This is a genomic window from Rhodospirillaceae bacterium, from assembly GCA_040219235.1.
GTDB lineage: Bacteria > Pseudomonadota > Alphaproteobacteria > Rhodospirillales > Rhodospirillaceae > WLXB01.
In genome coordinates, this window is sequence record JAVJSV010000012.1 from 1 (window position 1) to 230,686 (window position 230,686).

Annotated in this window: 218 protein-coding genes and 2 tRNA genes (1 of these 220 cut by a window edge); 118 read left to right on the forward strand and 102 right to left on the reverse strand. The window is 51.9% G+C overall.

Annotated features, from left to right (window positions below):
* Both RIC29_10220 and RIC29_10225 read left to right on the forward strand, forming a co-directional pair.
* Positions 1-1,864, forward strand: a 1,864-nt coding sequence (locus RIC29_10220; protein MEQ8735287.1) for a mitofilin family membrane protein, incomplete at its 5' end; no start/stop codon positions are given.
* A gap of 3 nt (positions 1,865-1,867) precedes the next feature.
* On the forward strand, positions 1,868-3,118 hold the full coding sequence (locus RIC29_10225; GenBank protein ID MEQ8735288.1) for a heme biosynthesis HemY N-terminal domain-containing protein: 1,251 nt from the start codon (positions 1,868-1,870) through the stop codon (positions 3,116-3,118).
* 8 nt (positions 3,119-3,126) lie between these two features.
* Here RIC29_10225 and ddpX read toward each other — a convergent pair whose 3' ends face one another.
* Positions 3,127-3,687, reverse strand: a complete 561-nt coding sequence (gene ddpX, locus RIC29_10230; GenBank protein ID MEQ8735289.1) for a D-alanyl-D-alanine dipeptidase — start codon at positions 3,685-3,687, stop codon at positions 3,127-3,129.
* A gap of 77 nt (positions 3,688-3,764) precedes the next feature.
* On the opposite strand from ddpX, the gene tsaB reads away from it, so the two are divergent.
* The 24 genes from tsaB (at position 3,765) to RIC29_10350 (ending at position 28,001) form a co-directional block, all read left to right on the forward strand.
* Positions 3,765-4,427, forward strand: coding sequence for a tRNA (adenosine(37)-N6)-threonylcarbamoyltransferase complex dimerization subunit type 1 TsaB (tsaB, locus tag RIC29_10235; protein ID MEQ8735290.1), 663 nt, complete (start codon positions 3,765-3,767; stop codon positions 4,425-4,427).
* Positions 4,428-4,458: 31 nt separating this feature from the next.
* Entirely contained in the window at positions 4,459-4,911 is a 453-nt protein-coding gene (rimI, locus tag RIC29_10240; GenBank protein MEQ8735291.1) for a ribosomal protein S18-alanine N-acetyltransferase, read from the forward strand.
* A gap of 179 nt (positions 4,912-5,090) precedes the next feature.
* On the forward strand, positions 5,091-5,522 hold the full coding sequence (locus tag RIC29_10245; GenBank protein ID MEQ8735292.1) for a MucR family transcriptional regulator: 432 nt from the start codon (positions 5,091-5,093) through the stop codon (positions 5,520-5,522).
* 150 nt (positions 5,523-5,672) lie between these two features.
* Positions 5,673-6,104, forward strand: coding sequence for a Fur family transcriptional regulator (locus tag RIC29_10250; GenBank protein MEQ8735293.1), 432 nt, complete (start codon positions 5,673-5,675; stop codon positions 6,102-6,104).
* 147 nt (positions 6,105-6,251) lie between these two features.
* Complete coding sequence (locus tag RIC29_10255) at positions 6,252-7,064, forward strand: GNAT family N-acyltransferase (GenBank protein ID MEQ8735294.1); 813 nt, start codon at positions 6,252-6,254, stop codon at positions 7,062-7,064.
* Entirely contained in the window at positions 7,061-7,876 is an 816-nt protein-coding gene (locus tag RIC29_10260; GenBank protein MEQ8735295.1) for a lysophospholipid acyltransferase family protein, read from the forward strand. Before RIC29_10255 ends, RIC29_10260 begins: the two co-directional genes overlap by 4 nt.
* Positions 7,877-7,928: 52 nt before the next feature.
* Positions 7,929-9,350: a tRNA (N6-isopentenyl adenosine(37)-C2)-methylthiotransferase MiaB gene (gene miaB / locus RIC29_10265; protein MEQ8735296.1), complete on the forward strand. Its 1,422-nt coding sequence runs from the start codon at positions 7,929-7,931 to the stop codon at positions 9,348-9,350.
* A 17-nt stretch (positions 9,351-9,367) separates the two neighbouring features.
* The gene (locus tag RIC29_10270; GenBank protein MEQ8735297.1) at positions 9,368-10,372 is read left to right on the forward strand and encodes a PhoH family protein; all 1,005 of its coding nucleotides are present in this window, start codon (positions 9,368-9,370) and stop codon (positions 10,370-10,372) included.
* Positions 10,369-10,905: an rRNA maturation RNase YbeY gene (ybeY, locus tag RIC29_10275; protein ID MEQ8735298.1), complete on the forward strand. Its 537-nt coding sequence runs from the start codon at positions 10,369-10,371 to the stop codon at positions 10,903-10,905. The genes RIC29_10270 and ybeY overlap by 4 nt, the downstream gene beginning before the upstream one ends.
* Entirely contained in the window at positions 10,898-11,800 is a 903-nt protein-coding gene (locus RIC29_10280) for a hemolysin family protein (GenBank protein MEQ8735299.1), read from the forward strand. Before ybeY ends, RIC29_10280 begins: the two co-directional genes overlap by 8 nt.
* 6 nt (positions 11,801-11,806) lie before the next feature.
* Complete coding sequence (gene lnt, locus RIC29_10285; protein MEQ8735300.1) at positions 11,807-13,411, forward strand: apolipoprotein N-acyltransferase; 1,605 nt, start codon at positions 11,807-11,809, stop codon at positions 13,409-13,411.
* A 243-nt stretch (positions 13,412-13,654) separates the two neighbouring features.
* Complete coding sequence (locus tag RIC29_10290; protein ID MEQ8735301.1) at positions 13,655-14,089, forward strand: helix-turn-helix transcriptional regulator; 435 nt, start codon at positions 13,655-13,657, stop codon at positions 14,087-14,089.
* A gap of 188 nt (positions 14,090-14,277) precedes the next feature.
* Positions 14,278-15,450, forward strand: coding sequence for a methionine adenosyltransferase (metK, locus tag RIC29_10295; GenBank protein MEQ8735302.1), 1,173 nt, complete (start codon positions 14,278-14,280; stop codon positions 15,448-15,450).
* The gene (gene trmB, locus RIC29_10300) at positions 15,380-16,156 is read left to right on the forward strand and encodes a tRNA (guanosine(46)-N7)-methyltransferase TrmB (GenBank protein ID MEQ8735303.1); all 777 of its coding nucleotides are present in this window, start codon (positions 15,380-15,382) and stop codon (positions 16,154-16,156) included. Before metK ends, trmB begins: the two co-directional genes overlap by 71 nt.
* A 150-nt stretch (positions 16,157-16,306) precedes the next feature.
* A complete protein-coding gene (gene rimP / locus RIC29_10305; protein ID MEQ8735304.1) occupies positions 16,307-16,798 on the forward strand; it encodes a ribosome maturation factor RimP in 492 nt (163 codons plus the stop codon).
* Positions 16,799-16,829: 31 nt separating this feature from the next.
* Complete coding sequence (gene nusA, locus RIC29_10310; GenBank protein ID MEQ8735305.1) at positions 16,830-18,410, forward strand: transcription termination factor NusA; 1,581 nt, start codon at positions 16,830-16,832, stop codon at positions 18,408-18,410.
* Between the two features lie 2 nt (positions 18,411-18,412).
* Positions 18,413-19,081, forward strand: a complete 669-nt coding sequence (locus tag RIC29_10315; GenBank protein MEQ8735306.1) for an RNA-binding protein — start codon at positions 18,413-18,415, stop codon at positions 19,079-19,081.
* Positions 19,082-19,144: 63 nt separating this feature from the next.
* Positions 19,145-21,661, forward strand: coding sequence for a translation initiation factor IF-2 (infB, locus tag RIC29_10320; protein MEQ8735307.1), 2,517 nt, complete (start codon positions 19,145-19,147; stop codon positions 21,659-21,661).
* 39 nt (positions 21,662-21,700) lie between these two features.
* A complete protein-coding gene (gene rbfA, locus RIC29_10325; protein ID MEQ8735308.1) occupies positions 21,701-22,150 on the forward strand; it encodes a 30S ribosome-binding factor RbfA in 450 nt (149 codons plus the stop codon).
* On the forward strand, positions 22,140-23,069 hold the full coding sequence (gene truB / locus RIC29_10330) for a tRNA pseudouridine(55) synthase TruB (protein ID MEQ8735309.1): 930 nt from the start codon (positions 22,140-22,142) through the stop codon (positions 23,067-23,069). The genes rbfA and truB overlap by 11 nt, the downstream gene beginning before the upstream one ends.
* Before the next feature lie 20 nt (positions 23,070-23,089).
* Positions 23,090-23,359 carry a 30S ribosomal protein S15 gene (gene rpsO / locus RIC29_10335; GenBank protein ID MEQ8735310.1) on the forward strand — a complete coding sequence of 90 codons (270 nt, stop codon included), beginning with the start codon at positions 23,090-23,092 and terminating at the stop codon, positions 23,357-23,359.
* Positions 23,360-23,593: 234 nt separating this feature from the next.
* Positions 23,594-25,738 carry a polyribonucleotide nucleotidyltransferase gene (gene pnp, locus RIC29_10340; protein ID MEQ8735311.1) on the forward strand — a complete coding sequence of 715 codons (2,145 nt, stop codon included), beginning with the start codon at positions 23,594-23,596 and terminating at the stop codon, positions 25,736-25,738.
* A 35-nt stretch (positions 25,739-25,773) separates the two neighbouring features.
* Entirely contained in the window at positions 25,774-26,523 is a 750-nt protein-coding gene (locus tag RIC29_10345) for a glycerophosphodiester phosphodiesterase family protein (protein ID MEQ8735312.1), read from the forward strand.
* An 80-nt stretch (positions 26,524-26,603) separates the two neighbouring features.
* Positions 26,604-28,001 carry a nitronate monooxygenase gene (locus RIC29_10350; GenBank protein MEQ8735313.1) on the forward strand — a complete coding sequence of 466 codons (1,398 nt, stop codon included), beginning with the start codon at positions 26,604-26,606 and terminating at the stop codon, positions 27,999-28,001.
* 15 nt (positions 28,002-28,016) lie between these two features.
* Here RIC29_10350 and RIC29_10355 read toward each other — a convergent pair whose 3' ends face one another.
* The gene (locus RIC29_10355; protein ID MEQ8735314.1) at positions 28,017-28,610 is read right to left on the reverse strand and encodes a GNAT family protein; all 594 of its coding nucleotides are present in this window, start codon (positions 28,608-28,610) and stop codon (positions 28,017-28,019) included.
* A gap of 72 nt (positions 28,611-28,682) precedes the next feature.
* Entirely contained in the window at positions 28,683-29,225 is a 543-nt protein-coding gene (locus RIC29_10360) for an aspartate 1-decarboxylase (protein ID MEQ8735315.1), read from the reverse strand.
* Positions 29,226-29,459: 234 nt separating this feature from the next.
* Between RIC29_10360 and RIC29_10365 the strand changes: the two genes are divergently transcribed.
* Positions 29,460-29,933, forward strand: coding sequence for an MmcB family DNA repair protein (locus RIC29_10365; protein ID MEQ8735316.1), 474 nt, complete (start codon positions 29,460-29,462; stop codon positions 29,931-29,933).
* Between the two features lie 14 nt (positions 29,934-29,947).
* Here the strand turns inward: RIC29_10365 and RIC29_10370 are convergent, their stop codons facing one another.
* From RIC29_10370 to RIC29_10380, 3 genes are read right to left on the reverse strand one after another with little or no spacing between them, the layout of a single operon-like run.
* Positions 29,948-30,334, reverse strand: coding sequence for an I78 family peptidase inhibitor (locus RIC29_10370; protein MEQ8735317.1), 387 nt, complete (start codon positions 30,332-30,334; stop codon positions 29,948-29,950).
* Between the two features lie 2 nt (positions 30,335-30,336).
* Positions 30,337-31,806, reverse strand: coding sequence for a D-glycero-beta-D-manno-heptose-7-phosphate kinase (gene rfaE1, locus RIC29_10375; protein ID MEQ8735318.1), 1,470 nt, complete (start codon positions 31,804-31,806; stop codon positions 30,337-30,339).
* A gap of 14 nt (positions 31,807-31,820) precedes the next feature.
* Positions 31,821-32,759 carry an SDR family oxidoreductase gene (locus RIC29_10380; protein MEQ8735319.1) on the reverse strand — a complete coding sequence of 313 codons (939 nt, stop codon included), beginning with the start codon at positions 32,757-32,759 and terminating at the stop codon, positions 31,821-31,823.
* A gap of 228 nt (positions 32,760-32,987) precedes the next feature.
* On the opposite strand from RIC29_10380, the gene RIC29_10385 reads away from it, so the two are divergent.
* The 4 genes from RIC29_10385 to RIC29_10400 all read left to right on the forward strand — a co-directional run bounded on the left by RIC29_10385 (position 32,988) and on the right by RIC29_10400 (position 36,641).
* Entirely contained in the window at positions 32,988-34,199 is a 1,212-nt protein-coding gene (locus RIC29_10385) for a hypothetical protein (protein MEQ8735320.1), read from the forward strand.
* Positions 34,200-34,207: 8 nt separating this feature from the next.
* Entirely contained in the window at positions 34,208-35,470 is a 1,263-nt protein-coding gene (locus RIC29_10390) for a hypothetical protein (protein ID MEQ8735321.1), read from the forward strand.
* Between the two features lie 257 nt (positions 35,471-35,727).
* Positions 35,728-36,447, forward strand: a complete 720-nt coding sequence (locus RIC29_10395; GenBank protein ID MEQ8735322.1) for a lipid-binding SYLF domain-containing protein — start codon at positions 35,728-35,730, stop codon at positions 36,445-36,447.
* A complete protein-coding gene (locus tag RIC29_10400; protein MEQ8735323.1) occupies positions 36,444-36,641 on the forward strand; it encodes a hypothetical protein in 198 nt (65 codons plus the stop codon). The genes RIC29_10395 and RIC29_10400 overlap by 4 nt, the downstream gene beginning before the upstream one ends.
* Before the next feature lie 232 nt (positions 36,642-36,873).
* On the opposite strand, the gene RIC29_10405 is transcribed toward RIC29_10400, so the two are convergent.
* Positions 36,874-38,268, reverse strand: coding sequence for a penicillin-binding protein activator (locus RIC29_10405; protein ID MEQ8735324.1), 1,395 nt, complete (start codon positions 38,266-38,268; stop codon positions 36,874-36,876).
* Between the two features lie 155 nt (positions 38,269-38,423).
* On the opposite strand from RIC29_10405, the gene rsmI reads away from it, so the two are divergent.
* The 5 genes from rsmI to RIC29_10430 all read left to right on the forward strand — a co-directional run bounded on the left by rsmI (position 38,424) and on the right by RIC29_10430 (position 42,522).
* A complete protein-coding gene (rsmI, locus tag RIC29_10410; protein ID MEQ8735325.1) occupies positions 38,424-39,251 on the forward strand; it encodes a 16S rRNA (cytidine(1402)-2'-O)-methyltransferase in 828 nt (275 codons plus the stop codon).
* A 14-nt stretch (positions 39,252-39,265) separates the two neighbouring features.
* Complete coding sequence (locus RIC29_10415; GenBank protein MEQ8735326.1) at positions 39,266-39,649, forward strand: YraN family protein; 384 nt, start codon at positions 39,266-39,268, stop codon at positions 39,647-39,649.
* A 112-nt stretch (positions 39,650-39,761) separates the two neighbouring features.
* Positions 39,762-40,628, forward strand: a complete 867-nt coding sequence (locus RIC29_10420) for a transglutaminase-like domain-containing protein (protein MEQ8735327.1) — start codon at positions 39,762-39,764, stop codon at positions 40,626-40,628.
* A gap of 45 nt (positions 40,629-40,673) precedes the next feature.
* Positions 40,674-41,612 (forward strand): glutathione synthase, encoded by a 939-nt coding sequence (gene gshB, locus RIC29_10425; protein MEQ8735328.1) that lies wholly within the window; start codon positions 40,674-40,676, stop codon positions 41,610-41,612.
* A gap of 73 nt (positions 41,613-41,685) precedes the next feature.
* Complete coding sequence (locus RIC29_10430) at positions 41,686-42,522, forward strand: mechanosensitive ion channel (protein MEQ8735329.1); 837 nt, start codon at positions 41,686-41,688, stop codon at positions 42,520-42,522.
* Between the two features lie 9 nt (positions 42,523-42,531).
* On the opposite strand, the gene RIC29_10435 is transcribed toward RIC29_10430, so the two are convergent.
* Both RIC29_10435 and RIC29_10440 read right to left on the reverse strand, forming a co-directional pair.
* Complete coding sequence (locus RIC29_10435) at positions 42,532-43,473, reverse strand: alpha-E domain-containing protein (GenBank protein MEQ8735330.1); 942 nt, start codon at positions 43,471-43,473, stop codon at positions 42,532-42,534.
* A complete protein-coding gene (locus RIC29_10440; protein ID MEQ8735331.1) occupies positions 43,470-44,756 on the reverse strand; it encodes a circularly permuted type 2 ATP-grasp protein in 1,287 nt (428 codons plus the stop codon). Before RIC29_10440 ends, RIC29_10435 begins: the two co-directional genes overlap by 4 nt.
* A gap of 326 nt (positions 44,757-45,082) precedes the next feature.
* Between RIC29_10440 and RIC29_10445 the strand changes: the two genes are divergently transcribed.
* On the forward strand, positions 45,083-46,603 hold the full coding sequence (locus RIC29_10445; GenBank protein ID MEQ8735332.1) for a YifB family Mg chelatase-like AAA ATPase: 1,521 nt from the start codon (positions 45,083-45,085) through the stop codon (positions 46,601-46,603).
* Positions 46,604-46,655: 52 nt separating this feature from the next.
* Here RIC29_10445 and RIC29_10450 read toward each other — a convergent pair whose 3' ends face one another.
* Together RIC29_10450 and RIC29_10455 are read right to left on the reverse strand one after the other, a co-directional pair.
* Positions 46,656-47,825, reverse strand: coding sequence for an FAD-dependent monooxygenase (locus RIC29_10450; protein MEQ8735333.1), 1,170 nt, complete (start codon positions 47,823-47,825; stop codon positions 46,656-46,658).
* 152 nt (positions 47,826-47,977) lie between these two features.
* Positions 47,978-50,827, reverse strand: a complete 2,850-nt coding sequence (locus RIC29_10455; GenBank protein ID MEQ8735334.1) for an AMP-binding protein — start codon at positions 50,825-50,827, stop codon at positions 47,978-47,980.
* A gap of 57 nt (positions 50,828-50,884) precedes the next feature.
* On the opposite strand from RIC29_10455, the gene RIC29_10460 reads away from it, so the two are divergent.
* Entirely contained in the window at positions 50,885-51,580 is a 696-nt protein-coding gene (locus RIC29_10460; protein MEQ8735335.1) for a hypothetical protein, read from the forward strand.
* 10 nt (positions 51,581-51,590) lie between these two features.
* On the opposite strand, the gene RIC29_10465 is transcribed toward RIC29_10460, so the two are convergent.
* From RIC29_10465 to hisB, 6 genes are all read right to left on the reverse strand, one after another.
* The gene (locus RIC29_10465) at positions 51,591-51,947 is read right to left on the reverse strand and encodes a histidine triad nucleotide-binding protein (GenBank protein MEQ8735336.1); all 357 of its coding nucleotides are present in this window, start codon (positions 51,945-51,947) and stop codon (positions 51,591-51,593) included.
* Positions 51,948-51,975: 28 nt separating this feature from the next.
* The gene (hisE, locus tag RIC29_10470; protein ID MEQ8735337.1) at positions 51,976-52,320 is read right to left on the reverse strand and encodes a phosphoribosyl-ATP diphosphatase; all 345 of its coding nucleotides are present in this window, start codon (positions 52,318-52,320) and stop codon (positions 51,976-51,978) included.
* Positions 52,317-53,102 (reverse strand): imidazole glycerol phosphate synthase subunit HisF, encoded by a 786-nt coding sequence (gene hisF / locus RIC29_10475; GenBank protein MEQ8735338.1) that lies wholly within the window; start codon positions 53,100-53,102, stop codon positions 52,317-52,319. The genes hisE and hisF overlap by 4 nt, the downstream gene beginning before the upstream one ends.
* A 10-nt stretch (positions 53,103-53,112) precedes the next feature.
* On the reverse strand, positions 53,113-53,853 hold the full coding sequence (hisA, locus tag RIC29_10480) for a 1-(5-phosphoribosyl)-5-[(5-phosphoribosylamino)methylideneamino]imidazole-4-carboxamide isomerase (protein MEQ8735339.1): 741 nt from the start codon (positions 53,851-53,853) through the stop codon (positions 53,113-53,115).
* Between the two features lie 2 nt (positions 53,854-53,855).
* A complete protein-coding gene (hisH, locus tag RIC29_10485; GenBank protein ID MEQ8735340.1) occupies positions 53,856-54,515 on the reverse strand; it encodes an imidazole glycerol phosphate synthase subunit HisH in 660 nt (219 codons plus the stop codon).
* 65 nt (positions 54,516-54,580) lie between these two features.
* Positions 54,581-55,168: an imidazoleglycerol-phosphate dehydratase HisB gene (gene hisB, locus RIC29_10490; protein ID MEQ8735341.1), complete on the reverse strand. Its 588-nt coding sequence runs from the start codon at positions 55,166-55,168 to the stop codon at positions 54,581-54,583.
* 346 nt (positions 55,169-55,514) lie between these two features.
* Here hisB and RIC29_10495 point away from each other — a divergent pair, with 346 nt between their 5' ends.
* Positions 55,515-55,892, forward strand: a complete 378-nt coding sequence (locus RIC29_10495; GenBank protein ID MEQ8735342.1) for a helix-turn-helix domain-containing protein — start codon at positions 55,515-55,517, stop codon at positions 55,890-55,892.
* Positions 55,893-55,979: 87 nt separating this feature from the next.
* Here RIC29_10495 and RIC29_10500 read toward each other — a convergent pair whose 3' ends face one another.
* A complete protein-coding gene (locus RIC29_10500) occupies positions 55,980-56,672 on the reverse strand; it encodes a response regulator transcription factor (GenBank protein MEQ8735343.1) in 693 nt (230 codons plus the stop codon).
* A gap of 198 nt (positions 56,673-56,870) precedes the next feature.
* On the opposite strand from RIC29_10500, the gene ribA reads away from it, so the two are divergent.
* From ribA to RIC29_10515, 3 genes are all read left to right on the forward strand, one after another.
* The gene (gene ribA, locus RIC29_10505) at positions 56,871-58,004 is read left to right on the forward strand and encodes a GTP cyclohydrolase II RibA (protein ID MEQ8735344.1); all 1,134 of its coding nucleotides are present in this window, start codon (positions 56,871-56,873) and stop codon (positions 58,002-58,004) included.
* A 154-nt stretch (positions 58,005-58,158) separates the two neighbouring features.
* On the forward strand, positions 58,159-59,139 hold the full coding sequence (locus RIC29_10510) for a hypothetical protein (protein MEQ8735345.1): 981 nt from the start codon (positions 58,159-58,161) through the stop codon (positions 59,137-59,139).
* Positions 59,140-59,153: 14 nt separating this feature from the next.
* Positions 59,154-59,681: a L,D-transpeptidase family protein gene (locus tag RIC29_10515; GenBank protein MEQ8735346.1), complete on the forward strand. Its 528-nt coding sequence runs from the start codon at positions 59,154-59,156 to the stop codon at positions 59,679-59,681.
* Here the strand turns inward: RIC29_10515 and RIC29_10520 are convergent.
* Positions 59,678-60,370 (reverse strand): YggS family pyridoxal phosphate-dependent enzyme, encoded by a 693-nt coding sequence (locus tag RIC29_10520; protein MEQ8735347.1) that lies wholly within the window; start codon positions 60,368-60,370, stop codon positions 59,678-59,680. The two genes, RIC29_10515 and RIC29_10520, sit on opposite strands and share 4 nt — an antisense overlap.
* A gap of 309 nt (positions 60,371-60,679) precedes the next feature.
* Here RIC29_10520 and RIC29_10525 point away from each other — a divergent pair, with 309 nt between their 5' ends.
* Complete coding sequence (locus RIC29_10525) at positions 60,680-60,889, forward strand: hypothetical protein (protein MEQ8735348.1); 210 nt, start codon at positions 60,680-60,682, stop codon at positions 60,887-60,889.
* A 121-nt stretch (positions 60,890-61,010) separates the two neighbouring features.
* Here RIC29_10525 and RIC29_10530 read toward each other — a convergent pair whose 3' ends face one another.
* From RIC29_10530 to RIC29_10555, 6 genes are all read right to left on the reverse strand, one after another.
* A complete protein-coding gene (locus RIC29_10530) occupies positions 61,011-61,751 on the reverse strand; it encodes a hypothetical protein (protein MEQ8735349.1) in 741 nt (246 codons plus the stop codon).
* A 317-nt stretch (positions 61,752-62,068) separates the two neighbouring features.
* Positions 62,069-63,118, reverse strand: a complete 1,050-nt coding sequence (locus tag RIC29_10535) for a succinylglutamate desuccinylase/aspartoacylase family protein (protein MEQ8735350.1) — start codon at positions 63,116-63,118, stop codon at positions 62,069-62,071.
* Positions 63,119-63,132: 14 nt separating this feature from the next.
* Positions 63,133-64,038 (reverse strand): 30S ribosomal protein S6--L-glutamate ligase, encoded by a 906-nt coding sequence (gene rimK / locus RIC29_10540; GenBank protein ID MEQ8735351.1) that lies wholly within the window; start codon positions 64,036-64,038, stop codon positions 63,133-63,135.
* 62 nt (positions 64,039-64,100) lie between these two features.
* Positions 64,101-64,580, reverse strand: coding sequence for a RimK/LysX family protein (locus RIC29_10545; GenBank protein ID MEQ8735352.1), 480 nt, complete (start codon positions 64,578-64,580; stop codon positions 64,101-64,103).
* Positions 64,581-64,596: 16 nt separating this feature from the next.
* Positions 64,597-65,100, reverse strand: coding sequence for a VOC family protein (locus tag RIC29_10550; GenBank protein ID MEQ8735353.1), 504 nt, complete (start codon positions 65,098-65,100; stop codon positions 64,597-64,599).
* Between the two features lie 62 nt (positions 65,101-65,162).
* Complete coding sequence (locus RIC29_10555) at positions 65,163-66,761, reverse strand: tannase/feruloyl esterase family alpha/beta hydrolase (GenBank protein ID MEQ8735354.1); 1,599 nt, start codon at positions 66,759-66,761, stop codon at positions 65,163-65,165.
* Positions 66,762-66,947: 186 nt separating this feature from the next.
* Here RIC29_10555 and RIC29_10560 point away from each other — a divergent pair, with 186 nt between their 5' ends.
* The gene (locus tag RIC29_10560; GenBank protein ID MEQ8735355.1) at positions 66,948-68,075 is read left to right on the forward strand and encodes an aromatic ring-hydroxylating dioxygenase subunit alpha; all 1,128 of its coding nucleotides are present in this window, start codon (positions 66,948-66,950) and stop codon (positions 68,073-68,075) included.
* A gap of 32 nt (positions 68,076-68,107) precedes the next feature.
* Here RIC29_10560 and holA read toward each other — a convergent pair whose 3' ends face one another.
* Positions 68,108-69,142, reverse strand: a complete 1,035-nt coding sequence (gene holA, locus RIC29_10565) for a DNA polymerase III subunit delta (GenBank protein ID MEQ8735356.1) — start codon at positions 69,140-69,142, stop codon at positions 68,108-68,110.
* Positions 69,143-69,174: 32 nt separating this feature from the next.
* Positions 69,175-69,663 carry an LPS assembly lipoprotein LptE gene (gene lptE / locus RIC29_10570; protein ID MEQ8735357.1) on the reverse strand — a complete coding sequence of 163 codons (489 nt, stop codon included), beginning with the start codon at positions 69,661-69,663 and terminating at the stop codon, positions 69,175-69,177.
* 116 nt (positions 69,664-69,779) lie between these two features.
* Between lptE and RIC29_10575 the strand changes: the two genes are divergently transcribed.
* Positions 69,780-70,829, forward strand: coding sequence for a VOC family protein (locus RIC29_10575; protein ID MEQ8735358.1), 1,050 nt, complete (start codon positions 69,780-69,782; stop codon positions 70,827-70,829).
* A gap of 40 nt (positions 70,830-70,869) precedes the next feature.
* On the opposite strand, the gene RIC29_10580 is transcribed toward RIC29_10575, so the two are convergent.
* Genes RIC29_10580 through RIC29_10590 form a run of 3 tightly spaced genes read right to left on the reverse strand, consistent with a single transcriptional unit; the run spans position 70,870 to position 75,017 of the window.
* Positions 70,870-71,799, reverse strand: coding sequence for a TylF/MycF/NovP-related O-methyltransferase (locus RIC29_10580; protein MEQ8735359.1), 930 nt, complete (start codon positions 71,797-71,799; stop codon positions 70,870-70,872).
* Positions 71,800-71,831: 32 nt separating this feature from the next.
* Positions 71,832-74,429, reverse strand: coding sequence for a leucine--tRNA ligase (gene leuS / locus RIC29_10585; protein MEQ8735360.1), 2,598 nt, complete (start codon positions 74,427-74,429; stop codon positions 71,832-71,834).
* Positions 74,430-74,480: 51 nt separating this feature from the next.
* The gene (locus RIC29_10590) at positions 74,481-75,017 is read right to left on the reverse strand and encodes a DUF3576 domain-containing protein (GenBank protein MEQ8735361.1); all 537 of its coding nucleotides are present in this window, start codon (positions 75,015-75,017) and stop codon (positions 74,481-74,483) included.
* Between the two features lie 382 nt (positions 75,018-75,399).
* Here RIC29_10590 and RIC29_10595 point away from each other — a divergent pair, with 382 nt between their 5' ends.
* The 5 genes from RIC29_10595 to RIC29_10615 all read left to right on the forward strand — a co-directional run bounded on the left by RIC29_10595 (position 75,400) and on the right by RIC29_10615 (position 80,855).
* Positions 75,400-76,722 carry a porin gene (locus RIC29_10595; GenBank protein MEQ8735362.1) on the forward strand — a complete coding sequence of 441 codons (1,323 nt, stop codon included), beginning with the start codon at positions 75,400-75,402 and terminating at the stop codon, positions 76,720-76,722.
* Between the two features lie 156 nt (positions 76,723-76,878).
* Positions 76,879-77,922 (forward strand): porin, encoded by a 1,044-nt coding sequence (locus RIC29_10600; GenBank protein ID MEQ8735363.1) that lies wholly within the window; start codon positions 76,879-76,881, stop codon positions 77,920-77,922.
* Between the two features lie 27 nt (positions 77,923-77,949).
* Positions 77,950-79,491 (forward strand): AMP-binding protein, encoded by a 1,542-nt coding sequence (locus RIC29_10605; protein MEQ8735364.1) that lies wholly within the window; start codon positions 77,950-77,952, stop codon positions 79,489-79,491.
* Complete coding sequence (locus RIC29_10610; protein ID MEQ8735365.1) at positions 79,481-80,452, forward strand: nitronate monooxygenase; 972 nt, start codon at positions 79,481-79,483, stop codon at positions 80,450-80,452. Before RIC29_10605 ends, RIC29_10610 begins: the two co-directional genes overlap by 11 nt.
* Before the next feature lie 13 nt (positions 80,453-80,465).
* Positions 80,466-80,855 (forward strand): PaaI family thioesterase, encoded by a 390-nt coding sequence (locus tag RIC29_10615; protein ID MEQ8735366.1) that lies wholly within the window; start codon positions 80,466-80,468, stop codon positions 80,853-80,855.
* 40 nt (positions 80,856-80,895) lie between these two features.
* Here the strand turns inward: RIC29_10615 and RIC29_10620 are convergent, their stop codons facing one another.
* The 14 genes from RIC29_10620 to RIC29_10685 all read right to left on the reverse strand — a co-directional run bounded on the left by RIC29_10620 (position 80,896) and on the right by RIC29_10685 (position 96,094).
* A complete protein-coding gene (locus RIC29_10620; GenBank protein ID MEQ8735367.1) occupies positions 80,896-81,105 on the reverse strand; it encodes a cation transporter in 210 nt (69 codons plus the stop codon).
* 44 nt (positions 81,106-81,149) lie between these two features.
* On the reverse strand, positions 81,150-83,411 hold the full coding sequence (locus tag RIC29_10625; protein ID MEQ8735368.1) for a heavy metal translocating P-type ATPase: 2,262 nt from the start codon (positions 83,409-83,411) through the stop codon (positions 81,150-81,152).
* A gap of 44 nt (positions 83,412-83,455) precedes the next feature.
* Positions 83,456-84,037, reverse strand: coding sequence for a hypothetical protein (locus tag RIC29_10630; GenBank protein ID MEQ8735369.1), 582 nt, complete (start codon positions 84,035-84,037; stop codon positions 83,456-83,458).
* Between the two features lie 5 nt (positions 84,038-84,042).
* Entirely contained in the window at positions 84,043-84,255 is a 213-nt protein-coding gene (locus RIC29_10635) for a hypothetical protein (GenBank protein MEQ8735370.1), read from the reverse strand.
* 391 nt (positions 84,256-84,646) lie between these two features.
* The gene (locus RIC29_10640) at positions 84,647-86,968 is read right to left on the reverse strand and encodes a TonB-dependent receptor (GenBank protein ID MEQ8735371.1); all 2,322 of its coding nucleotides are present in this window, start codon (positions 86,966-86,968) and stop codon (positions 84,647-84,649) included.
* Positions 86,969-87,138: 170 nt separating this feature from the next.
* Complete coding sequence (locus RIC29_10645) at positions 87,139-87,714, reverse strand: histidine phosphatase family protein (GenBank protein MEQ8735372.1); 576 nt, start codon at positions 87,712-87,714, stop codon at positions 87,139-87,141.
* Positions 87,715-87,779: 65 nt separating this feature from the next.
* Positions 87,780-88,928 carry a ParB/RepB/Spo0J family partition protein gene (locus RIC29_10650; GenBank protein ID MEQ8735373.1) on the reverse strand — a complete coding sequence of 383 codons (1,149 nt, stop codon included), beginning with the start codon at positions 88,926-88,928 and terminating at the stop codon, positions 87,780-87,782.
* Positions 88,925-89,782 (reverse strand): ParA family protein, encoded by an 858-nt coding sequence (locus RIC29_10655; GenBank protein ID MEQ8735374.1) that lies wholly within the window; start codon positions 89,780-89,782, stop codon positions 88,925-88,927. The genes RIC29_10650 and RIC29_10655 overlap by 4 nt, the downstream gene beginning before the upstream one ends.
* Positions 89,736-90,395, reverse strand: a complete 660-nt coding sequence (rsmG, locus tag RIC29_10660) for a 16S rRNA (guanine(527)-N(7))-methyltransferase RsmG (GenBank protein ID MEQ8735375.1) — start codon at positions 90,393-90,395, stop codon at positions 89,736-89,738. Before rsmG ends, RIC29_10655 begins: the two co-directional genes overlap by 47 nt.
* 24 nt (positions 90,396-90,419) lie before the next feature.
* Positions 90,420-91,064 carry a LysE family translocator gene (locus RIC29_10665; GenBank protein MEQ8735376.1) on the reverse strand — a complete coding sequence of 215 codons (645 nt, stop codon included), beginning with the start codon at positions 91,062-91,064 and terminating at the stop codon, positions 90,420-90,422.
* Positions 91,065-91,119: 55 nt separating this feature from the next.
* Positions 91,120-93,033, reverse strand: coding sequence for a tRNA uridine-5-carboxymethylaminomethyl(34) synthesis enzyme MnmG (gene mnmG / locus RIC29_10670; GenBank protein MEQ8735377.1), 1,914 nt, complete (start codon positions 93,031-93,033; stop codon positions 91,120-91,122).
* A gap of 42 nt (positions 93,034-93,075) precedes the next feature.
* Positions 93,076-94,305: an MFS transporter gene (locus RIC29_10675; GenBank protein ID MEQ8735378.1), complete on the reverse strand. Its 1,230-nt coding sequence runs from the start codon at positions 94,303-94,305 to the stop codon at positions 93,076-93,078.
* A gap of 160 nt (positions 94,306-94,465) precedes the next feature.
* Entirely contained in the window at positions 94,466-95,809 is a 1,344-nt protein-coding gene (mnmE, locus tag RIC29_10680; GenBank protein MEQ8735379.1) for a tRNA uridine-5-carboxymethylaminomethyl(34) synthesis GTPase MnmE, read from the reverse strand.
* A gap of 21 nt (positions 95,810-95,830) precedes the next feature.
* Positions 95,831-96,094 carry a DUF6489 family protein gene (locus RIC29_10685; GenBank protein ID MEQ8735380.1) on the reverse strand — a complete coding sequence of 88 codons (264 nt, stop codon included), beginning with the start codon at positions 96,092-96,094 and terminating at the stop codon, positions 95,831-95,833.
* Positions 96,095-96,225: 131 nt separating this feature from the next.
* Between RIC29_10685 and RIC29_10690 the strand changes: the two genes are divergently transcribed.
* The 3 genes from RIC29_10690 to RIC29_10700 are packed head-to-tail and all read left to right on the forward strand — an operon-like array spanning position 96,226 to position 99,771.
* Positions 96,226-98,283, forward strand: a complete 2,058-nt coding sequence (locus RIC29_10690; protein MEQ8735381.1) for a thioredoxin domain-containing protein — start codon at positions 96,226-96,228, stop codon at positions 98,281-98,283.
* A gap of 11 nt (positions 98,284-98,294) precedes the next feature.
* Positions 98,295-98,741: a methylated-DNA--[protein]-cysteine S-methyltransferase gene (locus RIC29_10695; protein ID MEQ8735382.1), complete on the forward strand. Its 447-nt coding sequence runs from the start codon at positions 98,295-98,297 to the stop codon at positions 98,739-98,741.
* Between the two features lie 52 nt (positions 98,742-98,793).
* Complete coding sequence (locus tag RIC29_10700; GenBank protein MEQ8735383.1) at positions 98,794-99,771, forward strand: quinone oxidoreductase; 978 nt, start codon at positions 98,794-98,796, stop codon at positions 99,769-99,771.
* Between the two features lie 39 nt (positions 99,772-99,810).
* On the opposite strand, the gene RIC29_10705 is transcribed toward RIC29_10700, so the two are convergent.
* Complete coding sequence (locus tag RIC29_10705; GenBank protein MEQ8735384.1) at positions 99,811-100,083, reverse strand: hypothetical protein; 273 nt, start codon at positions 100,081-100,083, stop codon at positions 99,811-99,813.
* A 112-nt stretch (positions 100,084-100,195) separates the two neighbouring features.
* Positions 100,196-101,452 (reverse strand): transcription termination factor Rho, encoded by a 1,257-nt coding sequence (gene rho, locus RIC29_10710; protein ID MEQ8735385.1) that lies wholly within the window; start codon positions 101,450-101,452, stop codon positions 100,196-100,198.
* A gap of 621 nt (positions 101,453-102,073) precedes the next feature.
* Here rho and RIC29_10715 point away from each other — a divergent pair.
* From RIC29_10715 to dnaQ, 5 genes are read left to right on the forward strand one after another with little or no spacing between them, the layout of a single operon-like run.
* Positions 102,074-102,895 carry a pyruvate, water dikinase regulatory protein gene (locus tag RIC29_10715; protein ID MEQ8735386.1) on the forward strand — a complete coding sequence of 274 codons (822 nt, stop codon included), beginning with the start codon at positions 102,074-102,076 and terminating at the stop codon, positions 102,893-102,895.
* A complete protein-coding gene (locus tag RIC29_10720; GenBank protein MEQ8735387.1) occupies positions 102,892-103,512 on the forward strand; it encodes a Maf family protein in 621 nt (206 codons plus the stop codon). The genes RIC29_10715 and RIC29_10720 overlap by 4 nt, the downstream gene beginning before the upstream one ends.
* Positions 103,509-104,348 carry a shikimate dehydrogenase gene (locus RIC29_10725; protein ID MEQ8735388.1) on the forward strand — a complete coding sequence of 280 codons (840 nt, stop codon included), beginning with the start codon at positions 103,509-103,511 and terminating at the stop codon, positions 104,346-104,348. The genes RIC29_10720 and RIC29_10725 overlap by 4 nt, the downstream gene beginning before the upstream one ends.
* Before the next feature lie 19 nt (positions 104,349-104,367).
* Positions 104,368-105,027: a dephospho-CoA kinase gene (coaE, locus tag RIC29_10730; protein MEQ8735389.1), complete on the forward strand. Its 660-nt coding sequence runs from the start codon at positions 104,368-104,370 to the stop codon at positions 105,025-105,027.
* A 3-nt stretch (positions 105,028-105,030) separates the two neighbouring features.
* Complete coding sequence (gene dnaQ / locus RIC29_10735; GenBank protein ID MEQ8735390.1) at positions 105,031-105,723, forward strand: DNA polymerase III subunit epsilon; 693 nt, start codon at positions 105,031-105,033, stop codon at positions 105,721-105,723.
* On the opposite strand, the gene secB is transcribed toward dnaQ, so the two are convergent.
* Together secB and RIC29_10745 are read right to left on the reverse strand one after the other, a co-directional pair.
* Entirely contained in the window at positions 105,720-106,265 is a 546-nt protein-coding gene (gene secB, locus RIC29_10740) for a protein-export chaperone SecB (GenBank protein MEQ8735391.1), read from the reverse strand. The two genes, dnaQ and secB, sit on opposite strands and share 4 nt — an antisense overlap.
* A 136-nt stretch (positions 106,266-106,401) precedes the next feature.
* Positions 106,402-106,896, reverse strand: coding sequence for an FxsA family protein (locus RIC29_10745; protein ID MEQ8735392.1), 495 nt, complete (start codon positions 106,894-106,896; stop codon positions 106,402-106,404).
* Positions 106,897-107,061: 165 nt separating this feature from the next.
* Here RIC29_10745 and RIC29_10750 point away from each other — a divergent pair, with 165 nt between their 5' ends.
* The 7 genes from RIC29_10750 (at position 107,062) to RIC29_10780 (ending at position 113,111) form a co-directional block, all read left to right on the forward strand.
* On the forward strand, positions 107,062-107,730 hold the full coding sequence (locus tag RIC29_10750; GenBank protein MEQ8735393.1) for a Tim44/TimA family putative adaptor protein: 669 nt from the start codon (positions 107,062-107,064) through the stop codon (positions 107,728-107,730).
* 12 nt (positions 107,731-107,742) lie between these two features.
* The gene (locus RIC29_10755) at positions 107,743-109,035 is read left to right on the forward strand and encodes an MltA domain-containing protein (protein MEQ8735394.1); all 1,293 of its coding nucleotides are present in this window, start codon (positions 107,743-107,745) and stop codon (positions 109,033-109,035) included.
* Between the two features lie 71 nt (positions 109,036-109,106).
* Complete coding sequence (locus tag RIC29_10760) at positions 109,107-109,649, forward strand: hypothetical protein (GenBank protein MEQ8735395.1); 543 nt, start codon at positions 109,107-109,109, stop codon at positions 109,647-109,649.
* Between the two features lie 110 nt (positions 109,650-109,759).
* Positions 109,760-110,338 carry a Smr/MutS family protein gene (locus RIC29_10765; GenBank protein MEQ8735396.1) on the forward strand — a complete coding sequence of 193 codons (579 nt, stop codon included), beginning with the start codon at positions 109,760-109,762 and terminating at the stop codon, positions 110,336-110,338.
* Positions 110,335-110,700 (forward strand): helix-turn-helix domain-containing protein, encoded by a 366-nt coding sequence (locus tag RIC29_10770; protein ID MEQ8735397.1) that lies wholly within the window; start codon positions 110,335-110,337, stop codon positions 110,698-110,700. Before RIC29_10765 ends, RIC29_10770 begins: the two co-directional genes overlap by 4 nt.
* Before the next feature lie 242 nt (positions 110,701-110,942).
* A complete protein-coding gene (locus RIC29_10775; GenBank protein ID MEQ8735398.1) occupies positions 110,943-111,242 on the forward strand; it encodes a FeoA family protein in 300 nt (99 codons plus the stop codon).
* A 3-nt stretch (positions 111,243-111,245) separates the two neighbouring features.
* Complete coding sequence (locus RIC29_10780) at positions 111,246-113,111, forward strand: ferrous iron transporter B (GenBank protein ID MEQ8735399.1); 1,866 nt, start codon at positions 111,246-111,248, stop codon at positions 113,109-113,111.
* A 48-nt stretch (positions 113,112-113,159) separates the two neighbouring features.
* Here the strand turns inward: RIC29_10780 and hslU are convergent, their stop codons facing one another.
* The 6 genes from hslU to RIC29_10810 form a co-directional block, all read right to left on the reverse strand.
* Positions 113,160-114,470, reverse strand: a complete 1,311-nt coding sequence (hslU, locus tag RIC29_10785) for an ATP-dependent protease ATPase subunit HslU (protein MEQ8735400.1) — start codon at positions 114,468-114,470, stop codon at positions 113,160-113,162.
* A gap of 6 nt (positions 114,471-114,476) precedes the next feature.
* Positions 114,477-115,022: an ATP-dependent protease subunit HslV gene (gene hslV, locus RIC29_10790; protein ID MEQ8735401.1), complete on the reverse strand. Its 546-nt coding sequence runs from the start codon at positions 115,020-115,022 to the stop codon at positions 114,477-114,479.
* A 118-nt stretch (positions 115,023-115,140) separates the two neighbouring features.
* The gene (locus tag RIC29_10795) at positions 115,141-115,977 is read right to left on the reverse strand and encodes an exodeoxyribonuclease III (protein MEQ8735402.1); all 837 of its coding nucleotides are present in this window, start codon (positions 115,975-115,977) and stop codon (positions 115,141-115,143) included.
* A gap of 425 nt (positions 115,978-116,402) precedes the next feature.
* Complete coding sequence (locus RIC29_10800; GenBank protein MEQ8735403.1) at positions 116,403-117,026, reverse strand: outer membrane lipoprotein carrier protein LolA; 624 nt, start codon at positions 117,024-117,026, stop codon at positions 116,403-116,405.
* 106 nt (positions 117,027-117,132) lie between these two features.
* Positions 117,133-119,589 (reverse strand): DNA translocase FtsK 4TM domain-containing protein, encoded by a 2,457-nt coding sequence (locus RIC29_10805; protein MEQ8735404.1) that lies wholly within the window; start codon positions 119,587-119,589, stop codon positions 117,133-117,135.
* A gap of 5 nt (positions 119,590-119,594) precedes the next feature.
* A complete protein-coding gene (locus tag RIC29_10810) occupies positions 119,595-120,797 on the reverse strand; it encodes an aminotransferase class I/II-fold pyridoxal phosphate-dependent enzyme (GenBank protein ID MEQ8735405.1) in 1,203 nt (400 codons plus the stop codon).
* A 376-nt stretch (positions 120,798-121,173) separates the two neighbouring features.
* Between RIC29_10810 and RIC29_10815 the strand changes: the two genes are divergently transcribed.
* From RIC29_10815 to RIC29_10825, 3 genes are all read left to right on the forward strand, one after another.
* On the forward strand, positions 121,174-121,821 hold the full coding sequence (locus RIC29_10815; GenBank protein ID MEQ8735406.1) for an SDR family oxidoreductase: 648 nt from the start codon (positions 121,174-121,176) through the stop codon (positions 121,819-121,821).
* A gap of 123 nt (positions 121,822-121,944) precedes the next feature.
* A complete protein-coding gene (locus RIC29_10820; GenBank protein ID MEQ8735407.1) occupies positions 121,945-122,313 on the forward strand; it encodes a hypothetical protein in 369 nt (122 codons plus the stop codon).
* A 42-nt stretch (positions 122,314-122,355) separates the two neighbouring features.
* Positions 122,356-123,504 carry a class I SAM-dependent methyltransferase gene (locus RIC29_10825; protein MEQ8735408.1) on the forward strand — a complete coding sequence of 383 codons (1,149 nt, stop codon included), beginning with the start codon at positions 122,356-122,358 and terminating at the stop codon, positions 123,502-123,504.
* Between the two features lie 75 nt (positions 123,505-123,579).
* Here the strand turns inward: RIC29_10825 and RIC29_10830 are convergent, their stop codons facing one another.
* The 3 genes from RIC29_10830 to RIC29_10840 are packed head-to-tail and all read right to left on the reverse strand — an operon-like array spanning position 123,580 to position 128,227.
* On the reverse strand, positions 123,580-125,007 hold the full coding sequence (locus RIC29_10830; GenBank protein ID MEQ8735409.1) for an MFS transporter: 1,428 nt from the start codon (positions 125,005-125,007) through the stop codon (positions 123,580-123,582).
* A 47-nt stretch (positions 125,008-125,054) separates the two neighbouring features.
* On the reverse strand, positions 125,055-126,308 hold the full coding sequence (locus RIC29_10835; protein MEQ8735410.1) for a cytochrome P450: 1,254 nt from the start codon (positions 126,306-126,308) through the stop codon (positions 125,055-125,057).
* A gap of 8 nt (positions 126,309-126,316) precedes the next feature.
* Positions 126,317-128,227 carry a nitrilase-related carbon-nitrogen hydrolase gene (locus RIC29_10840; protein ID MEQ8735411.1) on the reverse strand — a complete coding sequence of 637 codons (1,911 nt, stop codon included), beginning with the start codon at positions 128,225-128,227 and terminating at the stop codon, positions 126,317-126,319.
* A 123-nt stretch (positions 128,228-128,350) separates the two neighbouring features.
* Here RIC29_10840 and RIC29_10845 point away from each other — a divergent pair, with 123 nt between their 5' ends.
* Positions 128,351-129,112 (forward strand): helix-turn-helix domain-containing protein, encoded by a 762-nt coding sequence (locus RIC29_10845; protein MEQ8735412.1) that lies wholly within the window; start codon positions 128,351-128,353, stop codon positions 129,110-129,112.
* Here the strand turns inward: RIC29_10845 and RIC29_10850 are convergent.
* Genes RIC29_10850 through rph form a run of 4 tightly spaced genes read right to left on the reverse strand, consistent with a single transcriptional unit; the run spans position 129,109 to position 132,584 of the window.
* Entirely contained in the window at positions 129,109-130,029 is a 921-nt protein-coding gene (locus RIC29_10850; protein MEQ8735413.1) for an NAD(P)H-binding protein, read from the reverse strand. The two genes, RIC29_10845 and RIC29_10850, sit on opposite strands and share 4 nt — an antisense overlap.
* Before the next feature lie 18 nt (positions 130,030-130,047).
* The gene (hemW, locus tag RIC29_10855) at positions 130,048-131,229 is read right to left on the reverse strand and encodes a radical SAM family heme chaperone HemW (GenBank protein MEQ8735414.1); all 1,182 of its coding nucleotides are present in this window, start codon (positions 131,227-131,229) and stop codon (positions 130,048-130,050) included.
* A 7-nt stretch (positions 131,230-131,236) separates the two neighbouring features.
* Complete coding sequence (gene rdgB, locus RIC29_10860) at positions 131,237-131,836, reverse strand: RdgB/HAM1 family non-canonical purine NTP pyrophosphatase (protein MEQ8735415.1); 600 nt, start codon at positions 131,834-131,836, stop codon at positions 131,237-131,239.
* 16 nt (positions 131,837-131,852) lie between these two features.
* Positions 131,853-132,584 (reverse strand): ribonuclease PH, encoded by a 732-nt coding sequence (gene rph, locus RIC29_10865; protein MEQ8735416.1) that lies wholly within the window; start codon positions 132,582-132,584, stop codon positions 131,853-131,855.
* Positions 132,585-133,140: 556 nt separating this feature from the next.
* On the opposite strand from rph, the gene hrcA reads away from it, so the two are divergent.
* The 8 genes from hrcA to RIC29_10905 all read left to right on the forward strand — a co-directional run bounded on the left by hrcA (position 133,141) and on the right by RIC29_10905 (position 139,981).
* On the forward strand, positions 133,141-134,226 hold the full coding sequence (gene hrcA, locus RIC29_10870) for a heat-inducible transcriptional repressor HrcA (protein ID MEQ8735417.1): 1,086 nt from the start codon (positions 133,141-133,143) through the stop codon (positions 134,224-134,226).
* A 26-nt stretch (positions 134,227-134,252) separates the two neighbouring features.
* Positions 134,253-134,972 (forward strand): nucleotide exchange factor GrpE, encoded by a 720-nt coding sequence (locus tag RIC29_10875; GenBank protein MEQ8735418.1) that lies wholly within the window; start codon positions 134,253-134,255, stop codon positions 134,970-134,972.
* Positions 134,973-135,110: 138 nt separating this feature from the next.
* Complete coding sequence (locus RIC29_10880) at positions 135,111-136,367, forward strand: sorbosone dehydrogenase (GenBank protein ID MEQ8735419.1); 1,257 nt, start codon at positions 135,111-135,113, stop codon at positions 136,365-136,367.
* A complete protein-coding gene (locus RIC29_10885; protein MEQ8735420.1) occupies positions 136,357-137,601 on the forward strand; it encodes a PQQ-dependent sugar dehydrogenase in 1,245 nt (414 codons plus the stop codon). Before RIC29_10880 ends, RIC29_10885 begins: the two co-directional genes overlap by 11 nt.
* Positions 137,598-138,065: an ASCH domain-containing protein gene (locus tag RIC29_10890; GenBank protein MEQ8735421.1), complete on the forward strand. Its 468-nt coding sequence runs from the start codon at positions 137,598-137,600 to the stop codon at positions 138,063-138,065. Before RIC29_10885 ends, RIC29_10890 begins: the two co-directional genes overlap by 4 nt.
* A 4-nt stretch (positions 138,066-138,069) precedes the next feature.
* Positions 138,070-138,933, forward strand: a complete 864-nt coding sequence (locus RIC29_10895) for a GNAT family N-acetyltransferase (protein MEQ8735422.1) — start codon at positions 138,070-138,072, stop codon at positions 138,931-138,933.
* A 26-nt stretch (positions 138,934-138,959) separates the two neighbouring features.
* Positions 138,960-139,466, forward strand: a complete 507-nt coding sequence (locus RIC29_10900) for an ASCH domain-containing protein (GenBank protein MEQ8735423.1) — start codon at positions 138,960-138,962, stop codon at positions 139,464-139,466.
* 2 nt (positions 139,467-139,468) lie between these two features.
* A complete protein-coding gene (locus RIC29_10905) occupies positions 139,469-139,981 on the forward strand; it encodes an ASCH domain-containing protein (protein ID MEQ8735424.1) in 513 nt (170 codons plus the stop codon).
* Here the strand turns inward: RIC29_10905 and RIC29_10910 are convergent.
* From RIC29_10910 to RIC29_10920, 3 genes are read right to left on the reverse strand one after another with little or no spacing between them, the layout of a single operon-like run.
* The gene (locus RIC29_10910) at positions 139,978-140,373 is read right to left on the reverse strand and encodes a RidA family protein (protein MEQ8735425.1); all 396 of its coding nucleotides are present in this window, start codon (positions 140,371-140,373) and stop codon (positions 139,978-139,980) included. The genes RIC29_10905 and RIC29_10910 overlap by 4 nt on opposite strands.
* A gap of 23 nt (positions 140,374-140,396) precedes the next feature.
* Positions 140,397-141,032: an alpha-ketoglutarate-dependent dioxygenase AlkB gene (locus RIC29_10915; protein MEQ8735426.1), complete on the reverse strand. Its 636-nt coding sequence runs from the start codon at positions 141,030-141,032 to the stop codon at positions 140,397-140,399.
* Positions 141,033-141,060: 28 nt separating this feature from the next.
* Positions 141,061-141,900 (reverse strand): class I SAM-dependent methyltransferase, encoded by an 840-nt coding sequence (locus RIC29_10920; protein MEQ8735427.1) that lies wholly within the window; start codon positions 141,898-141,900, stop codon positions 141,061-141,063.
* A gap of 211 nt (positions 141,901-142,111) precedes the next feature.
* Here RIC29_10920 and dnaK point away from each other — a divergent pair, with 211 nt between their 5' ends.
* Positions 142,112-144,052 (forward strand): molecular chaperone DnaK, encoded by a 1,941-nt coding sequence (gene dnaK, locus RIC29_10925; GenBank protein ID MEQ8735428.1) that lies wholly within the window; start codon positions 142,112-142,114, stop codon positions 144,050-144,052.
* Between the two features lie 121 nt (positions 144,053-144,173).
* Positions 144,174-145,319: a molecular chaperone DnaJ gene (gene dnaJ / locus RIC29_10930; GenBank protein MEQ8735429.1), complete on the forward strand. Its 1,146-nt coding sequence runs from the start codon at positions 144,174-144,176 to the stop codon at positions 145,317-145,319.
* Between the two features lie 5 nt (positions 145,320-145,324).
* On the opposite strand, the gene RIC29_10935 is transcribed toward dnaJ, so the two are convergent.
* Positions 145,325-145,963 (reverse strand): 2OG-Fe(II) oxygenase, encoded by a 639-nt coding sequence (locus RIC29_10935; GenBank protein MEQ8735430.1) that lies wholly within the window; start codon positions 145,961-145,963, stop codon positions 145,325-145,327.
* Between the two features lie 70 nt (positions 145,964-146,033).
* Here RIC29_10935 and RIC29_10940 point away from each other — a divergent pair, with 70 nt between their 5' ends.
* Entirely contained in the window at positions 146,034-147,653 is a 1,620-nt protein-coding gene (locus RIC29_10940) for a hypothetical protein (GenBank protein ID MEQ8735431.1), read from the forward strand.
* A 138-nt stretch (positions 147,654-147,791) separates the two neighbouring features.
* Complete coding sequence (locus tag RIC29_10945; GenBank protein MEQ8735432.1) at positions 147,792-148,364, forward strand: FkbM family methyltransferase; 573 nt, start codon at positions 147,792-147,794, stop codon at positions 148,362-148,364.
* A 3-nt stretch (positions 148,365-148,367) separates the two neighbouring features.
* Here RIC29_10945 and RIC29_10950 read toward each other — a convergent pair whose 3' ends face one another.
* Positions 148,368-149,045: a methyltransferase domain-containing protein gene (locus RIC29_10950; protein ID MEQ8735433.1), complete on the reverse strand. Its 678-nt coding sequence runs from the start codon at positions 149,043-149,045 to the stop codon at positions 148,368-148,370.
* 146 nt (positions 149,046-149,191) lie between these two features.
* Between RIC29_10950 and dapB the strand changes: the two genes are divergently transcribed.
* Both dapB and nth read left to right on the forward strand, forming a co-directional pair.
* A complete protein-coding gene (dapB, locus tag RIC29_10955; GenBank protein ID MEQ8735434.1) occupies positions 149,192-149,995 on the forward strand; it encodes a 4-hydroxy-tetrahydrodipicolinate reductase in 804 nt (267 codons plus the stop codon).
* 9 nt (positions 149,996-150,004) lie between these two features.
* The gene (gene nth, locus RIC29_10960; GenBank protein MEQ8735435.1) at positions 150,005-150,688 is read left to right on the forward strand and encodes an endonuclease III; all 684 of its coding nucleotides are present in this window, start codon (positions 150,005-150,007) and stop codon (positions 150,686-150,688) included.
* A 21-nt stretch (positions 150,689-150,709) separates the two neighbouring features.
* Here nth and RIC29_10965 read toward each other — a convergent pair whose 3' ends face one another.
* Together RIC29_10965 and RIC29_10970 are read right to left on the reverse strand one after the other, a co-directional pair.
* Positions 150,710-151,375 (reverse strand): polymer-forming cytoskeletal protein, encoded by a 666-nt coding sequence (locus RIC29_10965; GenBank protein ID MEQ8735436.1) that lies wholly within the window; start codon positions 151,373-151,375, stop codon positions 150,710-150,712.
* Between the two features lie 81 nt (positions 151,376-151,456).
* Positions 151,457-152,116, reverse strand: coding sequence for an EI24 domain-containing protein (locus RIC29_10970; protein MEQ8735437.1), 660 nt, complete (start codon positions 152,114-152,116; stop codon positions 151,457-151,459).
* A 98-nt stretch (positions 152,117-152,214) separates the two neighbouring features.
* On the opposite strand from RIC29_10970, the gene RIC29_10975 reads away from it, so the two are divergent.
* The 3 genes from RIC29_10975 to RIC29_10985 are packed head-to-tail and all read left to right on the forward strand — an operon-like array spanning position 152,215 to position 156,402.
* Positions 152,215-153,207 carry an adenosine kinase gene (locus tag RIC29_10975; protein MEQ8735438.1) on the forward strand — a complete coding sequence of 331 codons (993 nt, stop codon included), beginning with the start codon at positions 152,215-152,217 and terminating at the stop codon, positions 153,205-153,207.
* A 42-nt stretch (positions 153,208-153,249) separates the two neighbouring features.
* The gene (gene typA / locus RIC29_10980) at positions 153,250-155,073 is read left to right on the forward strand and encodes a translational GTPase TypA (GenBank protein MEQ8735439.1); all 1,824 of its coding nucleotides are present in this window, start codon (positions 153,250-153,252) and stop codon (positions 155,071-155,073) included.
* A 9-nt stretch (positions 155,074-155,082) separates the two neighbouring features.
* Positions 155,083-156,402 (forward strand): AmpG family muropeptide MFS transporter, encoded by a 1,320-nt coding sequence (locus RIC29_10985; GenBank protein MEQ8735440.1) that lies wholly within the window; start codon positions 155,083-155,085, stop codon positions 156,400-156,402.
* A gap of 4 nt (positions 156,403-156,406) precedes the next feature.
* On the opposite strand, the gene RIC29_10990 is transcribed toward RIC29_10985, so the two are convergent.
* Both RIC29_10990 and RIC29_10995 read right to left on the reverse strand, forming a co-directional pair.
* On the reverse strand, positions 156,407-157,843 hold the full coding sequence (locus tag RIC29_10990; protein ID MEQ8735441.1) for an ATP-binding protein: 1,437 nt from the start codon (positions 157,841-157,843) through the stop codon (positions 156,407-156,409).
* Positions 157,840-160,125 carry an NADP-dependent malic enzyme gene (locus RIC29_10995; protein MEQ8735442.1) on the reverse strand — a complete coding sequence of 762 codons (2,286 nt, stop codon included), beginning with the start codon at positions 160,123-160,125 and terminating at the stop codon, positions 157,840-157,842. The genes RIC29_10990 and RIC29_10995 overlap by 4 nt, the downstream gene beginning before the upstream one ends.
* 239 nt (positions 160,126-160,364) lie before the next feature.
* On the opposite strand from RIC29_10995, the gene mutS reads away from it, so the two are divergent.
* The 5 genes from mutS (at position 160,365) to trpS (ending at position 169,130) form a co-directional block, all read left to right on the forward strand.
* Positions 160,365-163,058 (forward strand): DNA mismatch repair protein MutS, encoded by a 2,694-nt coding sequence (gene mutS / locus RIC29_11000; GenBank protein MEQ8735443.1) that lies wholly within the window; start codon positions 160,365-160,367, stop codon positions 163,056-163,058.
* Positions 163,059-163,124: 66 nt separating this feature from the next.
* The gene (locus tag RIC29_11005; protein ID MEQ8735444.1) at positions 163,125-163,511 is read left to right on the forward strand and encodes a hypothetical protein; all 387 of its coding nucleotides are present in this window, start codon (positions 163,125-163,127) and stop codon (positions 163,509-163,511) included.
* 36 nt (positions 163,512-163,547) lie between these two features.
* Complete coding sequence (locus RIC29_11010; GenBank protein MEQ8735445.1) at positions 163,548-166,334, forward strand: [protein-PII] uridylyltransferase; 2,787 nt, start codon at positions 163,548-163,550, stop codon at positions 166,332-166,334.
* 79 nt (positions 166,335-166,413) lie between these two features.
* Positions 166,414-168,030 carry a murein biosynthesis integral membrane protein MurJ gene (gene murJ / locus RIC29_11015; GenBank protein MEQ8735446.1) on the forward strand — a complete coding sequence of 539 codons (1,617 nt, stop codon included), beginning with the start codon at positions 166,414-166,416 and terminating at the stop codon, positions 168,028-168,030.
* 86 nt (positions 168,031-168,116) lie between these two features.
* A complete protein-coding gene (trpS, locus tag RIC29_11020) occupies positions 168,117-169,130 on the forward strand; it encodes a tryptophan--tRNA ligase (GenBank protein MEQ8735447.1) in 1,014 nt (337 codons plus the stop codon).
* Positions 169,131-169,154: 24 nt separating this feature from the next.
* Here trpS and RIC29_11025 read toward each other — a convergent pair whose 3' ends face one another.
* Positions 169,155-169,748: a malonic semialdehyde reductase gene (locus RIC29_11025; protein MEQ8735448.1), complete on the reverse strand. Its 594-nt coding sequence runs from the start codon at positions 169,746-169,748 to the stop codon at positions 169,155-169,157.
* Positions 169,749-169,958: 210 nt separating this feature from the next.
* Between RIC29_11025 and RIC29_11030 the strand changes: the two genes are divergently transcribed.
* Positions 169,959-170,927, forward strand: a complete 969-nt coding sequence (locus RIC29_11030) for a polysaccharide deacetylase family protein (GenBank protein MEQ8735449.1) — start codon at positions 169,959-169,961, stop codon at positions 170,925-170,927.
* A 42-nt stretch (positions 170,928-170,969) separates the two neighbouring features.
* Here the strand turns inward: RIC29_11030 and RIC29_11035 are convergent, their stop codons facing one another.
* From RIC29_11035 to gmd, 7 genes are all read right to left on the reverse strand, one after another.
* The gene (locus RIC29_11035; protein MEQ8735450.1) at positions 170,970-171,953 is read right to left on the reverse strand and encodes a glucosaminidase domain-containing protein; all 984 of its coding nucleotides are present in this window, start codon (positions 171,951-171,953) and stop codon (positions 170,970-170,972) included.
* Positions 171,954-172,033: 80 nt separating this feature from the next.
* Positions 172,034-172,600: a NifU family protein gene (locus RIC29_11040; protein ID MEQ8735451.1), complete on the reverse strand. Its 567-nt coding sequence runs from the start codon at positions 172,598-172,600 to the stop codon at positions 172,034-172,036.
* A 104-nt stretch (positions 172,601-172,704) separates the two neighbouring features.
* Entirely contained in the window at positions 172,705-173,214 is a 510-nt protein-coding gene (locus RIC29_11045) for a universal stress protein (protein MEQ8735452.1), read from the reverse strand.
* Between the two features lie 7 nt (positions 173,215-173,221).
* A complete protein-coding gene (locus tag RIC29_11050; protein MEQ8735453.1) occupies positions 173,222-174,007 on the reverse strand; it encodes a TIGR02186 family protein in 786 nt (261 codons plus the stop codon).
* Positions 174,004-174,936, reverse strand: coding sequence for a sulfite exporter TauE/SafE family protein (locus RIC29_11055; GenBank protein ID MEQ8735454.1), 933 nt, complete (start codon positions 174,934-174,936; stop codon positions 174,004-174,006). Before RIC29_11055 ends, RIC29_11050 begins: the two co-directional genes overlap by 4 nt.
* A 132-nt stretch (positions 174,937-175,068) precedes the next feature.
* Positions 175,069-176,034 carry a GDP-L-fucose synthase gene (locus RIC29_11060; protein ID MEQ8735455.1) on the reverse strand — a complete coding sequence of 322 codons (966 nt, stop codon included), beginning with the start codon at positions 176,032-176,034 and terminating at the stop codon, positions 175,069-175,071.
* An 8-nt stretch (positions 176,035-176,042) separates the two neighbouring features.
* The gene (gene gmd / locus RIC29_11065) at positions 176,043-177,110 is read right to left on the reverse strand and encodes a GDP-mannose 4,6-dehydratase (protein ID MEQ8735456.1); all 1,068 of its coding nucleotides are present in this window, start codon (positions 177,108-177,110) and stop codon (positions 176,043-176,045) included.
* A gap of 196 nt (positions 177,111-177,306) precedes the next feature.
* On the opposite strand from gmd, the gene RIC29_11070 reads away from it, so the two are divergent.
* The 3 genes from RIC29_11070 (at position 177,307) to purH (ending at position 181,695) form a co-directional block, all read left to right on the forward strand.
* A complete protein-coding gene (locus RIC29_11070) occupies positions 177,307-177,978 on the forward strand; it encodes an acetyltransferase (protein ID MEQ8735457.1) in 672 nt (223 codons plus the stop codon).
* A gap of 91 nt (positions 177,979-178,069) precedes the next feature.
* Positions 178,070-180,016 (forward strand): nucleoside-diphosphate sugar epimerase/dehydratase, encoded by a 1,947-nt coding sequence (locus RIC29_11075; GenBank protein MEQ8735458.1) that lies wholly within the window; start codon positions 178,070-178,072, stop codon positions 180,014-180,016.
* 101 nt (positions 180,017-180,117) lie between these two features.
* The gene (gene purH / locus RIC29_11080) at positions 180,118-181,695 is read left to right on the forward strand and encodes a bifunctional phosphoribosylaminoimidazolecarboxamide formyltransferase/IMP cyclohydrolase (protein ID MEQ8735459.1); all 1,578 of its coding nucleotides are present in this window, start codon (positions 180,118-180,120) and stop codon (positions 181,693-181,695) included.
* Between the two features lie 11 nt (positions 181,696-181,706).
* On the opposite strand, the gene RIC29_11085 is transcribed toward purH, so the two are convergent.
* From RIC29_11085 to RIC29_11095, 3 genes are read right to left on the reverse strand one after another with little or no spacing between them, the layout of a single operon-like run.
* A complete protein-coding gene (locus RIC29_11085) occupies positions 181,707-182,993 on the reverse strand; it encodes an MFS transporter (GenBank protein ID MEQ8735460.1) in 1,287 nt (428 codons plus the stop codon).
* A complete protein-coding gene (locus RIC29_11090; protein MEQ8735461.1) occupies positions 182,990-183,913 on the reverse strand; it encodes a Gfo/Idh/MocA family oxidoreductase in 924 nt (307 codons plus the stop codon). The genes RIC29_11085 and RIC29_11090 overlap by 4 nt, the downstream gene beginning before the upstream one ends.
* Before the next feature lie 13 nt (positions 183,914-183,926).
* Positions 183,927-185,066: a DegT/DnrJ/EryC1/StrS aminotransferase family protein gene (locus RIC29_11095; GenBank protein ID MEQ8735462.1), complete on the reverse strand. Its 1,140-nt coding sequence runs from the start codon at positions 185,064-185,066 to the stop codon at positions 183,927-183,929.
* A 210-nt stretch (positions 185,067-185,276) separates the two neighbouring features.
* On the opposite strand from RIC29_11095, the gene RIC29_11100 reads away from it, so the two are divergent.
* Positions 185,277-187,058 (forward strand): ABC transporter transmembrane domain-containing protein, encoded by a 1,782-nt coding sequence (locus tag RIC29_11100; GenBank protein MEQ8735463.1) that lies wholly within the window; start codon positions 185,277-185,279, stop codon positions 187,056-187,058.
* Here the strand turns inward: RIC29_11100 and RIC29_11105 are convergent.
* Positions 187,055-189,190: a tetratricopeptide repeat protein gene (locus tag RIC29_11105; GenBank protein MEQ8735464.1), complete on the reverse strand. Its 2,136-nt coding sequence runs from the start codon at positions 189,188-189,190 to the stop codon at positions 187,055-187,057. The two genes, RIC29_11100 and RIC29_11105, sit on opposite strands and share 4 nt — an antisense overlap.
* A gap of 84 nt (positions 189,191-189,274) precedes the next feature.
* On the opposite strand from RIC29_11105, the gene RIC29_11110 reads away from it, so the two are divergent.
* Positions 189,275-191,347, forward strand: a complete 2,073-nt coding sequence (locus RIC29_11110) for a tetratricopeptide repeat protein (protein ID MEQ8735465.1) — start codon at positions 189,275-189,277, stop codon at positions 191,345-191,347.
* 30 nt (positions 191,348-191,377) lie between these two features.
* Here the strand turns inward: RIC29_11110 and RIC29_11115 are convergent, their stop codons facing one another.
* The gene (locus RIC29_11115; GenBank protein MEQ8735466.1) at positions 191,378-196,315 is read right to left on the reverse strand and encodes an NAD-glutamate dehydrogenase; all 4,938 of its coding nucleotides are present in this window, start codon (positions 196,313-196,315) and stop codon (positions 191,378-191,380) included.
* Positions 196,316-196,516: 201 nt separating this feature from the next.
* Between RIC29_11115 and RIC29_11120 the strand changes: the two genes are divergently transcribed.
* Together RIC29_11120 and RIC29_11125 are read left to right on the forward strand one after the other, a co-directional pair.
* Positions 196,517-197,287, forward strand: a complete 771-nt coding sequence (locus RIC29_11120) for an FkbM family methyltransferase (GenBank protein MEQ8735467.1) — start codon at positions 196,517-196,519, stop codon at positions 197,285-197,287.
* A complete protein-coding gene (locus tag RIC29_11125; GenBank protein ID MEQ8735468.1) occupies positions 197,262-197,990 on the forward strand; it encodes a 2OG-Fe(II) oxygenase in 729 nt (242 codons plus the stop codon). The genes RIC29_11120 and RIC29_11125 overlap by 26 nt, the downstream gene beginning before the upstream one ends.
* 125 nt (positions 197,991-198,115) lie before the next feature.
* Here RIC29_11125 and RIC29_11130 read toward each other — a convergent pair whose 3' ends face one another.
* Positions 198,116-198,499, reverse strand: coding sequence for a c-type cytochrome (locus tag RIC29_11130; GenBank protein MEQ8735469.1), 384 nt, complete (start codon positions 198,497-198,499; stop codon positions 198,116-198,118).
* A 382-nt stretch (positions 198,500-198,881) separates the two neighbouring features.
* Between RIC29_11130 and RIC29_11135 the strand changes: the two genes are divergently transcribed.
* Positions 198,882-199,169 carry an encapsulin-associated ferritin-like protein gene (locus RIC29_11135; protein MEQ8735470.1) on the forward strand — a complete coding sequence of 96 codons (288 nt, stop codon included), beginning with the start codon at positions 198,882-198,884 and terminating at the stop codon, positions 199,167-199,169.
* A gap of 182 nt (positions 199,170-199,351) precedes the next feature.
* On the opposite strand, the gene RIC29_11140 is transcribed toward RIC29_11135, so the two are convergent.
* Positions 199,352-199,426 (reverse strand) — tRNA-Gly (locus RIC29_11140).
* Positions 199,427-199,645: 219 nt separating this feature from the next.
* Here RIC29_11140 and trxA point away from each other — a divergent pair.
* The 4 genes from trxA to RIC29_11160 are packed head-to-tail and all read left to right on the forward strand — an operon-like array spanning position 199,646 to position 201,970.
* Complete coding sequence (gene trxA, locus RIC29_11145; protein ID MEQ8735471.1) at positions 199,646-200,581, forward strand: thioredoxin; 936 nt, start codon at positions 199,646-199,648, stop codon at positions 200,579-200,581.
* A gap of 9 nt (positions 200,582-200,590) precedes the next feature.
* Entirely contained in the window at positions 200,591-201,337 is a 747-nt protein-coding gene (locus tag RIC29_11150) for an LON peptidase substrate-binding domain-containing protein (protein MEQ8735472.1), read from the forward strand.
* Positions 201,338-201,364: 27 nt separating this feature from the next.
* Positions 201,365-201,550 (forward strand): Trm112 family protein, encoded by a 186-nt coding sequence (locus tag RIC29_11155; protein ID MEQ8735473.1) that lies wholly within the window; start codon positions 201,365-201,367, stop codon positions 201,548-201,550.
* A 48-nt stretch (positions 201,551-201,598) separates the two neighbouring features.
* Positions 201,599-201,970 carry a DUF971 domain-containing protein gene (locus tag RIC29_11160; protein MEQ8735474.1) on the forward strand — a complete coding sequence of 124 codons (372 nt, stop codon included), beginning with the start codon at positions 201,599-201,601 and terminating at the stop codon, positions 201,968-201,970.
* Between the two features lie 24 nt (positions 201,971-201,994).
* Here the strand turns inward: RIC29_11160 and RIC29_11165 are convergent, their stop codons facing one another.
* Entirely contained in the window at positions 201,995-203,236 is a 1,242-nt protein-coding gene (locus RIC29_11165; GenBank protein ID MEQ8735475.1) for a UbiH/UbiF/VisC/COQ6 family ubiquinone biosynthesis hydroxylase, read from the reverse strand.
* 114 nt (positions 203,237-203,350) lie between these two features.
* Here RIC29_11165 and RIC29_11170 point away from each other — a divergent pair, with 114 nt between their 5' ends.
* Entirely contained in the window at positions 203,351-204,316 is a 966-nt protein-coding gene (locus tag RIC29_11170) for a sulfotransferase domain-containing protein (GenBank protein MEQ8735476.1), read from the forward strand.
* Positions 204,317-204,499: 183 nt separating this feature from the next.
* A tRNA-Thr gene (locus RIC29_11175) sits at positions 204,500-204,574 on the forward strand.
* Between the two features lie 26 nt (positions 204,575-204,600).
* Here the strand turns inward: RIC29_11175 and RIC29_11180 are convergent.
* Entirely contained in the window at positions 204,601-204,750 is a 150-nt protein-coding gene (locus RIC29_11180) for a hypothetical protein (GenBank protein ID MEQ8735477.1), read from the reverse strand.
* Between the two features lie 150 nt (positions 204,751-204,900).
* On the opposite strand from RIC29_11180, the gene RIC29_11185 reads away from it, so the two are divergent.
* Positions 204,901-205,254: a hypothetical protein gene (locus RIC29_11185; GenBank protein MEQ8735478.1), complete on the forward strand. Its 354-nt coding sequence runs from the start codon at positions 204,901-204,903 to the stop codon at positions 205,252-205,254.
* Positions 205,255-205,307: 53 nt separating this feature from the next.
* Here RIC29_11185 and RIC29_11190 read toward each other — a convergent pair whose 3' ends face one another.
* From RIC29_11190 to RIC29_11210, 5 genes are all read right to left on the reverse strand, one after another.
* On the reverse strand, positions 205,308-206,855 hold the full coding sequence (locus RIC29_11190; protein MEQ8735479.1) for an ABC transporter substrate-binding protein: 1,548 nt from the start codon (positions 206,853-206,855) through the stop codon (positions 205,308-205,310).
* The gene (locus RIC29_11195; protein MEQ8735480.1) at positions 206,852-207,646 is read right to left on the reverse strand and encodes an IclR family transcriptional regulator C-terminal domain-containing protein; all 795 of its coding nucleotides are present in this window, start codon (positions 207,644-207,646) and stop codon (positions 206,852-206,854) included. Before RIC29_11195 ends, RIC29_11190 begins: the two co-directional genes overlap by 4 nt.
* Before the next feature lie 244 nt (positions 207,647-207,890).
* Complete coding sequence (locus RIC29_11200; GenBank protein ID MEQ8735481.1) at positions 207,891-208,634, reverse strand: Bax inhibitor-1/YccA family protein; 744 nt, start codon at positions 208,632-208,634, stop codon at positions 207,891-207,893.
* Positions 208,635-208,821: 187 nt separating this feature from the next.
* Complete coding sequence (locus RIC29_11205; GenBank protein ID MEQ8735482.1) at positions 208,822-211,377, reverse strand: FtsX-like permease family protein; 2,556 nt, start codon at positions 211,375-211,377, stop codon at positions 208,822-208,824.
* A 7-nt stretch (positions 211,378-211,384) separates the two neighbouring features.
* Positions 211,385-212,116: an ABC transporter ATP-binding protein gene (locus RIC29_11210; GenBank protein ID MEQ8735483.1), complete on the reverse strand. Its 732-nt coding sequence runs from the start codon at positions 212,114-212,116 to the stop codon at positions 211,385-211,387.
* On the opposite strand from RIC29_11210, the gene RIC29_11215 reads away from it, so the two are divergent.
* The 4 genes from RIC29_11215 (at position 212,115) to RIC29_11230 (ending at position 215,989) form a co-directional block, all read left to right on the forward strand.
* Entirely contained in the window at positions 212,115-212,891 is a 777-nt protein-coding gene (locus RIC29_11215) for an arylesterase (GenBank protein ID MEQ8735484.1), read from the forward strand. The genes RIC29_11210 and RIC29_11215 overlap by 2 nt on opposite strands.
* Positions 212,888-214,021, forward strand: coding sequence for an FIST C-terminal domain-containing protein (locus RIC29_11220; GenBank protein MEQ8735485.1), 1,134 nt, complete (start codon positions 212,888-212,890; stop codon positions 214,019-214,021). The genes RIC29_11215 and RIC29_11220 overlap by 4 nt, the downstream gene beginning before the upstream one ends.
* A gap of 75 nt (positions 214,022-214,096) precedes the next feature.
* The gene (thpR, locus tag RIC29_11225) at positions 214,097-214,654 is read left to right on the forward strand and encodes an RNA 2',3'-cyclic phosphodiesterase (protein MEQ8735486.1); all 558 of its coding nucleotides are present in this window, start codon (positions 214,097-214,099) and stop codon (positions 214,652-214,654) included.
* 252 nt (positions 214,655-214,906) lie between these two features.
* Positions 214,907-215,989, forward strand: a complete 1,083-nt coding sequence (locus tag RIC29_11230) for a CbiX/SirB N-terminal domain-containing protein (GenBank protein MEQ8735487.1) — start codon at positions 214,907-214,909, stop codon at positions 215,987-215,989.
* Positions 215,990-216,140: 151 nt separating this feature from the next.
* Here RIC29_11230 and RIC29_11235 read toward each other — a convergent pair whose 3' ends face one another.
* Together RIC29_11235 and RIC29_11240 are read right to left on the reverse strand one after the other, a co-directional pair.
* On the reverse strand, positions 216,141-217,001 hold the full coding sequence (locus RIC29_11235) for a fructosamine kinase family protein (GenBank protein ID MEQ8735488.1): 861 nt from the start codon (positions 216,999-217,001) through the stop codon (positions 216,141-216,143).
* Positions 217,002-217,048: 47 nt separating this feature from the next.
* Entirely contained in the window at positions 217,049-217,525 is a 477-nt protein-coding gene (locus RIC29_11240) for a low molecular weight protein-tyrosine-phosphatase (protein ID MEQ8735489.1), read from the reverse strand.
* Positions 217,526-217,645: 120 nt separating this feature from the next.
* Here RIC29_11240 and RIC29_11245 point away from each other — a divergent pair, with 120 nt between their 5' ends.
* From RIC29_11245 to RIC29_11255, 3 genes are read left to right on the forward strand one after another with little or no spacing between them, the layout of a single operon-like run.
* Positions 217,646-218,380 carry an NAD-dependent deacylase gene (locus tag RIC29_11245; protein MEQ8735490.1) on the forward strand — a complete coding sequence of 245 codons (735 nt, stop codon included), beginning with the start codon at positions 217,646-217,648 and terminating at the stop codon, positions 218,378-218,380.
* An 11-nt stretch (positions 218,381-218,391) separates the two neighbouring features.
* On the forward strand, positions 218,392-218,976 hold the full coding sequence (locus RIC29_11250) for a uracil-DNA glycosylase family protein (protein MEQ8735491.1): 585 nt from the start codon (positions 218,392-218,394) through the stop codon (positions 218,974-218,976).
* A 21-nt stretch (positions 218,977-218,997) separates the two neighbouring features.
* Positions 218,998-219,354, forward strand: coding sequence for a 4a-hydroxytetrahydrobiopterin dehydratase (locus tag RIC29_11255; GenBank protein ID MEQ8735492.1), 357 nt, complete (start codon positions 218,998-219,000; stop codon positions 219,352-219,354).
* Between the two features lie 191 nt (positions 219,355-219,545).
* On the opposite strand, the gene RIC29_11260 is transcribed toward RIC29_11255, so the two are convergent.
* On the reverse strand, positions 219,546-220,481 hold the full coding sequence (locus RIC29_11260; protein MEQ8735493.1) for a DMT family transporter: 936 nt from the start codon (positions 220,479-220,481) through the stop codon (positions 219,546-219,548).
* A gap of 183 nt (positions 220,482-220,664) precedes the next feature.
* On the opposite strand from RIC29_11260, the gene RIC29_11265 reads away from it, so the two are divergent.
* The 3 genes from RIC29_11265 (at position 220,665) to RIC29_11275 (ending at position 223,887) form a co-directional block, all read left to right on the forward strand.
* Positions 220,665-222,641 (forward strand): acetoacetate--CoA ligase, encoded by a 1,977-nt coding sequence (locus RIC29_11265; protein MEQ8735494.1) that lies wholly within the window; start codon positions 220,665-220,667, stop codon positions 222,639-222,641.
* 14 nt (positions 222,642-222,655) lie between these two features.
* The gene (locus RIC29_11270; protein ID MEQ8735495.1) at positions 222,656-223,255 is read left to right on the forward strand and encodes an RNA methyltransferase; all 600 of its coding nucleotides are present in this window, start codon (positions 222,656-222,658) and stop codon (positions 223,253-223,255) included.
* 110 nt (positions 223,256-223,365) lie between these two features.
* A complete protein-coding gene (locus tag RIC29_11275) occupies positions 223,366-223,887 on the forward strand; it encodes an invasion associated locus B family protein (protein ID MEQ8735496.1) in 522 nt (173 codons plus the stop codon).
* Between the two features lie 32 nt (positions 223,888-223,919).
* On the opposite strand, the gene RIC29_11280 is transcribed toward RIC29_11275, so the two are convergent.
* Genes RIC29_11280 through RIC29_11290 form a run of 3 tightly spaced genes read right to left on the reverse strand, consistent with a single transcriptional unit; the run spans position 223,920 to position 227,123 of the window.
* Positions 223,920-224,720 (reverse strand): aminotransferase class IV, encoded by an 801-nt coding sequence (locus RIC29_11280; GenBank protein MEQ8735497.1) that lies wholly within the window; start codon positions 224,718-224,720, stop codon positions 223,920-223,922.
* Entirely contained in the window at positions 224,717-226,216 is a 1,500-nt protein-coding gene (pabB, locus tag RIC29_11285) for an aminodeoxychorismate synthase component I (protein MEQ8735498.1), read from the reverse strand. Before pabB ends, RIC29_11280 begins: the two co-directional genes overlap by 4 nt.
* Complete coding sequence (locus RIC29_11290) at positions 226,143-227,123, reverse strand: D-glycerate dehydrogenase (GenBank protein ID MEQ8735499.1); 981 nt, start codon at positions 227,121-227,123, stop codon at positions 226,143-226,145. The genes pabB and RIC29_11290 overlap by 74 nt, the downstream gene beginning before the upstream one ends.
* 108 nt (positions 227,124-227,231) lie before the next feature.
* Here RIC29_11290 and RIC29_11295 point away from each other — a divergent pair, with 108 nt between their 5' ends.
* On the forward strand, positions 227,232-227,780 hold the full coding sequence (locus tag RIC29_11295; GenBank protein MEQ8735500.1) for an SH3 domain-containing protein: 549 nt from the start codon (positions 227,232-227,234) through the stop codon (positions 227,778-227,780).
* A 38-nt stretch (positions 227,781-227,818) separates the two neighbouring features.
* Here RIC29_11295 and RIC29_11300 read toward each other — a convergent pair whose 3' ends face one another.
* From RIC29_11300 to RIC29_11315, 4 genes are all read right to left on the reverse strand, one after another.
* A complete protein-coding gene (locus RIC29_11300; protein ID MEQ8735501.1) occupies positions 227,819-228,445 on the reverse strand; it encodes a DUF3501 family protein in 627 nt (208 codons plus the stop codon).
* A gap of 49 nt (positions 228,446-228,494) precedes the next feature.
* Entirely contained in the window at positions 228,495-229,847 is a 1,353-nt protein-coding gene (locus tag RIC29_11305) for a heterodisulfide reductase-related iron-sulfur binding cluster (GenBank protein ID MEQ8735502.1), read from the reverse strand.
* An 86-nt stretch (positions 229,848-229,933) separates the two neighbouring features.
* On the reverse strand, positions 229,934-230,356 hold the full coding sequence (locus RIC29_11310) for a rubrerythrin family protein (protein ID MEQ8735503.1): 423 nt from the start codon (positions 230,354-230,356) through the stop codon (positions 229,934-229,936).
* Positions 230,357-230,521: 165 nt separating this feature from the next.
* A protein-coding gene (locus tag RIC29_11315) for a Fur family transcriptional regulator (GenBank protein ID MEQ8735504.1) crosses the window boundary here: on the reverse strand, positions 230,522-230,686 show its final stretch. The gene runs 267 nt beyond the window's last position; only the last 165 of its 432 coding nucleotides appear in the window; the start codon falls outside the window, past its right edge; its stop codon occupies positions 230,522-230,524.

A 230,686-nucleotide genomic window follows, 5' to 3' on the forward strand; every position in this document is an offset into this window, starting at 1 on the left:
GCCGGAACCTGAGCCGGAACCTGAGCCGGAACCTGAGCCGGAACCTGAGCCGGAACCTGAGCCGGAACCTGAGCCGGAACCTGAGCCGGAACCTGAGCCGGAACCTGAGCCGGAACCTGAGCCGGAACCTGAGCCGCTAACAACGGCTGACTCAGCCCCTGAACCAGTGCAAGAGCTATTACAACACCAGGACCCGAAACTTGAGCCCGAGGATAATAAGCCGTCTGATAAAGCAGCAGAACTCGAACATGTCTCTGACTCCAAACATGAGTTAGAAACACTTTCGGAACCAGACACAAATACCCTGGCACAGATCAAAAACCCGGCTACCATCAGCAGCGATAAAAAGGAGCCATCTGATTCCATGGCCCAAGCAAAAGACGAGACCAAAATTTCCGCACAAGAAACGGAGCGAAACGTGCAAGATCAACCCGCACAAGATGCACCGCAACAAGACCGAGCAAAGCTAGACCCCCTTAAGACGGGCAGAACAGCACAGTTGATGGCGGAAGATGCAGCAGACCTGCGGTCTCAAACCAGTCGCACGCAGAGTCAGCGAAAACCGAAAAAGAGCGCTGATGCCGATGTGGACCCGATACCTGACGCGCCCATTCCATCAACGACCGAGCGGGGGACCGAGCGGGGGACCGAGCGGGGGCCAACACCACCAAAGCAAATAGCGAAGCCGTCCAACAGCTTTGGCCGTTTTATCACGATCGTCATAGTGCTCATTGTTGTGATTGCCGGGTTATTTGGCACCATGCCCTGGTGGTACGGTCGCATGCCAATGCTGGTGCAAGGGTGGGTTCCCGAACAGCTACGGCCACCAAGCAGTCAAGTCTCAGCTTCGGTGACACAAGATATCATGGCGCTGCAACAGCGATTGGCGACGACAGAAACAGAGATCGCCGCACTGCGAAGAACGGTTCAATCCACCCCGACGACTGTGCCGCTAGACACCACTGCAACAGATTCGATTATAGCCGACCTGCAACAACGCCTCAGGAACATTGAGACGCGAGCTAACGTCAGGCCGACAGAAGCAGTCGGCGCAAACATCTCCGCCGAGTCTGTAACGGCATTGAGCAGCGCGGTTGCCAATCAAGCCCAGCAACTGGCGACAGTTACGGCCAGAATTGCAACTGTGGAAGCAGCCTTAGGAAATGCGACCGCGCTGGAAAACGTGTCAACACGCGTGGCAAGGCTGGAAGATCGCAGTGCTGATGCAGCGACGGTGCTAACTTTGGCCGCCAGAATCACACAGGTTGAAGCGGCGGCCAGCACCTTGGTCAATGAGCAATCCAGCGCGATTGGTCTCTTGCTTTCTGTGTCGCAATTGCAGGACGCCGTTTCTAACGGTCGCCCCTACGGATTAGAACTGGAAACCGTCAACGCCTTTGCAGCCAAAACCGAGCGGGTTGCGTTTGAAACGGCAGCGCTCAGCCAGCATCAGCAAAGCGGGGTTGCAACGCGGGCAGAAATAAAAGACCGCTTTGAGCGCATTGCACCAGCAGTTGTGCGCGCAGACCTGCTGCCCACAAACTCAGCCTCTTGGATTCAACGCGCGTTGGACCAAGTCTTGTCGTTGGTCAACGTCCGACGGCTGGAAGATGATGGAAGCGCGACCGTTGGTGCCGTTATAAACCGCATTCAAAGCGCGTTGGACGATGGAAATCTCTTAGCCGCAGTCGCGACAGCGGAGGAATTAAGCGGCCTATCGAGCGATACGCTGGCCCCATGGCTAAGGGATGCGCAAGCCCTGGTCGCCGCTGAGACGGCCCTTAATGACCTGACCACCAAAGCGATCGCGCACATGAATTCGGGACGAGACATTGCGACCCCCCGTGCGCAGACGGAAAACTAGACGATGGTAAAAGTTATCCTCTACGTCTTTGGACTCACCATTGCCGTCGCGATTGCTGTCTGGCTTGCAAACCAGCCAGGCAACGTCACATTGGACTGGTTGGGATGGCGTATTAACACCTCGGTTGCCGTTCTGTTTGTGATGATTATTGCTCTACTGATTATTGGGGCCTTTCTCATTCGCGCATGGAGTGTTTTAGTAGGCGCGGGAAGAGCATTCAAAGACTCGCGCAAAGATAAACGCCTCAACCGTGGTCTTGCGGCTTTAGCCGCAGGGTTTGCAGCGGTCAGAGGAGAGGATAAAGCCAGCGCCCAAAAAGCTGCTCGAGACGCTTCGGCGGCTTTAGGAGAACATCAAGCTGTGCGTCTTCTCGAAGAGCAAACAGCCTTGATGATCGGTGACTCCAATCGAGCCTCGTCGGAGGCGCGGGAATTATTGACCGACCCCATCACTGAACTTGCTGCGTTACGTGATCTTACAGAGACGGCAAAAGCTTCAGGGGATTTTGAGGGCGCTCTAAGCCAAGCACAGCGGGCTTTAAGCCGAAAAAACCCGCCGCGCTGGGCCGTTAAATCCGTGCTTGATCTTCAAATTGCGCTGGCGCGCTGGCAAGAAGCCGCGGCAACTGCAGAACGCAAAGACCTAGATAGCGTCTTCTCTATCGCAGATGTACCGCGTCTTAAGGCCGCCATTTACACCCACGCTTCTGCTGCGGCGCTTGCCAACCAAGACTTTAACTTGGCGATTAAGTTGGCGCGTCAGGCCCTGACCGCAGATGCTATCCATTCGCCCGCCGCTACCGTCCTTGCGCGCGCTCTGAATGCGACTGGCAAAGGTAAAAAAGCTGCGGCAGAACTCGAAAAGTCTTGGGCGCTTAGCCCACACCCTTCAATGCTTGCGGCATACATAGAATTAGCCCCCGGAGAATCGGCCCTGGCGCGGGCCAGCCGCGTTGAAGCTCTGGTTTCAGGCAACGCAGAGCACCCTGAAAGCCGTCTGGCTAAGGCTGAAAGCTCATTTAAGGCAGAGCTTTGGGGCCAGGCGCGCAGTCGACTTGAGCCGCTTTTAGATCAAACAACGTCTGCGCCTTATCGGTCACGTGCTGCAGCCCTCATGGCTCAGGTTGAGCTCGGCGAAAACGGTGACACAAAGGCCGCTACAAAATATTTGGTCTTAGCGCTTGAATCAAAACCCGGAAAAAACGACGTACAACCACCGGCCAGCGCAGCAGACCTTTTGTCGCCATCTTATTAACCAGGCTCTTAGCCTCTAGACATCATCGAGCGGGGCAACACGCTATCACTCAGAACGGGGTAGCGGCCACGCGGGCTAAACAATTGATAGTGCCACCACTCATTTCGAAAAAAGTCCCATCCTGCTGCTGTCATAAGGCCCAGCAGAACCGCACGGTTGCGTTGGGCTGTGACTGAAATATTCAAGCTGCCGTGATGTGACTTAAGCGTGAAGTCATCAAAAGGTGTGCCCATATCCAACTCCGTGCCGTTCTGGTCAACAAGCGTCAGATCTATGGCCGCGCCCATGGAGTGCGGTGACCCACGACGAGGGTCTGCTAAAAAATCTGGATCAGGCGTATGCTTCCATAAAAGCCACTGTGCTTCAGACGGGCGAAACGCATCGAATATTTTCAACCTCAGTCCAAGTGGCTTCGCCAAATCAATAGCGTTGGCCAAGAGTTCAGCCGCATCTGCGTGCAGATAGCAGCCCGCACGAGCATAGATTTCTCGGCCTGTGAAGTTTTTCGGCGTTGCGTAAGCGATATCAAGATCGACATCGAAGTGAGGGGGCGTGATTTCAACGAGCATGGGGCACTATTCTGTGGATTGGCGAATGGCACATATTACCCTATTTTCCCTCAACACATGACTTAGAGGAACGATCTATGCGGGTTTTAGCCTTTGATACGTCCATGTCAGCGTGTTCTGTTGCCGTCTGGCAAGACAACGAAGTGCTTTCAGAAACCACCAAGATGATGGTGCATGGGCAAGCTGAAGCGCTTCTGCCCGCGATTGAGCATGCCTTAAAGGTAAGCGCCATAACGTATGCCGACTTAGATCGGGTGGCCGTGACTATAGGTCCCGGTTCATTTACTGGCGTGCGGGTCGGTTTGGCGACCGCGCGCGGATTAGGGGCTGGCACAGGCATCCCTGTTATTGGCATCCGAACAACTGAGGTTATCGCAGCACAAGCCCGGCAAGGAACAAACAAAGCAATCGCTGTGGTGATTGATGCGCGGCGGGCAGAAGTTTACCTGCATTGTTTTCATAATAACGGCCAGCAAATTATGAGCCCGGCCTGCTTGCTCCCCGAAGATGCAGCGGCGCAGCTAGAGCGCGACAACTGGATGATCGCTGGTGACGCTGCAAAACTCGTTTCAAGCCACATGAAACAACATCACGACATCGCTGATGTAAAGAGTGTAAACGTTGTGACCCTGGCCGCCATGGCCGCAGATCGGGCAGCTCCAGAAGTCGGACCACGTCCAGTTTATATCCGACCACCAGACGCCGTTATACCTCGCAACGGCGGGCAACTCAGACCATGAGTAAGGCGGCCTTCCTGGCAAATGCCAGATTATGATCCCTCATTTAATCTCTATTGATTATAATCATGTTGAAGTGTTGGCCGCGCTTCACCACGACGCGTTTGACATGCCATGGCGAAAAGACTCTTTTGCCGATTTGTTGAAGCATCCTGGGACCTATGGGTGGATCGTCTGCGACAAAAACCCACTTGGGTTCATTCTCTGCCGCGGCGTTGCTGATGAATCTGAAATCCTCACCCTGGCCGTTGCAAAAACAAACCGGCACTTAGGCTTGGGCACATGCCTTCTGGCTGCGACGATAGACAGAGAACAGGCACAAGGATCGGCAGGTATGCATTTGGAAGTTGCTGCCGATAATACCGCCGCACGGGCACTCTACGAAAAAGCTGGGTTTCACATTTCAGGAAAACGCAAAGGGTATTACGCAAGAAACGGCGATGCAGTTGATGCTATTCTGATGTATAAATCATTTAATAGGGATTAGAAACTGACAACATTCAATAACTCAAGCCTTTATTGAAAAATGTTTTTTGATGTATGAAATCTAATATTTTTTATTTATTACAATAAAAGTAGAAAAATCACTTTTTTACTTATTGATCTATATATTTGGGACTTTTATACATCACTTTCTGAAAATCTATTGAAAGGCATAACCTCATAATGACAGCAACGCGCGCGTCAACAGATTCGGACGTTCTGGCTTGGACAAGTGAGATCGTAGCCGCTTACGTGGCCAATAACACCGTTGCACAAGATGACCTTGCAGGACTCATTAAGAACGTGCACGCAACTCTCGCAAGTATCGGCTCAAATATCGAAAACCCAGCCCTTCCAGAACCAGCTGTGAGTATAAAAAAGTCGATCACTCCAGATTACATCGTCTGCCTGGAAGATGGAAAAAAGCTCAAGATGCTCAAACGTCATCTCAATACAGCGTATGGAATGTCTCCTGAGGATTACCGGCAACGATGGGGGCTTGCGCCAGACTACCCAATGGTGGCCCCAAATTATGCTAAACATCGGTCATCATTGGCTAAGAAAATAGGTCTGGGCACGAATCCTGAGGCCAAAAAAGGAAAGGCTAGGAAATAACCTCGCAGAAAATCCGTAAATAACTGTCGAGCTTTTCTTTTCACCGAACAGCCTTGTGGTTAGACTGCACTTGGGCAACCGGTAAAGTAGCCTTGAAAGCGAATTGTCGATGCCTACTTACAAAGAGACCCTTAAACGCGCGCTCAAATTATGAACACTGAAACCTCAGCTATAGAACTTCGATGCGTCGAGCAGGGCATGAAAATGACCGAGCAGCGGCGTGTCATCGCGCGCATTTTATCCGCAGCCGACGACCATCCCGACGTTGAGGAGGTCCATCGCCGCTCCGCCGAAGAAGATTCAAGAATTAGCATTGCAACCGTCTATCGCACCATGCGCCTGTTTGAAGAAGCTGGCATAGTCGCCAGGCATGATTTTGGTGATGGGCGGGCGCGTTATGAAGAATCGCCATCCACTCATCATGATCACCTGATCGATATTAGATCAGGAGATGTCATTGAGTTTCGCAATGAAGAGATTGAGCGACTGCAAAAAGAAGTCGCTAAAAAGCATGGCTATAAATTGGTCAATCATCGCCTTGAACTTTATGCTGTGCCTGACGATACAACAGAAACGTCTTAGAGCTTACAAACTGGCTGACATCGAAAATGCCAGAGACACGAAACCGTCATATCTTCTGTCGAAAAACGTCACGCGACATAACTTAGTGTGTTCTGGTATATTACTTATTAGATAAGGTCTTCTTCATCCTGACCAGACGAGTACCAAATGGGCGTATTTAAGCCTGTCATCTCTGGAAACCAAATTATTCGATTGGCCGCGAGCCGTTCTGAAATCGAAGCCGCACAGCGTTTGCGATATCGCGTTTTCTATGAAGAAATGGGTGCCCACCCCATGCCAGAAATGGCAGCGCGTGGATCAGACTTCGATAGATTTGATGATGTATGCGACCACCTGATTGTTATTGATCGCAGCAATCCCCATGAGTCCAACGTCGTTGGTACATACCGGTTTATGCGACGGAGCCATGCAGATGCTGCAGGCGGATTTTATTCCGCCGATGAGTATGATTTATCTCCGCTGAGATCCAACGGTGGTGAAATTATGGAGTTGGGTCGCAGTTGCGTTGAGCCCTCATTTAGAACGCGGCACACCATGCAACTGCTTTGGCGCGGTATTGCCGAATATATTGTGACGCATGATATTGATCTGATGTTTGGTTGCGCGAGTTTTCCGGGGACAGATATATCAGCAATAGCGGAGCCCTTGTCTTATCTTTACCACAATCATCTTGCGCCTGATGACTTAAGGCCCAGAGCCGTTGAGAGACGCTATTGTTCTCTTAAGCAAACATCGGTTGATCTTATTGACCCTAAAAAAGCCCTTGCCCAGCTGCCGCCTTTGATAAAAGGCTATTTGCGTTTAGGGGCGTTTGTTGGTGATGGCGCAGTGATAGACCATCAATTCAACACGACAGATGTTTGCATCGTTGTGCAGACAGACCGGATCGCAGACAGATACGCGAACCACTACGCCCTCGACAGTCGCACCCAAGAGTCTGTGCTCAGGAAAGCTTCTTGACCGCTGCTGCGATTACGTTGCCAACCGCTGGGGGCGGAAAACTGCTCGCTATCTCAAGAATGATCGCTTTTGTACCTTGGACATTAGGAGCTCTGATCGCTCGCCTTATCGTCTGGCCCCTTGGCATACAAACCGCCCCACTGCGCGTCGCATACTATCGCGGATTGTGCAAAATTCTCGGAATTGAAGTTATTACCCACGGATTGCCACAAACCCAGCGGCCATTGCTGATCGCCAGCAATCACATCTCTTACCTCGATATCATCGCCTACGGTGCGGTCGCTGAACTAGAATTCGTTTCAAAAGCAGAAGTGGCACAGTGGCCTGTGATTGGCGGCTTGGCTAAATTGGCGGATACAGTGTTTATTGATCGGCGGCGGAGCAAGGCCCTTGCAGCGCGTCAAGACATGGCACACCGGCTAAAGGCAGATCGCATGTTATTGTTTTTTCCAGAGGCAACATCTGGTGACGGGAATAGGCCGCTGCCCTTTAAGAGCGCCTTATTTACCGTCGCTGACGCCATGAATGGCGAAAAAAAGGTTATGATTCAACCTTCTGCCATTGCCTACACACGCCTGAATGGCTTGCCAACAGGGGTCGGGTGGCGTTCGTTTTTCGCATGGTACGGCGACATGTCACTTTCCAGTCACGTTTGGCGCTTTTTGCAACTTGGCCGTACCACAATCGAGATCGCCTTTTTGCCCCCACTTTTAATGTCAGAAAATATGGATCGCAGGTCTATTGCCCAAACAACAGAATTGGCCGTTCGATCAGGTTTTGCACGGTTGGTGTCTGGACGGCCCCTTGCATAACAATAACTTCAGGCTTTGCCTTCCCAACGGCGAGGCGGTATAGAGCAGTTCTATGCCTGCTGACCAAACCCCCAACTTATCCGGCGCTCCGCTGCGACGCAAAAAGCTATTCATCAAGACTTATGGATGTCAGATGAATGTTTATGACTCTGCCCGTATGGTCGATGTGCTTGCACCACTCGGATACGAGCAAAGCGACACACCTGAAGGGGCAGATTTGGTTGTTCTCAACACCTGCCATATTCGAGAGAAAGCCGCTGAAAAGCTGTTTTCGGATTTAGGGCGCATAAGACCCTTTAAAACAGACCGGGAAGCTGGCAAAGACCCGATGTTGATCGCCGTTGCCGGATGCGTCGCACAAGCCGAAGGGAAGGCGCTGGTTAAACGTGCGCCTTATGTGGATATCGTTCTCGGGCCACAGACCACACATAGATTGCCAGAATTGATTGCCCGCGCTCATCGCAGCGCCGGGGCCGTGCTGGATACAGACTTCCCGGTGGATACCAAGTTTGACCATTTACCACCGCCACGCGCCGACGGACCTACAGCATTTTTATCGGTCCAAGAAGGCTGTGATAAATTCTGTACGTTCTGCGTTGTCCCGTACACCCGCGGTGCGGAATATTCACGTCCTGCAAATGCCGTGATGGAAGAGGCGCGTGGATTAGTCCGCGAGGGAGTTCGTGAAATCACCCTGCTGGGGCAGAACGTTAACGCTTATCATGGTGATATGGACAAAGGGACATGGTCACTGGCACGGCTGATTCGGGCTTTGGCAGAGATCGACGGCCTGGACCGGATTCGATATACGACATCTCATCCGCGCGATATGGATGATGATCTTATTGATGCACATGCAACGGTGCCTGCGCTTATGCCGTACCTTCATCTTCCTGTTCAGTCCGGGTCTAACAGCATTCTCAGCGCCATGAATCGTGGCCATACACGAGACGATTATTATCGTATTATTCAGCTCCTTCGCTCAGGACGGCCAGATCTTGCTTTGTCCTCTGATTTCATCGTTGGATTTCCTGGTGAGACTGATGCAGACTTCGCAGACACCATGACTTTGATCGAAGATATTCAATTCGCCCAGGCGTTTTCGTTTAAATACAGCAGCCGCCCTGGCACGCCGGCCGCCGAAAACGGAGATCAAGTGCCTGAAGACATAAAATCTGCGCGGCTTTCAGCCTTACAATCCTTAATTGCCCAGCAGCAAAAGACTTTTAACACAGCCTGTATTGGTCAAACACTACCCGTACTGCTAACCGGACCGGGTCGCCATGACGGTCAAATGATTGGCCGTAGCCCATACCTACAACCCATACATCTTGATGCCCCGGAAACATCTCAGGGTATGATCGTGATGGCAGAGATAGAAGCCTCAATTTCGAATAGTTTATCTGCGTCGATTGTTAAGTCCCCAACAGCGTTCTCATCTCAGTCTGAGACAACCAAGGTATCCGCGCATTGAAAGAGTCAAACGCAAGTGTGACATGTAAGTTCGACGACAATGGACTTATTCAACAACTGTACGGCCCGAACAATACATTCCTGGATCAAATAGAGAGTCGATTAGGCGTTACGCTTCACACCCGTGGCAATACGGTCACGATTGAAGGGCAAAGCAAAACCGCTGAAATGGCGCGCCAAGCCTTGGAAAGTCTGTACGGTCGACTTGAGGCGGGGCACGTTATTGACAAAGGAGACGTCGATGGTGCGGCACGTTTAGCAGAGGGGGGACAACCGTCTGCGGCAAACCAGGACGAATTGGCCATCCGCACCAGCAAACGACATGTGCGGCCTCGGTCATCAGGGCAAGCTGCCTTTTTTGACGCGCTACAAAAAAAAGAGATGGTCTTTGCCCTGGGTCCGGCGGGAACAGGAAAAACCTATATCGCCGTCGCCAAAGCCGTTGAAATGAAACTGGCCGGTCAAGTGGATAGAATCATCCTATCGCGACCAGCCGTAGAAGCCGGAGAAAGGCTCGGATTCCTTCCGGGCGACATGCGTGACAAAATTGATCCCTATCTGCGGCCCTTATACGACGCATTGTATGACATGATGCCAGGCGACTTGGTGGTAAAACTACTGGCATCCGGCGAGATTGAGGTTGCCCCTCTGGCTTTTATGCGGGGTCGAACATTATCAAACGCCTTCGTGATCTTAGATGAAGCGCAGAACACAACACCGGTTCAAATGAAAATGTTTTTGACCCGCATGGGGGAAAATTCACGCATCGTCGTGACCGGAGATGTAAGCCAGATCGACTTGCCGTTGGGCGTAAAGTCCGGACTAAAAGATTCTCTCGATATTCTTGAGGGTATTGATGAAATTGGCCGGGTAACCTTCTCTCACAAAGATGTTGTTCGACATGGCTTGGTGACCCGCATCGTCACCGCATATGACGCGCGTGACTCAAAGCTGAATGTTAAACCCCCAGAAAACGGCGGTGGAACATCTGTTGGAAACCGGGAGCGTAAATCGACGCCATGACAGCGGCAAGATTGCGAACTGTCGTGCGCATGGACACAGAACACTGGCGTTCTGGCATTCCCAAGGCCGAAATATTATGCCGTAAAGCGGCTCGCAGCGCCTGGTCTCGGGGACGCAAAGCCTTAGATCCCGGCCACATTCTGTTCAAACCTTTGACCAGTCCCGTTGAAGTCAGCATTCTGCTTAGCGATGACGATACGATTAAAGCGCTGAATAAAGAACATCTTGGCAAAGACAAACCAACCAACGTTTTGTCCTTTCCGGGCGACCTGGAAACCCCAGACCCTAGATCTGAAGTCCTCCTGGGAGATATTATTTTAGCTTGGCAAACCGTGTGCTCAGAGGCAAACAGAGACCACAAGAAAACAGACGCGCATATGATGCATTTGGTGATTCATGGCGTTCTTCATCTTTTGGGGTATGATCATGAGTGTGAGGATGACGCAACGATAATGGAACGTTTGGAAATAGAGTGCATGGCCCAGCTAGGCTTGCCTGATCCCTATACGACCAATAGCAAAAGCAATGACTGAGACAACACGATCAGAGATTGAGCGTAATGGCGACGATACACATACGCCATTTTTCCAACGGTTGCGCTCATGGCTGCCGCTAGGGACTTCAGATACGGGTTCGGTTAGAGACGTGATTGAGGAGCTGATCGAAGATCAGCCCGACACCGATGACGCCATTGACGAACACGAACGCGCCCTTCTCTCAAACGTCTTGAAGCAGCGCCACGCCACTGTAGAAAGAATCATGGTTCCACGGGCAGATATCGTCTCTGTGGAACTGGAAACACCTGTGGTTGATGTCGTCGCCCTGCTGGTTGAGCAGGGTCATTCGAGAGTCCCTGTTTACCGCGGATCATTGGATGAAGTAGTTGGTATGGTGCATATCAAAGACCTCGCCGGAGCGATTTTAGGAGAGAATTCCTCGGTTGAAGCGGCAGCGCACTTATCCAAGCCAATGCGGCGCGTTATTTTTGCAGCACCCAACGCCCGGGTGCTGGATTTGCTTTTAGAAATGCGCATGAAGCGCACCCATATGGCTATGGTGGTCGATGAATATGGTGGTATCGACGGGCTTGTTACAATTGAGGATTTGGTGGAGCAAATCGTCGGAGATATCGCTGATGAGCACGATGAGGATACAGATCTGGAATTGACAGATCGTGCCGACGGCACTGTGATCGCAGATGCACGTGTCACGTTGGCTGACTTTGTTGCGCGCTACGGGAATGTCTTCACCGACGAAGAAATGCATGAGTACGACACGCTAGGTGGACTTGTTTTTCGACTTGCTGGGCGTGTTCCCAGTCGGGGAGAGTTGGTCGCCCACGAAAATGGTGTTGAATTCGAAATAGCCGATGCTGACCCGCGTCGTATTCGCCGATTGAGGATACGCAACATCCCTTCCGTAGATTGAGTGAACGTGACTTTTTGGGCGGCGCCGCCTCTTCACCTGTTACAGACAGCCCACCCGGCGCTTAGAGCTGGGCTTGCGTGCGGCCTTGGAGCTCTTGCGACCTTAGCGATGCCGCCGTGGCATGTTTGGCCTGTGTTGTGGGTCTCACTTCCCCTGTTTCTTTTTTTAGTCCAAAGCGCCAAGACTTATCGTGGTGCCTTCCTCATCGGATGGGCGTTTGGGCTTGGCCATTTCACAACCGGCTTCGGATGGATTGGCAACGCCTTTTTTGTAGATGCAGAGACCTTTGCCGCGCTCGCCGTTCCCGCAATCGGAGCCCTTGCAGCGGGGTTTGCTCTGTACACAGGGATCGTCGCCCTCGTCACCAGAGTCGTGATTATTGGAACAACACAGACGAGTCGAGCATCAAGCCTTCTGCAAACAACATGTCGGCTGTGGGTTTTCGCAATCATCTGGACATTCATTGAATGGTGGCGTGGCTGGTTCCTAACCGGTTTTCCATGGAATCCAATTGGGAGCAGCTGGACGGACGTTTCAACTGTTCTTCAAAGCGTCAGCGTGATGGGTGTCTACGGGCTCTCTTTTGTGACAGTCCTGGCCGCTTCTGCCAGCCTGCTATCAGTACACAAAACGAGGCAAATGACGCGATTGCTCATCATCGCACTCTGCCATGCACCACTGATAGCCTCGGCAGTTTATGGTGCCGCCCGTCTTGACCAAACTAACGATACATCAGTCCCCGATGTCAGATTGAGATTGGTGCAACCCAATATCGCCCAAGCGGACAAGTGGCTTCCGGGTTTAAGAGAAAAACACCTATACGAACAAGTTCGGATGAGCACCGAAAATGCGGTCGGAATAACCCATGTTTTATGGGCCGAAACAGCCGTGCCGTTTCCTTTAAATCTTGCAGACAGCGCATTGCAAGTAACAGCCCAGGCAGCGCCACCCTCAGGTCTGGTTTTAACAGGGGCGCCGCGGATTGAAGGTCAGGGAACAACGCGCACAGCCTACAATAGTTTTTTTGCTGTTGAGCGCAGCGGTAAAATTGCTGCCGTTTACGACAAGTCTCACCTTGTACCATTTGGAGAGTACACGCCGCTTCAGAGCCTAATTCCTATTCCACAATTCACGGGGGGAATAGGATTCACTCCTGGCTTAGGTAAAGTGACCATAGCCTTGCCGGGATTGCCGGCATTTAGCCCTTTGATTTGTTACGAGATCGTGTTCCCTGGCGCCGTGACCAACCCAGAAAAGAGGCCAAAATGGCTCTTTAACCTGACCAACGATGCCTGGTTCGGTTCCTCAAGCGGACCTTATCAGCATATCGCAACCGCGCAGATGCGGGCTGTTGAAGAAGGTTTGCCGGTGGTGCGCGTTGCCAATACAGGGATCAGCGCTGTTATAGATGGATATGGTCGGATTCGCTCTAGCCTGCCTTTAGGGCAGAAGGGCGTGCTGGACAGTCCGCTACCAACAGATCTTGCGCCAACGCCATTTTCTCGGTTCGGGCACTATCCAACACTGATCATCATAATCCTGATTGGGTTCCTAGCCTTATTCATCTCTCGACATGATCTGCAAAAATACAAGGTTCATGTCGAACTCTAGACATTTCTGCGTGCCGGCACCCAAAAAGTTTTGAGTAAAAAGTAGTTTTCGTGCTATGCTTTTACAACGTTTAGTAGGTGATTTTAGACGTGTTGGCTGCAAAAGTGCTGAAAATGCTTAATTTTCGGCCTATTTTGGGCTTGAGCACTGGCAAACTTAGGGACTGAAACAAAGGACGTAATAATGGGTTTTGCAGAAAAACAAGATCTGGATGGACTTGGAGGCCGCTCATCGCGCGGTCGTATGCCCTCGGGAAAACCAAATCCTGTTGATGTTCACGTTGGCAGCCGCGTCCGCCTGAGACGAACATTGCTTGGTCTGAGCCAGGAGAAACTTGGAGAAGCGATTGGACTAACATTCCAGCAAGTCCAAAAGTATGAGCGTGGGGCCAATCGGGTCGGAGCCAGCCGGTTATGGGATTTAAGCCGTGTTCTAGACTGTCCTGTTTCTTATTTCTTTGAAGATATGGAAGACGACGTGCAGGCGGCAAGCCCACGCAATCTGACAGAGCGTACTGAAGAGCCTGAACAAAGAGACGCCGACCCCATGACCAAACGCGAAACCCTAGAGTTGGTGCGCGCCTATTACAAAATTACGGACCCACACGTGCGCCGCCGTATATATGAATTGGCCAAGTCATTGGCATCGGCCGAGGAGGCTTTTAACCTGGGCGACTAACAATAGTTCCGCCTGTCCAATTTTGCTAAAAGCCCTGTCACATCAGACAGGGCTTTTTTCATGTGCCCATCATATTTTCTAAAATGCGATAACAACGCAGCCACTTGCAAAACTTGAGGGGTTCCGGTACGTCCGGTCCACTTTTATCACGTCTTGAATTATCCAATTTTCGTTTAAGGAGCCTGTTTGTGTCTCTGTCTGAATATGTATTTACCAGCGAGTCCGTTTCCGAGGGCCATCCGGACAAAGTCAGTGATCGCGTTTCTGACGAAGTTGTTGATCTTTTTCTAGGCGCCGAACCCGAAGCCCGAGTTGCGGTGGAGACACTGTGCACGACCAACCTGATTGTTCTCGCTGGGGAGGTACGCGGCCCCGAGTCTGTTACCGCCGAAATGATGATTAACGCCGCGCGCGAGGCTGTAAAAGACATTGGCTACGAACAGGACGGCTTTCATTGGCAAGAGATGAAAGTGGAATGTCACGTTCACGCACAATCGGCCGACATTGCTGTGGGCGTGGACTCGGCTGGTAATAAGGATGAAGGCGCTGGAGACCAGGGCATTATGTTTGGCTTTGCGGTGACTGAAACGCCAGAACTCATGCCAGCGCCTATTCATTATTCGCATCAAATTTTAAAATCTCTCGCTGATGCGCGGCATTCAGGAGATGCACCGTTTCTAGGGCCTGATTCAAAGAGCCAGGTTAGTCTCCAGTATCGAGATGGCAAGCCCGTTGGCGCAACATCGGTCGTAGTTTCAACGCAGCATACTGAGGACGTTGACCAGGACACAATCCGGGATTTGGTTCGTACCCACGTGGAGCGTGTACTCCCTGAGGGTTGGATGTGCCCAGATGATGCGTTTTATGTGAATCCGACCGGTCGTTTTGTTATTGGTGGACCGGACGGGGATTGCGGCTTAACAGGACGCAAGATTATCGTTGATACCTACGGTGGTGCGGCCCCGCATGGCGGCGGCGCTTTTTCTGGAAAAGATCCCACCAAAGTTGATCGCTCAGCAGCATATGCCTCCAGATATCTGGCTAAAAACGTCGTTGGAGCAGGGCTAGCAGATCGCTGCACGATCCAATTATCCTACGCCATTGGTGTATCTAAGCCGTTATCGGTTTATGTTGACACCCAAGGCACTGGAAAAGTTGAAGAAGCAAAGCTGGCCGACGTTTTACAGGAACTGATGGATCTCAGCCCCCGTGGGATCCGCGAGCACCTTAAGTTGAACAAGCCAATCTATGCGCGCACAGCGGCCTATGGTCACTTTGGGCGCGAGCCTGATGGTGGCGGCGGGTTCTCGTGGGAACGTCTGGATTTGGTGGAAGCGCTCGAATCTGCGTTCGGTGTCTAGTTCACCACAAAATACACTTCAAAACCGGATTCAACTGTTTGGCAGACGAAAGGGCAAGGCGCTGCGGAATGCTCGCCGCGATCTCCTGGAGAAAGACCTGCCGCATCTGCGTATTGAGTTGAAAACGCTGGAGACAGGGACTGATCCTCGGGTCTTTTTTAATCCTCCCGTGGAGCGGGTTTGGCTTGAAATCGGCTTCGGCGGCGGCGAACACTTGATAGCGCAAGCGAGCGCGCATCCAGAGATCGGCTTTATAGGTGCAGAAGTTTTTGAAAATGGCATTGCATCACTATTGCAGCAGAGAATAGATGCCAAACTCGAAAACATTAGAATACTCGACAATGATGCGAGGGAATTCTTACCTTTGCTGCAAAACGCCAGCGTAGAGCGTGTTTTTCTACTCTATCCTGACCCCTGGCCGAAGACGCGCCATGCCAAACGCAGATTTGTTAACCGGCAAACCTTGGATGAACTTGCTCGCATTATGCCTTTGCAATCAGAGTTAAGGATTGCGACGGATCATCCCGTTTATGCACGGTGGTGCTTAAGACATATACCGACTCATCCAAATTTCCAGTGGCAAGTGAACCGAGCAAAAGATTGGCGATTCCCGCCAGGCGATGCCTTCTCGACGCGTTATGAACAAAAAGCAATCACGCAGGGCCGCACCCCAATGTATCTCACGTTTCGCCGCGTTATAGGCTAATGCCTTGCCAGAATGTGAGAATCCGACTATATGAACGGCACAACTTCACATGTCGAGTGACCTGAGGGGTGGGCCGGTGGCCCACTTTTTTTGTTTGTGGAATACCCATTCCCACGGCTTCAGGTTCCGATAAACAACGTCGCGAGCGATATGGAACGCCTGACCTGGCTCGAAGAAAAGATTGCACCGACCCTTGAAGCCATGGGCTTTGAGGTTGTCCGCGTTGCCGTAACCGGTGAAAGCGGACGTCGAGCACTACAGGTGATGGCAGACCGTGCCGATGGCAGTCTGATCAACATAGATGATTGCGCAGCCATAAGCGCCACTCTAAATGATGCCTTTGAAATCGAAGACCCATTAGAGGGCGCTTATAATTTGGAAGTCAGCTCAGCCGGTATTGATCGCCCATTAACACGGCCGAAAGACTTCGTAACTTACGTCGGCTTTGAAGCAAAAATACAAACACGACGCCCGATTGAAGGCCGTAAAAAATTTAAAGGTCTGCTGGAAGGTCTCAACCCATCGGATACAGTTGTCATCAAGATAGATGGTGAGCAAATAACGCTGCCACTATCCGAAATAGATCGCGCGCAGTTGGTTCTTACAGACGCGCTTATAGCCGCAACGGCGCACAGTAACTGAATAGAAATACGTACAAGGTGAGAAGTAAGTCATGTCCGATAGCATAGCGATGCCCCGCCCAGAACTGATTCAAGTCGCGGATACTGTTGCGCGCGACAAGTCGATTGAGCGTGAGGAAGTCTTCATGATTATGGAGCAGGCTTTGCAAAAAGCTGGCCGCTCAAAATATGGTCAAGAAAAAGATATTCGCGCATCCATTGACCGCAAAACCGGAGAGATTCGACTGGCCCGTTACCTGGAAGTAATGGCTGAAGAAGACGATGTTGAAGACGAGAACACCCAACTAACAATTGAACAGGCCAAACGAAAGAAAAAGGACGCAGAGGTCGGTGAGTTTCTGATTGACCCACTACCGCCAATCGATTTTGGCCGCATTTCATCACAAATGGCCAAACAAGTTATTGTTCAGCGTGTTCGGGAAGCGGAACGTGCGCGCCAGTTTGAAGAGTACAAAGATCGCGTCGGTGAAATTATTAACGGGCTCGTTAAACGTGTTGAGTTTGGGAACGTTGTCGTTGATTTGGGCCGAGCTGAAGGTTTGCTGCGTCGAGATGAGCTTATTCCACGCGAACACTTTAAGAATGGCGATCGCGTGCGCGCATACATCATTGATGTTCGTGAAGAACCGCGTGGACCACAAATCTTTTTATCCCGTACATGCCCCGAGTTCATGGCGATGCTGTTTGCTCAGGAAGTACCAGAAATATATGACGGCATTATCGAGATTAAGGCCGTTGCCCGGGATCCAGGTAGCCGCGCCAAAATTGCGGTTATTTCTAAAGATGCATCAATTGATCCTGTCGGCGCATGTGTTGGTATGCGCGGCAGTCGCGTCCAAGCGGTTGTCGCAGAGCTTCAGGGCGAAAAAATCGATATTATCCAATGGAATGAAGATCCAGCAACGTTTGTCGTGAACGGTTTAGCTCCAGCCGAGGTTAGCAAAGTGGTGCTAGACGAAGACTCTGGCCGGATTGAAGTTGTTGTTCCAGATGACCAATTGTCGTTGGCTATCGGCAGACGCGGTCAGAACGTTAGACTTGCCTCTCACCTTACAGGCTGGACGATTGACATACTGACAGAAGATGAAGAAAGCGCGCGCCGGCAAGAAGAGTTCCACAGCCGTAGTCAGGCATTCATTGACGGCTTAGATGTAGATGAAGTGATTGCTCATCTTCTCGTCACCGAAGGCTTTACGTCTTTGGAGGAAGTAGCTTTCGTCCCCGAAGATGAGCTGACAAGAATTGAAGGATTCGATGAAGACATTGCCACAGAACTCAAAGCGCGTGCCCAAGCGTTCATCGAAGAAGAAAATCAGAAAGTCATTACCAAACTGAACGATTTAGGTGTTGCAGAAGATTTACTCAATGCAGGTATCGAGGGTCTGGACACGGCGATGTTGGTAACCCTTGGCGAAGGGGGTGTTAAAACCAGGGACGATCTCGCTGATTTGGCCTCTGATGAACTCATCGAAATTCTTGGCGTGGGTTCTATGTCTATGGAAGATGCTAACACAATGATTATGGCCGCGAGAGCGCACTGGTTTGAGGATGAAGACACCGAAGCAGGTGAAGCAGAATCCCAAGACACAGAGTCTGCCGAGGATACCGAATAGACGTGACTTTTGACGCCACTTCATCGGACGAAAACGTCGTGAACTCAGACGAGCCTGACGACACCAACCAGGGAACAGCGTTTGACTCTGGGCCACTGCGGACGTGTTTTGCCAGCGGTGAGCAGCGCGCTAAGGCTGAGTTGCTGCGTTTTGTCGTTGGGCCCGATGAACAGATCGTATTTGATGTGGCGGGGCGCCTGCCGGGTCGGGGTTTGTGGTTAAGCCCAGAGCGAGATATGATAGAGAAGGCAACTTCTAAGCGTCTTTTCTCAAGGGCTGCCCGAAGATCAGTTCAAGTGCCGGATGGCTTGGTAAATCATGTTGCAACCAGTCTCAAGCGCCGTTGTCTTGATCGCCTCGGATTAGCACGCCGCGCTGGCTTGGTTGCGGTTGGATTTGAGAAAGTTCGTGCTCAGGCAGCCGCTGGTCAGACCGCGCTAATTCTGGAAGCAAGTGATGGCGCGGAAGGTGGGCGGCGAAAAGTGACAGGAATGGCGCCGGGCGCAGAGGTGATAGATGCCTTTACTGGCGCCGAGTTGGGACAGGCAGTTGGACGAGATCATGCCGTGCATGTTGGTCTATTGTCAGACAAATTAACGACCAGCCTAGCGGCAGAGTCAAAAAAATACTATGGCGTCGCCAACGTGGCAAAGCCACAGAAAGACGACTGAGAACTTAAGAAGATTTAGACTGAGGGGAGCATGGGCTCCCAAAACAGAATGGTACAAAACGGTATGGCCGACGAAGCAAAAAAACCTTTGAGCTTAGGACGTGGCAAGCTCGAATTGAAAAAGACGGTAGAGACTGGACAGGTCCGCCAGAGCTTTTCGCATGGCCGGACGAAAGTCGTTCAAGTCGAGCGCAAACGCAAACGCCAATTCGAGATGGGCGCTGACGGCAAAGTACAGGAAGTTAAATCTCAAGCGCCTGGAACACTAAAAAAGCCAAGCGCTGAAAAAGCTGCTGATGCGGTTCAACGCAAACTGAGCGCAGAAGAAACAGCGCACCGCTTGAAGGTGCTGCAAGATGCAAAGCGCGCAGAAGAAGAAGACCGTAAGCTCGAAGAAGAGCGCCTTGCAAAGGCTGAGCTTCAACGTGAGAACGAAGCAAAAACCGAAGTCGACGCTGAGCCTGCTGAAGAGCAAGCTGTAGAAGAGGAGCCTGCTATTGAGAGCGCTCCAGATCCGGTCGTAGACGTCCCGATTGAACCCGTTGCACCCCTTGAGCCAGAAAAAGCTGCGGTAGCCAATCGCAGACCTGCCATAGCTGACAAAGATGAAGAGTCAGAAAATAAAAAGGCAAAGACCGGGCACAAGGCTCCAGCTAAAAAGAGTGCAGAGCAACGGCGCCGGTCTGGCAAGCTGACAATCTCGGCCGCGCTTGAGGGTGACGATCAAATTGAGCGGGGACGTTCAATGGCAGCATTGCGCCGCGCTCAAGAAAAAGAGCGCCGCAAACAAATGCAGCAGCAAAAAACGGCGATGCCGTCAGAAAAGATTGTGCGTGAAGTCACTGTTCCGGAGAGCATTACGGTTCAGGAACTCTCTAACCGTATGGCGGAGCGGTCTGCTAATGTGGTTAAGACCCTGATGAAACTAGGAATTATGGCGACGATCAATGAAGTGATTGATGCCGATACAGCAGAACTGGTTGCCCAGGAATTTGGGCACACGATTAGACGCGTTTCCGAAGATGATGTGCTCACGGGCCTAAGTGACGATTTTTATGATGAAGACGCAACAGAAGACCGCCCGGCCGTTATAACCGTGATGGGACACGTTGATCACGGTAAAACATCATTGTTGGACGCGTTGCGCAAAGCAGATGTTGTTTCTGGCGAAGCCGGCGGAATCACCCAGCATATTGGCGCTTATCAAGTGCGCATAGACGGCAATAAAAAACTCACGTTTTTAGACACACCGGGTCATGAAGCGTTTACAGCTATGAGGTCTCGTGGCGCTCAGGCAACCGATATTGTTGTGCTTGTTGTTGCAGCCGACGATGGAATCATGCCGCAAACGATTGAGGCTATTAAGCACGCCAAGGCTGCTGAAGTGCCCATTATTGTTGCTATCAATAAGATGGATAAAGAAGGGGCCAACCCCGACAAAGTGCGTCAAGAACTGCTGAACCACGAAGTTGTTGTTGAAGAAATGGGCGGCGAAACTCTGACTGTCGAAGTTTCAGCAACACAAAAGCTAAATCTCGATAAGTTGCTTGAAACAATACAGCTACAAGCAGAGCTTCTTGACCTTAAGGCGAACCCTAATCGTGCCGCTGAAGGCGTTGTTGTTGAAGCAAAGATGGAAAAAGGCAAAGGATCTGTTGCAACCATTTTGGTTCAAAAAGGGACACTTCAGGTGGGTGACATCTTTGTCGCCGGTGCAGAATGGGGCCGGGTACGCGCCCTGGTTAATGATCAAGGAAAACAAATTAAATCGGCATTACCATCTGCCCCTGTTGAAGTTTTAGGCTTTAATGGAACGCCACAGGCTGGCGACGACTTTATCGTCGTTGATGGGGAAGCGCGGGCTAGAGAAGTTGCCGATTTCCGAGCCCGCAAGAAACGTGACAACTTGACGGCCGGCAGCGGCAGCACAATGGAACAAATGTTTGCTTTGATTCAAGCTGGTGAAAGCGAAGATTTACCTGTTGTTATTAAAGCCGACGTGCAAGGTTCTGTTGAAGCCTTGACTGGCACGCTGGAAAAAATTGGCACAGATAACGCTCACGTCAAAGTCATTCATGGTGCTGTCGGACCCATTAACGAGTCTGACATTACCCTCGCCGTAGCATCTAAGGCTGTCATTATTGGGTTTAATGTACGCGCCAATACGCAAGCACGAGAGCTGGCTAAACGCGATAACGTCGATGTCCGGTATTACTCGATCATCTACAACGTTGCCGATGACATTAAGAGCGTTCTCTCTGGGCGATTGTCACCTAAGTATCGCGAGAACTTCTTGGGATATGCAGATATTCGAGAAGTCTTTGCCGTCTCGAAAGTTGGTAAGGTTGCAGGTTGCTTGGTCACAGAAGGCACGATCAAACGCGGATGCAAAGTGCGGCTCTTGCGTGACGACGTCGTTATTCATGAAGGCGATCTATCGCAACTCAAGCGCTTTAAGGATGATGTGAAGGAAGTCCGCGAAGGGACTGAGTGCGGCGCAGCTTTTGCCAACTATCAAGACATCCAGGTTAATGACCGGATTGAGTGCTTTGAGCTTGAACAAGTCGAAATTGAATTATAGTTCACGGTCGGCATTTTACGCTGGTCACTAGGAATTCAAATGGCAAAGAACAAGGCGAGTCCGCGAAGTCAGCGGCAATTGCGCGTTGGAGAAGCCCTGCGTCATGCGCTGGCACAGGTCATTGAAAGGGAAACTTTTCGGGACCCTGATCTCCTTGATGTCACTTTGACTGTGACAGAGGTCGAGGCAAGTCCAGACTTAAAACACGCCACAGTTTACGTGATGCGTTTAGGCGGCGGAGACATGACTCCCGTGCTGCAGGGACTGGCGCGGGTAAAATCGTTTCTTCGGCGAGAAATTGCCCATCGCGTACCTTTACGCCATGTTCCCGAGCTTCATTTCGCAACGGACAGTACTTTTGATACAGCACAGCACATTGAAGATTTATTGCATCGACCTGACGTCGCACGCGATCTCAAAGCTCTAGACAATCCTGACGACTCGCTCGCCGAAGAGAATGGACCGGTAGACTCTCAAAGTGGCACGTAAACAACGGGGACAGCCCATATCCGGCTGGTTAGCCCTGGACAAACCCCTTGGCCTGACGTCGACCCAGGCCTTGGGTAAGGCAAGGCGCTTCTTGGACGCGTCTAAAGCTGGTCACGGTGGCACGCTTGATCCTTTAGCAACAGGCATTTTGCCGATCGCCTTTGGCGAAGCGACAAAAACCGTCTCTTTTGCTATGGAGTCGTCCAAAACGTATCGATTCGAAGTAAAATGGGGAGAAACAACGGCCACAGATGACCGTGAAGGGGATGTTATAGCTAGGTCTGAAAATCGCCCTACCCCTTCAGACATTGAGAATTTACTTCCTAGCTTTTGCGGTAAAATCCTTCAGATTCCGCCAAAATACTCAGCCATTAAAGTTTTTGGACAACGCGCGTACGACTTAGCGCGCGCAGATCAAGACGTTGATCTTGAACCCCGAACCGTAAATATCGACCGATTTGTGCGGCTAGAACTGGGTTTGCCCCCTGATCATGATGTTTTCGAGGTCGACTGCGGCAAAGGCACCTATGTTCGGGCGCTTGCAAGAGACTTGGCCGTCGCGCTTGGAACCTGTGGGCATGTCTCTCAACTGCGACGCACCCGCTGTGGGCCATTTGATGAAAAAGTCGCGATTTCCCTGGATAAACTGGAGTCTTTAGGGCATAAAGCCGCCGGCTCTGGGGTCCTTCTCCCCGTTGCGACCGTGCTGGACGACATCCCGGCATTGGCCCTGACGGACGAAGAGGCCCGCCGTATGCGCCACGGACAATCTATTTCACTTTTTTCCGTGGCCAACCGCTCCCCTATAAGCGGATTAACGCCGGGCGCAACCGTTCAGGCGGTTTGTGGGGAAAGGTTGATTGCGGTGGCCACCGTTGCGGACGGGCTCTTAAAGCCTGTTCGTGTTTTTAACACCTGACGTGATTTAAGGAGTACACGATGTCGATTACAGCAGGCCGTAAGCAAGAGCTTATAAAAGAATATGCCACAAAAGACGGAGACACCGGTTCACCGGAAGTACAAGTCGCAATCTTAAGTGAACGCATTAAGAACCTAACAGACCATTTGAAAACGCACGCTAAAGACAACCATTCGCGGCGTGGCCTTCTCATGATGGTGGGACAGCGTCGCCGGATGCTGGACTATGTAAAAAAGAAATCTCAGAAGCGTTATGAAACGCTGATTGGAAGCCTGGGTCTCAGGCGTTAATCGGTTGCGATCTCGCGTACCGAACTCTCAAATGAACTGGCCTACCATAGTCGGAGATAACAGCGGCCGAACCCGGATGAGCCGGGTAAGGTTGACGCTGATTGCCGGCGCGCAGCGGAAGGTCAATTTTATCAATTACACATACCGCTGCCTGTAGGGGGCTGATGACAGCGTGCTGATAGAGCAAAGCTGTTTGCACACTTTGGTGCCAGCCCGGAGAAAAGGAATTATTTTATGTCCATGTTTACAACATACCGCAAAGAGATTGATTGGGGTGGACGCAAACTCGTTTTAGAAACTGGAAAAATTGCGCGACAAGCCAACGGGGCAGTCATCGCAACTTACGGAGAAACATCAGTCCTGTGTACAGCGGTCGGCCAGCGCTCACCTAAACCTGGTGTTGATTTTTTCCCGCTCACAGTGAACTACCAAGAGAAAACATACGCCGCCGGTAAAATACCTGGCGGCTTCTTCAAGCGCGAAGGTCGGCCAACAGAGAAAGAAACTCTTGTCTCTCGTTTGATTGACCGTCCGCTACGTCCGTTGTTCCATGAAAGCTACCGCAATGAAACACAGGTGATTTGTACGGTTCTCTCCCATGACCTAGAGAATGACCCGGACGTTATTGCCATGATCGGCGCCTCAGCCGCCCTTACAATTTCAGGCATCCCGTTCCTTGGCCCGATTGGCGCGGCTCGTGTTGGATACAAAGATGGGAACTATGTACTGAACCCCCTGATGGGTGACGTTGCTGACTCTGATCTAGATCTTGTGCTCGCGGGAACACGCGAAGGCGTTCTGATGGTCGAAAGCCAGGCGAATGAACTGTCAGAAGAAATCATGCTTGGGGCCGTGAATTACGGGCATGAGCAGATGCAAACGATCATCGACGGCATTATTGGCTTGGCTGAAATGTGTGCCAAGGAGCCGTTTGATATCGCAGAACCACCAGCTGAAATTTCGATCGTCAAAGAAAAATTTGCAGCCTTCGCTGGTGACATCGAAGCAGCCTATCAACTGCAGATCAAACAAGATCGGCAGGAAGCGCTGTCAGTGGCTAAAAGCAAAGCCATTGAAAGCTTAGGCGACAATGACGCCGAACTGGCTGTTGCCGGAAAAGTGTTCAAATCCATGGAACAGGATATTGTTCGTGGTAGCATTCTAAAGACTGGCAAGCGCATTGATGGCCGCACAACCGTAGACGTTCGGCAAATTGAATCAGAAGTCGGCGTACTGCGCCGTGCTCACGGCTCAGCGTTATTCACCCGTGGTGAAACCCAGGCCCTTGTAACCGCAACGCTCGGCACCGGTCGGGACGAACAAATCATTGATGCCCTTGAAGGTGAATTCCGCGAAAACTTCATGCTGCATTACAACTTTCCTCCTTACTCAGTTGGTGAAACTGGACGTATGGGTGGCACGGGTCGTCGTGAAGTTGGTCACGGCAAACTGGCATGGCGCGCTATTCGTCCGTTGCTGCCTTCAAAAGAAGATTTTCCTTACACCTTGCGGGTTGTGTCTGAAATTACAGAATCCAACGGATCCTCTTCGATGGCTACAGTCTGCGGCACATCCCTTGCTTTGATGGACGCCGGTGTCCCATTGGGTCGTCCCGTTGCCGGTATCGCAATGGGTTTGATCAAAGAAGGTGAAGACTTTGCTGTTCTGTCTGACATCTTGGGTGATGAAGATCATCTTGGCGACATGGACTTTAAGGTCGCTGGTACCGATCAGGGCATCACATCCTTGCAAATGGACATCAAAATCACTTCCATCACTAAAGACATTATGGAAATTGCTCTGAACCAAGCAAAAGGTGGGCGTCTTCACATTTTGGGCGAGATGAGCAACGCTATCACCTCATCCCGCGAGCAAGTCTCCGGTCATGCGCCACGCATAACCACTTTGTCAGTTCCTAAAGATAAAATTCGCGACATTATTGGCACTGGCGGCAAAGTCATTCGTGAAATCCAAGAAGAAACCGGTTGTAAAATCGATATTGATGACGACGGCACTGTTAAAGTCGCATCTGCTGATCAAGCAGCCACGGATGATGCCGTTGCGCGTATTCGTGACATCATTGCCGAAGCTGAAGTTGGGACGATCTATACTGGTAAGGTTGTGAAGCTTATGGACTTTGGAGCCTTCGTAAACTTCCTCGGTAAACGCGATGGTCTGGTTCATATTTCAGAACTTGCCCCACAGCGTGTTGAAAAAGTCTCAGACATTGTCAGCGAAGGTGACACGGTTAAAGTGAAGTGCTTAGCCGTCGATGATCGCGGCAAGGTCAAGTTGTCAATGAAACGCGTCGACCAAGAAACCGGCGAAGATATAGATGGTAAGGCAAAAGAAGAAGGCACACCTGCCGCAGAGGGTTAAACTTTAGAGAGAAGCCCAGCGGAGAAATTCTCAGCATGAGCTTGTTACCTCGTATTGTGGGTCACCGCGGCGCGCCACGACTGGCACCAGAAAATACTCTGGCGTCTTTCAGGGCCGCCGCGGACTCTGGTGCCAAAGCCATAGAGTTTGATGTCGCCTTGACGTTTGATTCACGACCGGTAGTTATTCATGATGCGAGCCTGGAACGTACAACGGATGGCGATGGCTTGCTGTCTGAAACAACACTTGAAGCTTTAAGTGGATTAGACGCTGGGAGTTGGTTTGATCCAGCTTTTGCCGGAGAGGTTGTTCCAACGCTCGAGGAAACAATTGATCTCTTAAATACACTTGATCTTGACGCAGATATTGAGCTTAAGCCTGATCCAGGCCGAGAAGTGAAAACAGCCCAGGAAACTATACGGTTGGCACGGGCATGCTGGCCCGAACATAAGAGCCCTCCCGTTATCACAAGCTTCTCTAGAGTAGCCTTAGCTGCCGCTAAAGAGGAAAGTCCTGATTGGCCACGCGGCTTGTGTTTTGATCTATTGCCAGACGACTGGCGTGAGGCTGCAACCTCTTTAGATATCTCTCTCGTCTGCCCTAATGCGGATCGATTAACTGCAGAGCAAGCAGCCATATTAGTGGCCTCAGGCATAGAGATCATGGCATGGACAGTAAACGATATTGATGCCGCACAAAGAATACTGCAATGGGGAGTCAGTAGTCTCTGTACGGATATACCGCAAGAGTTGAGAACCGCTTTGGCACAACGCAATTTGGTTTAGAGACAATAAACCCCTATATTTCAAACGTAAAAGCGTCATGGGATTGCTGCCTGTAAGCAAACCCTAGGAAGGGATACCGCGTGAAAGTACTTAACCCGCTGATGGTTTCAGGAAGTGAAGTTTTGCCGTTGATAGAAGGCGGCAAGGGCGTAGCTGTATCTACGGGCAAAAGCTCAGGTGCATGGGCGGCAGCCGGTGGCATAGGAACTTTTTCCGGCGTAAATGCGGACTCCTTTAAGGATGACGGCAGCCTAGTCCCGCAAATTTATCATGGTCGAACACGCAAAGAACGCCATGAGGAACTCGTAAAATATGCAATTGACGGTGGCGTAGCCCAGGCCCAAATCGCTCATGAAATGCGCGGCAAACAAGGGAGGCTACATGTCAACATATTATGGGAGATGGGCGGCGCTGAGCGCGTTCTGCGTGGCATCATGGAACAATGCAAAGGCATGGTTCATGGGGTCACATGCGGTGCGGGTATGCCATATCGATTGGCGGAAATCGCCACGGAATACGGTATTTACTATTATCCAATTATTTCCTCAGCACGGGCTTTCAGGGCCCTTTGGAAAAGAGCGTACAACAAGCACGAAGAATTTCTAGGCGGGGTTGTGTATGAGGACCCATGGCTTGCAGGCGGCCACAATGGCCTTTCCAATTCTGAAGACCCTAAATCACCTGAAGACCCATACCCTCGTGTTGTTGCTCTACGCAAGGTGATGAATGAGGCTGGGCTGCAGCATGTACCAATCGTTATGGCTGGTGGCGTATGGTGGCTGAATGAATGGGAAGACTGGCTGGACAATCCAGATGTCGGCCCAATTTGTTTCCAGTTTGGAACCCGCCCATTACTTACAAAAGAAAGTCAGATTTCTGATGAGTGGAAGAAACGGCTCCTTGATTTAAACCCAGGAGACGTCTTACTTCATAAATTCAGTCCGACAGGATTTTACTCTTCAGCCGTCAAAAACGACTTTATCAGTGAGTTGGTCAGTCGCTCTGAGCACCAAATCGCATTTTCCCCAGAACACATCGGTGCTCATGATACAGCCTTAGGTGTCGGTGCCCGAAAGAGAGAAGTTTTTGTGACTGAAGAAGACAAAGCACGGGCAGAAGCGTGGCTGGCAGAGGGTCGAACAGAAGCCTTAAAAACGCCCGACTCAACCTTGATTTTTGTAACTCCTGAAAAAGCAGAAGAAATTCGAGCTGATCAGATTGCTTGTATGGGCTGTCTCTCAGCCTGCCAGTTTTCTAACTGGGCTGAGAATGAAAAAGGATCTACGGGCCGCAAGGCTGACCCACGATCTTTTTGTATCCAGAAAACACTCCAGAATATTGTTCACGATGGCGCGGTAGAAGAAGAGTTGATGTTTGCAGGTCATAACGCCTATCGTTTCGCTCAGGACCCTTGGTACAAAAATGGATTCATACCTTCAGTTCAACAACTTGTTGAGCGCATTACCACAGGCTGGTAGCTTGTTTTAATTCACTTAATCTTGCGTGTTGGACTGAATTTTTTCATTCTCTCGCGCCAAGATCGCGTAAAACACCGTCGACCAGTACTTACCACCTGCTCGGTAATGCTCGCGGAATAAGCCTTCTCGCGCCATACCCAATTTTTGCATGACACGAATACTGGCCTTGTTTTGAGGCGCGCATTGCGCACTAATACGGTGAAGATTTAAAGTGTTGAATCCAGCTTTGACCAGCGCCCGCGCTAGCTCCGTTGCGTAGCCTTTTTGCCAAAATGCAGGAGCTATCCCGAACCCGATTTCACCTTGGCCGTGACCAGGAGGAATCACCTTCAGCACAGCTTCTCCAACCAAGTCGCCCGATTTTGTGTCTGTGACTGCAAGATAATAATTTAAACGTGGCCGTAAATTTTGTTCGCGGACCGTCCAAGCAATCAAGGCTTTAACACGGTCTTCGCTAGGTGCCTCACCAGCTTGATATTTCCAGTATGCTGGATCTTTCACGTAGGCATAGACAGATGACCAGTCTTCATCAACATAATCACGGATTGTCAGCCTGCGTGTTGTAAGCGGCAGTGTAAGATCCAAAATTTGATCGGCCGTCATGTTCATACAGATAGACTAAGTCGCTTCAAGCTATTCAAGCAATATCCAACATCTAAAAGAGGATAACAGGAAAGCGTATTACCGTGTGAGGTACTGGGCAATGAAATCGTCAATGTCTTTGCGCGACAACCCCTTGGCTTCCAACTCAGACCTAATTGCTCGCAAATCAACATTGGCGTAGTTGTGAACACTGGCAGGTTTTTCTGCTTCACTCAGGTCTGTGATTCTGAAATCAAATTCAAAATCATTACTCTTAAAGACCTCATAACGAAGAACCTGATCAATTTCATTTCCGGGCGTGAAAGTTAAGATGCGTGGACGATGTTCGTAGAGTTTAGAAGGCTCCATATCTACACTCGCTGCCAGAATCAGTTCATCACCGCGTTGACATGTGCGCGCAGCGGCACCGTTGAGAATACAGCATCGAGAACCCGGTTCTCCGTAAATCACGTATGTAGTAAGTCGCGCTCCAGAGTTCTTATTCCAAACATCAACAAACTCAGTGGGATGTAAACCAGCTTCTGCGCAATGCTCAGGATCCAACGTGATGGAGCCATGGTAGTGCAAGTCAGCCCCAGTGACCCGGATACCATGAAGCTTGGCGCGCAACACTCTAACCACAACGAGAATCCTTCTTGAGGGCTTGAAACGCGGCGCACCATAAAGGTTTTCCCCACAAGAACAAGACTGGGCACATTAGACATCAAGCACCTGAGAGCAAGCAGCAGTTAGGCGAAGCCCAATATTAGCAAGATATCTGACAAGCATACTACGCTTTAAAAGCAATCATGCATTCCAAGGAAACTCTTGTTTATTTGGATACAGGAACTTAGATTTGAGAAAATGGAACATAAGATGAACAATCGAGCAATTCAGCAACGAGCACGCTCGGTTCAGCTTGTGGATTCAACTGCCATAACAGCCGGTGTGACCCGTGGGGTATGTCGTTGGTTGGCTGATTTAGGTTATGCAGCTTTGACAGAGTTTAAGCTTGGCAATGGCCGTCGCGCTGATGTCGTCGGCTTATCTGCTACGGGTACTTTGGTGATGATTGAAGTTAAGAGCACTGTTGCTGACTTCCGGGCCGATGATAAATGGCTCGACTATGTTCCTTATTGTGACGGATTCTCGTTCGCTGTGCCTGAACACTTTCCGATAAAAATCTTACCTGAGAGTTGTGGTGTACTCGTAGCAGACCGACATGGTGCAACCGTAATAAGACCGGCTATTCAGCATCGCCTTCATCCTGCACGGCGCAAGGCTTTAACGTTGAGGTTTGCCCACGGTGCTGGTCAGCGGCTTATGACGATGGCAGATCACCGCATATAAAAACTTCAAAATAATTAGCCACACCGAATGTTGAGGATACGGTTGGATCGATCAACATCTATGTTGAGGCGCGATGGCACATTATCCATGGTGGCCGCAGCACCAGGGGGCAGCACGCGATAAGGCGCTGACAGGCTTTCTTCGCGAAGATATTGGCCCTGACTTGGAGGTTGAGCTCCAAAAGGCACAAACGTCATTCCGGCGGCAGGAACAAGAACGTGTCCGCGACAGGCAACCAAAGATTCAGGACGTATGGACGAAACTGGAGAAACTGGAGCACTAACATTACCGGGCGCGGACGCGTTCGCCATTTCAGGTTCAAAATCTGGGAAAAATTCACCCATTGCGGTGCACCCAGCTAGAAGTATTGCAAGCAGGGCCAAAGTGGAAATGCGACGCATATCTATCTCTCCTGTAAGGCTGCAATTGTCGCTGTTGTTGAGACAGAGTCAACCAACTCAGCACGAACAACACGCCCGCCGTAAGACTCAACATCCTTAGCCCCGACGATATCTTGTTTGACGTAATCAGCCCCTTTGATCAAGACATCTGGACGAATTGCTTGAATAAGACCCAAAGGCGTGTCTTCCCCAAAAACGACAACCAAATCTACATTCTCCATGGAAGCCAGAACAGTAGCTCGGGCAGCTTCATTTTGAACAGGGCGTCTTGGTCCCTTAAGACGAGCCACTGAGGCATCTGAGTTCAACCCAACAATCAACTTGTCACAATTGCTTTTGGCTTGGGCCAGTAACGACACATGCCCAGGATGTAAAAGGTCAAAACAGCCATTTGTAAATCCGACTGTCTTGCCTTCCGCACGCCACATAGATGCATGCGTTTCTGCTGTTACCGTATCTGTGACCTTCGCCTCCGCAACCGTCAAATCACGCCGAAGGAGTGCGGATGCAATTTCACTCGTTTGAACAACAGCGGTGCCCCGACGCATCACAACCAGTCCAGCGGCAGCATTGGCCAGACGAGATGCGTCTAACAGATTTACGCCAGCTGCAAGCGCAACCCCCAAAGTTGCGACCACGGTATCTCCCGCACCCGTCACATCAGCAACCTCATGGCTTTCAGCGTTAAGGTGGTCAATGTGTCCATTGTTTTGCACCAAAGTCATGCCATCAGCAGACCGCGTCACAAGAATCGCATCAACTCCGGATGAGTTCATCAAAGCCTTGGTTGCACTGATCAACGCTTCATCCGTTTCGACTGACTGACCTGAAACTATTGATAATTCGGTCTTATTGGGCGTGATCACGGTTGCGCCGCGGTAACGTGTAAAGTCATTCCCCTTGGGATCGACGACAATTAGCTTACCCTCAGAGCGCGCGAGGGTAATAATACGCTTGGCAAACGAGTCTGTCACAACCCCTTTGCCATAATCTGACAAAAGGACCGTGTCCGCTTGGGCGACTTCTCGTTTGAGCGCGTTCATTAAATCGTCCTCATCTGCATCCGTTATCGGGTCTGTTTGCTCGCGATCGGCACGGAGGAGATGATGGCCGTTGCTTGAAAAAAAACGGTTCTTTATCGTTGTCTCACGATCAGAATTAACCCTTAAAAAAGGCTCTATCAAAGCCATTTCACTCAGCAGACCTGTCACCTCCCGGCCCGCACGGTCAGATCCAATTACAGAGAAAAAAGCCACAGATGCGCCGAGCGCAACTGCATTGCGAGCAACATTGCCCGCACCACCTAGTTGGGAAAATTCATTTGTAATTCGAACAACGGGTACAGGAGCCTCCGGTGAAATGCGTCTAACTTCACCGTAGATAAACCGGTCAACCATGACATCGCCAATACACACCACTCGCCGCCCCTTAAACTGAGCGAGGTGGTTAGAAAGATCAGCTGCATTGGTCATAACCAGTCCTGAGCCTAAGCCGCCAAGAGGGTTCTAAAATAATGAACCGTCTTTTCGAGGCCCGCCTCAAGAGGAACAGTTGGCTGCCAGCCCAACACCTTTTGCGCCAATGTTATGTCCGGACGTCGACGCACAGGATCATCTTGAGGCAGGGGTTTATGGATAATTTTTGATCCCGATCTTGTGAGTTGAATAACCAATTCGGCAAGCTCGAGAATTGTCGCCTCAACCGGGTTTCCAAGATTCACGGGGCCTGTAAAATCATCCGGTGATCCCATCAACTTAACAAGAGCTTCTACTAGGTCATCAACATAACAAAATGACCGGGTCTGGTTGCCATCGCCATAGATCGTGATGTCATCACCTTGGAGGGCTTGCACAATGAAATTTGAAACGACCCGGCCATCATCAGGCAACATCCGAGGCCCATAGGTATTGAAGATTCTACCAACCTTGATGCGTAATGCGTGCTGGCGATGATAGTCAAAAAAGAGGGTCTCAGCGCAGCGCTTACCTTCGTCATAACAAGCACGCGGCCCGATTGGATTGACGTTGCCGTTATATCCCTCAGTTTGAGGATGAATATCAGGATCACCATATACTTCACTGGTAGACGCCTGAAGGATTTTTGCTCGGGTGCGCTTAGCAAGCCCCAGTAAATTTATAGCGCCGTGAACGCTGGTTTTTGTGGTTTGTACCGGGTCAAATTGATAGTGAACCGGAGACGCTGGGCAAGCCAGGTTGTAAATCTCATCCGTCTCAATATATAAGGGAAAAGTAACGTCGTGCCGCATCAACTCAAATCCGGACTGACGAAGTAAAGGCGCAACATTATGACGACGCCCAGTAAAGTAATTATCAACACAAAGAATTTCATGGTCTTTGGCCATCAGCCGTTCACAAAGGTGTGAACCAATAAAGCCTGCGCCACCTGTTACGAGAATGCGTTTCATAGGGTCCCCCTGCCCACGCCAGTATTGCACGGCAAGATGCGCGCCCTGAAGTTCAAACTATTGTATTCCTTAACCTTTTCCAAATCGTTACCATGATATCGACTAAGGATGGTATTGCTCTTTGAGGATATCTCCTGAGACGTTTATAAGAATGATTAATTGAGTTTTATCCGGGTCTTTCCCGGCAAAAAATGAGGATCAACGGCGCCTTTCCGCCTAGCAAATCATATGCCGTCAACTACCGCATATCAGGAAAATTTACTCTGCGACACGCTGGATCGGATGCGCCGTAATCCAGAAGGCCGCAAAGTTGTACACTTGCATATCTCAAAGCTGCTACCTGCAAACCGCACAGCCGTTAAAACCAAAATTATCTCACGCATGTTCGGAAATTTGGAAAGCGGTATGCATGTGCAATTGTTTCCAATGGTCAATCAGGATTTAGTTGTTACCGTAAACGCGGGAGCACAGCGGGATGTGAATGCAATCTGCAATCGCATACAAAACTTGTTTGACGATGATCCGATTACGTTTACTGAAGACGCTGAGGGCAACGATCAATTTGTCGTTTGGTATGACTTAGCCGTCGATTCAGCGATGGCCGTTCAAATGGCCAAAGGCTTGCGCGCAACGGCTGACACTTTATTAAGACAGCCACCAGCTGCGCAGGGTCGGCCTGCAATGACACCCGTTCAGCTGGACCATGTTCAAAAACAGTTGGCAACCACCAATATTATTCCATTTATAAAAGACCAAGTTGCGATGCGAGTGCATCCTGGGTCGGCAAATGCGGAGATAGAGTTTTTTGAATTCTTTCTCTCTGTTGGTGATGTCCAGCAAGCTATCGCCCCGAACATTGATATCTTTGCGGACCGCTGGCTTTTTCAAGATCTTAGCCGAACGATGGACTTGCGTATGCTGGAAACCGTTGTTCGGGCCCCACACGCGCGTGAATGCAAAACCATCAGTCTGAATCTAAATCTGGAAACCGTTGCAACGCCGGCTTTTGCTACGTTCCTGGAACGGGCACCAGAGGGCCAAAAGTTGATTATCGAAGTGCAAGCGATTGACGTCTTGTCCAGCATCCGCACTTATTTTGATGTTTGCGATGTGGTAGCAGGCTTAGGCCATGCCATACTGATTGACGGACTTAATCCGACCATTCTCCAGATGCTGGATGTAGGCCAACTGAAGCCAAACTACGCGAAAATTATGTGGGCAAATGAATTTTTAGACCTCATGAATCCCGACAGCAGCAGATCTGCTACATCAATGATTAACGAAGTCGGACCTGAAAAAATAATCTTGGCGCGATGTGATTCTCAAGATGCAATGGGCTGGGGCCTTAAATCCGGTATTCGTGTTTTTCAAGGACACTTCTTGGACTCATTTGGCAAGCCAAAACGCCGCAAAAGAGCTAACCGGGCTGGGGTAAGGTAGAGACAGATATGTCTGAGACAACACCAAAACCAGTCGCTGTCCCTGCTCTGCACCCTCTCGGCGAAAGTCACGAAGGTAAACTTCTAGAAAACCTGAGAGGGCTTGATAAAAGTGCTCAAAACCGAGGCGTCGTAAGAGTTCACCTCTCTCGTCTACAAGAACAGAACCGACAAGAAGACGACCTTCTAAGTGCAGAGACGTCTTTTGAAGACCTGACGCGCACACGTTCAGCTTGGTTATACCGACTTCGCAATACTGACTTGATATTGATTTTTGAAAAGTCTGAAGCACCTGCAGTCGAGAATGCTGTGCTTAAGTTACTCAAGCTTTGGGGTGACGATGACTTAATGAAGCGCTTTAAGACTGACCCGCGCAAAAACCGCCTGACCAGCTGGTTCGATATGTCTTCGGACTATGACAAGTTACTCGCCTTTGCTGAACGTCAAGCTGCATCCCGTGGAGGGGTTAAGAAAAAAACGTTAAATGAACTCATTTCTGAGAAAGAAGCCCTGCGGCAGAAATCAGAACGGGGCCAGCCACTAACACCATCAGAACTGGCACGCATAGAAACAGCGCTGGCCCAAGTTGATCTCTCAAGTCATACCCGGCGCCAGCCGGTATGTGCTTTTGTCGATAACGAACAACCCGAGATCGTGTTTACAGAAGTCTTTGTGTCAATCGGTGACCTTCGTGAAACACTCATGCCAAACACCGACTTAACAGCGAACCAGTGGTTGTTTCAGCGATTGACGCAAACTTTAGACAAAAGGGTTTTAGCGCAAATGTCGCGTAGAGATGATCGCACTCTTATGCGCGAAGGCTTCAGCATCAACTTAAACGTTGGGACTATTCTCTCAGAAGAGTTCTTGGCTTTTGATGCAGATATAAACCCAACAACTCACGAGACCGTTCTAGAGCTGAGAATTGAAGATATTTTTGCCGACCCAGGAGCATTTATTTTTGCCAGAGATTTCCTAACTGAGCGAGGCTATCACATTTGCGCTGACGGATTAACACTCGATACCTTTCCATATGCTGATCCCGTGCGGATGGGTATTACTTATGGAAAATTGAGTTGGTCGAGTGAGATGGCTGGCATGATTGGCACCAAACGTGGTGAAGATCTCAAGACTATGATTATGCTGCGTAAGCGTGGGCGTACTATTTTGGCACGGTGTGACTCAGAAGCCGCCATACGCATCGGGAGACAATTGGGTATTACCTTATTCCAAGGCCGATACGTCGATAGCCTGGTGAGAGACAGATATTAGGGTGACTTTGAAGCTGATGTCGCTTCCCCGTTGCCCATAACTTCGATTTTCGGTTAAGTTGGAATAACACAAGGCCACCCATGATAGACACGATAAAAGTGCGCAGTCATGGCCACAATATTGACTCACTTTTTGCTCAGATTATTTACATTGGATATCTAGAATGAGGTGAGGAACTTTAACGACAGCATGTTCCCTATGCTTTATTCGCTATATTCAAAAACTTCCAGTCTGAACTCACAGCCGAAAGGCCCATCATGTCAGTCCTAAAACAAGCGTTTCAAAGGCTAAGCACAGCGGTAGCGTCCCTATTACTTATATTTGCGTTACCAGCTGCGGCGGATGATGTGATGGATGCCCGTCATGTAATTGATACAGCAAAGATTTCTGTGGAACGCGTTCGTACTGAGCACCGACCATCAGAGCAACTCGATTCATTATTAAAACGAGCACGTGGGGTTTTGGTTATTCCATCCTATTACAAGGCTGGGTTTATTCTGGGAGGAAGCTATGGTGACGGAGTCCTCCTAAGGAAACTTGAAGATGGGTCATTTAGCGACCCCGCATTCTATCGAATGACATCTGGATCCATTGGACTTCAATTCGGAATGCAATCTGCAGAAATCATGTTTTTAATTCTCACGGAAGATGGCATGCAAGCTGTTCTTGATGATGAATTTAAAATCGGAGCTACCGTTGGCATAAGCGTTGGGGCGGTAGGCGCAGGTGCAGAAGCGGCGACAACAACAAATGTCGGAAACGATATAGTTGCATACTCAAAGAACGCTGGCCTTTTTGCCGGTGGGAGCTTTGAGGGAAGCATTATTAAACCGCGCAAAGACTGGAATGCTGCGGTTTATGGAGTTGATCAATCCAATCCAAAAGGCATTGTGAGCCGCGGACAGCTTATGTACGCAGATGGGCTTAAACAAACCCTTGTGACAGAGATTTACGCCCAAGAGCCGCAGGTCAATTGATCATCACTGAGAAAGTGGCAAACAAAGATAATTTAGGGGCTGGTATTGAGCAGATTGACTACGTTGTCGCACTGTTGGCCCGTGTTTTCCTTGTTATGGCAATTGCCTTTGGGACAGGGCTAATCACATGTTTATCGGCGCTTCCTACAGCTGTAGGTAAGCCCGAACTTATTGATCTCTATATTATGATTTGACGATTTGCCCTAAGCGGCTTAATCGGTGCCTTATTATGGTATGTGCCCCTTGTCTGGCGTATCCGATTAAAGTCGACATCAGTGTGGAGCAAGGGCATAAAGTTTGCACTTTCAGCGGTGTCAATTCTGGGGGCTTTAACCGTCCTCATTGTTTTGGTCCGCCTAGTTGGAAATGGCAATGAACTGCTAAGTGCCGTAGCCCGTCGGTTTGGCACAACCGGCTAGCATTGAATCACATAGCTGGTAACGACTGCTCCTGAATAGATTCAAAGGTGGTGGGTGCAGGGTCAATCGTTTCCGCTCCGTTGCGCGTGATCTCAAGGATAGCAAACCCTCGCTCAGATAAGCCAGTGGGAAGTAGACGAAACACTCCATCTACGCCTGAGAAACCGCTGGGAGACGCAAGCGCTTCTGATGAAAACGGTCTTTCAAGATCAGAACGGCCAAGAACTGCTGCCAGTGCAACCGCATCATAGGCGTGTGTGGCGATCGCCGGTGGCAAAGCCCCATAAAGGGCTTGGTACTTCTGATAAAATGCCGCATTTGGCTCTGGAGCCGGAGCGGGATACCAACCACCGATCAATGCTGGCTCTCTTCCCAGACCTGGGCCATGCCAGACCATAGTTCCAAGCAATTGGATGCGCCCCGGATCAATATCGTAAAACGGTAAAAGTGCCGCTACTTCTGTGAGGCGGCCTCCCTGTGCTGGAACCAACAGCGCATCAAAAGGTACATCACCAATCGTATCGAGACGTTCTAGTCTTTGAAGTGCCACACGCGAGACAGTATCAGAGCGGCTTTCCAGAGCGGCGCGCTGAGCCAGCAATGCGTTATGACGCCGGTCATAGTCTGCAAAACCACGCACAACATCATTTAAGTTGTCTCCTGACGGATTGTAATAGGCTGTACGTGTCAGAGTGCCGCCGTATTGCATGAGAACTTGTGACGCCGCATCAACGACGGTTTCACCATATGGCGTACTGGGAGCCAGTACGGCAAAACGCTCGATACCTTGGGCGCGCGCAAAAGTGATGATCCGCCGCACCTGTTCATGTACGAGAAAGCCCATTACGAAAACACCAGGACGCGCGACCGTCGGATCTGTTGTAAACGGCACCATGTTAATCCCAGCCGCTTGAGCTTGCGGCATAACAGCCTTAGCTGACGCTGAAAATACGGGACCAAGAAGGACTTGCGCACCATGCGCAACAGCAAGAGCAGATGCATCAACTGCGCCATCGGGCGTTCCCTGCGTATCATATGGCTGTAAAACAAAACGATCATCTCCGACATCAAATAAAGCCATTTGAGCAGCATTTAGAAGTGCTTCGCCAACGTCCGAAGAAGGACCAGATAATGGTAATAACAATCCAATTCGAACCAAGCCGTAGGGGTCACGTAACGGAGCAGGAATTGCCTGGGATTCAGGCGCAAAACCAGGAATTAGCTGAGTTCTGCTTAAGATAGGCAAAGTCGGCGCAGGAGTTACTGGAACAGAGGCTGAAGCGAGAGGCTCAGCCGCCCCAGGATTTGCTTGCGGGAGCTGCCGTGGTACATCGGAACTCTCACATCCTGATAGCAGAATTCCGGCCAATACAAATAATGGCAAAACCCGTCGCATCACCATCTAAATCTCCTTCAAAGTCTGCCAATCCTTCTGAAAAGAGGCCTAGCAGAACATCGATAACAAATTGTGGCGACGGTAGCGCCCCCTTAACGGGAAGGCAACCAAACCTCGCCAATGGGTACTTTGCAACTCAGCCTCTCGACTGTGGCCTTTATGTGGTTTCCACACCCATCGGCAACCTGATGGATATTACGTTTCGAGCAATTGATGTTCTGGGGCAAGCCGATGTGATTGCCTGTGAAGATACAAGGGTTACCGGAAAACTGCTTAAACATTACGGCATATCAACGCGGATGATCGTATACAACGATCACAGCGGGCCAAAAACACGACCCCTTTTGCTAGCTGATCTAAAGGCAGGTAAACGCGTCGCCTTGGTTTCTGATGCCGGTACGCCTTTGATATCTGATCCCGGATATAAATTGGTTTCAGAATGCGCTGAAAACGGCATACGTATCATTCCAATACCGGGCGCGTCTGCAATGCTCGCAGGGCTTGTGACGTCAGGCTTGCCAACCGACAAGGTGTTATATGCTGGGTTTTTGCCATCGAAACAAAAAGCTCGGCAATCAAGCATAAAAGCGTTAGCTGGGATTAACGCAACGCTCGTCTTTTATGAAACAGGCCCACGATTGGCCGCAACACTTGCTGATTTAGCGGAACATCTTGGATCACGCGCCGCAACTGTGGCCCGTGAATTGACAAAGTTATTTGAAGAAATCACACGCGATGACCTCCCGGTTTTAGCCAAATCATATAATGCCAAACCAGATGTAAAGGGTGAGGTTATCATCCTAGTAGGTCCACCTTTGGATTTGGTTATTTTTGATACTGAAGACACTGAGGCCGCTATCCTTAATGCCCTTGAAACAATGAGCGTGCGCGATGCCGCAGCAGCTGTTGCTGACCTTACAGGGCAACCGAGACGCGTTATTTATGCGCAGGCATTGCAACTAAAAAATAAGTCTTCTAAAAAAATGTGAGCCTAAGAACAACGATGGCAGCTAAGCAATTCTCTAAAAGACGACGCGCCCAGGTTATCGGACAGTGGAGTGAATATGCCTGCAGATTGCTCTTAGCCGTCACTGGCTGGACGACACTGCATCACGGATATCGTGCGCACAGAGGCACCGGGGCGGGGGAAATTGATCTTATTGCTAAACGGCGCAGTACTTTAGCTTTCATAGAAGTCAAGGCGCGACAAACTTTAACTATAGGGTTGGAATCAGTAACTCCTGAACAACAACGCAGAATCATTAAAGGTGCAGATCGATTTTTGGCAAGCAACCCGCAATTTCACAACCTTGATGTCCGTTTTGACGTCATGATTGTAAGGCCCTGGCATCTGCCTAAGCATTTTTCTGATGTCTGGCGACCATAAATCTGATTGTCAAATGATTGACCCATGCCTCTGAATCACTAGTGTAGCGGCCATATAGATATAGCTGACAGTTTCCAACTGGCGCTAACATTTAGGAAATGGGCTTCACCAAATGGCGATAAAGTCACCTGCTGTGGAATCAAACAGAGAGCATCTGACAGACCTCTTTGTCCGCAGCGATGGCGTCATAGACTTGGCAGAAGCAGCCTTGCGGTTGGCAGCCTACGATAGCAGCACTGACATAGACTTAAGCTTTTACCGGGCTCACCTTGATAGCCTTTACGATGCATTAGGAACTGAAGCTGCTGCATGTGAATTGGATGATTCAAACACCTCGCCAAAAAAAATGGCGTCCGTTTTAAGAACGGTCTTACATTTGAATTTCCGTTATCGCGGTGATGGTGAGACTTATGATGATCTCGACAACGCAAATTTGATGCGTGTGATTGATCGTCGTTTAGGTTTGCCGGTTACAATCGGCATTCTATATATTTCAGCAGCTCGGTCGCTGGGTTGGAATGCCTGCGGGCTTAATTTTCCAGGGCATTTTCTAGTGCGGCTTGAAAGCCTGGATGGGAATAGGGGGATCATTGACCCTTTTCATGGCGGCATCATCTTGGACACACCCGCATTAAGAGATTTACTCAAAGTCGTAACAGGCCCCACTGAAGAATTAGACGCCAAACATTATCAACCGGTAAGCGACAGAGATATTCTTGTGCGCCTTCAGAATAATATAAAAACGCGGCGGCTCGACTTAGGCCAAATGGACGAAGCGCTGAAAACTTTGAAGTCAATGCAGGTGCTTTTGCCAGATAGCGCTGCATTATGCCGAGAGGCGGGTCTGCTGCAGCTTCGGCTGGGGCATCTTTCTGAAGCCCTGAGGGCTTTAGAAGACTACATGAAGAAAGCCCCACCCGGCCCTGAGCGCAATCGAATTGATACGGTTGTAAAAGATTTAAAACAACGTATTCAATAATCAACGCAGCCATAGCGGGTGGCAAAGAGCTCAAAGGATTAAATCATGACACTTGCAGTAGCCATACAAATGGACCCTATGGACGGGATAGATATCAACGGTGATTCAACATTTGTAATGGCGCTTGAGGCACAGAAACGTGGTTTTGGGCTTTTTCATTACCTACCTAATCGTCTGTCCTTTCGTGATGGTCGCGTGATTGCGAAAGCCAATGCTTTAGAAGTTCGCCGTGAAAAAGGAAATCACTTCACGTTCGGCGAAACACAAGAGATCGATTTGTCTCTGATGGATGTGATTTTGATGCGACAAGATCCGCCGTTCGATATGGCGTACATAACCGCAACACATATTCTGGAGCACATCGCCGATGACACGCTTGTCGTCAACAATCCAGTGAGTGTTAGAAATGCTCCCGAAAAGCTATTCGTGACGCACTTTGAAGGCGTGATGCCGCCAACGCTAATCACGTCGGACCCCGAAGAAATCAAAAAATTCCGGTTAGAACATCAAGACATTATTATTAAACCGTTGTATGGCAATGGCGGTGCTGGCGTGTTCCATATATCTCCAGGCGATGAGAATCTTGCATCGCTTGTTGAAATGTTCACTTTGAATTTTCGTGAGCCAATGATCGTGCAAAAATACGTCGCGGCCGTACGTGAGGGCGATAAACGCATTATCCTTGTTGACGGCGAAGTTGCTGGCGCGATTAATCGTGTTCCTGCCGCTGGAGAAGCCAGATCAAATATGCATGTTGGTGGGCGCCCAGAAAAATCAAAACTCACCGCGCGGGAACAAGAACTTTGCGAAGCAATTGGTCCCTCCTTAAAAGAGCAGGGATTAATATTTGTTGGGATTGACGTTATTGGCGGATATCTCACAGAGATCAACGTGACATCACCAACAGGACTGCAAGAAATAAATCGCTTTGATGACGTGTGCATAGAGGCACAGATTTGGGACGCGATTGAAGAAAAACTGTAATAACGCAAAACAATAAAAACTTATCCGCATCTCTAAAACGCAATCACGCTCAGTTAGAGATAAGAGAGGAAATATGGAACTTGAGAAGCAAATGGTAGAAGCCATCGAAGCTGGCATGACAGTCATTACAACATATGGATTATCTGTCGTTGGCGCTGTCGTCATACTGATTATCGGCTGGGTCGTCTCAGGTAGAGTTGCCAGTTCAATACGAAAAGCAGGGGAAAGATCAAACAAGATTGATGCGACGCTGACATCTTTCTTTGCGTCGGTGGCCAAGTATGCGGTTTTGGTTTTTACATTTATCGCCGTCCTCTCACGCTTCGGCGTAGAAACCACAAGTTTTGTGGCGGTGTTAGGTGCGCTAGGTCTCGCCATCGGATTATCGCTGCAAGGCACGCTTGCAAATGTCGCCAGCGGCGTCATGCTGATTATGTTCCGGCCCTTTAAGGTGGGGGATTTTGTAGATACAGCCGGCGTTTCTGGAACCGTTAAAGATATAACATTGTTCACAACAGAGCTGGCAACGCCTGACAACGTTAAAGTTATCGTGCCCAATGGTGCAGTCTGGGGTGACACAATCAAAAATTTCTCGGGAAACACAACGCGCCGGGTAGATATGGTCATGGGCATCGGCTACGGCTCAAGCATAGACCAGGCCATCAAAACAATGTCAGAGATTATTGCGGCGGATAACCGCATACACGACGACCCAGAACCATTTTTTGCGGTCGGGGAATTAGCTGATAGCTCCGTGAATATCATTGTTCGGATGTGGACCAACGCTCCAGATTACTGGGGTGTGAAATTTGATCTTACAAAATCATTCAAAGAAGCGTTTGACCGTGAAGGTATAGAGATTCCCTTCCCACAAACCGTTGTGCATCACATTAACAAGCAGAGCGAATGACAAACATGTTTACGCTTCTAATAAGAAGTCTTTAGCGATCTGATCTGAAAGTGTGGCAATTGCTGCCGTAAATTCTTCAAGGACAGTGTGTACAGTTTTAGTGCGGATAACTTTGTCTACGCTTTCTTTGGCAAACTGCTGATGCAAGCGTTTTGCAAGAAACGCACTGCGCGTATCTGGCCCGAGGTTTTCAAGCGTATCTGAGACAATGTTTGTACAGTGCGCAATGGAACGTGGGAAATCTGGGTTGGTCAGCAGTAATTCAACCACTTGCATCGGGCGTACAGTATCCCGATACACCATGCGATAAGACTTCAAGGCCGACAATGACCGAAGCAAAGCCCCCCAGCGGTAATAATCTTCGATTTTATCGTTTCGGTTTCGCACAGAGAGAACCGTAAATTTAACATCAACCAAACGCGCTGTATTGTCGGCGCGCTCCATAAATGTACCGATACGGTAGAACTGAAAAGCCTCTTTTTGCAGCATCACGCCATAGGTTAAGCCGCGAAGCGCGTGGACTTTGTCTTTAACCCAATCAAAGAAATCTCGGCAATTACCGTCCTCAAGGGATTTACTATCTACTGTTTTCATGCCGATCCAAGCGGCGTTAAGACTTTCGAAAACCTCAGTTGGAATTGAATTCCGTTCTGCGCGCGCATTCTCTCGAGCTGCACGAAGCGTACTTTTAATACTTGATGGATTTTTTTCATCTATGGAAAGAAATTCTATCACCTTGTGCTGATTTAAACGCTTAAATCTTTTGTCGAACTCTTTGCGTTGGCCAACCATCTCCAACGCCGCAATCCATTCTGCATTGGGCGCAAGACTTGGGTCTGGCAATTGGCTCATGCGATAAGTGACATCAAGAAGACGGGCTGTGTTCTCAGCACGCTCAACGTAGCGACCGAACCAATACAAGTTATTGGCTGTGCGTGACAGAAGAGTCATTTCGTCAGCACCCATGTATCTTTTGTGCCGCCGCCTTGCGATGAATTCACAACCAGCGAGCCCTTTTTTAAGGCCACGCGCGTCAATCCACCGGGCACGACGGTTGGACCATCACGGCCGGTTAAGACATAAGGCCTGAGGTCTACATGCCTCGGGCTTAATTTATTGCCATCAAATGTCGGGCATGTTGAAAGAGCCAATGCTGGTTGAGCAATATAATTGCTGGGCCGCGCCATGACTTTACGAATATAGGCATCACGCTCTTTCTTGGTTGATTTTGGCCCTACCAACATACCGTAGCCGCCAGCGCCATGAACCTCTTTAATGACCATAGTCATTATTTTATCTAGCACCTCGTCGCGTTGTTTTTTGTTTTTAAGGTGATAGGTCGGAACGTTCTTAAGGATGGGCTCCTCATCCAGATAATACTGGATCATTTCTGGAACATAATCATAAACCGCTTTGTCATCAGCGATTCCATTGCCAACAGCATTGGCTATTGTCACGTTGCCGCTGCGATAAGCCTGAAATAAACCCGGAACACCAAGCATAGAATCTTTATTGAAGACCTTGGGGTCCAAAAAATCATCATTGATACGACGATAGATGACATCAACGCGTTGCGGCCCTGCGATTGTCCGCATAAAAACATGATTTTTGCGAACGTAAAGATCATTCCCCTCAACCAGTTCAATGCCCATTTCATCGGCAAGAAATGCATGCTCAAAATAGGCTGAGTTAAACCGACCAGGCGTCAGCAATACAGCTGTTGGATCAGCGATACCTTCTGGTGCTGTCGATAAAAGGGTAGAGAGGAGCTCGCTTGGATAGTGATTCACAGGTGCGACCGGCATCCGGTCAAATAGGTCAGGAAAAAGTCGCGCCATAACGCTCCTGTTTTCCATCATGTAAGAGACCCCTGACGGACATCGGAGATTATCCTCAAGAACGTAAAACTCGTCTTCGCTCGTACGAACCAAATCAACGCCGGAAATATGACTGTAAACCCCGCCAGGCGGAGTAAAGCCTTTCATCGCAGCGCAATATTCATCATTGTTTTTGAGAAGAGCGCGCGGAACTTTACCAGCCTTGAAAATTTGCTGCGAATGGTAAACGTCATGAATAAATTTATTTAGCGCGCTTACACGCTGGCAAACACCTAAGGACAAGCCGTCCCATTCCGGTTTGGAAATAATACGGGGGACCACATCGAAGGGGATGAGGCGTTCATCTTGGTCTTCTTGACCATAGACAGCAAAGGTTATGCCAAGGCGACGAAACATATCATCCGCCTGGGCATGGCGCTGCGCTATACGATCAATTGATCTGCGCTGCCGCAAGAATTTAGCATAATCAACGTATGGAGCCCGTATACGCGAGCCATTACGCATTTCATCGAATGCTTTTATAGCCGTGATAGCGACCCTCACTGTTTGAGTTTAAATCTAAGCTACCATTCCTTTTAGCCCATTACGCTACCAAAAGTCACGGTGGCCATATTTTATCGCACATACTCATTAAACATCAGGATGGGGACTATAATGCAATTCATACCGTTGCCCGGTAAGATGGCAGACCGATCACCGCGCCCGGCAGAGAAGAGGTTCTTGTGGTTGCTATAGTCAGAACTGTTGCCTTTGCTGGAATTGACGTTTTGCCGATTCAGGTACAGGTCGCCATATCCGGAGGTCTACCCGCCTTCAACATCGTCGGCTTACCAGACAAGGCTGTCGCCGAAAGCAGAGAACGTGTGCGAGCCTCCCTCGGCGCTATCGGCCTAGCCCTTCCACCAAAGCGGATCACCGTCAATCTAGCGCCGGCTGATGTGCAGAAAGAAGGCAGCCACTTTGACCTGCCAATCGCCGCCGGGCTTCTGGTAGCCATGGACGTGTTGCCCAGGGAAGAAATAGACGGCTATGTGGTCCTCGGGGAGCTTGGGTTAGATGGTGGCATAGCTTCAGTTGCAGGTGTTTTACCGGCAGCTATAGCAGCCAACGCCGCCGACAAAGGCCTTATTTGCCCAGGCGCTCAAGGCAGCGAAGCCGCCTGGGCTGGGGGAGCCGAAGTCCTTGCTGCAGAGTCATTGCTGGCGTTGATTAATCATTTCAAAGGTACGAGTCCTCTTCCATCTCCAAAACCGGTCGCACCAAAATCTCGACCTATGGTGCCTGATCTAAAAGACGTCAAAGGCCAAGAAACGGCAAAACGCGCTCTGGAAGTTGCAGCTGCTGGTGGCCATAACATTTTACTTGTTGGTCCTCCTGGTGCTGGAAAATCTATGCTCGCAAGTCGACTACCGGGGTTACTACCCCCGTTAAGTGCTGCAGAGGCTTTAGAACTTTCAATGATTCATTCTGTTGCTGGGCAACTCACGGAGGGAGCTGTTTTATCTGTACGACCATTTCGCGATCCACATCATTCAGCTTCGGTCCCAGCATTGATAGGCGGTGGAATGAAGGTCAAGCCTGGTGAAATCAGCTTGGCACACAATGGCGTTTTATTTTTAGATGAACTGCCAGAGTTTAGCCGCCAGGCACTAGAAGCCCTGCGTCAACCTTTAGAGTCGGGTCGGGCGGTGGTTGCAAGAGCAAATGCGCACATTACTTATCCGGCAAAGTTTCAACTGATTGCCGCTATGAATCCTTGTAGATGTGGGTACTTAGACAATCCGGGACTTGCATGCTCAAAGGCACCGAGGTGTGCCGAGGACTATCAAAGCAAAATATCAGGGCCAATGTTTGACCGCATCGATTTACATGTTGATGTACCTGCTGTTGATCCACTGGATCTTTCAACGCCGCCACCAAGCGAAAGCTCTATGGCCGTTGCTAGCAGAGTAACAACAGCACGGATGATCCAGAGAAAGCGCTTTTCAGAGATGTCTTTAGACAATGTCACTTGTAATGCACAGGTTGATGGCGAAGCGTTGGAGCACATGGCGTCCCCCGATCAAGAGGGGCGGGTATTACTCACTCAAGCTGCAGAGAAAATGCATCTCTCAGCCCGTGGCTATCATCGCATTCTACGTGTCGCGCGAACCTTAGCTGATTTAGAGGGCGTTGCAGATGTGAAACGCCTGCATATTGCGGAAGCCCTTAGTTACCGTCGGCTGGCACCCAGCAGAGGGTGATTTCTCAATATTTTATGGATAGATTTATAGAGACTGAGGTTTCTTACCGCTATTAAACTGCAACGGTTGCCGGATCATACCCCATCAGAGACATCCGCAGTTCGCCGGTGCTCGCAAAGCCCGTGAAGTTATCCGGGTCGGAGGTTTGATACCAAACCCCCTGTTTGCGAGAGTCTAGCAACACACCTTTCGTGCGTTCTTTTCGTGCGTCTTCATACGCCGCGAATGCTTCAGCAGGTGTCTCATATTTTTCAAGACACCGGGCCAGGACAACGCCATCTTCTAGCGCCATAGCTGCCCCCATACCCAGGAACGGGAGCATCGGATGGGCTGCATCGCCCAGCAATGTGGCGCGGCCAACTGTCCACTCAGGAATCGGATCGCGATCAAACAAGGCCCATTTAAAGAGTTTATCTTTTGGAATCGCGTTGATAATGCCAATGACGTTCTCGTTCCATCCTTGATACTCCGTCAAAAACTCTTCTCGGGTTGCTGGAATAGACCACCCTTCTTCTTTCCAGGCATCGGTCTTCGCGATGCCGACAACATTGACGATCTTCTCGTGGCGCAAATAGTAGCGTGTAAAAATATGCCCCGGGCCCATTGTGGTGGTTGAGTTCGCAATCGTCATATACGGCTCAACCGCCTCTGCCGGCACCATCCCCCGAAATGCGGCCTGCCCGGTAAACTTCGGTTGAACCGTATCTATGATGGAACCGCGCACCGCAGAGCGTGATCCATCAGCACCGATGAGAACATCACTGGAGACTTTATTGCCATTCTTGAATGAGGCCGTCACACCATTTTCATCTTGCTCAAGATGTTCAAATGCATGGTTGAGAAGTATGGCCTCTTCATCATGGGCGCGCACAGCTGCGACTAAAGCGTCATGCAGGTCAGCGCGGTGTATTTGATAATACTCGGCTCCATAGGTGTCTTTAAAACTACCATCGCGTTGCGTGCGCGTAAGCGCTTCACCCGTGCGATAATGAACCAAAGCACCCGCGCTCGGCTTATCTGCCGCCTCAGCCATAAAGGGTCCAAGACCAACAAATTCCAACGCGCGAGTGGCGTTTGGACTGATGGTCAGGCCCGCACCGACCTCTCCAAGCTCTGGCGCTTGTTCATACACACGAACTTTGAACCCCAGCTTCTGCAGGGCCAAAGCTGCCGTAAGCCCACCCATACCAGCTCCGATTACAGAAACTGAAATATCACGCATCAATTTTCTCCTATTTTAGTCAATAGAAAGTACGCAGAACTGTAGTCATCAACAAGGCTGCCCTTGCTCATTTGATCACTGGCCGGTAAATGCGGAGGCACGCTCTGAGCGTTTGTCGTCAGAAATTAGTCTTTAAAAAGATAGGATTTAGATCAACTTTGCTTCATTAGATATTCGAATAGAATGTCACCGTTAACACGCCCCATATGGCTGCCATCTAAATAGTCTTGATCATATCCACCGAAGTCAGCTGCTGTCGACGTTTCTATAACCTTCGCCTTACCCTCTGTAATATGCGAGATCCAATCAAACAATTCACGTTGACGAACCGCATAGGGTGTTTTTTTGGCAAGGGCTTCTAGCAATTTAGAATGAAGCGGGTTTGAGTAGATAATAAGTTCACAACTAATTGAATTAACAAAGCGGATAAATTTTTCAAAATAATACAACCTGCCCTCGTGAAGTGTTTCGCATCTGTTTGCAAACATTATGTGCTTTGCAAGTCTTGAATCGTCATAAGAGTAGTTAAACATCTTCAAGTTCGGAACATCTAATTTCCAAACGTAGGTAACGTCCCCATTTTCCCGATCAAACCGAGCATCTATGTCAAATTCGCGATAGTGCATCTCTATTTGTTTGCTCATCGCAATGTCCCCGTCTGGATCAGCGACTACAAAACGCCCTTGACCGCTTAAGTCATTTTCTTCGAGATACTTTGCTAATTTTGGGGCACGGACAAGACGCCTGTCTAACGGCGCTTCCGACATAAAATCAGTAGGGTCGACACCAATAATGACTAGTTTCAAAGGCAAATTTGAAGTCTCTGCCATAAAATTTGCCATACAATAGTAGTCTTCTGCTTTACCCATCGCGACTGAGAAATTGAATGCCTTTAATCCAAAATCAAACGCTCTTCTAGCCTGCAACATATACGTGCGTGAGGATCCCAAAATCACAGTGTCAAAATTACGATGACCATCAAGAAGGTAGTCAGCTTTAGTTCTGCGGTCCGTAACTAATTTGAAAGGCTTGGACTTTGGTAGGTGTGATTTTTTGGTGAGAAGGTTTATGCGGACGATAGTATCATAAGCATCATATCCAACATCATCTGGCATTGGCATTGGCTTATCAAATTCCTCTTCAATCGCCACCATCAGAGTTGTAAGTGCGAGTGAGTCTATTTTTCCAGAAGTTAGCAGCGGCGCTTCTTCATCCTCAATCCAAACACCAATGACATCTTCAATGCACTTTCGTATACGATCTTTTTCTGTAGAGATATTCCGAGATAATAAAAAACGCTCTTTAGGTTTTTCCAATATGTAACGGTCTTTGTTTTGACCGCGTGCGATTTTACCTGAAGTGGATTTCTTAAGCCATTTTGGTGCGACCAAGAAAACATCTGAAAGCGCAACATCGAATAGAGCCGTAACATCATTTCCAATTTTATGGGCAAGGGCCTCACGCTCTAATTTTTCAACTATCTTCGTTTCAGCAATAACAACGAGATTTTCTGTACCTCGAACATCATCATCAACCCCTATCACGACGCAACGGCCTGGGATCACACCTTGGATATCATTAACAACATACTCAATATCTTGAGGATAAATGTTCCGCCCCGCCGTTATGATTACATCTTTAAGTCGACCTGTTACAAAGAGGTGTTCTCCATCGCGGTAGCCTAAATCTCCTGTTCTAAAAAAACCGTCTATTTGAGCCTCAATACTTGCAAACACATTCTTAAAATAACCGCTCATGGTCGAAGGGCTACTGACAACGATTTCCCCCACTTTTCTGTCATCTAACTCTGTATTATCCGTTCCAAGAATTTTCACATTTGTGCCGGGCAAGATAACTCCAGATGAGACAAGATTATCTGCCCCAGGGACAACGTACTCATTAATGCGAAGCGCCCGCCGATCAACTTTGTCAATTTTGTAAGGATGGTTGAATCCGCCAGACGTGATGGCAAAAGTTGTTTCTGCCATGGCATAGGATGTTGCAAGGGCTGAACGCCTTAGACCATGAGGTTCAAACGTCTCAGAAAAAATTCTATGGCTAGCGTCCAGAACAGGTTCTGAGCAGTTTACGACGCCACGCAATTCTGAAAGGTCTAAATTAAGCTGTTTAAAACGACGGGCAGCTTGGGCCAAAAAATTGTAGGCGAAATTCGGAAGCCAACACAAAGTGCCTTTGTCACGAGATATTACACTCATCAGCATTATGGGGGACTTGACCCAATCAAACGGTGAAATCAAGGTTACTTTAGTGCCAGTTAAAAGTGGTAGAAGCAGTGCAGTGATAAATCCCATGTCATGATAAAAGGGAAGCCAGCTAACGATATGGTCCTCTTTCTTAAGGCCAATGACTGAGCTGTAGGTATCAACTTGCCAAAGAAGTTGGTCGAGCGATATGGGAACACCTTTTTTTGTGCCCGTCGTTCCTGAGCTGTATTGAATGAAAAGCGGTGGATTAGAATTTTCTATGATCTGAGGGAGAGAATCAGGAACATCAATATCCTCAAGACTTGCAACACGCCGACCAATTGCCAAGCTTATGAAGCTACAATAATCGGGATCTCCAACAATGAGAGCTGGCTCAGCATTGTCGATGAGCGGTAATAGCGTACGAGCAAAGTCGTTAACTGACAGCTTTGCAGATGGATGTGCCGATATAATAGGGACGCGCCCCGTCAGCAAAGCCGCTGCTTCAAAAAGAAAAACATCTTTTGGGTTAGATAAAACAGACACGACCGTCGCGCCATGGGGCACTTTGAATTTATCAAATAAAGAGGCAGTAACCAGCGCTTTAAGAAAGAATTCCTTATAGCTGAGTTCTTCAATGCTAGAATCGGTCGAGACGTATCTTAGAAAAGCTTCGCCATTGCAGGACTGAAGATTAGTAAGAACACGGGCAACCAAGCTCGTTTGCTGGTTGAAATGCTTATCAGTATTCACCGGCACCTCAGTCAGATCATTGAAAACTAATTTAGAGCTAGTCACAGCACTACACATTTGGCTTTGAAAATTCTAACTTTGACGGATTAAGGCCTCTTTAACATGATAAAATTAAGAGATCTTACTTTCAAAGCCCTTCCCTTTACCCTCTTGCACCATCAATTACTGACAGTTAAGTGTGAGGGTATGCATAGAGTTTTTTTGACCCTTTTGGCCTTTGGTGCATTACACGTTCCATGCGCACAGGCTCAAACACAGCCAGACCTTAAACCGGTGGCTTCCGAACGGCTTCTCATGCCGTTGTTCCCATCGGGTTGGAAAGAAGTCTACCGCAGTAGAGAATCTATCGAGGTGGTGGAATATGTGCCAACTGACCAATCTGCAACGTCCTGGCAGGATAAAATACAGCTTCAAGTTTATAACAATTTAAATGACTTACCCTTGGATGCCATTCAGCGTCGGACGCAAGGGCAAAACCGCAACCGCTGTACTGGGGTTGTAGAGGGGTCATTGCAATCTGGTTTAAACAATGGCTACCCCAGTGCGTTTTGGACGCTCGGGTGCCGTTACATTAAATCAGGTGAAGGGAAAGGCTCTGGGGAAACCCAGTATACCAAGGCCATTCAAGGTCAATCTTCGCTTTATGTATTAAGTCGTATTTGGCGCACACCGGCATTTGCCCAAGATGGACCAGAGATTGCAATAGAGTCGGTAAACGATGGTGTGGCTTTTTTGACAACCTCCATCGTGTGTGTGCCAAAATCAGAAGATCATCCTTGTGAGTTTGAATCTAACTGAAGAAGTCCGGCTAAAAGAGCGGCCCGAGCGCTTTGCCTCCACAGACATGGATATGAAGATGCGGCACTTCTTGTCCGCCATCAACGCCCGTGTTTACAAATGTACGATAGCCTGAATCTTTAACGCCTTTGATTTCCGCAACCTTTAATACAGCACGATTAAGCGCCACGACTTCAATATCAGACGCCGTATCAGTAAACGCGTTTAAAGACTTATAGGGCCCTTTGGGGATAACCAAAACATGAACCGGCGCTTGGGGAGAAATGTCTTCAAATGCCAAAGTGTGGTCATCTTCGAATACTGTCGTATTTGGTATTTCGCCACGAAGGATTTTGGCAAAAATATTATTGTCATCATAGTCCGACATATAGCACCCTGATTACACTAAGCTGGATTTAGATTTTGTCTTTCTGGCGAATACCCGATTCACCAAAACGATGATCTAAAACGGCAAAGACATCAGCAGGCTTAACATCTTTCGCCGCCCACAAGAGCAACAGCATATAGAGCAGATCGGCACTTTCATTTAACAACTCATCACGACCTTCAGCGACAGCCGCAAGTGCCGTTTCAACACCTTCCTCGCCGACTTTTTGCGCAATTTTAGTTACACCCTTTGCATACATCTTTGCCGTATACGACGTCTCAGGATCCGCTGTCTTGCGACTCACAAGAACATCATAGAGACGCTCTAGTATCGCAGCATCAACTGTTACTACGCTGTCCTTTTTTTTACTCATTTTGTCTCCAAGCGTGATGCGGTTATGGGTCTGACCGGCAAACCTGCAGCAGCGAGGTGAGCTTTGGCATCCCCCACTGAGTATTCACCAAAATGAAATATAGACGCAGCGAGAACAGCAGTGGCATGACCTTCGCGAACGCCAGCTATCATGTGATCCAGAGTGCCAACGCCACCTGAAGCAATCACCGGTAAGTGCACAGCATCAGAAACAGCGCGTGTTAAAGGAATATCGTATCCATCTCGCGTACCGTCTCGATCCATTGAGGTGAGGAGAATTTCTCCTGCCCCATACTCTGCCATACGCTTAACCCATTCAATGGCGTCAATGCCGGTAGCCGTGCGGCCCCCATGGGTGAAAATTTCATAGCGTCCTGGCGCAACAGACTTGGGATCAACCGCAACGACAATGCACTGGCTGCCGAATTTTTCTGCCGCTTCCCTCACAAATTCTGGCCGATGAACGGCAGCTGTGTTGATAGATACCTTATCTGCCCCGGCAAGTAATAATTTGCGAATGTCATCAACTGTCCTGACGCCACCACCAACGGTAACCGGCATAAAACAATGCTCTGCCGTGCGTGCAACAACATCGTAGAATGTGTCTCGGTTTTCATGGCTTGCCGTAATATCAAGAAAACACAACTCATCTGCTCCCGCAGCATCGTAAACTTGAGCTTGCTCAACAGGGTCGCCTGCATCACGCAGGCCAACAAAGTTAACGCCTTTAACAACGCGACCATCTTTAACGTCGAGGCAGGGAATAACGCGCACAGTTAACATAACGACGGGGTTACTCTTCTAGCAGTGAGATGGCTTCAGCAAGATCTATACGGCCGTCATAAAGAGCACGGCCTGAAATAACACCAACTAAGCCTGGAGATTTTATCGCTCTACGCTTTATCGCGCCTATATCTTCCAAAGAGGCGACGCCACCAGAGACGATAATAGGAATATTTACTGCGTCCGCGAGATCAGCAGATGCATTGAGATTGGGTCCACCGAGCACCCCGTCACGGTCAATGTCTGTGTGAATAATGACAGAGACGCCTGCATCCTCAAACCGACGTGCCAACTCAACGGCTGTTACATCAGAAGACTCAGCCCATCCTTCCACAGCAACCCAGCCGCCACGCGCATCAATACCAACGGCGATATGCCCAGGAAATTCTTTACACGCCTGACGCACTAAATCCGGATCCTTTAAAGCAGCCGTCCCGAGCACAATGCGATTAACACCCGTCGTCAACCAATGAGTCACCATATCAAAGTCTCTGATGCCGCCACCAAGCTGAACCGGAACCGTTACAGTGCGCAAAATCGATTCAACAGCTTCAGCGTTTACTGGCTTGCCCGCAAAGGCACCATTTAAATCCACAACGTGAATCCAATTTGCGCCAGCGTCTTGAAATGCTTTGGCTTGTTGCGCTGGATTATCGTTAAAAACAGTCGCCCGGTTCATATCACCTTGAGCCAAACGCACGCAGACCCCGTCTTTCAGATCAATAGCCGGATACAAGTCAACGTGGGTCATTCTTAAGGCGTCCACTTCAAAAAATTGCTGATGAGTCGCAAACCTAAAAGCTGACTCTTTTCCGGATGGAATTGCGTTCCAAACATGTTGTCACGACCAATAGCGGCAGTGACTTTTTGGCCATAATCAACGGTTGCCAAAGTCATCTCTGGAGCGTCGCACATGACATGGTAGCTGTGCACAAAATAGGCGTATGGATCTTTACCCAAGCCATCTAGCACCGGATGTGCAGATAACAAATTTAGACGATTCCAACCCATATGGGGAATACGGGCTCCTGTTCCGTCCGGGCCAGCGCTAGCATCTGGGGTTAAGGCAACGACTTTGCCGGCGATCCAATCGAGGCCCGCACTTTCGCCATGCTCGAACCCCTTTGTCGCCATCAGTTGCATGCCAACACAAATGCCAAAAAACGGCCGTCCTTTGTCGATGACAGCCTTCTCTAATGCCTGATGAAGTCCATCAACACGTTCTAAACCAGCCTTACAGTCCGCGAAGGCACCGACACCGGGCAAAACAACTCTATCTGCAGTCTCAACGTGATGAGCATCAGAACTCACAACGATTGATGCAGAAATTTCTGATTCGGAGGCCGCACGCTCAAATGCTTTGGCTGCGGATCTTAGGTTCCCCGATCCATAATCAACGATGACGACTTGCATCATGAATTTTTCTGAACCAGTCCCAGAACTGATCCACCTTTACATCGGCCAGCGTGTGAATTGGCTTAGAGCTTACCCTTTGTGGAAGGAACCGCATCGGCCTTACGACCATCAATCTCAATTGCGGTGCGCAAGGCGCGCGCGAGCCCTTTAAAGCAGGATTCAACAATATGATGGTTGTTCTCTCCGTACTTATTCCACACATGGAGTGTTACGCCAGCGGCTTGTGCAAACGCTTGAAACCACTCCTTAAAAAGCTCGGTATCCATATCGCCCAACTTCGGCTTTGAAAAATCCACCTTCCAGATCAAATATGGACGATTGGATAGGTCGAGCGCGACTTCTGTGAGCGTCTCATCCATAGGGATTTGAGCAGAACCATAGCGCGTGATTCCGGTGCGATCTCCTAGCGCTTGCGCGACTGCTTCTCCAATACATATCCCGACATCTTCTGTCGTGTGGTGAAAATCAATGTGGAGATCTCCTTTCGCTTCAACGGTCAAATCTATCAAACTGTGACGAGACAGCTGTTCAAGCATGTGATCGAGAAACCCTATTCCAGTCGCGACCGCATAATGACCGTTTCCGTCCAGATTCACTGTGACGGAAATTTCAGTCTCTTTTGTCTTCCGACTTACCGTTGCCTCACGCATGGAGACGCCCCTTTTTTCTTGTGTCTGCGACGTTTTAGCAGTTCATTTACGCCAAAGCCACCGAGACGAAAAGGCGTTTTACCGCCTCATTTTATACACAGTTACACCTCACATAACCTGCAATTGAGTAGTGTTTCACCTAATTGAGGGGGACACGCTGAGGTGGAGAAGTTACAATGGTTATAGGTCTATGACGTAGGCCCAACAAATAAAACAGTCTAAAAATCAAAATAAAAAGTAAATGGAACAACAAGCAGTGAACACAATGGCAGCAAATAGACGAGGTAGACCGCCTGGCGCGAGGGCGGGAGCACCTGATCCAATAGACATACATGTGGGGCGACGGGTGAAACTCCGTCGTACTCTGTTGAGAATAAGCCAAGAACAACTGGCTGGAGATATCGGCGTAACTTTTCAACAAGTCCAAAAATATGAAAGCGGTCACAACCGTGTAAGTGCGTCCCGCCTTTATGACATCTCCAGGGTCCTTGATTGTCCAATCTCCTACTTCTTCGAGGATATTGGCGACGAGGTTACAACTGGTCGAACAACCCCAGAACCAAGAACAGGTGAGGGGCTATCAGATGCTCAAGCTGGTTTTGATGATGATCCGATGCAACGGACTGAAACATTAGAATTGGTTCGGGCGTATTGGCGGTTACATAGCGGAGACTTGCGCCGCAACGTACTCGACCTTTTGATCAATATGTCAAAACGCGAATAAACTCACTTTCGTCATCTGTTTTTCGAAATGTAGAGAGCGTCCTTTGAAATGAAGGACGCTCTTTGCATTTAACAAACACCGCTCGACTTAAGGGTTGAGTCTGTATCCACCGGGTTCTGTTATGAGAAGCTGAGCATGCGACGGATCAAGCTCGATTTTTTGCCGCAAACGATAAACATGTGTTTCTAAAGTATGTGTTGTGACACCGGCATTGTATCCCCAAACCTCATCCAGCAGCGTTTCACGCTGAACGGTTTTATTACCAACACGAAATAGATACTTCAGAATTGCTGTTTCTTTTTCAGTTAAACGAATCTTTTTTTCTGTTTCATCATGGATCAACATCTTCGCGGCAGGTTGGAACTTGTAAGGACCGACAATAAAAATGGCGTCATCAGACTGTGAATGTTGACGCAGATGGGCCCGGACACGCGCCAGTAAAACAGTCAGCCTGAAAGGTTTGGTGACGTAATCGTTTGCTCCCGCATCCAACCCGGTAACCGTATCGTCTTCGCTATCGGCTGCAGTCAACATGATGATGGGTGACCGAACGCCTGAATCTCGCAAGGAACGGCACACATCACGACCGTCCATATCTGGCAAACCAAGATCAAGTAAAATGACGTCGAACACATCTGCTTTCGCTTTTTCAATTGCCTCCGCCCCGGTTGCCGCTTCAATAAGGATTACAAAATCATCCTGCTCTTGCAGTTGCTCTATCAAAGACCGCCGGAGCATTTCATCATCATCAACAAGAAGCAGCGATTTCCCAGAAGCCATAATAATCCCCAAGACAGCAGTCACATGTGAAGTTGAGAGTTTACGAGAATGCATGGGTTAGACCAGCTTTGTGCTTTGCTGGCACCCAATAATCGGCTCAATTGGTGGTCACAATAAAGTGTATTGTATTGCTTTTAGACCATCTTTGCATGACACACTCATCCTGCACAAAATGAAAAAAGAAGTTATAACATAGACATGAGTGAAGACAGTCAGACAGAAATAGACATGAGTGTGGCGACCGTCTTAGAAACCGTTGATCGTGCGGTTGCAGAGTTGCGTCGGGGGTCGGCTGTGGTCGTCACTTCAGACTCAGGTGCAGTGCTGGCTCGTCCTGCAGAAACAATAGAGTCGGGCCCACTTCCATTCTTTGGAAGGTCTGGCCTTGGAAAAACAGCTGTCGCCGTGACAGGACGTCGGGCTGCCATTTTAGGACTCGCAGAGCCTGCAACTCCAGTAGTGATATTGCGCCATGAGGATGGATTTAACGCGGCAGATATTCGCAACCTCATTGACCCAAAAGCCGATGATAACACTCTCGTACCACCGCCAAACGTACAAGCCAGTGCTGGAGATGAACACTCAGCAGATTATACAGCCATACGTCTAATGAAAATTGCTCGGCTGCTGCCCGCTGCTATCGTCGCTGACGTGGCGGACGAGAATCCTGTTTCTTGGGCAAAATCAAACGGTCGCTGCATCGTCTCACATACAGCCGTTTTGGCCTATGACAAACTGCAGGCAGATACCCTTGTGCCCGTTTCTGAAGCACGCGTGCCATTAGCGGGGTGCGAGAATACGAGAATCATTGCGTTCAGACCTCGAGATGGTGGGGTTGAACATCTCGCCATTATTGTAGGAGAGCCTGACACCTCAACAGCAGTGCTAACCCGTTTGCATTCCGAATGTTTTACAGGTGATCTATTAGGTTCACTGAAGTGTGATTGTGGCGATCAACTTCGGGGAGCGATTTCCGCCTTAGCGGAAGGTGACGGCGGCGTTCTCCTATACTTAGCGCAGGAGGGGCGTGGGATTGGCTTAGTCAACAAGCTGCGTGCCTACGAACTTCAGGAAAGGGGCTTTGACACCGTCGATGCCAATGAACAATTGGGCTTTGATGATGATGAACGGATCTACCTGCCAGCCGTTCAAATGCTCTCAAGTTTAGGGATAAATAAAGTCAAACTGCTTACCAATAATCCCGCAAAAGTCGGAGCACTTGCCCGACATGGAATCACTGTGACAGAACGTGTAACCCATGTGTTCCCCTCCAATCAGCATAACTGGTCTTACTTGGACACTAAGTCCAAGCGCTCGGGACATCTTTTCTAACCGTGCTTCGTTATCACCGATCTGACCATTTTAACCCGGCAAAAAGTGCCGCACGAGCTGCTCATCGATGCATCTGAGAGAAAAAACCACTGTTACACAGTAGATTTTATTGGCACGGGTTTTGCTTCTGTTAGAGAGAAAGGACAGCTGCGGCATGACGGATCTCCAATCTCTCTCAATATATCCTGTCGGCACGCAGCCAGAGCGCCGGGTCGAAGAGATAACGGTAAGGGCTGAGAAAACCGATCAAGAAGGATTTACCTTCTGGGACTTTTTGGATGTCATAAATCCTCTTCAGCATATTCCAGTGGTCAACACGCTTTATCGTGAAATGACGGGAGATGAAATTAAGGCTCCAGCAAAGATGATAGGAAGCGCCATCATTGGAGGACCGATTGGACTCGCCGTGGCAATGATTGATTCAGCTATTGAAGACACGACCGGCAAGGATATAGGCCGTCATGCGCTTGCGATGTTCAGGACAGACAATGACAGTAAAGAACAACCAACGAGTAGCGACGGCAAAGATATTTCTCAGATAACGTCAAATGTATCCGTTAATCCACGCGAGTTCATTCCAACAGCATCTATCCCTTATGGAACAAGCATGGATACTGTGCAGAACAAGCAGGCTCCTAATAGTTCATCGCAAACAGATAGACAAACAGATAGACAAACAGAGGCCGCGATAGCATCCTCAGCATCTCAAGCACCTCAAGGCATGGTATTTATGCCTCTACCTGGTAGACAATCAGCTGACTCTTTCAGTGCTGTACCAACTTCTCAGAACGTAGGCCGGTTCTTCTCTTTAGAGCGTAATCCAGCCCGGGGCACACCAGCTTTTGAAAGTCCGCCAAGTAACCAAACACAGCATATAAACTCCGTTGCTCTGGCTCAACTCCAAGCTCAAGGTGTTTTACCGAACACAACTCGTGAAGAACCGAGCGGTCTTGACCCGCTACTAAGTGCAACAAAGCCACGCACTGAAACCGGAAAGATACCCGCTGCAGACCCCTTTGCAGCGGCAAGACTTCTCGCTGAAGAAACCGACCCAGTCATGGTACCCGCATGGTTTGATAAAGCCATGATGGATGCCATGGGGAAATACAAAGCCATGCAAAACGTCGGCTCCTGATTTAAACTCCCCACATGGATATCTGCGTTTTTCCTAACAGCATAGATGCAAGCCAGGGTCACGCGCTGTTCTGTGACCTTAGATTTGCCTGCAGCCTCGGAAGAAGTGGCGTTAGACAAATCAAACAAGAAGGTGATGGAGCAACACCGCTTGGAGTTTTTAGACTGCGGCGTGTACTATATCGCGCGGACAGAGTTGCGCTTCCCATAACTGATTTACCCGTTTCAGTTATTCATCAATCTGATGGCTGGTGTGACGCACCAGATGATGTTCATTACAATCAATTTGTTGAGCACCCTTTTAAAGCCAGCGCTGAAAGACTGTGGCGGGAAGATTCACGCTACGACATTATTGTCGTAATTGGGCACAATGACGATCCCATTATTCCGGGTCTGGGCAGCGCTATATTTCTTCATATCGCCGCTGAAGATTTCAGCCCAACCGAGGGATGTGTTGCTTTTGAACAGGACGATCTTCTAGCCATTCTGAGGCATTGCTCCGCCAAAACAAGCATCGACATACGCCCGTTTTACGGTCGTTAATTGCGTTCGCCAAACACAGCGGACCCCAATCGTACATGCGTTGCGCCCATTTCAACAGCGGTCTCAAAGTCCGCTGACATTCCCATGCTAAGCCCCGCTAAGGATGTTCTTTGGGCGAGTTCTCTTAGAAACGCAAAATGTAGAGCAGGCTCCTCATCTTGTGGCGGAATACACATTAGGCCCGCAATATGAAGGCCGTGCTGTGTCTGACATTCTGTTACAAAATCAGTGGTATTAACCGGCGTAATTCCGGCCTTTTGATCTTCCTCACCAGTATTCACTTGAATAAAACAAGGAAGATATCGGCCTTGTTTGGCCATCTCATTTGCCAATTTAATGGCCAGCTTTGGACGATCGACGGTTTCAATAACGTCAAACAGAGCGACCGCATCCTGGACCTTGTTGGTTTGCAACGGTCCGATGAGATGAAGTTCGATATCCGGATACTGCGCCTTCAGATGCGGCCACTTCGCTTGCGCCTCTTGCACACGATTCTCAGCAAAAACACGTTGGCCCGCCTCTAACGCAGCGCGCACTAAACCTTCTGACTGCTTTTTTGACACAGCCACTAGTGAAACAGCTTCTGGACTGCGATCTACACGCTTCGCTGCCTGCGCTATACGATACCGCAACGCGCAAATATTTTCTGCGATGTCTGAGACAGATAAAGAAGAGCTAGGCACAGACACGGAATTCGACCTCGTTTAAGATTGGGTGATGATACGAAACACAGTTAGAGCTAAGCGATCAAGACAACACTCACTTTTGCCACCCATATTTGTAATGAGTGATGAAAAAAGAGGTAAGTCTCCCTTGGATATTGTCGGAACACTCCCCAACCATTGGGGGTACATCTTCCGACATTATAACCATCCAGAGCGGAAAACGCTGGCAAACGATCTGGCGAAGATATGTCGCCGCCGCGGCATTATGTTGTTGGTCGCGGGAGACTGGCGCCTTGCCTGCAAGGTTGGTGCAGATGGTGCTCATATGCCTGAATGGCTTATGAAAAGCAGGCCTGTATCGCCTTGCTTATTGCATTTTCGATCAAAGATTATCACTACTTCAGCTCATGGACCTTCTGGTTTGCGCCAAGCCTTCCGTTTGTCCGTGAACGCTGCATTTCTGTCGCCAGTTTACCCAACACCCAGCCACCCTACGGCAATGCCGATTGGAAGGCAGGCATTCGCTGCTCTTGTGAGGTCTAGCCTGATACCTGTTTATGCATTGGGGGGGGTAAGACAGCGTGACCGTCTTCAGCTCATGGCTGTTGGGGCATCTGGCATTGCGGGTATTCGTCTCGCGGAAGAAAGCGCGTAATTGGTTGCCTTAGAACCGAAGTTGGACACCAACGCGTGCGCCCGTTCCTGGCGGCTCAACAGTTGGCATCGCAACCTCACGGTCGACATAAAAGGCATTAGCGTTAAGCAAAAGCGTTGGCGTGATTTGAACAAGACCACCAATCATCCATTGTTTGCCCTCAAGTTCTGTTGGGCTGCCCTGGGTGAAGGCGGATTCAACATATGTCACGCGCACATCAAAGGCCCCTGACCCATATCCCAGACCAGCTTGCCAAGCACGACGACCATCAATAAGACCATCCGGACCGACCGCTTGATAAGCCCCGCGAACATAGAAACCAGCATACCCCAAAGCGGCACCAACTGTACGTGAAGTAGTTTGTTCCAAGGCGAAGGCGCTCTGTTGATCCGTAACGCCACCAAAAACGCCTAGCTGGCCACCAAGAAAAGACGTCGCGTAGGATCCGTAGGTCGCTTGCTCAGTCAGCCGGTTAAGGCCATTTACACCTTGAGACGGAAAACCTTCGCCCTGGCCATCAGCATCTACCGTGAATGTTCCCAAAGCCGGCATTGTATAACCAATGGTGAGGTCTGTTCCGGTTAGGATATCAGTCTCGGTCGTAAAGGAAACTGGAAGTGGTGCGGTCGCTTTCGGGTCTGATATTGAGTTATAAGATTCTTCAACGAATGTCTCTGGGACGAGTGGCTCTGTGACCATATCCCAAGCACCACCTAGCGTAAACTCGGTCGCCTGAGCAGAACCTAACATCAGCTGCGCTAGAGCTAACGCAAAGCTAAGCCTGATAGCAGTGTTGTGAGCGGTGCCCATGAGTTAAAACCAAAGACCTAAGTAAAATTAACTAGTGTGAAAATGCGCAGGGGGCGAACCAACGGTCAAGCCTTTGAATATTAAAGAATTGCTATGTGCTCACGTTGTGACATTTCGCTCACATAACCATAGGTTTTATGAGGTTTGTGTGACCTAAAAAGCATAAATGAGATGAAATGGTCACGGCAAAATGATCTACGCTGGTCGCTGAGTTGGGACAGCGCTCGACTCGCCACGACACTCCAGCTTCTGCGGCGTTAGAGGTTTCCCGCAGTGCCATAATCGGCTGGGCCTAGGCCCTCTAAATGAGCTGAAGTGAAGTTTTCTATAGCATTCGCAACAGGTGCAGATTCTTCAAATCGTGCGATATGATAAAGGGCATCCCCTTCATTTACGACGGGAAGATGCGCGCGCCCGATGACAATTCCAGTTGCCGGTGCTTTGACGAAGGTTTCATGATCTCCAAACGCATCTGATACAGTCCCAATTTTTTCATCCTTCATCACTCGCGCTCCAATCTTTGCGACGGCTCGAAACAGTCCGGATTGTGGAGCACGAACCCAGGTCGACCCTTTGGCTTCCACAGCTTTTACTTTTTTGGATGTCAGAGTCCGCGCAGGAAGCATCGAAATGGCGCGCATGACATTGCGGATGCCTTTCACGCCAGCCTGAATCGCCAATTGATCAAAGCGAAGCGCCTCACCCGCTTCATATAACAAAATCGGGATGCCTTTTTCAGATGCCATTTGGCGCAGAGATCCATCACGCAGATTGGCATTGATAATTACTGGTGTACCAAACGCCTGTGCGAGGCGGTCGGTCTCTGGATCATCAAGGTTGGCCCGGATATGAGGGTGATTGAACCTATGCAAACCCCCAGTATGCAAATCAATGCCGTAATCTGCGCGGCTCAGGATCTCTTCAGTAAATGTATACGCTAATCGAGCTGTCAACGAACCATTTTCAGAACCCGGAAAGGATCTATTCAGATCACGACGGTCCGGTAAGTAACGTGAATGGGTTACAAAGCCATAGACATTCACAATAGGAACAGCGATGAGCGTTCCGCGTAAACTTTTTAAAACCGGACTCTTTAGAAGACGACGTATAATTTCAACGCCGTTGATTTCGTCTCCATGTACTGCCGCAGAGACAAACAATACTGGCCCATCCTGACGCCCATGCACAACATGAACGGGCATAGCCATAGGCGTATATGTAGACAAATTAGGGAGTGCGAGGTTTACGGAGACGCGCGAACCTGGTTTTACGGTTTCACCACAAAATTCAAAGGGAAGGCGCTTCATGAACTTGACCTATTTTAACCCTGACCTTTGGTCTTAGTCTTATTTGGCTGCGCATTATTCTCGATAAACTCAATAATCATTCCAGCAATATCTTTACCTGTCGCGCCCTCAATACCCTCAAGACCTGGAGAAGAGTTAACCTCCATGACAACAGGTCCGTGGTTTGCACGCAACATGTCAACGCCGCAAACATTTAGGCCAAGGGCTTTTGCGGCTCGAACTGCCGTTGATCGTTCTTCTGGCGTAATCCGAACTGTTTTTGCAGACCCACCACGATGAATGTTTGATCGAAATTCACCTTCTGCCCCAGTACGCTGCATTGCAGCTATGACTTTACCGCCAATGACAAAAGCACGAACGTCACTGCCACCAGCTTCTTTGATGAATTCTTGAACTAAGATATTCGCCTTCAGCCCCCCGAAGGCTTCAATCATTGACTTAGCAGCCCCTTTGGTCTCGCCAAGGACAACACCAATACCTTGCGTGCCTTCCAACAGCTTGATGACACATGGGGCACCTCCGACTAAATCGATCAATTCCTCAGCTTGGCTTGTTTGGTCTGCAAAGGCTGTAACTGGCAAACCAATTCCTTTACGGGCAAGGATCTGGGTGCTGCGAAGTTTGTCACGAGACCGACCAATGGAAACAGATTCATTTAGTGGATACACACCCATCATTTCAAATTGGCGCAACACGGCGAGACCATAGAAAGTGATTGAGGCACCAATACGAGGAATGACCGCATCAATATCTTTTAGAATTTCGCCACGGTAACGAACATCGGGCCTATGTGAGGCAATGTTCATATAGCATTTCAGTGTGTCTACAATTCGGATTTTATGGCCGCGTTGCTCTGCCGCCTCCACCAACCTTTTGTGAGAATACAGGTTTGGATTTCGAGCCATCATAAGCAGGTTCATTGGGAATCCTTTCGATTGGCCGACAAACTGGACGCGGACTTAACATTCTTAATGCAAAATAACTATTTCTTTCTCGTCATATATGAACGTCCAGGGTCTACAATAAACCTGCGGCGTATCGCTTGTCGGCCAAGAAGCATTCTAAATCCCATTTCATCGCGATTTGTAAGTGTTAGCTCTATCGGCCAGCTTTCGTCGCCGACTGTTATAGTGGTGCGCACAACATATCGTTGCGTGATTTTGCCGCCAGAGTTTTTAATGTCACGCTCGTCGACAACAAGGGCCGTACATTCAATTTCTGGTTTCTTTTTCCGCTGATTGGGATGTACAAAGAATCGTACATACGTCGCATTGTCTTTGGTAAATTTGGATATGCGGTGCGCATGGAGCGCAGATGTTCTCGCACCTGTATCAACCTTAACCTTGATTTTATCTATATCTAAACTTGGCAGACTGACCCATTCTCGCCATCCCACTGCCGGTAGAAAAACCGGTTTTCTTTTTTTAGAAGTCTTCTTCTTTAATAATCCGGTTTCCGTCATTTTGTCAGGCCAAGCGCTATTGAGATGCGGGAACATCCCGTTGAATAAGATTTATACCAATACCATCATAGTCGAAAAACAACATCTCGTAGGACTGCGTTTCTGAGCCTTCCTTAGGAAACAAGACCAGTGGCGCTGATACGATGGGGTAATCCGCAGTCTTAACCTTTTCATAAATGCCAAAAATATCGTTGGTCAGAAACACGACTGCGGCATCGCCGGTTTGAGCATAGGTCCGGGGTTTAGGTTTTGGCATCGGTGTTTCATCGATGAATTGGAAAAGACCCACATTTGCGAACACAGAATCTCCGGATTGAAGGATCGCCAGCTTTACTGGCTTTCCGTTAGTTCCAAGCACCGCGTCTAAGCGATCTCCCTCCAGAGTTCGTTCCACGCGCGGACGTAAACCCAGAATGTCCCGATACAGCTTTAGCGACTCATCCAAGTCCCGTACAAAATGCGTTGATCGCATAAGCGGAGAAAGAACGAAGTTATCGGAAATAGCAGGCTCTTGAGTCATAGCAGGCACGCTCCACAATAATACGTTGATGATGATCAAAGAGTAAGGCAGAGATTTAGTGATCAGAACCTCAAGGGCATAGGCGTAAAGTTTTCAGCGCGATCTGGATCACCCTGTCCCACATATCGACCAGTATATGGATAATCGTAAACAGGTCGCGTTTTCAGTACCGTTTTAGGATCGAGCGGCCAAGCTTGCGCACCGGGGAGAGACGTGTCGTCTCTGCGACGGTAACCAATAACTGTGCCTGGTGGTTTTTCAGTTTCAACCCATGCCTCAATCTCCGATAACCAATCAAAGGTGTCTACACCCGAACCTCCACGGCAGTGATTCATCCCTGGAATCAGATAGAGCCGAAGAAACGTATCTGACTCTTCTTCGCCGCCAACAATGCGTTCGACTTTTTTGACGTAGTCAATTAACGGCTCTGCATTAAGCATGTCGTTAAGGCCTTGATACGTTATTAGTTTGCCATCACGACGTTTAAAATCCGTCAGATCTGGATTATTGGGAGCCGGCAATAAACCGCGCGTAAACAGGCGCGGATAGTCACGATCTAAATCAAACGTGCCGGCGTCATAATTGGGGCCGGGATCATAATCGAACCACGTGTATCGCAGACGATCTTGTGCCATTGGCTCAAAGCGACCCTGCGCGCCTGACTCATCCAAGATGTAACGCATCAGACCTAACTCACCGCCTTTTGGAACACCCCAGCTGACGCGCAAACCATCTGACAAAAACGCACCGGCATACAGGCGTTGAACGACAGCTATTTGATCTTGCGTTAAGCATGATTCAGAACCTTTTTCGCTGCATTTCAAAACAGACAAATCAGGCTCACATGCCCAAGGGTCGTCAATAACGCCATCGGCTAATCCGTCTGCGCGATCGCACTGCGCCATCACCGCCGTGTGCACCATCGGAATTTGACTTTGACCAAGAATAGCCAGCCCATCAGCGGTTAAATTGGTAAGTGTTCGCCAGAATATATTGATGTAAGCCGGTTCTATGCCTGCGGGTGCCCCAGCAACGATACCATCAAAATGCCAAGGATAGCGTTGGGCCAACATCAAGCCCTGTCGGCCTCCGGTTGAGCAACCTCTCCAATAAGCGCGATCAATACTCGTGCCGTAATAGGCGGCCACAATTGCCTTAGAGGCCAAAACCGCCTTGTGTGTTCCTCGATAGGCAAAATCCAATTCCTGTTCTGTATTGTTATAAGCCCACTCACCAGATCGCATAATGGTGTTGTAATCGGGCTCACCGCCAGTCCATTCAGCCGTGGCTAAAGGCGCTGAGCGGCCCATATCTGTGGTGGCCACAGCCGTTCCCCGGGACAATGGGTCGTCGGCATTTTCAATGATGCGGACACCACACATTGTGCCACACCCCTCCATATGAAAACGACCGTTCCAGTTTTCAGGTAGCCTGACCTGCACGCCCACTTGCGGGGCCGTATATCCGATGACATCGCAGTAAGCTGGCAATCCCTTCGCAGCAGGAACAAACCGTGTTCCGGTAATCTGTGTGGGGGCATCAGGCAAAGCAGACAAACTCAGTTCTGCTAAATCTTTGCAAGACTGCTCATCAGCATGCACCAAAAGCGAGCCAACCGTGTTGGCCAATAGCAATACAATTGATAGCACTAGCGGGTTCATACTTATCCTCCCCTGATCTGGTTAGACTATAAGCTGTAAAGAAACGTCAAACCATCCAATCAACAGGTGGGCAGTCTATTTAAGGTGAGAGATCTTATAAGGACTCCCTTACGTATTGAGTTTCAACAAAGTCACTCAGGTCTGCTATAAATAAATAGCGCCTTTGACCTAGGAGAAGAGACCAATATGCTTTTGAATACATGGTATGTAGCTGGCGTGTCTGAAGACGTTAAAGACACCCCAAAGCAAGTGAAACTGCTCTCCAATGATTTCGTCCTCTTTCGTGACGAAGCGGGCACTCTTCATTGCTTATCCGACATTTGTATTCATCGGGGCGCCTCTCTCTCTGCTGGACGGGTCACAAAGGGCTGCGTGGAATGTCCGTATCACGGCTGGCGCTATCGGGGTGACGGAACAGCCGCAGAAATTCCAGCACATCCGGGCTCTAAAATCCCAAAACGGGTGCGTGTGGACAGCTATCCTGTCCAAGAGCGCTATGGCTGGATCTGGGTATTCTTAGGCGATGTACCTGCAGCAGAACGTCCGCCCATTCCAGAATTTCCAGAATACGACGATCCCGGGCGCAGAACCATTCGTGGCACTTTCACATGGAATGCGAATTATGGCCGTGTTGTTGAGAACGGTGTCGACTTTGCACACGCCGCCTTCGTTCACCCCTCTTTCGGTGACAGAGATAACCCAGAAATCAAAGATTATCAGATGACAAAGGCTGAATGGCATGCTGAGGCCCGCATTGCCATGCGTCCACCACAATACAAAGGTATTTGGGGATTTAAGCGCAAAGAACGCTCAGATGTTATCGCGGAGCCTGAATGGCATATTGGCGGCATGAGCGTCATCCTCCGCCTCAGAATCACGGATGACTGGAATAACGCTCTTTTTGATGCGAATACGCCGATAGATGAAAACACAACTTTGACTCATTGGCAGCTATCCAGAAATTTCTTTACTCAGAAATTTTTTGATAACGATACTTACAAACGTACAATGAAAATCTTTATCGAAGACCACGCGGTTTTGAATCGGCTTAACCCGGTCGAATTGCCGCCGTCCTTGAGAGATGAATTTTCAATGGAGTCCGATGGCATGATGGTCGCCTTCCGCCAAAAGCGGGCAGAGTTATATCGGCGGGGATGGGGTCTGGATACACATACGTATCAGGATGAGTTTGGTGATCGCAAAGCTGCCGTGATTCCAAGTCCCGCACGTGCAGAAGACCCTAAAGGCTGGGTGTTGCCTGAAGTTCCAAGGTTATCCCCAGAGGGTGAACCAATCCGCCAAGCCGCTGAGTAGGCTTCTGCGGCAGACGGATGACATACTCTGCTTTAGCGCCTCGAACTCCTGGCTGCTGCAGCGATCTGCATAAGTGCTCTTTCAATAAGGGCTTGGCCAGGCATATCTGTAGACTTAGCTTGAAGTTCTGCCGTCGTTAGCACTTCAAGGCCACGCGCCAGCAAAGCTGGGGACCATTTACCCGCTTGGTTCTTAAACTGACCTTTGCGTTTAAAAAATACCGGCGGGCGTAATTTCATCATCGCGTTATCTAGTGACCCGCTGGCACGAAAACCATGGACTTGGTGTAACCGCAACAAGTGCCGAGAGGCTGCCGTCAAAACTGAAATAGGGCTTGTGCCCTCAGCCATCATACGACCGTAAATGCGCTGTACTGTTGGTTGATCTCCGTCCGCCATAGCATAAACAAGGTCATCTAAATCAAATGCTGCAGTGTCACCGATGCATGCCATGGCATCAGCGAGTGTTATGGCTTTGTCTAACTCCGTGCCTTTATAAAGTATAAGTTTTTCAATCTCGCGACGACTAAGGGCACGATCACCACCCAAGTGGTCTACCAACCATGCCATAGTATCAGCATCAGCAGTTAAACCTGCAGTTTTGAGCCCTTCGCGGACCACATGATCTAAAGAACGCGCGTCATCTGCATAGCATGGCAGCGCAGCCGCATTATCTGCGCCCTCAAAGAGTTTGCGAAGAGATGATCTTGGGCCAAGATCACCAGCACTGCATACAATCAACGCATCGCCAACCAGATCATCTAGGACGCGCTCTACCGCAGGACTGAGAACATCAGTCGCGTCCCTTACTTTTACAACGCGACGACCGCCGGTTAGTGACAACGCAGCCACCTCGTCTGCGAGGCGGGCTGGATCTGATTTTATAGTGGCCGCATCAAGGTCGGCTAATCTGAAAGGATCCTTATCACCTTTCAAGACTGAGTTTACGAGTGAGCGAGCACGCTCAGTGACCAATCCGTAATCTGGTCCATAAACGAGGATCGCTTGGGCTTTGGTATCGGGTGATTTAGCAAACGCGTCGGCCCGGCCAGCCTGCACCTTTACCATTTAGAACTCGTGGGACAGCGCTGCATCATCGATTATTGGACAGCCTGTTGTGGGGTTCCATTTCGTTCGAAATAAACAGCTAACCGCGTTCGAATTTCATCACTGATTTGTTTAAGAGCCCGGCTTTCCGCGTCCCGTACAGAGGCAATGGTGGCGTATTGATCATCCAGAATATTGTAAGAAACGATGGATTGAACGGACTGCCGGTCCAGGCGTTTTGTGCCATCCCATAATACGAAATTGGCGGTCAAAATAAGATTCGCGCGCGAAGTGGTGGAGTCCTTCCGAACTCCTACTTCCTGAACGTTCGAGGCTAACCGGACCTGGAGTTCATATCGCGAACCCGACGCTCCGCCGGGATGCAACTTTTCATCCAACTGCTGGCGAAGCACCATGCCTCGACGTTCCGCGATGGGTCGGATTTCAACCTGGGCCAAACTCGCGACCACAGTATCCGATGTCGCAACGCCACGGGAACCGTACATCGGTGTGAAACCGCAGCCAGTGAGGCAAGCACTCATCGCAAAAATCATCAAATATCGCATAAGTCTTTGGACCGCACCGGCAGGGCGCTGTCAAGACCGCTCCATCAATGTCATAGTTATTAAACAGCACAACATCTGGATTGGAGGTCAAAGTGGCCCACCTTATATTTAGTCTTGCGCTTTTATCAGTGATCTCAGCGTTTCCGGCATTTTCTCAAACATCTAATGATGTCATGGCTGCAAGTTCTCCCGACACCATGGCCAACACGGGGCCCTTGCACACTGTGACCATAATAACGCCTGAGCTTGGTCCCATGAGAAAGCTATATGAAACGGGACTAGGCTTGACCGTCACCGGACCTCACGCCTTGTCTGACAAGACACGCGAAGCGCAAAGGAAGCTCTGGGGACTACCAAGTGATCTTGGGTATGAGGTCTATCTGTTTCGTCGGCCAAACGTAGAGGGCACCACCCAAATACGTGTTTTGGTAACGAATCGCGCCACGCCTCCTATGCGAAGCGGCTGGGATCGCCGACAACTTGGGCCCTATGGTATGGGTTTTCCGACGATCGATGTCTATGAAGCAGATGCGGAACTGCGGGCCTTGGGATTTGAAAGAGCCGTCCCTGAGGTTGAGGAGTTTCAGGTGACAGCCCCGAATGGTGACAGCTACCCCGTCACAGAAGCACCATTTTTTGGACCAGAGTATTTGCGCATTATCGCTATTGGCCGGGGTGGTAATCGCCCGCAAGTTGGTGTGTACAACACTGACACAGGGCGCGGCGGACCGGCTTACGCAACCCAAATTGTCGATGATGCTGATGCGATGGTGGAATTTTTCACAACCGTTTTGGATATGGAAGTTCGTTCAGATCGAACGTGGGCTGAGTACGAAGTGCCGTTCCGGTTTACATTAATTCATGCCAAGGGATCTCAAACCGGACATACCCCGTTCGTAGAGTATAGCGATAAACACGAGATACCAGGACTAGCCGCACCACGCCCGCCAAATAGAGGTATGGCTATGTGGAGCTATAACGTTAGAGACTTGGACAACATTCTTGATCGGGCGGCAACAGCGGGTGTTGAGGTCTACTCTGGCCCAACAGAATTTGACTCACCTAGTATTGGCAGACACCGTGCCGCTACTTTTCTGGCCCCAAATGGATTTATGATCGAAGTTTTTGAAGTTATTCCCTAAAGAGCCTATCTTCTAAACAATCCTGTATCTATTAGAAGTGTTAGGTATTTTCTTTAATCAGCATGCCCTGCTGTTTGGGCGAAACAAAAACCTCAGCGCCAACTTCCTTGGCATAAACATCAACGGCCTCTCGTGCTCCTGACCAACTGTAATCATCGCAGACGAGGCGTCCGCCAGGAACCAGTCGCGGAAAAAAGAATCGAAGCGAGTCATCAGTTGGCTGGTGCAGGTCTACGTCGATATGCACAAAATGAAAATCGATCTGCTCAACCTCAGAAAACCGATCAGGAATCCATCCCTTATAGAAGTTGAGTTCTGGAAAATGCCGAAGATTTCTTTTTACTTCGTCAAGACTCGCCTCAAATGTCCCAGCCTTACTGTCAGGGCGATCTAACGGGTCTTTTTCGCCAGGAGTGCTCAGACCTTCAAAGGAATCAAAAATGTGAAAGTTAGCGCCTTTAAAATCTGAATTGAGACTTGCTTCATAACCACAGAGCAGCAACATGGATGTTCCGCGCCAACACCCGCATTCCGCGACTGAACCTTCTAAATCACGTGTCTTTGAATACTGCTCAATGAGCCATTCAAAGCGTGGTCTCCGCTCGGCACTGACCGGCGTGTCCGTTTCAATAATGGCTTTGGTATAAGCATTCTGAAAAATTGAGTTATTTGGAAAAGCTTTAGCAATTAGCTTCTCGCATTCCTCATCATATTTTCCACCTATTAGATGGGCTCGACAAATCGCTAGGTTCTCATACACCACAGGTTCGTTGGGCATTGCAGCCTTCAGTCTGCGAAAGTGAGTCTGGGCGTCCTTGTAGTTTTTTTTGAGCATATAGGCTGACGCAAGTATCGCAGACTGGCTAACTGGATGAGTTATCTTGCGACCGATTTTTATAGCTGCAGCGACAGCGCCCTGCTGAATCAGCTGGGTGGCTTGCACCAAGAGTTGGCGATTTTTTTCATCCATATTCTGAGTCATAGGAGAACCAAGAACAAAAATTAACCAACGACAACGTTGACGATTTTACCTGGTACCACAATAACTTTACGAAGCTCTTTACCAACCATTTGCACCTGAACATTCGGCAAGGCGAGGGCTGCTTGTTCGCATGTATCTTTATCTGCGTTAGTATCGACTTCAATCGTCCCGCGCATTTTGCCATTGACCTGGACAGCCAGAGTCACCGTATCAGCAACCAACAAAGACGGATCAAATGACGGCCAGGCCTGGTCAACCAGTAGGCCACGACCGCCAAGCGCAGACCACATTTCTTCTGTTATATGTGGCAGTAAAGGATTCGCCAGACGCGCTAAGGTCTCGACTGCAAAATGCCGCGTGTCTACGCCACCCTTAACCGATACATCGAAATCCGCGACTGCATTTGAAAACTCACGTATTTGAGCGACCGCCGCGTTATAGCGAAAAGTCTCCAAAGCCTCCGTTACCTGAGCAATCGTTTTATGCGTGGTGCGCACCATATCCGCTGCTGCACCATCCAGCTTTTCAAATTCAAGCGGGTCGCCTGTTGCGACCTCAGTCTCAATCGTTAAACGCCATAGCCGATTAAGATATCTCCACGCCCCTTCTATCCCGCTGTCAGTCCACTCCATATCCCGTTCCGGGGGAGAGTCTGACAACATGAACAGGCGTGCCGCGTCAGCGCCATAGGTCTCAATAATATATGCCGGATCGACGGTATTCTTTTTTGACTTGGACATCTTTTCAGAACGGCCAATGGTCACAGCCGTGCCATCTTTAATATAAACCGGGTCGCCATTTTCGGACTGTGTGACCTGATCTGGCGAGAGCCAGTGACCATCTGCTGATGTGTATGTCTCGTGGCCCACCATGCCTTGCGTAAACAAACCATCAAAGGGCTCGGATATATCGAGGTAGCCGCAAGTCTGAAGCGCACGCGTAAAGAAACGCGCGTACAAGAGGTGTAAGACAGCATGCTCAACACCGCCGATATATTGATCGACCGGTAACCAGCGATTTGCTAGGCCCTTATCGAAACCCACAGTGGCGTTTTTCGGGTCACAGAAGCGCGCAAAATACCAGGAGCTTTCAAAGAAGGTGTCAAACGTGTCCGTTTCACGTTCTGCATCCTGTCCGCATTTAGGGCAGGAAACATGCTTCCAAGAGGGATGCCGGGCCAATGGGTTTCCAGGCTGATCAAACGTCACATCATCTGGCAAGGTCACGGGAAGGTCTTGATCTGGCACAGGAACGATGCCGCAGTCCTGACAATGAATCATCGGCACCGGGCACCCCCAGTAGCGTTGCCGTGAAACACCCCAGTCCCGCAGGCGGTATTGGACAACCCCCTCACCAGCCTTGAGTGACTCAACTTTTTCAATTGCGGCACGTTTCGCATCAGAAACTTCAAGACCGTTCAAGAATTCAGACTTAACCGCGATGCCATCACCCGTGAATGCGTTATTAGATGATTCTAGGTCATTCGCAAAAGCCTCAGGATCGGCATCTTTTGGGGCAACAACACAGAGTACAGGCAGCCCATATTTTCTTGCAAAATCCATATCCCGCTGATCGTGAGCAGGACATCCGAAAATGGCACCTGTTCCGTAATCCATCAAAACAAAATTTGCCACGTAGATGGGCACTTCCCAGTCAGCATCGAACGGATGCTGAGCGGTTAAGCCCGTATCAAAACCTCTTTTTTCCGCCTTCTCGATAACTTCTTCCGATGTACCAAGACGATTACAATCGGCAATGAAATCGGCAAGGCCCTCAACACGATCAGATAACTGTGACGCCAGGGGATGATTGGACGAGATGGCGCAGAAAGAAGCTCCAAAAAGAGTATCTGGCCGCGTTGTAAAAACCTCTAGTTTTTCTGGCCGTGCAGAGCCATCTGGATCCAATACAACCCACTGCAATCGTGCACCTTCGGACCGGCCAATCCAGTTATGCTGCATCAGGCGTACCTTGTCTGGCCACCTTTCCAGAGTCTCCAAACCCTCTAGCAATTCTTCCGCATAATCGGTGATTTTAAGAAACCACTGATTTAACTTCCGGCGTTCAACCGGCACGCCAGAACGCCACCCCTTGCCATCGACAACTTGCTCATTTGCCAGAACAGTATTCTCAACGGGATCCCAGTTGACCCATGACTCTTTGCGATAAGCGAGGCCAGCTTTGACAAAATCCAAAAACATTTTCTGTTCATGGCGATAGTACTCGGGTTCACAGGTGGAAATTTCACGGGTCCAATCCAGTGAAAATCCCAACGGCGTAAACTGCTCACGCATGTCTTTTATATTTTGTCGGGTCCACGCTCCAGGATGAACACCACGTTCTAAAGCTGCGTTCTCAGCAGGAAGGCCAAAAGCATCCCACCCCATAGGATGTAAAACGTCGTAACCTTGCGCCTTACGGAAACGCGCAACAACATCTCCTAGAGTGTAGTTGCGGACATGCCCCATATGAAGTCTCCCAGATGGATAGGGAAACATCTCAAGGACAAAATACTTGGGCTTGGTATCGTCTTCTTTTGCGACAAAACTCTCAGACTCCGCCCAGGCTTTTTGCCAGCGTGGCTCGACATCTTTAAAATTATAGCGGGCATCAGACATAATAAGAGTGTCTTGCAAATAGTGAGATCAGAAAAAGTGGGAAGGGTTAACTTAACCGTTTTCAGCAACAGCCTGCATACGAAGCTGTCGCGCACGTGTCAGAACAGACTCTTCAAACTCACCCGGCACATCAGCGCCGACGACAGCATCTGTCCAGCGACCCCCAGCATCTTCAGTTTGCCGGAAAACAGAGACCTTGAGGCCATCGGCACGCAGAGATCTGCCTAAAATATAAATGTTAACTTTGAAGCGTTCCCCTGGCGTTTCGGGCGGGGCATACCAATCCGTAATAATGACGCCCCCAAATGGGTCTGCAGAGGCCAGCGGCATAAATGAAATTGTATCGAGAGACGCGCGCCACAAAAAGGCATTAACAGCAACGGCCCCCTCTGTGCCTTGTGAATTAGAATCTCCGAATAACGTAATGCCAAGACCACTCTCTGGAGGGCCGGCTTCAGACCTAAACTCAGGTGAGGTCCTGTAGCTTGACCCTGTATTCTCATTTCCTGAGCAGGCGGTCAGTGTCACAGCCAATCCGAATAAGGCTGTTGCCTTGACGAATTTTGCAATGAAATAGGCTGGCGCCATTCGAAAGAACTCCTTTGAGAGCAGAACCAGATTGATGGTCAGCTAATTAGTATTAGGCCCGAGATCACACGGTATATAGCCAAAATACAAACAATGCCACAACGGGACTTTACAAATATTAAGACGAGCTTGACGCTAGAAATGTCATAAATATGAAATGAAAAAAGACGATTAACGTCATTATTAAAACGGTTCCGCTGCTAGATTTTAACCGTCATGACAAAAAACAGGCGTTTTTTTAAAGTGGTCCGGAGAAAGAGTAATATTAATGTCATGGTTATGTCGTTTAATTGTCAACATCTGGGAGTAACTTGCAGGTCAGAGAAATACTTTTATTCAACATCGCAAATTTTGCTGATTCCAAGCATAGAAAGACCAAAAAATGAAAACATCGATGCGTTTAAGGCAATCCATATTCACATCTGTCGGGTTACTTTTATGCGTGGGTGGATCGCCCACCTCGGCTCAATCCAGCGATGAAATATCAGCTCTGCAAGCACAGGTAACGGCTTTACAAGCGCAGATCGACGCCCTTGTAGAGGCCTCTAAAACTCAACCCAAACCCGAAAACACTCCTGAAATCTCAAAGGCTGAGCCTGCCTCAGCGCTAACAACGCCAGACAAAATGTTCGAGTGGAACATCAGAGGAAGGCTTTTTGCGGATACGGCATGGATTAATGATTCCGATAACTCTGCAGATATTCACGCGAGTGAAATGCGCGCCGCGCGTATAGGTGTTGAAGGTAAAGCTTGGGGGAACGTGAAATACATCATCGAAGCCGATTTTGCAGATAATGATCTGGATGTAAAAGACGCTTATTTACAGTGGCAAGGCCCTGTAAACATAACCATGGGTCAGTTTAAAACGCCCAACAGTCTGGAAGAAATTACGAGCGCAAGACACACAACGTTTATGGAGCGCTCGACGTTTACAGATGCGTTTGCCCTTGATCGACAAATTGGGATCAATTTAAGCGTCGGAAACGACAACGCGCAGTTCACAGCAGGCATTTTCCAAGGAGGCAACAGTGTTGCCAATGATGATGAAGGTCTGACTGTCGCCGCAAGAGGACATTATGCGCTCGAACTGCAGGAGTCTGGACTTGTGCACGTTGGTGGGTCCTTTCGTCATCGCAATGCGGGAGACGACCAAAGTGATTTCCGTTATCGTGTAAGGACCCCGATCCATCTGTCAGATCGATTTATTGATACAACCTCTATTTCCGAGTCCGATACGTTTTACGGTTTAGAACTTGCAGCGCTTTTCGGGCCATTCCACATCGCTAGCGAGTATGCCATTCAAGATGTAAGCTTATCTGCCCCGTTGGCCGGGCAAAAAAATCCTTCGTTCTCGGGGTATTACCTTGAAGCTGGCTGGTTTCTTACGGGTGAACAAAAGGGTTACAAAGCCTCTACCGGCGTTTTTGATCGCCCTAAGGTCAACAAACCTGTTCACGATGGTGGTTTTGGTGCCTGGCAAATTGCCGCACGCTATGACGTGACCGACCTGACGGATGAAGGTATTTTTGGTGGCGAGCAAGAAAACATCACACTCGGCGTGAACTGGTACCTCAACCGTCACAGCAGGATCATGGCCAATTACACGTGGTCAGACATATCAGATGCGTTTCTCGTCGCGGCTAATGGCGCTGATGGGGAAAATCAGGTTGATGCGTTTGGTTTGCGGTTCCAAGTGGATTGGTAGACTGTCAAGCTTTTGATAAGACTCACCGAAACATCGGCTGGACTCTGGCCAGGCACCACAGGCTCTAGTAAAACTTACGTCTTATAACCTAAGTCTTGTTCCTTCATCCAATATTTGGCTGGACTGTAGGTTAAACTTTGGGCCGAGGACGTGATGGTGCGTACGCTAAGTTTGATAACCGCCATTTGGATGAGTCTTATAGCTTTTCCAACCCTGTCAGCTGAACAAATCAAACTGTCAATCGGCGGGAAGATGGAGCAGTACTTTTTCCTCGTGGATATGGACGAAGTCGCTGGCGAAAGCCTCAACACAACCGGTGCGTTGACAGATGTTGACGTCTACTTCTCGGGCAAAACCATTCTCGACAATGGGATTGAAATATCCGCACGGATTGAAATGCGCGCAGAGAACCAAAACTCAGGCGAAGCAGACGAACAATTCTTGGATATCAAAACAGCTTTCGGGAAGGTCCGTGTTGGTGAGGTCGAGGGATTCAATCACAACTACAGTTATGAAACACCCTTCGTAGCTTATGAAGACGACGAAATTGTCGGTCGGGTCGTGCCACAGCGGACAACCATAAACGTCAAAGACATTATGACCTTCGAAGGCTTTACCGGTGATGCCTTCCAGGTTGGGTATGAGTCTCCAACTATTGCTGGCTTCACGGTCGGCGCAAACTACTTTCCAACAACAAGAGAAGGCGTAGACCGCTTCATTGATAAAACTGTCGCCGCCAATAATGCTTGGGAAGTGACCGGAGCTTACGAAAGACGGATCAGAGGTGGAAAAGTTGGGGTAGTGGCTGGCTACTTTGACAGTGAGTCACGCGCAGGCGGGGCCGACGGCGTAACTGCATGGAATATCAGTGCACAGGCTGAAGTCGGTGGGTTTACCGTCGGCGGTACTTTTGCCAAGTCAGCGCCTGAAAGTGATCTTGACTCAACAACTGTTGGTTTGGCGGGATTATATGAGATTGGTCCATGGGGATTAGGCGCGTCCTACTTGCGGGTGCGTGCAGATTCCGTGCCCAACGCGACCCTTAAAGATAAGGTAGACCAAGGCAAGGTTGAGGCCTCTTATATTTTAGTGCGTGGCGTAAAGCTTGGTCTAACTGGGTTTTGGGTCGGACAAGAACCTGCGGGTGGACCAGAGTTTGAGGATATGGGCCTGATCAGTTCAGCCATCTTAAGATTCTGAATTGGTCATGTGTAAGGCCTGATATTCATGAACAAAGTTGAGAGTGCTGCCTCCAACGGCGATATATCGCCTGCCCTTTGCGACTGGTTATCCAACCAAGTTTCTAAAAACCCTGACGCATTAGCGCAGCACGACCTGGAAACCGGACGACGCACCACCTACCGCGAAATGCTCGTTCGCAGTCAGAAGGTTGCTGATGTTCTCATCAGAAACTTTGGCGTGCAGCCTGGCGACCGGGTCATGGTACTGGCCTACAATTCGACAGACCTCTACGAGATTCTTTTCGCCTGTTGGCGGATTGGCGCTATTTATATGCCCGTAAATTGGCGTCTCGCGCTGCCTGAACTGACCGCGATTGTGGACGATGCAGAACCAAAGGTCGTCGTCTCAGATATAGCGTTCGAGGCTGCAAGCAAAAGGCTTGGTCTTCCCGTTTGGTGGCGCAGCGATGAGTCCAACAGCCCCTTTGAAGCAGATCTAAAAATCGCACATCGCCACGAAGATTTTATGCCGCCGCAACCAGATACGGTGGCCAATCTGCTTTATACGTCTGGCACGACAGGTCAACCGAAGGGAGTCATCAGCACCTGGCGCATGCAAGCCATGGCCGTTTTACAAGCAGCTCACGTTATGTTGGGAAGAGCTACACGCACCTTGACGGCGGCACCGATGTTTCACACCGCTGGACTTAATTCTTTTGCGCTGCCTTTGTTTTTCTATGGGGGCACCGTCCACATTATGCGGCATTGGAATGCGGAAAAAGCATTGTCCTATTTGTCTGATACAGCGCTTGGAATCACGCATACGCTGGGGGTTCCAGCACAATTTCAAATGATGACTCAATGTGCAGGGTTTGAAGATGCGACTTTTCCAACGGTCGTGCGCGCTGGCGTTGGGGGGGCGCCAGTCACTGAGGACCTCCTTACTCAATATCAACGTAAGGGCCTGATGCTGGGGAATTCATACGGCATGACAGAAGTCTTTGGTGTGGCGACCCTGCCGCCAGAAAAAGCGAAAACCAAGCTCGGCTCTGTTGGGTGGCCGGTGATGGGAACAGAAATACGTATCGCCGATGACAATGATAAACCAATCGGTGCCCATCAAGCTGGAGAGATTCAGATTAAGAGCGAAGGCGTAACCCCTGGCTATTGGAATGCACCAGAGTTAACAGCGCAAAGCCGCACCGCAGATGGCTGGTTTAAAACCGGAGACATTGGCAAGTTTGACGAGGAGGGTGCGTTTTACGTCGTCGATCGCAAGAAAGACATGTTCATCTCAGGCGGGGAAAATGTGTATCCCGCCGAAATCGAAAATGCGCTAGCAACCTTTCCGGAGATCGCCGAAGCCGCCGTCATTGGTATCCCTGACGACAGATGGGGAGAGGTCGGCGCGGCAATCATTGTACTGAAACCCGGCCAGACCTTAGACGCACAATCTGTGCAGGACCGTTGCAGGGAACGGCTCGCCCGGTTCAAAGTACCGAAACATATTTTCTTTGCCGACAGCCTGCCGCGCAGCGCCCAAGGCAAAGTTCAAAAGAAACTGTTGAAAGAACGCTATGCCGGATAACGCTGTGTCATCTCAAACGGTCGCGGACAAAATAGCCGGCATCAAATCCCGTCTGGCGATTCCGGCCTTTGCGGCGCCGATGTTTCTGGTCTCGGGGCCGGAGTTGGTCATTGCCGCGTGCAAAGCTGGTGTGATCGGATCTTTCCCGACGATGAACGCCCGGCCGATTGAAATGCTGGAAGAATGGTTTGAGAAAATCACCATAGAATTGGACAATTATGGGTCTGTTTCGGGTCAAACGCCCGCACCGTGGGCGGCCAACATCATCTGCCACTCCACCTCCAAGCGCTTCGATGAGGACTTCGCGCTGCTACAACGCTACAAGCCCGAGATTGTGATTACCGCCCTGGGCTCGCCAAAGCGCGTCGTTAAAGAAGTCCATGATTATGGCGGCCTAGTGTTTGCCGATGTGAACTCTGTGACCTATGCCAAAAAGGCGATCGAGGCTGGCGCAGACGGTTTGGTGCTGGTCTCTGCTGGAGCCGGTGGCCATACCGGATTTGTGACAGGCTTCGCGTTTGTGCCCGCGATCAGGTCCTTTTTTGACGGACCGATCATTCTAGGCGGCGGCATTGTGGATGGCGCAGGCGTGCGCGCGGCGGAAGTGCTAGGCGCTGATTTTGGCTATCTGGGCACGCGGTTCATTGCGACAGAAGAAAGCCTAGCCCCGGACAGCTATCGCACCATGCTGGTGGACGCGACGGAAGAAGACATCATGTTGACCGCACATTTTACGGGGGTTCCGGCCAACTATCTCAAGACATCCATCATCGCGGCCGGGCTTGACCCCGCAAGCTTAGAAGCCCGTAAAGATAAAAGCTTCGAACGCCACGAAGGCAAGGCGTGGAAGGACATCTGGTCCGCCGGGCAAGGCGTGCGCGCCGTTGATAAAATACAACCCGTGGCAACATTGGTCGCCCAGCTCAAAGCAGAATACGACACCGCAAAGGCCAAACCCTGATGGAAAAGCTGTGATGGAAAAACCGCCCCCGATCAAGGCGCGTGAACTGCTGGGCGGAGACGCCATTGGCTTCAACCCGGACACCGGTGTCGGCAGCGTGCGCTATGTGCCAGATGCAGGACTGATGAATCCCGCCGGTACAGTTTTAGGTGGGTACTTGTCTGCCATGCTGGATGACGTGGCAGGCCTGGCCACCTGGTATGCGGGTGGGAAACGGTTTTTTGCGACCGCTCAAATGTCGACCTCGTTTTTACGGGGGGCCAAAGAAGGCGAAGCCCTAATTGGCGAGTCCACTGTTACCGGTCATGGCAAGCGCCAGGCGTTTGCGGAAGCCACGTTGACGCGGGAGTCCGACGGGAAAATAATTGCCAAGGCCACGTTGGTTCAGACGTTTTTAGATTAGGTACGCTTAGATTATATGCGCTTAGACTAAACGCACGCATCTAGCACGGCACATCGAACCCTGCATCGCGGATTGCGTTTTCAATTTCGCCTTGAATGATGACGGACGAATCAAACGCCACTTCCACATGTGCGCCCTGGAGTGATGCTGTTGCAGAGAAAACGCCATCACGCGCGATCAATGCTTTTTCAACACTGGACGTACACCCGCCGCAGGTCATGCCCTCAATCGGGATCAGAATTTTTTCCATAAGGTCTTCTCTCCTAAAAAACCAATGCCACACTAAATGTCGCCCTAATTGAGATCTGGCCGCCATCTGCGCAAGAGTAAGGCATTGCTCACCACACTGACGCTGGACGCCGCCATGGCCGCGCCAGCGATGGCCGGACTAAGGTAACCAAGCGCCGCCAGGGGAATGCCGACTACGTTGTAGGCGAACGCCCAAAACAAGTTCTGTTGAATCTTACGCCATGTGGCACGACTGATGCTCAACGCCCCCGCGACCAACCGAGGGTCCGGGCGCATCAAGGTAATGGCCGCCGTTTCCATAGCCACATCTGTCCCAGACCCCATAGCGATGCCGACATCAGCGGACGCCAGCGCCGGGGCATCGTTGATGCCATCACCCACCATGGCGACCACGCGGTGATCAGCACGGAGATCTTTGATCGCTGCGGCTTTGTCTTCAGGGCGCACACCTCCACGCGCATGATCGATGCCAAGACGCCCAGCTACTGCGATGGCAACGGTCGGGGCATCACCGGAAAGTAAATGTGTTTCAACACCCAGGGATTTTAATTGAGCGACAGCGTTTGATGACACGTCGCGTATGGGGTCGGCCAGGGCAAAGCCTGCGGCCAATTGACCATCAACCGAAAGAGCGATCGCCGTATAAGCTTCACCTTCCCAATCCGCGAGACGTGAGCGCGCTGGATCAATGTTAACACCCGCCTGTTCAAGAAAAGCACTATTACCGAGCAGAATAGAATGCCCCTCGACCACACCTTTAACACCTTGACCCGTTGTGCTTTGAAAACCAGTCACGTCATAGGTGGTTATATTTTTTTCTTGGGCATAGTTTACGAACGCTTCGGCCAACGGATGCTCGCTCCCACTTTGAAGAGAGGCGGCAAGCGCAATGAACTCTAAGTCGCCGCGTAAGTCGCCGCGTAAGTCCCCGGGATCGCCAGAGGTGAAATCAACCCAGTCAACAATCGCCGGATGACCCACCGTCAACGTTCCTGTTTTATCGAAGATGACCGTATCGACTTTATGCGCGCGCTCTAAAGCCTCAACATCTTTGATCAGAATCCCAGCGCGCGCCGCTGCACCTGTTCCGGTCACGATGGCGGTGGGTGTGGCAAGACCGAGAGCACAAGGGCAGGCGATCACCAAAACAGACACGGCGGCGATCAGTGCGTGTTCAAAGGTATCGCCACCAATCAACCAGGCGGCAAACGTTATCAGTGCAATGCCGATGACCACCGGCACAAAAACCGCCGCAACTTTGTCGACCAAACGTTGTACGGGCGCTTTGCCGCTTTGGGCGTTTTCAACCAGATGAATAATCCGAGACAGCGTGGAGTCCGCACCGACACGGGTGGCTTGAATGGTTAGGAGGCCGGTCCCGTTAATCGCACCACCGGTCACATCATCATCAATTGTTTTTTCAACGGGCAGACTTTCCCCGGTGAGCAGCGATTCGTCGACCGCAGACGCACCATCAACAACTTTGCCATCGACCGGAATTTTTTCACCGGGCCGCACGAGAACAAGATCACCTGGGCGCACGTCATCGATCGCGACTTCATGCACCCCGTCCTCGCGTTTCACCCGCGCAACATCGGGGCGAAGTTGCATCAGCGATTTTATAGCCGCGGTCGTGCCGCGCTTGGCCCGCGTTTCGAGCACCTTGCCCAGCAACACCAAAGTGATGATCACGGCTGCCGCTTCAAAGTAGAGTTGCCCCTGTGCCGCTGTTCCGAGCGTGAGAAGCAGATAGACGCTATAGCCAAAGGCGGCGGTGGTTCCCATCACCACTAAGACATCCATGTTGCTGGACCCGGCGCGAAGCACCGTCCATGCCCCGCGATAGAAGCGCGCACCCGCGATGAATTGCACCGGAAGGGCCAAAATAAATTCGGTCCAGGGAGACAGATGAAAGCTGAGGCTCGACGGCAAATTGCTGCCAAACAGATGAACACCCATTTGTGCGACCAGGGGCAGTGTGAGCACGGTGGCAAAGAGGAGAGTTAGATAATCAAGCTGGAGCGCTTTATCTTTTGTATCTCCTTTATCCGTACTCGGATCACTCGAAATTTCGCGGGCTATAAAACCAGCTTTGGCAATCGCTTCCGATAGCGTTTCAAAAGAGACCCTGCCCTTGGGGGCCGAAACCGTTGCCTGTTCCAGGGCAAAATTGACGGTCGCTGACCTCACACCCGGCACGCGGGACAGAACTTTTTCTGACCGTGTGGCGCAGGCGGCGCAGGTCATCCCGTCGATGCGAAAACGCAGATTTTCAGTATTGGAGCTTTGGGGGGCAGACTCAGACATGCTCCTTTATAGACCTTCCATAAGCTTGAAGGTCAACCGCCAGTTTAATTCAGTTGATTTGCGGGAACCTTAAAAACACCTTTGATACATTCAGGGTTGCGAACACAGATTTGAATATGTGTTTTTTCAAAAAACCCTGACTCTTCATAGATCGGGTTCCCTTCTAGAAAAACACCTCTAACCGTATCAATTGGGGCTTCACCGGCTTCGGTTCGAACCGCATGGAGCAATTGAATGACTGCGCAGTCTAAATTGCGACGCATTAAATCTGCACTGTTCTTAGGCATTTCGTATTCAGCTTTTTCGGCAATTTGATTTAGGCGAGTGAATGCCGTTCTGACCTGTTGAACTCCAGCAGACGTCGTTAAATCGAGACAAAGTCCGAGATCTATAATTGCGCCTACGACAGAAGGGTTCTTAATTCTTTTTCCTGATGGTCGAGATTTAAGCTCTTTGGCAAAGTCTAAGCCACGGTTTGGATTGGCTTCCCAAAAATAAATGCCGTTTCCGAGCCAGTCGTAATCATTTTGACTTGGCTTGAACTGATTACCATCAATTAACTGTCTCGCGACTTCATTATCGCAACCATGGTAGCCAAGTATGAAAGATGATGCGAGGCGGTGCAAATTGCCTACTTGTATTTTTTGGTTAGGCGGCCAGTCGTGGTGTAGACACCTAAATCTTGCAAGGTACTGCGAGCTTTCTCTTTAGAAACAACAGCATGCTTCGTAAAGTTGTGTGCCTGAACTGCAAATCTTTTAGCCGCAGTTTGTCCTAGTACACTTGCAGCAACTGATTTCTTCTGTCCAGACGAAACGCCTTTTTGGGGTTTTTGCTTATCCATATATCTTCAAAATCCAAAAGAAATATTCGCTGTTAGTATAACATATATTCGCTCAGTCTTATCATTTTGATTGAATACACATAACTAAGGGTTAGTTCTCAAAATCTATTCACCGAATCCATTGGCTTAATCTGCCAGTAGGTGCAGGGCTTGGGCGGGGGTCGAAGCGGAAAGGTTTGGAATTGGGTGCTTTGGCATCGGTAATGCCGCACAGCACGTCGACTACGTCATCCGTGACTCACTCCAGAAGAACGCCAATACCACGATAAAAACGCCGGATAGGCTTCCACCAAAACGTGAAAGACGAAAGCGCCATGAGTCAGTATAAAATCTTCAGAAAGAAAAGTAAGGCCAGCCCTCGTAGCGCTTAGGCGAGGACTGGCCTCTTTTATTAGTAGTTAACGGACAAGGTCAGGCCCGCTTTAAAGCCATCGTTCAGGGTTGGTCCGTAACGACGGAACTGAACAATATACAGTGAGTTGGTGACGTAAGTGGTATCAAAGAGGTTTTCCCCCCACGCCGTCAACGACCAGTTGTTTCCGCTAACCCCGGCACTGGCATTTACATTGTAGCGCGCCGGTGTCCAGGAGAGGTTCAAAGCATCGACATACTGCTTCGAGGTATAGGTCAGGTCGGTTCTGACAAAGAAGTCCATGTCATCGGACACAGCACTTTCGTATTGAATACCGAACGAGCCTTGCGTTTTGGACTGGCGTGGCAGGCTTTTGCCGCCCACTTCGCCGTCTGCAGGGCAAAATACATCATCACAAACGCCGACGAATTGTCCCCACTTCGTGCCATCTTTAAACTCAGGGTCAGACGTTGAGAACGCATAGTTTAGGCTAATTTCCTCAGTCGCCTGGAACTGACCATCAATTTCAATGCCTGTGCTGCTGACGTCGCCAACATTAAGGAAGACGGTTGGGGCCACTGTCCCTGGTGCCAGGTTGTTTGGATCGATTCCGCTTGGCACCGCTGTAATTTGCATGTTGGTCCAGTCAATATAGTAGGCGGACGCATTGACGACCAAGCGGCCATCCAGGAACGTGTTTTTGGTGCCGATCTCGTAAGTCCAGTTTTCTTCTGGCGCGAAGGTTTGCTCTGCCGCGATCAGATTAACAGGACCTGCAACGAAACCATTGAACCCGCCAGCCTTCACACCTTTTGCCGCTGACGCATAGACCATTGTATCTTCTGACAGGTCGTACTCAGCGGTGAGGCGCGGCGTGAAATCGGAAAAACTGTCTTCCTGTGGGACCAGATTGGCGACGTTATCGAAAAACGAAACATCGACCCAGGACTGACGTGCTTCCAGGGATAGACGCGCCCGATCCTCTAAGAACGAGTATCGGATGTTTCCGAACACCGCATCGGTGGTTTCATCAACCGTGAAGTTTCTCAAAGGAATTGGAAAACCTGTCAGATCAAGGGTGCCTGATGTGGGATCCGTGATCACCAAATTTGGGTTGGCGACGGCAAACCCGAGCGCGAAAACAAACTCATCATCGATCTTTGCGCGGTAATATCCGAATTCTCCGGACAAGGGTCCATCAGGGTTGTAGGCAACACGCGCTTCATGGCTTTGAAAGTCGTTGGTGCCACCTTGCTTCTGATAAGTGAAAAATCCACCGGCGACTGCGTCATCCGGCAGCGCAGACACAGACTCTGCTCTGCCGTCTACATTTGCAAAGATATAGTCGAATGAAAAATCGTCGCCAAAGTCATAAGACAGACCGGCCCGAATAAAATCGGTTTTTGAGGTTGTGTCTGGCTGATCTGCGACAAGAACGCCCTCTGGACGGTTCGACGTTGGAGACTGGAAGGGGCTTGCCGTATCGGGCAATTCGCCACAGTAAAAGGAGGGGGTGCCTAAGCCTGGAATGGCTGGGCCGCAGTTGAGCAAAATTTGCGATCTGTTGCCCGACACCACGTATCCGGCGCGCGGTTCCGTCTTGGTGTCGTTGACCATGTACATGGCATCGATTTCAAGACCTTCTATCGGCGTGGCTAAAAAGCCAGCGCTGTAAGATTCATTTTCGTAGCCGCCAATTTTTTCAAAATCTTTTGAAACATTTGGGAAGTCATTATCCTGGTTGCCATCAAACTCGCTGCGGCCGTAAGACCCTCGCACGGCGAATTTATCGGCAACGAGAGGCGCGCCAAAAGACGCCTTAAAATCGAGACGACCATCGGTGCCGACGGTGGTGGAGCCTTTGGCTTCATACTCTTCGAGGGATGGTTTATGGCTGACGTAATTGATGGCACCGGCAAATGCATTCTGGCCATACAGAGAACTTTGGGGGCCTTTCACAACTTCGACCCGAGCCAAATCCATCAATCCGATGCTGATGGAGTATTGCCGTGGAATGTAAGCCCCGTCGAGAAAGACCGCGACGTTTTGAACTCTGTTTTGAATGTCGGCTTGCGTCAGACCGCGAATGGTGAGCACGCCATTAAAACCCGTTGTGAAATCTTCGAAGTTCAGGCCCGCCGTATAATCCGCTATGCCTTCCAGATCATCAATTGAGCGTCTTTCAAAATCCAGCGCCGATAACGCCGTGATGGAGAGCGGAACGTCTTGAAGGCTTTCTTCGCGCTTACGTGCCGTGACAACAATTTCCTCAAGGGCCATTTGTTGAGCCACAGCCACCGCAGCGTCGCCAAGTCCAACCATAAGTGCCAGTGCTGACACCGAGATATTCAGCCGGTTCATTATATTTTATGTCTCCACGTAAAGTTAAATTATGTGCGTCCGTGATCACGGGCAACCTTAAGGGACTGAATTATCAATAATTTTCACCTGTGTCAGCCCTCACACTCACAATAAATTCAATAGGCACAGCAGACGATCAATAAGTGGTTTTTAATGGAGTGGCGCTATTTTCACGCTGGATCAAGCGGTGTAATCCGCCAGTGGGCACCGCTCTCGACCGGAGGATCAAAGCGGAAGGGCGCGGAGTTAGGCGCTTTGGCGTCTGGGACACCGCACAGCACTTGGGCCAACCGGCGATACACCCCACCATGACACACCAGTAACAGCGGACCGGGATACCGGGTGAGGCACTCTTCCAGGGCGATGACGATGCGGATGGTGAAATCTGCGATGGTCTCCGCGCCCTCAAAATCCTGATCGACAAAGCCAGAGACCCAGGGCTTGCCTTCAAAATTACCAAAGGCGCGCTCCATCAGACCGTCGTGCCGGGTGATCTGGAGCTTGAGGCTCCGATTCACAATCTCGGCTGTTTCGTAGGCGCGCTTTAAGGGACTGGCGATGATACGCGTGGCCCCATGGCCGGTGAGCAGAGGAATAGACGCGGCGGCTTGATCTCGTCCTGTTGTATTTAGGGGAATGTCTGTTTGGCCCTGGGCGAGACGGTTTTTGTTCCACTCAGTCTCGCCATGGCGCAGATAGAAAAAGGGCACGTGTGGCAAAACATTAAGCGCCTCTTTAAGATCCATTGAGCGAGACTTTATGTGTATGTCAATATAATAAAGTGAATAAATACAGTATATTATAAAACATTTTATTCGCGGTCTTGTGATCCTGTACTGCCGACATCGTCGCGCCGCGGGTCGGGCTGGAGGCCATCGGTGGCGGCCTCAAGGCTGTGATCGGGGGTGAACTGACCGGCGCGCTTGGCCAACACCTCTTCGATGTCCAGGACGTTTGGATCACGATCAGCGGTCATTTGGCCCTGAGACCGGGGCGGTTTTTGATAGGTCAGGCGACCGATTAAATCATCCAGCTGTTCCAGATCAGAATAGGACAAGGCCAAGACGCCACTTTTGCCATTGAAGCTGATATCAACCTTCAGGCCAAGCGCCTCTTCTAGACGCACCTCCAGCGCGCGGGTGTCGGCATCTTTGGGTTGCGCCGCCTGGGCCAGCGTGGCCTTGCGCGGACGGCCGGATTTGCCGTGCTTTTTGACCAGTTTTTCAACCTGGCGCACGGACAGGCCCTTGGCCACAATCTGCTTGGCCAAAGAAGCCGCATCATCTGCCCCGATCAAAGCCCGGGCATGACCCATGGAGAGCTTGCCTTCATCTAGGAGCTGTTTCACGCCGTCCGGCAGGCTGAGCAGGCGGATCATATTGGCGATATGAGCACGGCTTTTACCCAGCGCTTCCGCCAGGGCTTCCTGGGTGTGACCGAACTCATCGAACAGCCGCTGATAGCCTTCGGCCTCTTCCAGTGGGGTGAGATCTGCCCGTTGCAGGTTCTCGACCAGGGCCACTTCCAGAACCTCAAGATCTGTAAATTCTTTAATGATTACAGGGACTTGGTAGACTTTCGCCCGCTGTGCCGCACGCCAGCGCCGCTCGCCAGCGATGATCTCATAAGTGCCATCGGGGGCGGCGCGCACCAGCAGCGGCTGCAGCACACCCTTGTCTTTAATGGATGAGGCAAGCTCATCGATCTGCTTATCGTCAAACATCCGGCGGGGCTGAAAGCGCGATGGCGCCATATGCTCGACCGGCAACTCTGCCAAACCCTTGGTCGGCACTGCAGACGCGGGAGCAGCGGAGATGCTGGGTGCCGCTGATGATGGCGAAGCGGCTGGGTTGGCGGCTCTCGCCGTGGGCTCCATATTGACCGGGGCCTCGGCAGCGGCGTCACCAAACAGGGCGTCTAAGCCACGACCCAGGCTCTGGCGGGGTTTGTTGGCGCTCATGCGGCCACCGGCGGCATGGTATGAGGAGTGTGGACCTGTTCACGCTTGAGCACTTCGCCGGCCAGCTTAAGGTAAGCCTGCGCGCCCTTGGACTGAAAATCGTACAACAGCACCGGCTTACCATGAGACGGGGCCTCGGAAATCCTCACGTTTCTGGGAATAACGGTGGAATAGACCTTATCGCCGAAGAAGCCGCGCACATCGGATTCAACCATCTCTGAGAGGTTGTTGCGCTTATCAACCATGGTCAGAACAATACCCTGAATCTCCAGGTCTGGATTGAAGGATTGCTTGACCCGCTCGATGGTGCGGACCAATTGACTGATCCCCTCCAAGGCCAGAAACTCGACCTGAAGCGGAACCAATACCGCATTGGACGCCACCCAAGCATTCAGGGTGAGCAAGCCAAGAGAGGGCGGGCAATCGATCAAAACGTAATCGTAGTCGTTTGAGACTTTGGCCAGCGCTTCGCGCAGCCGGGTGTTTCTGTTCTCGACCTGAACCAACTCCAACTCGGCTCCGGCCAGATCGACGCCGGACGGCACGATACTCAGATTGGGCACAGAGGTGGCGACAGAAGCCTCGTTCACATCCGCATCGCCCATCAGCACATGATAGGTGTTTGTCGCGCGCTCTTTAGACGGAATACCGAGACTGGTTGAGGCATTGCCCTGGGGATCGAGATCGACAATCAAAACCCGTTTGTCGACCGCCGAGAGGGCTGTGGCCAAATTGACGGTGGTGGTGGTTTTACCGACACCACCCTTTTGATTGGACACCGCCAGGACGCGTGGCGAAGTGCCCGGCTCAACCCGATGGGCTTGAGGGGGATTGGATTCTATCGGATTGGACATAGGACACCTCGCTCACGCTTAACACACTGCCTCGCGGATCAGTTATACTAGGTCGCCGATCCACCTTTATATTCCACATTTTGTGTGCATCGGTCAATTCATCCGCAATATGTTGACCTTTTAAATATATATGCTGTGTGTCAGCTCCACTAAATTTTTGCGCGTAACTGAGCAATTTCTTCAAGGGAGCCAAGGCTCTGGCGGTGATCACGTCCGCGACAAAGGGCTTAAGGGCTTCGATCCGTGAATTGTGAATTTTTACGGACACACCCATTTCATCAGCAGCCGTTTGCAAAAAAGCGGCTTTTTTGCCGGTCGATTCGACAAGATGAACATCGGGAACACCCATAGCCGCCAACACCAAACCGGGAAAGCCTGCGCCTGAACCGAGGTCCACAAGCGTTTTTGCATCTTGCGAAATAAGGGGAAAAATCTGGGCGGAGTCCAGCATATGCCGATGCCAAACATCATCCAGGGTCGACCGCGCCACCAGATTCATGCGGCTGTTCCAGTCTTTGAGAACCTCCACATAGATTTTGCACTGTTCCAGTGTTTCACGTGAAACACTGGTTTGTGCCTGAAAATCTTCTGCCGTGAAGAATGTTTGTTTCACGTGAAACAATCCTTAAAGAGGGCCTTAAAAAGAGGGAGCCGATTGCAACATTATAATACCAACGCCCGCCAAGGCGAATCCCACCAAGCCATCGACGAGCCTCTGGTTTGACAGAAGGGATTGCTTTAGTGCGTGGCTGGACAAGACAGTCGCAACGATGGAAAACCAAATCATCGCCATAATGGGCATTCCGAGAACAAGCCCGATCAGCTGATCTTTATCCGCCACAGCCTCAGACAGCACCGTCGTTAATCCCACCAGAACAATAGCGGCGTTGGGGTTAGACACATTGGTAAGAAGCCCGAGAATAAATGGTGATTTCTTGGATGTCTCCGGGGTTTCGTCCGGTGACTCTTGTGCTCCGCGTATGGCTGCCGAAATTGATTTTGATCCCATATAGATGAGGACACCGCCACCTATGAGACGCACCGCTTCCCATAGCCCTGGCGCAGACTGCATCACCTGGGCAAGCCCGAGAGCTGCGCTGACAACCCAGAGCCCGACGCCTGTGGCAACACCCAGAGCGGCTTGAAGGGCTAGTTTTTTCCCATTTTGCAAAGACCCGTTTTGCAAAGACAGGGCCGTAACCAGAATAAAGTCCGGTCCGGGACTGATGAGCCCCACCAGATACGCGCCATAAACCGCTAAAAGTAGGGTGCTGTCTATCATATGGTATTTCAAAAAGAGTTATGGGAAATGTTTCACGTGAAACAGTATTTCGGGATTACCCGGCTTGCGCCAAAGTGGGGTCCGGTCGCCCGCTGCTCACCAGAGTCGGCTTGCGGACATAGCGCAGAAGGGCTGTTAATCCAGCAGGTGTAATGCCTGGGATCCGCGCCGCTGCACCAAGGGTTTCAGGTTTGGAGGCAGATAGCTTCTGGCGCACTTCGTTCGACAGTCCGCCAACTTCTGCATAATCCAAGCTCTCGGGCAGGCGCAGGTTCTCGTCCTTGCGGAAGGCTCGTATATCCGCGTCTTGCCGTTCCATATATCCGGCATAGCGGCCTTCAATCTCCAGTTGCTCGCGGACATCCATGCGGACGCCTTCCAGTTCCGGCCAGAGATCCTGAAGCTGCCACCAGCCGATGTCCGGATAAGACAACAGATCAAACCCGGAGCGACGGACGCCATCCTGGTTGATCTTGTATCCTCTAGCGACCAATGATGATGGCGTCGCCACCAAGCTTTCAAGGTGAGCGCGGGCTTTGGTCAGGGCATCTTTCTTTTGCATGAATGTATGCGCCCGCTCTGAACCAACGCATCCCATCTCCATGCCTTTTTCCGTCAGGCGCAGATCTGCATTGTCGGCCCGGAGTTTGAGACGGTATTCCGCACGGGACGTAAACATCCGATAGGGCTCTGCTGTACCCCGGGTGGTTAAGTCATCGACCATAACCCCCAGATATCCTTCCGCGCGATCAACTATGAACGGCGCGGAACCAGACACTTTGCGTGCGGCGTTGACCCCCGCCAGAAGGCCCTGAGCGCCAGCCTCTTCATAGCCCGTCGTGCCGTTGATCTGACCGGCAAAATACAAGCCGCTGACCTTTCGGGTTTCCAGGGTCGCACGCAATTCGCGTGGATCGACAAAGTCATATTCGATGGCATACCCGGCTTGAAGCATCTCGGCCTTCTCCAAACCTGGAATGGTCTTGAGCATGGCCAGCTGAACATCTTCGGGCAAGCTGGTCGAAATCCCGTTGGGATAGACCGTGTGATCATCGAGTCCTTCGGGCTCAAGGAAAATCTGATGGGCGTCCCGCTCCGAGAAGCGGACAACTTTATCCTCAATGGACGGACAATAGCGCGGCCCGGCGCTCTCGATCTGGCCGTTGTACATGGGCGCGCGATCTTTATTGGCCAGGATCAGCGCATGGGTGTTTCGATTGGTGCTGGTGATGTGACAAGAGATCTGCGGCGTGGTGATCTTATCTGTCATAAATGAGAAAGGCACCGGAGGAGCATCACCCGGCTGTTCAGCGAGCAGGGCATAATCGATGGTCCGGCCATCGAGACGAGGCGGCGTGCCTGTTTTCAGCCGAGATAGAGAAAAATCAAATGATTTCAATGTCTTAGACAAACCGTAGGAGGCTTTTTCGCCGATCCGGCCCGCCGGGATACGCTGTGCGCCGCGATGAATAATGCCGCCAAGAAAGGTGCCCGTGGTCAGAACAACCGCGCCACAGGTGATGCGCGTGCCGTCGCCCGTGATCACCGCTGTGACTTGTTTGGTGTTGAGATCAATCTCAAGATCCTCTGCCGCTCCGGCGCTGACGGTAAGATTATACTGTTCTGCCAGCAGCGCCTGAACCGCTTGGCGATAGAGTTTGCGGTCGGCCTGTGCCCGGGGGCCACGCACAGCGGGACCTTTGGACAGATTGAGCATGCGGAACTGAATGCCGCCCGCATCAATGGCCTTGCCCATGATGCCATCGAGCGCGTCAATTTCCCGAACCAGGTGACCCTTGGCCAAACCGCCAATCGCTGGATTGCAGGACATCTCGCCAACCGTTTCAACCTTATGGGTGAGCAGCAGGGTGCGTGCACCAACGCGCGCGGCAGCAGCAGCGGCTTCCGTTCCTGCGTGACCGCCACCGACCACGATGACGTCATAAGCGTTGGTATTATCCGGCGTCATAGAACGCGCAATCTCCTAGAAATCCGCGCCCTATATAGAGGACTATTGGTCTGCCGTCACCGTTTCGTGTGCAGGCTTCGCGTTATCCTCTGAGTCAGGATCATGCCTCATGGCGATCGGCAGCAACGCCAGCGATAAAGAACAAAACAAAATTACCGCAACGGCCAAAGCCAAAGGGCCGTTGACCAAATAGGGGGCAACGATCTGCGTGCCTAAGGCCGACATGCCCATGGCCGTAAACATCATCAACCCGCCGGCAGAGCCTGTGGCCTTTCCGGAAAACGCCATGGCGCGGGCAAAGCCTGGACCACCTCGAAACCCAAGGCCAATAGCCATGGGCAGCATGGTCAGAGTGAAACTGACCGAGCTAAACCGCTCGGGGAAAAACACAGCCAGCCCAAGAAACAGCGCACCACTGGTAAACTGCAACAGCGCGCCGATGGTAATGACACGGTCAATACCAAACCGGTCGGTCAGTTTGCCGGCCAGATTGGCAACGATAACAAAACACACAATCAAAGACACTTGCATCGTAACAAATGCCGTCGTGCTCTCGCCCAAGTAGGTCACGATCAAATACGGCGACGCCATAATGAAAACAATCAAGCCGGTGAACCCCATGGCATGGCTGACCTGGTAGCTCATAAACCGGCGCGACTTCATCAGTCTCCAATAGCGTAACGCCGCTGATGGGCGATCCGCATCCCGGGGTGGCGGAGCGGGCAAAGTCAAACCTTGCAGCGCCACAACCGTCAGCACGGCAATCACCGCCATCAACCAAAACGTCGAGGTCCAGCCAAAAGAAACCACCAGCCACGCCCCCAACACCGGGGCGATGGCAGGCAACGCCGCTTCCATAGACGACACCACAGAAATTAGACGCACAACAATCCGGTCATCTCCGGCCTCCCGCAGGATGGCGGGCGCCAGGGCGGTCCCTGCCGCGGCCGCGAACCCCTGAATGGCGCGCAAACCAATAAGCGTGTTCATGGTGTCCGCGAACGCGCAGGCCACCGACGCGGCAGCAAAGGCGCTGAGTGTGCAGGTCAAAATAACGCGGCGGTTATAGAGATCTGCCAGCGCGCCAAACACCAGCTGACCGATGGCAAAGGTGGCGAAAAAAACAGCCAGGGTATATTGCGCCCCAACCGCATCCCCGTTCAGAACCTCGGGCAAAATGGGGATCGCCGGCAGATAGAGATCTGTCGCGAGCATGGAACTGCCCGTGGCAAGAAAGACGGGAAGCGCAAGAAGGAAAACAGCGCGTGTCATAAGGTCTTCTTTAGGCCCATCGTCGCCGGGCTGATGTGCCTTTCAGTATAAACACGCTTGGTCCGGAAAATGTGGTGCGGTGATAGCAGTCCAACCTAAATCGGACAACCCAAAGACTTTAAAACCCCAAAGACTCGGACGATCCAAAAGCGAGAGGGTCTTATTTGCCGATACAAAAATCGCGGAACACCACATCAAGAAGATCTTCAACATCGACATGACCGGTGATGCGGCCAAGCGCGCGAACCGCCAAGCGCAAATCTTCCGCTGCGAGTTCTGGAAGATCGACTGACCGTGCACGAACTAAGGCCGCAACGCATTCTTCCAGGGCCTGGCGATGACGGGCGCGGGTTATAGGGGCATCCGTGCCAGCTTCACACAACGCTGCGACGCGCTCCGTTAGTTTTGCAATAAGCAGATCAATACCAAAACCCTCTTTGACAGAAATAAAATGGGTCTCCTGCCAGGCGTTTTCGACATCTAACTCCTGCTCGCGAGCCTGATCCAGAAGGTCGGCTTTGTTCACAACCACAAAAGCCTCAGGTGTTATTAAATCAATCGTGGCCGGATCACGCACCGGATAACTGGCCCCATCCAGTAAGGCAATGATAACGTCTGCCTGTTCAGCGCGGCCTTTGGCGCGGCGCACGCCTTCATCTTCAATGGCATCTTCCGTGTCGCGCAGGCCCGCCGTATCGGCTACCAAAACCGGATAGCCCGCAAGATCCATATGAACCTCAATCACGTCCCGTGTGGTGCCGGCTGTTTCCGAAACAATGGCCGCATCACGCTTTGCCAATAGATTGAGCAGACTGGATTTTCCGGCATTTGGTGGGCCGATGATAACCACGTGCACACCTGATCTGAGGCGCTCACCCCGGCCCTGATCGGACAGATGGTCATTCATGTCGCGCTCTAACGTTTCAATGGACGTCCACAAGGCTGCCGCCGTCTCTTCCGGCAGATCTTCATCCGGAAAATCGATCACGGCTTCCAAATGGGCCAACGCCTTGATCAACTGTTCACGCCAGCCATCATAACGTGTTTTCAGAGCGCCGCCCATTTGCCGCAAGGCTTGCCGGGCTTGCGCACGGGTTTCTGCGTCTACCAAATCTGCCAAAGCTTCAGCCTGGGTCAGATCCAGCTTTCCGGCATCAAACGCCCGCCGGGTAAACTCGCCCGGTTCAGCGGGGCGCAACCCACCGATATTTTGCAAAGCCGATAACACGCTCTGCATGACCGCATGTCCGCCATGGATGTTCAACTCAACCACATCTTCACCCGTAAAACTGGCCGGACCCGGAAACCATGCCACCAAGGCTTCATCAAGGTATTCAGCGGTGCTGAAGTCTTTCAGGTCAGCCAGGATCAATTTGCGAGGCTGGGGGGTTTTTACGCCCAGGCGGCTTAACGCTCTCTCTGCCTTGGGTCCGGAGATGCGAATAACAGCCACACCGGACCGTCCTGGCGCGGTGGCTGGCGCAAAGATTGTGTCTATAATCATGATGTCAGCAGCGTATGTAGGCTATTTCTTTTTTGATGAGCCCAGATTCCCCGTCATATTATTTGTCATAGACGACCAGAACACCTTTTGCATATCGGCCAAACCATCCGCGCCGACGGGAAAGACCGTTTTCAAAATCTCTTCCGGATTCATCGACTTTGCAGCCTTGTCCATTTGGCTGCGCCAACTGTCCATCATTTCCTGTTGCAACGGGGCGATGTCCGGCAGCCCTAAGAACGTGCGGGCCTCTTCAGGCGTGCACTCCACATTAATTTTTACTTTCATAGCCCTCTCTCCGTTGCTGTTTCTTTAAATCCGAGTCTACGTCACCTACAGTAGAAACGAAGCCCATAAAACAAAAGCCTCCTTGGTTTTATGGTGGGCCTTTATCATCCGTTTTTTTCGAAAGAGAGTCTGTGTCCCAAACGTCCAACATTGCAACCGGTCAAAACCGCCTCGGGGAGGAAACCAGTCCCTATCTATTGCAGCACAAAGATAATCCGGTGCATTGGTGGCCCTGGGGCAGCGAGGCTCTGGCTGCTGCAGAATCTGAAAACAAACCGATTTTACTGTCTGTTGGGTATGCCGCCTGTCACTGGTGTCACGTAATGGCCCATGAGAGTTTTGAAAACCCTGACATCGCCAACATCATGAACCGTCTGTTCATCAACATCAAAGTCGATCGTGAAGAACGGCCGGACATTGATGCGATTTACCAAAAAGCCTTAGCCGCCACCGGCGAGCAAGGCGGTTGGCCTTTGACCATGTTTATCACACCGCAAGGCAAGCCGTTCTTCGGCGGCACCTACTATCCGCCCGAACCCCGCTATGGTCGCCCGGGCTTTGGGGATTTTATCCAGCGCCTGGCGAAGGTCTATGAGGAAGATCGTAAATCCGTCGAGGAACAAGCCAGTAAAATCATCAATCACCTTTCGCGACCACAAGACGGGGAACTGCGCGATGGCTTAACGATTGCCATGCTCGATGAAGCCGCCGTTCATATTGTTGATCATTTCGACTTTGTTGATGGTGGCCTTCAAGGGCAACCGAAGTTCCCGATGACCGATGTGTTTGAGTATATGTGGCGCGCCTATCGTCGCAGCGGTGAAACAAAATACAAAACCATCACAACTTTGACCCTTCAACGGATTTGCCAAGGGGGCATTTACGATCACCTCGGTGGCGGCTTCGCCCGCTATTCCACAGATTCCAAATGGCTGGCCCCGCATTTCGAAAAAATGCTCTACGACAATGCGCAACTGATCGACCTTCTGAGTCTGGTTTGGGCAGAAACAAAATCTCCCCTCTACAAAACACGGGTCGAGGAAACCGTGGCCTGGGTGTGCCGAGAAATGCGGGGGGAAAACGGCGCCTTCGCAGCCACTCTGGATGCCGATTCAGAAGGAGAAGAAGGCAAATTCTACGTTTGGTCTGAAGCAGAAATTGATGCGGTTCTCGGAGACGACGGTGCCTTGTTTAAAGACATTTACGATGTTTCAGCTAACGGCAACTGGGAAGGTAAGGTCATTCTCAATCGCATCAACAGTGGGGATCAAGACCTCTCCGAGAATGAAGAAAGCCTGCTCGCAGCTCAACGGCAGAAACTTTTTGACATGCGTGCGCCCCGTATTCGCCCAGAGCGCGATGATAAGGTATTAGCCGATTGGAATGGCTTGATGATTCAAGCGCTGACCCGCGCAGGAATGCTCTTTGACCATGCACAATGGGTCAGCCTTGGCCGTGAGGTTTACGACGCCATTTTATCGACCATGATTTGGCCGGACAACAAAGGCCGCAAGCGGTTGGCGCACTCACTATGCGGTGGGCGTCTTCAGAGCGTCGATATGTTGGATGATTATGCCAACATGATTGGCGCAGCGTTGGCGCTTTACAGCGCAACCGGCGATGAGGCTCTTCTAACCCAGGCGATTAATTGGTCAGATCTCGTTCATGATTTATATTGGAACGAGTCCGGGCATGGCTACTTTTTCACAGCCGCCGATGCAGAAAATCTGATAGTGCGCACCACACAAGTCACTGACACCGCAACACCGTCAGGCAATGGTGTAATGCTTCAAAATTTAGCCCGTCTGTTTCATCTCACCGGCAACGACCGCTTTCGGATTCGTGCGGATGCTCTCATCGAAGCCTTTGATGTCGATGCGATGCGTCATTTCCCACATACGTGCGCGTTCTTGAACGGGTTTGAACTTTATACCTCTGCTGTTCAGGTCGTGATCGTCGGCGACCGTAACACACGTGAAGCAGGTGCCTTGTTCAGAGCAGCGTTAAGTTTGTCGTTGCCAAACCTTGTTCTATCAACTCTGGAATCAACCGACACCTTGCCAGCCGGACATGCCGCCTATGGTAAAATAGATGTCGATGGACACGCTGCGGCCTATGTGTGTCGCGGGCCAGTGTGTCAGCCTCCGGTCACTTCGCCTGAAGAATTGCTGACTCTTTTGTCTGCGTGAAAGTAACAGCCGTGACTCAGCTCTCCTTTCATTCTCCTGTCGGTGAATTGACGCTTTCAGAAGAAGACGGCGCGATTGTCTCTCTCGACTGGGGCTGGGCGCAGGATCAAGGAACAAACGCACTTTTGAGTGAGGCGCGCACTCAAGTGATGGGATATTTCGATGGCGATAAATCCGGGTTTGATCTTGTCTTAAAGCCCCCGGGAACGTTATTCCAAACCCGCGTGTGGAACGCCATGAGGAACATACCTTTCGGCAGCACCCAGACCTACGGACAGATCGCTGAGGCGCTCTCATCATCTGCGCGCGCGGTCGGCAATGCCTGTGGTGCAAACCCGATTCCGATCCTAATTCCCTGCCACAGAGTTGTCGCTGCCTCGGGGCTGGGGGGATATTCAGGAGAGGGCGGTTTAGAAACAAAGCAGTGGCTCCTCAACCTTGAAGGCTGGCGAGGATAGGGTTAATCAATTGCACAGATTCATTTTCAAGAATTAGGACGTAGGACAAAAAATGGCACGCGCAATCGTAATCAGTGAGACCGGTGGCCCTGAAGTTATGGTCGCCAAAGATGTTAATATTGGCACACCGGGGCCTGGCGAGGTTCATCTGCGACAAACGGCCATCGGTGTAAATTTTATCGATACCTACCATCGCTCAGGATTATATCCTGTGCCTGGACTCCCTTTCACACCAGGCATGGAAGCCGTGGGCGAGATTGAAAGCGTTGGTGAGGGTGTCACGGACCTTAAAGAGGGAGACCGCGTGTGTTACGGCAATGGCCCCATAGGATCCTACGCTTCTGAGCGCATCATGCCTGCGGCAACATTGATAAAAGTCCCAGCAAAAATCACTGACGAGCAAATTGCCGGTATGATGCTGCGTGGCCTAACAGCTTGGTACCTTCTTAGAAGTCTTCATGAGTTGAAGGCTGGTGAAACGGTTTTGTTTCACGCCGCCGCTGGCGGAGTTGGTTTGATCTTTTGCCAATGGGCCAAAGCCATTGGCGCAACAGTGATCGGCACGGTCGGGTCAGAGGAAAAAGCAGAGCTGGCAAAAGCCAATGGCTGCACCCATACAATTCTCTACAAATCAGAAGACTTTGTCGCCAAGGTCAACGAGCTGACAGACGGCAATAAGGTATCAGTCGTTTACGATGGTGTCGGCAAAGATACCTTCATGGGCTCACTCGACTGTTTGCAAAAACGCGGCCTGATGGTGTCCTTTGGCAATGCCTCGGGCCCGCCACCAGCAATTGACATAGGCAGCCTTGGTCCAAAAGGCTCGCTGTTTGTGACACGTCCCACCTTGTTTGATTACACCGGGACGCGGGATCAGTTGGTGCAGGGCTGCAACGATCTTTTTAAAGTCGTTGGTTCTGGTGACGTCAAGATTGAGGTCGGCCAGTCCTACGCCCTAGATCAGGCGGCCCATGCGCACAACGATTTGGAAACCCGCAAAACGAAGGGTTCAACGATTCTACTAACGTAGAAATATCAACCGCAGAAGATTCAATGTTTTCGGACGATTTTAGTCGCTGGTGGCAATGGTTAAGTTCTCTGGTTGAGGAAGAACCATACCTTTCCAGCGCGCCCGTTGAATCATTTTCTCATGATGCTCTGTTTCGATGCGTTTTCGGTCTTCTACAGAGATCGAACTTGAGAGCTTGGTTTTAAAGTCTGCAATTTCCGCTGGCGACATCAAGGATTCTCCAAAAACTGGAGTTGCAGATGTCTGATCCGCTATCGCTTGCGCTGAAAAAAGAGCAAATAAAGCTGAAACAAGAACCGCAAACTTTTTCATTTAATCCCTCTCACGTCTTCTCAGAGACTGATAAGGATCAAACTATGACCAATAATATTTGGTTTGTCAGCGAAATTATTATCTACAGCCGAAACAATGCAGCAGCTTTGACCTAGTGATTCATGCGATCAAAGAAATCATCGTTATTTTTGGATTCCCGCAGTTTATCCAACAAGAACTCCATCCCATCCTGGGTGCCCATTGGATCGAGAATGCGGCGCAACACCCACATTTTCGATAGTGTCTTTTGATCGACCAGTAATTCTTCTTTGCGAGTCCCTGACTTGGTGATGTCGATGGCCGGGAAAATTCTTTTATCCGCCAGCTTGCGTTCCATCACAATTTCAGAGTTCCCGGTGCCTTTGAATTCTTCAAAGATCACTTCATCCATCCGGCTTCCCGTATCAATAAGCGCGGTCGCGATGATGGTCAGGGAGCCGCCTTCTTCGATGTTGCGCGCTGCCCCAAAGAAACGTTTTGGGCGCTGCAGAGCATTGGCATCAACACCACCGGTCAAGACTTTCCCGGATGAGGGTACAACAGTGTTGTACGCGCGCGCTAAACGGGTGATTGAATCCAGTAAAATCACGACATCGCGTTTGTGCTCGACAAGACGTTTGGCTTTCTCAATGACCATCTCAGCAACTTGCACGTGACGAGAGGCTGGTTCATCAAACGTAGAACTGACCACCTCACCCTTAACCGTGCGGTCCATATCCGTGACTTCTTCTGGACGCTCATCGATGAGCAAGACGATCAAATAAATTTCCGGGTGATTGGCAGCTATAGAATTGGCGATATTCTGCAACATCACCGTTTTACCGGCACGGGGCGGGGCCGTGAGAAGCGCCCGCTGGCCTTTGCCAAGCGGTGAAACAATCTCAATAACTCGTCCTGATAGATCCTTAGCTGTTGGATCATCAATCTCCATATTGAGTTTTTCATCGGGATAGAGAGGCGTCAGATTATCAAAGTTGATTCGATGTCTCACCGCATCCGGCTGTTCAAAGTTGATGGTGTTGACTTTGAGAAGCGCAAAGTAACGTTCACCATCTTTGGGGCCTCTAATTTCCCCTTCGACCGTGTCGCCGGTGCGTAAGCCAAAGCGCCGCACCTGGCTTGGAGAGACATAAATATCATCGGGACCTGCCAGATAATTCGATTCCGGAGATCTCAAAAAACCGAACCCATCTTGTAGAATTTCAAGAACGCCTTCCCCAGAGATGGCTTGGTCTTGTTCAGCAAGCTGTTTCAAAATTGAAAACAGCATATCTTGCTTGCGCAAATTTGAAGCATTCTCGATCCCGAGTTCTTCTGCAAAGGACAGAAGTTCCGGCGGAGATTTACGCTTAAGTTCTTGAAGGTGCATTGAGGGACAAACTCCCAAATCTGGTTTTTATGGTGGGCCGATGTTTCAGTGTGTCATCGGAAGGGGAGGAGATATCTTAAAAACAGCCAGTTTTAAATCACTGAAGTATGATCTTAAGATATGGCTGGCTTTGACATTAGGGGAAAGAGGACTGAAGCCGTCCTTAAGAGGTAGATTTTCGTACCGCACCCTTCGGTCACATGTCAATTTATAATTCGATGATGGTGGAAAGACAGAAAAACTTATCTTCCTAAATATATAAGAATCTAATCTTAAAAGATGTAGTTGTTGTAGGGTAGGCGTTTAGCGGGGATAAAATATTATCCTCAGAAATTTCTTGTTGTTCTCGTTTTTATAAAAAGCAGCCGTTAATTTGTATAAAATATTGAAAAACAGACTTTTCCATCGTTTTTCAGCTCTTATAACCGGGATAACTCTTTAAAAAGAGTGTTGATAACGTGGAAAACAAAGTTCTTTCCCGTAAGACACAGAATAACTTCGCTTTTCATCCACCGTTGGTAAATTGCAGGATGAAAAACTAACAATGGGACTGAAAAATTCAACGTCTTGATAATGTGCCACTTATCCCCACAATCAAAAACTTATCCGGTTATCTAAAAAGTGCCTGAAACCATTTTTAATCTCCATTTGGTCTCTGATTCTTCAGGTGAAACCGTCAGCGGAATCGCCCGGGCTTGTTTGGTCCAATATGATAAGGAAGAGGTGACCGAACACTTCTGGTGGCTGGTGCGCACAAAAGGACAAATGAGCCGTGTGATTGATGGCATTAAAGCAGCGCCAGGTTTGGTGATCTTTACACTCCTTGATCCGACCACCCGGGGCCCGCTTGAACAAGCCTGCCGGGATCTTGGCGTTCCGTGTGTTTCAGCGCTTGATCCCGTAATGACAGCGCTCGGCAGCTGGTTTGATAAAGAAGGAGGTCATGAAATTGGCCGCCAGCACAATCTGGATGATGAGTACTTTGACCGCATTGAAGCCATGCATTTTGCGATGGCCCATGATGATGGTCAGTCTCTCAGCGGACTTGTGAACGCAGATATTGTCTTAATTGGGGTCTCGCGAACTTCCAAGACGCCGACCTGTATGTATTTGGCAAACCGGGGATTCCGAACGGGTAACATCCCTTTGGTCCCGGGTGTTGCCCTGCCAGAGGATGTTATTGTCTCACAACGACCGCTCTTTGTGGGGCTTACCCGTGAGCCGAAAAGCCTGACAGACATTCGCCAAACACGTCTGCGGCTGATGAACAACGAAGAGCGCGGGACAGATTACGCAGATGTAGACTTGGTGAAAGAAGAAATTGCGGCCTCGCGGCGTCTGTTTCGTAAACACAATTGGCCTGTGATCGATGTCACACGAAAATCCATTGAGGAAACAGCGGCCTCGATCATTCAACTGTATAATGAACGGCGTCCAGCGTGAGTGCGTTAAGCTTGCTAACCTCGAAGCCGGTTATTCTGGCTTCTGCAAGTCAAAGCCGGGCACAAATGTTGTCTGCTGCCGGCGTTCATTTTGAGGCTATCCCGGCTTATGTGGATGAAGAAACCGTCAAGCAATCCTTAAAGGCGGATGGTGCGGATGCTTTATCAGCGGCTGAAACATTGGCCGAGTTAAAAGCTGTTAAAGTCTCTAACGCTCATCCTGAAGCCCTGGTGATTGGAGCTGATTCCATTCTCGATCTTGGCGGTGAATGGTTTGATAAACCACCAGACCTTGATCATGCAAAAGCGCATCTCATCACTTTGCGCGGTCGCACCCATTATCTGGCAACGGCGGCTGTGGTGGCCTTAGGCGGAAAGCGAATTTGGCATGTCCAAGACCGGCCGTCTTTGACAATGAGACGATTTTCGGATGCTTTTTTAGAAGCTTATATTTCAGACGTTGGATCGTCTCTCCTGTCGTCTGTTGGGGCCTATCATCTGGAAGGGCGCGGTGTTCATCTGTTTGAAAAGATTGACGGTGATTTCTTTTCTATTCTTGGCTTGCCTCTCCTTCCCCTGCTCTCATTTTTACGAGAGCATAATGTTGTGATGTCATGACCCGGTTAGACCAACCAAAGCTGGCGGGGGTGATGGGGTGGCCAATTTCACATTCATTGTCCCCACGTCTTCATGGCTATTGGCTACGCGAGCACCGTATTGCCGGGTCTTATGTGCCCCTGCCGGTCAAACCAGAAAATCTGGAGCATGCCCTTCGGGCATTACCACGTCTTGGCTTTCGCGGTGTGAATCTGACAGTGCCCCACAAAGAAAAAGCGCTGCTCTTCATGGATAACGTTTCTGACATCGCCAAACGTATCGGCGCTGTGAATACGGTCTTTGTCGATGAACGAGGGTCTCTTTCTGGGACAAATACAGATGCCGAGGGCTTTCTGAAAAATGTGCGTTTAACAGCTGATCATTGGGATGAGTCTCAACCAGCTGTTGTTCTGGGCGCGGGCGGTGCCGCGCGCGCCGTTGTTGCCGCTTTGATTGATTCTGGAGTACCTGAAATCAGACTTTTCAATCGCACGCGGTCAAAAGCGGAAAACCTAGCGTCCTCCATCGCCGGACCAATTAGAGTTTATGATTGGTCGCAGCGCGCTGACTCCTTAAGCGGCGCAGGCCTGCTTGTGAACACGACCACACTTGGAATGGTAAACCAACCACCGCTCGAGATTTCTTTGCAGGCTTTGCCGAAAACAGCTGTTGTAAATGATCTCGTTTATGCGCCACTTGAGACGGCGTTATTAACAGACGCGCGAACTCTGAACCTCAACGTGGTCGATGGACTGGGCATGCTGTTGCATCAAGCCGTGCCAGGTTTTGCGGGATGGTTTGATGTTCAGCCAAAAGTTACCGAAGAGCTGCGCACGTTTGTTTTAGCCCCGGTTTAGTGTCTTGATAGATTCAGGCATGCCAAGATTGGCTTTAAAACTCAGGCGACGGACGCCACACCCGTGGCCCTTTAAACTCATTGGGCTTACCGGGTCCATTGCCATGGGGAAATCAACCGCTGCAACGATGATCCGGCGCATGAGAATTCCGGTCTTTGATGCAGACCGCGCGGTTCATGCCTTGCTGGGGGCGAATGGTGATGCGGTCCCAATGGTCGCAGCACGCTTTCCGGAATCGATTGACGCATCAGGCATTAACCGCCAGAAACTAGGTCGACTGGTGTTTGAGGACCCGGAGGCCCTGACAGATTTAGAACGTATTTTGCACCCCCTGGTCAAAAACAAACGCCAGAAATTTTTGCAAACCAATGCTATCCGCCGGGTCAGAGTTGTTGTGTTGGATGTGCCCCTGCTTTTTGAAACAGGCGGAGACAAACGCTGTGACGCCGTGTTTGTTGTTAGTGCACCTAAAGCCATCCAGCGCCAAAGAGCGCTTTCCCGTGATGGCATGACAGAGTCTAAATTACGCGGCATTCTTGACCGACAGATGCCAGACACTCAAAAAAGGCGGTTGGCATTTGCTGTCATTCCGAGCGGTCTTGGTTACCATGTGACACAACAAAAGCTAAATAAAGCGATCTCAAATCTCGCGTTCCATCCAAAAAAAGAAGACCAATAAGCCATGCGTGAAATTGTTCTCGATACTGAAACCACCGGTCTTGATCCTAAGTCCGGAGACCGGGTCGTCGAGATAGGGTGTGTTGAATTACACAATCATATGGCCACGGGCGAAACCTATCATACCTATCTCAATCCCGAGCGGGATATGCCGTCAGCAGCTGAGGCGGTGCACGGGTTAAGTTTTGAGTTCTTAGAAGATAAACCAAAGTTTCAAGATATTGCCGCAGACTTTCTGAAGTTTATTGGGAACTCCCCCGTAATTGCTCATAACGCCAGCTTTGATTTGGGGTTTTTAAATGCGGAGCTGGAAGCGATTGGCCAGCCGATTATTTCAAAAGACAGGTCTATTGATACGATTCCCCTGGCGCGTAGAAAGTTCCCTGGGGCGCAAGTTAATCTGGATGCGTTGTGTCGACGCTTTAACATCGATTTATCGGCGCGTGTAAAACATGGTGCGCTGTTAGACGCCGAATTGTTAGCTGAAGTTTATCTTGAGCTTGTTGGTGGTCGTGAGCCCGGTCTTGGCTTTTCAGCCAAGAGCCAAGTTGAAACAGGAACACGCCAAGTTAAAGTTCACCGGCCTGTGAGGCCGTCGCGTCCCCATAGGATTTCAGCCGACGAAAAAGCGGCCCATGACCTCTTTTTGGTGAAAATTAAAAATTCTTTGTGGATCGCTAAAACAGATCAGACTTAGAGGTTCTGTCCTGCAACCGTGCCACCGGTAACAGCCGCTTTGCTTTTTGCTTCCGCTTCTCTTTGATGTTCTTCATCGGTTGCGTATTTACGCCGGTATAGATCCGTGAAATCTACCAACTGCAACATCAAGGGTGGAAAACCACCCTGTGTGGTGACGTCGGCAACAATTTGCCGCACGAAAGGATACATTTGCCGGGGCACTTCGATGAGCAAAACCGGGCGAATGTGATCTTCTGGAATATTGCTAAGCTGAACCACGCAGGCATAGGCCACCTCCATGATGAAGGCCGCTTTCTCTCCTACGGTTGCTTCCAGATGAACGGTTAACGTTACTTCATGCTGGTTTTCTTTGATCTCGCGTACAGAACAATCAATAGAAATAGGAATGTCCGGAGGCGTTTGTCTTAGGACCTGAAAAATTTCAGGGGCATCAGGCGCTTCGAAGGACAAATCCTTGATGTATTGGCCAATAAACTGAATGGGCGCGACCGGCTGAGAGTCTGCTGGTGCGGCGCCAGCGCCGGTTGACGTGTCGCTCATGAAATGTCCTTCCTACAGAAATACGCCGATGAAGGCTCGACGCTGGATACTAAAACTCTAACGATGCGCGGCGGGCGAGGTAGCATGGAAAACCATATGCGACAAGAAGGCGTTAACCAAAAGCGGTGATTTGGGTTTAGTCTTTCCGGTCTTCCTGGTCCCGATCATCAGACAGTGCCGGGGGTTGATCTGGAGGGACTTCGCGATAATCGCCATCTACATCATATCTCTGGCTTGAAGAGTCTTCTGGTCTTCCTCCAGCAGTCATCACGACAGAAATATTTGCGCGTGAAACCATCCAGGCCATTAACAAAACCCGAACGAATGGAACGAAAAGAAACAGTCCAATAGCATCTGTTATGAAACCAGGCGTGAGCAGAAGGGCTCCTGCGACCAACTGACATGCGCCGTCAAAGGCTGGTTTCAGTGGCATCTCATTGCGGTCCAAACACTCTCTGACCCGGTTGAGGGTCGCAAGTCCTTGATTTCGCATTAAAATGGTGCCGATCAAGGCTGTTGCCAGAGTCGCGCCAATGGTCGCCAAGGCACCGATTTGTGATCCAACAGAGATTAAAACCCAAATCTCAAGGAGGGGCAGAGAGATAAATGCAAAAAGGATTAGTAGGGGCATGCTTGCCCTTGTTCTATGAAGTCCCTATGTTCGGGACAGGTGCCGAGTCACTGATCACTTAATGATCAAGGGTGACTTGGTCAACGAGTATCCGCCTTTTTAAGCGGTAATGAGTTGGAATAGTTCGCCTTATTTTGACAGCTCTAGAAAACGGTTCGTATTGCCATGGATGGCTTTCAATTCGTCGATATTATTCTTCTTGCTATGGTGGCAGGGTTTCTCGTCCTACGCCTGCGCAGTGCTCTGGGGCGCCGCACGGGCCACGAGCAAAAACCAGATCAATATAAAAGCAACGATAATGTTGTTGATTTGCCGTCTCGGACTGACTCCGAGACAGGTCAACCCATCACCAGAGATATTGACCCAGCTTATATCGGCACGCCGTTTGAAGAAGGTTTGACGCAGATTACTTTGTCGGACCCGCATTTTTCAGTTCAAGATTTTATGACCGGTGCGAGCAGTGCTTTTGAGATGATTGTTTTGGCGTATGCAAATCATGATGCTGATACGCTTAAGCCGTTGCTTTCTGATGATGTGTATTCAAATTTTGCATCAGCTATCCAAGATCGTGAAGACCGCAATGAACAGATGGAAACAGAGTTGGTTATTATTAAGCCACCTCATCTTGAGGCTGTGACGGTTAAAAAACGCTTGGCAAGCATATCTGTGCGTTTTGAAAGCGAACAGGTTAATGTCATTAAGGACTCTGAGGGTGTTGTCGTTGACGGTGACCCTGAGCATGTTGAGAGTGTTACAGACATCTGGACCTTTGAGAGGGACCTGTCCTTGTCTGATCCCAATTGGTTGCTCGTCGCAACCCGCAGTGTGGACTGATACGGTTCTGCGGTGGCGGACGCTCCACTGATTCGTTTTCTTAAGAGTTCTGCATCCGTTTATGCAGTTATAGCTTTTGTTGCGTTCTCCGCAGGCCTTTTGATTGCAGCGCTTTTTTTTCCGACACGTGTTGAACGTGTTGAGGTGGTCCGCGAAATTCCAGTGCCCGTTCCACCTGTTGTAGATCCGACGACGCAGATGGTTTCATATGTGCCGGTAAACCCTCAAGATTTGCCAGGATGGAGGGATGATCAACTCAGTCAATCTCTACCGTCCCTCAAAAACGCCTGTGTGAGTTTTCAAAGTAGAGATGATTTAGAGACGGTCGGTCCCAATGGTTTAGGGGGAACAGTCACGGATTGGCGCGCGCCTTGCGCCGCCATATCTCTGGTCGCTCCCGGTGATGACGATGGTGTTCGTGCTGTTTTGCGCGATCTTTTTGTGCCGTATGCTGTGACTCCCTCTGACAACGAAACCGGAAAATTTACCGGCTATTATGAAGCCTCCTTAAGAGGTTCATACACACGTACCCAGAAATTCTCAGTACCACTTTATGCCCCGCCAAAAGATTTGGTTGAGGTTGATGCCCGCGCCTTCGGTCTCTCATCGGATGTTTCATCAATCATCGGTCGTGTAGACTCTCAGAAGCTTGTTCCTTACGACCCCCGCCGCGCCATAGAACAAGACCGTGATTTTGTGAACAGAGCTGAGGTCTTGGTCTGGGTCGATGATCTGGTCGATGCTCATCTGCTTCACATTCAGGGATCAGGACGTGTGTATTTCCCTGATGGTACAGAACGCCGCATCGGTTATGCGGGAAACAATGGACAGAAATTTCGCGGCATTGGTGGGATATTGCTCAGTGCTGGTGTGTTGGGCCGTGGACAAGGGTCCATGCCCTCCGTGGCGGAGTGGCTGCGTGAAAACCCTAAAGCCGGACGTACCTATATGGAAGAAAACCCGCGGTACATTTTTTTTCGTTGGATAGACGGTCCAGGGCCGATTGGGGCTCTCGGTGTCCCGTTAGAGCCAAAACGCAGTCTTGCCATCGATCCCCGGTATATACCCTATGGTGCACCTTTGTGGCTGGATGTCGATGATCCGGATGGTGAATCCTTGGATGGTTTGGTCGTTGCGCTTGATACAGGTTCAGCCATTAGAGGCCCCATTCGCGGCGATTATTTTTGGGGTGCGGGCGATGCAGCCTTTGCAAAGGCCGGGCGCATGAATTCCCAAGGGCGCTATTACCTTTTTTTACCGCGAAGTGTCCCTCCACCCTCACAGATTCCTGAAAAACCGTTATAGTGCACGCAGATAGGATAGCAGTGAGAGACTGAGATTTCGCCCAACAGTGATATTTCAGGGGTCGAGGGGATATGGCCGGGAAACCAGAAAATAAGCGCCGAGACCGAGCCTTATACGGGCGCTTGATGGAATCTTATCAAGCGGACCGCATCAGTATTTTTATCGACTTTGACCGTCTAAATACCCCGCGCAGTCCTGTGTTTAGCCCATGGGAAAATGTTGCGCCCTTACTGATCCTGTTGTTGTTATCCATGGCCGTGATGCTGCTGATCGACTTGCTGGTCGGAACGCTGGCCATGTTACTCGGCGTTTTGACGTACTTGTTTCTGGTGCGGCCCTGGGTCTCTCAACGGGTCTATCGTCGCGCCATCGATGCGGCGACAGATAATCTTCACAATTGGAATATTTTGTGGAAGTTGGGTGGCCTGGTTCTAACTTTAAACTATATGTCGAAAACCCGCTGTGTCTCGCCAGATGGCGATTGGCGCGCCTTTGTGACCCGCTATCTTCCGGAGATGGACGTCGAAGGTGTTGAAGCCTACGCCGAATTTAAGGACCCTCCGACCGAGGGGTCGCTTAAAGGTGTTATTCGCGAAGATAACATTGATATGTAAAGGGTACGTTTGGCACTTCATCAGATTTGAAGAGTAACGGATTACGCGTGTCCCGATTTAAAAAAAACAGATTACTAACCCAATCGGAATCAAACCTCTGGTCAAAAGCCATGTCCAAAGTGTCGCCGGTTAAGCGCCGCCAGGACTTGGTGTCTTTTGAGTATGATGGTGATCATGCAATCCTCTCAAAAGAAACCTTAACATCTACTTTTCTCGTCAGCAGCAGTGCCACGCCACGCGAACTGCGGGTCGTTAAAACTGACCGCGACGACACTAAAACCAACGCGACACACCCTACAAAACCCACCAATCCTGCTCATTCTATTCAGACGCTTGAAATTGGCCAAGTAGGCGGCACAGATCGCCGCACGGCCGATAAACTTAAAAAAGGCCGTATGGATATCGATGCACGTCTGGACCTTCATGGCAGTACTTTGGCGCAAGCACATTCACGTTTGTATGGATTTATCACGTCTGTTCAAGCCTCAGGCGCGCGGTGCGTTTTGGTCGTGACCGGAAAAGGGCGGTCCACTTTAGGAGAAATCGGTAAACTCAAAGCTGCGGTTCCGCGCTGGCTCAACGAGCCTGCTTTTCGGCCTTACGTCTTGTCGCTAACGTACGCCCAACAAAAAGACGGCGGAGATGGGGCCCTGTATATTTTGCTTCGTAAAAAAGGGAACTTGCGGTGACACCTTTTGGCGCCCGTTTACGCAAGCTGCGTGCAGACCGAGGCATGACACAGAAAACACTGGCCGACCGGCTCAACGTTTCCCCAGCCTATCTGTCTGCCCTAGAGCATGGCCGTCGCGGGCGTCCAGGACCCGGGTTGGTGATGGAAATCTGCGGTCATTTGGATTTGATTTGGGATCAGGCAGAAGATCTCAAGCGGTTGGCAGAACAATCTCATCCGAAAGTCACCCTCGATACCGGAGGGCTTTCGCCACGGGCAACGGAGTTGGCCAATCTGATGCGGCGACGCCTTCCAGACCTTTCAGACTCTGATCTTGAGCAGCTTATTACCGTGCTGAAAGGCATGGAGGAAAGTCGATAGAACTAGCTAATCGGGAAACTCGAAATTTTTCATTTCTTCCTAACTGTTTGACCTGTTCTTTTGACCTGTGTTTTTGACAAACGTCAAAGCGGAATCCGGGTGTTTTTCGGTATCTAAGTACCCAGTAATAAGAATTGTTCGCAAAAAATAACTGGACGATCTGCGGACTCTATGGTTAAGACTGAAAATCATTCTCAATAAAAATAGAACCTTTCACCTGAATTGAACCTTTGAACCGAGAAATGACACAAAACCCGGCCCAAAACCCGACCCTCACGCTCGATCACCTTCAGATTGGACGGCCTGGGCGTATTGCAAAAATCGGCGCGCCATGCGGGACAGAGAGTGATCCGCATTTGGAAGATTTGCTTCTGAGTCTGGGCTTTGAAGAGGGGGCTATGATCGAAATGCGACATCAAGGCGCGTTTGGGGGTCCTTTAGCGGTGTGTGTCGATGGCCGTATGCTGGCCATTCGCCCTGCTGATGCCAGCTATATTCTGGTTGAGCCTGCAGTGTCTCCTGCCTCAAAAGAGGCTCTCTAAAATATGGAAGATACTTTGCGTCTTGCGCTTGTCGGCAACCCGAACAGCGGCAAGAGTTCCCTGTTCAACGCGTTAACCGGTAGCCGGCAAAAAGTTGGAAACTATCCAGGCGTAACCGTTGAGCGTCGGGCCGGATTGCTTACAGCGCCGGATGGCCGTTCAATCGAGATTGTCGATCTCCCGGGCACTTATAGCCTGACGCCAAATAGTCCGGACGAAGTTGTCACCCACGATGCGTTGATGGGGACCAGTCAGATTGAACACGCGCCAGAGGCTGTGGTGTGTGTTGTCGATGCCACCAATCTTAGGCTTCACGTCCGCTTCGTGCTTGAACTCAAACGCCTTGGTATCCCGATTGTCATTGCTCTGAATATGATGGATTTGGCGGCGCGTGATGGCATCGAGATTGATCCAGGGCTTCTCTCCAAAGCGCTCGGCCTGCCGGTTATTCCAACCGTTGCAGTGCGGCGCTCAGGCGTGAAAGACCTTGTTGAGTCGTTAAACGCCGAGGCATGGAAAAAATTATGGACGGCTTATCCAAAGCCAGTGCGGGCAACAGATGCGCCGCCATCGGTGCGTAGTTTGCAAAAAGAAGCACGCCGCATTGCGTCTATTGCAACCGTTAAAGAAGGCGTCGAAAACGTTTTAACGCGCCGCACGGATGCAGTTGTGCTTCATCCGGTCATCGGCCCCGTGATTTTATTGAGCGTTCTGTTTGTGATGTTCCAGGCTGTTTTTGCCTGGGCAGAACAACCGATGGAATGGATCGACGCTGCTGTGGTTGGCCTGCAGCAAATTGTGTTGCAGTCCTTGCCGGATGGTTTGTTCAGAAGTCTTGTCGTTGATGGTATTCTGGCCGGTGTGGGCAGTGTGGTTATCTTCTTGCCGCAAATTCTGATTCTATTTGCCTTTATTATCGTTTTAGAAGCCTCCGGTTACATGGCGCGCGCTGCCTTCTTGATGGATCGTCTGATGACTTTGGCGGGCCTCAATGGTCGCGCTTTTATTCCGTTGTTGTCCAGTTTCGCTTGCGCCATTCCTGGCATAATGGCGGCCCGCACGATTGATAACCCACGTGATCGACTGACGACGATTATGGTCGCCCCGTTGATGACGTGCGCGGCCCGATTACCCGTTTACACGCTTATCATTGCGGCTTTTATTCCGAACACCACAGTGTTTGGCGGCGTTGGTCTCCAAGGCTTGGTTATGTTTGGGTTATATCTGGCCGGCATCGTCAGCGCGCTTGTTGTTGCTGGTGTATTGAAAAGAACCCTGACCAAAGGCGCACCACCACGGCTTCTATTAGAGTTGCCCAAATACCAAGTGCCCCATATCCGCGATCTCTTTATTGGCCTGGTTGAGCGGGCAAGATTGTTTTTGCGCCGCGCCGGAACCATTATTTTGTTCAGCATGATTTTGTTGTGGGGTCTGGCGTCATTTCCGGCCCCGCCCCCAAATGCAACAGAGCCCGATATCTTTTATAGCGCGGCGGGAAAAGTCGGTCGCGCGTTGGAAGTTGTGTTTGCGCCGATCGGATTTAACTGGGAAATCTCGGTGGCTTTGGTCCCTGGAATGGCGGCCCGCGAAGTTGCGGTTGGCGCTTTGGGCACCGTGTACTCGCTGAGCGGTTCCGAAGATGCCGTCGCGTCTAGCCTTGCGACGGTTTTACAATCAGCCTGGTCGCTGCCAACCGCCTTGGCGTTTCTGGCGTGGTATGTGTTTGCGCCTCAGTGCCTATCGACGCTGGCGGTCGCTCGGCGCGAGACCAACTCCTGGGGCTGGACTGTGTTTATGTTTGGCTATCTGTTTACGCTGGCTTATGTAGCGGCCGGGGCCACCTATTGGATTTCGCGCGCGTTGATTTAAGCCGTAAGATCCTGACCATCAATCGCCCGTGCTATAACAAACTTCGTTCTACAAAATAAACTTGCTGAGATCGCCCTTTTTGGCCAGATCACCGACCTGAGATTTTACCAGATCAGCGGTGATGGCAATGGTCTCGCCGCCGCGGTCTGTTGCCGTAAAGCTGATCTCTTCCAGAAGTTTTTCCAGCACCGTATGCAAGCGCCTGGCCCCAATATTCTCAACGTTCTGATTGATCTCTGCGGCCAGTTCCGCAATCGCATCAATCGCCGCGTCTTCGAATTCAAGTGTGACGTCTTCGGTGCTCATCAGCGCTTTGTATTGTTTGATCAGGCTTGCTTCTGTTTCCGTCAGAATACGGACGAAGTCCCCTTTGGTCAGGGCCTTCAACTCAACCCTGATCGGCAAGCGTCCTTGAAGCTCTGGCAGCAGGTCTGAGGGTTTCGCCACATGAAATGCACCGGAAGATATAAACAGAATATGATCAGTTTTCACGGTGCCGTGTTTGGTCGCGACGGTCGTGCCTTCAATCAGGGGCAACAAGTCTCGTTGCACACCTTCCCGTGAGACATCGCCTCCACGGGCTTCGCTATGTGCTGTGATTTTGTCGATTTCGTCCAGAAAGACGATGCCGTCGTTTTCAACACTTTCAATGGCGTCTCGGATGACGGTTTCTTCATCCAGCAATTTGTCGCTTTCCTCACGGATCAGAATGTCGTGAGAATCTTCAACGCTCATGCGTTTTTTCTTGGTGCGTCCGCCCATCATGCCGCCAAGCATATCGGTTATGTTGAGCATGCCCATTTGCGCGCCGGGCATGCCAGGGATCTCCATAGTTGGCATCCCGGCGGACCCTGTTTCGGTCAGTTCGATCTCAATTTCTTTATCGTTTAAGTCGCCGTTGCGGAGCTTGGTGCGAAAACTTTCCCGTGTTCCCGCGCTGGCAGAGTCTCCGACAAGAGCATCTAGCACCCGTTCTTCTGCTGAAAGCTCAGCCTTGGCTGTGACATTCTTTCGTAATTTTTCACGGGTCATGTGAATCGCGATTTCCAGCATGTCGCGAATGATGCTTTCCACATCGCGGCCAACATACCCAACCTCGGTAAACTTGGTTGCTTCAACTTTGATGAAGGGCGCCTGTGCCAGCTTTGCCAGACGGCGGGCGATCTCGGTTTTGCCAACACCGGTCGGGCCGATCATCAGAATATTTTTCGGCAGCACTTCGTCTTTCAGCGCGTCTGGCAATTGCTGGCGACGCCAGCGGTTTCTCAGGGCAATCGCCACCGCGCGTTTGGCATCATTCTGGCCGATAATAAAACGATCTAATTCGGAAACGATTTCCCGTGGGGAGAATGCGGTCATAACAGATTAAAGACTTTCAATAACAAGGGAGTCGTTGGTGTAGACACAAATATCAGCCGCGATGCCCATAGATTTTCTGGCAATCGCTTCAGCGTCCATATCATCTAGGTCGATCAGCGCCCGTGCAGCGGACAACGCATAAGACCCGCCCGACCCAATACCGATTAAGCCATCTTCAGGTTCTAAAACGTCACCTGTTCCGGTTAACACCAATGAGGTCTCTTTATCGGCCACGGCCATCATCGCTTCCAATCGGCGCAGATAGCGATCTGTGCGCCAGTCTTTTGCAAGTTCGACGCAGGCGCGGGTCAGCTGACCTGGGTATTGATCCAGTTTGGCTTCCAGCCGTTCAAACAGAGTAAATGCATCTGCAGTAGCCCCAGCAAATCCCGCAATCACAGAGCCGTCTGATAACCGCCGCACTTTTCGGGCATTAGATTTGATCACCTGCTGTCCCAGGGTTACTTGCCCATCCCCCGCCACAATGACGGAGCCCCCCTTACGCACAGAGAGTATGGTGGTGCCGTGCCAAACGGCGGCGTCGGAAGCCATAAAGAGTCCTTTTCAGGGGCGGGAAGAAGCAGGGTAATGATTAAAAGGATGGAGGTCCGGGATCAAGACTTCAAGGGCCGGACTAAAAAGGCCAACTCAAAAAAGAAAGCCTAAAAAGCTAACCCGAAAGAGTCAGCATCACAGGCGCATGATCTGATGGCGGTATCCAATGTCGAACAGCCGTCAAAACCTCAACATCATCGATCCTATCCTTTAATCCAGGAGTCACCCAGATATGATCAAGTCGTCGGCCCTTGTTGGTGGCTTCCCAGTCTGCGGCGCGGTAACTCCACCAGGTAAACACCGGATCGTCTTCGGTGGTCACTTCCCGCTGGGTATCAATCCAATTCAAAGACCGTTTCACCCGCTCAAGGGCGGCAATTTCGATTTCTGTATGGGTGATGATGTTTCTGAGTTTGGCATGATCCCAAACATCTGCAGGTAAGGGGGCAACGTTCAGGTCACCGGCCATGATCATGGGATCGCGAAACCCGTAGTTGCCAGCAAAATGATCTGACAGGGCATCAAGGTATCTGAGTTTGTAGTCAAATTTTGGATTAACGACGCGGTCAGGAATATCGCCACCCGCTGGAACATAAACGCAGTGAACACCAATTCCACTGGCTGCAATCCGCGCGAACACATGCCGCGCGTCGTCCCGCTCTGCCCAGGTAAATGTTTCGGTATCTGTTAGTGGTAGGCGAGAGAGAATCGCCACGCCGTTGTATCCCGGTTGGGCGGCGATCGCCTGATGGGTATAGCCGGTGGCGGCAAGGACATCGACTGGCACAACATCTTCCTTGGCTTTTAATTCTTGCAGGCAAATCACGTCCGGTTCCCAGCGGTCGATAACGCGAATCACCTGATCAAGCCTGCGCCGGACAGAGTTCACGTTCCAGGAAATGAGCCGCAAAGGCTGGTCGAAGTGAGGGCGTGTTGAGGGGGGCGCTGACATGGGCAACTGTATAAACGCTTTTATGCACTTGCCACGACAGCTTTAGAAGCTATCGGTAAAGATAGAGGCGCAGGACAGATCGGACGTTTTTCGGCGGAAACGTTGTCGGGTGAGCCACGTCAAAAAAGTAGCGCCCGACGTTGGGGGGACATCGGGCGCTGTCTTCTTCTGCTGGGCCGGTAGGGGAAACCGGGACACCAGCTCGTTGCCAACCCCTTGATTAAACAATGGGGTGCAACGCTCATGGGAGATATTTTGGGTCGTGCCGCGATAATTTCAATAGGAGTTCACCGCATATCAGCTATGCAAAATACACGCGGAACGGTTGTGAAGCATAAAATTGCCCTTTTTACAGGGCGTTAGAACCTGTTTGTCTCTCAATGGATGCCGGAAAAATTGTTGCGAAAGACTTCGATTTTTAGATTTTAACGATTTTTGTCGTCAAAAACGTCGGCATTTTCATAGCGAAAGAGGTTCGAGTCGAAATCGATACCGGTTTTTGTCTCAAACAAGGTCACCGTGATTTCCTGACTTTGGGTGTCTTTCACCCGCCATTGCCGCAACTCAAAAGGCCCATCGGAAAACACAAACGTAAGATCACCCGCAGAGGGGTCATCGGCGCGGGTAGCAGTAATTTCAATAACACCGGGTTGGCGCAGGATGTCTTTGACGATCACATCATCGTCCGTAAACGACCAGTCCGGCTCCAATAGAAAACCGGCAGGGGTGTCATCGATATCCAGGTAGCTGGGCTCGCCAAGCTCCAGGTCCACATAAATCACATAGCTGCCATCGGCGACGATCAAAATGGGTGTGGGTGGATCATAGGACAGACGCATTTTACCGGGCCGGTCCACATACAAGTCACCCTCGGCCACGCCGCCGCGGCCATCAATCTGCAAAAACCGGGCTTGCAGCGTATCAATTTTATTCAAATAGGCTGAGGCCCGCGCCAGCAACGCGGCATCGTCTTCAACTTCATTGGCAGATGAAGTTGATCCGATGACAAGCAGACTGGCTGCAATAAAGACCGACGACAATATTCTCATGAGCATTATCATGACGACAGCTTATGGCTGGATTGAGGCACGCGCGCAAGGCGCGAAGAAGGCAGGGGCGCAAGGCGCGAAGAAAGCGCCCAGCGTAGCTTAAGATTTACCTCTCGGCTGTTTCCGGCAGGAGCACTTCGCGCTTACCCACATGGTTGGGTTTACCAATCATGCCTTGGGCTTCCATATCTTCGATAATGCGGGCCGCCCGGTTGTAGCCAATTTGCAGATGCCGTTGAACGAAACTGGTTGAAGCTTTCTGTTCGCGCGCCACCAAGGCCACCGCCTGATCAAACAAACTATCCCCAGAGTCTGTGTTGCCGCCCATGCCTCCACTGAAGCCCGGCACATCGGACAGATCAGATGCGTCTTCATCGGTCACGGAGTCAAGGTATGAGGGCTGCCCTTGGTCTTTCAGATGCGTGACGATTTCTTCAACTTCTTCATCCGTTACAAAAGGACCATGCACACGGGTGACGCGTCCGCCGGCGGCCATGTAGAGCATGTCGCCCTGGCCAAGAAGTTGTTCAGCACCCTGCTCGCCCAAAATCGTGCGGCTATCGATTTTCGAGGTCACTTGGAACGAAATACGAGTTGGGAAGTTGGCCTTGATGGTGCCGGTAATCACATCGACTGAGGGGCGCTGTGTCGCCATGATCACATGAATCCCAGCGGCTCGCGCCATCTGCGCCAGGCGCTGCACGGCGGCTTCAACGTCTTTCCCGGCCACCAGCATCAGGTCGGCCATTTCATCTATAATCACCACAATGTAGGGCAGCGGCGTCAGATCTAGTTCTTGTTCCTCGTAAACCGGTTTACCGGTCTCCATGTCAAAACCGGTTTGCACGGTCTTGGTCAGAACTTTGCCCTTTTTTGAGGCTTCCTTCAGACGCTGATTATATCCAGCAATGTTACGCACACTCAGCTGGCTCATGGCACGGTAGCGATCTTCCATCTCACGCACCACCCACTTTAGGGCGGTGACCGCTTTGCTTGGTTCGGTTACCACCGGTGACAACAGATGCGGAATTCCGTCATAGACAGACAGCTCCAGCATCTTCGGATCGATCATCAGAATGCGCACGTCATCGGGTGTATGACGATACAACAGCGACATGATCATGGTGTTGATGGCGACTGATTTGCCGGAGCCGGTTGTTCCTGCAATCAACAGGTGAGGCATACGTGCAAGGTCGGCATAGACTGGGGCCCCGCCAATGTCTTTGCCCAAAGCCAACGTCAGCTTGCCATCAAACTTATCGCAGGCTTCAGAGGAGAGCATTTCACGGAAGTAAACGGTTTCGCGCCGTTCATTTGGCAGCTCAATGCCAATCACACTGCGTCCTGGTACCACAGCAATACGCACGGCAACTGCGCTCATAGACCGCGCAATATCGTCAGCGAGAGAGACAACGCGTGCGGTCTTTGTACCGGGAGCCGGTTCTAATTCATATAGGGTGACCACCGGACCAGGCCGGACTTTGACGATCTCGCCATTCACGCCAAAATCTTGCAGCACGCCTTCGAGCATCTTGGCATTGCTCTCTAGCGCTTGGGTGTCCAACTGCGCCGTTGTTTGAACGCGGGGCATGCTCAGAATGTCCAGCGGTGGAAGTTCAAATCCTTCCGGGGTTGCGGGTAATAATGATCCCTGCCGTGCGGCCAGTTCCTTTTTTGAGGGTTTGCTGGCTTGCTTACGCGCAACAACAATTTCTGCGTCTCTCGCCGATGCGGGCGTGGGTTGGGCAACATCTTCATCGTAGATGTCATCCTCGTCAAAGTCGTCATGTGTCAGTTTGGGCTCAATCCGTTCGCGTTTTTGCACCGCAGGTGGTTTGTCTGCTGTTGTCTTGCGGGCGGCGCGTCTTGCGGCCCGTTCCACCGCGCGTTTAGAGTGTTCGCTGCGCAGGTTACCAACCAAAGCCATCACCCAATTCATGGATCGTGATGCCTCACGCCGAACCCACTGGGCCGATGTTTTATAAGCTGAAACAGGGATCGTCGTAATCCATTGCAACAACGCAAGTCCACCGGCGAGGCCAAGGAGCACCGCAAGCCACTTCAAGCTCTGAACCGCCCCGATGCCGCTCAGCGACGTCGTGATCAGATCAAGCAAAATGTGTCCTGAAAAGCCACCAACGCCTGCGGGCAGCGCCCAGCTGCTTGGCTGCGAAAAGCCAGCGAAACCGATGGATAGCAACAGCGCCGCAGCAGGAATGGACACCAGGCGCAGCCACATCCACGACACGGTTTCTGCCCTCAGAACCCGTGTCCCCCAGGCTGTAACAACAATCACCGGAACCATCGCAGCCAAGCCAAGAGACTGCAAAATGGCATCAGCGAATACAGCGCCGGCATCGCCCAGCCAGTTCTGAACCTCGGCATTGGTCGCCGCATTCAAGGAGGGATCCATGGAACTGTAGGTCAGCAACGAAACCAGGGCCCCGAGCGCGACGGACAAGATGCCTAACCCGGCGACGGCCCATAGGGCACGCCGAATGGCAGCCACCATGGAGGGCGGCAGAAAGGGTCCGGTCTCTATCTGCGTTGCTGACGTGGCCATAGCGCTCAAACCTCTTTGGACAGAATATGAAATAGGGTCGATAAAGCTGTTTCGTTTTTATCCCGGTCATGAACCAAGGCGACACGGATGTACCGATCCCCGGGGCTCACGCCATCGGGGCCTGGACGGCTGAGATACGCACCGGGCAAAACCTTAATCCCACCGTCTTGCCAAAGTCGGCGTGTCGCAGTCTCGCTGTCGCCGACATCAAGCCATTGGAAGAACCCGCCCGCAGGTTTTTTGAAACCGAAATGGGTTCCAAAAATACGCGCGGCGTCATTGAACTTTTGTTGGTACTTTTGGCGATTTTCAATCACGTGCATTTCGTCTCGCCACAGCTCTGCCGCCGCCGCCATCACTGGCAGTGGTTGCACCGCACCAGAATGCGACCGCAGTTGACTGAACTTCTTAATCAGGTCTGGATCTCCGGCGATAAACCCGGCACGTAAGCCCGGTGCGCTGGAGCGTTTCGACAACGAGTTGAATACTAAAACATTGCTCAAGCCGTTGCCGAGACTGGCGCAGGCTTGCAGCAATCCCGGCGGTGGGGTGTCGCCGTAAATTTCCGAATAGCATTCGTCGCCGACCAAAACAAAATCGTGTTTGCGTGCCAGTTCAATGGCGCTTTTCAGTTGTTCTAAAGATGCGACAGAACCTTGCGGGTTGGCCGGACTACACAGATAGGCCAACGCGGTACGCTTTAACACGGCCTCATCAACGGCGCCAAAATCAGGCAGAAAATCTGTGTCTATTGTGGCCGGCACGAAAATTGGGTTCGCGCCGCACATAACAGTCGCGCCCAGGTATACTTGGTAAAAGGGGTTGGGCATCAACACAGTCGGCTGCTGCCCGGCCTTTTGGCGCGGCACGGCAAGTTGAGCTGCCATAAACAACCCTTCGCGTGTACCTGCTACGGGCAAGACATGTTCATCGGGCGTGACGAAACCGTCTGGCAAGCCGTAACGTTTGGTCAGCCAATCGGTAACGGCGGTCCTGTAGCTCTCAGTCCCGGCGGTGGGGGGGTATTTGTTCCAGTCCTTGGCGTGTTTTTCCAACGCACTAAAAATCAGGTCTGGGGCCGCATGTTGGGGTTCGCCAATGGACATGGCGATCGGCGTGACACCATCGGGCGGTGACACGTCCGCCAGCAGCGCGGCAAGGCGCTGAAACGGATAATCTGTCAGCCCATCCAGTTGGCTGTTGTACATCCTGTCACTCGTCCCAAAGTGCCTTGGCCCTGCTGTATACAGGCCGCGGCGTCCCAATATTGAACCGGCCTGAAAAACGCCGGTCGAACCGGCCTGAAAAACGCCGGTCAAGCCGGCCTAAAAACAGGCTTGGTGTCCCTCACCTGTGCAGAGTCACCTGCAAAGGTAAACGTGAGGTTAACGAATTCGATTTTTACCTTAAGAGTCAGGGGGTTGGAAGATGATTCTCAACGGCTCTCTTAATTATTTAATGGCCAAAAGGTCCGGTTTTGGAAGACTCACATATCGGCTGTCGCTTGAGGCCACTTGCGTCGATAGTTTAAGCACCACATCTCAGTCTAATATAGCGCGCTCAACACTTTAAGGTCGCACACCTATGACCCAACCTCCCCCACAGCATATTCTTGTTTTTGGCGCGACTGGCGGCACCGGCAAAGCCTTTGTTGAACAAGCCTTAGCGCACGGCCATCGCATCACGGCTTTTCTGCGCGACCCCTCTAAATTGACCCCACACGACAACCTGACCACCGTTCAGGGGGATTTATTTGATGCCGAGGCCGTTAAAGCGGCAGTTTCTGGCGACCACCAGGCTGTCTTCACGGCGTACGGGTTTTCCAATAAAGAGCCAGATACCAAGCATCAACGCGTTACCCAGGCTGTGGTGGATGGCATGAAAAAGGCCGGGGTTGCCCGTCTCGTCGCGGTCAGTTCCATGGGGGCGGGCGAGTCCGCGGGCATTGGCCCCTTTTGGGTCAGATTTGTCGCCAAGGTTATTCTCAAACATATCATTCCCGATAAAACCCTGCAGGAGAACGTGATCAAGAACGCGGGCCTCGACTGGACCCTCCTGCGTCCGCCCATGTTGGTCAGCAAATCCGCCACCGGGCACTACACCGTGTGGGAGGGTCAAAAGCCACCAAGTAAAGTGGCCTGGAAAATTGCCCGGGCCGATGTCGCTGCTGAGGCCCTCCGTTGTATCGAGACAGGGGATCACGGCCATAAAGCCCTGCAAATTTCATGGTAGATTAGGGTTTTAAAGGAGTTACGGGGTGAACGGTTTTGATTCATATCATCCCAAACAACGCGCGAAACGCGTAGTCTGACTTCAAATTCGTAACGTAAGAATAAGAAAGTACAGGAGACGCTCATGACCGCTGTTCCCGATCTAACAGCTAAAAAAGATAAAGTCTGGATTCCCAAGGGACGCCCCTCGCCATTTCATGATGGCCCCGCCAATGATCAGCTTCTGTCTATGGTTATGGCGCTGACTGTTGAAGTGTCTATTTTGCGCGAACGCCTCGACACTCACGAACGCGTCTCTGAAGACAAAGGGGGGTTTGGCACCGCCGACGTGGAAGCTTACAACGCAGACCAAACCGCCAATGGCGAACGGTCGGTGTTGCGCAACCGCATCATGCACAAAGTGTTCCGTGTGTTGCGCGAAGAAGCCGCCCGGCTTGAAGCCGGCAGCGAAGAAGATTACGACGAGATTATGAAAGAGTTCGACGCCGCTTAAAGCCCTAAGCGCCGCGCTGAATCTTAACAGAAGGAAAACACTATGGACGCTCACCGCCCCCACCCGATGATGCCGGTCTCAAACCACGACGAGATCGCCGAGCAGCTGGCCATCGTAGATATGAAAATGTTTCTCGCCACCAAGCTGGATTCAGGCCAGCGGACTCTGCTGGAGAAAAAAGTCCTGCCTGAATTTAAGGCAAAGCATGGCCGCGAGCCGCGCAACCATCAGGAACTGCGCAAAGAGATGGAGCCGGAAACCGCCTATCAGGCCTTTATCACCATGGTCTCCACCGCCCAGGATATGATGTGGGATGCGGTTGGCACCTGTGTCGACCGTCAGCTTGATGATCTGATGGACCTGGCGGAAATTGAAAACCCCAAGGGCTCCGTGCGCATCAACCCGGATTTGGAAGTGCCGCGTTATATTTCGGCGCAGGATATTCACCGTATGCCGGGCAACTATCATGGCACCTATGGCGAGCGTGATGTGCGTCAGGGTGCGGTGTTTGACCGCGGCGCGGTGGTCTATCAAATGGGCCGCAACGGCGGTTACATGAACGACATCCGCGGCCACACCATCGTGTCGCACTACTTCTCACGCTGGCCCGACGCCAAGCCGCTGCGCATTCTTGATATGGGCTGCACCGTTGGCCACTCCACCCTGGCCATTGCTAGCTACTTCCCAGAGGCGGAAACCCACGCCATCGATGTCGGCGCTGGCATGATGCGCTATGCCCATGCCCGGGCCGAACGTCTCAACATCCCTGTGCACTTCTCACAACAGAATGCGGAATGCACAGATTTTGAAGATGAGAGTTTCGATCTCATCACTTCAAGCGCGATGCTGCATGAAACTTCGGGCAAGGCGATGCCGAACATTTTCAAGGAATGTCATCGCCTGTTGAAACCCGGTGGTGCCATGGTCCATCTGGAAGTGCCTGGTCGCCTGGAAGAAATGGACACCTGGAGCCGCATTCGCGGTGACTACGAAATCCAGTACAATTACGAGCCCTTCTGGAAAGGCGCACTAACCGCAGATTTTGAAAAGCTGTGTAAAGACACCGGCTTTAAAGATGTGGCTATTGGCTATCAGGATGCAGCGTTTAAAGCTGAACGTGGCAACACCCAGTTCGGTGGTCCGTCAAAAGGCGTTCACCGGTCTTGGCTGATGATCTCAGGTGTGAAGTAAACACCACACTCTGATCGAAATTTTATAATTATAAAATGCCGTAGGTGGTCGTAGTCATCTGCGGCATTTTTATATTTACCGCGATTTTGGGACTGCTCTCAGATCCAACCGGCGCCGGATCGCGTCATGGACTTTGGGCGTCAGGCGGAAATTCCACATGATCAAAACACCGATGAGAGAAAAGACCATGGGCACCAGGGTCGAAATGTATTTCACGGCGGTCATGGCGGTTTCGGAATTGTCCTGTGCTCCCGGCTGAAAGCCGAAGAAGCCGAACGCAACCAGCGTTAGCCCGCCCATGGCGATCCCAATTTTGTTGGTCAGAAACAGCACCGATAAATGCAGCCCGGCTTCTTCAGACCCGTTTTTCCAATGATCATAATCCGCGGCGTCGGCGGCCAGCCCAATCGGCATCATCCATTTCCCATCGGCGGCGGCCCCCAACAGCAAGTAAGGAAAAATCACCGCGAACAACGAGCCAGATGGAATCACGCTCAACAGCAAAAACCCGAGCACCATACAGATCCCGGCAAAGGCCAAGCCGCGCCCGCGTCCCACCCAGCGCGCGATGTAGCCCCAGGCCGGAACGGTGATCAGCGCAAACCCCTGCATGATCACAATCAGCAGTAAAAAGTTCTGCGGCATTTTTAAAATGTAGGCCAAGTAAAAGGGTTGCGCCGCGGCCCACAACTGCACACTGATTTGCAGAAAGAAATTCCCCATCACCATACGAGCAAAGGGCTTGTTGCGTTGAAACAGGCGCAGAGTCTTTGCCCAGTTGATTGGCGCTGGTGGTTTTATCCCTTCCTTCACCGAGAACAGACAGGCGGCTACGGTCACCGGCAACAACACCAGCACCACGATCGCAATCAAAAACATAATCTCTTGATAGGGCACATTGCCTTGGCCGTTGAAGGCCAAGATGCGGTCGAGCCGGTCTGGCACATCGACGCTGCCATCCATCGCCCAGCCGAAAACGCTTTGTTTAAGCGTTGCGCTTTGTGGGCTGAGAAAAAAGAACGGAATTAAAAGGCACAGAAAAACGCCAAAGGTGTTGAACAGCCCGAGGAAGACATTAATGCGCGTGCGTTGCTTGTAGTCATTGTTCAGTTCTGCTCCCCAGGCCTGATGGGGAATAAACACCATGGTCCAAGATACATAAACAAACACCACAGCCACTTGCAGACCCAGCGTCGTCATGTCGTCTGACGGGACAAACAGATTCCATACCGCCAGCATCAGCAGTGGTGCGCCTGCCAAAATCCACGGCCGCCGTCGCCCTAACCGCGACGTGGTGCGGTCCGAGAGAAACCCGATCAATGGGTCAGATACCGCATCCACCAAGCGCGCAAAAATCAGGGCCGCTCCAACCGCGGCCACATCAAACCCCAAGTCTTGCGCATAGAAGCTGGGCAGAAACAGAACCAAGGGGACGAACGCCACCGTCACCGGGGTCAGGGGCGAGGCAAACGCGGCCAGCCGCCACATATTTTGTTTTTCCATTCTGCCGTCCCCATAAGTTCTGTGATCAGCGCATAGCTGTGAAACGTTCAGCCTATTGCGTCAAACGTGATGTGCATACTCGTCAGGCCGCGCAGAATAAAACTCGGCGCGTGTTCTGGGGCAGAATGGTTGGGGTCCAAAGCGATGTTATCCAGGCGTGTTAACAGGGCCGTGATGGCAATCTCCAATTCCTTGCGCGCCAACATCTGTCCGATGCAGCGGTGAATGCCATGACTAAAGGCTAAATGCCTGTTCGCGTTTTTACGGGTCACATCCAGTTTTGCGGCCGCTGCAAATTTCTTGTCGTCTCGATTGGCTGCGCCGTAGGCCACATAGATCTTTGCGCCTTTGGGAATGTTGTATTCACCTAACACCGTGTCCTGTGTCGCCGTTCTAAACAGACCCTGAACCGGGCTTTCCAGCCGTAAGGACTCTTCGACGAAATTGGGGACCAAAGATAAATCATCGCGCAACATTTGCTGTTGGTCCGGATGTTCAATCAAAAGCAACATCGACTTGGCCAAGTGATTACGTGTGGTTTCGTTGCCAGCCACCAACAGCTGCTGAATGATGGCCAGCAGTTCTTCCGTGCTGAGGGAGCTGCCATCGTCATGTGTCGCGGCGACCAGCTCTGATAAAATGTCCGTTGCGGGGGTCTGCTTTTTCTCGGCGATGCGCTCCACAAAGTAATGTTGGTACTCAATAATCAGTCGGGTGCATTCCAGCTTGCGCTCGGGGCTCAGCATGATCCCCAAGGTTTCAATAATCGCATCCGTCCAGATTTTAAACTTATCCAAATCAGACTGCGGCGCGCCCAGCTGATCCGCAATCACACCCAGCGGCAACGGCACCGCGAACGCTGTAAAAAAGTCGCAGCGACCCTGATTGATAAAACCATCAATCAGCTGTTGGGTGTGATGGGTCAGGTAGTCTTCCATGCGTCGCACAATCGGGCCGGTGAAAGTCCGGTCCACCAGCTTGCGATAAAACGTGTGGCTCGGCGGGTCGACCTGGCTCAGCACATCGTTGACGATGTAGCCGTCTTTCTTGAACAGCGCATCGCTTTCAGACGTGTCTGGTCCTCCGACATCGGTGCGCATATCAATTTCGGACGAGAACACCTCCCAGTTGGTCAGCGCCTCCACCGCCAAGTCGTAATCGGCGATCATCCATAGGTCTGTTGCGGCGTCGTAATGCACAGCTTCTTGTGCGTGCATCGCTTTGTAATAAGGGTAAGGACATTGCTGCACAGCCGGGTCGGCAATGGTGAGGGCGTCCAGGGGTTTTGTTTCTTCGGTCATGCCGCCGCTCATGATAGTGATCCCGGTGCAGGTTTTAAGATACCGGCGTCGCGCAAACGCTCAATGTGTGCTTTCACCAACACCGGGCCTTCGCTGCCCACCTCCATCGGTGTTTCAAGAAAACAATCCAATGGAAAGCCAGGGTAATCTTTGTAGGCTTGCACAATGGCATCCGGATTAAAGCGGGCCAGAGCATTCTCATGGGCTGAGGCCCGGGCGCGGCGCAACGCGCCAAGATCAATCCGACCGACCTGGGGAATGATCCCAGGTCCATCCGCATGGGTCGCCAAGTTACCGTTAAAATCAATCAGGCTGGAGTGGCCTCGGTTCATCCCGGTAATTGCCATACCCGGCGCAAATTGTTCGCTGCCGGCATTCGCGCAGGCGACATAGGTCATGTTCTCAGAAGCATGGGCCCGCTTGGCCGACCACCACGCTGGCACCCGCTCGCTGTGAATTTCCGAGGTCGGGTTGCAAATCACTTCAGCACCTTTCAGCGCCATCATTCGCCACAGCTCTGGCCAGTTCGAATCAAAACAAATGGCCGTGCCCAAAACACCAATGTCGGTGTCGACCACTGGGATCAGCGCGTCAAACCCGTAGCGTTCCACATAGTCTGTGTAGATGTTGCCCGGGGTGGTGATGTTCAGGATGCCATTCAGGTCGGCGCATTGCAGCTTGCGATAACGCAGAATGATCTCACCCTGCGGTGAGATGATGATCGACGTGTTGAAATACCGTCGCGGCCACTCGGGGTCATATTCCAAAACTGCGCCGCAGAGGTAAACGCCTGTGTCTTTGGCGAAGGCGGCCAATGTGTCGGTTTCCGGGCCGGGCACCCGAATGCCCATCTTCTCCCAGTAATCCAAATCGCCCGGGGTCGAGCCCTGTAAAAAGAACTCCGGAAAAATCACCAGGCGTGTGGTTGGCCGCGCGGCAAACATGCGCGCCAGCCCCAAACCTCGCGCCATATTGTCGGCAATGGCTTCGTCCCGATCATGCGGACCAGTGGCAAACCGCTCATGGGTTTGCATTAGCAACACATCGTAGACCGGTGCTGCTGCGGCATCGTTCTCCGTCGGATGCGCTATCGGTGTTGCGGCCACCTGCTCATAAGCTTTGGCGTAAAGCGCGGTGCGCAGTTGCGCCGGAAAGTTGATCCAGGGTTCGCTGCGCCGGGTGCGTAAAGACGAAATGTCCATCACGGCAGAAGCCGGTGACTCTGTGGAAGACGCCATCAGTGCGCCGGAATGATTCCAAACTTCTGCCAGCCCGGTAATCGGCTCACCGGGAATAAGCTGATGGGCGTCATCGACAACACCTGACAACGCCGCGCTGGTCATCGCCACAATACTTTCCCAGCACCGCGCACCGCGCGACATGTGGCGGGCGTTGGTGCGGTGGTTGGCGATCTCGATGGTCGGGTTCAAAATAATTTCTGCCCCTTTAAACAGGCAGGCCCGTACATACTCCGGATGGGTAACGTCGTCTTTAGGCAGGCAGGCGAGATCACCGTGGGGTGTGGTCAATACGGCAAACTCAAAGGCCTCTTTTTGATCAGACACCATTTGATCAGATACGAGGGTCTGGGTCAGCGCGATCTCGCCCGTTGGATCAATGATAAATCCCGTGTGCCCGTCGCCAAACCGGTCAGAAGCCGCGATATAAACGCCCAACTCTACTGCCGCCGCTTTCAGCTCAGCCAGCGGCGGGTTCTCGCATGATTCTGCCACCTCACCGAAGCCACCGCTCAGCACATAGGCGGGCAGCACGATCACTTTGAGGCCCGGCGTGGTGATGGCCAGTGTTCGCGCCGCTTGCGCCGCACGAGCCGCATTCAGGGTCAGGTGATGGTCAACATGTCCGCTGACGGCCTGTAGCGGCAGCCCGGCGATGGTGTAGTGCAGGGGATTGGTCATAGGTCTCTCTCTTGATGCTCAACGTTCATACAGAGGAGACCGCGTTCAATAAGGCATTGCCATACCCCCGCTCATATGGTTCGCATTGCGAACCGTTAATTTTCGAGAGGTCGAATAGGGGCTATGGCTGATCGTGTTCGATCTCTCAAGCGTGGGCTCGATATCCTCACGGCGCTCAATGCGTACAATGGCGCAACGCTGCCATTTCTGGCGAAGTCTACGGGCCTGAACCGCGGCACCGTGTACCGCATGCTTCTGACCCTTCAAGACGAGGGTTTTGTGCGTCGTGATACAGAGGAGCGCTATTGGTTGTGCGGCAAGGTGCAAGCCTTGGCTGACGGCTATCACGATGAACAGTGGATTGATGACATTGTCAGGCCAGCCATCAAAGAGGTGGGGCAATCCTTGTTGTGGCCCGTTTCACTTGTCACGCCGTCCGGCTTGTCCATGCTGGTCAGAATCACGACGGATCATGACAGTCCGCTTGCTGTTCATCACGTCCCGACGGGGTGGCGCAATCCCATTGCGGGCAGTGCGTCGGGTCAGGTTTATCTCGCCTACTGTGATGATGCCCAGCGGGAAACCGTGCTTGATCTGGTGTGCACGTCCTCTAAAGATCCGCGAGATCAAGTTGCTCAAAATCGCACACAGTTCGACGTGATTATGAAGATGGTCCGGCACAAAGGTTTTGCTTACGCCAACCTCCAAGGCCGCGAATTTGCCTACGCTTTGCCGGTTCTGACTCAAAATAGGTATCTCGCCAGTTTGGTCATCCGTGTGCTCGAGAACGCACTGCGTCCCGCCGAGGTGATTGAAAAAATTATCCCGAAACTTAAAAAGACAGCTCTTCAGATTGGCGAAGAGTTCAGCGCGATGGTGTCTTAGAGGCTCAGCGTCCCGATACTTCGGAACGTCAAAGCCAAGTATAGAGTAACGAACCAGAGGACGACCAAACCAATTGTGAAAAAGGGCTTCCTCAGCCCGCGCCGCGCGCGCTGCTGTTCTTGAGCCGTCGAAGGCTGTGCCGCTAAAACTTCATCCATAGAGCGGGCCGCTGGGGCATAAAGACCCTTAAAATTTTGTGGCCTCGCCGGATCCGCCTGCTGAATCGAAGCAAGCCCCGAACCTTTGATCATCCACCGTGGGACTGTAAAAGTCTTTTGTCCAGGAATATCAAGCCACTGCCGAAGTTTGAGAATAATTTCCTTGAGGCTCAGAACATTCGGCCCCACCGGCTCTATCATCTTGCGGCTAAACGACGACGCCTCTGCCAATTCGCAGATAATGCCAACCAAGTCTTCCATGCAGATGGGTTGATAGCGTTCCTCACCGCTGCCCGGGATCAGCGCCGCGCCCGGCCCGACCGCCAGGGTTTGTAGCAGGGAGCTTCCTTCGAAAGTTCCACCAAAAACACTCCGGGCGTAGATCAGAGTGGGTCGCACAATCACCCAGTTCAGATCAGACGTTTTCAAGCTGTCCTCTAGGGCTGATGGGGCTCCATCCACATGAACAAAGCGCATAACACCGCGTTCCAGGCAGGCGTTCAGAAGGGTGTCTGGAGTTTTAGCCAAGCCCGTGCAGTGAACGACTGCGTCCACACCCGCTAAAAAATCTCGCCACTGATCAGCAGTTTTCAGTTTCGCCACATCCGCGCGATGAGACACAAAACGCGGATGGCTTGCCAGCGATGGAGGTGTTTTGCCGCGATGCAGCCCAACCACGGTGTGACGCCGCTCCAGCAAGGCCGCCACCACGTGGCGCCCAATGAAGCCGGTCGCGCCGATCACCAAGAGCTTAGCCATGGGAGGAGTCATCCCTGCTCATGATAGCAATTCCTGCACAATCCCGTTCAATACCAGTCGTCCACGCCGTGTTGTTCGAAGTATATCTGAAGATAACTGTATAAGCTTCTCAGATTCCATCATCTTCAGGCTCTCTTCAGAGATTACTTTAAATCGAGGCACACCTGTAACACGTTCCAAGTGACCCAAATCCAGACCTTCGTCTAGCCGCAACCCCATTAACACCATTTCTATGGCCCGGTCTTCTTGTCCGATTGCGGTCTCGCTCTGTGTCCCATGGCCATCAGACGCCACGCGTTTCAGCCATTGTGCCGGGGGTTTAAGACGCTGGGTTGCATAGAGTGCGTCGCCAACCTGAACCCGGCCATGCGCTCCGGGGCCAATCCCGGCGTAGGCTCCGCCCTTCCACACGTGGACATTATGCCGGCTGGCATCTCCAGTTCGGGCATGATTGGACACCTCATAGGAGTGAAGCCCGGCGGCTGCCAGCAGGTCCTGAGTCAGGTCGAACAACTCAGAGCCGCTATTTTCATCCGGCAAGGTAAACGCCCCTCGCTCGTAGTCTTTCTTGAACGGTGTCTGGTCTTCAATGGTCAGCTGATAACACGATAAATGCCCACCGCCTGCCGAAATCAGCAGGTCGAGGGCCCCTGAAAGTTCTGTCTGCCACTGCTCAGACGTCTGATCAGGGCGGGCATAAATCAGGTCGAACGACAACCGGTCGAAAATGGACCCTGCTAAGGTCACGGCGGCCTTCGCCTCTGCGGCGGAGTGCTTACGCCCCAGAAATTTGAGTTGCGCGTCATTCAGGCTCTGAACCCCCAGCGACAGGCGGTTGACCCCGGCGTCGCGAAAGGCGGCAAAGCGTGCGGCATCCACCGTTCCGGGATTGGCCTCCAACGTGACCTCTAAGTCAGGTTCAGAAGACCAAGACGCTTTAGCGGCCTCTATGATGGCGCGCGTGGTCTCCGCATCCATCAGAGAGGGTGTGCCGCCACCGAAGAAAATGGACTCTAATCTGACATCAGAGGTGCGCGCCGCCTCAAAAGCCAGTTCGGTTAACAGGGCCTCACGCCATTCCGCATGGTCAACGGTATCGACAACATGGCTGTTAAAGTCACAGTAAGGGCATTTGGACACGCAAAACGGCCAATGCACATAAAGCGCTATTCCGGGTGTGGTGCCGGGCGGACTGCTCATAAGAGGGTCATGCGAAACAGGCAGCCACTAGCTTAGCGAAGGCGTCTGCGCGATGGCTCATCTGGTGTTTTTTGTCCGGGTCCATCTCGGCAAAGGTGATGCTGTGGCCCTCAGGTATAAAAATGGGGTCATATCCGAAGCCCAAATCGCCGCGTTTTGGAAAGACCAGGCTGCCATGAACGGTGCCTTCGAAGGTTTCACAATGACCATCGGGCCAGGCCAGAGTGAGAGCGCAGACAAAATGGGCTGAGCGGTCAGTCGCGTCCTCCAATTCTGCTTCTATACGCTCCATCGCCACATCAAAGTCTTTGGACGGCCCTGCCCAGCGGGCCGAGTATATGCCCGGGGCGCCGCCTAAAGCCGACACTGCCAAACCGGAATCATCGGCGAGGGCGACGCTTTTGGAAGCCTTAGCCGCCGCGAGGGCTTTAAGCTCTGCATTGGCTTTGAAGGTGGTCCCTGTTTCCTCTGGTTCTGGTAAATCCAGCTCGCTAGCCGAAATAACGTCTGCGGAATAGGGCGCAAGCAGCTCTCTTATCTCGCGCACTTTGCCTGCATTGTGGCTGGCCACAACAAGTCGCCCGCCCTCGAAACACCGATTGCTCACACTTATCAACTCCTGGTCAAACCTGAACCGTAATAGCGTCAAGCGCGGCTTGCTGCATCTTCACAAGATCGGCGCAGCCGGTTTGGGCCAAGTCCAACAGGTTTTGAAACTCAGCGGCCGTAAAGGGATGTTCTTCTGCGGTGCCCTGAATCTCAACGATCTTACCGGATCCTGTCAGCACAAAATTAGCGTCGGCCTGCGCCTTTGAGTCCTCGGCATAATCCAAATCCAGCACAGGTGTTCCCTGATATAAACCGCAGGATATGGCGGCCACAGGTTCCGTGAAGGGCATCTCGATCATCACGCCTAGATCAATCATGCGCGTAAAAGCTTGGTGCAGCGCCAGATAAGCGCCGGTGATCGAGGCTGTTCGCGTGCCGCCGTCGGCTTGGATTACGTCACAATCAACCCGCACCTGGACCTCGCCAAAGCCATCCATTTTAACGACAGACCGAAGCGCCCGGCCAATCAAACGCTGAATTTCCTGCGTGCGACCCGATTGACGGCCTTTGGCGGCTTCCCGGTCCATGCGCGTGTTCGTGGCCCGGGGCAGCATGCCATACTCAGCGGTGATCCAGCCTTTTCCGCTGCCCCGCATCCAGCCGGGCACTTGTGTTTCAACGCTGGCCGCGCACAACACGTGTGTATCGCCAAACTTCACCAAGCAAGACCCTTCAGCATGTTTGGCAAAACCTAATTCAAAAGTGACCTGTCTCAGGTCTGAAGGTGAGCGGCCAGAAGGGCGCATAAAGTGTCTCCTTAATATCGCCCAGGAGTGGCGCGATGGGATGAGGGGAGGTATACGCTCTCCATACCCGGTGCTCTAGGGGTAGAACAAGGCCCTGGATTGCAACATGGCACGATCTGAACCCATTCATCAGCTGGCGATGTACGGCCCCTGCTTCGGACCGGTCAACCGGGGTATATCAAATTTAAGCTCGAGCGCCGGTTGCGCAAAATCGGGATCAGTGCCGTTTCTGGCACCTTATATGACGCTGGTGGTTATCCTGCTCTGGTCCCTGGTCCTGGCAAGGTCGTGGTTGAAGTGTTCCGAAGTCTGGATCCGAAAGTCCTTGAAGACTTAGATCGTTATGAAGGCTTCAATCAGGACCGGCCGCATCAGTCCCTGTATCGGCGCGTTCTTCTTGACCTTCCGGACGATTGGGGATCGGCGTGGTGTTACGTTTACAATCGCCCAGTCCGTGCCTTGCCCATCATCAGATCAGGTGATTGGTTGGCAAGGCACATTTAATTCACATGACCCTTCATTGACGGGTGCCACAGCCTTCCTTACATACCCGGACATGGAACGCAGCTTTTCATCCTTAATCAGTGCTGGAACTGAGCCTCTATTGGAGCTCAACGCCCGCTCGCGAGAAGTCTTTCGGCATATCGTTGATGCTTATGTTGAGACGGGCGAGCCAATTGGATCGCGCACCATCGCGCGAAAGTTGGATGATTCTTTATCCGCGGCCACCATTCGCAACGTCATGTCTGATCTGGAACTGGCGGGTCTCTTGTTTGCGCCCCATACGTCTGCCGGTCGTTTGCCAACGGAAGCAGGTTTAAGGCTATTCGTTTCCGGTCTTTTGCAGGTCGGCGGCCTGGACTCTGATGAGCGCAAGCAAATCGAAGCCCAATGCGCCAGCGCAGGTAAAAGTGTGCAAGATGTCCTGGAAGGCGCCTCGGCTACGTTATCCGGTCTCAGCCGTCAGGCAGGTTTGGTGATGTCGCCGAAATCTGAGGATTCGCTCAAGCATATTGAATTTGTCAGCCTGGGTCCGGGGCGAGCCTTGGTGGTGATGATTTCTGAGTCTGGCCTGGTGGAAAACCGGGTCATTGAAGTGCCCGATGGGTTGCCCCCCTCTGCCCTTATTGAAGCCGGTAATTTCCTGTCGGCGCGTCTTCGCGGTCAAACCCTAACGGAGACCCGTGGTAAAATTCTGACGGATCTAGAACAGCACCGCGCCCAGTTGGATGAACTGACGTCTAAGCTGGTGGCTGACGGATTGGCGACATGGTCCGGTGATCAGTCTTCCGGGGGTTCTCTTATCATTCGGGGACAAGCCAACCTGCTCAACGATGTGACAGCGCTGGAAGATTTGGAACGCGTGCGCCATTTATTTGAGGTGCTGGAGACGCGCGAACAGATGATCCGCCTGGTCGATCTGGTCGGCGAGGCGCAAGGCGTCCAGATTTACATTGGGGCAGAGAATGAACTGTTTAATCTTGCCGGGTGTTCAATGGTGGTTGCACCCTTTAAGAACGGCAGGGAACAGATCGTTGGTGCGGTGGGGGTCATAGGGCCGACACGCATCAATTACGCACGCATCATTCCGATGGTGGATTACACGGCTAAGGTGGTCGGTCGTCTCCTCGGACAATCCTAAAAATAGACTACACAGGACTCTCGACTATGTCTGATACCAACGATAACGCTCAAAACCCAACGTCAGAGGAAGGCCGACCGCAACAGAACGAAGCGGCTTTTGAGACGACGCCCGCGGCAGCTGCGCCTACTGCCGCCGAAGTTGCTGCAGAAGAGTTTGCTGCAGAAGCTGCTTCAAATGCTGGCCAGGCTGAAGATGCGCCACCGACACCGGAAGAGCGTATTGCGCAATTGGAAGCGGCCTTGGCCGATGCACACCGCAATCGCTTGCTGGCCCTTGCCGAGGCTGAAAATGCAGGCAAACGCGCTGACAGACGTATTTCAGACAATGCCAAATATGCAACGTCGAACATTTGTAAGGCGATCCTGCAAGTTGCTGACAATCTCGAGCGCGCCTTGTTGGCCGCCCCCGAAGAGTTGCGCGTCGGCAATGACGTTGTGAAAAACCTCGCTGTGGGGGTGGAGATGACCGGCAAGGAACTGGCGACCGTTTTGGAATCACAAAATGTCAAAAAGTTTGTCTCTCTGAACCAGCCGTTTGACGCCAACCTTCATCAAGCCATGCAGGAGGTTGAGCGCACAGATGTGCCGTCCGGCACGGTCGTGCAAGTGGTCCAGGACGGCTACATGATGGCGGATCGCCTGTTGCGCCCGGCCATGGTTGTGGTTTCAAAAGGGGGCCCAAAGCGCGCCGCCCCTGAGGATGCTGCTGCGGATAACAACGCAGGCGTTGATAAATCGGTCTAACCGATAAGCTGGTCTAACCGTAAGTCACGATCGTATTTTTCTGGTTAGCCACGACGTGTGCTTGAACTGCCGGGAACGCCGTGTCACGACTCTGGTATAAGTTTCTAAGTAGGACTTAGGCTATCAGGGAGTGGCAGTATGCAGATCACACGTGGGCGCGTGGTTATCGGGTTTATCGCAACGTTGGGGTTGATTGCCCCAGTTACGGCTGAGCCACTTGATCAGACGGTTGGCCAAATCTTAAGGGTCGACCTTAATAGCCTTGCTGAACCGAATCCCGAGTATGAGGGCCGTCCGCGCGAAATGAATTTTTCGCGCCCGCGCGAGCGCACTCCTGAAGACAAGCCCATTGTGCCGGAAGGATTTCGCGTCGCCCTGTATGCAGAAGGGTTGGTGCATGCCAGAAATATGGCGGTCGCGCCCAACGGCGATGTCTTTATTGCTGAGCCGCGGGCAAATCGCATTACCGTTCTGAGAGATTCCGATCAAGATGGGGTCGCAGATGAAATCTTCACGTATATTGATAACCTCAACATGCCCCATGGCATTGCGTTCATTCAGGACGCGGTCTTAATTGCCGATAAGGTTGGCGTTCGCAAATACCCCTACAGCGCAGACGGAACCGTCACCCCGTCCTCTAGCCAATTACTCACGCCGTTGGGCGCGCTGGGCGATCCCGAGACACGTTTTCACTGGTCCCGCAATGTAGCCGTGCATCCAGATGGAAGCCGTTTTTACGTCGGTGTCGGGTCTGCCAGCAATCTTGATGAAGACCCGGAGCCCTACGCCACCATTCAGGAATTCCCTATGAGCGGCGGGCCGGGCCGGACATTTGCATCTGGGATTCGTGTTCCGACCGAAGTCAAATTTTATCCGGGAACGGAAGACCTTTATACTGTTGTCAACGAGCGTGACCGGCAGGGCAATGAATTGGTGCCGGATTACTTTACGCGGGTGCCAGATGGTGCGTTCTTCGGCTGGCCGTACAGTTATATGGGCTCTAACCCGCAACCGGGTTTTGCCGACCGGCGCCCGGATTTGGTGGCCGCAGCGATTGCACCGGACGTGCCTTTTCTCTCCCATTCAGCGGCAATTGATCTTGAGTTCTATACCGGCGCACAGTTTCCTGAGGCCTATCGCGGCGGCGCTTTTGTAACCCTGCACGGATCGTGGAATGCGAGCCAGCCGCGCGGCTACTCGCTGGTGTATGTGCCGTTCAGTGACGGAAAACCAATTGGTGAGTACCAGGTTTTTGCGGTTGGTTTTTGGAATGGCGACGCTGAAAACAGCCAGGTCTGGGGCCGCCCCGCCGGTGTAGTGATGCTGTCCGATGGCAGTGTGTTGTTATCCGATGATGTGGGCCAGACGGTGTGGAGAATCACCTATGTGGAATAGGCTCGGTTATTTTTTGGCAATCGGAGTTCTGTTTGGTACAAATTCTGTAACGGCTCAGGAGTTGTTTGAGCAGGAACCCGGAACCGTTATTTCGATTGATATCAACGCGCTGCCTCAACCCTATTCACCCCCAAGCCCCGCTAACCCACCACGGACGCTTCCGAAACCGGCCCGTGCCCTGCCGACCACGCTGCCTGGTTTCAGCGTCAACGCTTTTGCCTCTAGCCTCAAAGATGCGCGCAACCTTAAAGTGGCTCCCGATGGCACGGTGTTTCTCAGCGAACCCAGAATTGGCCAGATCACACTGTTGCGGGATACCGACAACGATGGCCGCGCTGATGTTGTGACGGCTTTTGCGGACGGCTTTAGAAACCCCCACGGTATTGCGATCGGCAACGGCTTTATTTTGATCGGTGATCTCAATGGCGTTTGGCGGCTGCCCTATGCTGAGGGCGACACCAAAGCATCGGTTGACCCTGTGCAGGTTACCAAACGCGGCGCGCTAGGAGATCCTGGCGGGCATTCCACGCGAAACGTGGTTCTGCACCCCGACGGGTCGCGCTTTTATGTGGCGATCGGCAGTCGTGGTAATATTGCAGAAGAGCCCGAGCCTCGCGCTACCATCCAAGAGTTCCAGATCGACGGGTCAGTGCAGCGCACCTTTGCCAGTGGGCTACGCAATCCGGTTGGTATGGCTTTCTATCCCGGCAGTTCGGATCTCTATACTGTTGTCAATGAGCGCGATGGTCTCCACGACGAGTTGGTGCCTGAGTATATGACCCGTGTGATCGACGGCGGTTTTTACGGCTGGCCTTACAGTTACATGGGGTCAAACCCTCAGCCCAACTTTGCGGATAAGCGGCCGGACTTGGTTGAAGCCACCATCGTTCCGGACACGCTGTTCCGGTCGCATTCTGCCCCCATTGGGTTGGTGTTTTACACCGGCACTCAGTTTCCGGCTGAATATCAGGGCGGTGCCTTCGTGACCCTTCGCGGGTCGTGGAATGCTGCTCAGCCGCGCGGCTATAACGTTGTGTATGTGCCTGTCGAAGACGGAGTCAGTCAAAATCAATACACGGTGTTTGCCTCCGGTCTTTGGGCCAAAGGTGAGGACAGAGCGGAGGTTTGGGGACGGCCAACCGGTATCACCATGACGCCGGAGGGCTCGCTTCTGTTTGCCGATGACGTGAGTCAAACCGTATGGCGGGTAACTTACGACGGCGCAGCACCATGAAAAAATCACCCACCACAGACTCATTTTGGGCTCAGGCGCAGACAACGGGTGTGGTTTCAGGTGATGACTATTGGGTGCGCCGGATCGGCGCCAATAAATTTGTCGTCGACAGTATTTTGTCGCTTGTTTTGGACGGTGAGAAATGCGGCACATTCGGCTTGAAGTGGCTGCACGAGCGCCAGCCTGAAACCGCGCCCGTCTTAAATGGCTATGCCGTATTGGTTAATATGGATGAAGCCCCAAAGGCCATTATCAAAACAACAAAGATCACACCTGTTGCCTATAAGGATATCACAGAGGAACATCTGGTGATCGAAGGGCCTGGTGCCCGCGCCCTTGACCGGTGGCGCGATATTCACTGGCCCTATTGGCAAGAATTATTAAAGCCCTATGACCTTCAACCAACCCAAGAGATGCTGGTGATGGTTGAACACTTCGATTTGGTCTTTCCAAAACGGGCCTAGTTCAATGCCGACTCTCAGGGCTTTAACCCCAGACGATACTCAAGTTTTGCACGTGTTCCTGGAACGGCATCGCCAATCCTCGATGTTGTTGCGCTCCAATGTGGTGCATGGCGGCTTGGTGTACGCCGGCCTACACCACCAGGGTCACTATGCCGGGTCATTTGAGGGTGATGTTTTAACGGATGTTGCGGCCCACTATTGGAACGGTAACGTTATTCTGCAAGCGCCTAAGCGGCCTTTAGAGGTCGCGCAGGCTGTGGTTAAAAATTCCGGGCGGGCCGTGAATGGGGTTCTAGGTCCCTGGTTCCAGGTTCAGGCGGTCGAACCCCATCTTGATCTTGATCGCAGCCGGCTGGGTAAGATTGTACCGGAGCATCTCTACGCGTTGCAGCTCTCAGATCTCAAAGTGCCGTCTCAACTCGCGTCAGGGAATGTTCGCCACCGATTGGCGCATAAAGATGATTTGCCTACGCTGGTGGCGTGGCGGCGAATATATGATCGCATCACTATGGGATTTCCAGAACACGCCATAAGCGACATGCGAAATGCAGACATGCTTGGTCTTATGATTGAAGATCAACGTCTTTGGGTTCTCGTGAAAGACGGCATGCTGGTCAGCATGACCGGTTTCAACGCCATACTGCCAGATACGGTCCAGGTGGGAGGCGTATTCACCCCTGAACAGCATCGTGGGCATGGTTATGCGCGATCAGCGGTCGCGGCCTCGCTGCTCGATGCGCGAGACGCTGGGGCAACAGAAGCATTATTATTTACGGAAATGGATAACTATCCAGCACAGAAAGCTTATGAAGCACTCGGTTTCGTAAACGTTGGCGACTACGGTATGATTGTTCTTGATCCATGCTAAAATTTGGAGCCGCAAAGGAGAATTAAATGACTCGAAGCATTGTTATGGGCGGCGGTGGTGCGGCGACACCGGACCACGCAAAACTAGACCCCTTCTGGGAAGACGTAAAAGGTACTGTGCCTGGTTTAGGCGAAGATCATCAAGTGCGGTCTCTTGGGATTGATGAAGAAACAACGGGTATGATCTTGGAGTTCATTAAAGCAAAAACCAAGGTTGCAACGTTCAGTTTGCCTTGGGTTATGGCTGCTGAAAAGCACCCTGAAACAAAACCCGGAACGCCCGTTATCCTCACAGGATACGATGGAACACCGCGCGCTGTCGTGCGCATCACCAGTATTCGCGAAACGACTTTTGGTGAGATTGGGCCGGAAGAAACCAAGCTAGATGGTCCGCCCGTGCAAGACCCTGACGTTTGGTTGCCGCTGCATCGGGACTATTGGAACGGCTTGCTATCGCAGTATGGAAAAAAATGTTCAGACGATATGCCCGTCTTGGTCGAGCCTTTTGAACTCTTGTATTTTAAAGAGGTATGAACATGCTGCACATTGTTGGAATATTCTTGATTATCTTATTTCCGAGTATCGCTTCTGCGACATCGGTCAATGAATTTTGGCAAGCGTGCTTGCCTGAAATTTCGACGCCCCCAGAAGACGGCTACTATCGCGTCCGCTCAATCGGCAGCACACCGGAGGCGACGGAAACCATCACCAAACTCATTCTTGCCGGTGATAAAACTGGTACGTTTACGTCTCCATGGATGTATGAAGGTGACCAGTCCATCACACCTGTGATCAGTGGTTATTCAGTCCTGACAGATTCTACTGGTACACCCCGTGCCGTGCTGCGCACAACGTCTTTGCTTACGCTGCCGTTCAATCAGATCACCGAAAAAGAAACAGCTTTGGATGGTCCGGCTATACGCTCCCTAGATGTCTGGCAGCCGATACATGTTCGGTTCTTCACCAGTGAACTTGCGACGCGCGGCAAAGCTTTTGTGGAAGACATGCCGGTGAGTGTCGAAAAATTTGAGGTGGTGTGCACGGGTTAAGGACTGTGCTGTAAAATACACTCCGCTTCGATTTCCACCAGCCAGTCTTTGACCAAGAGTTCCTTCACAACCACCATGGTTGCGGCTGGTTTTATGGACGCAAAGACCTCCCCGTGCGCGCGTCCGACCTCTTGCCAGTCCTCTGCATGGACCAAGTAAATGCGTGTTCTAACAACATCTTCCATGCGCCCGCCGAGATTCGTTATGGCGTGGGCAATGATCTCCAGGCAGCGCTTGGCTTGGCCATACGCGTCGCCTGGGTTGGCTGTTGTTCCATCCGTAGCAATAGGGCCGGTGCCTGAAACCACGATCGTATGACCAACGCGCACAGCACGGCAGAACCCAATTGAGGTTTCGTAAGGAGAGCCGGATGTTGTTGATGTGCGACTCATAATAAACCTCTATTAATTTCCCTCTATAGGGCACGTCGAAACGTCAGGCTGACGCGCCCGTCAAGACCGGCAAGCGGGCTGGTCCCGGGATAAATTTTCCGGATGCCATGAAACCGCATGCGGCTCTCCCCGCCCATGATGATGACGTCGCCGCTTTCAACCAGCACAGTGTGCGGCTTGTCCGATCTTTTCAATCCGCCGATCAGAAAATCTGCCGCCGCCCCCAAACACACGGTAACAATTGGATATGAAAAATCGGCCTCGTCCTTATCTTGATGCAGGCCCATTTTTGCCCGGTTTTCGTAATGGTTGATCAGGCAGGCATCGGGCTGAAATCCGGCTACACCGGTTTTTGCCAGAACGGTTTTGAGCGTCTCAATAAACAGCTCAGGCATGAGCGGCCATGGTTTTCCGGATTTGGGATTTGTCGTGGTGTAGCGATATCCCTGTCTGTCGCTCCACCATCCCACGCGTCCGCAGTTGGTCATTCTGGCTGATGTCTGGTATCCGCTTCGCACTTCAGCAGCATCGGACGGCGCTTCAGCCCATATCTCTTGAACGGCCTCTAAGAGCTGTGCCTGCGTTCTTTTATCAATCGCCAGCGATTTAATCTGAAATCCGCTCGGGAGCGGGTTGAAACCGGGTAAAGCGTGCTGCATGAGGGTCCGGAAGCAATTAGGAGTTCTGTTATTGATTAGGGGCGCGCTGTTTCTCGATGTCTTCCGGGCTATATCCTTTCGATAGCCACAGACGGTTGTAGTCGTCTTCCGTGCCTCTAAAAATTTCATCTAAATAGCGGGGCGCGATACCAAAGCAGTCCAGGTCTTCACTGGTTGTGGTTTTGCAAAGCGTTGTTAGAAAGCCGCCGTTCTCTAATGCCCGCACGAGGCGTGCTACGATGGCTTGTTTATACCACCGCGCAGATTTTGGCCGGCAGAGATAGAGTTTTCTGTATCCCACCAAAATTGGAGTGAAGCGTTCTTTATAGCGCTCAAGGTAGCGCAACGCAGACCAGGTCACCTGAGGATATTCAGGCGCAAAAAAGTCATCAAGAACAACAATGCCATCGTCAGACAACGCCAAATGAGACAGCTCAAGATCGGCCTCAACGGCGGGGCCGGTGTGTTCGCCATCAATATGGATCCACCGTGCACTGCCACGGTCTAAATCTATGTCTGACAAGGCGAGTAAACTGGATCTTGCTTCAATCAAATTAACGGCCAAATTGACCGCGTTCTTGGTGTCCATCCCGGCTTTGTTTAGGGATTCCAGAATGTGATCCGTCTGAAGTTTTATATCGATCAACGCTAGCTTTTCACCGGCATCCGGGGCCAGAAAGGCCGCCAGAATGGCGGCAGATTTGCCCCTGAAAACCCCGATTTCCATAAGATGCCCGGGCACTTTAAAATCAATCTGGGTGCGCAGTAAGGTGGCCCAAATCCAGAAGGTTTCCATCGGGCACCACCCGGACAGAGCGGGGAACTGATCTGCGAGGTGTGCGATTCGGGCGTCCAGTTGGTTGGTCATAACTCTGTTTCCTGAGCCGGGGCTTATTCTGAGGGCAAAAGTTAACACGTTACAGAGTGAAAAATTATCATTCTGCATGTTGCGAGGTATTCCCGGACCCCCTATATACCCCTCGACCCTGGCGGGGAAAGCAGGTCTCCTGAATTAGATCAGCATATCCCCTCAGAATGACCTTTGGGGGATATCCCACGGCGCCGCATTTGGGCCGGGGATATCCGCCTCAATAAGAAGGAAGAAAATTATGGGTAAAGTTATTGGTATTGACCTCGGGACAACCAACTCCTGCGTCGCCGTTATGGACGGCTCTGACCCCCGGGTGATTGAAAACGCTGAGGGTGTGCGCACCACACCATCGATGGTCGCGTTCACGGAATCAGGAGAGCGCCTTGTTGGGCAGCCGGCCAAGCGCCAGGCTGTTACCAACCCTGAGAATACCCTTTTTGCTATTAAGCGACTGATCGGTCGTCGTTTTGATGATCCCACCGTTAAAAAAGACCAGGCCCTGGTCCCTTATTCCATTATCAAGGGTGAAAACGGCGATGCCTGGGTTTCCGCTGGAAAAGAGAAGTATGCGCCTTCTCAGGTTTCAGCCTTTATTTTGCAAAAAATGAAAGAAACCGCTGAGAGCTATCTTGGCGAATCTGTAACTGAAGCCGTGATTACGGTCCCAGCCTATTTTAATGATAGCCAACGTCAGGCCACTAAAGATGCGGGTAAAATTGCTGGCCTAGATGTTCTACGCATTATCAACGAGCCGACTGCCGCTGCCTTAGCCTATGGAATGGACAAGGAAGCTTCGGGCATCATCGCGGTTTATGACCTTGGTGGCGGTACGTTTGACGTATCTGTTTTGGAAATCGGCGATGGCGTCTTTGAAGTTAAATCAACCAACGGCGATACATTCCTCGGTGGTGAAGACTTTGATGCCCGGATCATTGAGTACCTTGCAGAAGAGTTCAAAAAAGAAAACGGTATAGATCTCCGCAAGGACAAATTGGCGCTGCAACGTCTTAAAGAAGGCGCTGAAAAGGCTAAAATCGAACTCTCCAGTTCGGGTCAAACAGAAGTCAACCTGCCGTTCATCACTGCAGATGCCTCTGGACCTCAGCACTTAAATATCAAGCTCACCCGGGCGAAGTACGAAGCCCTGGTTGATGACCTGGTTCAGCGGACCATTGAGCCCTGTAAGAAAGCTCTTAAAGATGCTGGCCTTAAGCCAAACGAGATCAATGAGGTGATCCTGGTCGGTGGTATGACCCGCATGCCCAAGGTTCAGGCCGCAGTGAAAGAGTTCTTTGGTCGCGAACCCCATAAGGGTGTTAACCCCGACGAAGTTGTTGCTCTTGGCGCCGCCATTCAAGCGGGTGTTCTTAAGGGTGACGTTAAAGACGTCCTACTGCTTGATGTGACGCCGTTGTCGCTCGGCATCGAAACGCTTGGTGGTGTGTTCACGCGTTTGATCGATCGCAACACCACGGTGCCAACACGAAAGAGCCAGACATTCTCGACGGCAGAAGACAATCAGCAGGCTGTGACCATTCGCGTGTTCCAAGGGGAGCGCGAGATGGCGTCAGACAACAAACTACTGGGTCAGTTTGATCTTATGGGAATTCCGCCGTCACCGCGCGGTGTACCTCAGATTGAGGTCACATTCGATATTGATGCCAACGGCTTGGTCAACGTCTCAGCTAAAGATAAAGCCACGGGCAAAGAGCAGCAGATTCGCATTCAAGCCTCAGGTGGCTTGTCAGACAGCGATATTGATCAGATGGTCAAAGATGCTGAAATGCACGCGGATGAAGATAAAAAGAAACGCGAGTCTGTTGATGCTCGCAACCAAGCAGATGGTCTGATTCACTCAACAGAAAAGACTCTGAAAGAACACGGAGACAAAGTTGACGCGTCTGACAAGGGTGAAATTGAAACAGCCCTCCAAGCCTTGAAAGACTCGCTCGACTCAGACGATGTGGAAGACATCAAAGCCAAAACAGAAGCCTTGATGCAGGCATCTATGAAACTTGGTCAGGCCATGTATGAAAGTGAACAAGCCGCAGCCGGCGAAGACGGTGGCGATGGCGGCGATGCTTCACCGGACGATGCGGAAATTGTCGATGCAGACTTTGAAGAAGTCGACGACAAAGACAAAAGCTGACGCACCGTTTGTCTAAACATTCTCTTGGGATGTCCCCATGATGGTCCCACCTTCAAACCACCTTACCGGTCCAGCTGGAAATCAGCTGGGCCGGTAAACTTCCCAAGTGGCGGAGGCCTTAATGGCAAAACGCGACTATTATGATGTGCTTGGCGCGAGTAAGACCGCGTCCGGCGATGAGCTTAAAAAAACGTACCGCAAGCTCGCTATGAAATATCACCCGGACCGTAATCCGGGAGACAAAGAAGCTGAGCAAAAATTTAAAGACCTCAATGAAGCTTACGAAGTCCTAAAGGACGAGCAAAAACGCGCCGCCTACGACCAGTATGGTCATGCTGCTTTTGAGCATGGCGGTGGTCCCGGTGCGGGCCGCGGCGGGTTCAGCGGTGGTTTTGGCGGTGGGTTCTCTGACATTTTCGACGAAATGTTTGGCGATATGATGGGTGGCCGCCGTGGCCGGGGTCAAACCCAGTCCAGGGGCCAAGATCTTCGCTACAACATGGAAGTCAGCCTGGAAGATGCATACCAGGGTAAAAAGGCGACCATTACCGTTCCGTCTTCTACAACCTGTGCGTCATGTGATGGCAGCGGCGGCAAGGATGGTGCAAAACCAGACACCTGCTCATCGTGTGGCGGTGCAGGTAAAGTAAGAAGTCAGCAAGGCTTCTTTACGGTTGAGCGCTCCTGTCCCACTTGCGGCGGTGCGGGGCGCGTGATCAAAAATCCATGCGGAAGCTGCCGCGGCACTGGCCGAACGCGCAAAGACAAAACACTCGAGGTGACTATTCCACCGGGTGTTGAAGATGGCACCCGCATCCGCCTCGCCGGAGAAGGAGAAGCCGGACTAAACGGAGCCCCAGCCGGAGATCTGTATATTTTTCTTGGCCTCAAGCCACACCGTTTGTTCCAGCGTGATGGCGCAAATCTTTATATGCGCGTGCCAATCTCAATGACGATTGCGGCCTTAGGCGGGGAAGTTGAAGTTCCGACCATTGAAGGCAGCAAGGTTCGGGTTTCAATTCCCCAAGGATGCCAAAACGGGCACCAGTTCCGTTTGCGTGGCAAGGGCATGAATGTGCTGCGGTCGACGGCCCGAGGAGACATGTTCCTCGAAGCAGCGGTTGAAGTTCCCGTCAATCTGACAAAGAAACAAAAAGAACTTCTACGTGAGTTTGAAAAAGACAGCGACCAGAAAACCTATAGTCCTGAGGCTCAAGGCTTTTTTGATAAGATCAAAGACTTTTTTGAAGACCTGACTGAGAAGTAAGGGCGTTACAGTTTACCGCGCAGTCTTTGCGACCACGTTAATTTCTGTGGCGCCGCTTCTTTGCCGTCCAGGTAGCTCCAAAAAAATGACATGGTATATTTTACGTCTCGTGAGGGACTCACGCCCCGATGCAAGTGTGTCCAATAAGGCGGAAACACAACAACCTTGCCTGCTTCCGGTTGAATTTTGTGGCCCTGATGCAAAAACTCAGTTGCGCCCTCTATTTTTACATCAGACAAATACAGCAAACACGCAAGCACCCGCTCAGCAGTGTCCATACCTGCATTGTCTGCATGCCAGGCAAACCCCTGTCCCGGATCAACCCGTTCAATGCGGGGGTAGCGGCACCCGACGCGTCCCGATGAAAGATGTTCAGAAAGCGCTGGAAAGGCGGTTGCATACTTGGCAACGGCCTTCGCGACGGCCGCGTGGGTCTGAACAACCACATCTTTCCATTCGTCCATCGTGTCATTGAGAAACAGAATTGTACCGGTGCGTCCCGGGTCTTCTCGTCTCTCTGATTTACCAACTGTCGAAGGATGCTTGCGAGGATCCGCCTCAAAGCGGTCAATCAGCATCTGGCAATACTCTGGCCCAAGCATGTTAGGATATTCTTGGATAAAAGAGGGATGAGCGTGTGACACGTAGGATTACCATTGTGAAAGACCGTGAAACGAATTCACACCCTATCTTTTTATAGCGTAGTGTTGAAGCATGATTGGTTTCTTCTCCCGGCTTTTCAGTTCTAAATCTGTCGCTTCACGTGACCTCACGGATGAGACCGAGGCAGCGTTAAACACAACACTTACAAGGCTCTCGTCACTGGTGCCATCTGCTGCCGCTGAAGGACCGGCGGCGCAAGCAGCACTGGCAGACGCTTTGTATGATGCGGGCGCAACAGCCCTTGAGGTTGGATACCCGGGGCTGGCCGCCACTGCTCTTTCACAGGCGCAAAACCTTGGGTGTGGTGAGCGCTATCTTGATTACAACTTGGCGCTTGCTTACAGCCGGAGTGGTCAAGCCAAGCAGGCCCACGAAAGTTTTAAAACAGCTTTTTTTGGTTCTTTAAACGATGAAAAAGGCGACGGCTACTACCTTAGAAACCTTCACGCCGTTGAAGGCGTAACGCTCAAGCAACTCTATGAAGACGCCGGTATTTGGGCGCAACGGTATGCAACAGGGCTCATACCGTACCGCCATGAAAAACGTCCTCCCCCTGGCCGTGCCAAGCTGCGGGCCAAGATGCGGGCCAAGCTGAGGGTGGGGCTCTTGTCCGGGCGCTTCTGCCGCCATGCCGTTGGTTTTCTGACCCTGGCCGGTCTTGAAAAAGTTGATCCCTCTAAACTCGAATTTTTTCTCTACGCCAATGGGTCCCCAGAAGACGACTACACACAGCGTTTCAAAACAATTGCCGCGCAATGGCATGACATCACTGAATTAGACGATGCCGCAGCGGCCAAACTTATTCACGATCATAAATTGGATATTCTGATTGATATGGCCGGACATTCCGGTGGCTCCCGCATGGGGGTTGTCATGCGCAAGCCAGCGCCTGTTCAAGCGAAATGGGCAGGTGGTCAACATGGCACCACGGGCGTTTCCGCGCTGGATTATTTTATAACCGATGAAATTGAAACTCCAACGCATCATGATCCGTATTTTCATGAAACGCCGGTACGTCTGCCCAATGCCTATGCCTGTTATACGCCACCGCCTGATGCGCCGGATGTCGCGTCTTTACCGACCCTAAAAAATGGTCACCTGACGTTCGGCTGCTTCAACAATATCGCCAAACTGAGCGATGCAACCATTGCCACATGGGTAGAAATTTTAAATCAGGTTCCGGCCAGCCGTTTAATTCTTAAACATTCTGCATTGTCGGAACAAATTACGAGAGACCGCATCGCGGCGCAATTTTCCTCTTATGGCCTGTCGCCTTTGCGGCTTGATTTGAGAACGCCCACAGATCAACAGGCCCATTTGGCGGCCTATGCGGATGTCGATATTGCGCTTGATCCGTTTCCCTGGAGCGGTTGCGTCACCACCTGCGAAAGCCTGTGGATGGGGGTGCCAGTGCTAACACTCCTAGGAGATGCGTTTTGCCACCGTCATTCCGCGAGCTTCCTCACAGCGGTGGGTTTGGAAGACTGGGTCGCTAAAGATAAAAAGGAGTACATTGAAAAAGCTATTAGTTTTGCAGCAGATAAACAGTTGTTGCTCGGTCTTAGATCATGCCTAAGGCAAAGCATTAATCTATCTCCACTATGTTGTTCGGGTAGATTTGCTATCAACTTAACTCAAGTTTTGTATCAGATAGCCGATGGAGAGCTTTGACGTGATATGTAATTTGAAATGAATATCATTACAAAAATGTGGCGTCGTCTAATTAGGCCAAGAATCATAAGCCAAAACGGAGTCATATTAGATGTTAGCTCTCGTAATATATCGCCTGAACTTAGACAGATCATATACATGGGCGGATATGAGAGACAGGAAATAGATATTCTTTCTAAAACGCTAAGTCCTAATGATCGACTTCTTGATATTGGCGCAGGTATTGGCCTCACTGCAGTATGGGCTGCTATGCATTTAGCACGGCCAGGTAGCGTAACAGTCGTTGAAGCATCTCCGATGTTAATAGAACTCATAGATAAAAATGCCAGGTTAAACAATGTTGGACTGGTCATAAATTGGTTTGCCGTAACTTCTAATATCGGAGAGGTTGAGTTCAATATTACGCCTCATTTTTGGTCGTCTTCGACCCTGCCACGTCATAATGCTACTTCAATTGTGGTTCCATCGACAAAAATAGAAAATTTGATCGAGGAGTGTCAGCCATCATACTTGATGATTGATATAGAGGGCGGGGAATATGAGGCAATTATCGACAGCACCCTGGATGGTGTCGATAAGATTTGTATAGAAATCCATCCACATTATATTGGAGAAGAAAAATCTATCGAGTTGATAACGCATATTCTTGATATAGGGTTTACAGCGAATAAGGCTCTTTGTGCAAATAACGTTTATTTTTTTTCCAGATGATCATCATTGTTCCTTGGGTCTATTGAAAAAGAGATCTCCAGCTCTTTCTACCCAATCTAAATACAAATCTGGGTGAACGGTCGAAAGCAGATCAAGATTTTCTGTAATCGCATTTTTTACGCTGGGCCATCGCGATATTTTTTCTTCCTTTAAATAGACAATGACGTTTTGTTTTAACCACCAAAGTATCTGCGTATCGCCCCAGAACATCGGCCTAATAAGGTCCAAAGCTACGAAGTGCTTTTGGGAGAACTTGTGAGCCCAATAAGATTGCCATTGTTCATTCACATGTCCGTTGCCCCCCTGAAAGGGAATGGCCGCTGAAAACAAAATAATATTTCCATGCCGGACTAAACTGTCGACAAATACGTCGGCGACTGCTTTGGGTAGATGCTCAGCAACTTCCAGGCTGATCACCAGGTCAAATTGTTGGCCGAGGTCCAGAGGGCTTTCCAAGGACTGAGAAAGGAAGCAGGATTGTGGAATCAGCAATTCACTTGGGTTTATCCACGGCCCATCTACGCCCAGGATGGTATCGGCCCCCAACTCCTTGGCGGCCTGCAGCCATGCCCCGTGCCCGCACCCGATATCAAGCACGGAGGATGGTGAAAAGGTTTGGAATACGGAGGACAGAATTTTCCGCGCCGATGCCAGCCTGGCATTGGCGTTGGCGTCTAGCATCGCATTATAGCCGCTCGGGTCACTGGGCGTTGAGTCTAGGTTTTGAGTCATGTCTTTAGTATAGAGACACAGTCGCCCAAGAAAAGCTCGGAGACCTGTGCTACCTTATCAGCACGATCCTAGCGTTTAACCGGAGAGTTTTCATTATGACTGTCGCCATAGGTGTTGTGGGCTGCGCCGGTCGTATGGGGCGTGCTGTACTCCAAGAAATCCTGGCCACGGATGGGTGTGCGGTTTCAGGCGGCACAGAAACGCAAAGCGATTACATCGGCAAAGATATCGGAGACTTAATTGGTGCCGGGGCAACAGGCGCTTATATCACGGATGATGCCCATGCGCTTTTCTCAATCTCGGATGTGGTGATAGATTTTACCGTTCCGGCGGCAACCCGCGGGCATGCCCAAGCCGCCCTGGAAACAGGAACGGGCCTTGTGGTTGGAACCACGGGTCTGAGTGAGGGGGATCAAAAGACAATTCAGTCTGCGTCACAAAAAGCTCCCGTGGTTCAGGCGTCCAATTTTTCTGTCGGGGTGAATCTGCTTTTTGCTTTAACCAAGCGCGTCGCGGCAACGCTGGGTCCGGACTACGACATAGAGATTGTCGAAATGCATCATCGCCATAAAGTTGATGCTCCATCTGGGACCGCTCTCAGTTTAGGCGAGGCGGCTGCGGCAGGCCGGGACGTGGTATTGTCAGATGTCGCCCGTTACGCGCGCGAGGGTCAGACGGGTGCGCGCCCTGTGGGAGAAATCGGATTTGCGACCTTACGCGGCGGTGGCGTGGTCGGCGATCACACGGCGATTTTTGCCAATGAGGTCGAGCGCCTTGAACTCACCCATAAAGCTGGTTCACGCGGTATTTTTGCCGGTGGAGCGGTAAGGGCAGCGCTCTGGCTGCAAGGCCGCGCGTCAGGGCTGTATTCCATGTCCGACGTGCTAGATCTGAACTGAAACCAGGACATGCGCGTTAAAGACATCCCAGAATTTTACGCGCGCCTAAGGGCGTTGGACCCTGAACCCAAAGGCGAACTCAACTACGTCAATCCTTATACTTTACTGGTTGCTGTTGTCATGTCTGCTCAGGCGACAGATGTGGGGGTCAATAAGGCAACGGGCCCCTTGTTTAAGGTGGCAGATACGCCGGAAAAAATGGTTCAGCTCGGAGAAGCCAAGCTTAAGGACTATATAAAAACCATTGGTCTTTATAACGCAAAAGCGAAGAACGTTATCGCACTGTCTCAAATCCTTATCGATCAATACGACAGCACCGTTCCTGAAGATCGTGAAACGCTGGAAACGCTTCCTGGTGTTGGCCGCAAAACCGCTAATGTTGTGCTCAACATTGCATTTGGGCATCCAACCATCGCAGTCGACACACATCTTTTTCGCATCGGTAACCGCACCGGCATTGCACCGGGTAAAACACCGTTAGAGGTCGAGCTCAAACTGGAAAAGCGAACGCCGCCAGAATTTATGCAACACGCACATCACTGGCTGATCCTGCATGGACGTTATTTGTGTAAGGCCAGAAAACCAGATTGTTGGCGCTGTCCTGTGGAAGACTTGTGTAAGTTCAAACCGAAAACACCTGCCCCGGATGAGTCCACAAAAAAGACATCCAAGACAAAGCGGGTCAAACCCTGAACATCAGAGTTTGCTCGCAGATTATCTTTTGTCGGCATCTATCACATCAATGGTGCCTTGCACCCGACCACCAGAGGCAATGGAAATGTTATTGTAGTTAATGCTGCCTTTAACATGTCCGGATTCAGCGACTTCCAAAGTCAGGCGCGCGCGCAATGTGCCATCGAAGGTGCCAGCAATATAGGCGTGATCGACTTCAGCTTCGCCTTTAAATAATCCGCCTTCTGAGACTTCCAATGTCACTGCATCAGACATGTTGGCTTCTACAGTGCCTTGAACAACAAGAGTTTCACAGGCTGAAATGTCACCGCTGACAGAGATGGACTTCCCAACCACAAGGCGTTTTCCATCCTCATCTCCAGAAGAGTCTGATCTCTCAGACGGCAAGCGAGAGGGGTTTGGGATGTCGACAACCTTTCTCGGAATTTCCGGGCGGTAAGAGGAACTAGGAGGGTTCGACATAGGCGAGTCCTTCTTAAAGGGTTTCAAAGGTGGTGAAATACTTTTGGTATTGTCACCAAGAGGCAAAGAGCCAACTTCAGCCGAAGTTTCTAAGCTATCATCAGCCTCAACGTTGTTTGTTGAATCACCTTTGTTGCCATTGTTTTGTATAAATTTTTTATCAGATTCCGTCTTTGAGTCTGGCACGGTTTTATCTGAAGCATCCGACTTTTTTTTGCCGAACATGAATCCCAACCCCATTTATCATTAACTGTCTTGTTTTTCATTACGATCACCGATATCGCACGGTGTGCTATCAAAATGTCATTACGTTACTTTAAATTTATAAAACATATGTACCATGGCCGAAGCCCCGATCACAGGCGCGATGATGTTGACCACGGGTATTGTAAACAGGAAAGCGGTCGTTGCTCCAGTGAGCCATATAGTAGTTTTATGTTTTTTATAGAGAGTTGTTGCGCTCTCTTGGTCCAGCTGTCGCAGCGCAACAATCTCAAAAAACTCACGCCCAAGTAGGTAGCCGTTGACCCCGTAGTAGGCGACCAAATTGACTCCTGGGATAAGATAAAAGGGAAGAGCCAGGAGATTTAAAACGACAGTTAACAGGATGAGCCGTAATGAAGTCTTTGCGATTTGAGGCCAAGATAATGAGCGTGGGGGGCCAGCATTGGGGTAATGACGCTGTTCTACAGCGTCTGCCACATCTTCTAGCAGCACAGAAATAAGAGCGCTCACAATCCCAGGGAAGAGAATCAGCGCGAGCACAAATGCAGCCAACCCGCCCAGAACGTCGACAGTTGTTTCAACCCATCCAATCTCAAAAACCGCCGTATTTGCTATGGTCCAGCCGATGCCAATGAACAAAAGGCCAAAAATCAGGATGGTGCTAAGCACGCTCTTCCCTATCACCGAGCGAATACGGGGATCCGATAACTGTCCAATTGCCCTGGAAAAGGCGCGAATCATAAAAAAGTCCTTTGCGCTTGGTTGCTTGTGTCCATAAAACTCGCCGCTATACTGCGCCGCAATCCAGCAGGTTAGCTAATTTAAGGCACGGAGTCCCAATGTCAGAAGCTCGTTTTGACGTGGTCGGTATCGGCAGTGCAATCGTCGATATTCTCGCCCACACAGAAGATTCGTTTTTATCCAACCATGACGCCACGAAAGGCACCATGCTATGGGTCGAGGAAGATCAATCTGACGCTTTATACAATGATATCGGCCCGGCTATTGAGGCGTCTGGCGGTTCAGCGGCGAACACGATGGCCGGAATTGCCTCTTTTGGCGGAAAACCGGCGTTTATCGGAAAAACCAAGCAAGATCAGCTGGGGGCTATTTTTGCCCATGATATTCGTGCGGTTGGGGTTCATTATGAAACTGAACCCTTAAAAGATGGGCTTGCTTCGGCACGTTGCATCATTTTGGTGACTCCAGACGCACAGCGCACAATGTTTACTTATTTGGGCGCCAGCGGGTCACTTTCTGCTTCTGATATGGACTCAGACCTTATTGCCGCCTCGAAAGTGCTGTACATTGAAGGGTATCAATGGGATTTGCCTGAGACAAAGAAGGCGATCATTGAAGCCTGTAAGGTTGTTGGCCGGGCCGGCGGCAAGGTTGCGCTTACGCTCTCTGATCCCTTTGTAGTTGAGCGTCATCGCAATGATCTCTTCGATCTCGTGAACGAACACGTCGATATCCTGTTTGCAAATGAACAGGAAATCACGACGCTGTTTCGCTCCAACAGTTTTGATGAGGCGGTGGAGGCTATAGATGGTCGTGTTGAAATTGCGGCGTTAACACGCGGTGAAGACGGCGCTGTTACGGTCACAAAGGATAAGCTTATTCAAACACCCGCGGCTCCTGTAAAAAAGGTCGTCGACACTACGGGAGCCGGTGACTTATACGCTGCCGGTTTCTTGTTTGGCTATACCCGTGGTGATGATTTGAAAACGTGTGCCAGTCTTGGTGCCCTGGCTGCCGGAGAAGTGATCTCCCATATGGGTGCCCGGCCTGAAATGTCTCTTAAAGACCTTGCTGCTAAGAACGGTTTCTAATCATCTCTTTTATTCATCTCTTTTAACTCCTGGATTTATTTTATGTCGCTTCGCAACATTGCGATTATCGCGCACGTCGACCACGGCAAAACAACTCTCGTGGATGCTCTCTTTCGCCAGTCCGGCATGGTTCGCGAGAATCAACGCGTCGAAGAACGCGCCATGGATTCCGGTGAGCTTGAAAAAGAACGCGGCATTACCATTCTTGCTAAATGCACCTCTGTTACGTGGCGCAATACCAAAATCAATATTGTTGATACGCCAGGCCATGCCGACTTTGGTGGCGAAGTGGAGCGTATTCTGTCTATGGTTGACGGCACTGTATTGCTGGTGGATGCGGCAGAGGGCCCCTTGCCGCAAACCAAGTTCGTGGTTTCAAAAGCGCTTGAACTCGGCATGCGCCCTATTGTTGTAATTAACAAAGTCGATCGGGGAGATGCCCGCCCGCAAGAAGTACTCAACGAAGTGTTCGATATGTTTGACGCGTTAGGCGCAGATGAACACCAGCTTGATTTTCCGGTTCTCTATGCGGTGGGCCGTGATGGCTGGGCCGTTGAAGACCTTGAAAAAGACACGGGCGTTAATCTTACACCTCTGTTCGATCTCATTGTTTCGCATGTGCCCTCGCCCAAGCATGATACGGAAGCCCCGTTCACCATGTTGGCGACAACGCTCGAAGCTGACCCCTACCTGGGACGTATTCTAACAGGCCGCATTGCGACGGGCCGTGCCAAAGTCAATATGCCGATCAAAGTGTTAGATCGGGATGGCACGAAATTAGAGGATGGCCGCGCGACCAAGCTTCTCGCGTTCCGTGGCCTGGAGCGTATTCCCGTCGAGAGTGCTGATGCCGGTGACATTGTGGCCATTGCCGGTCTCAGCATCGCAACTGTTGCCCACACCTTATGTGCTCCAGAGGTAAAGGTGCCGTTAGACTCACGGCCGGTTGATCCACCGACTTTGGCCATGACGTTTTCCGTCAACGACTCTCCCTTGGCCGGGCGGGAAGGTAAGAAAGTAACCAGTCGTCAGATTGGTGAGCGTCTGTTCAGCGAAGCCGAGGGGAATGTAGCGATCAAGGTGACGGAAGCGGCGAGTCGTGATGCTTTCGAAGTTGCCGGTCGTGGCGAACTGCAACTCGGCGTGCTGATCGAAATTATGCGGCGTGAAGGGTTCGAGCTTTCTGTCTCGCGGCCACGTGTGTTGTTCAAAACGTCCGAAGACGGCAAAAAAGAAGAACCCATTGAAGAAGTCGTCATTGATGTTGATGAAGAGTTCTCGGGCGCTGTGGTTGAAGCCATGTCAGAGCGCAAAGCTGAAATGACGGCCATGAAGCCGTCTGGCGTGGGCAAAGTACGCATTACGTTCTTAGCGCCGTCCCGCGGGTTAATTGGTTATCATGGACAATTCCTGACTGACACGCGCGGCACCGGCATTATGAACCGTCTCTATCATGCTTACGCGCCGTACAAGGGCCCAATCGCAACCCGTCGTGAAGGGGTTTTGATCTCTAATTCTGACGGTGAATCAGTGGCCTATGCGCTGTTTAATCTTTTGGATCGTGGCCCTCAGTTCATTCCGCCAGGCGTGAAGGTCTATCGCGGGATGATTATCGGTGAACATAATCGCGACAATGACTTGGAAATTAATCCGCTCAAAGCCAAGCAGCTCACCAACATTCGGGCAGCTGGTAAAGATGATGCCATCAAGCTTCCACCACCGCGTCAGATGTCGCTGGAACAAGCGCTTGCTTATATCCAAGACGATGAGCTGGTCGAAGTCACTCCAGAGAGCATTCGGTTGCGCAAGCAGTATCTGGATCCGAATGACCGTAAGAAGATGGCCAGCAAGGCGAACGCAGCGTAACGTTAGCGCATGGGTTTACCCGCACTCAATGATTGGATTACGGCTAGCCGCGTCTATCTTCAGCGACGGGTAATCGTTATTTTTCTGATGGGTTTTTCAGCGGGGCTGCCCTTTGCTCTGATGTTTAGCACACTCACGGCCTGGTTATCTGATGCTGGCATCGATAAGACGTCCATCGGATTGTTTGTTCTCACCGGGGCGGCGTTTACGCTCAAATTTCTGTGGGCGCCTCTGGTGGACCGCCTCCCGTTGCCGATTGTAACTCGTATCTTTGGACAACGTCGAAGCTGGCTCTTTCTGGCGCAGTTTGTGTGTGTTGTCAGTTTAATTGGTATCGCGATTTCAGACCCGGCCACGCGTTTAGTGATTACAGTGCTCTGGACCGTGGTTCTTGCTTTTGCATCGGCGACCCAAGATATCGTTATTGATGCTTATCGCATCGAGACCCTCCGCGAAGATGAACAAGGGGCTGGGGCCGCTGCGTATCAAGTTGGCTATCGTTTTGCTATGATCTGTTCAGGGGCTGGTGCGCTCCTACTGGCGGATATCGTAAGCTGGTCGGTAAGTTATTTTGTTATGGCGGTTCTCATGAGTGTTGGGCTTTTCACCACACTCCTTAGTCCTGAGCCCAGCCGTCCAACCTCTCCGGATATATCTCACCTTAACCGCATGGACCGCTATGCTGTGTGGTTTAGAGAGTCTGTGATCTCTCCATTTCTGGACTTTCTCACGCGACCTGCCTGGCTGCCCATTCTTCTGTTTATTGTGTTTTACAAATATGCCGATGGTATTTGGGCCGCGATGGCCAATCCATTTTACTTAGAGCTTGGATTTACCAAAACTCAGATTGCTTTGGTCTCTAAGACCTATGGTGTCGCGATGACGATTATAGGTGTCATTCTTGGCGGCGTCATGGTTGTCCGCTTTGGTATTCTTCGTTCTGTGTTATTTGGTGCAGTAACGATGGCGTTGACCAACTTACTCTATGCTGGGTTGGCCCTTGCGGGCCCCTCTGTGCCTGTCTTGATGGCTGTGATTTCTGTTGAGAACCTGACCAATGGTATTGGTGGAACCGTGTTCATCGCGTATCTCTCTAGCCTTTGCAATTTGGCTTACACGGCAACGCAGTACGCACTGCTAAGTTCGTTTATGAATGTCGCGCGTACATTTCTAGCGTCCGGAGGCGGGTGGTTGGCAGATCAGGTCGACTGGTTCACATTCTTCATTCTTACAACGGCAGCTGGTATACCTGGCGTTGTCTTGCTTCTGTATCTCATGAAGCGATTTCCTAATCATACGGAAACCGCGCGTCAAACACACCCGCAGTAGTCAACTAAGCAGCGGTCGCCGAAGAGTGCTTACGACTCAACGGCAAATCAGCGGGTTTTGCAATTGGCAGATAAACTGAAAATGTAGATCCGTCACCTACTTTACTGTCGATAACCAGGTGTCCACGATGGCGTTTTGTAATGTGTTTCACAATCGCAAGTCCAAGCCCTGTGCCGCCAAGCTCCCGTGATCGGGCGGTATCAATTCTATAAAATCGTTCTGTAAGACGCGGTATATGTTCTCGTGAAATTCCTGGTCCGAAGTCACGTACGGCTACCACAACCCATGGCCCGCCACTTGACCCAAGCGGGGCTTTCGTCTGTTCTGTAACCGTCACGTTTATATAGTCCGCATCGCCGCCGTACTTGATGGCGTTTAATATAAGATTCTGAAATATCTGTGTCAGTTCGTCAGCATCAGCAATGACGTCTCGCACGGGCGCTTCTGTGTCAATCTGAAGCGCAACACCGCGTTCTTTGGCCTGGCCACTCAACAGCTCGCAGGTTGTGTGGACAATCTCGATCACATCAACGGAGTCCGTCGGTCGGGTGTGTTCCTTCAACTCAATACGTGACAAAGACAGCAGGTCTTCGATTAACCGGGCCATTAACGTTGCTTGTTTGAGCATAATATCGAGAAAGCGTTGCCGGGCCTCTGGATCGTCTTTGGCGGGGCCGCGCAAAGTTTCTATAAAACCCAATACGCTGGCCAAGGGTGTGCGAAGTTCATGACTGGCATTCGCGACAAAGTCTGCGCGCATGCGATCCATTTTCACGCGCTCGGTCATATCGTGCAGCTGAACAATTGCTGCTGAACCATCGGAGGGCGCCTCTGGCAGTGCGCTAATGACGCAGCCGAAGCTGCGTTCAACCGGGGCTGGCAGGGTAAACTGTGCTTGCCCAGAGGCACCGGTTCTTAAAGATCTGTCTGTCGCGTCAAGAATACGCGGATCACGAATAACTGTTGCGAGATCGCCCCCGGCAATTGCCCGGCCAAACAAATCTTCGGCCGCCATATTGGCACCAATAACCTGCCGCTCTGCGTCAATGATCAGAAGCGGGTCAGGGAAACTATCCAGAATGGCTTTGCGTGAATGCGCGAGTGACTCCGCTGCATCTCGCCGATCTTCCCAAGACTTTTGTAAAGAGGCCAGGGCTGTCGCTAGTCGGCGCGCCGCTTCCGATCGCATAAACCTTGGTGGTTGGGCGGTTGGGTCTTCTATCAGGCGCTCGGCGTGACGGATCAGTTTTTCGAAATCGCTCAGAAGCGTGAAGCAAAGAGAAACGGTTAGGCCGAAGACGACGGCTCCGGCCAGAAAAGCTTCCCATGCTGGAAGGCGGTCGATGGTCGTGAGCAAGCCCAAGACAAACCAGCCGGGCAAACTGATGATAACGGTCCAGCCTAAAACGCGTCTCACAGGCGCGAGAGGAAGGTTATTCATATTAGGGTTTCTGTCTTAGCCGCATTATGAGCCCCCATTAGAGCCATTTGTACTATATCTGAAACGGTCGCATTCATTGACACGATTTGAGCCGGTTTTTCTAATCCCATTAAAATAGGGCCAACCTTCGTTCCCAATCCGTAAAAGCCGATGAGCTGTGTTGAAATATTTGCCGCGTGAAGGCCCGGCATTAATAGAATGTTGGCCGGTCCAGAAAGGCGGCAAAACGGATAAAGCTGATCTCGGTGAGGATTAAGAGCCGTATCAACACCCATTTCACCGTCAAATTCAAAGTCGGCTTTTTCTTGTTCTAACAGCGTAACAGCTTCTCGAAGTCTTTCTGCGATGCCGCCCGGAGGGCTGCCAAAGTTCGAATAAGATAGGAAGGCGACACGTGGTTCGTGCCCCATAGATCGCGCAAAGGCTGCTGTTTGAAGGGCCATTTGTGCCAGATCTTCTGGTTCAGGCCGCTCGTTGACTGCCGTATCGGCAATAAACAAAGTCCGGCCTTTGCCAATGAGCAAGGTTAGTGCAAACACCAGCTCCCCGGCGCGCGAGGGGATAACACGTCGCACTTCGTCTAAAGCTGTGTGATAGGGACGGGTTAATCCGGTCACCATGGCATCCGCATGTCCGGCGTTGACCATGCAGGCGGCAAAAACATTTCGATCCTGATTGACCATTCTCTGACAATCCCTGAGCAAAGATCCTTTTCGCTGTAGCCGCGCGTACAAGCTTTGCAAATAGGTTTCGTTGTGTTCAGATTCCTTTGCGTTGGTAATCATGATGCCGTCCAGGTCATCTGATTTGATGCCCATTTCAACCATGGCCGCTTCAACTTTCCGGCGACGGGCAACAAGTATCGCTTCGCCATATCCGCTGTTTCTGTAAGTTATCGCGGCACGAATTGCACGTTCATCTTCGCCTTCGGCAAATACCATACGTTTTTGCTTCCGCGTGACTTCTGCGGCAATGACTTGGAGACTTGTTACTGTTGGATCCAACCGCGCGGATAACTCAGTCTTGTAGGTCTCCAAATCATCTATTTGACGACGGGCCACGCCGGACTGCATTGCTGCGTGGGCAACTGCGGGCGGCACAGCTGCGATAAGACGAGGGTCAAATGGAACGGGTATAATGTAGTCGCGGCCATATTTGAGTTTCCGGCCAGAATAGGCTGCTGCAACCTCATCAGGGACATCTTCTCGGGCCAAATCTGCTAGGGCTCGCGCCGCAGCAATTTTCATTTCATCATTGATCGTGGTGGCGCGAACGTCCAACGCTCCTCTGAATATAAAAGGAAAGCCAAGAACATTATTAATCTGGTTTGGATAGTCTGAGCGGCCAGTTGCCATGATTACATCATCACGCACCTGGGCTACGTCCTCCGGCGTTATCTCCGGGTCGGGGTTCGCCATTGCAAAAATGATCGGATTTGGGGCCATGGATTTTACCATCTCTGGCGTTACGGCCCCTTTAACCGATAATCCAAAGAAGGCATCAGCACCCTCCATGGCGTCAGCTAGATTGCGTTTATCAGTCTCAACGGCATGGGCTGATTTCCACTGGTTCATGCCCTCTTGACGGCCTTTGTAGATTACGCCTTTTGAATCGCACATGATGACATTGTTGCTGGCAACGCCCATCGCTTTAACCAGTTCAATACAAGCCGTCGCAGCCGCGCCGGCCCCGTTAACCACGATTTTTATGTCTTCGAGGTTTCTGCCGGTTAGGTCGCAGGCATTAAAAAGTCCGGCTGCCGCAATAATAGAAGTGCCGTGTTGGTCGTCGTGGAAAACGGGAATATCCATCAACTCACGCAAGCGCTGCTCAATAATGAAGCACTCAGGTGCTTTAATATCCTCAAGATTGATCCCACCAAAGGATGGCCCCAGGAACCGCACACTGTTGATAAATTCATCGACATCACGTGTGTCGATTTCCAGATCAATGCCATCGACGTCGGCAAAGCGCTTAAACAGCACAGCCTTGCCTTCCATGACGGGCTTCGAGGCCAGGGCCCCCAAATCCCCTAGGCCCAGCACAGCAGTGCCGTTAGAGATCACGGCAACCAAATTACCTTTTGCTGTATAATCGTAGGCTTTAGACGGATCAGCGGCAATTTCCCGGCATGGCGCGGCAACGCCAGGTGAGTAAGCCAAAGCCAAATCTCGTTGAGTGGTCAACGGTTTGGTTGCCTGAATTTCAATTTTCCCCGGTCGTCCAGAGGCATGCATTTGCAAAGAATCAAGATCTAAGCTGCGTGTTGCGGAATCACTCATAAAATAACTATCCAGTATTTGAGGGTCTAATTACCCGCCACCTTAATAAAGCCCATGGATATAGACATGTGCAAGGGAACAAGCTGAGGTTCATGCAGGTGTCATGACGTAATGGAGAACGTTTTCTGTCTCGTTCGACTGAGGTAGTGTGCTTATGCTGTACCCAATGACACTCATCCAAAGCTGAATCGGTCAAACTTATGTCTTCTTCTCCGCTTAAATCTAAGGCGGCGACACCTATGATGACGCAATATCTTTCAATTAAGAAAGACTACCCAGAGGCGCTGCTGTTTTACCGCATGGGTGACTTCTACGAATTATTTTTTGAAGATGCCAAAGAAGCGGCCTCCGCGCTTGATATTGCGCTGACAAAACGTGGTCAGCACGCTGGAGAGGATATCCCAATGTGTGGCGTGCCTGTGCATTCACATGAAGGATATCTCTCTAAACTTATTCGCAAAGGGTTCAAGGTTGCCGTATGCGAGCAGATGGAAGCTCCTGAAGAGGCCAAGAAGCGCGGGGCAAAATCTGTCGTTAAGCGAGACGTGGTCAGGCTTATAACGCCCGGGACAATCACTGAAGATTCCTTGCTCGATGCCCGCGAGCATAATGCGCTTGCGGCGATTGCCCGCGCCGGTGGTGAAATCGGCCTGGCCTGGGTGGATGTTTCTACGGGTGATCTGGAGCTGCAGCCACTTGATTTGGAACGAATTTCGGCTGCGTTGGCCCGGATTGGTCCAGGTGAAATTCTGATTTCAGATCAACTGAGAGATGACGCTGATCTTTTCGCAGTTATCGAAGATTGGTCAGATGTTCTGACCGTTTTACCAACCGTTCGGTTTAACTCAGACAATGCGCGTCGCCGTTTAGAAAATCTCTACGCGGTGAATAGTTTAGACTCCTTCGGAGCTTTTGGTCGCGCTGAGGTGGCCGCTGCCGGATCCTTGGCAGATTACATCGACTTAACGCAAAAGGGCAAAGTGCCTCGTCTTAAAACGCCGCGTCAGTTTCTTGCGGGACATGCCATGGAAATAGACGCTGCAACCCGGCGCAACCTAGAGCTTACCCGCACGTTGACCGGTGAGCGCAATGGCAGCTTACTCTCGGTCATTGATGCGACACGCACAGGTCCAGGGGCTCGCCTGCTCGCCTCTCGTCTTGCCGCACCATCAACAGACCCTGATGTTGTTGCGTTGCGACTTGATCAAGTTGAGTTGTCGATCAATGCGCCGGCTCAGCGTTTAATGATCCGTGACAGGCTTAAGGCGACGCCGGATATGGAACGCGCCTTAACGCGTCTCACGCTTGATCGTGGTAGCCCGCGTGACTTGGCGGCCATTCGAGATGCATTAGCCAGCATTCCAGACCTTAAAGAAGCGCTCACCAAAGCCGCAGAAAATGTCGATGGTATTTCGCCAAATTCTTTTGCCTCAGTGGTTGAGAAACTTGGACATCATGACGTTTTGGTAGACCGCCTGTCTCGGGCGCTGGCTGATGACCTGCCTTTGCTTGCCCGTGATGGTGGGTTTATCCGTTCCGGATATGAGAGCGCCCTTGATGAATTGAAAGAGCTCCGCGACAACAGCCGCAAAAGTGTTGCAGGTTTACAGACGCGTTATGTTGAGGAAACCAATATCCAAACACTTAAAGTGCGGCACAACAATGTGCTGGGATATTATGTGGAAGTCCCAGCGCGTCATGGTGATGCTTTGCTGGCGGCAACCAAAACAGAAGCCAGCGCGGACTCAACGGTAGGCCGCACAGCTTTCATCCATCGCCAAACCATGGCCAACGCCATGCGCTTTTCAACACTGGAACTTGGAGACCTGGAAGACCGTATTCGCTCTGCGGCAGATAAAGCTTTGGCGCTTGAACTTGAGTTGTTCAAAACGCTCGTTGTCGAAGTGTTAAGCCGGAGCAATGAGGTTGCTTTAGCGGCTGAAGCTTTAGCTGAAATTGATGTTTCAACGGGCTTGGCGCAGGTTGCTGTTGAGCGGCGATATTCCCGGCCGCGTGTCGAAACCGGGACAACATTTAAAATTGAGGACGGGCGTCACCCGGTGGTTGAGGCGGCACTGTCACAGTCCTCTGAGGCCGGGTTTGTCGCAAATGGCTGCGACCTCGGCGGTGCGGCTCATAACGGACCAGGCCGGGTATGGCTTATCACCGGACCGAACATGGCCGGGAAATCGACGTTCTTGCGGCAAAACGCCCTTATCGCAATTCTCGCTCAAATGGGATCTTACGTTCCTGCGGGATCTGCCCGTATTGGCATTGTTGACCGGTTATTCTCACGGGTTGGCGCTGCCGATGATTTGGCCCGCGGACGATCAACATTTATGGTTGAGATGGTTGAAACAGCCGCCATTTTGAATCAGGCAACCGAGAGATCGTTGGTTATTCTGGATGAAATTGGTCGTGGCACATCAACGTTTGACGGCTTGTCTATCGCGTGGTCGACGTTGGAATACTTGCACGAAGCCAATGCCTGCCGTGCGTTGTTTGCCACGCACTATCATGAGTTAAACGCGCTGACGTCCAAGCTGACCGACTTAGCCCCTTATCACATGACGGTTAGAGACTGGCAGGGCGACATCGTGTTTCTGCACGAAGTTGCACCGGGTTCGGCAGACCGGTCCTATGGTATTCATGTTGCGAAGCTCGCCGGATTGCCGCCGTCTGTTATTTCCCGCGCGCAAGATGTTCTTAAGCAGCTTGAAAGTGGAGAGTCTGCAGGTAAGGCTGGACGGTTGGCCGAAGACTTGCCTCTCTTTGCCCTAAACCGGGACGAGAGAAAAGAACACCAATCTCCTCGAGGCCCCTCAGCCGTTGAGAAGGCTTTATCAGATGTGACGCCAGATGATCTTTCGCCACGAGATGCGCTAGAGACTCTCTACAACTTGCAATCTCTGCTGGGGGGAAGCGACTCTTAACCCAGAATCGGTGATATACTAGATGCTGTCTAATTGTCGACCCACGCCCCAAAATAGGAGGCTCGTATGGCTTTTAACTTTAATGACGATAAACCAACCTCACCCGCTATCGCCCGTATTCTGAATTTCATGGGCTGGACCAGCATTGTTGGCTGCGCCTGCGGCGTGATGTTGGCGTTTTCTGGATATTCCTGGGTCAATGATATGTATGCCATGGCGGGTTCCGGCGCGGCAATCATTTTAGGAATACTGTTTATCGGCCAAGCAAAAACGTTAGAGGCTTTAACCATACTGAATGCGCGCATGAAATCGCGCTTTGCGTTAGAGGGGCTTACCGGGTCTGCGGCATTAGGTGAGTCAATCAGTAAACCGGTAATCATTCCGCAGAAAAAAGAGCGCGTGGTTAAAATATCTGCTGATGATGCCCGCCGGTCTGGCGTGACGCCGAGATAAGCCAAGCGTTTCAGATGACCTTGAGGCAATTTTAAAGTGACCGCCATTCGTTCGCCGCGTGACCTTATTCACCGCCGTGCTTTGCAGGGCCGTTTATTAGAACGCGTCTCTAAAGACACGCCTGACTCTGAGGTGCGCCCGATTTTGATGGAGGAACTAAAATCAGCTTTAGAGGCTGGTCGTTCTGAGATCCGTCGTCGATTAGAGCATGGCGACAGCACGGGTTCAGATACCGTCGCGGAGCTGTCTTACCTGACCGATCAAATTCTCCGTATTCTTTATGATTTTGCGACGTCCCGTGTTTTTAAACGTGGCGTGCCAACCACAGGTGAGAAGCTCAGCTTGCTCGCTGTTGGCGGATATGGCCGGGGAGAACTCGCTCCAGGGTCTGATCTCGATTTGCTTTTTCTCCTTCCCTACAAGAAGACACCGTTTACCGAAAATCTTGTCGAATACATGCTCTATGTTCTGTGGGATTTGGGCTTCAAAGTGGGGCACGCTGTTAGGACCGTGGCAGAAAACATCAAGCAAGCCATCTCTGATATGACCATCCGAACAGCACTTTTGGAAGCTAGGTGGATATGGGGGGATCAGGCGCTTGCCAATGAGTTGAAAGAGAAATTCCAGTCAGATGTGGTGGATGGAACCAGCATGGCCTTTATTGAGGCGAAGTTGGCTGAGCGGGATCAACGCCATGAACGCCTGGGCGATAGTCGCTACTTGCTTGAGCCAAATATAAAAGAAGACAAGGGTGGCCTACGTGATCTGCATACTTTGTATTGGATTGCGCGTTATCTGTACGGGGCTGCTAGCATTCAAGATTTGGTTGATCGCGAACTGATTCATGAGGATGCTGCAGCTAGATTTTATAAGGCCTATGACTTTTTATGGACTGTTCGGTGTCATATTCATTACCTGACAGGCCGGGCAGATAACAGATTGACGTTTGATTTGCAGCCGCAGTTGGCAGAGCGCATGGGATACACCGACCATGCTGGCGGATCATCTGTTGAGCGCTTCATGAAGCATTACTTTCTAATCGCCAAAGATGTCGGCGATCTAACCCGTATTTTCGCCGCCGTGCTTGAAGAAAAAGAACGGCGTAAACCAATGTTCCAACTTCCGGCGGCCCTGCGGCGTAAAACGCTGGAAGGCTTTGTGGTCGAAAGCGGCAGAATTACGGTTGAGGAGGAGGATGCCTTTGCCAAAGACCCCGTTAAACTTATCCGCATCTTTCACGTCGCACAGGAGCACGGTTTAGATCTTCATCCCCGTGCCCTGGAACTCATCACACGCAATCTTCATTTGGTCTCAGATCTTCGGGAAGACCCGGAAGCAAATAAACTGTTTGTCGAGATTATGACGTTTAAGCGTGGGCCTGAAGCCATGTTGCGTTTGCTCAATGAAGCGGGCGTTTTTGGCCGCTTTGTTCCAGATTTTGGCCGTGTTGTCGCGCAGATGCAGTTCGATATGTATCATGTGTACACCACCGATGAGCATACGATCCGCGCGATCGGAATTCTCAGCCGTATTGAAAACAAAAAACTCATTGATGAGCTTCCTGTTGCCAGTGAAGTCATTGGAAAAATTCAGTCTCGTCGTGCTCTTTATGTCGCCGTTTTACTTCATGATATCGCCAAAGGCCGAGGCGGAGACCACTCAGAGCTGGGCGCAGAAATTGCACTGACTCTTTGTCCGCGGTTTGGCTTAACCGATGAAGAGACTGAAACAGTTAGTTGGCTGACACGGTATCATCTGTTGTTGAGTAACACAGCCTTTAAGCGTGATCTTGATGACCCAAAAACAATTATAGACTTCTGTCGTGTCGTCCAATCTCCAGAGCGGCTCAAGCTGCTGTTGGTTTTAACGTGCGCAGACATTAGAGCGGTCGGCCCAAAAGTCTGGAATGAATGGAAAGCGACGCTACTGCGCGATCTTTACGGTCGTGCGGATGAACGCATGTCTGACGGGCATTCTACAGCAACGTTAGATTTTCGTGTGAGTGCAGCGCGAGACGCCCTGTCTGAGCGCTTATCAGACTGGTCGGCCTCAGATCGAGAAGCTTTTGTGACCTCAGGCTTACCGTCCTACTGGGTCAGTTATGATACGGATACGCATGAACGCCACGCGCGCTTTATTCGTGGCGCTGAACTCGGCGGTCAAAAAATTGCAGTTTCTTTTACCCTCGATCGGTCCCGTGGTGTTTCTGAAATGTTGATTTATACACCTGACCACCCGGGCTTATTTTCGAAAATTGCGGGTGCTTTATCACTCTCTAATGTTTCGATTGTAGATGCAAAAATTCTTACCCTGTCCAATGGCATGGCATTAGATACGTTCACGGTGCAAGATTTTAACCGCACAGCTATCACCTCTGAGACGAAAATCAATCGCATAAAATCGCGGGTGGTTGCCGCCTTGGAAGGCCGTTTGCGCTTGGACAAAGAATTACAAAAGGCGACTGACGGGTTATCAAATCGAATAAAGGCCTTAGAGGCCCCCCCCCGAGTGATCATAGATAATACGGCGTCAAAGCTCTTCAGTGTTATCGAAATTAACGGTCATGACCGGCAGGGTCTTCTGTTCGATATCACAAAAGCGATTTCAGAATTGGCCCTTCAAATTGGCTCAGCCCACATCTCAACCTATGGCGAGCGGGTCGTTGATGTGTTTTACGTTAAAGATATCTTTGGCATGAAAGTTGAGAACGAGAGTAAAATTCGACAAATCCGAGATGTTTTGGGACAGGCCATTGGTGTTCCGGAAGAATTCTCAGTCAAACGCCCGACTTTATCCCAACCACAGACGGAAGCGGCGGAGTAACGTTCTGTCGGACTAGGGCTATATTTCTGCCATATCTCCGCCGTCTCTATGCCAATCCCGGTGAGTAAGTTAAACCTCTATGATGTCTTCTCGCCTCTCTCTTTTTCGGGCCTTTGCCACGGTCAGTGGAATGACCCTGATCAGCCGGATTACCGGGCTGATGCGCGATATTTTGATCGCAGGTGTACTCGGAGCCGGATTGGCTGCTGATGCTTTTTTGATCGCGTTTCAATTCCCAAATCTGTTTCGTCGTCTTTTTGCGGAAGGTGCTTTTTCTGCTGGATTTGTGCCAATTTTCTCTGAAGTTTTTGAGAAAGAGGGCCACGAAAAAGCCCGGCGTTTTGCCGAAGACTCCTTTGCCGTTCTGGCCACAGTCTTGTTTTGCTTTGTGCTTCTGATGATGATCGCCATGCCGATCGCGCTGTTTGCGATAGCCCCCGGCTTTGGCAACATTCCGGGACAAATGGAACGCGCGACGGAACTGGCCCGCATCTCATTTCCGTATCTTCTGTTTATATCCCTGGTGTCGTTGCAGTCCGGTGTTTTGAATGCTTTAGATCGTTTTGCGGCCGCGGCTGTAACACCCGTTCTGCTCAATCTGACACTGATCTCTGCAGTCGCTTTTGCTCTTGCGTCAGGGGTTGATACCTCTGAAGCGCTTGCATGGGGCGTTGCCATTGCCGGTGTCATTCAATTTGCCTGGTTGGCATGGCGTGTGCGTGTTGCAGGCATGCCGCTTGGTCTTGTGCGTCCCCGGTTAACGCCACGGGTGCGGCAACTGCTTCGACGTATTCTACCCGTTGTCTTCGGTGCCAGTCTGTACCAACTCAATCTGCTGGTGGATAAGATCATCGCAACCCTCGTTGCAGTGGGGGCTGTGTCCTGGCTTTACCTCGCAGATCGTGTCAATCAGCTCCCTCTTGGCGTGATTGGTGTGGGCATTGGTGTTGCGTTGTTACCTATGCTCTCGCGATCTATCCAAAGCGATAACGCTGCAGAGGCTCTGAAGGCACAAAATAGAGCCGTTGAAATTAGTTTGATTCTCACACTGCCGGCCGCTGTTGGTATTCTGATTCTAGCGCACCCTATTGCGGCCGTTCTTTATGAGCGTGGGGCCTTTACCGCATCAGACCGCCAAGCCGTTGGGTCTGCTTTGGCGGCGTTCGCTCTGGGTCTTCCCGCCTATGTTCTTATCAAAGCGTTGGCCCCCGGATTTTTTAGCCGTCAAGATACAGCGACGCCGGTCAAGATTTCTGCAGCGGCTATGTTGGTTAACATTGTCTTGAATTTGCTTCTCATGAAATCCTTAGGGCATGTTGGTATTGCCTTAGCAACGGCTGTGTCTGCATGGCTGAACGCTGCGTTACTCGGCGGTATATTAATGCGTCGCGGCCATTTTATTGTCGATCAGCGGCTTGCCAAGCGGATGCCACGTATCTTGATCTCAAGTCTGGTAATGGGCTTTGCTGTGTGGGCTGGTCTTGCTTTGGTGCAAAATCAGCTGGGCACCGTTTTCGGAAGCCCAGGCAAGCAAGCTGGTTCTGAGGTCTTGCGAATCCTTAGCCTTATGAGTTTAGTAGGCGTGGGGGTTGCTGTGTATGGGACCATTCTTTTGAGCAGTGGTGGCGCGGCGCTAGCTGATCTTAAGGGGCTGCGCCGTTCCAGTCTAAAACAAGACTCTTCACCGCCAACTTGACCCCCAACTTGACCCCCAACTTGACCCATTGATACTGCTAGGCTATCCCCGCGCGTCACTAAACTTGTAGCAATATGGCCTGCCTTATGACGTTTCCAACCAATCGTATTCTTTCCGGCATTCAGCCAACTGGCAAAATGCACTTAGGCAACTATCTCGGCGCCTTGAAGAACTGGGATGCGATGCAGTGCGACTACGAGTGTCTGTTTTGCATCGTAGATTTACATGCGATTACAGTTTGGCCAGAGCTTGGGACTCTGGCGGACACCAGTCGTGAGTTTGCGGCCTGCATGATCGCTCTTGGAATTCATCCGGAAGATAACGCCTTGTTTGTGCAAAGCCATGTGCCAGCACATAGCCAATTGGCCTGGGTGTTCAATTGTGTCGCGCGACTGGGCTGGCTGAACCGCATGACCCAGTTTAAAGACAAGGCGGGCAAAAATAAGGAAAAAGCATCGTCTGGGTTGATGGTGTATCCCAACCTCATGGCCGCAGATATTCTGGTGTATAAGGCCAGCCACGTTCCTGTCGGCGAGGACCAAAAGCAGCATCTGGAATTGGCGCGGGATATTGCTCAAAAATTTAATGTCGATACTGGCAAAGAAGTGTTTCCTATGCCAGAACCGGTGATTCAAGGCCCGGCGACCCGTGTTATGAGCCTGCGCGATGGCACTCGAAAGATGTCCAAGTCCGAACCGTCAGATATGTCACGCATCAATCTAACCGACACGGCTGATGTCATTGCAGATAAAATTAAGCGCGCCAAGACGGACCCAGATGTTTTGCCAGACACCCCTGCCGGATTAGAAGGTCGTCCTGAAGCGGCTAACCTGATCAATATTTATGCCGCTCTTGGCGGTTACTCTGTCGAACAGGTCGTGATGGAATTTTCTGGCCAGGGGTTTGGTTCTTTTAAATCTAAATTCGCGGATCTCGCGATTGCCAAACTCGAACCCATCAGTGTTGAAACCAATAAGCTCATGGCTGATCCGGCTGAGATTGACAGAATACTCAAGCTTGGTGCGGACAAGGCAAACGCCTTGGCCGAGCCTGTGTTGGCAGAAGCGTATGCCGCGATTGGGTTCTCACCCCGCGTCTAAATACGCTATTTATACCACCGCTGTTTAGACAATCGCGCAAACCTCGTCGAATTCAAATCTTGGACCGCGCGGGTAGACTTCTTTGTCGTCACCGTATCCTACATTACAAATGAAGTTCACTTTGAATCGTCCATCCGGGAAGAAGGTGCTATTGACTATATCAGCATCAAAACCAGACATTGGGCCGCAATCGAGCCCAAGGGCGCGAGCCGCCATCATCAAATAGGCCCCTTGTAAACTGCCATTGCGGAAGGCGGTCTCATGAATCAGGTCATCATTGCCTGTAAACCAAGCTCTGGCATCCGTGTGCGGGAAGAGCTTTGGCAGATGCTCATAGAATTCCATGTCATAGGCAATAATTACGGTGAGCGGTGCAGACATGGTTTTGGCCAAGTTGCCCTCTGACAATGCTGGTTTTAATTTATCTTTACCTTCAGAAGAAGCGACGAACACGAAGCGTCCTGGCGAGCAATTGGCTGAGGTGGGTGCCATTTTCATGAGATCAAAAACGCGGCGCATCAAATCTTCAGGAACCGGTTTTTGGTGCCAGCTGTTTTGTGTGCGGGCCTCCATGAAAAGAAGATTCAGGCCAGCCTGATCAATTTGTGCGCGTGACATTATGTACCTCTTATCTCTGTCTGGTAATATATGGCCATGGATCTATTGCTTATCAAATTTATTCGCCGCATGTCACTGCTTACCAATTGGTTAGTGCCAAGCACGCTTTGCTTAGTGCTATGCGCCCCGTGGTTAACGTTGTGCACTTATTCTGCTCTCGCTGAAACGATCGCACATGACGTGAAGCGCCAACCCTCAGCGGTTGTCTTGATGTACCATCGGTTTGGTGAAGATCAATTTCCTTCAACAAATACAACAGTCGATCAACTTGGAGACCATATCTCGGCCTTGCAGGAAGGCGGGCATACTGTTGTGCCACTTGATCTTGTGGTTGCGGCTCTTCAGGGTAAAGCGACACTCCCAGATAAAGCGATCGCAATTACGGTTGATGACGCTTATCGATCCTTTTTGGATATTGCGTGGCCCAGGTTTAAGGCTGCAGGGTTTCCGGTCACGCTGTTTGTTGCCACCGAAGGCGTGGAACAGGGTTACAAAGATCTATTAACCTGGGATGAAATAAGAAATTTAAAGGCTGACGGTGTCGGGATTGGCGCTCACAGTCACGGTCATGGACACTATCCGGCATTGAGTGCGGACGCGGTGACTCAAGATCTCAATGACATGTCTGCGGCCTTTGAGTCTGCCCTAGGGGATGTGCCTGACTTATTTGCGTTTCCGTACGGTGAAGCGGGGTTGCTTGATATCAGCACCGTGGAGTTTGCAGGTTTTACTGCTGCGTTTGGGCAGCATTCGGGGGCAATGGGGGTCAACAATGACCGGCACTATCTGCCCCGGTTTGCTTTGAATGAAAATTTTGGCGGCCCCGACAGGTTTCGTCTGGTTATCGATACACTCCCGTTGCCGGTTACCCAGGTGTTTCCGCCAGATCCGATTCTTAAAAAAAATCCCCCTGACATTTTTTTTGAAGTCTCTTCTGTGCTTTCGAATTTGTCCGACGTGAGTTGTTTTGGTCCTTTCGGCGTCAACGTCGAGGCCGTGGTTAAAGAAAATCAGATTCAAGTTCTATCGGACCGCCCTTTTCCTAAAGGGCGCGTGCGCGTGAATTGTACGTTGAAATCAAATGCTCCCGAAACAGCCGGGCGCTGGTATTGGTTTGGTTGGCAAATGATTTCAGAATTCTCGACAGAAGGTACGGATATCCACCAGCGCTATCGTTAGCGAATGATGCACACATTAATGCCTGGCGAGAGGACGGGAACCCTAGTTCCGTGCCAGCGCTTTCATGGTTTCGGGCGTCGCGAGTTGGGCATTGTCGAGCGGGCGTAAACCGTTTACTCGCATAATGGCATGCAATGATTTTACATACGCTGGTCCACGCTCAGAGTAGCGCGTGAGGGTTTCGGCCAGTTTCCAGCCGTCTAAAACCTGTTCATTTGATAGCATTAGGGCGCGCTCTTCTCGAAATTTTGTATACGCCCAGTGCGTATTCAAGTTTCGTGCGTAAGACATAACGGAGTCGAGCGGTGTCTCAAAAGCCCGAACCGCATACTCTTGGCCACCGCGCTGCTGTTTTGGAACAATACCCTCGAATTCGTTCCACACCCATTGTCCGAACAGGGCGTTGCCCTGCCGGGCAAAACGCGACGTACCCCAGGCACTTTCTTCAACGGCTTGGGCCAATGCTAAAGACGTTGGAATGGGAGCAACGCGTAATTTGAGAACGTCTGCGAGTTCTATAAGAGAAATATTCTCTTCCGTTAAATCTATGTGGTACTTCTCCGCTAACTCATCAATCCATGCGACGTCCTCGGTGCTTACATCCTTTTCACCAGCGCCGTCGGGCCCTAAGACATCAATGATCTTTAATAAACGTTGACGGTCCGCAGCAATCTCCTCATTCGCTGTTAGGATGAGCGGCAACACAGATCTAAAAAATAGACGCTTTCGCCGATCTATGACTCGCATCTCTGTTAGGCCCTGAGGCACAGCTGAGATGATGATTCGTGGCACATCTGCCGCGTCAGTGCGCACCCGGTCGAGGGTATAGCCAATGCCTTCAAATGTTTTCTCAAGATTATTGATCGCTAAGGCGTCGCCTGATACTACGAGGGTACTCTCAGGTAATATGCCTACGGTATCTGGATATTGCCCAAGGGCAATGAGCAGCAGTGCCGCAACGAAAACGACCTCGCACTCAAGCAAATATTTGCGAAGTCCGTATGCGGTTGCTCTAGCGCCGCTCATGATAGTAAGTGCAAAGGACGAAGGTGTTGCCATACGACACGGTGCCTAAAACACTTTTGTTAGAGGGTTACCCCCCTAGCTTACAATACGGCTTCCACTTGGACCACCTCAGGTACGTAATGACGCAACATATTTTCAATACCTGATTTCAATGTCATGGTTGAGCTTGGGCAGCCAGCGCAGGCCCCGCGCATGTGCAGGTAAACTGTGCCTTCTTTAAATCCCTTGTAAATGATATCGCCGCCATCTTGGGCGACAGCAGGACGAACGCGTGTTTCGATCAATTCTTTAATTTGATCAATCACCTCTGGATCCACGTTTTCATCTGCAAAAGTGTCATCCTCATCGACACCTGAGGCGCCCTCTAAAAACAGAGATTGTCCAGTGGTGTAGTGATCCATGATGGCACCCAGGACCAACGGCTTGATGACCTGCCAATCCATATCATCCGACTTTGTAATGGTGATGAAATCAGAGCCAAAGAACACAGCAGAAACGCCGTCCAATTCGAAAATGCGTTTAGCGAGTGGCGAGTTTTGTGCGTCCTCAGCCGAGGTGAAATCCGCCACGCCTGTTTCCATGACAGGCTTCCCCGGCAGGAACTTTAGCGTTGCTGGATTGGGGGTCTGCTCCGTTTGAATAAACATCGCGCATCATCCTAACTTAGAATAAGAAACATAACCTCTAATTAGGACTAAATAGGTCCAGTATCAAGGGGGCTGATGAAATCGGGCGCAGCTGTTGGAAAGGCTTACGTGAGCGCGTCGATTTCTTCTGCGGAGAGATTCCCGGGCACTATGGTGACGGGCAACGTGAGTTTACCGGCCAATTTACCAGAAAGAGCGGTGACCAGTGGTCCAGGCCCATCGTCTCCGGTGCCTGCGCCCAATACCAATACGGAAATCTCATCTTGTTCTTTGAGTACGGTGAGCAATTGCTCGTTGGTGTCGCCTTCGCGGAGATAGAGCCCAGGCATATGGCCGGTTTGGCGCTGCACATCTGCGGCGACACGCTGCAGCAACTTCTCTGCCTCGGACCGGGCTTCTGTTTCCATGAGATCAGAGATGCTTGAGAAATGATGAAAGTCTGTTGGCTCAACGGCATGAAAAAGTGCGACATGTCCGTTGGTATGAAGAGCTCTGCGACAGGCAAAACGGAGAGCCGCACTCATCTCTGCAGAAGAGTCCACCACCAATAGAAACGTCCTGGGACGCTCTTTACCCTCTTTGGTTTCCGGTCCGGTATCACGCTCATCGACCATGATCTGCCTATGTTCTTCTGAAAGCAGCCTCAGCTGCCCAGCCTGCCAAAATAGCAAAGACGATGGCAAATATGCCGTATAGGGGTGAAAAATTATGGGCGAAGTCATACACTTCAGCGCCAATGCCAGTTTTAGAAATGATCAAAGGCACAAATTCGCCGCTCACCACATCACCATCTCTGAACAGATAAATCCCAACTTCATAAGCTCCTGTTGGCACATTGGCCGGAAAGTGCAGTTGGGCTCTAAACAGTCTATTCGCAAGTAGCGATATGCTCCCTGCTTCCTTACTGTAAAGGCCGCGGTCGACGTTTAGTCGTATGAGCGCCTCACTATACGCGTCTTTAACAGCTAACGGTTGCCTCACATCTTCAAATTTCAGTTTGAGATTTTCCACACCAATTTCATAAAGGGCGCGTATGCGCTCTGAGGTAAATGTTGAAATGTCTCTATTGCTGGCCACGTTATAAAATGAAGGCACGTCACGTAATTCAATCGCCTCGGTATTGGCCCAAATTGGCCCAAACCTCTCCTTCTTGCGAAGTGTCACGTCCTTGGCCGGACCGCGCACAACAATAACAACATCACCAGGACCATCCGTAGCCCCAAACAATAGAACGTCTGTGCCCGTAAATCCTGTTGTAATGGCGACCAGATGGTTAGAGAGGTCGGCAACCAAGGGTACAGCCTGGGCATGCGCCTGATGCGTGCCGATCATCGCGCAGAATAAGAGAGAGATGAGATGTCCCAGCCTAAACTGTTGTCTAAACTTTTGTCTCAGTCGCCGCTTCACTCGCCTGCACCTCCGAACGAGAAAGGTTCAGTCGGTGTGACCACCAAATCGAAAGCTAGCTTCAGGCAGACCCCAAGAACGATAAGGGCCAGCAGGACACGAAGTTGTTCTCCCCGGAGCTTGGCCCCCATGCGGGCCCCGATTTGTGCGCCAATAACGCCGCCAATCAGCAGGAGCAGCGCTAAAACCACATCCACAGTTTGGTTCACAGTGGCTTGCAGGAACGTTGTGTTGGCCGTGACAAAAATAATTTGAAAAAGAGACGTCCCAATCACAACTTGTGTTGGCATGCCGAGCAAGTAAATCATCGCCGGCACCATCACAAAGCCACCACCGACGCCCATGATGGCAGCGAGAATCCCGACGACAAATCCGATGCCGAGCGGCAAGAGTGCAGAAATATAAAGTTTTGATTTTCTAAAGCGCATCTTAAACGGAAGACCGTGAATCCAGGTGTGGCGTCCAGGGCCACGTGCCGAGCTTGCAGGGCGTCCTGCTGGTGCTTTGCGTTGTCGCACGATGGCATTCATACTTTCGTAGAACATCAGTCCGCCAATAACGCCCAGGAAAATCACATAACAGAGTGAGATCACCAATTCGATCTGGCCGAGTCCGCGCAATACGGAGAATAATGCGACCCCGATACCAGAGCCGATAAACCCGCCGACGGTCAGAACAGCTCCCATGCGGAAATCCACATTGCCGCGCCGCCAATGGGCGAGCACACCAGACACCGAACTTGCGACAATTTGATTGGCTTCCGTGCCCACAGCCACGGCGGGGGGAACGCCAATGAAAAACAGAAGCGGGGTCATGAGAAAGCCGCCACCCACCCCAAACAGGCCAGACAATAATCCGACGACCCCACCCATACCGAGAATGAGGAACACGTTCACCGACATTTCGGCGATGGGGAGGTATATCTGCATGCCGGCTGTCCGGCCCCTCCAAACGGAAAAAATGAATTAGGACAAGGCTTTGTAGGGCTCGGATCGCTCCTTATCAAGGAAAAAGGCGAGCCAGATCGGCGGAGATTAGAAGATTGTGAGTTTAAAAGTGTCTTAGTCTTCGACCGGACCAGAACGTGCGAGGGTCTTTAAATACCAGTCGTAAGTCTTGGCAATCCCGTCTTCCAGCCTCGTTGAGGGCGTCCACCCCAAGTCATTGATACGTTGTGAGTTCATCAGTTTTCGGGGCATGCCATCGGGTTTGGTCGCGTCATTTGTCAACTGGCCTTTAAAGCCAACAACCTTGGCAACCGTTTCAGCAACCTCTTGGATCGCGATATCTTCTCCGTATCCCACGTTGATGATGTCTTCAGATGAGTAATTTTCCATCAGGAATACACAGGCATTGGCAAAATCGTCGACATATAAAAACTCGCGACGTGGCGTGCCGGTGCCCCAAATCTCAAAACTCTCGGCCCCGGTCGTTTTAGCCAAATGGGCTTTCACAATAAGGGCCGATAAAACATGGCTTTCGTTCAGGTCAAAATTATCGCCTGGGCCATATAGATTTGTTGGCATGCACGATATGTAATCGTGGCCATATTGGCGCCGGTAAGCCTGTGCCATCATGATCCCAGCAATTTTGGAGATGGCGTACCACTGATTTGTCGGCTCAAGTGGCCCTGTTAGAAAAGCGTTTTCTGTCATTGGCTGTGGCGCCAGACGCGGATAGATACAGCTTGATCCTAAAAATACCATGCGGTTTACATCCGCCGCGTGAGCTGCAGAAAACACGTTGGTCTCGATTTGAATGTTATCCATCAAAAACTCGACCGGATAAGAGTCGTTGGCCAGAATACCGCCGACCCTGGCTGCGGCCATAAAAATCGCATCGGGTTTCGACTTAGCAAGCCAGTCTGTAACATCATCCTGACGTGTCAAATCCAGGTCGGTATGTGAGATCGTTAGGACCTCGCACTCAAAGTGCTGCAAACGCCGAACGATAGCTGCGCCCACCATGCCTGTATGGCCCGCCACCCATATTCGTTTTCCAGTGAGGGAGTAATGAAGATCAGGCATGTTTAAAGTCAATCGTCCGGCTGAAAGCGACGCGCTTCATCTTGAAGCGTTTTTAAATCGCTCTGCACCATCTCTTTGACCATATCCCGAAAGGAGGTGGTGTGCTTCCATCCGAGTTTCTGTTCAGCTTTTGTAGGGTCGCCCAGCAACAGCTCGACCTCTGTTGGCCGGAAATACCGGGGGTCAATTTCCACTAACACGTCGCCGGAGGCCGCATCGAGACCTTTTTCATCGACACCTTTGCCCTGCCACGTGATGGTGCGGCCAATTTCGGCAAAGGCCAATTCAACGAAAGACCTTACGGTGTGGGTTTCTCCGGTGGCCAGAACATAGTCGTCAGGTTCGGCTTGCTGCACAATGCGCCACATGCCTTCAACATAGTCTCGGGCATGTCCCCAATCGCGTTTGGCATCAATGTTGCCCAGGTAAAGTATATTTTGCTGACCGAGTTCTATGGCCGCGACCGCCCGGGTAATTTTGCGTGTTACAAAAGTTTCACCTCGAATGGGGCTCTCGTGATTAAAGAGAATGCCGTTGGAGGCATGAAAACCATACGCTTCTCTGTAATTCACGGTAATCCAATAGGCATAAAGCTTGGCCACGGCATAGGGCGATCGTGGATAAAACGGTGTCGTCTCGGTTTGCGGTGTTTCTTGTACTTTGCCGTACAATTCTGATGTGGACGCCTGATAGAAGCGGGTGTTCTTCATGCCAAGAATACGCATCGCTTCAAGCAGGCGCAGTGTCCCCATCGCATCTGAGTTTGCGGTATACTCTGGCGTTTCAAAAGAGACCTGCACATGACTCTGAGCGGCCAGATTGTATATCTCGTCTGGCTGTACTTCCTGCACCAACCTGATCAGGTTGGTGGCGTCGGTCAGATCGCCGTAATGCAGAAAAAACTGAACCCCTGATTTATGGAAATCTTGGTACAGATGATCAATTCTGCTGGTGTTAAATGAAGAAGACCTGCGTTTAACCCCATGCACCGTATAGCCCTTATCGAGCAAAAGTTCGGCGAGGTAAGCACCGTCTTGTCCAGTCACACCGGTGATCAGGGCTATTTTATTCGACATGAATATTCCATTGGGCTTTTAAGAAACATCTGATCATAGGCGTGGGGTCCAGCCTCGGGCAAGGGATCGCTGTGGTGCTCAGGCTGTTACCAGAGTTTCATTTCATTACAGAGTTTGCGAAAGTGTGTTTTACCTCATATAGGCCAGCAGACGTTTATAGCCAGTAGAGGTTTATAGATTGTGAAGTGTACATAAAATGAACAAGCCTGCTGAGGCTCCAAAACTCTTCTTTATCGGTGCCCGGGGGCATGCCCGTGTACTCCTCTATATTCTTCAGCAACAAGGTGTGAAAATTGAGGGCCTGACAGACTTAGATCTCAGCCTCAAAGGCACGGATGTCTATGGTGTGCCAGTGTTGGGCGATGACGATATTCTCAAATCTTATGAGCCCGTAAACATTAAATTGGTCAATGCGGTCGGCAATGCGCCGCGCTCAGGACGGTCGGGCTTACACGTCCGACGGGCGCTCTTTGAGCGGTTCAAGTCTAAAGGCTATGGCTTTGCTACGATCATCAGCGATGACGCCCTGGTGTCTGATCGCGCCACCTTAGACGAAGGGGTTCAGGCGGTGACGCGCTCACTTGTGCATCCCGGTGTAAAGGTCGGGCAAAATACCATCTTGAATACGGGCGCAAGTCTTGACCACGATTGTTGGGTTGGGGCGCACAGTCATATTGCCCCTTGGGCGGTGTTATGTGGTGGCGTCACCGTCGGCACGGAGTGTCACATTGGGGCGCGATCCGTATTGATCCCCGGAATAAAGGTCGGGGATGGGGCTGTTGTTGGTGCTGGCGCCGTTGTCACCAGCGATGTTGCCGCTGGAGAGACCGTCGTCGGCAATCCCGCACAGCCGATTTCTGTCAAATAAGGATAGATTTAACCATCGATCAGAGCGTGGTGAATCTCGGACGAGTCAGGTATCTTGTCCGCCCCGTACAAAAGGACGGCAGAATCTTTCTGTGAAATCTCTCAGCAGCATATTTACCCAGCCGCGCAATCTTATTGTGCTGATGCACGATACAGCCATGGCCTTCATTGCCCTGGGCATTGCTTTTTTTCTGCGCCTGGGGCCTGGCATGTTCGATCAGATGGGGGTCGTACTCCAGCTTTCTGCGGTCTATGCAGCCCTCGCTCTGGTTGTGTATCTGTTTACCGGATTGTACCGTCACGTCTGGGCCTACGTTTCCTTCGCTGATGGCGTAAATATTGTCCGCTCAGCGACATTGGTTGCTCTCGCATTTCTTCCTCTGATGTTTCTGTTTACCCGGCTGGAGGATTTGCCCCGGTCGGTTCCGATTATTGGCTGGTTTGTCCTGGTTGTGATTCTGGCTGGCCCGCGTCTCGCCTTTCGTCTGATTAAGGACCGCCGTTTTGGATTTTTTGGCACCGTCCATGCGGTGCCAACACCCGTACTACTCATTGGAGCTGGCGACGACGCAGCGCATTTTATGCGTGCGACCAAACTGGATCCTCAGAGCCAGTATCTTGTTGTTGGTTTGGTGACGGCAACGCCGACCCGTGTGGGTCAAATCATGCACGGGGCCGAAGTGCTTGGGCAGGACAATGATATCGAAGTCATCATTGAACGCCTGACATCGCGCGGGTTAAGACCCAAACGCCTGATCCTGGCGCGGCCAGAAAATCAGCGCGATATTCTGGGCGAGCTCCTGCGGGTCTCTCAAGACACTAATATTCCTCTGGCCAAGCTGCCGCCTGTGACGGATGTCCGCAGCTATGATGAGCCAGATTTTGCGCCCCGGCCCATTCTGCTTGAAGATCTTCTTGGGCGCCCACCGCGCAGCCTAGACCGGGACGCCATGCAGGCATTGATCAAAAGCAAGCGCATCCTCATTACCGGGGCTGGTGGGTCTATCGGATCTGAACTGGTGCGCCAGATTGCCGCGGCGGGCCCCCTCAACGTGGCGCTGCTCGATCATGGAGAATTTAACCTCTACACGATTGAGATGGAGACACGAATCAATTGGCCAGCCCTGGATATCCAGCCGATCATTGCGGATGTGCGTGATAGCATTCGTATCAATTCTGTTATTGGCACGTTTAAGCCAGATATCGTGTTTCACGCTGCCGCCCTAAAACATGTTCCCATGGTTGAGCATAATCCCTTGGAAGGGCTTGCGACCAATGTGATTGGGACCCGCATTGTTGCGGATGCCTGTCAGGTCCACGGTGTGCCGGAGATGGTCTTGATTTCTACAGACAAGGCCGTGAACCCGTCGAACGTGATGGGCGGCGGCAAACGCCTCGCGGAGATGTATTGTCAGGCTGTAGATATCGATGGTCAGGGAACGCGCTACATTACGGTCCGGTTTGGTAACGTGCTGGGGTCGACGGGCTCGGTCGTGCCGTTGTTCCAGAAACAATTAGCCGCTGGCGGGCCGTTGACGGTGACCCACCCTGATATTCAGCGCTACTTCATGACGGTTGAAGAAGCTGTTGAGCTGGTGCTTCAAGCCGCTGCGTTAGGTCCCAGCCGCGACGATAAAGGTGGAACCTACGTTCTTGATATGGGCACGCCCGTAAAAATCATGGACTTGGCGCGTCAGGTGATTCGCCTGGCCGGTAAAATCCCAGAGACTGAGATCAAAATTGAAATCACTGGCCGGCGGCCCGGCGAAAAACTCACCGAAGAGCTTTTCCATGAGGATGAGCCCCCAGTCCCAACCGATATGGATGGGATTCTCATTGCCCGCTCAAGGTCTCAATCGACATCCTTTACTGAACTGGCCTCAAAAATGGACCAATTGGCCGAGGCATGTGCCGCGCAGAATGAGCGGGCAGCGATGAAGATCCTCTTTGAGTTGGTGCCCGAGTTGAACCGTGAAATCCCAATGCCAGAGTCCCTCAGCAGCCCTGCTCCGCCGCCAAAGCTAAAATTGGCCACGTAGTCTTTGAACGGCGTATAAGCCGTTTTCCCGGCTGTGCAGGCATGTTAAACCCCGTCTCTCCGTTGCTCTAAAATTCGCTCCCAATCAATTCCGAGGTCTCCATGTCTGCTCCCGCCGTTCGTCGCGCTTTACTCTCAGTTTCCGACAAATCGGGCCTTGTGGAGTTTGCCAAGTTTCTGGCGGAGAAAGGCGTGGAACTGGTTTCAACCGGCGGCACCGCGAAAGCCATCGCAGAGGCGGGGTTGGCCGTTCGCGAAGTGTCAGACCTGACCGGGTTTCCTGAAATGCTGGATGGCCGGGTGAAAACCCTTCATCCCAATGTACATGGCGGGCTGCTGGGTGTGCGTGGCAATGCAGAGCACGAAGCGACCATGGCTGAGCACAAGATCTCTCCCATCGACTTGATTGTCGTTAATTTGTATCCCTTTGAAAAAACAGTTGCCGCAGGTGCCGATTTTGCGACCTGCATCGAGAACATCGACATCGGTGGGCCCGCCATGATCCGCTCCGCTGCAAAAAACCATGCCGGGGTTGCCGTTGTGGTGGACCCGCAGGACTACGCCCAGGTCAAAGCAGATATGGCGGCCAACGGCGGTGCAGTGTCTGAAGATTTGCGCACGATTCTTGCCGCGCGTGCCTTCTCAAGAACGGCGGCCTATGACAGTGCCATCTCAACCTGGTTTGCTGATCAACTGGGTGAAACGTTCCCCCGGTGGCTGTCGACCACTGGCACAAAGAAGCAGGATTTGCGCTACGGTGAAAACCCACACCAAGAAGCCGCGCTTTACTTAACGGGCGATTCACGGCCCGGCGTTGCCACAGCGCAGCAGGTTCAGGGCAAAGAGCTGAGTTATAACAACATCAATGATACGGACGCGGCCTTTGAATTGGTGGCTGAGTTTGAACAACCAGCCGTTGCGATCATCAAGCATGCCAATCCGTGTGGCGTCGCGGTTGCCGGTGATTGTCTGTCAGCCTATGCCAAAGCACTGGCCTGCGACCCTGTGTCCGCATTTGGAGGCATTGTCGCGCTCAACCGTCCGCTTGACGAAGCGCTGGCGCTGAAGATCACCGAGCTGTTTACGGAAGTCGTGATTGCACCAGAGGCCGATGATGCGGCCAAGAAAGTGTTTTCAAAGAAAAAGAATTTACGTCTTCTGTTGACCGGCAGCATGCCGGATGTGTCTGCACCCGCCCGGATGATCAAGCCCGTTGCCGGCGGTTTATTGGCCCAAACCAAAGACACAGGCCATATCCGTTCAGGTGATCTCAAGGTCGTGACAGCGGTCAAGCCGTCAGAACATCAGATTGATGACATGCTGTTCGCCTTTACCATCGCGAAACACGTTAAATCCAACACCATTGTCTACGCCAAAGACGGCGCCACAGTGGGTATTGGTGCCGGGCAGATGAGCCGGGTTGACTCCGCGCGTATCGCTGCGGCCAAAGCGCGTGATGCCGCCGCTGAAGCGGGTTTAGATACGCCAGCAACCGTTGGTTCTGTTGTGGCGTCTGATGCGTTTTTCCCGTTCACCGATGGCTTGCTCGCAGCTGTTGAGGCGGGGGCGACCGCGGTCATTCAGCCTGGTGGGTCTATTCGCGATGATGAGGTTATTGCCGCGGCGGATGAAAAAGGTCTGGCGATGGTCTTTACGGGCATGCGCCACTTTAGGCACTAAGGCGTTGATGCTTAGACCGTTTGCTTGGGTTCTTTGACAGTCTGTAAAAGTATCAAGCCAACAATAAGAAACACCAATATTGTCGCCATTCCAATACGCTGACTCCCGGCCAGCGCCGTAACGCCTCCTACGGCAAAAGGTCCGACAAAGCTGGTGACTTTTCCAGAGACGGCATACAAGCCAAACATCTCACCCCGCATTGCAGGAGGAGCGAGCCGCGCCATGAAGGTTCTGCTTGCGGCTTGCACGGGTCCAAAGAACGTACTCATGATCAGTGCCGCAATCCAAAACTGCGGCACGGTTTGTGCGATGAGAACGCCGATGGCCGATAGAGTAAGGGCGGATAAACTGATCGTCAGAGTCAGCTTGGATCCATAACGATCATCAACCCAGCCAAACACAGCGGCTCCTAAACCGGCGGTCACATTGAGGGCGATGCCAAAAATAATAATGTCTTCGAGCGTCATCCCAAAGGTGCCAGCCGCGTAAATGCCGCCGAACGCAAACATGGTGTTGACGCCGTCAATGTAAACCATACGTGCGATGAGAAAGCGGAAACTGTTGGCGTTTTGTTTCACATTACGCAGCGTCGCGATCAGAGTTGATATCCCCTGTTTTATGGCCGCTGTAAGTGGGACCTGCGTGCTGGGCGTGTCGGGCGTAAAAGCAAACAACGGCCACGTAAACAACGCGATCCAAACAGCGGTTAGTAAGAGCGTTGCGCGAACATGCTCAGCGTCGTTTGTATCCAGGTTAAACGGGGCTGGATCCGCCTGAATAAATCCAACTAAGGCCAAAACCAGGCATATCAATCCACCCGCATAGCCAAGACCCCACGCCAGCCCTGAAACGCGACCTAAGCGATCGGGTGTTGTCAGGCTTGGAAGCATGGTGTTGTAGAAAACCAACCCAACTTCAAAGCCGACCGTGCCAAATACCACCAGGGTCAGGGCCAGGGGAATGGAGTCTGTTCCCGGCTTGGCAAACCACAGCGCGGCTGTGGCCACCACGCACATCAGTGTAAAAAAAGCCAGCCAGGGCTTTCTGCGACCCGTATGGTCTGCAATCGCGCCGGAGATCGGGCTCGTCAGCGCAATAATCACGCCAGCAATTCCAGTGGCTAACCCCCAGAGGGACGTGCCTGTTGTTGGATCTGGCGCAATGGCTTGGGTGAAATAAGCTGAAAAGACAAATGTGGAAACGACGGTTGTGAAGCCTGAGTTTCCAAAATCAAAAAAGGCCCAAGCCCACAACCCTTTCTGAGAGGTCTTGGGGGTCTGAGGAGTAATGGCTGTCATAACAAACCGGCGTGCTGCCGGATTTTATTGGCCAAGTGCAAGGCTTGCGCCCCCTCTGCGCCCGAGGCTATAAGGCTGTCTTGATTTTGAGTGAGTTGGGCAAACGCCCGCAGTTGCGCCCGCAAGGCATCACGATCATCCACCTTAACTTCTGTTTCCGTGCTGCTTTGAATTTCAACAACCGTCTTCGCCGCAAAGTCGATCCGGTATTGCGACGTGCCAACGCCTATTTGTAAATCTCTATGCTGTGTTTTTGCCGCCCGGCTGACTTGGAACTGCGCGGTCGATTGATCATCAAATATAAGATGCGTCGTAATATCTTCTGTCGTCGCGCCGGGTGCAACGCTGATAGAGGCAACGTCTGACTCTAAAAACAACGTCATGAGGTCCAGATCGTGAATCATCAGATCAAGAACAGCATCCACATCGTAGTTTCGCGGTGATGGTAAATGAAGTCTGCGCGCACTGAAGCTGGAAACAGCATGCCCGTCTTTTATTTTATCACGCAGAACACGGCGCAGCGTCAGAATCGTTGGATTAAACCGTTCGATATGGCCGATTGCCAGCGCAGCGCCGCCAGCGCCAGCAGCCTTAATAATGGCCTGTGCTTCATCATCATCAACAGCAATGGGTTTTTCAATCAGGCAGGCGATACCAGCTTCCAGCAATGGGACTGCGACTGCGCGGTGGTGTCGCGTTGATACAGCGATAACGGCCATATCAATCTGTCCAACCAAATCGTTTATGTTGCTGATGGCTTTACAGGTGAAGTCTTGCGCAACCTGTTTTGCAACATCGGTCTGTTGATCACTCACAGCGACCAGGTCAACCACCTCGACGTCGGCGCAGGCTCTGGCATGATGCATCCCCATGCGCCCTAAGCCGATGACGGCGACCCTAGGCGTGGTGTTCGTATTCATAACACTCAGGCGCTTAGGTGTTTAAAGCTGCGCGGATGGCGGCAATCACCCGGTCTTGAGCCTCTGGCGTCAAGTAAGGGTGCATAGGTAGGCTGACGACCTGGGCCGCAATTTTTTCCGTAACGGGCAGCCCGTTTCCGGCAACTGGAAAGCCAGCATAAGGGTTATGGGTATGCAGGGGGTGTCTATAAAACACCGCCGTGGGAATGTTGTCGGCAGACAAGCGTTCCACGATCAAATCACGCTGATCTGACACAATTGTATACTGCGCCCAGACGGACGTTGCGCCGTCAATCACCTGGGGTGTCTGAACGATGTCATGCAGACCGTCATGATATCTGTTTGCAACCGCGTTGCGTTTTTCGCATTCGTCGTCAAAAATTTTCAGCTTCTGCAATAAGACGGCGGCCTGAATGGAATCAAAGCGCGCTGTGAGTCCTAAAGACTCTGCTTTTACACTGCGGCCGCCATTGCCATGAACCCGCATATTTTTCATACGCTCATAGAGGGCCGTGTCGTCCGTTAGAACAGCACCACCGTCGCCATAGCACCCGAGGGGCTTGGAGGGGTAAAAGCTGGTGCCGGTCACGCGCCCGAGGGACCCAACCGGAGAACCCTTGTAAGCGGCCCCAAAACTTTGGGCGCCATCATCAAGAATCCAAAGGCCGTGCTGTTCGGCAAATGCGCGTATTGGATCAAAATCAGCCGGCTGGCCAAAAAGGTCGACGGTCATAATGGCACGCACTGTTATGTTTGCACGCGCGGCGGCCTGTAACGCGGCTTCAAGGTTATCGGGATCCATGTTGAACGTGTGCGGATCAATATCCACGAACACGGGTGTTGCGCGGCGCAAGGCGATAACTTCAGCAGACGATGTAAATGTAAAAGAGGGCACCAAAACGCCATCGCCGGGGCCGATGTCCGCCGCCATTAAGGGCAGAACCAGGGCGTCCGTGCCGCTGGCGCAGGACAGGCAATGTTTGACGCCTGCGCGCTTGGCCATCTGATCTTCGACCTCTGCGACCTCCGGCCCCATAATAAAGGCGCCGTGCTCTAAAACACGGGCGATCGCGTCATCAATGTCCTGGGAAATGCGTGCCCGTTGGGCTTGAAGATCGATAAACGACAAGGGCGGGGACGTTGTATCGCGCATAAATCATACCTATCGGCGGGCAGAGTTGGCCACTATACCTCAATGCGGGAACTATGCGGCCAAAAGAAGGCGCAACCTACAACTTCGGCCTGACTCTTGTAAACGCGGAGTTGATAACGAGTTTGGGTCCGCCAGTCTAAACCTGGACAATCTTGCGTCAGGACCGTTTACTGCGGGGCAGTATGCGTAAATCCTTTACTGCGGAGCAGTATGAGTAAATCAGAGACATCAAACCAAACGGGCCCGTTGCTGCGCCGACTGGTCAAAGAGGCCGTCGCGCCCTATGCCTCAAGGTTGGCCATGGCCGCCGTATTTATGGTCCTGGTCGCGGCCATGACAGCGGCGCTGGCGTGGCTGATGGACCCTGTCGTCAATCGCGTGTTCGTCGAACGGCGCAGTGATTTATTATGGTCTGTTGGCGGGGCCGTTTTTGCGGTGTTTGCCATCAAAGGCGCCGCCACGTATGCCCAAACGATTCTGATGACGGGCGTCGGGCAGTCTGTGCTGATGGACATGCAGAACCGCCTGTTCCGGCACCTCATGACTCAAGACCTGGCGTTCTACCAAAGACACTCTACGGGCAGTCTGATTTCACGCTTCACCACCGATATTGGGATGATGCGTCAAGCCGTGTCCACGGCGCTTACGGGTCTTGGGAAAGACAGTCTCTCGGTCATTTTTTTGGTGGCGGTGATGTTCTATCAAGACTGGTTGTTGGCCACGATTGCCTTTGTCGTATTTCCCGCAACCGTCATCCCGATTACGCGGCTGGGGCGGCGCTTGCGCCACGTCACCGCCGACACCCAGGTTCAAACCGGTGGCCTGATGACCGTATTACAGCAAACGTTTTCCGGAATGCGGTTGGTCAAGTCCTACCAATTGGAAGATTACGAGATCAAACAAGCCGCGGGTATGACCCGGTCCGTGCGTGACTTGGTCATGGGGGCTGAGCGGATCAAGGCCATCTCTAGTCCGCTGATGGAAACCGTTGGCGGTGTAGCGGTCACCATCGTCATTGTGTATGGCGGCTGGCGGGTCATCCAAGACACCACCACGCCGGGGGCCTTCTTTTCCTTTATCACGGCGTTGTTGATGGCCTACCGGCCAATGAAGGCCCTGGCAAATCTCAACTCTCAAATTCAAGAGGGCTTGGCTGGGGCAGAGCGTCTGTTCGCGCTACTTGATGAGCACTCAGACCTCAAAGAACAGGCACACGTAAAACCGCTCCAAATTAACGGGGGCGGCATTCGCTTCAATAAAGTTTCGTTTTCCTATGAGGATCAAACGCAAGTCCTGCGTGAGCTTTCGCTAGAGGCTTTGCCAGGCAAGACGACGGCGTTGGTTGGTCCGTCTGGCTCTGGCAAAACAACAATCCTTAATTTGATTCCACGGTTTTTTGATCCGGTCTCCGGGGCCGTTGAAATTGATTCCCAAGACATCAAAAGAGCAACGCTGACCTCAGTCCGGGCGTCAATTGCCCTGGTCACGCAAGACGTGCTTCTGTTTGATGACACCGTGGCAAACAATATTCGCTTTGGGAAACCCGATGCGACGCATGAAGAAATTGTGGCTGCGGCAAAAGCAGCGGACGCCGATGTGTTTATCACGGCCATGAAAAACGGCTATGAAACGCTGGTTGGTGAACGGGGTGAGTCCCTGTCAGGGGGGCAGCGTCAGCGCATTGCCATCGCCCGGGCGATTCTTAAAAATGCACCGATCTTATTGTTGGACGAGGCCACCAGTGCCCTCGACGCAGAGACTGAAACGCAAGTGCAGGCGGCCATGGACGCGCTCCGCAAAGATCGCACGACGGTGGTGATTGCGCACCGGTTGGCAACGGTCCAACACGCTGACTGCATTCATGTAGTGGTCGATGGCCAGGTTGTTGAAAGCGGTCGTCACGATGACCTGATCGCCCAGGATGGCGCGTATGCGCGTTTGTATCGTTTACAATTTGCGGCGTCAGATGCCGTCGATACAGCCGCAGCTTAGCGGCGCTCTAAAATCAGTTTCTCGAAAACGTCTGATATTTCATCGATTGCAGACGTATCGTTAAATAATAGAGCTGAACTCGCAGCTATTTTATTTCGCACAGCCGTACGAAAAGGCAGATCATGCACAAGGCGATAGGCGGTCTCGACGTAACCTTGTGTACTGTTGACCACGCAGTCCAGGACATCCATTTTTCTGTAAAAGGCGAGGGTGTGTCGCCCCCTCATAAAGCGCCCTGGCCAATGCACGATAGGTGTGCCGGTTGCTAAGCTTTCAAGGCTGGTTTTACCACCGGCCCAATGGGGGATATCCAATAAGACGTCTACACAGCGCAGCAGGGCGATAAAGTCTTTGCTGGGAACGCGCTTTAACATTCTAACCCGGTCCATATTATCGCCGGCTTTTTGCGCCAGGCGAGACAGGAAAAGCTCATCGGCATGGTCGGTCAGCGACATAAAATAGAGTCTGGCTGCCGCATCCTTCTCGAGTAGTCCTGCGGCAATATCGTCGAAATCCGGGTGAATTTTATACAAGCTTTGCGCGCACAGATAAGCAGGTGCATCTGCGATCATTCCAAAGCTGCTTTTGTCCTGCACCATTTCTGGAACGGCGGGCGCTTTCACACAGACCGATAAACCATCAAGCGGTATCAACTGCTCGGTATAGTGTTCTTGAGCGTCCTGTGGCTCCATATCTGCAACAGACAGAAAGAAATCCATATTTGGAATGCCCGTCGTCACCGGGTGTCCCCACCCCATAACCTGCACTGGCGCAGACCGGGCGAAGGCCAAAAAGTACACCAGGTCTTCCATGCCAACTTCCGGGAAGTAAATCAGATCGGCGGCAACCTGAGCAATTTTCTCTCTGGCTTGGATCAGGTTATCTGGCAGATCAATGACCTCATCCGCAGCGCGCGCAAGAACAGGGGCCAAGGGGTCCTCAATGGGCAAAACCGGGCAGCGCAACAACACAACCTCAAACCGGTCGCGATCCAGGTGCTCAATTAAACCCCGGCACAAATAGCCCACCGTATGGTTGCGGAGAAAACTGGAGAGAATTCCAATTCTATATTTCGAGTGTGCGGGCCTCTTTCCAATATGAGGGGCCGTGCGTGCCAGATCCGGACAACAGCTCAGATAAAACGCCGCAATGCGCTGCTGAATTTCTTTATCGTCTTCGCCCTGATAAGTCAGATAGAAATTGGTAAATCCGCCAGCGCTGTAGGGGTCTTTCACGGCTGTGCGTGGTAGCTCGTTTAAAGCGGACAGTATGGCCTGGCGGCTTGTTTGAATTTCTGTGACGCTTTGGCTGATCACGGGAAGGGCCAGCACGCTTTTTAACTGGGTCAGCGCTCTGAACTCAGGATCAACATCCAGTTCTACAACGCGCGCGTAAAGGGATCTTGCTTGTTCTGTACGCCCAAGTTTTTCTTCGGTCTCTGCTAGATAGTACAGCGCCTCCGGATGGTTTGGCATTTCCACAAGCACGCGGCTTAGCTCTGTGTGGGCAGCTTCAAGTTTGCGGATCGATAGGTACGCTTGGCCGAGCAGAAGCCGTGCCACGCTGTTTTCTGAATTTGCAGCCACGGCCAAGTCTGCTGCAGTAATTGCGAGGCGCGGTTGCCCGAGTGCCAGCCGCGCGTGTGCCAAATGCTGCAGAATTTTACTGTCGTTGGGGCGCAGGTCGGCCGCTTTGGTGAGCCATCCTTCTGCCTGAAGATAAAAGCCGTGATCTAACAGCAGCCGACCACAATTTAACGCCGCCGCCGCATGTGACGGGTTCATTTGAAAAACCTGCTGAAAGGCATCCACGGCCTCTTCAACGCGGCCCATGCGGGCAAGGGCCGCCCCAAGTGTATTGAGAATCTCAGGGGTGTTTGGTTTTGAAGTGTTGGCTTTGGTGAGTACGCGGACAGCCTCTTCTTCTTGATCTTGGAGATAGTAGACGCTCCCAATTTTATAAAGCGCATCCACCGATTCTGGCTGAATCAACAGCGCATTTTCAAATTGCAGCTTGGCTTCGGCAGTCCGCCCTTGTGCGAGAAGGTCATCACCCGCCGCCATACATCGGACATACAGCCTTAATGTATCGTGGTCTGCTTCAGCATGAGAGGTGTCAGGTGGCTGTGTCATTCCAGCAGCGTGTTTCGATTACGATCAATACGCACCTTAATGATATTTCGTTGCCGTGGTGCAGGAACTGTATAGGTTAAGGGCATGACGAATGCCACACCCACAATAGAAGACCGTTTCCAAGACGCCGTCTCTGCGTATGAACGTGGAGACTTGTCTATGGCATCCGCTTTGGGCGACTCCCTGATCACCGATGCACCAGATTTTGCCGATGCAAAAAACCTGATGTCGGCCATTGCTCAGGATCTGGGCCAGCTTGCGGAGGCTGAAACGTATGCGCGCTCTGCACTCATAATCGAGCCTACCAATCCTGTTTACCATAATACCTTAGGCAATACGCTGCGGCGCTTAGGCCGCACGGATGATGCGATCAGGGCGTTTGAGTTGGCGCGACGTGGAATGCCCGATCAACCGGATATTTTATTTAATCTGGGCAATGCGCTGCGCGATGCCGGTCGGTTTGACGAGGCAGTCAATGCGTTCCGGGCCAGCCTCTTGATCAAGCCTGGTGTTGTGGCGGCTTACAACAATCTGGCGATTACCTTGAAGTCGATGGGTGATCCGGAAGGCGCGGCCACCGTTCTCATCGAAGGCTTGGCTTATGCGCCGAAATCTCCGGAACTCCGCTTTAATCTCGGCAATGCCCTCCAGGCCGCCGGTCGCGCGGATGCCGCAGAATCTTCTTACAGGCGCGCTGTGGATCTTCGCCCAGAGCATGCGGAGGCGTGGGTCAACCTTGGTGTTGTGCTGGCGACCCAAGGCAAAAAATCTGAGGCGGACGCCGCCTTCAAACATGCCATAGAGCTCGATAAGGATTTATCGCAAGCTTATGTTGGCTTGGCCGACCTGGCCGACGACGGCAGTCTTGATGCAGTGGCGCATCGCAGGCAAGTACTGGATATGCGTCCGGACCTCGCCGCTATTCGGTCGAGCCTGCTGATGTGCCTTCACTACTCTGCAAAGAGTACACCCGAAGATTTGACGCGAGAACACCTCACTTTCGGCGAGCGGCACAATAATCCGCAGGCCCAGTGTGTCCGTGAGGGCTACGATGTTCAGCCAAACCGGCAACTGAGGCTTGGCGTCGTTTCCGGTGACTTCCGCTTTCACGCAATGCTGTTTTTTGCCTTACCCGTCTTGGCCGCACGCGATCAAGAGGATTGGATATTGTATTGCTATTCAAATACGGCCTTGCCTGATTCCCATACCCAACGTTTTCGGCAAGCGGCGGACCACTGGCGCGATATTAAAGGCATTTCTGACCAAGCCCTGAGTGCGCTCATTGCGAAAGATGAGATTGACGTGTTGATTGATCTGTCTGGCCACGCGCCTCACAATCGACTGCGCGCCTTTGCCGAAAAACCAGCGCCGCTGCAAGTTGCCTGGGGAGACTACGTTGATACCCGGGGGTTGGACGCGATCGACATTCTGATCGGCGATCCTGTGCACACGCCCCTGTCTGAACAAGACCGATACGTCGAAAAAGTGGTTCAACTTCCCATAGACTATATTTGTTATCAGCCCCCGTCTTATCTTCCGCCATCGCCGATGGCGCCCGTTGATAAAAGTGGCTGTGTAACGTTTGGGACGTTCAGTGAACTGACAAAAATTCAACCTGAAACGATAGCGTTGTGGGCTGCTGTTTTAAAAGCTGTTCCGGAGTCCCGTTTTTTGGCGAATGGCTATCTCCTGGCTGACGAAGGCCGCCAAGGTCAACTCTATAGCGCCTTTATGGAGAATGGCATCAGCACGGATCGGATTCTTATTGGAACAGGCGGTGAGCATTCAGACTTTCTGGATCAATATTCTCAGGTCGATATCATTCTGGATACCTGGCCCTACTCCGGAGGGTTAACCACCTGCGAGGCGTTATGCATGGGTGTGCCTGTTGTGACGCTAAGGGGAGACCGGTTTTGTGGGCGGCACGCCACGGCCCATCTTGGCGCCGCCGGGTTTCCGCAATGGGTGGCTGAAACGGAGGACGGTTTTGTCCGCATCGCCGCAGATCTTGCCGCGAAGCCAGAACAGCTCACGACCCTGCGGCGGCAGATCAGGCAAAAAACCTTGGCATCGCCGCTGTGCGACGTGTCGCAGTTTTCGGCGGCATTTTACGCTCTGCTCCGCGGCCAGTGGCAAGCCAAAGTAACGTCAGGTTAGTTGTTGTCCGGGCTAAATTATTTGCCCGCATCAGGCGCTTGAGACAAGCGCCGCCAGCTGTCGGTTGGTGACGGTCAACATCGCCAGGCTGATCTCTTCTGAATTCCGCAATTCCTCATTGAGCTGGTCAAACCGTTCAACACCGGTGTGATTATTTTCAATCCAGTCGGCCAGGATTTGGCCCCCACTCTTTCCTTTTTTGGCCTTTCCGCCTTTGGATGTGCTGCTCAATACTTGCTTGGTAATGGCAGACTGCAACGCAAAAATTTCTTCAATGGCAGCGGATACAGCCAGCTTTTGCCAGTGGGTTCCGGAGGACATCGCGCGCGCGCGCGCTCTTAAAACGCCAAGACCAAAGCGATTGCCAACACAAAAATAAGTCTCTGCCGTGTCCGCGATCGATTTCTGGGTTGCTTCTGAAATATGTGCCACATCGTTGGCCGCGGCTAACCGGTAAAGTGAGGCCACTTTGTGGGCAAGAGCCTTCGGCACACCGTTATCAGAATGAGTCGACGCGACACCGTCTATGTAACTTTTCACTTCCGGCGAGACAACTTTTGCAAATATGCGTTTGAACTCTGCCACTTGCGGACCAAGCGATTTCAGGACCGCGGCCACGTCAATGGGCGATGGTTTATTACGCAAGAGCCACAGCACGCTGCGTTCAATCATGCTGTAGACATCTTCCAGCATGTGGGTTTGTGTTAGGGCGGAAACTTTATTGTCTAAAGCTTCAATATCATTCCAGACAGAACGCAAATCATAAGCCAGGCGCGTAACCAGATAGGCCCTCACCACGTCAACCGGTCCAACACCGGTGCGTTCCATCATCTGAGTCATAAATGAAGCGCCGACCCGGTTGATAAAGCTGTTGGTCGCAACTGTTGCAATGATTTCCCGGCGCAGTTTGTGATTTAAAATCGCATCGGGATATTTCTTTTGTATGGGTTTGGGGAAGTATGAAATCAGATCATCTTCCATCATCGGATCATCGGGCAGACCGCTTTGAACGACTTTGTTGTACAGCCACATTTTGCTGTAAGGCACCAAAACCGAAATTTCCGGTCGGGTGAGTCCCTGGCCTCGCGCACTCCGTTCAACAATCGTTTCATCATCCGGCAAAAACTCTAAGGCCCGGTCTAACAAGCCATCCCGTTCCATAATTTTCATCGCGCGCTGTTGGGCATCCAACACACTGGCGCCGCGCGCTTCAATAAAGCTGATGGTTTGGGTTTGTTGATAATTATCTCGCAGTACCAGACCAGATACTTCTTCTGTCATCTTTTCCAGAAGCTGGTTGCGGGCCTTTAAAGTCAGCTTGTTGTTTTGGACCAAGCCATTCAGAAGAATTTTGATATTCACTTCATGATCAGAACAGTCAACTCCGGCAGAGTTGTCTATGGCATCTGTATTCAGCTTGGTTCCGTTTAACCCGCAGGCGATGCGCCCGCGTTGCGTAACGCCCAGGTTTGCGCCTTCCCCGATAACCCTGACGCGCACATCGTCTGCATTAATGCGAATGGTATCATTGGCGCGGTCTGAAGCATCAGCATGGCTTTCATCGTCTGCTTTAATGTAGGTCCCAATCCCACCAAACCACATCAGATCGGCTTCCGCTGTTAGGATTGCGGTCATCAACTCGTTTGGTGTGACCTGAGCTTTCTCTAGCCCCAAGGCTTTGCGAATTTCAGGCGAAATTTTAAGGGACTTGGCGCTACGCTCGAAAACCCCACCGCCTTTAGATATCAGTTTGGTGTTGTAGTCCGTCCAAGAAGACCGCCCCAGTTTGAACAACCGGTTGCGTTCTTTCCAGCTGCTGGCGGCATCCGGGTCGGGATCAATAAAGATGTGCATGTGATTGAAAGCGGCCAGCAGTTGAATATGCTTTGACAGCAGCATGCCATTGCCAAACACGTCACCCGACATGTCACCAACGCCAACAACGGTAAAGTTTTCCTTCTGGGTGTCTAACCCCAGCTCACGGAAATGCCGTTTGACCGACTCCCATGCCCCTTTGGCGGTTATGCCCATGGCCTTGTGGTCATACCCATAAGTGCCGCCTGAGGCATAGGCGTCGCCCAGCCAATGCCCGTACTCGTCTTCTGAAACCGCATTGGCAATATCGGAAAAGGTCGCTGTCCCTTTGTCTGCGGCCACCACCAAATAGGGGTCGTCGCCATCGCGGCGCACCACCTTCTTAGGCGGAACGACTTTATCATTAACCACGTTATCGGTGATATCGAGCAACCCGCGTTGCATGATTTGATAACAGGCGATGCCCTCCGCTTGGAAGGCTTCCCGACCACCTGCTGCAGGCGGGTTCTTAACAATGAATCCGCCCTTGGACCCGGTCGGCACAATAACGGCATTCTTGACCATCTGTGCTTTCACCAGCCCGAGAATTTCAGACCTGAAATCTTCGGGGCGGTCCGACCATCTTAAGCCGCCGCGGGCGACGGCACCGCCGCGCAGGTGCACCGCTTCGACCCTGGGGGAATAAACAAAAATTTCTTTCCACGGGCGTGGTTGCGGTAAGTCATCAATAATCCGGCTGTTAAGCTTCAGTGACAGATAATCTTTTGCGACGCCGTCCGTGCTGGTCTGAAAAAAGTTTGTGCGCAGCGTTGCCTCAATCAGCATCAGGTAGCGGCGCAGAATTCTGTCTTCGTCTGCGGATACAATCTCATCCAAGGCACTGATAATCTGTGCGCGCACTTTGTCGGCGTTTGATTTTTTAGATGCGCTTGACTTTTTAGAAGGCTTCCGGCGCGTTAAGGACGGATCAAACAACGCCATAAACAAGTCTATCAGAAGTCGTGCGACGGCTGGGTGAGACGTAAAGGCGCTTTCCACATAGGCTTGAGAGAACGGGAAGGCCGCTTGCCGGAGAAACTTTGCATACGCCCGTAAAATCACCACGTCCCGCCAGGCCAGGCCCGCCAACGGAACCAACCTGTTAAAGCCGTCGCTTTCCATTTCACCAGACCAGACACGCGAGAAAGCCTCGTGCACACCATCCCGGACTTCCTCTGGTTGAATGACATGACCGTTTGAGACTTTTAGCGAGAAGTCATGAATCCAAAGCGGACCGCCACCAGTCGTACTTCCACGGGGGGTCACCTGAAAAGGCACCTCGCCGACAACCGTAAAGCCCATATTTTCGATCACCGGCAACACGTCTGATAAAATCAGCGGCTCGCTCTTCGCGTAGACCTTAAGGTGCAACTGCGTCTCGCGTTTTTCATTACGTTGGTCATGCAAGTGCAGCGCGACTTTTTGATCACGCAGCACGGCTTCAATTTTACGGATGTCAAAGACAGTCTCTTCAAACGAATAGGTTTCGCGATAGGCCACAGGAAAAGCATGTGCATATCTATCGTGCAGGTTTTTCGCTTCGGCCTCACCATGTGCGTTCGCTAACGCCGTCTCAAGGTCATCTTGCCAGGCGCGCGCCGCGGCAGAAATTTCTGCTTCCAAAGCCTTAACATCGACCAGCGGCATTTTGCCCGGTGCTGTGGCGATAATGTAGTGAATGCGGGCCAGGGCAGAGTCCGTTACCTGGGTATAGAATGACGAGACCCGGCCGGCGAAAGCTTCAGTCAATAGATCTGCGATGGTTAATCTGAGTTGGGTATCAAACCGGTCTCTTGGCACATACACAAGGCAAGACACAAAACGCTCAAAGTTATCACGGCGCACAAATAACGCCGTTTTACTGCGTTCTTGTAAATGCAGCAGACCAAGCGCAACGTCGATCAGGTGCTCGTCTGTGCTTTCAAAAAGTTCGTCACGCGGCAAATTTTCCATGATGTTCTGCAAGCGTTTGCCATCATGGCTGTGTTTGCGAAAACCGATATGGTCGCGAATACGGTCAATCTTCCGTCGCAGAACAGGCACGAAATTTGGGCTGCTGGTGTAGACGTCGGCCGTAAACATACCGGCAAAAAATCTGAGACTGACAACTTTTCCTTGTTCGTTATAGCATTTTACGATCACCACATCGTAGTGAACCCGGCGATGCACAGTCGCCCGGTGATTGGCTTTGACAATCAACAGAGGCTGCGACTCATCTAGAAAATCTGCAAAAAGCGGTGGGACCGGGGCGCCGCTTCGCACGCCATCAAACATCACCAAGGACGGCTTTTTCAAAACCCCAAGGTTGTTCTCACGCTGCACATGCAAAATTCGGTTTTTGCCTTTGGCTTCGATCGTAAATTCGCGATAGCCAAGAAAAGTGTAATGGTCGTCGTGCAACCAATGCAGAAAGTCTTCAACTTCTTGAGCTTGGCTTGTGTCCAGCCCTGGGGATCCGCCATCAAAGTCTGCCGCAATGTGTGCAGCTTGCCGACGCATCTCGCGCCAGTCGTCAACGGCTAGGCGCACATCACGCAAAACAGAGCGCATCGTGTCACCAATACGTTCAATCGTCTCGTGATCTGTCTCTTTTGGAATTTGCACATGCATGACAGATTCAAAATGAACGCCCTTTTCCTCCCGCACGACTTCGTCAAGGAAAGGTTCGTCTTCCGGATAAACGTCAATCAATGTGCCGTCGGTGTCGCGTTTCACCGGAATCACGGGGTGGATGATAAATAGCGCAGGCTCTCCCAGGCGCTCCAGTTCTGCCGTCACCGAATCAACCAGGAACGGCATATCATCATTGATGATTTCAATGACCGTGCGTTCCGTTGGCCAAACCTCTTTTCGGCCCTTTTTGGTATCTGGGGTCAGCACCCGCAACAGGGGCTTGCCGACGGGCCTGTTTTTTGAAAATTCAAACGCCGAGACCGCCGCTGCATAAAGTGCGCCGGGCGAGGCATCCACCAAGTCAGCGGGGGGAGAGTCTTCGTAAAACTGCTGAATAAAGTGTTTGAGCGGGCCGCGCATTTTAGAGCGCTCGTACTCAGAGGCGAACGCAACCGTTTTGCGCACCAGACTGGTTTTGGTGTCTTCGGCTGATTTTGTCATGCTTGCTGCCCTCACAATTGTGTGTGCGTGACGCCTTGTGGTAAGTCACCAGAACACGGGATAACGCTCAAAAAGGCGTTACAACACTGGCCGACAATTCTATCACGTTTATCAGAATTAGTACGGAGGTCGGCGTGAACATGTCTGCAAAACGATTAATGAAATGTCTTTTTATTGCTTTGATCTATATTTGGGATTTCTATGATGACGCCTAACGATAGCGCAGTGGGTGGATATAAGGTACCTGTTGCTGAACTCTCAGTGAATAAAACCAAAATATCTTATGCCGCACCCAATCAAGCAGTGTATTGGCGTGTCAGTACTTTTAACACCAAAGAGCCAGAAACCGTGAAATGGATCGCAGGGTTCCAGCCCGGAGAGGTTTTTGTCGATATTGGCGCAAATATGGGACTGTATAGTCTGTTTGCAGCCGCATACTCCAAAGTTCAGGTGTTTGCTTTTGAGCCCGAATCGCAAAACTATGCGCTCCTTAATCAAAATATTCGCCTTAATAATATGGCGGACTCAGTGGTAGCGTGGTGTTGTGCACTCACAAATAAACATTCAATTGATCGGCTGTATATGAGTCATGTTGATGCGGCCACGTCAGGACATGAATTTGGCGACGAAGTTAATCATGAACTGAAACCTGTGCAGTCTGCTTTTGCGCAGGGTTGTTTGGGATATGCTCTCGATGATTTTGTTGCCGCGCAATCTATTCCAGTACCGAACCATGTAAAGATAGATGTCGATGGTTTTGAGCACCTGGTCGTCGAGGGCGCTTTACAAACCTTCGCGAATACAAACCTGTGCTCGGTGCTGATCGAGATCAGCCCTCATTTGTCTCAGCACGCTCAATTAATAGATATTATGTGTGATCTTGGATTTGTATTCGACCCAAATCAGGTCGAGCGCGCAAGACGCAAAGAAGGCGGCAACAAAGACTATGCAGAATATATTTTCAGGCGCTGAAACCTATGTTTCAAGAAAAATAACTCAAGCCGTTGTTTCACGTGACCCTTTTGAGCACTGCATCATTGATGATGTTCTGCCAACTGCAGTTTTTGATGCAATTCATCAGAATTGGCCAAAAGATACAGATATGATGCGTCTGCCTGGTACCGGTCGCACAGAAGCATATAAAGAACGCCTGGTCATGCTGTTGGAAGACCGCTTTTTTGCAGACCAGCCGCCAGAAATGGAAGAATTCTGGGTCAATGTTGCTTTCGCAGTGATGAGTACAGCCGTGATCACAGCATGCTACCATAAATTTAGGGCTACGCTGGAGGCCCGCGTTTCACATCTAAAAGGGGTGGGACGATTAGACCCTGAATTGTTGATTGTCAGTGACCGCAGTGATTACAAGATAGGCCCGCATACGGACTCGCGTGCTCGCTTATTGAGCCTTTTATATTACCTGTCGCCGGATTCAAAGTATCGCACTTACGGCACCGGTCTGTATAAGCCTAAAAACCCAGACATGCCGGTGAATGATATCTTGCATCATCCCGTCTCAGAGTTTGATTTGGTTAGCCGCGTTGAATACCGCCCCAACCGCCTCGTTCTTTTTCCGCGAACGGACCATTCGTATCATGGCGTTGAACCTGTCTCGGTTGAAAATTGTGATCGCCGATTACTTATCGTCAATATTCGGGCGCCGGAGGGTGCTCTTTAAAAGTGCTATGTTAATAACTTGTGGAATGGACAAAAAAACAACAGGCTCAATTGAATGTACTGTAATGAGCTTAGTGTTTAGAAAAAACGGACCGGCTAATACCTCCCCGCTGCGCGTTTCTGGCTCTACAGCGAATGTTTCAGAAACTCGATCAAGTCAGCACGCGCGTCTTTGTCCCGCACACCATGTGCCACCATATCAATACCCGATCCCATCATGGTCAGCGGGCTGGCGAGGTATGTGTCCAGAGAGTCTGCCGTCCAGATAATTTTAGAATTTTGCATGGTCTCTGAATAATTGAAGTCCGCCAAACTGCCAGCCCGGCGGCCAAAAACCCCCGCTAATGAAGGGCCTTGAATAACTTCACCGCGTTTTAAGCTATGACAGCTTTGGCAACTCATTCTGAATTCCCGTTTGCCGGCATCAATGTCTGGTCGGGCCAGCGTTTGACCGGCACAGAGCATAAGGGTGAAAAATGTGGTGCATAGAACTGCGAGCTGTTTTGCCATTTTTTGGTCCCCTTGGTGTGGCGGGCGGTTGGGCTGTGGTAGGGCCTGCGTCCGAGGTAAAATTCAGTCAGGTTCAAGATTAGCGAAACATACGCGAGATTAGCATTTTACACCGCCATTCTGAACGACCACCGTCACTTATACGCAAAACATTGGTCTTGCATCTTGATATTGATCAACGCGCTCACGGCACAAAGGCCAGTCTGGCTTATTATGGTGCAGACAGTGCAAAGACGCTAAATATTCCACTAAGTAAGCTCGCGTCATGCGTGAGCGAGGTTGGGTCATGTGGGAGTGCACTTTCTATGTTTTGACAAACTTAAAGCGACCAATCTAGTTTAAGTCATAACCAGCATACATTCTGAAACGCAAAGGAAGAGCCATGTCGAACGAAGGGTACCATGAACCGGTCAATGAATTGTCTGACGAAACAAAGGATATGCACCGCGCAATAATATCTTTGATGGAAGAGTTAGAGGCGGTGGATTGGTATAATCAACGCATGGACGCGTGCAAGGACGATGATCTTAAGGCCATTCTTGCTCATAATCGGGATGAAGAAAAAGAACACGCCGCCATGGTGCTGGAGTGGATTCGACGAAAAGATAAGACCTTCGATAAGGAACTCAAAGAGTACCTTTTTACGGACAAACCACTCGCTCACAAGTGAACCCTGAGCCTGATGTTCCGTCAGCTTTTCGAACCATCCTTGCCGGGTTAAACGGCACAGATGTGAGAAAGTAAGTATTCATAGCGCCTGCCCTGGGTGTTTCCCGGGCGCTCCCCCAGCGCACACAAAAACACGCATGCCGGATTACATGCGCTCTAACTGACTAATTTCGTGAGAGAAAATGGAGCGGGCGAGGCGATTCGAACGCCCGACCCCAACCTTGGCAAGGTTGTGCTCTACCCCTGAGCTACGCCCGCTCGGCGTGCGGTTTAACCAATAGTGACCGCAGAAGGACGCGGACTATACTCAATTAGGTAGTGTTGGCAAGGGGTTGGTCGCTCAGGTCCTACGATAATCTGGCCGGTATCCCTTGCGTTGAGGCGCATTTGGTCGCATCTAAAGGGTAATCAAGGCCCAATCGGGCTAACAAGAAAGCCCAACAGGGCGAACCACGCGTGAAAAGGCGAAGAGGCGTTATGCTAGTAGGAGACACATCTGGCGGGACCACGAGCCCCTCAGCAGCCCCAAATTCGGGCGATCTCGTCAAGGAAAGCAGCACAGAAACCTTTCAGGCTGATGTGCTTGAGGCGTCCAAGTCGGTTCCAGTCATTGTTGATTTCTGGGCCCCCTGGTGTGGTCCCTGCAAACAGCTTGGCCCGGCGCTTGAAAAACTGGTCGTCAGTTATGGCGGCCAGGTCAAAATGGTTAAAATCAACGTCGATGAAAACCAGCCTCTGGCGGCGCAGTTCCGGGTGCAGTCTATTCCGGCTGTGTTTGCTTTTAAAAATGGTCAGCCTGTGGATGGTTTTATGGGCGCGCTGCCAGACAGCCAGCTCAAAGCGTTTATAGATAAACTGACCGGCGGCCAAGGCTCGCCTATTGATGCGGCGTTGGAGCAGGCGGAAGCCCTGTTTGCGGAAGAGCAGTTCGAGCAGGCGCTGGCCATTTACCAACAGATTCTGGGCCAGGACCAAGAGAACGTGATCGCCCTGGCGGGGGCGCTGCGCTGTTATATGGGTCTTGGTCAGGACGATATTGCCAAAGAGGTGCTGCAACAGTTTCCTGAGGACCTAAAGACGAAACCAGAAATTGCGGCTGTTGTGACGGCGCTTGAACTGAAAGAAGCCACGGCCTCTGGTAACGATGCCGCTGAAGAGATCGCAGCCCTGGAGAAAAAAATAAAAGCCAAGCCAAAAGACATGCAGGCGCGTTTTGATCTCGCCATGGTGCGCTATGGTGCCAAAGATCACGCCGGCGCTGTTGCCGGCCTGCTTGAAATCATTAAGCTTAATCGTAAGTGGGAAGATGATGGTGCCAGAAAACAACTCCTGAAGTTTTTTGAAGCCCTTGGTCCCACCGACCCCGTGACCGTGGATGGCCGCCGTCAACTGTCTTCTTTGCTCTTTAACTAAGGGTTTATTGTGTTCAGCCCCGTTTCGACAAAACCTTCTGATCTGCCGAAAGAGCTTCCGGTTTTTCCGTTGTCTGGTGCGCTGCTGCTGCCCGCTGGTCGCCTGCCACTGAATTTGTTTGAGCCGCGCTACCTCAATATGTCTCTCGATGCCCTGGCGACGGGCCGCATCATTGGCATGATTCAACCGAACTACGATGCCATGGGCGGCGTGCACCCCTCTGACGAAGACGATGACGACATCGGAGCGGATGTAGATCTTGAGTCAGGGGCACCCCTTGATCTGCACGACGATCAAGCACCTCCCTTATATAAAACCGGCTGCGCGGGACGCATTGTTTACTTCGAAGAAACAGATGATGGCCGGCTGCTTATCGCGCTCAAGGGGCTGAGCCGCTTTCATGTGGTTGAGGAACTCGACAGCGTGAAAGGCTATCGCAGAGTTCGCGCCGACTACGGGGCGTTTCCCGATGACATGAAACCCCCGCAAGAGTTTGATCTTGATCGCGAGTCGCTGCTGGACACCCTGCAACCCTATATTGATGCCCAGGGGATGCGGCTGAAAGTGGAAATTATTAAAGGGTTATCGGATCACACTTTGGTCTCGTCCCTGTGCATGATTTGTCCTTTCGACCCGCGCGAGAAGCAGGCGTTGCTGGAAAGCAAAACACCGCAAGACCGGGCGGATATGCTCCACGCCTTGCTGCAAATGGGTGTGTTTGCCACTGGCACCTCCGACGGCCCGCGGCAGAATTAGAATTAATCTTCAATAGACGGGGGCTCCATGGCGACCGCAGACGTAGACTCTAAATTGTTGGATATCCTGGTGTGCCCAGTAACAAAAGGCCCGCTCGAGTATGATCGTGAGGCCCAGGAATTGATCAGCAAGAAAGCCGGCCTTGCGTTTCCCGTGCGTGACGGTATTCCGATTATGCTGCCCGATGAGGCGCGGCGCATCGATGAGGACTGAGGCTGTCGCGGTGCCGTTGCCAACAACAGCGTGCTGTGCTGTGGCTCTATGACCGATGATGCAACGGATCTGCCCTGGCCGGAGGATCTGGCTTACGATCCAGCCTCAAAAATTCTAACGGTCACGTTTGAAAACGGTGAAACTTTCGCCCTCCCGGCGGAGTATTTGCGTGTTGAAAGTCCGTCGGCTGAAGTCCAGGCCCATGGGGGCGAGAAGGTGATTGTCGGGGGGCGGCGGCATGTCGGGATTATGAAAATAGAGCCCGTGGGCAACTACGCCGTGCGGCTGGTTTTTGATGATCTTCACGACACCGGCATTTACTCCTGGCGCACACTTTATGAATTAGGTCAGCTGCATAAAGCGCGGTGGGCAACCTATCTTGAGGCGTTGTCCGCCAAGGGTTTAAAACGCGACCCTTAGTTTGTGTTTTTAGCGCCTCTCCTGTTAGCCCGGCGCGTGACCCCGCATCAGGTTAGGCAAATCCCCCACCTGGCCCATGGCATGGCGCATCAGAGTCTGGCGCAGCGGCGGCAGCACGTTGACCGTTGCTAGCCCAATATCACGCAGTGTTCTCAGAGGTGGAATGTCGTTCGAGAACAGCCGGTTTAAAAGGTCTGTCGTGCCAGCCATCAATATATTATCGGCCCGCCGCCAGCGTTGATAGCGTGCCAACCCTGCCGTATGGGCCAAATCAAGGCCGTAGCGTTTGGCATCCACCAGAATGTCTAACAAGGCTGCCACATCGCGAAGACCCAGGTTCAAGCCCTGTCCGGCGATGGGATGAATACCGTGGGCCGCGTCACCAACAAGCGCAAGCCGTTGATCCGTGTAGCGTTCTGCAATCTGCAGCCCCAACGGGTGATCAAAGCGCGGCCCCACCAAAGACAACGTGCCAAGGAATCCGCCAACGCGCTGATCAATTTCTTGCAGAAACGCAGCGTCATCTAACGCCATGAAAGATCTGTAGGTCGAGGCTTTCTCCGTCCACACCAACGACGACTGATGGCCGCCTTTCAGGGGTAGAATGGCGAATGGCCCAGACGGCAGAAACCGTTCATGGGCGATGCCGTTGTGAGACCGTTCGTGTTTAATCGTGGCCACAATGGCCTGTTGATCATACCGCCATCCGGTCACATTAATGCCAGCACTCTGCCGTGTTTTTGAGGCGCGTCCGTCAGCGGCGACAATCAGTTGGCCAGAGACCAAACGGCCATCATCCAGGTGGACCTCAGTGTGGGTTTCGTCACGTTTGATGTGATCCACGTTCACGGGTGCGAGCACGGACAGATTGTCCTGCGCTGCCATCAGCGCCAGCAGCCCTGTTCTTAGCGTCCGGTTTTCGGCCATATGGCCCAGGGGCTGATCGCCAATCTCTTCATGGTCGTAATGCAAAAACATCAAAGACGAACCGTCAGACACCCTGATTTCCCGGATCTCGCCGGTTTGATCGGCAATCAAGGGCCATAACCCGATGCCCTCCAGGGCAATGCGGCTGGCGTGGGCAATGGCCGAGGCGCGGCCATCGAGGGTTGGGGATAGGGTTGCGGCGGGGTCAGAGCGGTCAACCATAACGGTTGAGATGCCGTTGGCCGACAATCCACAGGCCAGGGTGGACCCGATCAGGCCCGCCCCTATCACAATAACGTCGGTTTCTATGCGTTCAGCCATACCGTGGATTTCGCTCATGCGCGCGGTCAGGTCAACCGCAATCGGCGGTAACGTCTTCGAAGCGCTTTAATTTTGTGCATTATCCGCGCATCGGCAATAATATGAAGAATGATCTTCAGTAAGGCAAAAGCAGTGACTAGCGAAACAACAAAATTGCGTTCTCAGGATTGGTGTCTAATTGCATCTCTGAAGAAATCCGGCTCTCTGTATACACATGCTTTACTTCAGGCCGCAGTTAAGTCTTTAGGTCATCCAGATTCACGCCCATACAATGCGACACCTGTTTCGCAGTGGTATCCCATTCTTCGACATACTCCAAATCTATATTCTCTGTCTGAGCATACTCAAACAGTTTTCGCAGACTCGGAAAATAGAACGCACTTTAGTTCTTCAGATGTTGCGTTTTACGAAGCGATTTGTTCCGAAAATCTTAGCAAACATGTTTCGGGAATATTGGGATGCCTGAATGACACTGAACGTATTACACTGTCTTGTGAACGGATTCACAGGTTGCTGTCTCTCTATCCGGCTGGGAAGCCGACCATAACGGTTGATCCAAATTTCCTGATGGACAACGGTATCTTCGCAACTAACTTTTTGTTTGAAACCTTAAGGTCCAGATTGTCAGGTATAAACATAAGACCTTTCGTCGTTGTGCGGAATCCGCGCGATGTTATGAATTCATATATTCAAATGCTCTTCGAGCATGAAAAGGAAACACCTGAGAGTATCAGTAAATCAAAAAATTACTTATTCAAAAAGGCTTATTTCTCAGGAGCGCTACATTTGATACGTGGTCACGGTGATGTTGTCGTATTTGATTTCAAATTTCTTAAGGACGATCCTTTGGGTTTTTTATCAACTATCGGTCAACACTTAGGCATTAAATTGTTTAACCCTGATACTATCCAGTTGCCAGTAATTCCAAATAAATCAAAGGCCAAAGCCGAAGATATAATGCCAGCGGAAGATTTGGCCCGCCTCCATGCAGAATTAGTTGGCGAAGTAGAGACTTACAAACAACTTTTTAAACATGGCAGCACTGTTGTTCTCTCGTCTATAGATGTTCCTGAGTACGTCCGTCAGTTGCCAAAATAATAGTTAACTTATTCGAAACGTTAAAGTATGTAACTACTGACAGTTGTATCGCGATTTCACCGGTTAAGAGGGGCAAAGTCTTCGAAGCGCTTTAATTTTGTGCGTTCATGCTCTATGGTCCCGCCGCTTTCAAGATTGGGCGGCATCAGTGATTTGCCCAACTTCGTATGCCCAATTTAGTATGCCGACGTAGCTCAGGGGTAGAGCAACTGATTCGTAATCAGTAGGTCCGCGGTTCAATTCCGCGCGTCGGCACCATTTATTCTCGTCAGTCGCCTTTTTGTCTAGCAGTTCGGCATCAGCCACACTGTGTCTTCCCGTATGCCCGAGCGAAACCCCATCGCATAGGACACATACATCATCGACGTCATCAGGCCGCCGACCAGCGCCACCATCATAATGCGTCGCGTCATCCGTTTTGCGTTGCTGCTCAAAACCTGCTCCCCACATGCGTTGCCGCATTATGGTTACATATTCCAGCAGAGCAAAACAGGCGGCTTCAAATATCGCTTCGTTTATTTTTCTGATAGGAGTAACTTTCTCGCATCATGTTCAAGTCTTGGTCTCAGGAAAGGCACCTCATCATGATTATAAAACTCTGCATCGGCGCTGTATTATCTGTGCTGACAGTCACAGCGGTTCAGGCTCAGCCTGCCATGGAGCACAAGGGACCCATGGGTCCCATGGGCCGGGGCGAGGGCGGCGCCAGCCCGGTCATGATGAATTGTGCGGCAGACCTCAAAGAATTTTGCGACGGTCAACGCGGCATGCCCGGTGTGCAGTGTTTGATGGAAAACATCATGGACATTTCAGAGCCCTGTGCCGATGCGTTGGATGAAGCCAGTGCAAATATGGGTCAAGGCCATGGTAATACCGAGGGCAATGACGAGGGTGATGCTGAAGATGGCTCCGACCCTGACTCCGGCGCTGAAGACTAAGCTCTCCTTCAGCGGGTTTATTTTTACCGGGTTTATTTTCACCGGGTTTATTTTCACCGCGCTGGCGCAAACTCTATGTCGTGATAAGCGATGTTCGGCGGATTAAGGGTCAGCGCCGTTATGTTAGGGCGCGTTGCCATCCGTTGACTGGCTGTGGTCAGCAGCAGGGCGGGGGCGATCTCACGCATCATGCCCAACACGGTCTGCAAGTGCTGCTCACGGGCGGCCGGATCCATAATGCGATCGGTCTGTTCGATGGCGGGCATGACGGACTCATCACAAAAAAACGGCACCGCTTTGGCGCAGGAAAAATTACGCATAGGCCGAATGGCGTCGGCATACGCGCCGGAATCCCACATCAAAGAAAACGCATCGGTATCGCCCCATGCGTTGCTCTGAAACTTTCTGAGCCATGAAGCAAAAGGTGGCGTGCGCACGGTTGTGTCGACGCCCACGGCGCGCAAATCCTGCGCCACTTGCTGATAGAGCAAAGTATCAACCGAGCTAAACCCCGTCAGCACTTCAATGGTCAGGGGAAACCCGTCGCCATATCCGGCCTCGTTCAGCAACGCCTTCGCCCGTGCCGGATCATAGGGTATCGGGTCAAGGTCCGGGTCATAGCCAAAGGTGCCAGCGCTTGCGCCCTGACTGGCCGGGGCCGCAAGGCCGCCAAATAACACATCGGCAATCAAGGCCCGGTTGACCGCGTAGTTCAGGGCTTGCCGCACTCTTATATCCTGCAACGGTGAGTCCGGGTTGCCAACCGTGCGAAAGGCGATGGATGACACCTGGGCACCGCCAAAGCTCCACACTTTAAAACCGGCGCTCTCAACCAGCGCGACATCATCAACGCTGAGAGATTCCAGCACATCAACTTGTCCGGTCAGCAACGCCTGAATCCGCGTTGTCGCATCGGCGACCGTCCAGAGCTCCAGCACGTCGATGTTTTTCGGCGCGCGCCAGGACTCTGTATACGCATCAAAGATCATGCGACCGGAGGCTTGGCCCCAGTCGCGCAGTTTGAACGCGCCGGTGCCGACGGGGGCCTGGGCAAAGCCGTCTGGTCCCAGCGTGTTCCATGTCTTGGGTTCAGGCACAGAGATCAGCGCCATGCGCTTGGGCAAAATGGCATCCGGTGCGGTGGTGATCACGGCCAGGGTCAGATCGTCCATCACGTCAAGGTTGGCGATGGTGTCCACTTCGGTCGCGACATAAAACCGCCGTCCGTCGTCACTTTTCAAATACGTCAAAATGGCTGCAACCGACTGCGCGGTTAACGGTGCGCCGTTATGAAAGGTGACGTTTGGACGAATCTTAAATTCCCACCGCGTGTCGTTCACCAGGGTCCAGGACTCCGCCAGGCCCGGCTTCAGAACGCCGCCCGGACCGATAACAGTCAAACTGTCAAACAGCGCACTCCACACCCCCGATCCCGGTTGACCAACACTGGTCAGAGGATTGCCCAAACTTGGCGGGGCCGCATTGCGGGCAACGCGCAACGTTGTTTCGGCCTGTGAGGACATGCTCATGGACATGCCAATCAACAGGCAGGCGGTCAGACTCACACCTGTTAAGGCGCGAGGTTTAACTTTGGCGGTCAAGATGGTTGCGCTCCTAGAGGTTCTGTAGGGAGGTGTTCCGAGGAATATCGTATCCCAATGTCTTTCGCGGTGTTTTTCAAGGGGCCGGCATAGGCCGCAACCGCTTCAGAAAGTGTTTTGGCTGAGGTGTAAAAGCGCAAGACGATGCAGGCGATAATGTTGCCGCCGGCAAAAACCGGCACTGATAAATTGCTGACCCGATGAGTGCCTTCCACGGTTGCGTACCCGGAGCGGCGAATCTCAGCCAATGTGTCCAAAAGTGTCTTTACGTCATCTGCGCTCAGTGTGGATGCGGTTTGTGAGGCAAGCTGGATCAGATCAAGCAACAACTCTCGTTCCGCAGCAGGACAGAAAGCCAGATAGGTTCGCCCCGCCGCGCTTGTGACCATCGGCATCCGCAATCCCGCCGAGATCAATTCCATGGTCAACGGCGTATCCAGATCCGTTGTCATTTTCACCACCATGTCGGTCCCAGAGGGGATGCAGAGTGACAGCGGCCACACTACGTTATGACCCAGCGCATCCAGAAGGGGTTTCGCCACCGTGGTAATCCAGCCTGTGGCCGCATAGCCATCGCTGAGGCCCCGTACATGATCGGTCAGCCAGTACCCGCGATTGGCCAGATCTTTGACCGCGTAGCCTTCGGCGATAAAGGTCTCCAGCATGCGATAGGTCGTGCCGCGCGACAGCCCTGTGGTTTTGGCCAGCCAGTTCAAGCTGGCCCCATTGTTGCGATTGAGCGTCGCCAGCAAATGCAAGCTGCGTGCAACAGAGCGGACAGTTTCGGTCATACTGTTTCGGTCATACTGTCGGTCATGGCAGGTTGGCCCTTTTCTGCTTTGGACCTTAAGCGTCTATCACCGTATTTCCGACCGTTTCCAGCATCTAGATCGACAGGCGAACCGCCGTAAACAACATGACGAACCGCCATAAGCCATATTTCAGGTAAAAAAAAGAGCCCGGGCTTTGGCCCGGGCTCTCTGCATTTATTTTGGCAGTCCTTAAGATTATTCGCGATTACCGCAGTCCTTAAGATTATTCGCGATTACCAAGGAACATCAGCAGGAACTGGAACAGGTTGATGAAGTTCAGGTACAGAGCAACCGCACCCATTACGGCGGCATGCTCTTCCTTGTCTGAGCCTTCAACCTGGAAGTAGGTGCTTTTAATGCGCTGGGTGTCATACACGGTTAGGCCAGCGAAGATCAGCACACCGACCACGGGGATGACAAAGCCCATCACGCCACTTGGCCAGATCATGTTGACGATCATCGCCACAATCAAACCAATCAGGCCCATCAGCAGGAAGGTGCCCATGCCCGACAGGTCTTTTTTAGTGGTGTAGCCATACAGGCTGAGCCCTGCGAAAGCCGTCGCTGTAATCACGAAGGTACGGGCGACGCTCACACCGGTGTAGGTCAGCAGGATGGTTGAGAGGCCCACGCCCATGGTGCCGACAAACAGCCAATACAGAAGCTGCATCGTCCCGGCGCTACGGTTCTGTCCGGCAAAGCTCATGAACAGGATCAGGCCAAGTGGCAGGAACATCGAGATCAAGCCGAGACCGGTGTAGCCAGCAAGCCGGCCATCTTCGACCTGAAAAAACAGGTTGATCAGACCAGAATTGGCAACGGCAAAGGCCACAATACCGGACAACAACAGGCCGGAGGCCATGTAGTTGTATACTCTCAACATATACGCCCGCAGGCCTTCATGGATGGCGGCGGATTCTACGCCAGCGGCTCCAGTTAAAGTTCTGCGATCAAGTTCGGTAGCCATAGTGCTCCTCACAAAGGTTACGATCAGCTCATCGCGGTTGTGTCATCTCATGACGCCGCTGAGCCAGTGCCGTTAATATTGGGTCTTTTGGCGCTGTCTTCAACGTTAATCGGATGTTTTTTATGTAAGAATCGTCTCGAGACGGACGATTTTTCGGCTGTAAATCGATTCGCGCGCGTTTTTGAGACTAATCGTTGCGCAAGAGCGGTGCCGCCTTAATGCCCAAAGCCCGCCAAACGCCAGCAAAACCAGCCAACAAGGTGACGGCGATACAGGCGACGATGACCCCGCCGACAATCCCAGGGAATAAAATCCAATCAATTTTCATGACGAAAACCAGCACCGCCCAAGCCGATAAGCTGCCGACGACGGCGGCAATGGTGCCGGTGGCGAGGCCGAGCAGGCAGTATTCAAACACAAAGGCTTTCAGCACATCAGCGCGGGTCGCGCCCAACACTTTCAGCACAACGGATTCATAAATCCGGCGCGCATGTCCGGCGGCAATGGCCCCGGCCAGAACCAACGCCCCTGCCACAATGGCCACCGCTGCGGTCACCCGCACCGCAGTGCCCAGTGCCCCCAGCACCTGCTCTAAAATTTCCAGGGCTTCACGGACCTGAACAATGGTGACGTTCGGCATTTGATCCACCACCGCCCGTTCAATCGCTTCTTCGGTACCAGCTTCAGAATTCACTGTTGCAATGTACATCCCTGGTGCGCCGCGCAGCGCGTTGGGGGAAAACACCAAGGCAAAATTCATGGTGCCGTCTTCCCAGCGGATATCGCGCAAGTTGGCCACTTCGGCGGTGATCTCACGTCCCAGAATATTCACGGTCAGGCTATCGCCAATGTCCAGACCCAGACCTTCGGCCACCCGGGAGTCTATGGACAGAAAATTTTCGTCCTCGTTGTCTTCCGCCCACCAGTCGCCCTTCACCAGCTTCGCATTCTCAGGCTTAACGGCGGCGGTTGAAATGCCACGCTCGCCGCGCACCGCCCAGCGGGCATCCGGGGCAATGTTGGCGTCGGCGGCCGGCACGCCATCAATCTGGGAAATCCGCCCCCGGATCATCGAGGCCAGAGTGACCTTATCCACGCCCGCTTGTGCCTCAACCGTTGCTTTAAACTGCTCGGTTTGATGGGGCTGAATGTCGATGAAAAACATGCTCGGCGCTTGCTCGGGCAGTTCGCCGTTGATCTGTTCGTTAAGGTTGGACTCAAGCAGCGCAATGCAGACCAACACCGAGAGGCCAAGTCCGAGCGACAACACGACCGATGTTGTTGGGTTCCCAGGCCGGTACAGGTTGGCCATCGCCAGGCGCAAGGTCGGGCGGCCCGCCGTCATGCCGCCGCGTCTGCTCGACAGTTTGGCGGCCAGGTTCATCACACCCGTTGCGGCAAACCGAAACAGCACTAGCGAAACCGCGGCCCCGACGACGAAGAAGAAGGCGAAACTCGGGCGGTCGGCGGTGAAGATCGTGAAGGCCCCAAGCGCGAGACTCAAAACAATCAGACCGGCCATGTAACGCTTGCGCGGCCAGCGGCGAATGTCACTCAGGAATTGACGGAACAAGGCGACCGCCGGAATTTCCCGGGCCTTGGCCAACGGCCACAGTGCAAAGACGGCGGCAGACAGCACACCAAAGATGGCCGCTTTAATCAGTGGCGCGCTGTAGATGCCAAAGCGCGCGTCCACGGGCAGCATGCCGCCGATGGCATTGGCCGCAAGGAACGGCACGCCAGCGCCGATCAAAAGACCCAACGCAATACCGATCACTGACAGCACCGACAACTGTATGGCGTAGATGCTGAAAATTAACCCGCCCGGCGCGCCCAGGCATTTCAAGGTGGCAATGGTGGTCAGCCGTCCATCCAGATAGGCCCGCGCCGCGTTGGCCACGCCAATACCACCGGTCAGCAGGGCGGTCAGGCCCACAAGGGTGAGGAACAGGGTGACGTTATCCAGAAACACTTCCAGGCTCCGGGCGGCTTGATTCAAGCCCCGTATCCGCCAGCCGGCATCGGGGAAATCCACCTTCAGGGATTCGCGAAGGTCGTCCGGGTTCACGCCAGGGGTGACGCGCACATTGTAAACGTAGCTGATCAAACTGCCCGGCTGGATCAGCTGGGTTGCGGACATTGCCCCAGTGGCGACCATCACCCGGGGGCCTGCGGTGGCAAAGCTGATCACCCGGTCTGGCTCTTTGTCGATGAAGGCGCGAACTTGCAGATCGCCTTCGCCAACCCGGATGATGTCGCCGATCTCAATGTCCAGGCGTGTTTTCAAAACCGGATCAACCGCCGTGCCCCAATAGCCGCCGTTCTCTGCCAGAACATCCGGCAGGGGCAGCGCGGGTGTGATGCCCATGGCACCGTAAAGGGGATACAGATCATCAACCGCCTTCAGTTCAATCAGCGTGCGTTCGCGGGTGTCGCCCGTAGAGATATCAATGGAGCGCGCCATCGACCGCATGGTGATTTGACCGCTGACGTCGCCGGCTGCTTCAAGGGCGGCGCGTTCTTCGGCGTTGACTTCGCGGTAGGTCATGGTGGCTTGCAGGTCGCCGCCGAGCAACAGTTGGGCGTCTTCTTCAATGCCCGATTGAATGGCCTGGTTCAGGGATCCCGCGCCGGCAATGGCGGCAACGCCTAAGGCCAAACAGGCAATGAAAATACGAAAGCCACCCAAGCCGCTGCGTAATTCCCGGAAAGCGTATCGCACGGCGAGAGAAAAAGACGGCATGGCAAATTTACTCCGCGGCAGCTGTGGTCAATCCTTCGCCGGCGATCACGCCGTCGCCAATTCTCACCACGCGCTCGCATCGCGCGGCCAGTTTCATGTCGTGAGTAATCAACATCAGTGTGGTGTTGCTGTTGTCGTGCAATTCAAACAGCAGGTCGATGACCTGTTGTCCGGTGCCACCGTCCAGGTTGCCGGTGGGTTCGTCCGCCAACAGCAGTTTTGGTTTCACGGCAAAGGCGCGGGCCAGGGCCACCCGCTGTTGTTCCCCGCCAGAGAGTTGCCCGGGGTAGTGGGTCATACGGTGGCTCAGTCCCACCGCCTTCAATTGTTCTTCGGCGCGATCAAAGGCGTCATCGCGTCCGGCAAACTCCAGCGGCACGGCGACGTTTTCCAGCGCGGTCATGGTGGGAATCAGGTGAAACGACTGAAACACAATGCCGATGTTGTCGCGGCGGAACAGTGCCAGGCCATCTTCGTCCAGTGCGGCGTAATCTTGTCCGGCCACCACCACGCGGCCACTGGAGATGCGCTCCAGCCCGGCGGTGACCATCAACATGGTGGTCTTGCCAGAGCCCGAAGGCCCAACCACGCCAAGGGCCTCTCCTTGAGGCACAGTCAATGAAACACCCCGCAAAATATTGACCTTGCCTGCTGGTCCATCCAAGGTGAGGTGAACGTCATTCAGGTCTATGGCCGGCTGGTGACGTGTAACGTCGAGTTGATGCGGAGTTTCAGTCATGATTAAGCGCACCCTTACCACGCGGAGGGGTGTTTTGTTAGCCCTCGTTTCATTGGTGATGTTGTCTGGATATTCTGTAGGGTCTTACGCGGGCCAACTCAACTCAGATCAAAGATTTATCCAGATTGCAGACAGCGGGACGCGTGCCGAAGCACTTCGTATTCTCGTTCTTGGCGACAGTCTCACGGCGGGATACGGCCTTGAGGATCTCGCCTTGGCCTTCCCGGCACGCCTGCAAGAAGACCTCCAGGCCAAAGGCTATAATGTCGAAATTCTGGATGCGGGCATTTCCGGCGATACAACCTCTGGCGGACGCTCACGCCTGGATTGGTCGTTGGCCGAAGACCCCCACGCCGTAATTGTCGAGCTGGGCGGCAACGATGGTTTGCGCGCCATCGATCCCGATGTCACTTACGATAATCTCAAAACCATTCTCACCCGGTTGAACGCCGAAGGTCTGCCCGTTTTGCTGGCCGGTATGATGGCGCCGCCCAATCTGGGCCGGAACTACGGCGATCAGTTTTTCGGTGTGTACACGCGTCTGGCCGGCGAATTTGATGTGGTGTTTTATCCCTTCTTCCTCGACGGCGTGGCCGGTGAGGCAGATTTGAATCAGAATGATCGTATTCATCCCAATCCCGAAGGCGTGAACGTCATCGTCGGGAAAATCCTGCCCTATGTGGAACAGCTCATTGAACGTGCGGAGAAAACCCAAGCGGTGCAGGCAAAAGACTCGCGCTCCCAAGAGCCTCGTTCTTCCGATCCCTCTTTATGACGCGCTTTGCCAGCGCTCTTGCAACGGGCGAGGATTGGAAAAGCGTTCTGGCGGACGCGGGTCAGCAACTCGAACACACCAGCCGAGTCAAACTGCCCCATGGGGATGGTCTCGGCATGGTCTACGTCACCGAACCGCTAGCACCCAATTTCTCTGATATCGTCACCACCCTGAAAGAACGCACCGGTGTGCCAAACTGGGTCGGCTGCGTCGGGTATGGCATTTGCAGCGCCACCGCCGAGCATCAAGATGCGCCAGCGTTATCAGCAATGATTGCCCCATGGGCGGCGGACAGCTTTCATGTCTTTGACTCCGTCACCACGGTCGAGGACATCTCCCCCGTGCTGTCAGGGGCATGGGCAACCTCTCATGGCCCGGTGTTTGGCTTGGCCCATGGCGATCCCCGTAACCGTCATATCGCCAGTTTGGTCGAGGCCCTGCCCGCGGCCGGCAATGGCTACTTCGTGGGCGGCCTCACCAGCTTGAATGACACGGCGACCCAGATGGCTGGCCAACCGACCGGTGGGGGTCTGTCCGGTGTTCTGTTGGCGGCGCAAATCTCTGTCATGGTCACGCACAGTCAAGGCTGCTCGCCGGTCGGGCCGCTGCATCGCATTACCGCCGGTGAACGGTCGATCATTGCCGCGCTCGATGGCCGCCCCGCCGTGGAGGTGCTGAAAGAGGATATTGGTGAAGTTCTGGCGCGTGATCTCAACCGCATCGGCGGATACATCCATGTTGCCATGCCGGTCACGGGCAGTGACACCGGCGACTACACGGTCCGCAATTTGGTCGGGCTCGATCCCAATGGCGGCATGCTGGCGGTCGGCGATGATGTGGATATTGGCGATCAGATTATGTTTGTCCGGCGTGACCCGGGCACAGCGCAGCAAGATTTCACCAAACGTTTAACAGAACTGAAACATCGCATTGGCGATCGGCCCATCCGTGGCGGTGTTTTTGTGTCGTGTGTGGCGCGCGGTGCGGCCATGTTTGGCGCGGCTGGCCGCGAGGTTCAGCTGATTGGTGAAACGTTGGGCGACTTTCCGCTCACCGGTTTTTATGCCAACGGAGAATTCTGCGGCAACAGAATGTATGGTTACACTGGGGTCCTATCTGTGTTTTTATAAAGCTGTCGTCTCGGATGTTTTAACCCGTGCATAAAATTCTTTGCGCGGGCTGATAGGTGAGAGAGGTAAAGCACTATGTTCCGCTTATTTGTGGGTCTTGCTCTGCCGGAAACCGTCCGCACCCAGTTATCTCTTCTTGCTGAAGGGCTGCCTAGTGCCCGCTGGGTGGATCCAGACAATTATCATATGACACTCCGTTTCATCGGTGAGGTTGATCGTCATGCCGCCGCCGATATCGACAGCACCTTGCAGCGGATCGACACACCGCCTTTTGAATTTACGCTGTCCGGTCTAGGCACCTTTGGACAAGGCCGCAAAACACGCGCCATGTTTGCCCGGGCGCAACCGTGCCCCGCCCTCACGCACCTGCAAAGCAAAGTGGAATCAGCGGTGGTGCGGGCCGGTCAACCGCCCGAGCCGCGCAAGTTCAGCCCCCATGTCACCCTGGCCCGGTTCCGTGCGGCGAATCCTGTCCGCATTCAGTCTTTTGTGGAACACCACAGCCTGTTCTGGACGGACCCGGTCCCCGTGGATCGCATTGTCATGTTTGAAAGTCATATGGGCAAAGGCGGCTCGGTTTATGATGAGGTCGCGGCGTATCCGCTCGGCGACTCTGTCCGCATTTCCGCATAACTGCCGCATCATCTCTGTCCCAACGGCCACCGTGCTCCTCTGCTGCGCGGTTTGGGTGGATGCCCTGAAAGGCGCGCCATTGCTCGGATTCGAGGCGGACCAGGGTGGACTCCTTCTGATTTCCCTTGACCTGACCGGTCCTGGACGATGGTATTGATCACCACTTGATCTGTGCGCCCCGGTTTGACCCATGTGGTGCCTGCGCCAACTATAAGAGCAAGTCCGCTGCCAAATTTGCTGGAGGTTAATTCTATGCGCCCCTATTTATCCCGATTTCTCTCTGTGATGAGCGGTGTCGCTCTGGTTAGCCTGATCTCTGCGCCTGGATTTGCGCAAAATATGGACCATTCTCAAATGGATCATTCTCAAATGGATCATTCGCAGATGGACCACTCCCAAATGGATCATTCTGGCCATGAGATGAGCCAGGAGGAGTACCGCATCCTCCGCGAAAAGGTCATGCAGTACCAAACCATGAGCGATGAAGAGATCATGGGCAGCATGATGATGATGCCCCCCACCTACGAGCGCTATGTCAGCGCTGCGTCTCTTAAGGGCGATCTCGGCGTGATCGTTCTGGCCCATGGCGCAGGGGAACCAGGCGATACTTTTTTTGCGGAGTCTCTTGGTGGCTTAGCGTCAACGTACCCGACGTCCATTGGCTTTGGTATGGCGATGATGAACGGCGATCATCTTCAAACCGCTGTTGATAATCTGGCCGAGGCGGGCGCAAAGCGCATTGTCGTCGTCCCCGCCGCCTTGTCCGCCTCCGGCTCGGTGTATGAACAATGGGCTTATTACTTTGGCGAGCGCGAAGAAGCCTCGTATCTGCCCGCACCGCGCGTCAACCAAACTGTCCCGGTCACATTGGGCGTGCCGCAATCCAGCCACCCGTTGATTACGGAGATGCTCACTGATCACGCTATGGAAGTGGTCAAAGACCCGGCCAACACGCTCGTGATTATTCTTGGGCATGGCCCTGAAAAATATGAAGACAACGTGCTTGAGTTGGCGGTGCTCGACACCCATGCAGCTCGCATGAAGGCCGCGGGCGTGTTTGCCGATGTGCGGTCTTACAATCTGCAAGACGATGCGCCTGCACGTATCCGCCAAAACAATGTCGACGTCATGCGCAGTTGGATCGACAACGCCGCCGCCTACGGCAAAGACGTGGTTGTGGTTGGATACCTGCTGTCAACGCGCGGCGTGCAGCATAAAATTGCCTCAGACTTCGAAGGTCTGACCTATGCCTTTAACGAGAAAGGTCTGTCGTCCAATCCAAAATTTGTGCAATGGATTGAAGCGGGCGTCACCGAATTTGCTGGCAAAATGTAAGCAGAGTTTTTCAAAGATATCATTTCCCACAGATAGCCACAGATATATTGATCCACCTTTTGGTCATTGCCCTGTTTATCAGGGCAATCCATGGATCAGCGGATCACCCTGCCAGAGTGCGGAGGTCGGATGAACCACCTCACCATCAAACCTAAACCCCAAATTTTTTCAACGTGCTGTCGATGGAATCCACATAGCTGCCGCCGAACAGCTTGGCATGCACCAGCAGGGGATAAAGATTGTACAGGTCACGGCGCACCTCAAAAAACTCCGGCTTGATCGGGCGGTGTTCGGCGTAGCGCGCGAAGAACGCATCCCCAAAGGTGTTAAACAAGGTTGCGAACGCCAATTCGATTTCCGGGTCGGCATAGTAAATCGACGGGTCAACAAACCCGGCGATCTTACCCGCCGCGCACAGCACATTGCCGGTCCACAGATCACCATGAATCAAGCCGGGGGTGTCCGGCTCTTCAATCCATCTGTCCAGCTTTCCGCATAGGGTTTCAATCCGGCTCACCATCGCAGCGGGAAGCCGCCGCACCGCACGGGCTTCCTGTGCCATATGCAGCAATCGCTGTTCCGCGAAAAAGCTGATCCAGGTGGGTGTTTCCGGATTGGGTTGAGGCAAGCCGCCAATCAGGGTGTCACGCTCCAGCCCGAACGCCGTGCCCGTTATGCTGTGAAGGTGCGCCAGATGATCTGCGGCACCCTGTTCAACGGAGGCTGTAATGCCACCCGAAGTCTCAATGTATGACATCACCAATAAATCTGGTTCGCGATGCAACACTTCAGGCACAGGCAGGGCGGTTTTGGTGGCCAGATAGGCGAGCATCCAGCCTTCCAGGTCCAGTGTCGCTGCCTGACCTTTGCGGGCCGTTTTAACAACCACCCGGCGTCCATCCACTAGGTCCAGGGCCGACACATCGCCAACGCATCCCCCGGTCAGCGGCGCACTTTTTTTGACCGCGCAGTTCAGGGCTGTTCCGACGCGCACATGGAGGACCGGGCTCATGGCTGTTGTGTCACCTGCTTGGTTTGGAACCTGTGAAAACACCTAAGTTAGAGAAAATCGCGCTGAATCGCCTCCAGCAATCCTTTGCTGCCGCTTTCAATCAGATCAAGCACGTTATCAAAGCCATCTTCCTCGCCATAATAAGGGTCGGGCACGTCTTCGGTTTTCGCCCCTCGGGCATAGGACATAAACAGCTTTACCCGTTCATAGGTGTCCCCTGGGGCCATAGCGGTGAGATGCCGGAAGTGCCCCTTATCCATGGCGACCACCACATCAAAGCGATGAAAGTCTTGCTCGGACACCCGCCGCGCCGCCTGACCCGACATGTCATACCCACGGGCTTTTGCCGCCGCGACCGCGCGCGCGTCCGGCGGTTCCCCAATGTGGAACCCCTCGGTTCCAGCAGAATCCACGTTGATCTCTTTGGTTAGTCCCGCCGCAACCACTAAATGCCGGAATACGCCTTCGGCCGTCGGCGAACGGCAGATATTTCCGGTACAAACAAATAAAACCCCAACCGGCACTGGCCGTCTTCCTTATTCCTATGGATCTCTATGGATCCCTGTGGTCCTTTACGCTGTCCTTTGCACTGACCTGATCAGGGGCTAGCATAGCTCCAGTTTAGGTCCCCAGCGGCGCGCACTATGCCCCAAAGCTTCACGCCCGAGAAGAATTCTAATATCGTTATCCTCACAGGAGCTGGAATCTCGCAGGAATCCGGGCTTGAGACCTTCCGCGACCCGGGGGGAATCTGGTCAAAAGTCCGCCTGGAGGACGTCGCGACTCCGCAAGCCTTCGCACAAGACCCCGACGCCGTCCATGCCTTTTACAACATGCGCCGCGCCCGACATAAGGTCGCCACCGCCAATCCCAATGCCGCCCATATGGCCCTGGCCCGGCTGGAACACCACTGGCCAGGGCAGGTGACGGTGATCACCCAGAACGTGGATTCTCTGCACGAGGCCGGGGGCAGCCAAAACCTCATCCATATGCACGGCGTCCATTCAAAGGCCCGCTGTAATCACTGCCAGCATATCGTTGCCTGGGAAGGTGATATGTCCAGGGCGGATGTGTGCGCCGCCTGCAACAGTCCGGGCGGCCTGCGGCCCCATGTGGTGTGGTTTGGGGAAACCCCGTTGGAGCTGGATCGTATTCAGGCGGCGTTGCTGGACTGCGATCTGTTCCTCTCCATCGGCACCTCGGGCAATGTCTATCCGGCGGCGGGCTTTGTCTCGGTGGTCAAACACATTGGCCGCGCCCGCACAGTCGAGTTGAACCTGGAACCGTCGGTGGGGGCCGATCATTTTGATGAGGGGGTGTATGGCCCCGCCACGGCAGTCGTGCCCGCCTATGTGGACGACCTGCTGGCGGTCTTATGAGCCACGACCCCATGACGAAGCTATCTGCTCTTTTGAACGATGTGCGCGCGTGCACCCACTGTGCGGCCCATCTGCCGTTGGGGCCGCGTCCGGTGGTGCGCGTTGCGCCCTCGGCCACGCTGCTGATCATCGGTCAGGCTCCCGGCACGCGCGTCCATGACAGCGGCATCCCCTGGGACGATAAATCCGGCGATCGCCTGCGCGACTGGCTCGCCGTCGATAAAGACACCTTTTACGATGATCGCCGCATCGCCATCATGCCCATGGGCTTCTGTTATCCGGGGGTTGATAACAAGGCCGGAAAAAAGGGCGGCGACGCCCCGCCCCGCCCTGAGTGCGCGCCCCTCTGGCACACAAAGCTGCGGGCGCATCTGCCCAACATTAAACTCACGCTGCTGATTGGCCTGTATGCCCAGGCGTATTACCTGGGGAAACGCCGCAAGAACACGATGACGGACACGGTTAAAGCCTGGGCGGAGTATCAGGACGAGGGTTTGTTGCCGCTGCCTCATCCCAGCTGGCGCAACACCGGCTGGCTGAAAAAGAACCCCTGGTTCGAGGCCGAGGTGTTGCCGGTGCTGCGGCAAGCAGTTTAGACAAGAATTTCGCCGGACGTCATTTTCCAAAACCCAAGGCCAAAACCACAAGCCAAAACCACAAGCCAAAACCAAAGGGACACCGTCATGGTTAAAAAATTATCACCCACCGCGCGCGCGAAAGCGTTGTCTGCGTTGTCTAACTGGACCGAAGTCGAGGGCCGTGACGCCATCCAGCGCACGTTTAAGTTTGCCGATTTCAATGCGGCCTTCGGCTTTATGACCCGCTGTGCGCTCAAGGCGGACCAGATGGATCATCACCCCGAGTGGTTCAACGTTTACAACCGGGTCGAGGTCACGCTCACCACCCACGACGCCGATGGTCTCAGTCAGCGCGATGTGGATCTGGCGACGTTTATGGACGCCGCTGCCGGATAGCGGTCAGATTTTCAGGGGGGTATGCAGCGCAGCACAAAGAGATCGTGCATGGGCTCGCTCCACATTCATCTAAGCCATTGAAATATATGATTTTGTGGTCTGAAAAACGGGCGTGCATGGGCTCGTTCCAAGGTCGGCCTGGACTCGTAAAAAAGGGGTTGGGCCATTAAAAGGGCCCAAAACCCCAGTTTTTAGCGGTTTTCTGGCGTCACAGCCGGGTCAGGCGGCGGCGGCGGCGGGGCCTGCACACGGGCGCCCCGCATCACAATGTATAGGGTTGAGGCGACAATCACGGCGGCCCCAATGAAGGTGGCCAGGCTGGGGCGCTCGTTGAAAATCAGAAGCCCTGCCACTGTTCCCAAAATGATTTGCAGATAATCAATCGGGCTCATCAGCGTTGCCTCGCCGATGGCAAAAGCCCGGATCAGACAGTACTGCCCCAGGCTGGCACAAATGCCCAACCCCATGAGCAACATCAGGTCGCTCTGGCTTGGGGGCTGCCACACCAGCGCTGCTGGAATAGCAGAGATCACCACCGTGCCAATTGAGAAGCTCAGCATAATTGTGACCGGTGCGTCGTAGGGCACAATCAGTTTTACCGTCACCAACGCGCCTCCAACAGCCAACGCCGCCAAGAGCCCGGCCAGGATCGCCGGTTCAATCACCATGCTGCCCGGCTCCACCATGATCAGCACGCCGATGAATCCAACCGCTGTCGCCAGGCCGCGTCGCCAGCGCACAAACTCACGCAGAAACACCGCCGCCAGAATGATCATGAACAGGGGCCGGGTGAAATTCAGGGAAATGGCGGTCGCCAGCTCTAACTGTGCTACCGCATAAAAGCCCGAGGCCATGCCGATCACGGCACAGGTGACGCGGATGAGATGCAGCCCCGGCTTTCGAATGCGCAGCGCGCCCATGCCGCTTTTCATCAGCAGCGGAATCACCACCAGCATGCCGAACACACAGCGGAAAAAGACGATCTCAAACGTATGCAGCGTTTGTCCGGCGAGCTTGATCAACACCGCCGTCGCGGAAAAAAGCACAACACTGCCCAGCATCCATATCGCGCCACGCAGATTATCGATGGGCAAGCTGTCACTGGAAATTATGGGAGAAGACGTCAAAACATATCCAACAGGCGCATAAGCATGCCATTACGCAAAAGTGAGGCGCAGATTGGGCTTTGCACCTGAACACCTCATACTATAGCAAAGACGCAGGATTTGTGACCGGCCTTATCTGCAATGAAGCCATGTCTGCAATGAAGCCATGTCTGCAATGAAGTTATGTCTGCAAGGAAACTATTCGTGAACAGCGATCAAAGGTCAGCCCTCTGGTCTCCGTCTGAGACGCGCAGTCGCTCATCGGCCATGACAGCGTTGATGCAGGGCCTGTCTGCCGCTCACGATGCGCCGGCTGAAGATGACGCGGCCTTTCACCGCTGGACCGTCGACCACCCCCAGCTGTTTTGGCGCTTCCTGTGGGGTGATTGTGAGGTGATCGGGGAGCCTGGTGATGTGGTCCTTGAGGAGGCAGCGCGTCTGCCGGGGGCCTCGTGGTTTCCAAAGGCGCAGCTGAATTATGCGGAAAATCTCCTTGCCCCGCGGGACCCAACTGCAACGGTTGTTCTGTTCCGTCGAGAAGATGGCGTCAGCCAATCCCTGACGTTCGACGCCTTGTGTCAGGATGTGGCGCGCTGCGCCCAGGTGTTCCAGGCGGCAGGTGTTTCGACAGGGGATCGCATTGCGGCCTACTTGCCCAACTGTCCGGAGACGGTGATCGCCATGCTGGCGGCGGCCTCGCTGGGGGCCGTGTTCTCGTCGGCCTCGCCGGATTTTGGGGTGCGCGGTGTGCTCGACCGTTTTGGTCAAATCGAGCCCAAAGTGCTGATCGCCACCAACGGCTATATCTACAACGGCAAGACCCACGACCGCCGCGCCCAAATTGAAGAAGTCGTCGCCGGACTCCCCACGCTGACGAAGGTTCTGGTGGTGCCATTTGTTGAGGACCTGAACGCAGACCTTGATCTCCCAAAGGCTGAGGTTTGGCCGGAGGCGTTGGCTGCACAGTCTTCGACGCCCTTGACCTTCACCCGCGTACCCTTTGCGCATCCGTTGTTCATTATGTTTTCGTCGGGCACCACCGGTGCGCCCAAATGCCTTGTGCATGGCCACGGCGGCACGTTGTTGCAGCACCTCAAAGAACATCGCTATCACCTGGATATCCGCGCTGAAGATCGCGTGTTCTATTTCACCACCTGCGGCTGGATGATGTGGAACTGGCTGGTCTCGGCTCTGGCCTTAAAAACCACGCTGTGTTTGTACGATGGTTCGCCCGCCTATCCCGAGGTATCGGTGTTGTTTGACTATGCCGCCGAGGAGAGATTTACGTTCTTTGGCACTTCAGCGAAATTTATCGAGGCGCTCAAAGCGGTCGCCGCCCACCCCATCGACAGCCATGATCTGTCGGCGCTGCGCACCCTTGCGTCCACGGGGTCGCCGTTGTCGGCAGAGTGCTTTGAGTATGTTTATTCGCACATCAAAGCGGATGTCCATTTGGCGTCTATTGCGGGTGGCACCGATATCATCGGCTGTTTCATGACTGGCAATCCAAGACTGCCCGTCTATGGCGGCGAAATCCAAAGCCCGGCTCTGGCGATGGATGTGGCGGTCTTTGCGTCCGATGGCACCCGTCTCACACAGGGCGCGGGCGAACTGGTTTGCGCCAATGCCTTTCCCTCCATGCCCACCGGGTTCTGGGGCGATGACGACGGCTCCCGTTATCACGCGGCTTACTTTGAAACATTCCCAGGAGTGTGGACCCATGGCGATTGGGTTGAGCAAACCGAACACGCTGCCGGGATTCAGGGTTTCATCATTCATGGCCGCTCTGATGCCACGCTGAATCCTGGGGGTGTGCGCATTGGCACGGCGGAAATCTATCGGGTTGTCGAAGGCTTTGGCGGAGTCAAAGAGGCCCTGGTGGTCGGCCAGCAATGGGACGGGGATGTCCGCGTCATTCTGTTCGTCATCATGGAAGCCGATGCGACGTTAACGGACGATGTGATCACCATGTTAAAGACACAGATTCGCAGTCAGTGTTCCCCCCGTCATGTGCCTGCGAAGGTGCTGGCGGTCCCGGATATACCACGGACCCGGTCCGGTAAAATTTCTGAACTTGCGGTGCGCGATGTTATTCACGGGCGTCAATTGAACAACACCGAAGCGCTGGCCAATCCGGGCGCGCTTGATTACTTCAAAAACCTCCCGGACCTAAAAACGTAAATCGGAGACCAGGCGTGCGCGGATATTTTGGAATCGGGGTCGAAGGCATCACCAAGGCGTACAATGTTGGCAATGTCTTTCGAACAGCACATGCGTTCGACGCGAGTTTTGTGTTTACGGTTGCGGCGGTGTATCAGCGCCGCCCCGGGGGTCATACAGATACGTCCAAGGCGGTCAGCCAATTGCCGTTCTATGAATTTCCGACGATCGAGGCCATGAGTCTGCCAACGGGGTGCGCTCTGGTGGGGGTTGAATTGGATGATGCCGCTGTCGAGGTGCCCAGTTTCCGCCATCCGCAAAATGCGGCTTATATTCTTGGGTCCGAGCGGTCTGGGTTGTCAAAGGCAATGATCGCGCGCTGTGATCACCTGATCAAAGTCCCGACGCGCTTCAGTCTCAATCTCGGGATTGCCGGGGTTGTGGTGATGTATGATCGCCTGGTGTCTCGTGGCCGCTTTCCGGGCCGTCCGGTTTCGCCCGGCGGACCAACCCAGGCTTTGCCGGAACATGTTCATGGCGGCCCTATTCTGCGGCGTCAGCAAATCCAGCAATACCGCACGGACCCGCCTTTGGCAGAGCTTGCAGAAGTTGAAAAAGGGGGGCGAGAAGATTGACTTGCGACTCCGCAGAAACTAATGGCTTGCGTCTGAGCCACAAGATCAACACAATCCCCTGGGATGGTGACCTCTGAGGTCTGATAATAAAACGAAGGGAGTTCTTCTGGATGCGCGCTATTAACGCACTGACAGCACTCACATTTTTGATGATTGCCCTAACCGGCGCCACAGCGGCATCGGCCCAAGACGTAACTGTGATCGGCACCCATGGTGCATGGACAGCTTATTCGTATCAGGAAGATTCTGGAATCGTTTGCTACATGGCCAGCGAACCCACAAAAGCAGAAGGGAATTACACTCGGCGCGGTGATGTCTTTGCTCTGGTCACGCATCGCCCCAGCGAAGATTCTATGGATGTCGTCAGCATTGTTGCTGGCTATGCCTATAAAGAAAATTCAGATGCGACAGTGTCTGTTGGCTCAAGTTCTTATGAAATGTTCACCAATGGCGAGCGCGCCTGGAATCGTGATGAGGCCACAGACAAGGCCATGGTTCAGGCGATGATCCGTGGCTCCTCGCTCACGGTCAAAGGCACCTCCAGCCGTGACACCCTCACCACCGATACGTATTCTCTCAGTGGTTTTACGGCAGCTCATAAAGATATTACCACCGCCTGCACGTCAGGCTAATACCCAGCCCTGCACGGCAGACGGGTCTCGTCTTATAATCGTGCCGCCAGAAGCTGGGTAATCAAGCCCGGCTGACCATCTCCAATAGGCTGTCCGGCGACAGCGACCAAGGGCCGTATGCCCAAGGCATTCGTCAGAAAGGCTTCTTCCGCGCGGCTTAAATCTTCCGGGGCAAGGGGCTGCTCCTCGCCACGAAACCGCGCGATGATGTCGGCCCTCATGACTCCCGGTAACGCGCCTTCGGAGACGGGCGGTGTCAATATGGCACCGTTGATCATGAGGAAGAGATTCGAAATGGTTGATTCTGCCAGCCTGCCTTCGCTGTTCATCAGCAAGGCGTCATCCGCGCCGTAGGTTTCAGCTTCACGCCGGGCAATCACACTGTCGAGATAACTTAAGGATTTAATCCGCGATAGCGGCGAGTGTTCGTTGCGGCGCGTGGTCAACGCAATAATGGCCGTCACAGGCCCGCCGGGCGGCGGCAACGGGGCGGCAGAGATCATCAAAGTTGGAAATCCGGGATCAGGCGGCAGCAGACCTCTCGGGCCTGGCCCCTGACTCAGCGTCAGGCGCACAACCGCATCGGACAGATCGTTTGCCTCTAATACCCCAGCAAGCCGTTTTACGATGCCGACATCGGGCGTTGGCATCGTGATGCCAAGTGTACCAGCCCCCTCGCGCAGGCGGGCGAGATGGGCTTCAATACGGTTAGGCTTGCCGCCGCGCACCCGGATTGTTTCAAACACGCCATCACCCAAGGTAAAGCCGCGATCTGCCGGGTCAATGCGGGCTGAGTCTGCGTTTTGCAAGGTGCCGTTAAGATCGATAATCATGATGACGCTGTGGTCTCAAAAGATGCGGACTCAAAAACCGACAACAAAGGACGTAGTTTTACCATAGCCTCTTCATATTCAAGGGCGGGAACAGAATCTGCAACGATCCCGCCTCCGGCTTGGGCAATAATCTCGTCCCCATCGATGACAAGACTGCGTATCACAATCGATGAGTCCATGGCGCCATCGAATCCCATCCAGGTAATCGCCCCGCAATAGGGCCCGCGACCCGCAGGCTCCAGTTCATGAATAATCTCCATCGCGCGAATCTTCGGGGCCCCCGTCACGGAGCCACCCGGAAAGCAGGCGCGCAATAAATCACTGCAGGTGACATCGGGCCGCAACTGGCCGGTCACGACAGACACCAGATGATGCACCCGGGCAAAGGTCTCGACCTCACACAGTTGTGGAACGCTGACGCTGGAAGGTTCGCAAACCCGGGAGATATCATTGCGCATGAGATCGACAATCATCAGGTTTTCGGCACGGTCCTTGACGCTCGCCTTCAGCGCCGTTGCCAAATCCGCATCCACCTCTGGTGCGTTATTGCGCGGTCGTGTTCCTTTAATGGGCCGTGTTTCGACACGGCCCTGGGTGTCAACGTGTAAAAAACGCTCAGGCGATGCGGACAACACCTGAAAATCTGGAGTGGTAGCAATATAAGCGCCGAAGGGTGATGGCACCGCCGTGCGCAATTGCCGGAACACATCCCACGCGCTGACGTCTTTTGGTTTCGCGGCCCGGAAGCGCTGTGTGATATTGGCTTGGAAAATATCGCCGGCCCGAATGTAGGCGATCGCACGGTTGATGCTGGCTTCTATTTCACTCTGAGACTGGTCCGCGTGCCACGTGGCCGTTGATGTTTTTATGGGCCGCGCTGATGCTCCGGCGATTTTATCCATAAACCATTGCGCGCGTTTTTGCGCCCTCAGGTCGCGTTGGTGCGTGTCCTGCTCGGGAAAGCCGTTGGCGATGACCCAAGCACGTTTCTGCTTGTGATCAAACGCGGCAATGACGTCATAAAGACCAACGCTCATCGCCGGGTCAGTGGCTCCAGGTCTGGGGGCGGGAAGGGTTTCGACCGCCCGGCCCATCTCGTATCCGATGTAGCCAACCGCGCCGCCACAAAAGGGCGCGGGCGACTCTCCTGATGAAATCGGGAACTGGGCCAGCAGGTCTTTGAGAATGTGAAACGCATCCCCGGGGATATGAACACCGTCGATGGACGTCTGTAATGTGGCGTTGACGGAAACGACATGAACAGGAGATGCGGCGATGTAAGACCATCGCCCCATATCTCCAATGCCGTCGCCATGAAGGAGCGCGGAGCCGGGTTCATTAGCAAAGGGCTCAAAGGCGACAAGAGGATCCCGCCACGGACGCTCTCTGACGATAAGCACGGTATTTATGACCTGTTGTGTATCAGCTTGGAAGGACGCGGTCAGGGAGTCTATGGCCGTCAACGAAAGCCTTGATGTTGAAGATGACTTTTTCACCCATGGCAATGCGGCCTTCTATGGTTGCTGAGCCCATATGCGGGATAAGAGTGACGTTGTCCAAATCCAACAGTTTTGGGTTTACGGCTGGTTCGTGTTCAAACACGTCAAGGCCGGCACCGGCCAATGCGCCGTCTTCGAGCATTTTTACCAAGGCATCTTCATCAACGATTTCACCGCGCGCAACATTAACCAGGTAGGCATCTTCTTTTAGAAGTTTGAGGCGGCGTTCTGACAGCAGATGGAATGTTGCCGGGGTGTGTGGGCAATGTATGGAGATAACATCCATACGGGCCATCATCTGATCCAGGCTTTCCCAGTAAGTTGCCTCTACGTCCTGTTCAATCTCAGGTCTAAGCCGATGCCGGTTGTGATAATGCACCGCCATGCCAAAACCGCGGGCCCGTTTTGCGACGGCCAGACCGATCCGGCCCATACCAATAATACCCAGACGCTTTCCGGCTAACCTCCGGCCCAGCATATGGGTCGGGGTCCATCCGGTGAAGCGGCCTTCCTGAATCAGTCGTGAGCCTTCAACCAAACGCCGCGGCACGGCGACAATCAGCGCCATGGCCATATCGGCTGTGTCTTCGGTCAGCACATCGGCTGTATTGGTGACGGAAATGCCGGCTGTTTGCGCTGCTGCGACATCAATATGGTCAGTGCCATTACCAAAATTCGCGATTAAACGCGTCTTTAAGCCCTTCGTGCTTAGCAACTCTGAGTCAATTTCATCGGTCAGAGTCGGAACCAGCACATCGCAGGAAGACAATGCCTTGGCAAGCGCGTCGCGATCCAACGGCGTGTCATCTGCGTTCAGGCGTACGTCAAACAGTTCCATCATGCGTGTTTCCACGACCTCTGGAAGCTTGCGGGTCACGATTACTGTGGGTTTGCTAAGAGTCATCCGTGTCTCCGGGCGATAGAAGCGTTTCCCTACCAGCCGCTGCCCGCCTTGTCCAGAATGCCAGTCCCCCGTTGCCAAAGGCGACTTTTTTGGGCAAGACATGGCTTCATGACCCGACATCGAAAACTTAAGCTCCAGATCGCCCGATTCAGCAGCGCTATTGCTGTGTTCACGCTTCTTTTGTGGGGTGGACTTGGCGGCGCAATCCAGACCGCTGACGCGCAGCAAGGGCGCGTGTCATCGCTTCCAATTCCGCGCTTTGTGTCTTTAAGAACAGAGCCCATAAACATGCGGACGGGGCCAGGAGTGCGCTATCCTGTCACGTGGGTCTATCAACGCCGTAATCTGCCCGTAGAGGTCACGGATGAGTTTGATACCTGGCGCCGGGTCAGGGATCCGGATGGGGCAGAAGGCTGGGTCCATCAGAGCATGCTCTCGGGTCAGCGCACGGGCTACGTGACGGCTTTGGATTCCACGCTGTTTAAAGGATCAGCCCCCTCAAGTGCAGTGGTTGCAAAAATTTCACCGGGTGTTGTGATTGTTGTTGATCGTTGCCCGAAGCAGATCGACTTGTGTTTGGTCGATGCCAAGGGCACCAAAGGCTGGTTGTCCCGGGCCGCGTTCTGGGGCCTCTATGAAAACGAAACCATAGATTAAGGCTAAGCTGTGACAGGTGCCTCGGTTGTCCGGGTGTTCTAAGTACTCACAGCGTCTAAGTCACGCGCAAGTTCTGCTTTGGTCTCGTCCTGCAGCACCGCCGTGTGTTTATAGTTTTCATGCTCAATACCCAGTGTGACCTGCCCCTCTGTGGTCAAGAAGGCTTTGGCCTGATCGTCGCTAAACGGGAATTTTATGAAATGGACGGCAGATGTTTTGCCATCTTCTGTGGTGCGCTCAACATCGTCTTCGGGCACACCCGCGACGCGTTCGTCCGCGAACGACAGAACAATTTTATTTTCGATATGTCCTAAGGTCGCCAGGGTCCGCCGGCGGCGGCCTTCATCTTCGATTTCAATCAGAAGCGTGGCCACCAAATTACGCCCTTGCGGAATGAGGGGGTTGTAAGCCTCAAGCTCGTCGTCGATCTGCGCGTCACCGCCTTTTTCGATATAGAGCATTTCCTGTACCTGGGCCCACATGGTCTCAAAACTTTCAAAATGAAACGTTGCAAAAGGACCCACGTGAATACGGCGTTTCGCTTTTGTCGTAATCAGCTTGCGGCGATAGTCGCGGCGAATTTTGCCGTAGTCTTCAAGCGGCATCAGATCATCGCGAGTGATGTTCTTTTTTACTGGCGTGTTCGCTGGTGGTTTATCAAGCATGTGGGCCTCTTGTGTAACGTGGAGTCCCCCAACCCCAGTTCGGTTAAAACTAGAATCCGTAGGCTTTCGCCAGAATTTGAATGGGGTGTGTCGCGTGTTCAATTTTAGGCGTGTCGTCACCGCTGGCTGCCGCATCCTGAACGGGTTCCATGCCCTGGACGATATGTTTTCCAGCCAAAGGACACTCCGAACACACGTAAGATGGTTTAGATGCCGACATTTTTTTCACGGTTTGTTTGGCAAACTTGGTTGCCACATCGAAGTTCTGTTTCTTGATGCCCCATGATCCGCCATGGCCTGAGCAGCGTTCGACAACGGTGATCTGCGCATCCGGAATGGCGCGGAGCATCTCGGCCCCTTTTGGCCCCATGTTCTGCGCGCGGGCATGACAGGCCAAGTGCAGAGCAATCGGTCCACCAACAGGGCTTAGCCCTTCTGCGAGCCCCTCTTTGTTGGCGATCCGCATCACGTATTCTGAAATATCAAAGGTCGCGCGGGCGAGGCGTTTGACGTCTTCATTGTCGGGCAAAATAAGCGGCCATTCGAATTTCATCATCAGCGCGCAGGATGGCACCAGAGCAATGATGTCCTTTCCCGCGTCAACATACGGCTTCAAAGCCGCCGCTGTGGCTTTTGCTTTTTCAGCAACACGGGCAATGTCGCCCTGCTCAAGCTGTGGCATGCCGCAACACCCTGGGTACACAACCTCGGTCTGTACGCCATTGTGTGCCAGGACGTTCAGGGCGGCGGTGCCGATGTCAGGATTATTGTAATTGGCAAAGCAGGTCGCATAGATCACGGCCTCGCGGCCATACGCTGGCGCGTTAGTGTTGACCGTGGGTGGATGCGCTTTCGCCCGCGCCTGGAAGGTTTTGCCGTGATACTTTGGCAGTTCTGCATCTTTATGAACGTCTGCAACAGCTTCGAGAATAGGCCGTGTCAGGATGTTGCCGCGTTTTGACGCCCAGTTTGCAATTCCAGAGACACCGCCAGCCAGTTTACCGTTGCGATCTGTCTCGGTGAGTTGTTTGTCGAAAAAGGGAATGCCTCGGTTGGCTTTTTCGGCGGCCCGGTAGCGCAGCATCAGATGGGGAAAATCAATATTGAATTCGTGGGGCGGAACGTAAGGGCACTTGGTTAAAAAGCACATGTCGCACAGCGTGCAGGCATCGACGACAGATTTGAAACTGGCGCTGTCTACCCCCTCAACCTCATCCTCCTGTTCATCCACCAGGTCAAACAGGCGCGGGAAAGAGTCACACAAATTAAAGCAGCGTCGGCAGCCATGACAGATATCGAACTGCCGGCGCATTTCTGCGTCAAGTTTTTTGGCATCGAGAAAGTCTGGGTTTTGCCAATCAATTGGGTGACGCGTGGGCGCGTCAAGACTGCCTTCACGCATGGCGGGTTCTCGCGTCTCTATTTTAAAACAGGCATCTAGGAAGTGTGTGACCGGCCAGCTGTCCAGCCGGTCACGACACGTTCAATTTAGCTGTCGAGGCTATCCAGAGCTTTCTGGAAGCGACCGGCGTGAGACTTTTCAGCTTTTGCAAGGGTTTCAAACCAGTCAGCAATTTCGTCGAAGCCTTCTTCGCGTGCTGTCTTGGCCATGCCCGGGTACATGTCGGTGTACTCATGGGTTTCACCTGCAACGGCGGACTTCAAGTTAGACGCGGAATCACCAATCGGCTCACCCGTTGCCGGATCACCCACTTCTTCAAGGTACTCAAGGTGACCAAACGCATGACCGGTTTCGCCTTCGGCGGTTGAGCGGAACAGCGCGGACACTTCGTTCTGACCTTCAACGTCAGCTTTTTGTGCGAAGTAGAGATAACGACGGTTGGCTTGGCTTTCGCCGGCAAATGCGGCTTTCAAGCTTTCTTCTGTTTTACTGCCTTTGAGTGCTGCCATGAGTCCCTCCTGGAATTTTGTTTGAGATGGCGGTCTATGAGGATTGGACACCAAACACATCCAACCACTGTGACTCTTCTAAATCACGGGCGTAACCCAAGTCAACAAACCTAGAATTATTCTAATGTTTCAGACCGCTCAGCTGGGTCTTTAAGTAACGATGGTTCAGCCGTTTATGCGCACGATAACATCAACCCGGGACACGGACTTGCCCTCAGGTGCTTCTGGAATCTGCGCCAGCTTCACGTGCCCAACCTCGATATCTTGCAAACGACCAGATTTCTCGAAATAGAAATGGTGGTGATCGCTTGTATTGGTATCGAAATAGGA

Bases quoted from the DNA above. Each gene is read 5' to 3' on its own strand.
- RIC29_10225 (MEQ8735288.1), top strand. From the start codon at position 1,868: ATGGTAAAAGTTATCCTCTACGTCTTTGGACTCACCATTGCCGTCGCG.
- ddpX (MEQ8735289.1), bottom strand. From the start codon at position 3,687: ATGCTCGTTGAAATCACGCCCCCTCACTTCGATGTCGATCTTGATATC.
- tsaB (MEQ8735290.1), top strand. From the start codon at position 3,765: ATGCGGGTTTTAGCCTTTGATACGTCCATGTCAGCGTGTTCTGTTGCC.
- rimI (MEQ8735291.1), top strand. From the start codon at position 4,459: ATGATCCCTCATTTAATCTCTATTGATTATAATCATGTTGAAGTGTTG.
- RIC29_10245 (MEQ8735292.1), top strand. From the start codon at position 5,091: ATGACAGCAACGCGCGCGTCAACAGATTCGGACGTTCTGGCTTGGACA.
- RIC29_10250 (MEQ8735293.1), top strand. From the start codon at position 5,673: ATGAACACTGAAACCTCAGCTATAGAACTTCGATGCGTCGAGCAGGGC.
- RIC29_10255 (MEQ8735294.1), top strand. From the start codon at position 6,252: ATGGGCGTATTTAAGCCTGTCATCTCTGGAAACCAAATTATTCGATTG.
- miaB (MEQ8735296.1), top strand. From the start codon at position 7,929: ATGCCTGCTGACCAAACCCCCAACTTATCCGGCGCTCCGCTGCGACGC.
- ybeY (MEQ8735298.1), top strand. From the start codon at position 10,369: ATGACAGCGGCAAGATTGCGAACTGTCGTGCGCATGGACACAGAACAC.
- RIC29_10280 (MEQ8735299.1), top strand. From the start codon at position 10,898: ATGACTGAGACAACACGATCAGAGATTGAGCGTAATGGCGACGATACA.
- RIC29_10290 (MEQ8735301.1), top strand. From the start codon at position 13,655: ATGCCCTCGGGAAAACCAAATCCTGTTGATGTTCACGTTGGCAGCCGC.
- trmB (MEQ8735303.1), top strand. From the start codon at position 15,380: ATGGTGGCGGCGGGTTCTCGTGGGAACGTCTGGATTTGGTGGAAGCGC.
- rimP (MEQ8735304.1), top strand. From the start codon at position 16,307: ATGGAACGCCTGACCTGGCTCGAAGAAAAGATTGCACCGACCCTTGAA.
- nusA (MEQ8735305.1), top strand. From the start codon at position 16,830: ATGTCCGATAGCATAGCGATGCCCCGCCCAGAACTGATTCAAGTCGCG.
- infB (MEQ8735307.1), top strand. From the start codon at position 19,145: ATGGCCGACGAAGCAAAAAAACCTTTGAGCTTAGGACGTGGCAAGCTC.
- rbfA (MEQ8735308.1), top strand. From the start codon at position 21,701: ATGGCAAAGAACAAGGCGAGTCCGCGAAGTCAGCGGCAATTGCGCGTT.
- rpsO (MEQ8735310.1), top strand. From the start codon at position 23,090: ATGTCGATTACAGCAGGCCGTAAGCAAGAGCTTATAAAAGAATATGCC.
- pnp (MEQ8735311.1), top strand. From the start codon at position 23,594: ATGTCCATGTTTACAACATACCGCAAAGAGATTGATTGGGGTGGACGC.
- RIC29_10345 (MEQ8735312.1), top strand. From the start codon at position 25,774: ATGAGCTTGTTACCTCGTATTGTGGGTCACCGCGGCGCGCCACGACTG.
- RIC29_10355 (MEQ8735314.1), bottom strand. From the start codon at position 28,610: ATGAACATGACGGCCGATCAAATTTTGGATCTTACACTGCCGCTTACA.
- RIC29_10365 (MEQ8735316.1), top strand. From the start codon at position 29,460: ATGAACAATCGAGCAATTCAGCAACGAGCACGCTCGGTTCAGCTTGTG.
- RIC29_10370 (MEQ8735317.1), bottom strand. From the start codon at position 30,334: ATGCGTCGCATTTCCACTTTGGCCCTGCTTGCAATACTTCTAGCTGGG.
- rfaE1 (MEQ8735318.1), bottom strand. From the start codon at position 31,806: ATGACCAATGCAGCTGATCTTTCTAACCACCTCGCTCAGTTTAAGGGG.
- RIC29_10380 (MEQ8735319.1), bottom strand. From the start codon at position 32,759: ATGAAACGCATTCTCGTAACAGGTGGCGCAGGCTTTATTGGTTCACAC.
- RIC29_10385 (MEQ8735320.1), top strand. From the start codon at position 32,988: ATGCCGTCAACTACCGCATATCAGGAAAATTTACTCTGCGACACGCTG.
- RIC29_10390 (MEQ8735321.1), top strand. From the start codon at position 34,208: ATGTCTGAGACAACACCAAAACCAGTCGCTGTCCCTGCTCTGCACCCT.
- RIC29_10395 (MEQ8735322.1), top strand. From the start codon at position 35,728: ATGTCAGTCCTAAAACAAGCGTTTCAAAGGCTAAGCACAGCGGTAGCG.
- RIC29_10405 (MEQ8735324.1), bottom strand. From the start codon at position 38,268: ATGGTGATGCGACGGGTTTTGCCATTATTTGTATTGGCCGGAATTCTG.
- RIC29_10415 (MEQ8735326.1), top strand. From the start codon at position 39,266: ATGGCAGCTAAGCAATTCTCTAAAAGACGACGCGCCCAGGTTATCGGA.
- RIC29_10420 (MEQ8735327.1), top strand. From the start codon at position 39,762: ATGGCGATAAAGTCACCTGCTGTGGAATCAAACAGAGAGCATCTGACA.
- gshB (MEQ8735328.1), top strand. From the start codon at position 40,674: ATGACACTTGCAGTAGCCATACAAATGGACCCTATGGACGGGATAGAT.
- RIC29_10430 (MEQ8735329.1), top strand. From the start codon at position 41,686: ATGGAACTTGAGAAGCAAATGGTAGAAGCCATCGAAGCTGGCATGACA.
- RIC29_10435 (MEQ8735330.1), bottom strand. From the start codon at position 43,473: ATGACTCTTCTGTCACGCACAGCCAATAACTTGTATTGGTTCGGTCGC.
- RIC29_10440 (MEQ8735331.1), bottom strand. From the start codon at position 44,756: ATGTTTCGTCGCCTTGGCATAACCTTTGCTGTCTATGGTCAAGAAGAC.
- RIC29_10450 (MEQ8735333.1), bottom strand. From the start codon at position 47,825: ATGCGTGATATTTCAGTTTCTGTAATCGGAGCTGGTATGGGTGGGCTT.
- RIC29_10460 (MEQ8735335.1), top strand. From the start codon at position 50,885: ATGATAAAATTAAGAGATCTTACTTTCAAAGCCCTTCCCTTTACCCTC.
- RIC29_10465 (MEQ8735336.1), bottom strand. From the start codon at position 51,947: ATGTCGGACTATGATGACAATAATATTTTTGCCAAAATCCTTCGTGGC.
- hisE (MEQ8735337.1), bottom strand. From the start codon at position 52,320: ATGAGTAAAAAAAAGGACAGCGTAGTAACAGTTGATGCTGCGATACTA.
- hisF (MEQ8735338.1), bottom strand. From the start codon at position 53,102: ATGTTAACTGTGCGCGTTATTCCCTGCCTCGACGTTAAAGATGGTCGC.
- hisA (MEQ8735339.1), bottom strand. From the start codon at position 53,853: ATGACCCACGTTGACTTGTATCCGGCTATTGATCTGAAAGACGGGGTC.
- hisH (MEQ8735340.1), bottom strand. From the start codon at position 54,515: ATGCAAGTCGTCATCGTTGATTATGGATCGGGGAACCTAAGATCCGCA.
- hisB (MEQ8735341.1), bottom strand. From the start codon at position 55,168: ATGCGTGAGGCAACGGTAAGTCGGAAGACAAAAGAGACTGAAATTTCC.
- RIC29_10500 (MEQ8735343.1), bottom strand. From the start codon at position 56,672: ATGGCTTCTGGGAAATCGCTGCTTCTTGTTGATGATGATGAAATGCTC.
- ribA (MEQ8735344.1), top strand. From the start codon at position 56,871: ATGAGTGAAGACAGTCAGACAGAAATAGACATGAGTGTGGCGACCGTC.
- RIC29_10510 (MEQ8735345.1), top strand. From the start codon at position 58,159: ATGACGGATCTCCAATCTCTCTCAATATATCCTGTCGGCACGCAGCCA.
- RIC29_10515 (MEQ8735346.1), top strand. From the start codon at position 59,154: ATGGATATCTGCGTTTTTCCTAACAGCATAGATGCAAGCCAGGGTCAC.
- RIC29_10525 (MEQ8735348.1), top strand. From the start codon at position 60,680: ATGGCTTATGAAAAGCAGGCCTGTATCGCCTTGCTTATTGCATTTTCG.
- RIC29_10530 (MEQ8735349.1), bottom strand. From the start codon at position 61,751: ATGTTAGGTTCTGCTCAGGCGACCGAGTTTACGCTAGGTGGTGCTTGG.
- RIC29_10535 (MEQ8735350.1), bottom strand. From the start codon at position 63,118: ATGAAGCGCCTTCCCTTTGAATTTTGTGGTGAAACCGTAAAACCAGGT.
- rimK (MEQ8735351.1), bottom strand. From the start codon at position 64,038: ATGAACCTGCTTATGATGGCTCGAAATCCAAACCTGTATTCTCACAAA.
- RIC29_10545 (MEQ8735352.1), bottom strand. From the start codon at position 64,580: ATGACGGAAACCGGATTATTAAAGAAGAAGACTTCTAAAAAAAGAAAA.
- RIC29_10550 (MEQ8735353.1), bottom strand. From the start codon at position 65,100: ATGACTCAAGAGCCTGCTATTTCCGATAACTTCGTTCTTTCTCCGCTT.
- RIC29_10555 (MEQ8735354.1), bottom strand. From the start codon at position 66,761: ATGAACCCGCTAGTGCTATCAATTGTATTGCTATTGGCCAACACGGTT.
- RIC29_10560 (MEQ8735355.1), top strand. From the start codon at position 66,948: ATGCTTTTGAATACATGGTATGTAGCTGGCGTGTCTGAAGACGTTAAA.
- holA (MEQ8735356.1), bottom strand. From the start codon at position 69,142: ATGGTAAAGGTGCAGGCTGGCCGGGCCGACGCGTTTGCTAAATCACCC.
- lptE (MEQ8735357.1), bottom strand. From the start codon at position 69,663: ATGAGTGCTTGCCTCACTGGCTGCGGTTTCACACCGATGTACGGTTCC.
- RIC29_10580 (MEQ8735359.1), bottom strand. From the start codon at position 71,799: ATGGATGAAAAAAATCGCCAACTCTTGGTGCAAGCCACCCAGCTGATT.
- leuS (MEQ8735360.1), bottom strand. From the start codon at position 74,429: ATGTCTGATGCCCGCTATAATTTTAAAGATGTCGAGCCACGCTGGCAA.
- RIC29_10590 (MEQ8735361.1), bottom strand. From the start codon at position 75,017: ATGGCGCCAGCCTATTTCATTGCAAAATTCGTCAAGGCAACAGCCTTA.
- RIC29_10595 (MEQ8735362.1), top strand. From the start codon at position 75,400: ATGAAAACATCGATGCGTTTAAGGCAATCCATATTCACATCTGTCGGG.
- RIC29_10605 (MEQ8735364.1), top strand. From the start codon at position 77,950: ATGAACAAAGTTGAGAGTGCTGCCTCCAACGGCGATATATCGCCTGCC.
- RIC29_10610 (MEQ8735365.1), top strand. From the start codon at position 79,481: ATGCCGGATAACGCTGTGTCATCTCAAACGGTCGCGGACAAAATAGCC.
- RIC29_10615 (MEQ8735366.1), top strand. From the start codon at position 80,466: ATGGAAAAACCGCCCCCGATCAAGGCGCGTGAACTGCTGGGCGGAGAC.
- RIC29_10620 (MEQ8735367.1), bottom strand. From the start codon at position 81,105: ATGGAAAAAATTCTGATCCCGATTGAGGGCATGACCTGCGGCGGGTGT.
- RIC29_10625 (MEQ8735368.1), bottom strand. From the start codon at position 83,411: ATGTCTGAGTCTGCCCCCCAAAGCTCCAATACTGAAAATCTGCGTTTT.
- RIC29_10635 (MEQ8735370.1), bottom strand. From the start codon at position 84,255: ATGGATAAGCAAAAACCCCAAAAAGGCGTTTCGTCTGGACAGAAGAAA.
- RIC29_10640 (MEQ8735371.1), bottom strand. From the start codon at position 86,968: ATGAACCGGCTGAATATCTCGGTGTCAGCACTGGCACTTATGGTTGGA.
- RIC29_10645 (MEQ8735372.1), bottom strand. From the start codon at position 87,714: ATGGATCTTAAAGAGGCGCTTAATGTTTTGCCACACGTGCCCTTTTTC.
- RIC29_10650 (MEQ8735373.1), bottom strand. From the start codon at position 88,928: ATGAGCGCCAACAAACCCCGCCAGAGCCTGGGTCGTGGCTTAGACGCC.
- RIC29_10655 (MEQ8735374.1), bottom strand. From the start codon at position 89,782: ATGTCCAATCCGATAGAATCCAATCCCCCTCAAGCCCATCGGGTTGAG.
- RIC29_10665 (MEQ8735376.1), bottom strand. From the start codon at position 91,064: ATGATAGACAGCACCCTACTTTTAGCGGTTTATGGCGCGTATCTGGTG.
- mnmG (MEQ8735377.1), bottom strand. From the start codon at position 93,033: ATGACGCCGGATAATACCAACGCTTATGACGTCATCGTGGTCGGTGGC.
- RIC29_10675 (MEQ8735378.1), bottom strand. From the start codon at position 94,305: ATGACACGCGCTGTTTTCCTTCTTGCGCTTCCCGTCTTTCTTGCCACG.
- mnmE (MEQ8735379.1), bottom strand. From the start codon at position 95,809: ATGATTATAGACACAATCTTTGCGCCAGCCACCGCGCCAGGACGGTCC.
- RIC29_10685 (MEQ8735380.1), bottom strand. From the start codon at position 96,094: ATGAAAGTAAAAATTAATGTGGAGTGCACGCCTGAAGAGGCCCGCACG.
- RIC29_10700 (MEQ8735383.1), top strand. From the start codon at position 98,794: ATGGCACGCGCAATCGTAATCAGTGAGACCGGTGGCCCTGAAGTTATG.
- RIC29_10705 (MEQ8735384.1), bottom strand. From the start codon at position 100,083: ATGAAAAAGTTTGCGGTTCTTGTTTCAGCTTTATTTGCTCTTTTTTCA.
- rho (MEQ8735385.1), bottom strand. From the start codon at position 101,452: ATGCACCTTCAAGAACTTAAGCGTAAATCTCCGCCGGAACTTCTGTCC.
- RIC29_10725 (MEQ8735388.1), top strand. From the start codon at position 103,509: ATGACCCGGTTAGACCAACCAAAGCTGGCGGGGGTGATGGGGTGGCCA.
- coaE (MEQ8735389.1), top strand. From the start codon at position 104,368: ATGCCAAGATTGGCTTTAAAACTCAGGCGACGGACGCCACACCCGTGG.
- dnaQ (MEQ8735390.1), top strand. From the start codon at position 105,031: ATGCGTGAAATTGTTCTCGATACTGAAACCACCGGTCTTGATCCTAAG.
- secB (MEQ8735391.1), bottom strand. From the start codon at position 106,265: ATGAGCGACACGTCAACCGGCGCTGGCGCCGCACCAGCAGACTCTCAG.
- RIC29_10745 (MEQ8735392.1), bottom strand. From the start codon at position 106,896: ATGCCCCTACTAATCCTTTTTGCATTTATCTCTCTGCCCCTCCTTGAG.
- RIC29_10750 (MEQ8735393.1), top strand. From the start codon at position 107,062: ATGGATGGCTTTCAATTCGTCGATATTATTCTTCTTGCTATGGTGGCA.
- RIC29_10760 (MEQ8735395.1), top strand. From the start codon at position 109,107: ATGGCCGGGAAACCAGAAAATAAGCGCCGAGACCGAGCCTTATACGGG.
- RIC29_10765 (MEQ8735396.1), top strand. From the start codon at position 109,760: ATGTCCAAAGTGTCGCCGGTTAAGCGCCGCCAGGACTTGGTGTCTTTT.
- RIC29_10775 (MEQ8735398.1), top strand. From the start codon at position 110,943: ATGACACAAAACCCGGCCCAAAACCCGACCCTCACGCTCGATCACCTT.
- RIC29_10780 (MEQ8735399.1), top strand. From the start codon at position 111,246: ATGGAAGATACTTTGCGTCTTGCGCTTGTCGGCAACCCGAACAGCGGC.
- hslU (MEQ8735400.1), bottom strand. From the start codon at position 114,470: ATGACCGCATTCTCCCCACGGGAAATCGTTTCCGAATTAGATCGTTTT.
- hslV (MEQ8735401.1), bottom strand. From the start codon at position 115,022: ATGGCTTCCGACGCCGCCGTTTGGCACGGCACCACCATACTCTCTGTG.
- RIC29_10795 (MEQ8735402.1), bottom strand. From the start codon at position 115,977: ATGTCAGCGCCCCCCTCAACACGCCCTCACTTCGACCAGCCTTTGCGG.
- RIC29_10800 (MEQ8735403.1), bottom strand. From the start codon at position 117,026: ATGAGAATATTGTCGTCGGTCTTTATTGCAGCCAGTCTGCTTGTCATC.
- RIC29_10805 (MEQ8735404.1), bottom strand. From the start codon at position 119,589: ATGGCCACGTCAGCAACGCAGATAGAGACCGGACCCTTTCTGCCGCCC.
- RIC29_10810 (MEQ8735405.1), bottom strand. From the start codon at position 120,797: ATGTACAACAGCCAACTGGATGGGCTGACAGATTATCCGTTTCAGCGC.
- RIC29_10815 (MEQ8735406.1), top strand. From the start codon at position 121,174: ATGACCCAACCTCCCCCACAGCATATTCTTGTTTTTGGCGCGACTGGC.
- RIC29_10820 (MEQ8735407.1), top strand. From the start codon at position 121,945: ATGACCGCTGTTCCCGATCTAACAGCTAAAAAAGATAAAGTCTGGATT.
- RIC29_10825 (MEQ8735408.1), top strand. From the start codon at position 122,356: ATGGACGCTCACCGCCCCCACCCGATGATGCCGGTCTCAAACCACGAC.
- RIC29_10830 (MEQ8735409.1), bottom strand. From the start codon at position 125,007: ATGGAAAAACAAAATATGTGGCGGCTGGCCGCGTTTGCCTCGCCCCTG.
- RIC29_10835 (MEQ8735410.1), bottom strand. From the start codon at position 126,308: ATGACCGAAGAAACAAAACCCCTGGACGCCCTCACCATTGCCGACCCG.
- RIC29_10840 (MEQ8735411.1), bottom strand. From the start codon at position 128,227: ATGACCAATCCCCTGCACTACACCATCGCCGGGCTGCCGCTACAGGCC.
- RIC29_10845 (MEQ8735412.1), top strand. From the start codon at position 128,351: ATGGCTGATCGTGTTCGATCTCTCAAGCGTGGGCTCGATATCCTCACG.
- RIC29_10850 (MEQ8735413.1), bottom strand. From the start codon at position 130,029: ATGGCTAAGCTCTTGGTGATCGGCGCGACCGGCTTCATTGGGCGCCAC.
- hemW (MEQ8735414.1), bottom strand. From the start codon at position 131,229: ATGAGCAGTCCGCCCGGCACCACACCCGGAATAGCGCTTTATGTGCAT.
- rph (MEQ8735416.1), bottom strand. From the start codon at position 132,584: ATGCGCCCTTCTGGCCGCTCACCTTCAGACCTGAGACAGGTCACTTTT.
- hrcA (MEQ8735417.1), top strand. From the start codon at position 133,141: ATGGAACGCAGCTTTTCATCCTTAATCAGTGCTGGAACTGAGCCTCTA.
- RIC29_10875 (MEQ8735418.1), top strand. From the start codon at position 134,253: ATGTCTGATACCAACGATAACGCTCAAAACCCAACGTCAGAGGAAGGC.
- RIC29_10880 (MEQ8735419.1), top strand. From the start codon at position 135,111: ATGCAGATCACACGTGGGCGCGTGGTTATCGGGTTTATCGCAACGTTG.
- RIC29_10885 (MEQ8735420.1), top strand. From the start codon at position 136,357: ATGTGGAATAGGCTCGGTTATTTTTTGGCAATCGGAGTTCTGTTTGGT.
- RIC29_10890 (MEQ8735421.1), top strand. From the start codon at position 137,598: ATGAAAAAATCACCCACCACAGACTCATTTTGGGCTCAGGCGCAGACA.
- RIC29_10895 (MEQ8735422.1), top strand. From the start codon at position 138,070: ATGCCGACTCTCAGGGCTTTAACCCCAGACGATACTCAAGTTTTGCAC.
- RIC29_10900 (MEQ8735423.1), top strand. From the start codon at position 138,960: ATGACTCGAAGCATTGTTATGGGCGGCGGTGGTGCGGCGACACCGGAC.
- RIC29_10905 (MEQ8735424.1), top strand. From the start codon at position 139,469: ATGCTGCACATTGTTGGAATATTCTTGATTATCTTATTTCCGAGTATC.
- RIC29_10910 (MEQ8735425.1), bottom strand. From the start codon at position 140,373: ATGAGTCGCACATCAACAACATCCGGCTCTCCTTACGAAACCTCAATT.
- RIC29_10915 (MEQ8735426.1), bottom strand. From the start codon at position 141,032: ATGCAGCACGCTTTACCCGGTTTCAACCCGCTCCCGAGCGGATTTCAG.
- RIC29_10920 (MEQ8735427.1), bottom strand. From the start codon at position 141,900: ATGACCAACCAACTGGACGCCCGAATCGCACACCTCGCAGATCAGTTC.
- dnaJ (MEQ8735429.1), top strand. From the start codon at position 144,174: ATGGCAAAACGCGACTATTATGATGTGCTTGGCGCGAGTAAGACCGCG.
- RIC29_10940 (MEQ8735431.1), top strand. From the start codon at position 146,034: ATGATTGGTTTCTTCTCCCGGCTTTTCAGTTCTAAATCTGTCGCTTCA.
- RIC29_10945 (MEQ8735432.1), top strand. From the start codon at position 147,792: ATGGGCGGATATGAGAGACAGGAAATAGATATTCTTTCTAAAACGCTA.
- RIC29_10950 (MEQ8735433.1), bottom strand. From the start codon at position 149,045: ATGCTAGACGCCAACGCCAATGCCAGGCTGGCATCGGCGCGGAAAATT.
- dapB (MEQ8735434.1), top strand. From the start codon at position 149,192: ATGACTGTCGCCATAGGTGTTGTGGGCTGCGCCGGTCGTATGGGGCGT.
- nth (MEQ8735435.1), top strand. From the start codon at position 150,005: ATGCGCGTTAAAGACATCCCAGAATTTTACGCGCGCCTAAGGGCGTTG.
- RIC29_10965 (MEQ8735436.1), bottom strand. From the start codon at position 151,375: ATGTTCGGCAAAAAAAAGTCGGATGCTTCAGATAAAACCGTGCCAGAC.
- RIC29_10970 (MEQ8735437.1), bottom strand. From the start codon at position 152,116: ATGATTCGCGCCTTTTCCAGGGCAATTGGACAGTTATCGGATCCCCGT.
- RIC29_10975 (MEQ8735438.1), top strand. From the start codon at position 152,215: ATGTCAGAAGCTCGTTTTGACGTGGTCGGTATCGGCAGTGCAATCGTC.
- typA (MEQ8735439.1), top strand. From the start codon at position 153,250: ATGTCGCTTCGCAACATTGCGATTATCGCGCACGTCGACCACGGCAAA.
- RIC29_10985 (MEQ8735440.1), top strand. From the start codon at position 155,083: ATGGGTTTACCCGCACTCAATGATTGGATTACGGCTAGCCGCGTCTAT.
- RIC29_10990 (MEQ8735441.1), bottom strand. From the start codon at position 157,843: ATGAATAACCTTCCTCTCGCGCCTGTGAGACGCGTTTTAGGCTGGACC.
- RIC29_10995 (MEQ8735442.1), bottom strand. From the start codon at position 160,125: ATGAGTGATTCCGCAACACGCAGCTTAGATCTTGATTCTTTGCAAATG.
- mutS (MEQ8735443.1), top strand. From the start codon at position 160,365: ATGATGACGCAATATCTTTCAATTAAGAAAGACTACCCAGAGGCGCTG.
- RIC29_11005 (MEQ8735444.1), top strand. From the start codon at position 163,125: ATGGCTTTTAACTTTAATGACGATAAACCAACCTCACCCGCTATCGCC.
- murJ (MEQ8735446.1), top strand. From the start codon at position 166,414: ATGATGTCTTCTCGCCTCTCTCTTTTTCGGGCCTTTGCCACGGTCAGT.
- trpS (MEQ8735447.1), top strand. From the start codon at position 168,117: ATGACGTTTCCAACCAATCGTATTCTTTCCGGCATTCAGCCAACTGGC.
- RIC29_11025 (MEQ8735448.1), bottom strand. From the start codon at position 169,748: ATGTCACGCGCACAAATTGATCAGGCTGGCCTGAATCTTCTTTTCATG.
- RIC29_11030 (MEQ8735449.1), top strand. From the start codon at position 169,959: ATGTACCATCGGTTTGGTGAAGATCAATTTCCTTCAACAAATACAACA.
- RIC29_11035 (MEQ8735450.1), bottom strand. From the start codon at position 171,953: ATGAGCGGCGCTAGAGCAACCGCATACGGACTTCGCAAATATTTGCTT.
- RIC29_11040 (MEQ8735451.1), bottom strand. From the start codon at position 172,600: ATGTTTATTCAAACGGAGCAGACCCCCAATCCAGCAACGCTAAAGTTC.
- RIC29_11045 (MEQ8735452.1), bottom strand. From the start codon at position 173,214: ATGGTCGATGAGCGTGATACCGGACCGGAAACCAAAGAGGGTAAAGAG.
- RIC29_11055 (MEQ8735454.1), bottom strand. From the start codon at position 174,936: ATGCAGATATACCTCCCCATCGCCGAAATGTCGGTGAACGTGTTCCTC.
- RIC29_11060 (MEQ8735455.1), bottom strand. From the start codon at position 176,034: ATGCCTGATCTTCATTACTCCCTCACTGGAAAACGAATATGGGTGGCG.
- gmd (MEQ8735456.1), bottom strand. From the start codon at position 177,110: ATGTCGAATAAAATAGCCCTGATCACCGGTGTGACTGGACAAGACGGT.
- RIC29_11070 (MEQ8735457.1), top strand. From the start codon at position 177,307: ATGAACAAGCCTGCTGAGGCTCCAAAACTCTTCTTTATCGGTGCCCGG.
- purH (MEQ8735459.1), top strand. From the start codon at position 180,118: ATGTCTGCTCCCGCCGTTCGTCGCGCTTTACTCTCAGTTTCCGACAAA.
- RIC29_11085 (MEQ8735460.1), bottom strand. From the start codon at position 182,993: ATGACAGCCATTACTCCTCAGACCCCCAAGACCTCTCAGAAAGGGTTG.
- RIC29_11090 (MEQ8735461.1), bottom strand. From the start codon at position 183,913: ATGAATACGAACACCACGCCTAGGGTCGCCGTCATCGGCTTAGGGCGC.
- RIC29_11095 (MEQ8735462.1), bottom strand. From the start codon at position 185,066: ATGCGCGATACAACGTCCCCGCCCTTGTCGTTTATCGATCTTCAAGCC.
- RIC29_11100 (MEQ8735463.1), top strand. From the start codon at position 185,277: ATGAGTAAATCAGAGACATCAAACCAAACGGGCCCGTTGCTGCGCCGA.
- RIC29_11105 (MEQ8735464.1), bottom strand. From the start codon at position 189,190: ATGACACAGCCACCTGACACCTCTCATGCTGAAGCAGACCACGATACA.
- RIC29_11110 (MEQ8735465.1), top strand. From the start codon at position 189,275: ATGACGAATGCCACACCCACAATAGAAGACCGTTTCCAAGACGCCGTC.
- RIC29_11115 (MEQ8735466.1), bottom strand. From the start codon at position 196,315: ATGACAAAATCAGCCGAAGACACCAAAACCAGTCTGGTGCGCAAAACG.
- RIC29_11120 (MEQ8735467.1), top strand. From the start codon at position 196,517: ATGATGACGCCTAACGATAGCGCAGTGGGTGGATATAAGGTACCTGTT.
- RIC29_11125 (MEQ8735468.1), top strand. From the start codon at position 197,262: ATGCAGAATATATTTTCAGGCGCTGAAACCTATGTTTCAAGAAAAATA.
- RIC29_11130 (MEQ8735469.1), bottom strand. From the start codon at position 198,499: ATGGCAAAACAGCTCGCAGTTCTATGCACCACATTTTTCACCCTTATG.
- RIC29_11135 (MEQ8735470.1), top strand. From the start codon at position 198,882: ATGTCGAACGAAGGGTACCATGAACCGGTCAATGAATTGTCTGACGAA.
- trxA (MEQ8735471.1), top strand. From the start codon at position 199,646: ATGCTAGTAGGAGACACATCTGGCGGGACCACGAGCCCCTCAGCAGCC.
- RIC29_11155 (MEQ8735473.1), top strand. From the start codon at position 201,365: ATGGCGACCGCAGACGTAGACTCTAAATTGTTGGATATCCTGGTGTGC.
- RIC29_11160 (MEQ8735474.1), top strand. From the start codon at position 201,599: ATGACCGATGATGCAACGGATCTGCCCTGGCCGGAGGATCTGGCTTAC.
- RIC29_11165 (MEQ8735475.1), bottom strand. From the start codon at position 203,236: ATGAGCGAAATCCACGGTATGGCTGAACGCATAGAAACCGACGTTATT.
- RIC29_11185 (MEQ8735478.1), top strand. From the start codon at position 204,901: ATGATTATAAAACTCTGCATCGGCGCTGTATTATCTGTGCTGACAGTC.
- RIC29_11195 (MEQ8735480.1), bottom strand. From the start codon at position 207,646: ATGACCGAAACTGTCCGCTCTGTTGCACGCAGCTTGCATTTGCTGGCG.
- RIC29_11200 (MEQ8735481.1), bottom strand. From the start codon at position 208,634: ATGGCTACCGAACTTGATCGCAGAACTTTAACTGGAGCCGCTGGCGTA.
- RIC29_11205 (MEQ8735482.1), bottom strand. From the start codon at position 211,377: ATGCCGTCTTTTTCTCTCGCCGTGCGATACGCTTTCCGGGAATTACGC.
- RIC29_11215 (MEQ8735484.1), top strand. From the start codon at position 212,115: ATGATTAAGCGCACCCTTACCACGCGGAGGGGTGTTTTGTTAGCCCTC.
- RIC29_11210 (MEQ8735483.1), bottom strand. From the start codon at position 212,116: ATGACTGAAACTCCGCATCAACTCGACGTTACACGTCACCAGCCGGCC.
- RIC29_11220 (MEQ8735485.1), top strand. From the start codon at position 212,888: ATGACGCGCTTTGCCAGCGCTCTTGCAACGGGCGAGGATTGGAAAAGC.
- thpR (MEQ8735486.1), top strand. From the start codon at position 214,097: ATGTTCCGCTTATTTGTGGGTCTTGCTCTGCCGGAAACCGTCCGCACC.
- RIC29_11230 (MEQ8735487.1), top strand. From the start codon at position 214,907: ATGCGCCCCTATTTATCCCGATTTCTCTCTGTGATGAGCGGTGTCGCT.
- RIC29_11235 (MEQ8735488.1), bottom strand. From the start codon at position 217,001: ATGAGCCCGGTCCTCCATGTGCGCGTCGGAACAGCCCTGAACTGCGCG.
- RIC29_11245 (MEQ8735490.1), top strand. From the start codon at position 217,646: ATGCCCCAAAGCTTCACGCCCGAGAAGAATTCTAATATCGTTATCCTC.
- RIC29_11250 (MEQ8735491.1), top strand. From the start codon at position 218,392: ATGACGAAGCTATCTGCTCTTTTGAACGATGTGCGCGCGTGCACCCAC.
- RIC29_11275 (MEQ8735496.1), top strand. From the start codon at position 223,366: ATGCGCGCTATTAACGCACTGACAGCACTCACATTTTTGATGATTGCC.
- RIC29_11280 (MEQ8735497.1), bottom strand. From the start codon at position 224,720: ATGATTATCGATCTTAACGGCACCTTGCAAAACGCAGACTCAGCCCGC.
- RIC29_11290 (MEQ8735499.1), bottom strand. From the start codon at position 227,123: ATGACTCTTAGCAAACCCACAGTAATCGTGACCCGCAAGCTTCCAGAG.
- RIC29_11295 (MEQ8735500.1), top strand. From the start codon at position 227,232: ATGACCCGACATCGAAAACTTAAGCTCCAGATCGCCCGATTCAGCAGC.
- RIC29_11300 (MEQ8735501.1), bottom strand. From the start codon at position 228,445: ATGCTTGATAAACCACCAGCGAACACGCCAGTAAAAAAGAACATCACT.
- RIC29_11305 (MEQ8735502.1), bottom strand. From the start codon at position 229,847: ATGCGTGAAGGCAGTCTTGACGCGCCCACGCGTCACCCAATTGATTGG.
- RIC29_11310 (MEQ8735503.1), bottom strand. From the start codon at position 230,356: ATGGCAGCACTCAAAGGCAGTAAAACAGAAGAAAGCTTGAAAGCCGCA.